Source organism: Achromobacter deleyi, from assembly GCF_016127315.1.
Taxonomy (GTDB): Bacteria; Pseudomonadota; Gammaproteobacteria; order Burkholderiales; family Burkholderiaceae_B; genus Achromobacter; species Achromobacter insuavis_A.
Map to the genome: position 1 here is coordinate 1,761,444 of NZ_CP065997.1, position 224,343 is coordinate 1,985,786.

The window sequence follows — 224,343 nt, forward strand, 5'->3', positions numbered from 1 at the left end:
GCCGGAGTGGTCGGCCTTCGTCAGGCACTTCGTGCAGCCCGACGGGCGCGTGGTGGATGCCAGCACGCCGCGCAAGATGAGCACCTCGGAAGGCCAGTCGTACGCCATGTTCTTCGCCCTGGTCGCCAATGACCGCGAGACCTTCGAGCGGCTGTGGCGCTGGAGCGTGGCCAACCTGGCGGGCGGCGACACCGCGCAGCGCCTGCCGGCCTGGTCCTGGGGCCAGCGCGACGACGGCGCCTGGGGCGTGCTCGACAGCAACGCGGCGTCGGATGCCGACCTGTGGTTCACCTATGCCTTGCTCGAGGCCGGCCGGCTCTGGCGCCAGCCGGCCTACACCCGCGACGCGCAGGCGTTGCTGGCCTTGATCGAGGGGCGCGAAGTGGTCCCGTTGCCGGGCCTGGGCAGCATGCTGTTGCCGGCGCCCGAGGGTTTCGCGCAGCCCGACATGTGGCGCCTGAATCCGAGCTACCTGCCCGTGCCGGTGCTGCGCCGGCTGGCGCAGGCCTCGGCGAAGGGGCCGTGGAACCAGGTGGCCAACAATACGGTGCGGGTGATCCAGGCGACCACGCCCAAGGGGTACGTGGCCGATTGGGTCGCGTACCGCCGCGTGTCGGGCGAGGGCGGGGCGCTGGGCCAGTACGAAAATGATCCGGTGCATGGCGCCAGGGGCAGCTACGATGCGATCCGCACGTATCTGTGGGCCGGCATGACGCCGGCCGGCGATCCGGCCGCCCGGCCGCTGCTGGCGGCGCTATCCGGCATGGCCACGGCCGTCGCCGCCACGGGCGTGCCGCCCGAGTCGGTCGATGTGGACAGCGGCCAGGCCCAGGGCCAGGGGCCGTTCGGTTTTTCGGCGGCCCTGTTGCCGTATTTCCAGGCGCGCGGGCAGAATGACCTGCTGCAGGGCCAGTTGCGGCGCGTGCGCGATGCCTGGGCCGCCAGCCAGAGCCCCGCGCGGCTGGCGGTTCAGCAGCCACCTTATTACGATTACGTACTCAGCCTGTTCGGGATGGGCTGGTTCGAGCAGCGTTACCGGTTCGGTGCCACCGGCCGTGTGTCATTGGAGTGGGAGAAGAAATGTCCTTGAACCGCCACAAGCTGGCCATCGGCGTTCTGGCCGCCCTGATGCACCAGAGTGGCTGGGCGCAACCGGCCGCCACCGCTTCGCTGCTGGAGCAGGGACGCTACTGGCAGAACCAGGGCGACGCCAAGCGCGCCGCGCAGGCCTGGGAAAAGCTGCTGCTGTCCGATCCGTCGCAGCAGGAGGCGATGTACGGCCTGGGGCTGGCGGCGGTGCGCGAGAAGCGCCTGGACGACGCCCAGGGCTACCTGGCCCGGCTCAAGCAGCTCAACGCCAACGGCACCTTCACCAAGCGCCTGCAGCAGGATATCGGCCTGGCTGGCGGCTCCGCCGCGGCCGACCTGGACCGCGCCCGCATGCTGGCGGCCTCGGGCGAGATCGACAAGGCGATGCAGGCCTACGACCAGGCCCTGCAAGGCCGCGAGCCGCAGGGCGAGATCGCGCTCGAGTACTACAGTTTCCTTGGCTATTCGGACAAGGGCCTGTCGCGCGCCATCACCGGCCTGCAGCGGCTCTCGCGCGAAATGCCCGGCAATCCGAATGTTCAGCTGGCCCTGGCCAAGCACCTGATCCGCGACGAAGACCGGCGTGCCGAGGGCGTTCGCATGCTGGCGCAGCTGGCGCAGCGCAAGGACGTCGGCGCCGACGCCGCCGAAAGCTGGCGCGCCGGCCTGATCTGGCTGGGCGCGCCCAACGCCAGCGAGAAGCCCCTGTTCGAGGCCTATCTGGCGGCGCATCCGGACGACAAGGAAGTGCGCGCGGTCTACGAGAATCCGTCGGCCAAACGCGGCGCGCCAGCGCCGGTCTGGCGCCAGGATGCGCGCCTGGCGCGCGGCTTCGCGGCGTTGAAGAACGGCGACCTGGCCGCGGCCGAGACCGCGTTCCAGGAAAAGCTGCGTGCCACCCCCAACGACCCCGACGCGCTGGGCGGCCTGGGGCTGGTGCGCATGCAGCAGGACCGCAACGCCGAGGCCCAGGAACTGCTGTCGCGCGCGGCGGCCCGTCCCGGCGCCGGGCGTAACTGGACCCGCGCCCTCGCCGGGGTGCGCTACTGGAACCTGCTGGACCAGGCCGAGGCGGCGCGCCAGCGCGGCGACAGCGACGGCGCGCGCAAGCTGCTGGAACAGGCCATCCGCCTGGACGGCAACGCCACCGGCGCCTACAACGCCATCGGCCGGGCCTATGCCAGCGCCGGCGACATGGCCAATGCCGAGAAGACCTATCGCTACGTGCTCGCCCGCCACAAGAATGATCCCGAGGCGGTCCGCGGCCTGGCCGACGTGCTGGCCCAGACCGGCCGGGCCGAAGAGGCCCTGCGGCTGGTCGATGCGCTGCCGGCGGGGCAGGCGGGCGATGTCAGCCGGCTGCGCGCCGCCGTCATGGCGGGCCAGGCGCGCGAGGCGGAAAAGCGCGGCGACACGGCCGGCGCGCGCCGCATGCTGGAAGACGCGCGCAGGACCGACCCGCGCAATCCCTGGACCACCTACGAGCTGGCGCGGCTGCTGCTGCGCGGCGGCGAATCGGTCCGCGCGCAACAGATCATGGATGAAACGCTGCGCGCGCAGCCGGACTCGGCCGACGCGCTGCATGCCAGCGCGCTGTTCGCGTCCGAGCGCGGCGAATGGGGCCGCGCTTACGACACCCTGGCGCGCATTCCCGAGAACCGCCGCACTCCCGAAATCACGCGCTTCCAGCGCAACGTGTGGGTGCACGAGCAGGCGGCCCAGGCCGCGCGCCTGGCGCAGTCGGGTGACACGGCGCAGGCGCGTCAGCGCCTGGCCGGCCTGCAGGCCACGGCCGCCGGCGATCCCGAATTGCTGGGCGCCATCGCCCAGGCCTATATCGATGCGGGCGACACGCCGCAGGCGCTGGCCGTGATGCGGCCGCTGGTGAATGGAAGCCGTCCGGCGGGCCCGGATGTGCTGATCCCGTACGCCAGCGTGCTGCTCAAGAGCGGCGATGACGCGGGCACGGCGGCGGTGTTGCGCCAGGTGCAGAAGCTGCCCATGGATGCCGACCAGCATCGCAGTTTCCAGGACCTGGTCAGCCTGTACACCGTGCGCCAGGCCGAGGCCATGCGCCAGCGCGGCGACCTGGTGGCGGCCTATGACATCCTGCAGCCGGTGCTCAAGCGCCGGCCCGACGATCCCCTGGCCCAGGGCGCGCTGGCGCGCATGTACGTCGCCGCCGGCGACCGCGACAAGGCCCTGGCCATCTATCGCGGCCTGCAGGCGCGCGATCCCGACAACGCGCAGTTGCAGATCGCCGTGGCCGGCATCGCCGCCGAGGCCGACGACTGGCGTTCGGCCGAAGCCTCGATGGACAAGGCGCTGGCGCTGGCGCCGAACGATCCCGACGTGCTGGCCGGCGCGGCGCGCATCTACCGCTCGCGCGGCAAGACCGGACGCGCGGCCGAGCTGTACCAGCAGGCCATCGCCGCCCAGCAGGCGCGCGGCGGCGGCACCATGGTGACCAGCGCCGCGGCGCCCGGCGGTAATGCCGACGGCAATCCGTTCGTCGGCCTGCCGGGCCAGCGGTCGCGCTCCACTCGCGCGGCGCAGGTCATGGGCGAGGCCCTGAACGACCCGCAGGCCGCCACCTATGGCGCCGGCTACGGCGCGGGTTACGGCGCCAGCTATGACGGCGCGCCCGCGGCGTCGCGCCAGGAACCCTACGTCATCGCAGGCGCGCAGGATCCGCGCGCCGCCGCCAACGCGCCTGCGGGCGGCGCGGCATATGGCGGCGGGCGCGGCGCGGTGGCGCCCTCCTTGCGGCAGGAGCTCGACGAGGTCAGGCAGGAACGCAGCGCCGAGGTCCGAGTGGGCGACTTCGTCCGTTCCAACAATGGCGAGGCCGGCATGAGCAAGCTGACCGAGATCGACTCTGCGATCGAGGCCCTGATTCCGGCCGGCGATGGCAAGATCTCGCTGCGCGCGACTGCGGTGATGTTGGACGCCGGTCGCCTCGGCGATGGCTACGCCAGCAACAGCCGCTTCGGTGGCGGGCCAGTGGCCGCCGGGGCGCAGCAACTGGGGCTGGTGGGCGATGCCGGCAAGCAGCGCGATACAGGCGTGGGCCTGTCGGTCGGCTACACCATGCAGGGCCTGAGCGCCGACATCGGCACCACGCCGCTGGGCTTCGAGTATTCGAACGTGGTCGGCGGCGTGCGCCTGAACGGCCCCATCGACCGCGGCGCGGGCACCTGGTACAGCGTGGACCTGTCGCGCCGCGCGGTGACCGACAGCCTGGTGTCGTTCGCCGGCGCGCGCGACGATCGCACCGGCCAGCGCTGGGGCGCGGTCACGGCCACCGGCGTGGGCGGCCAGATCGGCATGGACAACAAGGACTACGGCGTCTATGCCTACGGTTCGTGGCGCAGCCTGGACGGCCACAATGTCGAGTCCAACAGCCGCACCGAGGTCGGCACCGGCATCTACTGGAACCTGACGCGCGACACCGACCGCATGCTGACGGCCGGCCTGAACCTGGGCGCCATCTTCTACGACAACAATCAGCGCTTCTTCACCTACGGCAACGGCGGCTATTTCAGCCCGCAGCAGTTCTACGCGTTGAGCGTGCCGGTGACCTGGGCGCAGCGCGATGGCCGCTTCACCTACAAGCTGCAAGGCTCGGTCGGCCTGCGTCATTTCAAGGAAGACGGCGCCGACTATTTCCCGACCAACGGCGGCATGCAGGCGGCGGCCAACACGGTCAATCGCGCCGTCTACGGCGCCTCGGCGACCTACGAGGGGCAGTCGCGCACCGGCGTGGGCTACAACCTCGCGGCCGCGGGCGAGTACCAGCTGTCGCCCAATCTGTTCCTGGGCGGCACCATGGCCATGGACAACGCCACCGACTATCGCCAGTACGTGGGCGGGCTCTATCTGCGCTACGCGTTCTACCCGCAGACGCGCCCGCTGGACCTGCCGGTCAATCCCTATCAGTCGCCGTACGCCCGCTAGGGACGTTTCATCAAGGAGTATTGCCATGCTGACTTCTCTTTTTGCCGGAATGAGCATCCTGCTGATCGGCGACAGCCATCTGGCCGCGCCGGGCTACCTGATCACGACCCTGCAGGACGACCTGGTCAAGCAGGGCGCGGTGGTGCAGACCATCGGCGTGTGCGGCAGCAATGCCGGCGACTGGCTCAAGGCCACGCCCAGCACCTGCGGCGGCGCCGAGCGCCTGAACGGCGGCCAGATCGTGCTCAAGGGCAAGGACGCCAGCACCACGCCGGTGACCGACCTGATCGCCGCCAAGAAGCCCAACCTGGTGGTGATCGTGCTCGGCGACACCATGGCCGGCTACACCAATCCGTCCTTTCCCAAGACCTGGGCCTGGCAGCAGACGACCGCGCTGACCAAGGCCATCTCCGGCACCGGCACGACCTGCGTCTGGATCGGTCCCAGCTGGGGCACCGAGGGCGGCAAGTACAACAAGAATTTCGCGCGGGTCAAGCAGGTGTCGGCCTTCCTGGGCAGCAACGTGGCGCCTTGCGCGTACATCGATTCGACCCAGTTCTCGACGCCCGGCCAGTGGCCCACCACCGACGGACAGCACTACACCAACACCGGCTACAAGGCCTGGGGCGACGCCATTGCCAAGCAATTGGGCGACCTGCCGCAGGTCAAGGCGCTGCAGAAGAAATGACGCGCGCGATCCCCGCTACCAAAGGACCACGGATGAGCATCCTCCTGTCGCGCGGCCTGGCCGCCCTGTCGTTCGCCCTGGCCGCCGGCGTTGCCGGCGCGGCGCAGATCCAGCTCTATGAAACCGGCCCGGCCGAGGACGCGTCGTTCGTGCGCTTCGTCAACGCCGGCGCCGAGCCGATGGCGGTGAGCGCCAAGGGATCGCAGGCGCGCATCCAGCTCGATGCCGCCCATCCCGCGTCGGATTTCATGCCGGTCAAGGCGGGCGCGAAGATGCAGGGCCTGCTCGAAAGCGCCGGCCGCAAGCAGGAGGTGGATATCTCGGTGCAACCGGGTGAATTCGCCTCGGTGGTCGGCCTGCCCGGCAAGGACGGCCTGCAGACGCGCATCGTGCGCGAGCAGCCCGAGGACTTCAACGCGCTCAAGGTCTCGGTGGGTTTCTACAACCTCGACCCCGCGTGCGCCGACGCCGGCCTGCTGGCCGTGCCGCGCAACCTGGCGATGTTCGAGCACGTGGCCGAGGGCGCGGTCGCCCGGCGCCTGGTCAATCCCGTGTCCCTGAAGGTGCGCGCCAGCTGCGGCGGCCAGCCCGCGGGGCAGGAACTGGACCTGGGCGCGCTGCAGGCCGGGGACCGCCACACCGTGTTCCTGCTGCCGTCGGCGCAGGGTCCGCGCCTGCTGCACGCGGCGGACCAGACGGCCCGCTGATCCGGCCCATGACCGGCGGGGGCGCGGCCCCCGCTTCGATAACAATATCTCCGGCCACCCTCCGCCATGGTCTTCGCGTCCCTCGAATTCCTGACGCTGTTCCTGCCGCTGTTCCTCGTCGTCTATGCCCTGACGCCGCAGCGCGCGCGCAACTTCGTGCTGCTGGTCGGCAGCTGGACTTTCTACAGCTGGCTCAAGCCCATCTACCTGTTGCTGCTGGTCGCGGTGACCGTGGTGGCGTGGGCCGGCGGCCTGATGCTGGAGCAGCTGCGCGCCGGCCATCGCCGCAAGGTGCTGCTGACCCTGCTGCTGGCGGCCAATGTGGCGGCGCTGTGCTGGTACAAGTACGCCAACATCCTGGTGACGACGTTCAACGACATCGCCGCCATGGCGGGCGCCGTGCCGCTGGCCTGGGAACGGGTGGCGTTGCCGGCGGGCCTGTCGTTCTTCGTGCTGCAGGCCATCTCCTATCTGGTGGACGTCTATCGCCAGGACGTGCGCGCCGAACGCAACTTCATCGACTTCGCCGCCTACAAGGCCATGTTCGGCCAGCTGATCGCCGGCCCCATCATCCGCTGGGCCTGGGTCGAAAAAGAGATCGCCCATCGCACCATGGATTGGCGCAATTTCTGCCTGGGGGCGAGGCGCTTCATGGTCGGCATGAGCATGAAGGTGCTGGTGGCCGATACGCTGGCGCCGGTGGTCGATGCCGCCTTCGCGCTGCGTTCGCCGTCGCTGGCCGACGCCTGGATCGGCTGCGGCGCCTACACCCTGCAGCTGTTCTTCGACTTCGCCGGCTATAGCGCGATGGCCATCGGCCTGGGCCTGATGATGGGCTTTCACCTGCCGGAGAACTTCAACAACCCCTACCTGGCGCGCAGCATCCAGGACTTCTGGCGGCGCTGGCACCTGTCGTTGTCGAGCTGGATCCGCGACTACCTGTACATCCCCATGGGCGGCAATCGCCTGGGCGTGTGGAAGACCTACCGCAACCTGCTGCTGACCATGGGCATCGCCGGTCTCTGGCACGGCGGCGAAAGCTGGAACTTCCTGCTGTGGGGCCTGGCGCATGGCGCCGCCCTGGCCGTGGCCCGTGCCTGGGGAGGCAATGGCCTGCCGGCGCTGCCGGGCTGGCTGTCGCGCATCGCGACGCTGCTGTTCGTCATGCTGGCCTGGACCATCTTCCGCGCGGTCGACTTCCATGCCGCGGTGGCCATGTATCGCGGCCAGTTCGGCCTGAATGGCATCGGCCTGGGCGATTCGATGTCGTACGTGCTGCGGCCGACCCACTGGCTGGCCGCTGCGCTGGGCATTGTGTGCGTCATCCTGCCCGCCTGGCAGCCGTGGTGGTCGGCGCGGCCGGCGGGCATGCTGCGCACGGCCTGGAGCGCGGTGTGGCCGGTCGCCGGCTTCCTGCTGGCCTACGCGCTGATCGCGGCGCGCGGCGCCGTGCCTTTCCTCTACTTCCAGTTCTGAGGCCGGAGACGATGAGCGTCCATCACGACACCCCGGCCCGGCCGCCCATAGCCCATGCTTCCGTGGCCAACCGCCGCGCCAGCCAGCTCGCCGGCGTGGCGCTGGTGCTCTTCATGGCCGGCGCCATGCTCAGCAACATCTGGTGGAGCCTGGATCACGACGTGCTGCCCGACGACACCTCGCTGCCGCGGGTGCTCGATGGCGGCGTCACGCACGACCTGTCGTTGCGGCTGGCCGACATGGCATTCAGCAGCGAGGCCGCGCGCCTGCAACGCGGCCTGGGCTGGCTGACGCTGGCCGACCTGGGTCCGCGGGTGCGGCGGGGTTGCGACGGCTGGCTGTTCCTGGGCGATGAACTGCAGCCGCATCCGGCCGCCCGCGAGAACCAGGCCGAGCGCGCCCGCATCGTGGTGTCGCTGCGCGACGCGCTGGCCGCGCGCGGCATCCAGCTGCTGGTGGCCGTGGTGCCGGACAAGAGCCGCATCGAGTCCGAGCGCCTGTGCGGCCTGCACCGGTCGGCGGGCTTCGAGGACCGGCTGTCGAGCTGGGTCGGCGTGCTGCGCGCGCAGGGCGTGGCGACGGTCGACCTGAGCGCCGCGCTGCGCGGCGTGCCGCAGGACGCCTACTACCGCAACGATTCGCACTGGACCGAGGCCGGCGCCGGCGCGGCCGCCCGCGCCGTCGCCGACCAGGTACGCGCCAGCGGTGTCGCGCTGCAGGCGCCGCAGCGCTGGCGCGTCGCTGCCCAGCCGCCCGCGCCGCGGCCCGGCGACCTGGTGCGGCTGGCCGGGGTCGATTGGCTGCCGCTGGCCTGGCAGCCGCGCGCCGAAGTGGTCGCGCTGCATACCTACACGCCGGAGGCCGCCGCCTCGGCCGGCGATGCCGACGACCTGTTCGGCGACAGCGCCTTGCCGTCGCTGGCGCTGGTCGGCACCTCGTTCTCGCGCACCTCCGAGTTCCTGCCGCAGCTGTCGCAGGACCTGGGCGTGGCCGTCGGCAACTTCGCCCGCGACGGCGGCAAGTTCGGCGGCTCGGCGCAGACGTACTTCAAGAGCCCGGCCTGGAAGCAGAGCCCGCCGCGCCTGCTGATCTGGGAAATGGACGAGCGCGACCTGGGCGCACCCCTGGCCGCCGAGGACCGCGTGGGGTTCTGAACGTTGCGGCGTCCCTGTCCGCGACAGCCCGGTCCATTGGGGGGGAAGTAATATATCGGCGGCATGAGCAGGTAGGCGCCGATCATCGCGCCAAGCCTCGTGTCACGGAGAGACGAAGAACATCATGCGAGGTTTCAGGAGCGCGCTCGCGCTTGGGTTGCTGGCCGCGATGCCCATGTTGGCGCAAGGGCAGGACCAGCGCCGGGCCGAAACGCCGGCCGCGGCCGAGGGTTCCGCCGCCGCGCCGGCAAAGCCGGCGGGCAGCATCGCGCCCGCCACCGACCCCGCCACCCTCGGCCGCAACATCCTGAACGCCGGCCCCGACCCGCGCGTGCGCCTGGACGGCCTGTCGCTCGACCACGCCGCCATTTTCGGCACCGACGACGAAGGCGAGCAGGCCGTGCTCGACAACGAGCGCGCGTTGCAGGTGCAGCGTGATCAGTTGCAGGTGCTGGAGCGTCTCCTGACGCAGAAGCCGGCCGCGGCGGACCCGTACCCGCCGGCGATGATTCCCCTGAACAGTGGCGCGCCGATGAACATGGCGCCGCTCGCCCCGACGCCTTCGGGCTCGCAGCTGGGCGGCGCCGCGCAACGTAGCGTCGACCAGATGCAGCGGCGGGTCAACGATCTGCGGCGCGACGCCGACACGATGCGTCAAAGCGGACGCTAGGCACGCGCCCGTTCCCGCAGCCGTCCGGCGATCCCGGTCGGGAAGTAATACACCGACAGCACGAACAGGATGCCCAGCCACAGCAGCCAGCGGTCCGGCTCGAACAAAAGCGCCAGCGGCGCCACGCCGGCGACGGCGTCGTGGATCACGTGCAGCCCGTCCTGCAGATAGCTCTGCGCGAACACGAACAGGCTGGCGCCGATCACCGCGCCGTACATCGTGCCCATGCCGCCGATCACCACCATCAGCAGGATGTTGAGCATGATCTCGAACGACAGCGACGTGTCCGGGCCGTTGTAGCGCAGCCAGAGCGCGTACAGCGCGCCGGCCAGCGTGGCGAAGGCCGCCGCCAGCAGGTTCGACAGGCTGCGGTACAGCACCGTGCGGTAGCCGATGGCCTCGGCGCGGAAGGGGTTCTCGCGGATCGCCTGCAGCACGCGGCCGAACGGCGAATTGACGATGCGCAGCAGCATCAGGAACAGCACCACGCAGACCGCGGCGATCAGGTAGTAGGTGATGATGCGGCCATCGATGCTCACGCCGAACAGCGGCTCGGAGAACGGCCGGTAGGCCGGGCGCAGCATCTGCGGCACCTTGAAGTTCAGGCCGTCCTCGCCGCCGGTCAGGTCGGACAGCTGCGACACCAGCGTCTGGAACGCCGCCGCGACCGCCAGCGTGATCATGGCGTAGAAGATGGCGCGCACCCGCAGGCTGGCCAGTCCGATCACCAGCGCGAACACCAGCGACACGGCCAGGCCGGCCGCCGTCCCCGTCAGCACCGACAGCCAGCTGGCGTCCATGCGCATGCTGGCGATGGCCACGCCATAGGCGCCGATGCCGAAGAACATGGTGTGGGCGAAGCTGACGATGCCGGTGTAGCCCAGCAGCAGGTCATAGCTGGCGACCAGGATCACGAACACCAGGATCTTGGCCGCCACGGCCAGCGACTTGGGGCCGGGAAACAGGAACGGCGCCGCGGCCAGCGCGAGGACGATGGCGACCAGCAAGACCGCCAGCAGCGTGCTGCGCGGAGGATCGCCGGAAAGCAGGCGGAAGGACATGGGGGCGATTCCTAGCGATTCGTGACCGGGTACACGCCCTGCGGGCGCCACAGCAGGATGGCGACCATCAGCGCGATGTTCGAGAACAGCGCGGCCTTGGGCATCAGGAAGCCGGTGTAGTTGGCCATCAGCCCGACCAGCAGCGCGCCGATCAGGCAGCCCACGGTCGAGCCCAGCCCGCCGATCATGATGACGATGAAGATCAGCACGTTCACCTGCGCGCCCAGCTGCGGCACGATGGACTGCTGGTACAGCCCCCACAGCACGCCGCCCAGGCCGGCCAGCATCGAACCGGCCACGAACACGCCGACGAACAGGTGGCGGATGCGGTAGCCCAGGCTCTCGACCATCTCGCGGTCCTCGACCCCGGCGCGGATCAGCAGGCCGAGCTTGGTGCGGTTGAGCAGCCACAGCATGCCGCCCAGCACCGCCAGCCCGACCACCAGCGCGACGATGCGGAATTTCTCGATGGCGGCGTCGCCGATCAGCAGCGCGCCGCGCAGCGCGTCCGGCAACGGCAGCGACAGCGTCTGCGGCCCCCACAGCATCTTGATGATCTCTTCGCCGATGATCATGCCGCCCATGGTGATGAGGATCTGCTTGAGATGCTGGCCATAGACCGGCCGCACGATCACGCGCTCGAATGCCACGCCCACCGCGCCGGCCACCAGCATGCCGACGATCATGGCGGGCAGCACCGCGGCCAGGTTCAGCCACAGGCTGCCGGTCTGGGTCCAGTCGGACATCGCGCCGAGCACCGTGGCCGCCATGTAGGCGCCGATGGCGATGAACAGGCCGTGGCCGAAGTTCAGCACGTCCATCAGGCCGAACACCAGCGTCATGCCGGACGCGACGATGAAGATGATCATGCCCATCGCCAGCCCGGCGAAGGTCAGCGTCACCCAGGTCGAGAACGAGCCGACCAGCGGCAGCGCGATGGCGGCCAGCGCCAGCACCAGCAGCACCGGGCGCAGGTCGGCGCGGGTCTGCGGCAGCGGCGTATCGATATCGGCGGCGCTCATTGGTGCGCTCCCAGCGACAGGCCCAGCAGGCGGGTCTGCAGCGCGTCGTCGTGCGCCAGCTCGGCCATGCCGCCGGCGTGCACCACGCGGCCGTTGTCCATGACCGCGACGTGGTCGCCCACCTGGCGCGCGAAATTGAAGTTCTGCTCCACCAGCAGGATGGTGGTGGAGGCCTGCTTGAGTTCGATGAAGGCGTCGATCATGTTCTGGATGATGGCGGGCGCCAGGCCCTTGCTGGGCTCGTCGACCAGCAGCAGGCGGCGCGGCTCGATGATGGCGCGCGCGACCGCCAGCATCTGCTTCTGGCCGCCCGACAGCTTGCCGGCGGGGTACAGCCAGAATTTCCTGAGCGCGGGAAAGAAGCCGAAGATCCACTCCAGCCGCGCGCTGTCCAGCTGCGCGGCGCTGCGCGCCTGGCGCGCGGCCAGCAGGATGTTCTCTTTCACCGACAGGTCGGCGAAGATGCCCATGTTCTCCGGCACGTAGGCGATGCCCTGGCGCGCCATGTCGGGCGGCGAGGTGCGCACGCCCGGGCCGCCGACCGCGGCGCCGTCAAAATCGATGTGGCCCTGCGTCGCCTTCCACAGGCCCATGATGGTGCGCAGCGTGGTGGTCTTGCCGGCGCCATTGCGGCCCAGCAGCATGGTGACGCCCGCGGCCGGCACCGACAGGTCCACGCCGTGCAGGATGTGATACGCGCCGATGTGCGTGTGCACGTCCTTCAGTTCCAGCAAGGCGGTCGCGCTCATGTCGTCTTCTCCGGCAGGGCGGCGCCCAGGTAGGCCTGCTGCACGATCGGCGAGGCGATCACCTCGGCCGGTTCGCCGTCGGCCATCAGTTCGCCGTTGTGCAGCACCACGATGCGGTCCGCCAGTTCGCGCACCACGTCCATCTTGTGTTCCACCAGCAGGATCGTCTTGGACGCATCGGCCTTGATCTCGCGGATCAAGTCCAGCACCACGGGCACGTCGTCCACGCTCATGCCGGCGGTGGGTTCGTCGAACATGAACACCTGCGGTTCCAGGGCGATCAGCATGGCGATCTCGAGCTTGCGCTGGTCGCCGTGCGGCAGGTCGGCCGCCGCCTGGTCGCGGCGAGCCGTCAGCCGGGTGCGTTCGAGCAGCGCGTCGGCGCGCGCCAGCAGCGCCCGGTCATCGTCCCAGGTGCGCCAGAAGCGGATCTGGCGCCAGCCCAGGCCCTGCTGGCGCGATTGCAGCGCCAGCCGCACGTTCTCGCGCACCGACAGGCGCGGGAACAGCTGCGTCAGCTGGAAGGCGCGTCCCAGGCCGGCATGCATGCGCGCCGGCGCCGACAGCCCGGTCAGGTCGCGGCCGTTCAGATGCACCGATCCGGCGCTGGCGCGCAGCTGCCCCGAGATCAGGTTGAAGTAGGTGGTCTTGCCCGCGCCGTTGGGCCCGACGATGGCCGTCAGGCTGCCCGGCGCGAAGCGGCAGCTCACCGCGTTGACGGCCACGTGGCCGCCGAAGCGGATCGTGAGCGATTGGGTTTCCAGCATGAAGGGCGCGGCTCAGCGTTTGTTCTGGATCGGCACCGCCATCTGGTCGGGCGTGATTTCCTTGACCAGGTCCTGCACCGCCCACGGCACCGAGGGGTCGTTCTTGATGCGGAAGTGGTACATCGACTGCATGGCCTGGTGGTCTTGCGGGCGGAAGGTCATCTGGCCCTTGGGCGTGTCGAAGCTCATGCCTTCCATCGTCTTGATGAGCGTGTCGGTGTCGCTCTTGCCGGCGCTCTTTTTCAGCGCGGTGACGACGGCGATGGCGGCGGACATGCCGCCCGCGGTGAAGAAGTCCGGCGGCTGGCCATAGCGCTTCTGGTGCTCGGCCACCAGCCAGTCGTTGATCGGATTCTTCGGGATGCCGTAGTAGTAATAAGTGGCGCCTTCCATGCCGGCCAGCGACTTGAGCGGCGTCATCGCGGCCAGCGTGTTGCCGCCGGTGGCGATCTCGATGCCGAAGCGCTTCGGATCCAGGTCGGCGATCTTGAACGGATTGCCGGCGCCGGCCCACAGGATGAAGATGATCTTGCGGCCCGGCTTGTCCTTGAGCGCGTCGAACAGGCGCTGGGCGCCGGCGGTGAAGTCGGTGGCGTTGGCCGGCAGGTATTCCTCGTGCACGATCCTGGCCTGCTTGAGCGCGCCCTTGAAGGCCTTGACGCCGTCGCGGCCGAACGCGTAGTCCTGCGCCAGCATGGCGATGGACGTATCCGGCTGGTCGAAGGCGACGGCGTTGGCGATGGCGTCCTGCGACGAATTGCGGCCGGTGCGGAAGATGTACTTGTTCCACTTGTCGCCGGTGATCGAATCGGCCACCGCCGGTTCCACCAGCAGGATCTTCTCGTATTCCTCGGCGATCGGCAGCATGGCCAGCGCCACGCCCGACGAGGTCGGGCCCACCGCGATGTCGGCGTTGTCGTCGGCGTAGGCCGAGGCGAGCTGGGCGCGGGCGACGTCGGGCTTGCCCTGGTTGTCCTTCTCGATCACGCGGATCTTGCGGCCGGCCACCGTCATGGTGCCCTGCGTGGCGTATTCCAGGCCCAGCATCAGGCCGTTGTGGGTCTGCTTGGCGTAGGCCTCCAGCGGCCCGGTCTTGTCGTAGACGTGCGCCACGACGAAGTCCTTGGCCGTGGCGGCGGAACTCAGGCACAGGCCGGCCAGCGCGGCGAGCAGGATGCGTTTCATGGGAGTCTCCTTGTTCCTAGAGGGCGCCGGCGGCTGCGTCGGCGGCCGGCGTGGCGAGAAATTGGCGGACGGCCTCGATCTGCGGCGCGACATTCAACGCCGGCGCGTGGCCGCAATCCGGAAAATCGATGCGCCGGGCGCGCGGGCCGCGGCGGGTCATGGCGTCGGCGACCTCGGGCAGCAGCAGGTCCGAGTCGGCGCCGCGCAGCAGCAACAGCGGCATGCGCAGCGTGTCGTACTCGTCCCAGCGCTCGTAGTCCGCCGGGTGATGGTGGAACTGGCCGACGATGGCCGGGTCGTAGTGCGCCGTGACGCGGCCGTCGGGCAGGCGGCGCACCGAGGTCTCGGCCATGCGGCGCCATTGCTCGTCGCTCTGCCAGCCATAGGGCTTGTAGGCGGCGCGCAGCCAGGCTTCCAGTTCGGTCACGGTGTCGAAGGCCGGCGGGTTGCCGGCATAGGCCAGGATGCGGTCGATGGCCGGCCGCGGCAGCGACGGGCCGATGTCGTTGACCACCAGGCGCGAGACCCGGTCCTTGAGCGTGGTGGCCGCGGCGTACATGCCGGTGGCGCCGCCCATCGAGGTGCCGACCCAGCGCACGCGGTCCAGCGCCAGGCCGTCGAGCAGGGCGCGCGCCAGCCGGGCGTAGAAATCCAGCCGGTACTCGGCCACCGGATCGGGGCTCCATTGCGACAGGCCGCGGCCGATCGTGTCGGGGCAGATGATGCGGTAGTCGCCGGCCAGCGCCTGCGCCAGCTCGTCGAAGTCGCGGCCGGTACGGGCCAGGCCGTGCCACATGATGAGCGCGGGGGCGTCCGGACGGCCCCATTCGGTGTAATGCAGCTCGCGGCCCTCGCAGCGCAGATAGCGCGAAGCCGGTGTGTGGCGAGCGGCCTGTGCGGGCGCGTTGGCCATGCGTCTCCTCCCGGGTTGTCCAGGTTGTATGCTTGTGGCGCTGACTATAGACTTGCGCCAGGCGTGGCCACAATGCGCCGGACCGCCCGCGGCAGGGTGAGTCAAGAATATGTAGACGCAGGGTCACGAGTCCCCCGCCGACCCCCGCGAACCAGGAGACCGCGCCATGCCCGACACGGAATTCGCCACTTCGGCCATTGCTGGCGCCGAGCGGTACGAGCAATGGCGCGCGGCCCTGTCGGATGCCTTCGGGCCGTTCGAGGTGCACCATGGCCAGGCCGGCCCCTTCGCCGGCCACGTGCGCTACGTGCGGCGCGCCAGCCTGCAGTTCAACGACCTGCACTATCAGGGACAGAAGATCGAGCGCACCGCCGGCAATGCCTCGCGGCTGGACCAGGAGTTCTACACCTTCGGCCTGCCGCTGGCAGGGCCGCTGGCGGTGGTGCAGCAGGGGCGCGAGTTCCAGGTCGAACCCGGCTGCGTCTACCTCATGAACCAGAGCCTGCCGTACCAGGCCACCGCGCTCGGCGCCGACGGCTACCGCAGCCTGAGCGTGTCGTTCCCGCGCAGCGCGCTGTCGCAGCGCGATTCGCGTATCGGCCCGTTCTACAAGCTGCGCGTCGACGACGGTTCGCCGCGCGGCGCGATGCTGGCCAGCTACATGGACCACCTGTTCAAGGGACTGGACGGCTGGTCGCCGGCCGAGGCCGCCGAGCTGGGCGAGCGGCTGATCGACCTGATCGTGCTGTTTCTGGTGCAGCCCGGACAGGGCCATGCGTCGGAGGCGGACAGCAGTGTGACGATGGCGCATCGCCAGCGGGCCATGGCCTACATCCGCCAGCACCTGGCCGACCCGGCGCTGTCGCCGCAGCGGGTGGCGCAGGGCTGCGGCCTGTCGGTGGCCTATCTGCACCGCATCTTCCAGGCGGGCGACCTGTCGGTGGAAAGCTTCGTCTTCGACCAGCGCCTGGAGCGCTGCCGCGAACTGTTGTTGAATCCGGCGCAGCGCCATCGCGGCATCGCCGAGCTGGCGTACCAGGCCGGCTTCGCCCATCCCTCGCATTTCAGCCGGTTGTTCAAGCGCCGCTTCGGCCTGTCGCCACGCGAGTGGCGCGCCGGCCGGCAATGAAAAAGGCCCGCTTGCGCGGGCCTTGTCGCATCGGGCCGATGGCCCGGGGCTCGATCAGAACGGCGACGGCGTGGTCGACAGGTTGACCAGGCTGTTGGTCTTCAGGTCCAGGCGGATGTGCTCGGACGGCAGGCCATCGGCCAGCTTCAGCATGATCGCCATCAGCGGCTTGAAGCGCGCCTTGAACATGTCGGCCGGCGTGTTGGCGTCGCTGACGCGGTCGCCATTCATCTGCATGCTGGCGTTGGTCTGGCTCAGCGCCTGGGCCAGCAGCTTGTACTGGTTGGCGCGCTGGGCCGGGATGTCGGCGTAGGCCAGGTCGCCAGCGTTGGCCAGGCGCACGAAGTCGCCGGCCATGTCCAGCGCCTTCCATTTGGCGAAGTCGGCCAGCTGCATGCCGTTGGCCTGCGCCAGCGCCTGGGCGCGGGCGGTGGCATCGGCCATGTCGCCAGCGAAAGCCGGGTTGCTGGCGGTCGGGCCGCCCGCGACGTACAGGCAGCCGAAGAACGCCGGCGTCAGCTGGGCGCGGTCACCGGTGTTCTGCAGTTCGCCCAGCGTCACCGAGGTGCGCAGCTGCGACAGCACCAGCAGGTCGGCGCCGGTCAGCGGGCTCTTGACCAGCTCGCGCATTTCGCAGCGCCAGTCGTCGTTGAGCAGGCGCAGGCGCACCAGTTCGCTCATGTAGCGGTAGTTGAAGTCGCCGTAGTCCTTGGCATCCAGGATCGACACGTCCCAGCGCGGCGGCACGTTGTAGGCGTGCTCGGCGCGGTACAGGTCGAACAGTTCGTCAAAGCGCGGCACCTTGTCCAGGCGGATGGTCTGCAGCTCGATCTGGTCGGCGCCCTGCATCGTCATCAGCTTGTAGGCCGGCACGTAGGCCGCCATCGACGGCGCCTGGATGTTGAACAGCGCCTTGTCGCCGCCATAGTTGCGCGACGCGGTGTCGTTGAAGTGCATGTGGCCGCCCACGTGCACCTTCAGGCCGGTGTCGGCCAGCGCGCGCGTGGTGTTCTCGGCCGGGCGGCGCACCATCTGCATCTTGTTGGCGCCCAGCAGCGCCTCGATGTCATCGGACGCGCCGTTGAAGAACTCGGTCATCGGGAAGTGGCTGAACGCCACCACCTGCTTGCCCTGCGCCTTGCCGCGCGCCACCACGTCGGCCAGCCACTTGATGACGTGCGCCTTGTGCGTGAGCATCTTGTTGTAGCCCTGGTCGCCCGAGCCGGTGAAGTCGTTGGGGCCGTTGCCCGTCGGCACGTAGACGTTGGCGTCGATGCCGACCAGCCACACGCCCTTGACCGGTTCGACCACGTACGAGGTGTCCGGCACCATCTTGCAGAAGGTGTAGTTGGCCGGCTTGTTCGGGCCGCCGGTGCCTTGCGCGCAGATCTCGTACTGGCGGTTGATCCAGCTGGCCTGCGACAACGCGGTGTTGTAGTTGTAGTCCTCGTACTTGTAGCTGCTGTACGGGGTCTCGTAGTACAGGTATTCGGGCTTGGGCATGAAGCCGTGCTGGGTCAGGGCTTCGGTGATGCCCCCGTAGCCCATGTGCAGGACTTCCTCGGTGCAGTAGGTGTCGCCCACGCGCGCCCAGTCGCCGGCATAGGGGGTGCTGCAGGCGGCGTTGCCGCCGCGGCTGTAGATCGGCTGCGAGAAGCCGATGTCGCCCGTCACCGGGTCCAGGCCCAGGTAGTCGCTCTTGCCGTTGGCCTGGTTGAAGGGCCGCACCGGATCATGGTTGCCGGGGGCGGCGAAGAACTGGATGCCATGCTTGCGCGTGTACTCGTCCATGATCTTGACCAGGCCGCGCATGTGCACGGGCTGGCCGTCGTCGGAGAAGTCGCCGGGCAGGGCGATGTATTTCACGCCGCGCGCCACCGCGTCGTCCAGCGCGGCCAGGAAGGCGAAGTAGTTCTCGTTGAACAGGCGCGTCGACGTCAGCTGCGCGTACATCGTGCGGATGGTGGCGTTGTCGCCGCGCTTGGGGTTCGGGATGCCCGGGAACGAGCCGTCCTTGAAGTCCGCGTAGATGTCGTGGAAATGGATGTCGGGCATGAACGCGACCTGGACCGCGGCCGGTTGCGTCACCGGCGTTTCGGCGGTCGGCGACTTGTCGTCGTCATCCTTGTCGCCGCCACAGGCGGCCAGCAGACCCATGAGCGCGGCCGCGCCCAGCGCGCGCGCGCTTTGCTGATATCGATGCATTGTGCTTCTCTGATTGGAACAAATTTTTCTTCAGGCGTGGTTTCCCTGTTCCTGGGAGGTGCCGCCCGCGAGTGAGGCGCAATCCTCGCCGGCCAGGATTACAGCAACATGAAAGAATGGCGCCAAAGTGAGAAACGCCGCGCCGCGCGAGGGCGAAAAAAAAGCCCCTTGCGGGGCTTTTCGGGGCTGATGCAACAGCGATCAGACGTGCGTGATGAACTTGGTGACCAGGTAGCCATCGAACGTTTCGAGGCCGCCTTCGCTGCCGATGCCGCTGTCCTTGATGCCACCGAACGGCGTCTCGGCCAGCGCGCTGCCGAAGTGGTTGATGTTGACCATGCCGGCCTCCAGGCCGTTGGAGACCTTGGTGGCGGTCTGCAGCGAATTGGTGAAGACGTAGGAAGACAGGCCGAACGGCAGGCTGTTGGCGCGCGCCAGCACTTCATCGGTGTCGGTGAAGCGGACCACCGGCGCCACCGGACCGAAGGGCTCTTCGGTCATCAGCATGGAGTTGTCGGGCAGGTCGGTCACGACCGTGGGGGCGAAGAAGAAGCCCTTGCGGTCCAGCGGGCCGCCGCCCACCACCACCTTGCCGCCGTGCTTCTTGGCGTCGTCGATGAAGGCGCTCATGGCGGGGACGCGGCGCTCGTGCGCCAGCGGGCCCATGTCGGTGCCGGCTTCCAGGCCGTCGCCGACCTTGATGTTCTTGAGCACCTCGGAGAAGCGCGCCAGGAACTGCTCGTAGGCGCCGTTCTGCACGTAGAAGCGGGTCGGCGACACGCACACCTGGCCAGCGTTGCGGACCTTGAATTTGGCCAGCATGGTGGCGGCGCGGTCGATGTCGGCGTCGTCGAACACCAGCACCGGCGAGTGGCCGCCCAGTTCCATCGTGACGCGCTTCATGTGCGCGCCGGCCAGCGCGGCCAGCTGCTTGCCCACCGGCACGGAGCCGGTGAACGAGACCTTGCGCACGATCGGCGAACGGATCAGGTAGTCGGAGATCTTGGCCGGTTCGCCCCAGACGATGTTCAGGCAGCCCTTGGGCAGGCCGGCGTCGTGGAACATGCGGGCGATCGCCATGACGGCGCTGGGCGAGTCTTCCGGACCCTTCAGCACCACCGTGCAGCCGGCGCCGAGCGCGGCGGCGATCTTGCGGATGGCCTGGTTGTAGGGGAAGTTCCAGGGCGTGAAGGCGGCGCAGACGCCGATCGGCTCGCGCACCACGATCTGGCGCACGTCGGGGTTGCGCGGCGGGATCACGCGGCCGTAGATGCGGCGGCATTCCTCGGCGTGCCAGTCGGCGTGCTCGGCGCAGGAGGTGACTTCGCCAATGGCTTCGGCCAGCGGCTTGCCCTGGTCCAGCGTCATGTTGCGGCCGATTTCCTTGGCGCGCTCGCGCGACAGGGTGGCGACCTTGCGCAGGATGACCGAACGATCCATGGGAGAAGATTTCTTCCAGGATTCGAACGCGCGCTGGGCGGCGGCTAGCGCACGGTCCAGATCCGCTTCGGTGGCGTGAGGCAGCTGGCCGAGCACTTCCAGCGTGGCCGGGTTGATGACGTCCTGGGTGCGCCTGCCCTCGCCGGCGACGAATTCGCCGTCGATATACAGCGCCAACTGTTCATACATGCCTGTCTTTCCTTGCGAAATAGGAGTGGGTAGCGATCGCAATCGCCCGTGCCAGTCTAAACCAGCTTGTCCGCCGCGGGGAGGTCCAATCCCGGCCGCCGGCTAGGAGCCAATGGCCGGTACTTGCGCCCCGGGGGCGCCATGGACAAAATGATGCATCTTTGGCTGTCTATATAGATACCTATTGTGCAACCCGTCGATGCGCGTCCGCCCAGCCAGCCCAGTGTCTATTCCCGCGTCTTTTTCCGTTTCATCGACTGGTTGCGCCACCGTATCGCGCTGGCCTCCCTGGTGGGGGACCACCCGATCTTCCAGAACACCCAGTTCCCCTGGATCGCCCGCCTCGAGGCGCAGGCGCCCGCCATCCGCGCCGAACTGATGGCCCTGCTGGCCGAGCGCGAGCAGCTGCCGTCCTTCCATGAACTGTCCCCGGATGTCGGCACGATCACCTCCGACGATCAGTGGAAGACGTTCGTCTTCATGGGCTACGGCCTGCGCTCGGACCGCAACCTGGCGCGCTGCCCGGCCACCGCCCGGGCGCTGCGCGACATTCCCGGCCTGCGCACCGCGTTCTATTCCATCCTCGAACCGGGCAAGCGCATCCCGCTGCACACCGGCCCGTACAACGGCGTCCTGCGCCTGCACCTCGGCCTGCTGGTGCCCGAGCCGGCCGAGCGCTGCTGGATCGAGGTGGGCGGCGAGCGCTACCACTGGAAGGAAGGCGAGGCCGTGGTGTTCGACGATCTCTACCCGCACCAGGTGCACAATGACACCGACGGCACCCGCGCCGTGCTGTTCATCGACTTCGAGCGTCCCTGTCGGGCGCCGATCCGCTGGCTGAACCGGCTGGTGCTGATGGCGGCGCCGCTCACCGACGAGATCCGGCGCGGCAAGGCCAACCACGACGCCTGGGAGCGCAACTACTACCGGAATAAAACGGGGGCAGACTAAATCGGCCCCGGCAGGGTGGAAAAGAGACAGTTGTCCACAGACACTGTCGCGTATTTGCTCACTATCTCAACAAAGGCCTTGCGCTCAAAATCTAACCAGGATAGAATGGTCAGCTTTCCCAGATTGTCGATTGGCCAGGAACTAGCCGGGCCAACGTGTTGGGGGAATACCCGCAGGATTTCAACCCAGGGTCGTTGCGTTGCCACCAGTTGATGGCCTTCGAAGCGAAAGCTCGATGCGCCAGCCAACAATAAAGCAGGGCGGCTGACCTGACGGGACCAAAACTGGCAGGAATTGCAGTGTTCCCTTTTTTGGGGAAAACCGTATTTCCAGTTAAGTTGGAACAGGAAAAATCATGATCCAAATGCAGACCACGCTGGACGTGGCCGATAACACTGGTGCGCGTCATGTCATGTGCATTAAGGTGCTCGGTGGCTCCAAGCGCCGTTATGCCGGTATCGGCGACATCATCAAGGTGAGCGTCAAAGATGCGGCTCCGCGCGGACGCGTCAAGAAAGGCGAAATTTACAATGCCGTGGTGGTTCGTACCGCCAAGGGCGTGCGCCGTAAGGACGGTTCGCTGATTCGTTTCGGTGGCAATGCCGCCGTGTTGCTCAATGCCAAGCTGGAGCCCATCGGCACCCGCATCTTCGGACCCGTTACGCGTGAACTGCGTACCGAGAAGTTCATGAAGATCGTGTCGCTGGCCCCGGAAGTGCTGTAAGGAGCCCTACGATGAACAACATTCGTAAAGGCGACGAAGTCATCGTCCTGACCGGCCGCGACAAGAAGCGTCGCGGTACCGTGCTGGCGCGCGTCGATGCCGACCACGTCCTGGTCGAAGGCGTCAACGTCGTCAAGAAGCACGTGAAAGCCAACCCGATGGCCAACAACCCGGGTGGCATCGTCGAAAAGACCATGCCGATCCACATCTCGAATGTGGCGCTCTTCAATCCCGCTACCGGTCGTGGCGACCGCGTCGGCGTGCAAGAAGTCGAAGGCCGCAAGGTTCGCGTGTTCCGTTCCAATGGTGCCGTTGTCGGCGCCAAGGCGTAAGGGGCGATAGACATGTCTCGTTTGCAAGATTTCTACAAGAGCAAGGTCGCTGGCGACCTGCAGGCCAAGTTCGGCTACAAGAGCGCCATGGAAGTGCCGCGCATCACCAAGATCACCCTGAACATGGGTGTCTCGGAAGCCGTCGCCGACAAGAAGGTCATCGAGCACGCTGTCTCGGACCTGACCAAGATCGCTGGCCAAAAGCCTGTCGTGACCAAGACCAAGAAGGCTATCGCCGGTTTCAAGATCCGCGAAAACTACCCGATCGGTTGCATGGTCACGCTGCGTGGTCAACGCATGTACGAATTCCTGGATCGCCTGGTGGCGGTTGCGCTGCCTCGCGTGCGCGACTTCCGCGGCATCTCGGGTCGTGCGTTCGACGGCCGTGGCAACTACAACATCGGGGTGAAAGAGCAGATCATTTTCCCCGAAATCGAGTACGACAAGATCGACGCGCTGCGTGGGCTGAACATCAGCATCACCACCACCGCGAAGACCGACGAAGAAGCCAAGGCGCTGTTGACGGCCTTCAGCTTCCCGTTCCGTAACTAAGGGGCTGATGACGTGGCTAAACTTTCCCTCATCAATCGCGACATCAAGCGCGCCAAGCTGGCTGACAAGTTCGCTGCCAAGCGCGCTGAGTTGAAGTCGATCATCGACGACCAGTCGAAGACCGACGAAGAACGTTACCAAGCTCGGCTGAAGCTGCAACAGCTGCCGCGCAATGCCAACCCGACGCGTCAACGTAACCGTTGCGTGGTCACCGGTCGTCCGCGCGGTGTGTTCCGCAAGTTCGGCCTGACGCGCCACAAACTGCGTGAAATGGCGATGAAGGGTGAAATCCCCGGCATCACCAAGGCCAGCTGGTAGGAGAACGAATATGAGCATGAGCGATCCCATCGCCGATATGCTGACCCGCATTCGCAATGCGCAGCAAGTGGACAAAGTTACGGTGAACATGCCCTCCTCGAAGCTGAAGGCGGCCATTGCCGCTGTGCTGAAGGACGAAGGCTACATCGACAGCTTTGAAATCAAGGGCACCCAGGCCAAGCCTGAGCTCGAGATCACCCTGAAGTACTACGCCGGCCGTCCGGTCATCGAGCGCATCGAACGTGTTTCGCGCCCCGGTCTGCGTATCTACAAGGGCCGTACCAGCATTCCTCAGGTCATGAATGGCCTGGGTGTGGCTATCGTGTCGACCTCGCGCGGCGTCATGACCGACCGTAAGGCTCGCGCCAACGGCGTCGGCGGCGAAGTGCTGTGCTACGTGGCCTAAGGAGAAATTCGAATGTCACGTATCGCTAAGTATCCGGTCGACCTGCCCAAGGGTGTCGAAGCTGACATCAAACAGGATCAGATCACCGTCAAGGGCCCGCTGGGCTCCCTGACTCAAGCCCTGACTGGCGACGTCACGGTCGCGTTGGACAACGGCAAGCTGACGTTTGTCGCCGCCAACGAAACCCGCCACGCCAACGCCATGTCGGGTACCGTGCGCGCGCTGGTGGCCAACATGGTCAACGGCGTGAGCAAGGGATTCGAGCGCAAGCTGAATCTGGTTGGCGTGGGTTACCGCGCCTCGATTCAAGGCGACGCCGTTAAGCTGCAGCTCGGTTTCTCGCACGACGTTTTGCACAAGTTGCCGGCCGGTATCAAGGCCGAATGCCCCACCCAGACGGAAATCGTCATCAAGGGCTCCAACAAGCAAGTCGTCGGCCAGGTGGCCGCTGAAATCCGCGCGTACCGCGAACCCGAACCCTACAAGGGCAAGGGCGTGCGTTACTCGGACGAACGCGTCGTCATCAAAGAAACCAAGAAGAAATAACGGCGCACGCAAGGACGAATCATGGACAAAAAAGTTTCCCGTTTGCGTCGTGCGGTTCCGACCCGCCGGAAGATCAACGAGTTGCGCGTTCACCGCCTCTCGGTTTTCCGCTCGAACCAGCACATCTACGCCAATATCATTTCGCCGGAAGGCGATCGCGTTCTGGTCAGCGCCTCGACGGTGGAAGCCGAAGTGCGCGCCCAGCTGGCTGGCCAGACCGGCCAAGGTGGCAACAAGGCCGCTGCTTCGCTGGTTGGCAAGCGCGTGGCCGAAAAGGCCAAGGCTGCCGGTATCGAACTGGTCGCTTTCGATCGCTCGGGCTTTCGTTACCATGGCCGCGTGAAAGCGCTGGCCGACGCCGCGCGTGAAGCCGGCCTGAAGTTCTAAGCGAGGATCTGTCAAATGGCTAAAGTACAAGGCAAGAACGCCGCGGAAAAAGAGAACGATGACGGCCTCCGCGAAAAGATGATCGCGGTCAATCGCGTGAGCAAAGTGGTCAAGGGTGGTCGCACCATGAGCTTTGCCGCGCTGACCGTGGTTGGCGATGGCGATGGCCGCGTCGGCATGGGCAAGGGCAAGGCGCGTGAAGTGCCGGTGTCGGTTCAAAAGGCTATGGAACAGGCCCGTCGCGGCATGTTCAAGGTGGCCCTGAAGAACGGCACGCTGCACCACACCGTGGTCGGCAAGCATGGCGCCGCCACCGTGCTGATTTCGCCCGCTGCTGAAGGTACCGGCGTCATCGCCGGCGGCCCGATGCGCGCTATTTTCGAAGTGATGGGTGTGCGTAACGTGGTTGCCAAGAGCCTGGGCTCGAGCAACCCCTACAACATGGTTCGCGCCACGTTGAACGGCCTGCGCGCCTCCCTGACCCCGGCGGATGTTGCTGCTAAGCGCGGCAAGACCGTCGAAGAGATCCTGGGGTAAATCATGGCTCAGAAGCAGATCAAAGTGACCCTCGTGCGCTCCGTGATCGGTACCAAGCAATCGCACCGTGACACGGTTCGCGGTCTGGGCTTGGGCCGTATCAACAGCAGCCGCGTGCTGGTCGATACGCCCGAGGTGCGTGGGATGATCCGTAAGGTGGATTATCTCGTTTCCGTCTCGGAAGCCTAAGGAATCACCATGTCGGATATGCAACTTAATTCGCTGAAGCCCGCTGAGGGCAGCAAGCACGCCAAGCGCCGCGTCGGCCGTGGCATCGGTTCGGGTCTGGGTAAGACCGCCGGCCGTGGTCACAAGGGTCAGAAGTCGCGCTCGGGCGGTTTCCATAAGGTTGGCTTCGAAGGCGGTCAAATGCCGCTGCAGCGTCGCCTGCCCAAGCGTGGTTTCACCCCGCTCGGTCAGCACCTGTACGCCGAAGTCCGTCTGTCGGACCTGCAAGCCGTGCCCGTCGACGAAATCGACGTGCAAGTGCTGAAGGCGGCTGGCGTGATTGGCCAGGCGGTTCGTTACGCCAAGGTCATCAAGTCGGGTGAACTCTCGCGCAAGGTCGTGCTCAAGGGCATTACCGCGACGGCCGGCGCTCGCGCCGCCATCGAAGGCGCGGGCGGCTCGCTTGCTTGATCACGAGGTGACGAGTGGCTAACGCGCAGGCATTGGGTAAAACCGGAACGCGGTACGGCGATCTCAAGCGCCGCCTCGTGTTCCTGGTGCTCGCCCTGGTGGTTTACCGTTTGGGTACACACATCCCCGTTCCGGGCATCAACCCGGACGCGCTGGCGGACTTGTTCCGTCAGAACCAGGGCGGGATCCTGGGCCTGTTCAACATGTTCTCGGGCGGGGCGCTCTCGCGCTTCTCGATTTTTGCCCTGGGGATCATGCCGTACATTTCGGCATCCATCATCATGCAGTTGATGTCGGTGGTGGTGCCGTCGCTGGAAGCGCTCAAGAAAGAGGGCGAGGCCGGTCGTCGGAAGATTACCCAATACACCCGCTACGGCACGGTCGTGCTGGCGCTGGTGCAGGCTGTGGGCATTTCGGTTGCGCTTGAGTCCCAGCAGGGACTTGTGATCGATCCGGGCATGCTGTTTCGCTTCACGACCGTCGTGACCCTGGTCACCGGCACCATGTTCGTCATGTGGCTGGGTGAGCAGATCACGGAACGCGGTCTCGGTAACGGGATTTCCATCCTGATCTTCGCAGGTATCGTTGCGGGTCTGCCCGCGGCGCTGGCTGCACTGTTGGACCTGGTTCGCACCAACGCGATGTCCGTGCTGTCGGCACTGTTCATCGTGGCCCTGGTGGTGCTGGTTACCGCTTTTGTGGTGTTCGTGGAACGCGGACAGCGCAAGATCACGGTGAACTACGCCAAGCGTCAGGTCGGCAACAAGGTCTACGGTGGTCAAAGCTCGCACCTGCCGCTGAAGCTGAACATGGCCGGGGTGATTCCGCCGATCTTCGCGTCGTCGATCATCCTGTTCCCGGCCACGATCACGAGCTGGTTCTCCAGCAGTGAGAACATGCGCTGGCTTAGCGACCTGGCTGCGGCCCTGTCGCCTCGTCAACCGCTCTACATCACGCTGTACTCGGTCGCGATTATTTTCTTCTGCTTCTTCTACACGGCTCTGGTGTTCAACAGCCGCGAAACGGCGGACAACCTGAAGAAGAGTGGTGCGTTTGTTCCGGGCATCCGTCCGGGCGAACAGACGGCCCGCTACATTGACAAGATCCTGATGCGTCTGACGCTCGCAGGTGCCATCTACATCACGTTGGTGTGCCTGTTGCCGGAATTCTTGGTAATGCGGTGGAACGTCCCCTTCTACTTCGGTGGTACGTCTCTGTTGATTATTGTGGTGGTGACGATGGATTTCATGGCACAGGTTCAGGCCTACATGATGTCTCACCAGTACGACTCGTTGCTCAAGAAGGCCAACTTCAAGGGCGCGGGTTTGCCGATGCGGTAAGCAAAAGAATGTCCAAGGACGACGTCATTCAGATGCAAGGCGAGGTTCTTGAGAACCTCCCGAACGCGACATTTCGCGTCAAGCTCGAAAACGGCCACGTGGTGTTGGGCCATATTTCCGGCAAGATGCGTATGCATTACATCCGGATCCTGCCGGGTGACAAGGTCACAGTGGAGCTCACGCCCTATGATCTGACGCGAGCCAGGATTGTTTTCCGCTCCAAGTGAGCGAAACCGGATTACGGAAAATTAGGAGTCAACCATGAAAGTAATGGCATCGGTTAAGCGGATCTGCCGCAACTGCAAAGTTATCAAACGTCACGGCGTGGTGCGCGTTATCTGCACCGACCCGCGTCACAAGCAGCGTCAAGGCTAACTCGGGTTAGCGACTACGCAACGGATTTATTCAAGGAACAGTCATGGCCCGTATTGCTGGCATTAACATTCCGCCGCAACAGCACGCCGAGATCGGCCTGACCGCCATTTTTGGCATCGGTCGTACGCGCGCTCGCAAGATTTGCGAAGCGGCAAACGTACCCTTTGACAAAAAGGTCAAGGATCTGAGCGACGCTGAATTGGAACGCGTCCGCGAACATGTTGGTTTGTTCACGGTTGAAGGCGACCTGCGTCGTGAAGTGCAGCTCTCGATCAAGCGTTTGATCGACCTGGGAACCTACCGCGGCATGCGCCACAAGCGCGGCCTGCCCGTGCGCGGCCAGCGCACTCGCACCAACGCCCGGACCCGCAAGGGCCCGCGTCGTGCTGCTGCGTCCCTGAAGAAATAATCGAGGAACTGGATTATGGCGAAAGCTTCCACCAGCGGCGCTTCGCGCGTGCGCAAAAAGGTCAAGAAGAACGTCTCGGACGGCATCGCGCACGTTCACGCTTCGTTCAACAACACCATCATCACCATCACCGACCGTCAGGGCAACGCTTTGTCGTGGGCCACGTCGGGCGGTGCCGGCTTCAAGGGTTCGCGTAAGTCGACCCCGTTCGCCGCGCAGGTCGCCGCTGAAACGGCCGGCCGTGTCGCGCTGGAATACGGCATCAAGACGCTGGAAGTGCGTATCAAGGGCCCCGGCCCCGGCCGTGAGTCGTCGGTCCGCGCGCTGAACGCGCTGGGCATCAAGATCTCGTCCATCGCCGACATCACGCCCGTTCCGCACAACGGCTGCCGTCCGCCGAAGCGTCGTCGTATCTAAAGGGAATCCACATGGCACGTTATATTGGACCCAAATGCAAGCTCTCGCGCCGCGAGGGTACTGACCTGTTCCTGAAGAGCGCCCGTCGCTCGCTGGATTCCAAGTGCAAGCTGGATTCCAAGCCTGGCCAACACGGCCGCACTTCGGGTGCCCGCACTTCCGACTACGGCCTGCAGCTGCGCGAAAAGCAAAAGCTCAAGCGCATGTACGGCGTGCTGGAAAAGCAATTCCGCAAGTACTTCGCTGAAGCCGAGCGCCGCCGTGGCAACACCGGCGAAACGCTGATCCAGCTGCTGGAATCGCGCCTGGACAACGTCGTCTACCGCATGGGCTTCGGCTCGACCCGCGCCGAAGCTCGCCAGCTGGTGAGCCACCGCGCCATCGAACTGAACGGCCACACCGCCGACATCGCTTCGATGCTGGTCAAGGCTGGCGACATCATCTCGATCCGCGAAAAGGCCAAGAAGCAAGGCCGTATCAAGGAATCGCTCGACCTGGCCACCAGCATCGGCATCCCCCAGTGGGTGGAAGTCGACACGACCAAGCTGACCGGCACGTTCAAGTCGGCCCCCGATCGCGCTGACGTCGCTCGCGACATCAACGAATCGATGGTCGTCGAACTGTACTCGCGTTAATCACGCCTGCCGGCGCCTCCTTCGCAAGGTGCTGGCACGCTGGTTTCGCGACCGGTTTGCAAGTCTCGCAGCAGCCCGCTTTCCGCCTTTTGGCGGGGCGGGCTTTGCGGTAAGTATCGGGCGTTTTTTTTCATCGCCCGCGTTTCACGTTTCAACCTGTCCATCAGCCTTATCGGTGTAACGAGCCGAGGGTATTGAAAAGGAACACAGTACATGTCCACTCAAGGTTTCCTGAAGCCGCGCTCCATTGAAGTCGAACCGGTCGGCACCCACCATGCCAAGATCGTGATGGAGCCGTTCGAGCGCGGCTACGGCCATACGCTGGGCAACGCCCTGCGCCGCATCCTGCTGTCTTCGATGACCGGCTACGCGCCGACCGAAGTCCAGATGACGGGCGTGGTGCACGAATACTCGACCATCCCGGGCGTTCGCGAAGATGTCGTCGACATCCTGCTGAACCTGAAGGGCGTGGTCTTCAAGCTGCACAATCGTGACGAAGTCACCCTGGTCCTGCGCAAGACCGGCGCCGGCACCGTGCTGGCCAGCGACATCGAGCTGCCGCACGACGTCGAGATCATCAACCCCGGCCACGCCATCTGCAACCTGACGGACGCGGGCAAGCTGGAAATGCAGATCAAGGTCGAAAAGGGTCGCGGCTACGTGCCGGGCAACGTGCGCGCGCTGTCGGAAGACCGCACCCACACCATCGGCCGCATCGTTCTGGACGCCTCGTTCAGCCCGGTCCGCCGCGTCAGCTACGCGGTTGAAAGCGCCCGCGTGGAACAGCGCACCGACCTGGACAAGCTGGTCCTGGACATCGAAACCAACGGCGTCATCTCGCCCGAGGAAGCGGTGCGCCAGTCGGCTCGCATCCTGATGGACCAGATCTCGGTCTTCGCCGCCCTGGAAGGCGCCGGCGATTCGTACGAAGCCCCGGTCCGCGGCACGCCGCAGATCGACCCGGTGCTGCTGCGTCCGGTCGACGACCTGGAACTGACCGTGCGTTCGGCCAACTGCCTGAAGGCCGAAAACATCTACTACATCGGCGACCTGATCCAGCGTACCGAGAACGAACTGCTCAAGACCCCGAACCTGGGTCGCAAGTCGCTCAACGAGATCAAGGAAGTCCTGGCCGCACGCGGCCTGACGCTGGGCATGAAGCTCGAAAACTGGCCCCCGCTGGGCCTGGAGCGTCCGTAAGTCTTGCAAGGGTGGCGCCCCTCTCGCGGGGGCGTTTCCCGCGGCGCCCGGCCTCATCGCCGGGCGGTTTGCGAAACCGTCGTAAAATGCACCGTTTTCCACCGGACCGCGGCCTGATTGCAGGTTGATAGAAGAGCCGGATAACCCGATGGCGGAAACGCCTTCATTAGATTCAAAGGATACTTATCATGCGTCACGGTAATGGCTTGCGTAAGCTCAACCGCACCAGCAGTCACCGTCTTGCCATGTTCCGCAACATGGCCGTTTCGTTGATCACCCACGAAGCCATCAAGACCACGCTGCCCAAGGCGAAAGAACTGCGCCGCGTCATCGAACCCCTGATCACGCTGGGTAAAGAACCCACCCTCGCGAACAAGCGTCTGGCTTTTGCCCGTCTGCGCGATCGCGACGCCGTGGTGAAGCTGTTCGCCGAAATCGGCCCGCGCTACGCGGCCCGCAACGGCGGCTACACCCGCGTGCTGAAGATGGGTTTCCGTCAAGGCGACAACGCTCCCATGGCTTTCATGGAGCTGGTCGACCGTCCGGAAGTCGATGAGGCCGCTGAGGACAGCGCCGAATAAGTTTCGGTGTCTAGATAAGCGACAAGGGCGGGTCTTCGGACCCGCCCTTGTTTTTTGCGCGACGCTTGCGGGCCGCCCAGGCGGCGCAGGCGCGCCGATCGCTACGAGGCGTGCAGTTCCCCCCGTAATTGCGCGGCGGTGGCCGCCAGCGCCTCCTGGGGCGCCTGGGGCGGCATGCGGAAGGTCAGGTCCTGCTGCTCGATGTACTGGGTCGAGGTCACGTCCTGCGGATGGTGCATGGGGATCACGTGCGCGTGGGTGTGCGCCACGTGGATGCCGGTGAAGGCGAAACCGACGCGGTCCACGCCGTACAGCCGCTTCATGTGCCGGCCCAGCTTCTGCCCCAGGTTGACGATGTGGCCGGCCAGGTCGGCGGGCATGTCCTCGTAGTACGGATAGTGCTGCTTGGGGATGATGAGCGTGTGCCCGGGGCGCACCGGCTGGATGTCCAGGAAGGCCATCAGGCGCTCGTCTTCGTGGATGATGTGGGCCGGGATCTCGCGGCGGGCGATGCGGCAGAACAGACAGTTATCGGACATGCTTGCCTCGGTGGGAATGAGCGCGCGGCGGCCGTGGGTCTGATTGTCGGCGGGCGCGGGCGGCGATACCGATAAAATACCCCGAGTTACATCCCACACGGGTATTCCCAGGAGGCTCCATGTTGCGCGATGACGACGTCGTGCTGGTCATCAGCAATGCGCCGGACCTGCTGCTGGCCAAGCGCATCGCCCACGTGCTGGTCGAGGATGGCCTGGCCGCCTGCGTGAACCTTGGCGCGCCCGGCCTGTCCATCTACCAGTGGCAAGGCGAGGTGGAAGGGGCCGAGGAAATCCCCATCCACGTCAAGACCACCTACGCGCGCCACCCGGCCGTGGTCCAGGCCCTGGCGCAGATGCACCCCTACGACGTGCCCGAAATCATCGTGCTGCCGGTCATCGGCGGCGCCGCGCCCTATCTCGACTGGGTGCGCCAGCAAACGGCCGTCGTGCAGAACAAGAGAGACTGATGTTGCAACCCGCGGTCCGAACCGGCGCACCGATGCGTGCCTTTTTCCCCAAGTTGCTGGCGTTGCTGGCCATGGCCATGCTGTGGCTGGCCTGGAACGCGCCGGCGCGCGCCGAGGCCGAGTTCCTCGAGCCCGAAAAAGCCTTCGTCTTCAGCGCGGCGATGGCCACGCCCGATACCGTCGAGCTGCGTTTCCGCGTGGCGCCTGGCTACTACATGTACCGCGAGCGCTTCGGCATCAGCATCAGCCCGCTGGGCGCGGCCACGCTGGGCGAGCCGGTCTACCCCAAGGGTGACGTCAAGTACGACCCGACCTTCGAGAAAGACATGGAGGTCTATCACCAGGACGTGCTGATCCGCGTGCCGGTGACGCCCGGCGGCCAGCCGTTCACGCTGACGCTGACCGGCCAGGGCTGCGCCGACGCCGGCCTGTGCTACCCGCCGATGGACAGCAGCGTGAAGCTGACGCCGGTGGCGGGCGGCTACGCCCTGGCGGGCAGCGGCGGCGCATCCGCCGCGCCGGCCGCGGCTTCGAGCGGCGGCCTGAGCGCGCTGGTGAACGCCGGCGATACCGGCCTGGCCGATGCCCTGGGCGGGCTGGGCTGGATCAAGACGGCCGGCGTGTTCCTGGTGCTGGGCCTGCTGCTGGCGTTCACGCCCTGCGTGCTGCCCATGATCCCCATCCTGTCCTCGATCGTGCTGGGCGGCGCCAGCCAGGAACGCCCGACGCGCGGCCGCGGCCTGGCGCTGGCGGCGACCTATGTGCTGGGCATGTCGGTGGTCTACACCGCGCTGGGCGTGGCCGCCGGCCTGAGCGGCGCGGGCCTGGCCGCGTGGCTGCAGACGCCATGGATCCTGACGCTGTTCGCGATCCTGCTGGCGGTGCTGGCGCTGGCGATGTTCGATGCCTTCACCTTCCAGATGCCGTCCGGCATCCAGGCGCGGCTGGCCGAAAGGTCGTCGCGCATTCCCGGCGGCCGCTATACCGGCGCCTTGCTGATGGGCGCGCTGTCGGCGCTGATCGTCGGGCCGTGCGTGGCCGCGCCGCTGGCCGGCGCGCTGCTGTACATCTCGCAGACCGGCGACGTGGTGCTGGGCGGTTCGGCCCTGTTCGCGATGGCGTGGGGCATGGGCGTGCCGCTGCTGATCGTCGGCGCCTCGTCGGGCGCGCTGCTGCCCAAGGCCGGTCCGTGGATGGATGGCGTCAAGCGGCTGTTCGGCATGCTGCTGCTGGCGACCGCGTGGTGGATGCTGATTCCGGTGGTGCCGACCTGGGTGCAGATGACCGGCTGGGCCTTCCTGGCGATCGTCGGCGCGGTGATGCTGCGCGCGTTCGACGCGCTGCCGGCCGGCGCCGGCTCGGCGCGCATGTTCGGCAAGGGCATCGGCCTGTTGCTGGCCCTGGCCGCCGCCGCGTGGCTGATCGGCGCGGCCAGCGGCGGCCGCGACGTGCTGCAGCCGCTGTCGCACTTTGCCTCCGGCGGCCCGGCCGCGGCCGGCACCGCGGCGCATGCCGGCGAGATGCAATTCAAGCGCGTGCGCAACAACGCCGAGCTGGATGCGCTGCTGGCCCAGAGCCAGCAGCCGGTGATGCTGGATTTCTACGCCGACTGGTGCGTGTCGTGCCGCGAGATGGAGCGCTTCACCTTCACCGATCCGGGCGTGGCGCAACGCATGGCCGGCATGCTGCTGGTGCAGGCCGACGTGACCGCCAACAATGCCGACGACCGCGCGCTGCTCAAGCGCTTCCGCCTGTTCGGCCCGCCGGGCATCATGTTCTTCGAACCCGGCGGCAAGGAGCTGCCGGACGCGCGCGTGGTGGGCTTCCAGGACGCCAAGCGTTTCACCGAATCGCTGGACCGCGTGCTATTGCGCTGAGCGGCGGCCGGCCGCTACCATGAGGGCTCGCGCCGCGTGGGCGGCGCCTCCAACCCCTCAGGCCGGCGCCCGTGACGTCTCCGACAGTCGATGCAAGCCAGGACCGCACCGGTCTGATCTATCTGCAACTGATGTTCGTCATGGCCACCTGGGGCCTGAACATCGTCTCCATCAAATACCTGACGCAGCACATGGATATCCGCGCCCTGGCGGCCTTGCGGATCGCCGTGGCGTTCGTCGCCGTCACGCTCATCGTCAAGGCGCGCCGCGGCCGCATTCCGAAACTGGGGCGGGTGGAACTGGGCTGGGTCGCGCTGGCCGGTTTCCTGGTGGTGTACGCGCACCAGACCGCGCTGGTGTACGGATTGCAGTTCTCGTCGGCCGCCAATGGCACGCTGCTGATGGCCACCAGTCCCTTGCTGTCGGCGCTGCTGGCGGCGCTGTTCTATCGCGAAAAACTCACGTGGCTGCGGATCGCCGGCGCCTTGCTGGGCCTGGCCGGCGTGGCGATGGTGGTGGTGGGCAGCGGCGCGCAACTGGGGCTGACCGGCTGGGGCGACGCCATCGTGTTCCTGGCGGTGGCGGTGTTCGTGTTCGGCGGGCTGGTGATCCAGCGCATCTCGCGCACGCTCGATCCGCTGGCGATGCTCTGGTACATGTACCTGGCCGGCGGCCTGATGCTGATGGTGCATGCGGCCATGACGCCATCGTCTTATGAAGCGGACAGCTGGAGCATGACGTGGTGGCCGTGGCTGGTGCTGCTGTTCTCGGCGGTGATCGCCTCGGGCGTCAGCAACATCCTGTGGAACGCGGGCATCGCCAGGCTGGGCATCAGCCGCGCGGCGCTGTTCGTGAACTGGCTGCCGATCTTCGGCCTGCTGTTCGCGGCGCTGTTCCTGGACGAGCACGTGACGCTGGTGCACGTGGCGGGGCTGGCCTGCATTCTCAGCGGCACCTGGCTCGGCCTGCGCCGCGGCGCGCCGGCGTTGCGTTGAAAAGCGCGGCGGACCGCAAAGGTCCGCCGGCGTAGTGCGCGCATCATGTCGATGCGCCCGGATGACAAGCGGGGTCAGTGCGGCCCCGCCAGCCGCAATCAGCGTTGCTGCTTGAGCAGCCGAGCCGCTTCGATCGCGAAGTACGTCAGGATGCCGTCGGCGCCGGCGCGCTTGAACGCCAGCAGCGCTTCCATCATGACCTTGTCGTGGTCCAGCCAGCCATTGGCCGAAGCCGCCTTGATCATCGCGTATTCGCCGCTCACCTGGTAGGCGAAGGTCGGCACGCGGAAGGTGTCCTTGACGCGGCGCAGCACGTCCAGGTACGGCATGCCGGGCTTGACCATGACCATGTCGGCGCCTTCCTGCAGGTCGGCGGCGACTTCACGCAGCGCTTCGTCCAGGTTGCCCGGGTCCATCTGGTAGGCCATCTTGTTGGACTTGCCCAGGTTGGTGGCCGAGCCCACGGCGTCGCGGAACGGGCCGTAGAAGGCGCTGGCGTACTTGGCCGAGTAGGCCATGATCTGCGTGTGGATGTAGCCGTTGGCTTCGAGCGCGCGGCGCACGGCGCCGATGCGGCCGTCCATCATGTCGCTGGGGGCGACCATGTCGACGCCGGCCGCGGCCTGCGTCAGCGCCTGCTTGACGAGGATCTCGACGGTCGGCTCGTTGATGACGTAGCCGTTCTCGTCGATGACGCCGTCCTGGCCGTGGCTGGTGTACGGGTCCAGCGCCACGTCGCACAGCACGCCCAGGTCGGGGAAGTGCTTCTTCAGTTCGCGCACCACGCGCGGGATCAGGCCGTCGGGATTGGTGGCCTCGATGCCGTCGGGCGTCTTGAGCGCCGGGTCGATGGCGGGAAACAGCGACAGCACCGGGATGCCCAGCGCCACGCATTCCTCGGCCACCGGCAGCAGCGTGTCCAGCGAATAGCGCACCACGCCCGGCAGCGACGGCACGGCCTGCTTCAGGCCATTGCCCTCGGCCACGAAGACCGGGTAGATCAGGTCGTTGACGGTGAGGGCGTTCTCGCGCACCAGGCGGCGGGTGTAATCGTCGCGGCGCAGGCGGCGGGGGCGGGAAACCGGGAAGTCGGGGGTGATGATCTGCGGGTTCATGGTACGACCTTGGGAGAAATCCAGTTTTCTATGTGCGCGCCAGCTTCTTCCAGGCCGATGCGTTCCGGCGCCGAGAAGGGAATGGTGTGCAGGGCGCCGATGTCCGCCAGGTCCTTGCGTACCGAGAACACGGTGCGCACGCGCTGGCCGTAGGGCAGCTTGTCGGCTTTGGTGAGCAGCGCCAGCACCGGCCGGCCGGTGGGGGCGATGAAGTTGGCCAGGCGGCGATCGAGTTCGGTGACGCCGCGGCGGATGTCGATGAGCAGTACGATGCCGGCCAGCGATTCGCGATCGCGCAGGTAGCCGCCAAGGATGTCGGCCCACTTTTCCTTTTCATCGCGGGCCACGGACGCATAGCCGTAGCCGGGCAGGTCGACCAGATAGCCGATGTGGCCTTCCGGATCGAGCGGGTCGGGCAGGCCGAACATGTTGATCAGGCGCGTGCGGCCCGGCGTCTTGCTCGAGAAGGCGAGACGGCGCTGGTTGCACAGCACGTTGATGGCCGTGGACTTGCCGGCGTTGGAGCGGCCGACGAAGCAAACCTCGGGCGCATCAGGGGGCGGCAACTGGTCGAGGCGAGCGGCTGACGTGAGGAAAGAGGCGCGATGTAGGAGGGACACGGATGGCTTTGGCTACAGTTGGTTTCGAGCCCTATTGTATAATCCGGCGTTTGCAACAGTGGTCCCCGTGCGCGGAGCCGTCTCTTTTGCTTACTGTTGAGGGCATTTCGTACCAGCCGGCCAGCCGGTTTCCCAGGTACCCCGGCCTTTGACGAGCAGGCAAACGGCAAATCAGGTTCGATACGGTTTTCCAGATGTGCGGGCAGGCGTGGGCGCCTTTTTGCGCCTTGATCGATGTGATCGTCGAGGTCTTCATGAAGCGTGTGCTGTCCCGGATGTTGGTTGCGAGCGGGCTGTTGCTCGGCGCCTCCGCCTTATCTACTTCGAGTTTCGCCGCCGATGGCGCTGCGGGCCCGGCCAAACCAGATGCCGCCAAGGGCGGGCAGCTGTTTGACCAGGGCGATGCCTCGCGCGGCATCATCGCCTGTGCGTCCTGTCATGGCGCGGCGGGTAACAGCACCATCCCGGTGAATCCCAACCTGGCTGCGCAACCCCACGAATACCTGGTCAAGCAATTGACCGACTTCCAGGTCAAGCAGGGCGCCAAGCTGCCGGTGCGCAATGGTCCCGGTGGCAATCCCACCCCCATGACCGCCATGGCGCAGAACCTGACGCCGGCCGATATGCAGAACATCGCCCTGTACCTGGCGCAGCAACCGCTGAAAGAGCCGGCCACCGCCGGTTATGAGAAGTTGGTTGATCTGGGTCAAAAGATCTGGCGCGGCGGATTGCCCGAGCGCAATGTTCCCGCCTGTGCGGCATGCCATTCTGCCAATGGCGCGGGCATTCCGGGCCAGTATCCCCGCCTGTCGGGCCAGTTCCCCTTGTATATCGAAGAGCAGCTCAAGCTGTTCCGCAGCGGCGATCGCGCCAACGACGTGATGCACGCCGTGGCCGACCGGATGTCGGATGCCGACATCAAGGCCGTGGCGGACTACGCGGCCGGCCTGCGGTAGGCACCCGCCGGCAACGCGCGCGGCTGGTCCGCGTTCACGCAACCTGGGCATGACGGAACCTGTTTCCGTCTTGCGCTGTCTACGAGGGGGGTAGCCGATCGTGCGGCCCCCCTTTTTTCATGAATTCGACTCAGACACACTCCCGTCCCTCCCTGCGCAGCTTGCCCCGCGATCTGTTTGAATTGCTGGGTTCGATGCGCTTCGCCGTCAGCCTGCTGATGTTCATCTGCGTGGCGAGCCTGGTGGGAACGGTCCTGCAGCAGAACCGGTCGTCCAACAACTACATCGACCAGTTCGGCCCGTTCTGGTTCGAGGTGTTCGACAAGTTCTCGATCTGGCAAGTCTACAACAGCTGGTGGTTCCTGCTGATTATGGCGTTCCTGGTCATTTCGACGACGGTCTGCCTGATCCGCAACGCGCCCAAGATGCTGCGCGACGCGCGCTCGTTCCGCGAGCACGTGCGCGGGGGCAGCCTGCGGGCCTTTCCGCACCGCGTCGAGACCGAGGCGCCCACCGACGTGCCGCAGACCGCGGCCGGCCTGACCGCGCTGCTCAAGCGCATGGGCTACGCGGTGCGCGAGCGCCAGGACAGCACCGGCGTGCTGCTGGCCGCCAAGAAGGGCAGCGCCAACCGGCTGGGCTACGTGTTCGCCCACGCCGCCATGGTCATCATCTGTGTCGGCGGCCTGCTCGACAGCGAGCTGCCGGTGCGGCTGCAGGTCATGTTCGGCGGCAAGAAGCCCATCGTCGAGAACATGCTGATTTCCGAGGTGCCGGAGAGCGGCCGCCTGTCGGTCAACAACCCGAGCTTCCGCGCCAGCGTGCTGGTGCCGGAAAACGGCCAGGCCAGCACCGCGGTGGTGATGGTGGGCGACGGCGCGCTGGTGCAGCCGATGCCGTTCACCCTGAAGCTCAAGAAATTCGTCGTCGATTACTACTCGACCGGCATGCCCAGCCGCTTCGCCAGCGAAGTCGAAGTGACCGATCCGGACACCGGCAAGAGTTTCGATTCGACCATCGAGGTCAACGAGCCGCTGCGCTTCAAGGGCATGACGGTCTACCAGTCCAGCTTCGATGACGGCGGCAGCACGGTGGTGCTCAAGGGCTATCCGCTGGTGGGCGCCGACAGCGCCACGTTCAATGTTGACGGCACCGTGGGCAAGACCGCCGAAGTAACCGCTCACACTGCGCGTGGCCCGCGCAGCATGGGGGTGGAAATCACGGCGCTGCGCCCGATCAACGTCGAGGACCTGACCCGCGGCGATCCCAAGGGCGGCAACCAGAGCTTCGCCGAGCACGTGGCCTCGGTGTCCGGCAGCGCCGCCGGCAAGAAGAACGAGAACCTGCGCAACGTGGGCCCCAGCGTCGAATACAAGCTGATCGACGACGCGGGCCAGGCGCACGAATTCCAGAATTACATGCTGCCGGTGCAGCTGGACGGCGCCAGCGTGTTCCTGGCTGGCGTGCGCAACAATGCCGCCGAGCCGTTCCGCTATCTGCGCATCCCGGCCGACGACGACAGCTCCGTGGCGGAGTTCATGCGGTTGCGCGCGACGCTGGCCGATCCCGCCGCGCGCCAGGAAGCGGCCCGCCGCTTCGCCGAGCGCAACAGCCCCAGCGGCGCCGACCGCCAGCCGTTGCAGACGGCCGCCGATCGCGCCCTGGAAACCTATGCCTCCGGCGGCCTGCAGGCCGTGGCCGCGTTCCTGCAGGCCAACACGCCGGCCGCCGACCTGGAGCGCGCCGCGGACGTGGTGATCCGCCTGATCGGCGCCAGCATGAACGAACTGCGGGCGGTCGAGCGCGAACGCGCCGGCTTGCCGCCGGTCCCGACCGAAGGCCCCGAGGCCGAGCGCGCCGCGCTGTGGTCGCGCCTGGCGGTGGCGGCGCTGTCGGACCTGACGGTCTATCCGGCCCCGGTGTTCTTCTCCCTGGCTGATTTCAACCACGTGCAGGCCAGCGTCTTCCAGGTCAGCCGCACGCCGGGCAAGAATACGGTCTACCTCGGCAGCCTGCTGCTGGTGCTGGGGGTGTTCTCGATGTTCTATATTCGGGATCGCCGCGTCTGGATCTGGATCAAGCCGCAGGAAGGCGGCAGCGGCATCCTGGCGGCGATGACGTCGCAGAAGCGTACACTCGACTTCAACCAGGAGTTCGATCGCTTCAAGCAGGCGCTGCTGCGCCAGAAAGGGTCTTAAGGTTTCCTATGTCCACGACGACCACCACGCATCCCCCCACGCCCGACAACCTCTGGCAGGACAGCCTGTCCGAGACCGGTGACAGCCGCGCGCAGCGCGGCCGGCCGGACTGGACGGACATCGTGTTCTTCCTGCTGCTGGCGGCCGGCGCCGGGTTCGCGCTGACGCGTTTCAGCGGCGCCATGGACTACTACGAGAAGATCATCCTGTGCGGCACCGTGCCGGTGCTGGCCTGGATGGGCTGGCTGTGGCGTCCGCTGCGCCGCCTGATGGTGGCCTGTGCGATCGCGGCCGGTCTGGCGCTGATGCTCTACGGCAACGACCTGGCGCGGGCCGAGCAGGTGTTCTTCCTGAAATACCTGTTCTCGTCGCAGTCGGCGATCCTGTGGATGAGCGCGCTGTTCGCGCTGGCCATGGTCTGCTACTGGATCGGCTTCTTCAGCCCGACCGCGGCCTGGCTGGGCACGGCCCTGACCTGGGGCGCGGTGTTCGCGGGCGTCACGGGCCTCCTGGTGCGCTGGCGCGAAGGCCACCTGATGGGCCCGGACCTGGGCCACATCCCGGTCAGCAACCTGTACGAAGTGTTCGTGCTGTTCGCGCTGATCACGGCGCTGTTCTACCTGTACTACGAACGCAAGTACGCCACGCGCGCGCTGGGCGGCTTCGTGCTGCTGGTGGTGACGTCGGCGGTGGTGTTCCTGCTGTGGTATTCGTTCACGCGCGACGCCGGGCAGATCCAGCCGCTGGTGCCGGCGCTCAAGAGCTGGTGGATGAAGCTGCACGTGCCCGCCAACTTCATCGGCTACGGCACCTTCTCGCTGGCGGCGATGGTCGGCTTCGCCTACCTGGTCAAGCAGCACGGCCAGACCTCGTCGTGGCTCAAGCTGGCGCCGCTGTTCGTGCTGGGCGTGCTGCTGTGCGCCGAGCCCATGGTGTTCCGCACCGACGGCCTGTCGGCCACCTGGATGCTGTACTTCGGCATCGGCGCGGTGATCGTCGGCGCCATCCTGCTGGGCCGGCGCCGCATCGCCGCCGCGCTGCCGCCGCTGGAGGTGCTGGACGACATCATGTACCGCGCCATCGCCATCGGCTTCGCCTTCTTCACCGTGGCGACCATCCTGGGCGCGCTCTGGGCCGCGGACGCCTGGGGCGCCTACTGGCAGTGGGACCCCAAGGAAACCTGGGCGCTGATCGTCTGGCTGAACTACGCGGCCTGGCTGCACATGCGCCTGATCAAGGGCCTGCGCGGCACCATGGCGGCCTATTGGGCGCTGACGGGTCTTCTGATCACCGGCTTCGCCTTCCTCGGGGTGAACATGTTCCTGTCGGGCCTGCATTCCTACGGCCAGCTCTGAGCCTGGCGCGCACGGCAAAAGGCCCCGTTACGACGGGGCCTTTTGCATGGGGAAGCCGGAGCGCGTTCAGGGCAGCGTCGATTCGCCGCGCAGCAGATCCCGCAGGGTCTCGCGCTGGCGCACCACGTAATAGTGGTCGCCGTCGACCATGACCTCGGCCGCGCGCGGGCGGGTGTTGTAGTTGCCGGCCATGGTCATGCCGTAGGCGCCGGCCGATTCCAGCGCCAGCACATCGCCCTGTTCCAGCACCAGCGCGCGCTGGCGGGCCAGCCAGTCGGCGCTTTCGCAGACCGGGCCGACGACGTCGTATTCGAGCGTGTCGCCGGTGCGCGGCCGCAGCGGCCGCAGGCCGTGCCAGGCGTCGTACAGCGCCGGCCGTAGCAGGTCGTTCATGGCGGCGTCGACGATGGCGAAATTGCGCGCCTCGCCGTGCTTCAGGTACTGGACGGCGGTCAGCAGCACGCCGGCGTTGCCGACCAGCGACCGCCCGGGTTCGAGCACCAGCCGCAAATGGCCCTGGCCGCGTGCCTGCAGGCGCTGGAACACGTGATCCAGCAGCGCCTTGGGCGAGGGCGGCACTTCGTCGCTGTAGCGGATGCCCAGGCCGCCGCCCAGGTCCAGGTGCGACAGGCGGATGCCGATGCCGTCCAGGTCGGCGACCAGGTCGAGCAGCTTTTCCAGTGCGTCGAAATAGGGACTGATGTCGGTCAGCTGCGAGCCGATGTGGCAGTCCAGGCCGGTGATCTCCAGGCCGGGCAGCAGGCGGGCGCTGCGGTAGGCGTCCAGCGCCGCCCCGATGGGGATGCCGAACTTGTTTTCCTTCAGGCCGGTGGAGATGTAGGGATGGGTCTGCGCGTCGACGTCCGGGTTGACGCGCAGCGCCACCCGGGCGCGTTGCCCGGTTTCCCGGGCCACGTCGGACAGCCGCTGCAATTCGGCCTCGGACTCGACGTTGAAGCACATGACGCCGGCGGCCAGCGCCGCGCGCATTTCCCAGGCCTGCTTGCCGACGCCGGAAAAGACGATGCGGGCGGGATCGGCGCCCACGGCCAGGGCGCGTTCGAGTTCACCGCCGGAGACGATGTCGAAACCGGCGCCGAGGCGGGCGAATTCCTTGAGGACGGCCAGGTTGGAATTGGCCTTCATGCCGTAGCAGACCTGCACGGGGCGCTGCCCGACGGCGCTGCGGTAGGTTTCCCAGGCGGCCTTGAGCGCCGCGCGGGAGTAGACGTAGAGCGGCGTTCCCAGTTTTTCGGCCAGATGGTCCAGCGGCACGTCTTCGGCGTACAGCACGTTGTTGCGGTACTGGAAGAAGGGGTGCCCGGCCAGTTCGGGCGGAACCGGGAACGCGGCGGTCATGGCAGGGAGGGCGTGGCCGGTATCTGCGGTACCTGGGGCGTCGTCTGGCCTCGCCCGGGTGGGGGCGGCTTGCCGTCGGGCGTGGGCATATACAACGGACCCTTGTAGCCGCAGGCCGCAACCATGCCGGTCGCCAACAGCGTGGCTACAATGCGAAGAGACATGCGGCTGAATGCCAATTGGAACACTGGGAACTCCGTAATTCTTGCAGGCTCGATTATGACCGAATCCGAATTTCTTGCGTTGATCGACCAGGTGCTGAACAGCATCGAAAGCCAGGCCGATGACTGGGCGGCTTCGCTCGACGTCGACGTCGAAACCAGCCGCAGCGGCAATGTGCTGACGATGGTCTTCGAAGACAATACCCACGTGGTGGTGAACAGCCAGGCCGCCATGCAGGAACTGTGGGTGGCCGCGCGCAGCGGCGGCTTCCACTACCGTTACGACGGCCAGAACTGGAACGATACCCGAGGCGGCCCGAAATTGCCGGACGCCCTGTCCCAGATCTGTTCGGCGGCGGCCGGCGTGCCCGTCACGATCCGCCTGTAACGCCCAATAAAAAGGCCGGCTGACGCCGGCCTTTTTTTCATTCCGTTCAGAACGGGATCTTCTGCGACCAGGGTTGGGCGTTCTGCGAGCCCACGCCCGGTCCGACCTTGATGCGGTTGTCTTCGCCGCTGTCGTTGTTCAGGCCGTTCAGGAACTCGCCCAGCGTATCGGCCTGCGGCAGGCCCAGGCGCGCCACCGCCTGTCCGGGCGGGAATTCCGAGAAGTAGTACTCGCCGTTCTCGACGATGATGCCGTCGGGACGGGGGCGCGGCTTTTCTTCCGGCACGCCCTTGAGCACGTCCTGCATGTAGTCGACCCAGATCGGCATGGCCACGCCGCCGCCGGTTTCGCGCGAACCCAGCGACTTGGGCTGGTCGAAGCCGAGCCAGGCGGTGGCCACCAGCGACGGCGTGTAGCCCGAGAACCACGCATCCACGGATTCGTTGGTGGTGCCGGTCTTGCCGGCGATGTCGTTGCGCTTGAGCAGCACGCGGGCGCGGGCGGCGGTGCCGTAGGTGGCCACGCCGCGCAGCACGTCGTCCATGATCCAGGCGGTGCGCGGGTCGATGGCGCGGGCGGCGGCGTCGCCGGCCACGGTCGGCTTGGCCTGCATCACGATCTTGCCGTTGCTGTCGGTGACGCGGTCGATCAGGTAGGGCGTGACGCGGTAGCCGCCGTTGGCGAACACCGAGAACGCGCCGGCCAGCTGCAGCGGGGTCACCGAGCCGGCGCCCAGCGCCAGCGGCAGCACCGCGGGCTGGCGCGCCTTGTCGAAGCCGAAGCGGGTCAGGTAGTCCTGCGCGTACTGCGGGCCAATGGCCTGCAGGATGCGGATCGAGACCATGTTCTTGGACTTGTACAGGCCCTGGCGCAGCGTCAGCATGGGCTCGTACTGGTTGCCGTAGTTCTTCGGATTCCAGGCCTTGGAGCCGGTCTGGGCCGCGGTCAGTTCGAACGGCTGGTCGGAGATCTGCGTGGCCGGCGTCAGGCCGCGCTCGAGCGAGGCGGCGTAGATGAACGGCTTGATGTTCGAGCCGGGCTGGCGCCAGGCCTGCGTCACGCGGTTGAAGTTGCCGCGGTAGAAGTCGAAGCCGCCGACCATGGCGCGGATCGCGCCGTCCTGCGGCGACAGCGCCACGAACGCGGCCTGCACCGACGGCAGGTTGATGATTTCCCAGTTGTCGCCGAGCTTGCGGATGTAGACCACCGAGCCGCGCTTGATGCGCTGCTCGGGCTTGGCCTTGTCGTTGAGCGCGCGCGCCACCACGCCCAGCACCTTCTTGTCGGTGACGGTGATGATCTCGCGCGAGCTGCGCGCCAGCTTCACTTCGGTGGGGCTGGCCGACAGCACCAGCGCGGTCAGCAGGTCGCCGCTGTCGCCGAACTTGTCGAACACGCCGTCCAGGAATTCATCTAGGGCCTGCGGGTTGTTCTCGGTGCCCGGCGGCAGGTCGAGCTGTTCCTCGGGGCCCGGGTAGGGCGCGCGGCGGGTGTATTCCAGCACGCCTTCACGCACGGCGCGGTAGGCCGCTTCCTGGTCCTTGGACTGGACCGTGGTGTAGATGTTGATGCCGCGCGAGTAGACGTTGTCCTGGTACACGTTGAACAGCAGCTGGCGCGCCAGTTCGGCCACGTATTCGCCATGGATGCTGTAGCCGCCAGCCGGCGTGCCTTCGGCCGACTTCATGACGATCTGCTGCGCCATCGCCTGCTTGTATTCGGGCTCGGTCAGGTAGCCCAGCGACTGCATGCGGCCCAGCACGTAGCGCTGGCGCAGCTCGGCGCGGGGGCGGTTGGAGATCGGGTTGAAGCGCGACGGGGCCTTGGGAATGCCGGCCAGCATCGCGGCCTCGGCCGGCGTCACTTCGGACAGCGGCTTGCCGAAATAGGTGCGCGAGGCGGCGGCGAACCCGTAGGCGCGGTGGCCCAGGTAGATCTGGTTCATGTAGAGCTCGAGGATCTGGTCCTTGGTGAGCTCGGATTCGATCTTGAACGTCAGCAGCAGTTCGTAGAACTTGCGCGAGTAGGTCTTTTCCGACGACAGGTAGAAGTTGCGCGCCACCTGCATGGTGATCGTGCTGGCGCCCTGCGTCTTGGACATGTTGATCAGGTTGGTCAGGCCGGCGCGCACCACGCCGGTCCAGTCGATCCCGCCGTGCTGGTAGAAGCGGTCGTCTTCGGCCGCCAGCACCGCGGACTTCATCACGTCCGGGATTTCATTGAAGCGCAGCACGTTGCGGCGCTCTTCGCCGAATTCGCCGATCAGCACCTTGTCCGCCGTGTAGACGCGCAGCGGCACCCGCGGGCGGTAGTCCGTCATGGCGTTCAGGTCCGGCAGGTTGGGCCAGGCCAGCGCCAGCGCCATGCCCGCCAGCAGCACGCCGCACAGGAACAGGCCGGCAAAGAAAATGCCGGTCTTGACGAAAAAACGCAATATCGGGGAACCGTTATTGGCGGGCTTGTCTTTTTTGGAGGAATTCTGCGGCTTGCTCATCGCGGCGATTTTACGGGTATCTCCGGTCCCACCTCAGTGTGGCGGATCGGTTTCTGTAACAAGATAGTTCAGTGTGGTGCGCGGGCAACTTGGCGGCAGATGTGATAATGCCGTCATGAACTTTTCCGCTCACTCATGTCCGGAGGCTGACCCGGACCTGGCGCCCTCCGGCGAGGCGCCCGAAAACCCGCCTTGCGCCTCGGAGTGCCTGGGCAAGACCGTGTCGTTGCCGCACGACCTGCCCATCTTCCTGGTGGGGATGATGGGGGCGGGCAAGACGACCATCGGCCGTGGCCTGGCGCGTGCCCTGGGGCGCGATTTTATCGATCTGGACCATGAGCTCGAGGCGCGTTGCGGCGTGCGGGTGCCGGTAATCTTCGAAATCGAGGGTGAGGCCGGTTTCCGTCGCCGGGAATCCGCCGCCCTGGAAGAGTGTACCCAACGGCGCAACATAATTCTCGCCACTGGTGGCGGCGCCATCCTGGCCGCCGAAAACCGGTCGCGCCTGCGCGAGCGGGGCATCGTGGTCTATTTGAGGGCCAGTGTGGACGAATTGTTCCGCCGCACCTGCCGCGATCGCAACCGGCCCCTGCTGGCCACCGCCGATCCGCGTGGCACGCTGCGCGACCTGATGACCCTGCGCGAGCCCCTCTACAAGGAAGTCGCCGACCTGGTGGTGGAAACCGGCTCCATGCCCATCCACACCCTGGTCAAGGCGCTCCTGCCGCAATTACAAGCCTTCGAGAAGCAGATATGAACGTTGTTGAGGTCGATACCCCGGGCGGACAGTACCCCATCCGCATCGCGCCGGGGCGCCTGGATGCCCTGGACGAGAGCATTCCCGCCGACGCCACCGCCATCGCGGTGGTGACCAACCCGACCGTGGCGGCCCTGTACGGCGAACGCGCCGAAGCCGCCCTGGCGCGCACCGGCAAGCGGGTGCTGCGCATCGAGCTGCCCGACGGCGAGTCGTACAAGGACTGGCAGTCGCTGAACCTGATCTTCGACGCGCTCCTGACCCATCGCCTGGACCGCCGCTGCGTGCTGGTGGCGCTGGGCGGCGGGGTGATCGGCGACATGACCGGCTTTGCCGCCGCGGTGTACATGCGCGGCGTGCGTTTCGTGCAGGTGCCCACGACCCTGCTGGCCCAGGTCGATTCGTCGGTCGGCGGCAAGACGGCCGTGAACCACCCGCTGGGCAAGAACATGATCGGCGCGTTCTACCAGCCGCTGGCGGTCGAGATCGACACCGCCGTGCTGGCCTCGCTGCCGGCGCGCGAAGTGTCCGCCGGCCTGGCCGAAGTCATCAAGTACGGCCTGATCCTGGATCCGGAATTCTGGACCTGGTGCGAACAGAATGCGCAAAAACTGCGCAGCCTGGATCCACAGGCCGTCGCTTACGCCATCCGCCGCTCGTGCGAACTGAAGGCGCAGGTGGTGGGCAAGGACGAACGCGAGTCCGGCCTGCGCGCCATCCTGAACCTGGGCCACACCTTCGGCCACGCCATCGAGGCGGGCCTGGGCTACGGCGCCTGGCTGCACGGCGAGGCGGTCGGCTGCGGCATGGTGCAGGCGGCGGAACTGTCGGCCGACGTGGCGGGTTTCCCGCGCGCCGACGTGGCCCGTGTGCGCGCGCTGGTCGAGGCCATCGGCTGTCCCGTGATCGCGCCCGACCTGGGGGCCGATCGCTGGCTCGACCTGATGCAGGTCGACAAGAAGACCGAGGGCGGCGAGATCCGCTACGTGCTCATGACCCGCATCGGCGAAGCGATGATGCGGGCGGCGCCGGCCGATGCCGTGCGCGCCGTATTGGCCCGAACCACTCAATAAAGACTGCTGGAGAGACGGTGTCGCAGATGAAAGAACTGGCTTCCTATGCATCCGACCCGTCCCGATCGCGCGGCCGGGCCTATGCCGAGCCCGCGCCGGAAAACCGCACGGAATTCCAGCGCGATCGCGATCGCATCATCCATTCGGGCGCGTTCCGGCGGCTGGAGTACAAGACCCAGGTCTTCGTGAACCACGAAGGCGACCTGTTCCGCACCCGGCTCACGCACAGCCTGGAAGTGGCGCAGATCGCGCGCACCCTGGCGCGCAGCCTGGGGCTGTCGGAAGACCTGACCGAAGCCATTTCGCTGGCGCACGACCTGGGCCACACGCCGTTCGGCCATGCCGGCCAGGACGAGCTCAACGCCTGCATGCGCGAACTGGCGCCCGAGGCCGGCGGCTTCGAGCACAACCTGCAGAGCCTGCGGGTGGTCGACGAGCTTGAAGAACGCTATGCCGACTTCAATGGCCTGAACCTGTGCTTCGAGACCCGCGAGGGCATTCTCAAGCACTGCTCGGCGGCGCATGCGCGGCAGCTGGGCGCGGTGGGCGAGCGCTTCCTGGCGCGCACCCAGCCGTCGCTGGAGGCGCAGATCGCCAACCTGGCCGACGAAGTGGCCTACAACAACCACGACATCGACGACGGCCTGCGTTCGGGGCTCATCACGCTGGAACAGCTGCAGGGCGTGTCGATCTTCCAACGCCACCACGCCGAGGTGCTGGCGCGCTATCCCGACCTGGCGTCGCGCCGCGCGGTGGCCGAAACCATCCGGCGCATGATCAACACGCTGATAGGCGACCTGACGCAGACCTCGCTGGCGCGCATCCATGACGCGGCGCCGGCCAGCGCCGACGACGTGCGGCGCGCGCCGCCGCTGGCGGGGTTCTCGGAAGGCATCCGGCGCGAGGCGGATGAACTGAAGAAGTTCCTGTTCGACAACCTGTACCGGCACTACCGCGTGCTGCGCATGACCACCAAGGCGCGCCGCATCGTGCGCGAATTGTTCGCGGCGTTCCTGGATGATCCACGCCTGTTGCCGCCGGACTATCGCCGCGCGGCCTTCAATGACCAGGCCCGCGCCATCGCCGACTACATCGCCGGCATGACCGACCGCTACGCCATCCGCGAGCACCGGCGCCTGTTCGACATGGGCTAGGGCCGGCGCCGGGCGGCGTTCAGGGCTGATGTGCCCTGGGCGCCACCCGTGCCGGGGTCAGGCGGCGCGGCCCGCCGGTATCAACGATGCTTGCGGTACGGTTCGTCGGCCTCGACGAAAGTGGCTTCGGCGCGCGCGTCGCGCATCCATTCCTGCATCGCCGGCAGCGCCAGCACCGCGTCCATGTAGTCGCGCACCGGGCCGGCCGCGGCGATGCCGTAGGTGACGAAGCGCGACACGATCGGCGCGAAGAACGCATCGGCGATCGAAAAGGCGCCAAACAGGAACGGGCCGCCCTGGCCGAACTCGGCGCGCGTGTCCTGCCAGATGGCATGCATGCGCGAAATCTCCTGGCGCGCGGCCTCGGAAATGTCGATGCCCGGCAGGTGCGCCTCGATGTTCATCGGCAGCGCCTGGCGCAGCGCGCCGAAGCCGCTGTGCATCTGCGCCGCCAGCGAGCGGGCGCGGGCCCGGGCGCGCGCATCCTGCGGCCACAGGCGGGCCTCGGGATGCTGTTCTGCCACGTACTCGCAGATCGCCAGCGAGTCCCAGACCGCCAGGTCGCCATCCAGCAGCACCGGCACCAGTCCGGCCGGCGTCAGCGTTTCCAGGTGGCGGGCGAACGCCTCGGTGAACAGGCCCAGCTTCTGTTCGGTGAAAGCGACGCCGGTGGCGCGCAGCGCGAGCCATGGCCGCAGCGACCACGACGAGTAGTTCTTGTTGCCGATGATCAAGGTGTACATGCCGATTCCCCTTAGTGACAGGCCCTGGTTGCGCCGCGCCGTTCAGCCGGCTGGCATGCGGCGCAGCAGTTTGCCGAGATAGTGTCCGGTGTGGCTTTCCGGCGCGGCCGCCACGTCTTCCGGCGTGCCTTGCGCCACCACGCGCCCGCCGCCGTCGCCGCCTTCCGGGCCCATGTCGATGAGCCAGTCCGCGGTCTTGATGACGTCCAGGTTGTGTTCGATGATGAGCACGGTGTTGCCGCTGTCCACCAGCTGGTTGAGCACCTGCAGCAGCAGTTCGATGTCGCGGAAATGCAGGCCGGTGGTGGGTTCGTCCAGGATGTACAGGGTGCGGCCGGTGCTGCGCCGCGACAGTTCCTGCGACAGCTTCACGCGCTGCGCTTCGCCGCCCGACAGGGTGGTGGCGCTCTGGCCCAGCCGGATGTACGACAGGCCGACGTCGATCAGCGTGTGCAGCTTGCGCGCGATCGCCGGCACCGATTCGAAATACTCCAGCGCCTGCTCGACCGTCAGGTCCAGCACTTCGCTGATGTTGCGGCCGCGGTAGCGGATCTCCAGCGTCTCGCGGTTGTAGCGCTTGCCGTGGCAGACGTCGCAGGGCACGTACATGTCGGGCAGGAAGTGCATCTCGACCTTGACCACGCCGTCGCCCTGGCAGGCCTCGCAGCGGCCGCCCTTGACGTTGAAGCTGAAGCGGCCGGGATCGTAGCCGCGGGTGCGGGCCTCGGGCACGCCGGCGAACAGTTCGCGGATCGGCGTGAACAGGCCGGTGTAGGTGGCCGGGTTGCTGCGCGGGGTGCGGCCGATCGGGCTCTGGTCGACGCTGATGATCTTGTCGAAGTTCTCCAGGCCCTGCATCGCGGCGTAGGGGGCGGGTTCGCTCTGGGCGTGATGCAGCTGGCGCGACACCGCCACCGCCAGCGTGTCGTTGACCAGGGTCGACTTGCCCGAGCCGGACACGCCGGTGACGCAGATCAGGCGGCCGGCCGGCAGGCGCAGGTCGACGTTCTTGAGGTTGTTGCCGGTGGCGCCGGTGAGCGTCAGCCAGGGCAGCTCTTCCGTGACCGGGCGGCGCGGCGGGATGGCGATGGCGCGCCGGCCGCTCAAGTACTGGCCGGTGAGCGAATTCGGGTCGCGCTGCACGGTCTCGGGATCGCCCTGCGCCACCACTTCGCCGCCGTGCTCGCCCGCGCCCGGACCCATGTCCACGACCCAGTCGGCCATGCGGATCATGTCTTCGTCGTGCTCGACCACGATGACGCTGTTGCCCAGGTCGCGCAGATGCTGCAGCGTGCCGATCAGGCGGTCGTTGTCGCGCTGGTGCAGGCCGATCGAGGGTTCGTCCAGCACGTACATCACGCCGGTCAGGCCCGAGCCGATCTGGCTGGCCAGGCGGATGCGCTGGGCCTCGCCGCCGGAGATGGTGTCGGCGCTGCGGTCCAGCGACAGGTAGTTCAGGCCGACGTTGTTCAGGAAGCTCAGGCGCGCCTCGATCTCGCGCACGATGCGTTGCGCGATCTCCTGCTTGGCGCCGGTCAGCGCCAGGTCGCGGAACCACGCCAGGCAGGTCGACAGCGGCATCGCCTCGACTTCATAGATGGCCTGGCCGTGGCGTTCGCCGCCGCGCGGATCCTGGCCGATCAGCACGTGGCGCGCTTCCGGCCGCAGGCGCGAGCCGCCGCAGTCCGGGCAGGTCTTGATGTTGCGGTACTTGCCCAGCTCTTCGCGCACGGTGGCCGAATCGGTTTCGCGCCAGCGGCGCTCCAGGTTCGGGATCACGCCTTCGAAGGTGTGGCGCTTGACGGTGCTGCGGCCCTTTTCGTTCAGGTAAAGGAACGAGATTTCCTCGTCGCCCGAGCCGTACAGCACCTTGTCGCGCAGCGCCTCGGGCAGGTCCTCGAAGGGCGCCTCGATGTCGAATTCGTAGTGCGCCGCCAGGCTGGTCAGCAGCGAATGGGTGAAGGCGTTGCGGCGGTCCCAGCCGCGGATGGCGCCGGCCGCCAGGCTCAGCTCGGGGAAGGCGACCACGCGCTTGGGGTCGAAGAAGCCCACCTGGCCGATGCCGTCACAGCTGGGGCAGGCGCCCATCGGGTTGTTGAAGCTGAACAGGCGCGGTTCCAGCTCGGGCAGGCTGTGGCTGCACACCGGGCAGGCGTAGCGGCTGGAAAAGACCTGCTCGCGGCTGCCGTCCATGTCCAGCGCCAGCGCGCGGCCGTCGGCCAGCTGCAGCGCGGTCTCGAAGCTCTCGGCCAGGCGCTGCTTGCTCTCGGGCTTGATGCGCAGGCGGTCGATGACCACGTCGATGTCGTGCTTCTCGGTTTTCTTCAGCGGCGCCATGCCGTCGATTTCCACCATCTGGCCGTCCACGCGCAGGCGTACGTAGCCCTGCGCCTGCAGGCTGGCGCATTCGTCCTCGAAGCTGCCTTTCTTGCCGCGTGCGATCGGGGCCAGCACCGCCAGGCGGGTGTCGGCCGGCCAGGACAGCACTGCGTCCACCATCTGGCTGACGCTCTGCGCCTGCAACGGCAGGCCGTGGTCCGGGCAATAGGGCGTGCCGACCCGCGCGTACAGAAGGCGCAGGTAATCGTGGATCTCGGTGATGGTGCCGACGGTGGAACGCGGGTTGTGGCCCGCCGCCTTCTGCTCGATCGAAATGGCCGGCGACAGCCCCTCGATCAGGTCGACGTCGGGCTTGTCCATCAGTTGCAGGAACTGGCGGGCGTAGGCGGACAGGCTTTCGACGTAGCGCCGCTGCCCCTCCGCGTAAAGCGTATCGAATGCCAGCGAGGACTTGCCCGAGCCGGACAGGCCGGTAACCACCACCAGCTTGTGGCGCGGCAGATCCAGCGAGACGTTCTTGAGATTGTGGGTGCGGGCACCCCGAATGCGTATGGTCACGTCTATCGGGCTCTTTTAAGCGGTTGCAAAGGCCAACTTGGTACTATAGCGCGCCGAGTCCTCAGGCCATAGATCAGACCGCAAGCGCATGACATTCGCGCGCGAACGGCCCTCGTCATCGTTGAAAATTCCGCATGCCGGCAGACACGAAACTGAAATTGACCCCTTCCGAGCGCCGCGCCAGCGTGGCGCTGGCCGGTTTGTTCGCCGCGCGGATGCTGGGACTGTTCCTGTTGCTGCCGGTGTTCGCCGTCGCCGCCCGCGGCCTGCCGGGGGGCGATGACCCTGCCCGGGTCGGCCTGGCGCTGGGCATGTACGGCCTGACCCAGGCGTTCATGCAGATTCCCTTCGGGCTGGCCTCCGACCGCTGGGGCCGCCGGCCCGTGGTGCTGTTCGGCCTGCTGCTGTTCGTGGCGGGCAGCGTGGTCTGTGCGCAGGCCGATGACGTGTTCTGGATCACCATCGGCCGCGCCATCCAGGGCGCCGGGGCCATTTCGGCCGCCGTGACCGCCTGGCTGGCCGACGCCACCCGCGACGAGGTGCGCACCCGCGCCATGGCCATGGTGGGCGGCTCGATCGGCCTGTCGTTCGCCGCGTCGCTGGTGCTGTCGCCGGTGCTGGTGGGCTGGTGGGGGTTGTCGGGCCTGTTCTGGACCATCGCCTGCCTGGGCGTGGTCTGTCTGGCGGTGGCGCGCTGGGTGGTGCCGGTGGTGCCGCGCACCCAGGCCCGCACCATGCAGGCCGCCAGTCCGCGCCAGGTGCTGACCCACACCGACCTGCTGCGGCTCAATTTCGGCGTGTTCGTGCTGCACATGATCCAGGTGTCGCTGTTCGTGGTGGTGCCGGCGCTGCTGGCCAAGGTCGGCGGCCTGGATGCGCGCGAGCTCTGGAAGGTCTACCTGCCGGTGATCCTGGTGTCGTTCGTGCTGATGGTGCCGGTGGTGTTCGTGGCCGAAAAGCGCCGTGCCCACCGCGGCGCCCTGCGCGCCGCCGTGGCCGGGCTGGTGCTGGTGTGCGCGCTGTTGCCGGCGGCCAGCCATGGCTTCTACACCCTGGCGGTGGCCCTGACCGGCTTCTTCGTGGCGTTCAACGTGCTGGAGGCGCTGCAGCCTTCCCTGGTGTCGCGCGTGGCGCCGCAGGCCTACAAGGGCCTGGCGCTGGGGTTCTACAACACGGCCCAGGCCGCGGGCTTGTTCACGGGCGGCGCGCTGGGCGGCTGGGTGGCATCGCACTCCGGCGCCGGCACGGTCTTCATCGGCGCGGCCGTGCTGGCGGCCGTCTGGCTGGCCGTGACCTGGGCGCTCAAGCCGCTGGCCTGAGGCGTCCGCGGATCGGGCGGCGGAAAGTCGCGGATCGCGCCGCCAACGGTGCCCAACAGCGGTGAAATCGTTTCCCGGGCAGGACAGCTTTGTCACGATTCCGGTTTGGCGCGGCAAGCGCTTTTCGTCGATAATAGAAGACAAACTAGGGCTTCTCCGGCGTCGCCGGTCATCATTGCGGTGACCGGCGAGTTTCATGAAGCCGGTCTTCAACATCGCTTTTTATGTTGTTGCCGGCGCGCTCGCGGCAACGTGTGGCACAGGCTGTCAACAACAGAGGGACAACGGCATGGCATCGGTTAACAAAGTCATTCTCGTGGGCAACCTGGGTCGCGACCCGGAAGTCCGCTATAGCCCCGAGGGGGCCGCAATCTGCAACATGTCCATCGCCACGACCTCCACCTGGAAGGACAAGGCATCGGGCGAACGCCGCGAAGAAACCGAATGGCACCGCGTGGTCATGTACAACCGCCTGGCCGAAATCGCCGGCGAATACCTGAAGAAGGGCCGCTCGGTCTACATCGAGGGCCGCCTGAAGACCCGCAAGTGGCAGGACAAGGACACGGGCGCTGACCGCTACAGCACCGAAATCGTCGCCGACCAGATGCAGATGCTGGGCGGCCGCGAAGACGGCGGCGGCGGTGGCGGCAGCTACGGTGGCGGCGGCGGTTACGACGACGCGCCGGCGCGCCAGCCGCAGCAGCGCGCCCCGGCCCAGCGCCCGGCGCCGCAGCAGCGTCCCGCGCCCCAGGCTGCACCCGCCGGTGGCGGCGCCAACCTGGCCGACATGGACGACGATATTCCGTTCTGATCGCGTCTCCCGCGGCCGTTCACGAACAAAGCCCGGCAAGCCTTGCGCTTGCCGGGCTTTGTGCCGTTTGGACGTCGCCAAGGCGCCGCGGCTGCTGGAAGCTGCTGTTTTTCCGGGGAAATCCCGTCAGCTATCCACAGGCTGTGCACAGCATTTCAACAGCTTGCCCACTGGTTTTCGGGCCTTTTCCACCGGTTGTTCACAGGGCCTCGCCAGGGGATTCTGGTGCCTCCAGGGCCGCCAAATGACGCCTCAACCCGCCGGATTTCGGACCCGCGTCCCGTCACCCTCCCAAAAGCCGCATGCAGCCTGGCTCCACGCATATTGCTGGCGCGAACTATCCACAGGCTGCGCACAGCCTTTGCACAGCTTGTTCACCGTAATTCGCGGTTTTTCCACAGCTTTTCAACAGGGTCGAAAAGGGCGCGCCTGGTTCACGCCAGGATTGCCGTTATCCGCCACCCGGCGTCGGCCTTTCGCAAACCGGCCCGCCGTCGCGGCCGATCGCTGAGGGGACTGGCTTCATGAAATATTTGGTTTCATAAAAGCCTCTTGCGCTATCTATCTAGTAGTAGGTAAGATTCATCCATCGACGCAGCACCCAGCAACACCGCAGCGCCGCCCCAAACCAGAAATACAGTAGCACCTCCTTTTTATTTGCCTTGTTGTCTACCTATAAGTAGATAGTTTAAACGAAACATCCTAGCCATCGTTATCTGGAGATCATCATGAAGACCCTCGTATCCGCCCTGATCCTGTCCGCTTCCTTCATCGGCGCCGCTCAAGCCGGCGAACTGGACTACCCGCCCGCCCTGAACACCCAAAGCACGGTGACCCGCGCCCAGGTGCAGCAAGAACTGGCTGCCGCCCGCGCCAACGGTGAACTGGCCACGACCGAAGAAGGCTACGCCGCCACCGCGTTCGCCAGCGCTGGTGACAAGAGCCGCGCCCAGGTGAAGCAGGAACTGGCCGCCGCCCGCGCCCAAGGCCTGACCGAAAGCGGCGAACTGGACTACCCGCCCGTTCAAGGCTGATTTTTTCGACTCGAAATCTATCTATAGATAGATAGTTCTCATCCAAATCGCAGTACCCGATCCTTTTCCGGAGATCCACCATGAAGACCCTCGTATCCGCCCTGATCCTGACCGCCTCGTTCCTGGGCGCCGCCCACGCCGGTGAGCTGGACTATCCGCCCGCCGCGAACACCCAAAGCACGGTGACCCGCGCCCAGGTGCAGCAAGAACTGGCCGCCGCCCGCGCCAACGGTGAACTGGCCACGACCGAAGAAGGCTACGCCGCCACCGCCTTCGCCAGCGCCGGCGACAAGAGCCGCGCCCAGGTGAAGCAGGAACTGGCCGCTGCCCGCGCCCAGGGCCTGACCGAAAGCGGTGAACTGGACTACCCGCCCGTGCAAGGCTGAGTCCGATGACGGCCACTGCGAACCCCGGGGGGCGGGATCATTCCCGGCCGGGGTTCGCACGGTTGCATCGGATCCCCGCCTAGGGATACCGCCGATGACGAACCAACCTATTAGTAGGTAATATTCAGCCATGGACACTCCGACCCCCAACACCACCCGCGACCAGCTGCTGGCCCACGCCGAAAAGCTGATCCGTACCCGCGGTTGCAACGGTTTCAGCTATCGCGACCTGGCCGAGCACGTGGGCGTGAAGACGTCCAGCATCCACTACTACTTTCCCGGCAAGGACGACCTGCTCTACGAGGCCGTTGAAGCCTACAGCGCCCGCGCCCTGGCGTCGGTGCGCAGCATCGACACCGCGCAGCCGGCCCACGCCCAGCTCGACGCCTATCTGACGATGATGGAATCGAAGGCCTGCGGCCACGGCGAACTGTGCCTGGGCGGCATGCTGGCCGCGGAAATGATGAGCCTGCCCGACCGCGTGCGCGGCGCGCTGCAGGGATTCTTCCGTGCGCACGAAGCCTGGTTGACCCGTGTATTGGCGCAAGGCGCCGAAGAGGGCACCCTGAAATTCTCGGGCACCGCCGAAGCGGCCGGCCGGGCGGTGTTCGCCACGGTGCAGGGCTGCATGCTGGTGTCACGCCTGTTCCAGGCGCCGCCGGCCCTGTGCGAGGCGATCAGCGCCCTGTACGTCGAGTGCCAGGACAAGCCCGCCGCCTGATCCACTCCGCTTTTCCATCGCCACGGCCGCAACGCGCAAGCGTGCGGCCGTTGTCATTGGGCCGCGGTGGATAGCGGCGTCGCCTGCCTCAAGCCAATGCGCGCGCCATGTCCGCGCTGCTGCGCGCCTGCATGCCGAGGTCGCGCATACGCTCCAGGAACACCGACTGCGCGTCCGCGAAGCCCGTGACCGGGCTGATGCAGTCGGTCAGCAGCACCACGCGCGACAGGTTGCCGCCCGGCAGGTGTTCGGCGATGTGCTCGACCGTGGCCTTGACGCAATGGCTGCCGGCCACGCCCGCGACGATGATGAGGTCGGAACGGTCCAGCGCGTCGAGCAGCTTGCGGTTGAGCTGGCTGCGCGGGTCGTCGGCATCCGGCACCTCGGCCATCAGCGCGCTGTAGTGCTCAGTCCACGGGTTGGCGCCCTTGGGCACCTTGCGCACGATGTATTGGCGTTCGTCTTCCCAGCGGCCATAGGCGGCGCGCACGTCCGGATGGACGTTGTGGCCCCAGGTGCCGATCTCGCAATGCACCGGCCAGACCATCAGGGTGTAGCGGCCGCGCGCCTCCAGCTCGTCCAGATACGACAGCGTGCGCGGCAGGTCGTCGACGTGGCGGGGCTGGAAGGCGCCCGAGCGCACCTGGCTGGCGGTGATGGGCGTGAAGGGCGCGACCGGCCGGCCGTCGCCGCCGCGCCAGAAGGTCGGATGGGCGATGTCGAGCCGATGGTGCGAATCCAGCGTGACGGTGACGGCCGACAGCGCGTGCGCGGTGGCATCGACGAAGCGCGCCAGCCGCTGCATGTCGGCATGCGCGCCCGGCACCGGCAGCGCGGGCGCGACGGCCTGGCCCGTCAGCGGATCGACGGGCAGGTATTGCGCGGGAAGGTCGCAGAAATCATTCTGCGGATCGATGATCAGTAGATGAACGGAGCGCGACATGGGGGCACAGGCAGGAAGTGAATACGAAATATAGACCGGGAGACGCGCTGTGCGCGAGCGTCTTGCCCGGATCCGGCCTGGCCACGCACGGCGGCCCGTTTCAGAACAGCACCAGGTGACGGGGCAGATCGGGCAACTGGCGCAGCAACGCGCGCCACGAGAGCCACATGCGGGCCAATCCCGCCACCACCACCGCGGTCGCGCCGATATAGAAAACCATGATCCACTCCATGCCACTTGAATCGCACGGTCGTGCGAAATTAGCCAAAAACAATGCCGGCTCGCGCCGGCTTCCAGGGTAAGGATTACTCGATGTACTTGAAACTGCGATACGTGGAAATCAGGCGCTCGTAGGCGGCGCGCACCCGTTCGCGAGCCTTGGGATCGCGCAGGAAACGGGCGTCGTGCATCAGGCCGATCATCAGGCTGTAGACCTCGAACACCAGTTGCTCGGGGTCGGTGTCCGGGCGCAGGTGGCCTTCTTCCAGCGCCTGCCGCACCGTGCGCACCATGACGCCGCGCCACCGCCGCAGGTTGTTTTCCAGGATTTCGCGCAGGGGGGATTCGACATCATCGAATTCGAAGGCGCCGGCGATATAGATGCAGCCGGTCAGCAGTTCGACGTTGCAGGCGCGCTCGATCCACAGGCTCATGAGCGCGTTCAAGCGCGGCAGTCCGCGCGGTTGCGCCATGGCGGGCGTGAAGACGGCCTCCACGAAGCGGCGCTCGTACTCATCCAGCACGGCCTGCTGCAAGGCTTCGCGCGAGCCCACCCGTGAAAACACGCCGCTCTTGCTGATATCCAGGCGCTTGGCCACCTGGCCGAGCGACAGGCTCTCGAGCCCCTGGGCGGCGGCCATGTCCAGGGCCGCGTCCACGATGGCCGCGAAAGTCAGCTCGCTCTTTTCGGTCTTGGCAGTCATGCGCCAGAATTTAGCACGGCTGTGCGAAAAATGTGCGATTTTCCTGCGAAAGGACATCGGCAAAAAAAACCGGACAGCCTGGGCTGTCCGGTACGGCATGCGTCGCCGTTGCCGGCGGGGAATCAGGCCTGGGCAGCCTTGAACGCCAGGCGGAACTTGTGCAGCAGCGGCTCGGTGTAGCCGTTGGGCTGGGTCAGGCCTTCGAACACCAGCGCGCAGGCGGCCTTGAACGCCAGCGAGCCGTCGAAGTTGCCCGCCATCGGCAGGTAGTGGGGATCGCCGGCGTTCTGGCCGTCCACCACCTTGGCCATGCGCTTGAAGGTCTCCATGACCTGGTCGTGATGGGTGACGCCGTGGCGCAGCCAGTTGGCGATGTGCTGGCTGGAGATGCGCAGCGTGGCGCGGTCTTCCATGAGGCCGACGTTATGGATGTCCGGCACCTTGGAGCAACCCACGCCCTGGTCGATCCAGCGGACCACGTAGCCCAGGATGCCCTGCACGTTGTTGTCCAGTTCCTGCTGGATGTCGGCGGCGGACCACTTGGACTTGTCGCCCACCGGCACCGTCAGCAGGCCGGCCAGCAGTTCGTCGCGCACGCTGTCGAGCTTGGTGCGTTCGAGTTCCTGCTGGACCGCCTGCACGTCCACCTGGTGGTAGTGCAGCGCGTGCAGCGTGGCGGCGGTGGGCGACGGCACCCAGGCGGTATTGGCGCCGGCCTTGGGGTGCGCGATCTTCTGTTCGAGCATGGCGGCCATCAGGTCGGGCATGGCCCACATGCCCTTGCCGATCTGCGCGCGGCCGCGCAGGCCGGCGTCCAGGCCGACCAGCACGTTGTTGCGCTCGTAGGCGGTGATCCAGGCGGTGGCCTTCATGTCGCCCTTGCGCAGCATGGGGCCGGCTTCCATGCTGGAATGCATCTCGTCGCCGGTGCGATCGAGGAACCCCGTGTTGATGAACGCCACGCGCGACGCCGCGGCCTGGATGCAGGCCTTCAGGTTGATGCTGGTGCGGCGCTCTTCATCCATGATGCCCATTTTCAGGGTGTTGCGCGGCAGGCCCAGCAGGTCTTCGACGCGATCGAACAGCTCGCTGGCGAAGGCGGCCTCGACCGGGCCGTGCATCTTGGGCTTGACGATGTAGACCGAGCCGGTGCGCGAGTTGAGCTTGCGCTCGCGATCCTGCAGCGCCGCCAGGCTGGTGACCACGGCGTCGAGGATGCCCTCGGGGATCTCCTGGCCGTCGCGGTCCAGCACGGCCGGGTTGGTCATGAGGTGGCCGACGTTGCGCACGAACATCAGCGAGCGGCCATGCAGCGTCAGCGACGAGCCGTCCGGACGCGTGTACTGGCGGTCCGCGTTGAGCTTGCGGGTGAAGGTCTTGCCGCCCTTGGTGACAGCCTCGGTCAGGTCGCCCTTCATCAGGCCGAGCCAGTTGCGGTAGATGTGGACCTTGTCTTCGGCGTCGACCGCGGCGACCGAGTCCTCGCAGTCCATGATGGTGGTCAGCGCGGCTTCCACCAGCACGTCCTTGACGCCGGCGGCATCGGTGGCGCCGATGCTGTGGGCGCGGTCGACCTGGATCTCGAAATGCAGGCCGTTGTTCTTGAGCAGGATGGCCGTGGGCGCGTCGGCGTCGCCCTGGTAGCCGGTGAACTGGGCCGGCGTCTTGAGCGTGGTGGCGCCGGTCGCCAGCGCGACCTTCAACTGGCCGTTCTCGACCGTATAGCCGCGCGCGTCGGCGTGCGAGCCCTGCGCCAGCGGCGCCGCGGTGTCGAGGAACTGACGGGCGCGTGCGATCACGGCGCGGCCGCGTTCGGGGTTGTAGCCGGCGCCGCTGTCGCCCGGCGTGGCGGGAATGGCGTCGGTGCCGTAGAGCGCGTCGTACAGGCTGCCCCAGCGCGCATTGGCCGCGTTCAGCGCATAGCGCGAGTTGGACATCGGCACGACCAGTTGCGGGCCGGCCTGCTGCGAGATTTCGGTATCGACGTGGTCGGTGGTGGCGCGCACCGAGGCGGGTTGCGGCAGCAGGTAGCCGATGCCTTCGAGGAACTGGCGGTAGGCCGTCGGATCGGCGATGGGGCCCGGATGGGCGCGATGCCAGGCGTCGAGTTCGGCCTGCAGGCGGTCGCGTTCTGCCAGCAGGGCGCGGTTCTTGGGCGCCAGGTCATGCACCAGGGCCGCGAATCCCTTCCAGAACGCGTCGGCGTCCAGCCCGGAGCCGGGCAACGCTTCCTTTTCGATGAACTGGCTGAGATTGGCCGCCACTTGCAGGCCGTGGTGCTGGGTGCGTTGAGTCATGCGGATCTCTGACGGTAGTAGGTCTGGGCGGCGCGGGCGCCGGGCGAATCGGTCCTGACATCATCGTTCGCACCCGACCCAAAGTCCATATCAAAAACCGCTGGTCATACCAGTTTATTTGGCGGAGGTCCGGCAAACATCGTTTTTTTATGGTTCTATATCAGTCACTTACAAAGGCAGGGAGCGACGGACCAAGGATGGCGGCGGTATGGTCATACCACTGGTCCGGAGAACGCAATGCACGCGGAAACTGAAGCGAAACCCCGCCAGGTGGCGGACGAGGTGGCGGAGCGCATCGAGCGCCTGATTCTGGACGGCGTCCTGAAGGCCGGCCAGGCCTTGCCCTCGGAACGGCGGCTGACGGAAAAACTGGGCGTGTCGCGCACCGCGCTGCGCGAAGGGCTCAAGCTGCTGCGCGCGCGCGAGATCATCCATACCTCGCAGGGCAAGGGCTCGTTCGTGGCCCGCATTTCCAAGGTGGACGCCGGGCCGCTGATGCATCTGTTCAATTCGCAGCCGCGCACCCTGTATGACCTGCTGGAAGTGCGCTCGCTGCTGGAGGCGGATTCGGCGCGGCTGGCGGCGTTGCGCGGCACCGAGGCCGACTTCATCATGATCCGCCGCCGTTACGACGAGATGGTGAACACGCAGGGCGCGGATACCGCCACGCACGCGCACCTGGACCATGCCTTTCACCTGGCGATCTGCGAGGCCTCGCACAACCCGGTGCTGGTGCACACGCTGCAGTCGCTCAACGACCTGATGCTCGGTTCGGTGTTCGCCTGTGTGAACAACCTGTACCACCGCGAGCCGGAGAAGCGCCAGATCGACAAGCAGCACGCGCGGCTATTCAATGCCGTGATCGGCCGCCAGCCGGAGCAGGCGCGCCGCGCCGCGGCCGACCACGTCGACAGCGTGCGGCAAAACCTGGCCGAGATCGAACAGGAAGAGCAGCGTTTGGTGCGGGCGACGCTGCGCCTGGAAGGGTGGACCTGAGCGCCGCCGCGCGGACCAGGGCAGCGGGCGGGCCGACGACCGGCCCGTGCCGTGATGAGGCCACGCGCGCCGCGGCGCGTCGCCCGGCTCAGCGGTCTTCGGTCATGGCGCCGGCCAGGGCCAGCGGCTTGCCCGCATAGACGCGGCCAAAACGGTTGGCCAGCAAGGCTTCCAGCGAGATCTGTTCCTGGCCGACGAAACCGCGCTGCGGCAGCACCCCCTGGGCAACCAGATCCAGCGCCGCGCAGATGCCGGCCGCGGTCGACAGCTGGATGGCGCTGAGCCGGTGGCCGTCGACGTCGGCGCCGAACACGCGGATGGGGTAGGACTCTTCTTCCAGCCGGCCGTGGCGGTGGCCCGAGGCCTGCGCCTGGATGACGATGACGTCCTGCTCGGTGGTGGGAATCGCGGTCTCGAAGATGTCCTTGAGCAGGTCGCGGCGATCGCGCAGGCGCAGATCGTTCAGCAGCAGCTTCATCAGGTTGCAGTGCCCGGGGTAGCGCACCGACTTGTAGTCCACGTTGCGGGCGCGTCCCAGCAGGGTCGCGGGCAACGTGCCCAGGCCGCCCGAGGTGTTGAAGGCCTCGTACTCGACCCCATCCAGCGCGAAGGTCTCGTAGCCTTCGAGCGCCGGCACGCTGGTCAATTGGCCGTCGACGATGGCCTCGCACGGATTGCAGTATTCGTTGATCAACCCTTCCGTGCTCCAGGTCAGGTTGTAGCGCAGGCTGTTGGACGGGTAGCGCGGCAATGCGCCCACGCGCATGCGCAGGTCCAGCAGGGTGTCGAAGCGTCGCGCCAGCGCATTGCCGACGATGCCGATGAAGCCCGGCGCCAGGCCGCACTGCGGCATCAGCACCGCGCGGGCGTCGCTGGCCAACGCCTGGATGGCATGGGTGCTGGCGACGTCTTCGGTCAGGTCGAAATAGTGCACGCCGGCCTGGGCGCACAACTGCGCGACCGCGATGGCGCGATGGAACGGCAGGGCGTTGACCACCGCATAGCGGCCCTCGATGCAGCGGGCCAGCGACGCGTCGTCGCTGATCTGGCGCGTCTCGCAACCCAGTTCCGCGACCACGCGCAGCCGCGCCGGATCCTGGTCGGCCACCAGGACCGAGTAGTCGCCGCTGCGCTCGAGCATCAGGGCGATGGCGAAACCGATTTTGCCGGCGCCCAGGAGGAGGATGGGCTTGGGGGAGGGGGACATGGTGCGGCTCCTGCATAGAGGGGGATGGGTTGGCCTCATCCTATGCGCGAGCGCTGTCGATTTGTAGATACCAAAGCGTCGTAACGGCTGTAGGTAACGTCGTTATGACTTAATTGACGATCGAAACGTCAAAAAGAAAAGCCCCCCGGGTGAGGCCGGAGGGCTTTGGGGGCGATTGCCGGGGCCTGGTAGCCAGGCCGTGCAATCAGCTGCCCATGGGGGGGTAGTCCATGTTGCCGAAGGTGACCAGGCCTTCCGCCTTGGCTTGGGCCAGTTCGGTCTGGACCTGGCTGCGGCTCAGCGCGGTGGTGCTGGCGGCGTGGGCGACGGGCGGGTAGTCCATGTTGCCGAAGGTGACTTCACCGGCGTTCTTGGCCTGGGCCAGTTGTTCCTGCACTTGCTGCGCGGTCAGGCTCGACTTCGAGGCGATGGCGGCGGGGTAGCCTTCTTCGCCGAAGGTGTATTGGCCGGAAACCTTGGCTTGTTGCAGTTCGGCTTGAACCTGGGCGCGCGTCGGGCCTTGGTCGGCTTCAGCGGCTTGGGCGCCCGCGGCGGCCAGAACGGACATGGACAGCATCAAAGCGGTAGCAAGGGTTTTCATAGCAGACCTCCATATGTCTTGAGCTTGGGATCCGATCCTCTGGCCTGATTGCCGGGGGTCGCTTGCTGTGTCCCGATGAGATGCATTCTCGGCTCAAATAACCCTGGGATAAACCCTTATTACCTGAAAACATCTTTCCAAAATGAATACTAATCGGATGGGAACTTACCAAATGGCACCATAGGTGGCGATATTTCCATTTGATGACGCAATAGGTAGTGGTTGGCGACGCGAGTGGCGGGCGATGAAGGCGGGCAGTGCGGGGAGGGGGCCGTGGAACCCGCCCGGCGGAGCGCGTGGCTCCGGGGGCGGATACGGCAAGGGAGGAGGGATCAGCGGTTCAGGTCGGCCAGCGCGGCGTCGTATTCGGCGCGGGCTTCGTCCAGCTTGCGCTGCGCCTTGTCGATCTTTTCCTGCTTGCCCTTGGCGCGGGCGGCCTTGAGCTCGTCTTCGCGCTCGGACACCTTGTTCTGCTTGTCGCGCACGTCGGCTTCGCGTTGCGATTGCAGGCGGCTGTCGGTGCAGTAGGCCTTGGCCTCTGCCAGCGCCTTCTGCAAGCCAGCCACCCGGTGCGTGTTGCCGTGGGCGCGCGCATACGTGATTTCGTTTTCGAGATGGCAGAACTTGGCAGCGCAGCCGCGCTGGGCCGAGCAATCGGTGGTGGCCTGGGCGTGGGCCGGCAGGGCGCCGAGCAGGGCGCTGGCCGAAGCAAAGGCCAGCAGGGTTTTCGTCAGAGCGGACATCGGTGTCTCCGTAAGGCATGTCGGAACGGCCATCATCTCCCAAGCATGGCGCGTCCGCAATGCGCCGGATCAGCCGATCAGGGTGCCCGCGAGCGCCGCCGCGACCAGGATCGCGCCCAGCCAGAGGTTGGCGCGGAACAGCATGAAATTGCGGTCGGGACGCTGGATGTCGAACACCTTCAACTGCCACGCCAGGTGCACGGCGATCGCCGCCATGCCGACGTAATAGGCCCACGACATGCCGATGGCATAGCCGCCCCAGGTCCACAGAATCACGGTGGCCAGGTAGAAGCCGCCGATCCACAACTTGCCCTGGTCGCCGAAGCGCATGGCCGTGGAATGCAGGCCCAGGCTGCGGTCATCGCGCACATCGACGTAGGCGTAGATGCTGTCGTAACCCACCTGCCACAGCACCGCGCCGAACCACATCGCGATGGCGGCCAGGGGCACGTGGTTCTGCGTATCCGACCAGGCCATCAGCATGCCCCAGTTGAAGCAGATGCCCAGGACGACCTGCGGCCAGTAGGTGACGCGCTTGCACAGCGGATAGATGAAAACGAACGGCAGCACGGCCAGCGCGAGCCAGCGGCTCATGCCGTTCAGGAAGAAAAGAAGCGAGCCGCAGACCACCAATTGGCCAAATAAAAACCAGACCGCATTACGCATGCTGAGCTGCCCGCTGGTCAGCGGACGGAAGCGGGTGCGTTCGACGTGCTTGTCGAAGTCGCGGTCGCACATGTCGTTGACGGTGCAGCCGATGCCGCGCATCAGCAGCGCGCCAAGCGAGAACACCACCAGGCGTTGCAGGTCGGGCAGGCCGCCGGCGGCCTGGATCAGCGCGGCGATACAGGGGAGCAGCGTCAGCCAGGTGCCGATGGGGCGGTCGAGCCGGCACAGCCGGGCGTAGGGGCGCCACGATTTGGGCAGCCAACGTTCGACCCAGTCGGTGAAAACAATGTCGCTGAGGTCGACGGGAGAGGATTGCGGAGCGCTCACTGTCACGGCGAAAGAAAAGGGAGGAAAGCCGACAGCATAAAACAACGGCCGGGCATCGCGCCCGGCCGTGGACCGTCAAGCGTGGTCAGGACCCGGTTTTCAGGCCGTGTATTCCTTGAGCAGCTTGCCCAGGATGGCGATGCCGGTGCGGATCTTGTCTTCCGGCACGGTGGCGAAGCTCAGGCGCAGCGTGTTGGCGCGGCCGGCGCCGCTGTAGAACGGCGCGCCCGGCACGAACGCGACGTTCTGGGCGATGGCCTTTTCCAGCAGCTTGGTGCTGTCGATGTGCTCGGGCAGCGTCACCCAGATGAACATGCCGCCTTCGGGCTTGGTCCAGCTGATGGTGGCGGGGAATTCGCGCGCGATGGCTTCCAGCATGCAGCTGCCCTGGGCGCGGTAGATTTCGCGCACGTTGGGCAGGTGCTCTTCGAGGAAGCCGTCCTTGACGATTTCGTACACGGCCATCTGCGTCAGCGTGGGCGTGTGCAGATCGGTGGCCTGCTTGGCCTGCACCAGCTTGTTGATCAGCGGACGGGCGGCGGCGATGTAGCCCAGGCGCAGGCCGGGGGCCAGCACCTTGGAGAACGTGCCCAGGCGCACGACGTTGGCGCCGTATTCGGCGGCCAGGGCGATCAGGCCCGGTTGCGGTTCGCCGGCGTAGCGCAGTTCACCGTAGGGATCGTCCTCGATGATGGTCAGGCCCAGCTCGGCGGCGCGCTTGACCAGCGCGATGCGGCGTTCCAGGCTGAGGGTGCGGCCGGTGGGGTTCTGGAAGTTGGGCAGCGCGTACAGGAAGCGGGCGCCGGCGGCCAGTTCGGGGGTGATGGCCTCGGGGATCAGGCCGCCGTCATCGGTGGGCACCGGCACGTACTTGGGCTGGTACAGGCTGAACGATTGCAGCGCGCCCAAGTAGCTGGGGTCTTCGACCAGCACCTTGCTGTCCTTGTCGATCAGCACTTTGCCCAGCAGATCCAGCGCCTGCTGCGAGCCGGACACGATCAGGACCTGGTCGGCGGCGACATTGGCGCCAGCGCGGTTCAGGTCTTCGGCGACCCATTGGCGCAGCGGCGCGTAGCCTTCGGTGGGACCGTATTGCAGGGCGGCGCGGCCGTTGGTGGACAGTACCTTGTCGAATGCCGCACGCACCACTTCTACCGGGAAGCCGCCGGGCGCCGGCAGGCCGCCTGCGAACGAAATGACTTCGGGGCGCTCGGTGACCTTGAGGATCTCGCGGATGGCGGAGCTGGTGAGTTGCAGGGCGCGTTCGGAAAATGCGAACGTCGGTTCGAGAGGCTTGTCCATGGCTTGCTTCTTAATCAAGAAGGGGGGTGACGGGGTGATGACAACGGGGCGGTAAAGACGTTACTGCGTAAACTATTGTCCCACAGCGTAGCAAGGCGGCCCCTTTATCGCGGGCAACCCCTAAAATCACTTGCACCGATAATCGCCTGTACAGTTACATTTATACATATGTTTGAAGCCGCCCCGATCGCCGCCGACTCCAAGGCCGCGCTGTACGCCGAACTGGCCAAGCAGGCCCGCGCCCTGCTCGACGGCGAGCACGACCGCATCGCCAATGCCGCCAACCTGAGCGCGCTGGCCTACCAGGCGCTGCCCGACCTGAACTGGGTGGGGTTCTACTTGTTCGACGGCACGGAGCTGGTGCTGGGGCCGTTCCAGGGCAAGCCGGCCTGCGTGCGCATTCCGCTCAATCGCGGCGTGTGCGGCGCGGCCGCCAGCCAGCGCCAGACGCAACTGGTGCCGGACGTGCATGCGTTCCCCGGCCACATCGCCTGCGACGCGGCCTCGCGTTCCGAGATCGTGGTGCCGCTGGTGCGCCAGGGCGAGTTGATCGGCGTGTGGGACGTGGACAGCCCGGTGCCGGACCGCTTCGACGAAGACGATCGCCAGGGCATGGAAGCGCTGTGCACGATCTTCCTGGCCAGCCTGCGTTGACAGCGTGGCGGCGGCCCGGTAGATTTGCGCATCGGCCGCCCGCGGCCGGTTTCAACCCTTTATTCCATTCATGATTCCTCAGGCCATCTCGTCCGCTTTCCTGTTCCGCGCCCTTGGCGTGGCGACGGTTCGCGCCGGCCTGAAATCCAAAAAACAGCCGCTCATCTGACCGGAGCATGCTGTTCCGTCAGATGGGCGACGGAACAGCGGCCTCACGGCGGCGCCACGGCGCCTTCGCGCGCACCCCCTAGTATCCCGAGCACTTCTGTACGGTCCAACCACGGTCCGCTTACACCGAAGGAGTGTTCATGCAAACTCAACAATCCCCGTTCCAAGGCGTCTGGATCCCCCTGGTGACGCCGTTTTCCGGCGGCGCCGTCGATGGTGGGGCCCTGCGCCGCCTGGTGCGCCATTTCGCGGCGGCGGGCGTCGACGGGCTGGTCGTGTGCGGCAGCACCGGCGAAGCCGCGGCGCTCGATGACGCCGAGCAGCTGGCGGTGCTGGATGCCGTGCTGAACGAGGCCGGCGCCATGCCGGTGGTGATGGGCCTGGCGGGCAACCACCAGGGCCACGTGCTGCAGCGCCTGGCCGCGTTCGGCACCCGCCCGCTGGCCGGCATCCTGGCGCCGGCGCCGTATTACGTGCGGCCCGGCCAGGACGGCGCCGCCGCCTATTTCCGCAGCCTGGCCGATGCCTCGCGCTTTCCCCTGGTGCTGTACGACATTCCGTACCGCACAGGAACGACGCTGGAAACCTCGACCCTGTTATCGCTGGCCGCGCATCCGAACATCGCCGCGATCAAGGACTGCGGCGGTTCGCTCGACAAGACCCTGGCGCTGATCGCCGACGGCAACATGAACGTGCTGGCGGGCGAGGACCTGCAATCGCTGTCGCTGCTGTGCCTGGGCGGCAGCGGCCTGATCGCGGCAGCCGCGCATATCCGCCCGGACCTGTTCGTGGCCATGTACCAGGCGGTGCGGGCGCAGCAGCTGGACCTGGCGCGCAAGCTGTTCCAGGCGCTGGCGCCGGTGATCCAGCTGGCCTTCGCCGAACCCAATCCGGGCCCGGTGAAGGCGCAACTGGGGCGCCAGGGCCTGCTCAGCGACGAGCTGCGCGAGCCCATGCCGGCGGCCAGCGCGGCCCTGGCGCGGCGCATGGACGCGGCGGTAGCGGGCCTGAACCGGCAGTTTCCCTGCCAATAGCGGGAAGTTGCGGGCGGGGTCAGCAGCTTTGTGGCGGCCGGATTCATTTGGTAATAAATGTCTCCCCGCGAGGCTGACGGATTGCTTATGATGCGGCCATTCTCCGGGGTGAAACAAAACGTTCATGGCCCAAGCTTTTGTCGCGTTGTCCGCCTGGCAGGTCATGCTGGCGGGCCTGCTGTTCTTCGGCGGCATCTACCTGCTTTTCGGCGCGGCCACCTGGCTGCTGACCCAGCACATCCTGCCGGCGCTGGGCATCGGCCGGCCGCTCGATCCGCGGCCGCTGGCGCCGGGCCAGTTGCGCCGCGAGTTCACGCAGTCGGGCGTGTCGATCCTGCTGTTCGGCACCGGCATGATCTTTCCCTGGGGCCTGCTGCAGCTGGGCTGGGCGCACCTGGATCCGGATGCCAGCTGGCAGAAAATCACGCTGGAGATCCTGGCCCTGGTGGCCTGGAACGACGTGCATTTCTGGATCAACCACCGGCTGCTGCACACCAAGCTGCTGCGCCGTTTCCACCTGCCGCACCACCGCTCGGTGGTGACCACGCCGTTCTCGACCTACAGCTTCCATCCGATCGAGGCGCTGATGCTGGGCAACGTCATCATGCTGCCGATGGTGGTGCATGATTTCAGCTTCTGGTCGCTGGCGTCGGTGCCGCTGTTCAGCCTGTTCTTCAACTGCATCGGCCACGCCAACTACGATTTCTTCCCCAACGTGTCGTATTCGCACTGGTTCGCCGCCAGCCGCCGGCATCACCTGCACCATGCCTGCTACCACGGCAATTTCGGCTTCCAGTTCACCTTCATGGACCGACTGTTCCGCACCCGCCTCAAGGCCGAGGCGGCGACGTCCCAGCTGGAGGCTTTCCGGCAGCGAGAATCGCTTGGCGGACGGGCTTAGCAAGCGGCGCCGGCTGCCCGCGCTGCGCAACCGGCGCGATTGGCAGAGCCTGGCCTACCTGGCCGCGCTGCCCGCCCTGGCGGCGTGGCAGTGGCTGCACGGCTTCTGGTGGCCGCTGTACGCGCTGATGCTGTTCCTGACGCTGGGCATCGGCGTGATCCACCACAACCACACGCACATCCGCATGTGGCATGGCCGCTGGAGCAACCGTGCCACCGACTTCTGGATCACGTTGTTGCAGGGGCATCCCACCTTCGTGTTCTATCCGGCGCACGTGGCCAACCATCACCGCTTCAAGCACGGCGCGCGCGACGTGGCGCGCACCTATCGCTTCGGCGGCGACACCAATCACCTGTGGGGCTACCTGATCCACCCGGCGCAGGCCGTGTGGGTGCTGTATCCGCTGTTCTTCGCCTGGCTCGGGCGGCTGCGCCGGCATTGGCCGGGCGCGTGGCGCTACTGCATGTGCCAGTACGGCGCCTGGCTGGGGCTGTGGGGCGGCCTGCTGGCGATCAATCCGGTCAAGGCGCTGGTGTTCGTCATCATTCCGCAACTGCATGGCCTGCACTGGCTGCTGGCCACCAACTACCTGCAGCACGCGCACGCCGATGGCGGGCCGCGCGCCGTGGCGGGCCTGAACTATGCCCGCAATTTCGAAGGACTGGTCAATCCGCTGCTGTTCAACATCGGCCTGCATACCGCGCACCACGAGAGCCCGCGCGCGCACTGGTCCGAACTGACCCGGTTGCATCGCGACCACTACCGGGCCCGCGTGACGCCCGCGCTGAACGAAGGCGGCCTGACGCCGTACATGTTCCGCGTGTTCGTGCTGGGCACCTTCCTGCCGCGCTTTCGCAGCCGTTCCTGTATGGCGCCCGAGCACGTGCGCTAGCGCCGCAACCCCATACCTGCCACTAGAGACCCGCCATGCCTATCGCGTTCAATCGTGTCTACCTGGAAAGCGCCGGCTATTTCATGCCGGGCGAACCCGTGTCCAACGAGGCCATGGACAGCTACATCGCGCCGCTGAACCGCATGTCCAGCCGCATCAAGAGCCGCATCCTGGCCGAGAACGGCATCAAGCAGCGCTACTACGCGATCGATGCCGAGGGTTCCACCGTCTTCACCAATGCGCAGCTGGCCGCCAACGCCATCCGCGATTGCCTGCGGCGCAACGATGGCGACCTCGCGGACGTGTCGCTGCTGACCAGCGGCTCGTCGGGCGGCGACGCGCTGATGCCGGGCTTCGCCAATATGATCCAGGGCGAGCTGGCCGCGCATCCGATGGAGACGCTGTCGGTGCACGGCATCTGTGCCGCGGGCGTGTCGGCGATCCAGGTGGCGGCGCAGGGCGTCGAGATGGGCGGCCACGCCAGTGCGCTGGCGGTGGCGGCGGAACTGCCGTCGCGCCTGTTCAAGCGCTCGCGCTTTGCCGCGCGCGGCTACGACGCCGACTTCGACGCGCATTTCCTGCGCTGGATGCTGTCCGATGGCGCCGGCGCGCTGTTGCTGGGACGCGGCGGCCGGCCGCTGCCGGGCGCGTCCCAGGGCGTGCGCCTGCGCCTGAAGTGGGTGCACCAGCGGTCGTTCTCGGGCGACTATCCGGTCTGCATGCAGCTGGGCCTGTCGGCCGACCGCCAGAAGGGCCACCTGGACTATCCGTCGTGGAACGAGGCCGAGGCCGATGGCGCGCTGTCGCTGCGCCAGGACATCCGCCTGCTGCCGCACCTGTTCGACATCGGCATCCACGAGTACGCCAAGCTGGTGCGCGACGGTTGGCTGGATCCGGACCAGGTGGATCATTTCCTGTGCCACTACTCGTCCGAGAAATTCATTCCGGTGGTCGAGGACCTGATGGAGAAGGCTGGCCTGGTGATCCCGCGCGAGCGCTGGTTCAGCAATCTGGCCTGGCGCGGCAACACCGGCGCGGCGTCGATCCTCATCATGCTGGCCGAGTTCCTGGAAACGCGCGAGATCAAGCCGGGCGAGCAGATCTTCTGCTACATCCCCGAGTCGGGCCGCTTCATGGCGGCCTACATGCTGCTGGAAGCCGAGGCGGCGCACGACGCCGCGCCGTCGGTCGCCGTCGGCGCCACGCCAGCCGTGGCCGGGCGCGAGGACGCGCACAGCGCCGATGCCGACGCCATCGCGCCGCCGCACGATCCGGACATGGCGCCGCAGGGCCTGGGCCAGCTGCTGACCGAACTGGCGGCGATCTGGCACGACTACCGCTCGCGCGTCTGGCGCACGCCGGTGGTGCGGCGCCTGCGCAACCGCCGCTTCGAGACCGCCGATTACCTGAACTGGATGGAGAACTGGATTCCGCAGGTGCGCGAGGGCAGCAAGTGGATGCGCGAAGGCGCGGCCTCGCTGACCGAGCAGTACCAGCCGCTGGCCGCGCTGATCGACATGCACGCCGGCGAGGAGCAGAACGACTTCCAGATCCTGTTCCAGGACTACCGCACGGCCGGCGGCGCCATCGACAACATCGACGCGCTGCGCCGCAACCCCGGCGGCGAGGCGCTCAACGCCTATCTGCACAGCCTGGCCGCCACGCGCGACCCGATCGGCCTGCTGGGCGCCATCTACATCATCGAGGGCACCGGCCAGCGCATCGTGCCGGCGCTGCTGCCGTTGCTGAAGGCCAGCCTGAAGCTGCCGCCGGACGCCTTCCGCTTCCTGGAATACCATGGCCACAACGACGAGAACCACCTGGCGCGCTGGCTGACCGCGGTGGAACTGGCGCTGGACTGCGACGAGGACGGCCGCGCCGAGCAGCGCATCGTCGACACCGCGCGCCGCACCGCCGCGCTGTACCTGATGCAGTTTCATCACGTGATGGAGGATGACGCCGCATGAACAAGGAACCCGAATTCCTTGCCAAGGGCCACGATCCCGCCGATCCGAGCCCGTGGCTGGCGCTGTACCTGGACCGCAGCACGCCGCTGCCGGACAAGGTCAAGAAGGCCTGGCTGACCGATTCGAGCTGCGGCTCGCGCCAGTACCTGCTGCCGTTCCTGCGGCCGCTGGCGCGCGCCTTCATCATCCTGATCCAGGTCATCAAGACCTTCCTGCCGCGCCGCTGGTCGCATTCGCGGCTGCTGCACCGCATCCTGGCGTGGGGCCTGAAGCGCTTCGTGTCGCCCGAGGCCAACTGGCTGATCCTGCGGCATTTCCACCTGGGCGCGCAGATCCTGGCGTTCATCGCGGCCAATTCGCCGGTGCGCGTGGCCACCACGCCGCTCGAGCCGATGGAGATCGACGATCTCAAGGACGAACTGTTCGTCAAGCACGACCTGAACCTGTTCAACTTCGTGATCCGGCTGAACCAGGCGCTGCGCGATGCCGGCGTGGAGATGCACGCGCCCGAGCGCGTGGATTTCTCGATGATCCGCGATCCGGGCCTCAAGCTCGAGGACATGCCGCAGGGCAAGCTGAATTTCCTCGACCTGCAGAGCGCCATCGAACTGTTCACGCCGCTGTATCAGCTGATGCTGACCGACAACGACTTCTGGCGCGCGGCCAATTCGCTGCAGCTGGACGAGACCATCGGCATCTACGCGGCCAAGCTGCTGGGCGCGCCGCAGCACCTGATCCTGGTCAACAACAGCCATCCGCTGGTGCCGATGTCGACGCTGCGCGCCGGCTACCGCCTGGTGCTGCACGGCCTGTCGACCGAGATGCTGCACAGCCTGCTGATGGAGATGCGCGACGCGCAGCAGGGCGGCGAGCCGCCCGCGCCGATCGCCTGAAAAACGGCCGGATCCTGGTGTTGTCCCTGTAGGGCGGGGCGAGGTCGCTACGCTATAGTGCGACCCTTGTCCGCCGATTCGGGACCGCGTGCGCGTGGCCCGGATTCCCATTCCGGAAGCGCTTTCGATGTCCCAGCCCATAGAAGTCATCGCCACACTCCTGTTCGTCGTGGCGGTGCTGCACACCTTTTCCGTTCCCATGTTCGCCCGCCTGGCTCATCGCGGCGGACCGCATGCCGGCTTCTGGCACCTGCTGGCCGAGGTCGAGGCGGTGTTCGGGGTGTGGGCGTTCGCCCTGATCGTGGCGATGGCCGCGCTGTCGGGGCCCTCCGCGGCCATCGGCTACATGGACACGCGCAACTTCACCGAGCCGCTGTTCGTCTTCACCATCATGGTGGTGGCGGCCAGCCGGCCGATCCTGGAACTGGTGGGGCTGCTGGTGCGCGGCACGGCGCGCGTGCTGCCCCTGCCGCGGGAACTGGCGACCTTCTTCGTGGTGATGTCGCTGGTGCCGCTGGGCGGCTCGTTCATCACCGAACCGGCGGCCATGACGCTGGCGGCCATCCTGCTGCGCGACGCCTATTTCCGCACCAGCGGGCGCGCCGGCTTCAAGTACCTGACGCTCGGCGTGCTGTTCGTCAACGTTTCCATCGGCGGCGTGCTGACCTCGTACGCGGCGCCGCCGGTGCTGATGGTGGCATCCACCTTCGGCTGGGATTCGGCCTTCATGGCGCAGCATTTCGGCTGGCGCGCCGCGGTGGCGGTGTGCCTGAACGCGGGCCTGCTGACCTTCATCTGCCGCAAGGCGCTGCTGGAGCGCTCGGTGGGCACGGGCGGCGGCGTCGACGCGCCCGAAGGCAAGGACAACCGGCAGCCGGTGCCGGCGCTGGTGATGCTGATCCACCTGGTGTTCCTGGTGGCGGTGGTGCTGAGCGCCCACCATCCGGCGATCTTCCTGGGCCTGCTGATGATGTTCATCGGCTTCGCCGAGGCCTATAAGCGCCACCAGAACCGCCTGCTCATCAAGGAGGGGCTGATGGTGGGCTTCTTCCTGGCCGGCCTGGTGGTGCTGGGCGGCCTGCAGAAGTGGTGGCTGCAGGACCTGCTGGGCGGGCTGGAGCCGTTCGTGCTGTTCTGGGGCGCGACCGCCCTGACGGCGATCACCGACAACGCCGCGCTGACCTACCTGGGGTCGCTGGTGGAAGGCACCAGCGAGGCCTGGCGCTACATGCTGGTGGCTGGCGCGGTGACGGGGGGCGGCCTGACGGTGATCGCCAATGCCCCGAATCCGGCCGGTTTCGCCATCCTGAAGAATCATTTCCCGGACGGCAGCATCTCGTCCGGACGGCTGTTTTTGTCCGCCCTGGGTCCGACGCTGGTGGCCGCCCTGATGTTCCTGCTGCCCGTCTGACCGAGCGGGGCGCGCACCCCCGGCGGAGCCCCCGGGCGCCCCGTCGCGGGGGTGCCGCCGGCCTTTCACGAAAAACCGCTAAAATTCAAGACTTTCCCGTATTTTTCCGGCCGTGCCCGGCCGTTGTCCGGTCCAAGCCAGTTCCGGCCCCGGGGCCTCCTGTTGGAGGACCCTCGCGCCCCTGGCTTCGCGCAGTGTCCGGCCGACGGTCATAGATATACCGGGCCCGCGCCTGGGAGCCCTCGATGCCCATCTACGCTTACAAGTGCAGCGCCTGTGGCCATGCCAAAGACGTCCTGCAGAAGATTTCCGACGCGCCGCTTTCGGTTTGCCCCGAATGCGGCCAGAGCACGTTTTCCAAGCAAGTGACCGCGGCTGGCTTCCAGCTCAAGGGCTCGGGCTGGTACGTCACCGATTTCCGCGGCAACGGCAACGGCGGCCAGCAGGCCACCGGCGCCAGCGCCCCGTCGGCGCCCGCTGAAGGCGCCGCGCCGGCCGCCGGCGCACCGGCTCCGGCCGCTGCTCCCGCGCCCGCCGCCCCCGCGCCCGCCGCGGGACCGGCCACCACTTCCTGAGCACACGCGCGATGCGAATGCGCGTCATCAAAAAGTACTTCATCACCGGCCTGCTGATCTGGGTTCCCCTGGTCATCACGGTGTGGGTGCTGGGTCTGCTGGTCGCCACCCTCGAAGGGTTCGTGCCTGGCTTCCTGTCGTCCGAATCGCTGTTCGGCGTCGACATTCCCGGCTTCCGCTTCGTCCTGGTCATCGTGGTGGTACTGTTGACGGGCATCTTCGCGGCCAACCTGATCGGCCGTACCATGGTGGACCAGTGGGAAAACCTGCTGGGCCGCATTCCCCTGGTGCGTTCGATCTACAACTCGGTCAAGCAGGTCAGCGATACCGTGCTGGCCCCGAACGGCCAGGCGTTCCGCCGCGCGGTGCTGGTGCAGTATCCGCGCGCCGGCAGCTGGACCATCGCATTCGTCACCGGCACGCCCAGCGGTGAAGTGGCCGAGCGCTTGCCCGGGGACCACATCAGCGTGTACGTGCCGACCACGCCGAATCCCACGTCCGGCTTTTTCCTGATGGTGCCCCGTGCCGACACGGTGGACCTGCAGATGAGCGTGGACGCGGCCTTGAAGTACATCGTTTCCATGGGCGTCGTCGCCCCGGGTCCGGCCATGCCGGGCGCCCGGCCGGCGCCGCCCGCTCCGACGCCGGACGCGCAGCGCGCGCCGGGCGTCGACCTGTAACCCTTTACGCTACTACCAAGCACACAACGGAGTTATCCCGATGCGTACCTGCTACACCGGCCAGGTTTGCCGCGACCATCTCGGCCAGACCGTCACCCTGTATGGCTGGGTGAACCGCCGCCGTGACCACGGCGGGGTCATCTTCATCGACTTGCGCGACCGCGCGGGCCTGGCGCAGATCGTGTTCGATCCGGATAACGCCGCCTTCGCCACCGCCGAGCGCCTGCGCAACGAATTCTGCATCCGCGTCACCGGCCTGGTGCGCGAGCGTCCGGCGGGCACCGCCAACGCCGAACTGGCCTCGGGCGAAATCGAAGTGCTGTGCAAGGAAGTCGAGATCCTGAACGCGTCGGTCACGCCGCCGTTCCAGCTGGACGACGACAACCTGTCGGAAACCACCCGCCTGACGCACCGCGTGCTGGACCTGCGCCGTCCGCAGATGCAGCGCAACCTGATGCTGCGCTACCGCGTCTCGATCGAGACGCGCAAGTTCCTGGACCAGCTGGGCTTCATCGACATCGAGACCCCGATGCTGGCCAAGAGCACGCCCGAAGGCGCGCGCGACTACCTGGTGCCCTCGCGCGTCAACGCCGGCCACTTCTTCGCGCTGCCGCAATCGCCGCAGCTGTTCAAGCAGATGCTGATGGTGTCGGGCTTCGACCGCTACTACCAGATCACCAAGTGCTTCCGCGACGAAGACCTGCGCGCCGACCGCCAGCCTGAGTTCACCCAGATCGACTGCGAAACCTCGTTCCTGAACGAGTTCGAGATCCGCGAGATCTTCGAGAACCTGATCCGCCACGTCTTCAAGGTGGTGCAGGGCGTCGACCTGGCCGCGCCGTTCCCGATCATGAGCTGGACCGAAGCGATGCGTCGCTACGGCTCGGACAAGCCCGACCTGCGCGTGCAGCTCGAGTTCACCGACATCACCGACGTCATGCGCGACGTGGACTTCAAGGTGTTCGCCGCCGCCGCCACGGCGCCCGGCAGCCGCGTGGTCGCCCTGCGCGTGCCCGGTGGCGCCGAGATGTCGCGCAGCGAGATCGACGCCTACACCCAGTTCGTCGGCATCTACGGCGCCAAGGGCCTGGCCTACATCAAGGTCAACGAAGTGGCCAAGGGCCGCGACGGCCTGCAATCGCCCATCGTCAAGAACCTGCATGACGCCGCCCTGGCCGAACTGGTCAAGCGCACCGGCGCGCAAGACGGCGACATCATCTTCTTCGGCGCCGACCGCGAGAAGGTCGTCAACGACGCCATCGGCGCGCTGCGCGTGAAGATCGGCCACAGCGAATTCGGCAAGAAGACCGGCCTGTTCACCGCCGGCTGGCAGCCGCTGTGGGTGGTTGACTTCCCGATGTTCGAATACGACGAGGAAGACGGCCGCTACACCGCCGCTCACCACCCGTTCACCAGCCCCAAGGACGGCCACGAGGACTTCCTCGAGACCGATCCCAGCAAGGCGTTCGCCAAGGCCTACGACATGGTCCTGAACGGCTGGGAAATCGGCGGCGGCTCGGTCCGTATCCACCGCGAGGAAGTGCAGAGCAAGGTGTTCCGCGCGCTCAAGATCGGCGCCGAGGAAGCCCGCGAGAAGTTCGGCTACCTGCTGGACGCGCTGCAATACGGCGCGCCTCCGCACGGCGGCATCGCCTTCGGCCTGGACCGCATCGTCACGATGATGACCGGCGCCGAATCGATCCGCGACGTGATCGCCTTCCCGAAGACCCAGCGCGCCCAGGATCTGCTGACCCAGGCGCCGTCGGAAGTCGACGAGAAGCAACTGCGCGAGCTGCACATCCGCCTGCGCAACGCCGAACCGAAGTAAGTCCACCCCCGAGCGCCTGCGGCGCTCCCCCTCAAGGGGGCGCCGCGCGGGACCGGCGGAGCCGGATCCCGGCGGCCTGGCTTGGGGCGGGATCTCGGGTTTGGGGCTTGGGCTTTCGGGCGCACCGCGCGGCGGGTCACTCCGTTTCAGGGTGTCTCCGAGGTGGGAAGGGTTCATGGAATTGGAGTAATCTGGCAGACGCCGCCTGGGTTGGCGGCGCTTGCCGGGGCTCCTTTTTTTGTGGGCCGCGGTGGGCGGTTTCACTGTCTTGAGAGGCGCCATCTCTTCCATGTCGCTCATCCGTGTCGTCAGCTACAACATCCATAAGGGCCGCTCGGCGCTGGGCCGCCGCGACTCCCTGAATGAACTGCGCCTGGGCCTGTACGGCCTGCGCCCCGACCTGGTCTTCCTGCAGGAAGTGCAGGGCCGCAACGAGCAGAAATCGCTGCTCGACGCCCAGCACGAATCGCTGGCCGCCGCGCTCAAGCTGGACGTGGCCTATGGCCGCAACGCGATCCGCCACGAGACCGACCATGGCAACGCCCTGTTGTCGCGCTTTCCCATTCTTGACCACGAAAACCAGGACATCTCCGACCACCGGCTGGAGCAGCGCGGCCTGCTGCACGCGACCATCGAGCTCGACGGCCGTTCGGTGCATTGCTTCGTGGTGCACCTGGGCCTGTTCGCCGGCAGCCGCAGCCGCCAGATCCTGGCGCTGACCGAGCGCATCCGGCGCATGGTGCCCGATGGCGAGCCGATCCTGATCGCGGGCGATTTCAACGACTGGGGCGACCGGCTGGCGCCGCTGTTCGTGCAGCAGCTGGGCCTGTACGAGGTGTTCTCGCATGCGCCGCGCAGCCATGGCGGCGAACTGCCGCGGCTGCGCGATTCGGTCAAGCGCCTGAGCAATGCGCTGCGCGGCCTGCCCAACAGCGGCGTGTCGGTGCTGGAGCGCACCAACCAGCTCGGCATGGACGGCAGTTCGCGCCTGTTGCTGCCGCCGCCGCGCACCTTCCCGGCCGTGTTCCCCTGGTTCCGGCTGGACCGCATCTACCAGCGCGGCTTCGCCGTGCGCAGCGCGCGCGTGCTGCGCGGCCGCGAATGGGCGCGGCTGTCCGATCATTCCCCCTTGCTGGCCGAGCTGGAACTCCCGTGAAGGCCGAGCAGGTCAGGCTGGAGTGGACCGACGGCAACGATATCCGGCTGCTGCAGAACGGCACCGACTTTTTCCCGGCGCTGTGCCAGGCGATCGACGCGGCGCAGTCCAGCGTCCACCTGGAAACCTACATCTTCATGCTGGACCGCACCGGCCTGAAGGTGCTGGACTGCCTGATGGCGGCGGCCGCGCGCGGCGTCAAGGTGCGCGTGGTGCTCGACGGCTTCGGCGCCGCCGAGACGGTGGACGCCCTGCGCGAGCGCCTGACCGGCGCGGGCGCGCAATGCCGCGTCTTCCGCCCGGAACCGCGCTGGTTCGCCCGGTTCATTCCCTCGCGCAGCCGCCTGCGGCGGCTGCACCGCAAGGTCACCATCGTCGATGGCAGCGTCGCCTTCATCGGCGGCATCAACATCATCGACGACTACGACGACCTCGATCCCACCGATGGCATCTCGGCGCCGCGCTTCGATTTCGCGGTGCAGGTGCGCGGCCCCTTGGTGACCGAGGCGGCCTACGCCCAGGACCTGCTGTGGGTCCGCCTGAACTGGGCGCGCCTGCGGCGCCATCCGCGCGACTGGAACCGCATGCGGCTGACCAAGCCCAGCCACGCGCACGTCGCGCCCTGTGGCGACCTGCGCGCCGCGCTGGTGCTGCGCGACAACCTGCGTTTCCGCCAGACCTTCGAACGCGCCTATCTCTACGGCATCACCCAGGCGCGGCGCGACATCCTCATCGCCAACGCCTATTTCTTCCCCGGCCGCCAGTTCCGCCGTGCCCTGGCCAAGGCCGCCGCGCGCGGCGTGCGGGTCCGGCTGCTGCTGCAGGGCAAGGTCGAATACCGCATGCAGTACCACGCCACGCGTTCGCTGTACGACCAGTTGCTGCGCGACGGCATCGAGATCTACGAGTACATGCCGAGCTACCTGCACGCCAAGGTCGCGGTGATCGACAACGTCGCCACGGTCGGCTCGTCCAACCTGGACCCCTTCAGCCTGCTGCTGGCGCGCGAGGCCAACGTGGTGGTGGACGACCAGCCGTTCGCCTGGGACCTGCAGGAGCGGCTGGAGGCGGCCATCCAGGCGGGCGGGCGTTTCATCCGGCCGCTGGACTACCAGCGGCGCGGCTGGGTGCGGCGCTGGGTGGACGCGGCGTCCTATACCTTGCTGCGGATCGGGGTGGCGTTGACGGGGACGTCGGACAAGTATTGAAGCGCGCCGCCTCAGGCGCGTTTTTTCAGCAGCCCCAGGGCCAGCGCCGTGCCGACCAGGATGATGGCGGCGCCGGCGCCGATGGAGGGCGTGATGGCCTCGTCCAGGAACCAGGCCCCCCACACGACGCCAAAGATCGGCACCAGGAAGGTGACGCTGACCGCCCCGGTGGGGCCGACATTGGCGATCAGCCGGAAGAACACGATATAGGCCGCGCCGGTGCAGACGATCGCCAGCAGGATGGTGGCGAGCCAGGCGGCGCCCGATGCGGGCGTTTCGGGCCAGGCGGAGATCGCCAGCGGCAGCAGGACCAGCGAGGCGGCAATCATGCTGCCTGTGGCATTGGCCAGGGCGTCCACGCCGCTCAGGAAGCGCTTGGTCCAGTTGGCGGCGATGCCATAGAAGATGGGGGCGGAAATCGCGGCAAGCACGGCGGGGCCGGTGCCACCGTCCTGGAAGTGCAGTTTGTCCCAGACCAGCACGATGATGCCGACCAGGCCGATCATGAGGCCGAGCGACCGCATCCAGGGCAGGCGGTCCTTGAACCACAGCCAGCCCACCACCGCGCCCCAGACCGGGGTGACGGCGTTCGCCACGGAAAGGAACCCGGCGCCGAGGGACTGCGCCGCGTAGGCATACAGCAGGAAAGGCACCGCCGCGTTGAGCGTGCCGACCACCAGCAGCGATTTCCAGTGCCGGCGGATGATCGGCAGCTTGCCGCGCCACAAGGCAATCGGCAGCAGGAACAGCGCCGCCAGGCCCACGCGCAGTTCGATCAGCGCGACGGGACCGAAGTCCGCCACCGCCAGGCGCATGAACAAAAAAGAGCCGCCCCAGACGGCGGCCAGTGCCAGAAGGTCCAGCAGATCACGTTGACGCATGCGTTCAGTCCCGGGTTACGTCGTTTTCCGGCTCGTGGCCAGATTCTTCATCTTGACCCGGTGCGCCAGCAGCGCACAGGTCAGGGACAGGACGATACACAGGACCAGCCCGGTGCGCACTCCGTTTAGTACGCTGCTGTGGGAGATCAGGATGCCGACCACCGCGGTGCCGAGGGCGCTGCCGATGGCGCGGGTGGTCTGGACCAGGGCGGACGCCACGCCCACGTCGCGGCGTTCGCTGAGCATCTGCATGAACAGGGTCAGGTTCGGCAACAGGAAGCCGAGCGCGCAGCCGTTGACGAAGAATGCCGCCAGGATCCACCAGGCCGAGGTGCCGGGAGAAATCAGCAGCACCATCAGCGAACCTGTCGCCAGCAACCCGCCGCCGAACACCATCAGGCGTTGCGGCTCCGTCTGCCTGGGAAAGAGGCGGCCATTGATGATGCTGCCGACCGAAATCGCGGCCACCAGCGGCGTCAGCAGCAGGCCCGCCTCGCTCGGGGTGTATCCCAGCACCTGCTGCAACAGCAGGGGGCTGTAGAAGATCAGGACGAACATGACGGCGCCGACCATCATGGCGGCGAGATTCAGAAGCCGCGATTCCCAGGCCGCCAGCACGCGCAGCGGGAATATCGGGGTCGCAACTCTGCGCTCGGTCGGTATCAGGATGGCAATGGCGACGACGCCGGCCAGCGCCAGGCACAGGCCCAGCACGGGATGGGCGTGGTCGCCGCTGGCGAAGGCCAGCTCCAGCGCCGCCAGCGGGGCGCCGACGGCGATCACGAGCAGGACGGCGCCCAGCCAGTCGATCTTGCGGCTTTCATCGTGCAGCGGCCGGATCCGGGGGAAGTACCGTGCCAGCAGGAAGAGCGTGACGGCCGCCGCGATCGGCGAGATGAAGAACGCGGCCCGCCAACCCAGCGCCTGGGTCACCGCGCCGCCCAGCACCGGCCCGATGCCGCTGGCCATGGCGAATGCCGCGGAGACCAGCGCCATCCAGCGCACGCGCTGCTTGGCGTCGGGGAACAGATCGGCGGGCGCGGCGAAGGCGGTGGCGATCATCATGCCGCCGCCAATGCCCTGCAGCGAGCGGAAGATGATCAATTGCGTCATCGACTGCGCCAGGCCACAGGCGATGGAACCCAGGGCGATGATCAGCACCGATACCAGCATCAGCGGCTTGCGGCCGAACATGTCGCCCAGGCGGCCGAAGATCAGGATCGACGCGGCGGTGGCCAGCAGGTACCCGGTACCGACCCAGGCGTAGAGCGCCATGCCGTCCAATGCCTCGGCCACGCGCGGCAGGGTGGTGCTGATGATGGTGGAATCGAACGCCGCCAGCACGACGGTGGCGGATACCCCCGCCATGGCCATCAGCAGGTCGCGGCGGGAATGTACGGGGGCGGCGGGCTGGGTCGATGGAGGAGGCGGGTTCATGCCGCCAAGCATATCATCGGCCCACTAGGGTTTTCACTTGTAGAACGCGTGGTAACTCCAGAACACGGCTATGACCAACACCACGAGTGCCCATGACCAGCGTGAGTTCGACAGGCCACGCGGTTCCGGTTCCGGCGGTGGCGGAGGGGGCGCGACTCGGGGCTGCGCAGCCATGTGGTCGATGAACGCCGTGAAGAATCGATCGATGATCTTCTCGCCAGCCTTCAGCACCAGGCCTTCGCCGCATTCGGCCAGCTTGCCGCCGGTCATGCCGGCGAGGGTGTAGGCCACGCGCGTGCCTTCGTCCTTGGTGCTGAGATTGACCTGAGCGGTGCCGATCGCCAGGCACGCCGCCAGCCCCTTGCCCTCGAATACGAGCGTGCAGCTGTTGGGCGGATCCACGTCGGACAGCAGGATTTCGCCTTCATAGTCGGTATCGATGCCGGCCACCTTGGCCCGCAATGTGACCGCATATTCGGTGGCGGACCGCTGTGTCACGCTGATGCAACCCGGTATGCATCGCTGCAATACAGCGGGATCCGTGAGGGCGTCCCAGGTTTGATGCTGGGTTGAAGGAATCCACTGGGCATCGGCTATGCGCATGGCTGTCTCCTTTTTGGGCCTTGTTTGAGTATTGTGGCCCTAAACCAGGAAATCTGCCATGAGAGTGTGCGAGCCGTCGGCGGCACCCTTGCGTGGGTTCAGTTGGTGATCAGCGTCGTTCCGCAGGTGACCCGGTGACGCTGCGCGGGTGAGACAAGGCCAAAAAGAGGGCGATCAGCATGGCGTACATTGATATGGTGCGCATGCCTCGGAACATCAGCTCAGTCAGGCCGAATACGACAAAACTCAGGCAGAGCGCCAATCCCATCGCAGCTGCGGCTCGGGCGGGCATCGGTAAAGGCTGCTTGAGCCTGCGCAAGAAAATGGCGGCAGGCGCGAAATAAATAATCAGCAGGGCGATTGCGCCGAGGATGCCATAGCTGGCCATTGCCATGAGCATGTCGTTGTGGGTCTCACCAAAGTTGTTGGTGACATACTCCGAGACTATTCCGGCTTCCTGAAGCCGTGGCAGGGATTGTTCATAGCGCTTGCCATTTCCACTGCCCAGCCAGGGGTCCTGCTGGAACATGTGCCATGCGGCACGCGCCAGCTGGACGCGGATGCAGACCGAGCTGTCAGCCCGATCATTCTGCGTCATGCATTCATGTATTTCTTGCTGAGCCAGATAGATTCGATCACGGAAACCGCTGTTGCTGAAGGCGAGGGCGGATGCCGCGGCGGTGAACGTCAGCATTGCCGCCACCAGGCGCACCGGGCGGATCTTCGGAAAGAAAAGCACCAGTCCGATCGCCGCGAAAATTGGGAATGCCATCCATGTCGAGCGGGTGAACGTCAGGATGACGCCGATGACGGAAGCGGCCGTTATCAACAGTTTCGCGATTCTTTCCGCGCGAGGATGTTGCGAGAAAGGCACCGCCAATGAATACAGGCTCATGCATCCGAACAGCAGCAGCAAGTTCGCATAGCTGACGGCGTTGTAGTCCCCGGTAACGGGCCGTCCGCTCGTGGTCAGCGCGAGTTCCAGGACCGTGGCCGCTCCGACCACTGCCGCTCCGAGAGTGCCGAGAATTGCCAACTGGAGTTTTTGTACATCGATGCGCAATAGAGCGAAGAGCAATATGCCGACGCTCGGGCCCAATCGGAAGGCACGTTCGATATCCGATGATGACCATCCGTGCTTGGTCCATTGGCTCAGCACGACGGTGAGCATCGGAAGGCACATCAACACGATGAACCCCCTGTAGCCGGTCGCCATGAGTGCATCGGGCGAGGGAGCGCTGCGCGGCCATGCCAACAGCGCCAAAGCCATCACGATCGACAGGTAGGACAGCAGGCTGCCTCCGTAACCAGAGGCCATGTTCAGCAATGGGATGGCGGCGAGTACCACCACCAGCAAAGATTTCAATGATCTAAGCATAGTAGACGCGGTCAGTTCGCGCCGCTTCGTTTGAGAACAATCTTCAGGGTCAGCAAGGCTATGCGAAGATCCTGCCGCAAGGTGCAGTTGCGCACATACTCGGTGTCGTATGCGACGAGTTCGTCCTGAGTGAGCGCGCTGCGGCCGCAGACTTGGGCCAGGCCCGTGATGCCAGGTCTGACGCCATGGCGCAGTTGCCAATCATCGGCAGCGAAATCGGCGCGTTGCACGGGTGTCATGGGCCGAGGTCCGATCAGAGACATATCTCCAACCAGAACATTCAGGAGTTGCGGCAGTTCATCCAAGCTGGTGCTTCTCAGGAAAGCTCCGATTGGTGTAATGCGCGAATCGTTCACTTCGGTCGTGCGGAACGCCGACCGTTGCGTCTTGACCTCTTCCAAGGGCACGCTCTCCGGTACATCGCCGCCATCGACAGCGACGGTCATCGTTCGGAATTTAAGCATGCGAAACCTGCGCAGGTCCTTGCCCACCCTGGTCTGCCGAAAGAAAATCGGACGACCTTCCTTGATCAGGACTGCCAGCGCCAACCCCGCCAGGACGGGCGCCAGAACGATCAGCAACAGCAAGGCCGCCAGGAAATCCATCGGGCGTTTCAGGCAATACGCCTGCTTGGTCTTACCCTGCACGTTGGTTTTCCCCGGTGTTCCGCAGGAAAACCTCTTCCCATAGGTTCTGCGCGATCAAGGCTCGGATCTCACGAGTGTAGTTGTGGCTGCCGCTGATGTGATCGTCCAGCATCGATCCGAGGCGTTCAGGCTTGAACAGGGCCGGCAGATTCGATTTTTCGCCAACCAGGTGGTCCCTGCAAAAATCAGCGAGCTCATTGCGGAACCAGTCGCCAACCGGCACCGTGAACATTTGTTTACGGCGGTACGCCAGATCATCTCCGATCATCGGCGCGACTGCCTTCTTGTAGAGGTATTTGGTCACGCCGTCGCGCAGCTTCAGCGTGCCGGGCATGCGGAACGCGAATTCCATCATGCGGTAATCGAGGAAGGGCGTGCGCGCCTCGAGCGACTCCGCCATACCCATGCGGTCCGGCTTTACGAGGTTATTGCCGGACAGCAGCAGTTGCATGTCCAGAAACAAGGCCTGATTGATCCGGTCCTGGTGTGGGACCTGGGCCATGATGTCGCTCGCCATGGCGAACGAATCCACGTTGCTCAGGCGTTGCTGATCCGCTGGTCGATACAGGTCGATCTTGGCTTCCGGCGAGAACAGGCTGATGCTGTCGAAATAGCGTCGGGTGAATGACGCCTGATCCAGCTCATCAATGCCGGGTTGCGAGAAGAAGCTTTGGTACTTGTCGTAGCCTGCGAACAGTTCGTCGCCGCCGTCGCCGGTCAGCACCACCTTGACGTGCTTTGCGGCAAGTTGGGAAACACGCCAAGTCGGCAGGAACGATACGTCCCCGTGAGGTTGGTCGCAGTACCAGGTTGCCTTGGGCCAACGATCAAGCATGTTGGGAGATACACGTTCCATCGTGTGCTGCGTGCCAAAGCGATCAGCTGCGGCTTGAGCGAAGGACGCTTCATCGTACCGGGGATCGTCAAAGCCGATGCAGAATGTCTGTACGGGGCGCGACATGTGGCGCGCCATCAGACCGACGACGCTGCTTGAGTCGACGCCGCCCGACAGGAACGCGCCGATTGGCACGTCGGAGCGCAGGCGAATGCGGACCGCATCGTCCAGGATGGCGTTGAATTCTTCGATCCAGTCGGATTCACTGCGGCCGTGCTGTGGCTGCACCTTGGCCAGATCCCACCACTGATGCACGGAACTGCCGGCGGCGCTGATTTTCATCCAATGTCCGGGCATCAGATGCCGCACGCCCTTGAACATGGTGTAAGGCGCGGGAACGTAGTTGTAGGTCAGATAGTGGTGCAGTGCCTCTTCGTCACGCACGGCCGGAATGCCCGCCAACAGCAAGGCCTTGATCTCCGACCCGAAAACCAGTCGCTTGCCTTGCTCGGCGATGTACAGCGGTTTGACGCCGATTCGATCGCGGATCAGGTACATGGCCTGCTCGCGCTTATCCAGAATGGCGATCGCAAACATGCCGTTGAGTTTGCTTATGAACGAAATGCCCTCTGTTTCATACAGGCGAAGCAGTACCTCGGTATCGGAATGGGTGCGGCAGTGCACTCCCTTTGCCGCCAATTCCGCAGCGAGTTCGACGTGATTGAAAATCTCTCCGTTCTGGACCAGGATGATCTGGCCATCATCGGAGATAAAGGGTTGATGCCCATCTTTGACATCAATAATCGAAAGACGACAGTTCCCCAGTGCGGCGCCAGCCTCGGCATGCACGCCATTCTCATCCGGCCCGCGATGGTGCAGTACCTTCGCCATGGCGGAAAGCGTGTCTGCGCTGAGACTTGCCTTGTCTCGGTCGAAATAGCCAAAAATGCCGCACATTTATTTGATTCCTATCAGGGTTTCAGGGTCGGCATTTTCAGCGCCTGACTAGAGATTTAAGATTTGGTATGCCGACGCAAAGATTCACGGCGAGGACCGCGAGGCCGGCCAGCGCAATCCAGCCGAGCAGCATCCAGTGCGGCAGGGAGAGGTAAGTCTGGATGGTGGCAAGCATCGCAAAGACGGCAGATGACAGCACGATCGCAAGCACGACTCGCGAGTCGAATACTCCGTTGTTGCCCCAGAGTTTCGGGCCGGTTGCAATCCATAGGCAAACCGTCATCACTGCGTAGGTCGCGTTAAGTATAAGCATAACGGAGCCAACGGCGAGGCCGCCTGCGAACCAGGCCATGGCGATGGCCATCGCGCCAACACACAACCCGCTTATCCACATAGGGACGTGGGTGCGCTTTTGCGCGTTCAGGGCTGTGGCGAGCATATAGCACGCTCCTTGCAACGGCAAGGACAAGAAGCCGATTCCCGCCAAGGTGCCGAGATCGTCGAGTTCCTTGCCGGACAGGCTGCCGCTCTGGCCATAGACGAGCGATGCGAGGGGTAGTGCGTACCACGCGCAGATCAGCGTGATCGACACAGACAGCAGGATCGTCAGACGCAGCGCCTGCCCCAGCAAAGCATACCCTTCGGGAGATCGGATGGAAGCGGCGAAGTGCTTCGATAGCCTGGGGAACGTGATGGACGCGATCAGCGTGATGAATACGGATAGTGGGAGTTCGACCAGCTTGCTGGCGTAGTTGAAGATGGCGACGCCTCCTTCGCCGCTGGCAGAGGCGTAGGCGCGCGCAAGCACGGGTACCGCCAGCAGGATGCTGCTGGACAGGAGTGCCTGGAAGTAGCGGGTCAACAGGGCGCGGTTTATCAGCCAGTCGGCCCAGATATTGCGCGGCCTTTCCCGGGGGATATTCGCCAATTGCGCGGCCCAGCGGAAAAACGCGCCGGCGTTGATGGCGAGGGCCAGGGCCACGATCAACGATGTGTTCATGCCGGGGACCAATAAAACGGCGATGATGCACGTGTTGAAAATCAGTGTGCCAAGCCCGCTGGAGAGGAACCGTTCGTTGGCTTGTAGATAGGCGGTTGTCGTGCCGGCCAGAGCGCTCAGCGGAATGGCCCACGCCATGATCCGCATCGCGACCGCGCCGTCGTCATAGGCCTGTGCGACAAGGCCCGGACCGAGCAAGCCGAGAACCTGGATTGGAAACGACGCGATCAGCAGGGCGAGCATGCCGAACAGGCCGCCGATCACCAGGGAGGATTGCACGAACAAGTTCGCCGCGCGCGTTTTGTCCAGGCTCTTGAATTCTGGGACGAGTGCTCCTGCAAGCCCTCCAGCGAGCAGCAGATTGACCAGCAGGTCGGGCAGGGTCAGTACCAGCACCGCGGCATCTGCTTGGGCGGTGGCGCCGAAGTGGGAGGCAAGAACGATTTCGCGCAGGAAGCCTGTAATGCGTCCCGCCAAGATGGCGACGGACAGGACTACTCCCATTCGTATCAGGCTTTTGCCCATCGAGTGTCGTGGTGCGAGGCGGCGTTGTTAGGGCTAGGATGCCGAGCCGGCAGCGGCAGCGGCAATTTGCTTCTGCGAGACAATGTCATCCACGATGCGCCGCAGGCGCAGCCGGTTTTCATCCACCAATGCGGGCGATGCCTCGAATTGGGCGATGGCCTGGTTCAGCTTGCCGATTTCGTGTTCAAAGTCCATGTTGGACTTGAGCTCGTCGAGGCTCTGCGCCATCCGGTGGAAGGTGCGCGACAGAATGACGCTGGATGAGCCGAGGCGGACGTGTTCACCGAGGATGACCTCGGCGGGCAATTGTCCTTCGCCGACTCGGGCAATGCCTCCAATGCCGAAGGGGAGACCCTGGCGGCGTACGATGGCGGCCAGTTCGTCGATGAGGCCACTGGCCAGCGGCTCGAACATGAAGGTACAGCCTAGCTCAAGATGCAGATCGTTGAGCCCGATATGGAGTTCGGATACGCCGGCGATCTCGACGATTTCGGCGAGCGCGCGCGTGGCGCCCACGGTTTCCAACAGGGGAATCAGGCGGGCACGGCCGTCGATCCATTGACTGACCTGGCGGACCGCAGCCGCGTCCGCGAACATCGGAAGCATGATGATGTCGGCGCCTCGCATCAAGACCTGCTCAATTTCCTCCTGGGTATTGCCGTCCAGGGGATTGATGCGTACCAGCAGGTCTGAGTCGGGAGCCGCTTGCCGGATGGTGTCCACGTCGCTTAGCGTGTGGCGGCTGATGACAGTGTTCAAATGACCCTGGCGGGCCAGTTTTCCTGTGAACTCAAGATCGACAAACACACGACTTACTCCGTGTTTGACGACGTACCGGGCGATGTCCGGCAAGTTCGTGATCAGCATGTAGTTCATCGTGGTCCACCCGTCTATAGCGGCCAGAGTGTACACTATCCTGCCCATAAGTGCGTTTTCAGCCAGATACAAATTGGTATATTTCTGATTAGTGGAACCAATGAATAACTATGAGTAGATCAAGCCAGTTCCTCGCTTCGGAAGAAACTCCCGATCTCAATTTTCGACAAACCATGTTCCGACTCGGTCTGGTGCTTGTCGTATTGTGCATCGGGTTTTATATCGTGGGAGCAAGTGGTTCCAGCAGTCTGCGCCCTCGTCTGGTGCTGCATTATCTGTTCACTTCTACACCTGCTGCGATCTCCAGCTACGCCAGCTACTATTTCTACAATGTCCTGGAAAAATATGATTTTTGGGGGGTAGTGGCGTCCGTGGGTTTTCTGATGATTATCGGAATTGCCACTGCCTTGCTGGTGTTCGAGATTTTCTACTACTGGTGGAAACGGGGCGATTTCAGGGTTGGAATGCGGGAAACGTCGCTGTATCGATTTGCGTTCGGCGACAAGAGCGAACGGACCGATCTCTATCTGTTCCTGTATTACGCGCTATCGCTTGATGGGTTGGTGGTCATGGCGTTGGGCTTGTTGGGGCCCTTTATTATTTTTGGAATTCTGGTCAATAACGTCCAGATCGGCATCGGGCAATATATGCCGTCGTGGGCGGCATTTCTGGTATTCATCCTGGTCGCGGATTTCCTGGCGTATTGGTTTCACCGCTTCGCTCACACAACGACCTCGCTTTGGGAACTGCACAAGTTTCACCATTCCGCACTCAGCATGAATCTGCTGACTGCGCACAGGAATCACCCATTCGAAGTGGCGATGCAGTATCCGCTGCGCGCGATTCCGTTGATTCTGGTCGGGCCCAGTATTCCGGAGTATGTGGTCTACACAATGATTCACCACGCGGTGATTCTATTGCAGCATTCCAATTTCAATGTCGGCTTCGGCTGGTTTGGCCGGATTATCGTGTCGCCGCGCTTTCACCTGTTGCACCATTCGTCCAAGCCTGAACATTTCGATCAAAACTATGCTGTGGTGTTCTCGTTCTGGGATGACTTGTTTGGCACAAGGTACAAAGGGAAGGACATCGATCCCGTTTATGGTGTGACAGACAACTATTTTAACCGGCGGGGATTCGGTTTTGATATGTGGGCGCCATTCAAGCGCTTCTGGCGAGGAATCTTCCGTAAGCCCGTCAAGGTTTAGGGAACACCGGCTCCCGATGCAGGCAGCGCGCGGGAGCCGGTTTGATCGCTTACTTCGGCTGCATATCAGCTGTAGCGCGGCGGGAAGGGGCGTCAGGGCGCGTTGAGTAGCGCTTGAGTCGCAAGGCGGGTTTCTCCACCAGGTACCAGGACAACAGGCCCGCTGCGATGCTGAACGCGACCGAGATCCATGCGCCCGCAACGGGCGAAACTTTGCCGTTCAGGTAGTAGTACGCCATCTGCTGCAGCGGTGTGGAATATATGTATACACCGTAGGAGATGTCTCCCATCCGGTGGATGGCATCGGCCAGTTGCGAATGGCGGACTCCAATGGCCATCACGATATATGGCAGCGCGATGAAGTGCACGGGATAGTAGGCGCTGGTCTTGAAAGTCAGTATATAAACAACAGCCAAGATCGCCGCGACTTCAAGTCGCAAGAAGCGCAAGGGGATCCAATTGAATAATGCCCCTATGAAAAAGAAGGCGATGAAGCGTGCTGCATTCACGGGTTGAAAATACAGCCAGAAGAAATAATCTTCTTTATTGTTGTTGATCGATTGCATCGCATACCAAAGCGTCTTGTCATTGGTCGCCGTACCAATGAGAAAATAGGCTGCGGTAATGATGGCCAGGGCGAGGGCGTACGGCCACTTGCGACCCCTGACAAACAGCAAGGCTATCGCGATGAGATAAGCCGAGAACTCGATGCTGAGCGTCCAGATAGAACCGTTGACGGTGAAGGGCCGGGGCTGGCCTTCGAAAACGCCGGGCAGCACGGTTTGCAGCGGAAACAGGAAAATATTCAGCAGATAGAGCCACGTGCGCTCGTGGGACAAATAGCTTGCCAGGGGCAGGCTTGTGACCATCGGGCCCAGGATCAAGGCGCTCCATAGCATGCAGACGATCAGGCCGGGGAAGATGCGCACTGAACGATTGACGATGTAGCCGCCAATGGTGGGCGAGGCAAGCAAGCTACGCGTTACCAGAAAGCCGCTGATCACGAAGAAGGTGATCACACCGACGGTGGCCAGGTCGTCATAGCCGGACCACTGCAACACAGGACAGGGGCCAAGGGCGAAGATGCGCAAAACATGGGAGTACACGACCATGAACGCCGCGGCAAGGCGCAGTACGTCGAAGTTGTTGCGTGACGGCAGAGCAACCAGGGCGTCCCTGGGATGGGCTGCGGAGCCGGCGCTCAGAGCGAAAGTCATCATGTCATTGATTGAAATGGTGGGGTGCGACGGAAGTGCGCAATTTTTGCACAGGTAGGGGCGGCATGGGCGGTTTTGAGTGTGGCTTGCCCGGGCATCGCACTATAATGTTCCCCTACCTACATTGGCTACTGCCGCGAAATTATCCATGAAAAATAACGCCACGTTACATGTCGTGCACTGCATTGACACAGAGGGCCCGCTCGATGAGAGCCTTGCGGATACCTTTGTTCGCCTGCGGCAGTTGTTTAACGTGGTGCTTCCCCCCACGCGTGAGAATCTGATCAAGCTGCAGCAGCGCCAGATTCCGCTGGATGGCCTGGAAGACGAGGTCGCCAAGGTCGTTTCGCCCTCGTTGATGGCCTATAACCGCACTTGGCATGACGTGGGCGCGATGCTTGATGATTGCATGAGCGCACCTTTTCGCAACCAGATGGTCGATGATTTTGGCCGTGGTTGGGTCTATAGCTGGCATTGCATGGACCACTTGGGATTGAATGAGAATCCGCGGCGTAAGGATTTTGGGTACGGAAATATTTTTCGCTACTACCAGGACAAAATACGCGAGACGAATTCCGAGCTCGACGAAATTGATTGGCATTTTCACCCGCTGTCATTGACTCGACATCCACTTCATGCCGCAACGTCTTTCGCAAATAGTATGGATATTTTGATGCCTACTATTGCGCGACGCATTATAGATAACCACTGGTTCCCCACTACCAACCGGCCCGGTTTCCATGCCGAGCGCCCGGACTCGCATCTGTTTTTCGAGCAGTGGATCCCCTTTGACTATGCCAGCCAGTCGCATGAGTCGGCGATCTCGGCTCAGCGTGATACCCAGCTTGGTCGGTTCGGTGATTGGTCCCGTGCTCCTGCGGATTGGCTTGGTTATCATCCGAGCCATGACGACTATCAGATCCCCGGAAGCTGCCGGCGCTGGATTTTTCGGTGTCTGAATCTGGGAACGCGCTTGCGGGTAATGCAGATCGAACATGTGCGAGATGCCTTCAGGCAGGCGAGTGAGAATGGATCGGCGATTCTTGCCTTTGCCGATCACGATTATCGGGATATTCGGCCGGATGTCCAAACCTTGCGCGCCATGTTGCAAGAGGTGCGTGCCGAGTTTCCCGACGTGAAAATACGTTTTTCTGGTGCCCATGAGGCGGCCCAGGCGCACGTCAGTGCTGAAAGCGAATCAATACAGCCGTTGGAGCTTGCGCTTCGGGTGGAAAATAATCGCGTTTACGTGAACGTGGTTGCGGGACAGGTCTTCGGTCCGCAACCATTCCTTGCGTTGCGCACGCGTGATGGGCGCTATTTTCACGACAATTTTGATGTCATCACGCCGAAGTCCGAATGGACTTATGTGCTGGACGACCAGACAATGATGTTGCAGAGTCTGTCGCACATTGGCGTGGGAGCGGCGGGTCGCTTTGGTGGATACCACGTAGCGTTACATACGGTTGTATGATGCAGCGCGGAAATCTTGTTCGGACCTCATAATTCAGCCGAACAAACGATTCGAGCAGATTCGAAACGTTGATACTGACCCAGAGATAATGAAAGTATTCTTGGTGTTTTACGGAGGGGGCCATGTCACCGCCGCCATTCCGCTTATCCGCTCGCTGAAAAACAGAGGTCACGAGGTTGTGCCGCTCGCTTTGACGACTGCATCCGCGGTGTTGAGCCGATTGGGCATCGCGCATCGGACGGTCCGTGACTATGTGGATGCGACCGACGCTCGGGTCGCGTTGTATGGTGGCAAGCTGGCCGAGAGGCACCATACGGAAGGCAAGGGCATTCCGAAGGAAGAGTCCATTGCCTACCTTGGCGCCTCGATGCGGGATCTGGTCGATGAGATCGGAGAGCCCGCGGCTTGGGCTGCTTATGAAGAGCGTGGTCTCAATGCATTTTCACCCGTGGCCACCGCCAGCCGCATTCTCAAATCGGAACAGCCCGACTGGGTAGTGGCGACCGCTTCGCCGCGCATGGAATCCGCGCTATTGCGGGCGGCCTGCCAGCTGCATATTCCCAGCATCTGCGTCATCGATCTTTTTGCCATCCTTGAGTTGCCTTGGTTGCGCCGCCCTGACAACGGGCACCTGCTGACGGTCTATTCGCAGACCGTGGTCGATCGCCTGGTGGAGGCCGGGCGGATGCGCGAACGTATTTTCGTGACTGGCAATCCGGCATTCGATGCGCTCAATGATCCCGAATTGCAGCAGCTGGGTGCGCAATGGCGCCATCGGCATGGAGTCGCGGATCAAGAAAAGCTCATTCTCTGGGCGGAGCAGCCCGAACCGTTGAATCCCGAATTGCCCCGGCGGGTGAGGGCGTTCCTCGCTGAACTTTGCGCACGGCGCGCAGGGTGGCGTCTGGTTGTACGACTGCACCCCAGCAGTACTGATCCGCGTGGTGAGGTTATTCCCGAAGGGGCGTTGCATAGCCCTGCGGAAGATGCGTTGCCGGTGGTGGCGGCCGCGGCGGATGCCGTTGTCACGCTTACGTCCACGGTGGCGATGGAGATGCTGCTGACGGGTAAGCCCGCCATCATCCTGCAGTTGTCCCAATACGATGAGTTGGTAAGCTACAGCGAAGCGGACGGCGCACTGGTGCTTGGCGATTTGCAGGAAGTCGGTCAAGGTCTGGAACAGGTGCTGAATGACACGCCGCTTGCCCGGAAACTCTCCGCGGCCCGCAAGACCTTGCCGCCGCCAGGAAACGCGGCCGAGCGTGTCTGCGACGTGCTTGAAAATGAACATGCGAAGACTCTCGCCGAGATTCGAGAGGCCCGTATATGAGCCCGCGGAATGCAGCATTCGGCGAGCCTGGGCCGACGCAGGAGGCCTCGGCAACCCTAGCGGCCGATGACGTGGCGACGCGCTGGCGGGGCAGGTTGCTGGTTCTGCTTGCCCTGGGGCTGTTCACCGCCGCGAGTCTGCCGATCCTTCCCGTCTGGGGCGACGCGTGTAGATTGTTCGCAATCGCCGTTCTCGTGCTTCATCCCCGAGTGCCTCGATGGCTGGGTGTGGTCCTGGGACTGGCTCTGGTGGGATTGATGCTCCTGCCGATGGCACATTCGCATGCAGGCTTGCTGGTCAGGCCGCTTCAGTATGTGGCGGATGCCGTGCACTATGTCATGGGCTATCCGCTCAACCTCGCGCCGGCAGTGCAATTGCTCGTCGTCGATGGTGTTCTTTTCGCCGGGCTCGGGTTTCTTTGCTGGCGGGATACGCACGGCAACCCGATGGGCCGGTATGTACTCATCGTGCTGGTGCTGTTCGGCGTCTGGTTGTTCGGCAATGCGCTATGGAGTCTCTATGACGCCGTTCGCGAGTTGTCGACGGACGCCGATAGTGTCTCCTTGCTCGAGCGGTCTGTCAGTAGCGTAATGGCAGCCTCGGCCATCTGGTACGCATTCATCCTGACTGCATTCTTGGTCGTGATCTTGGTCAAGACCGAGCGCGATCGCACCTTATTGCTATCGACGATCGGCTTGGCCATGGTGTTCCAGGCGTTGATCGCTTTGGCGCAGATGGCGGTGGGAGACTGGGCCTACATCCTGGAATTTCCAGACGGACTGGACTACATCCGCCGGGTGCGTGGAGCATATTATTACCACGGCAGCCTGGATCTGTTCCTGACGATTGGTCTGTTCGTCATGGTGTCGCTGACGGCGAACGTGCGGCGTAAATGGTTGCCAGTGGCGGGGTTTGCAATACTGGCCTGTACGTTGGCGCTGAACAGTACCCGCGCATTGAGTGTTGGTATCTGTCTTGGCGCCGTCGCATGCTTGATCTGTTTTTGGCGGGTGCGGGCCAGTCTGTATCGCCCGATGATTGTGGCGTTGATACTTGTCATTCCCATGTTTGCGTCGCTGGTGTTCTATGACAAAGCGGAACGCAAGATCGAGGGAGACGGCACATCGGTCGAAATCCTTGCTCAGACCAACGTGGCCCGTTTCGACCTGGCAGGCGGCGCGATAAAGGCTATTGAAAAGCAGCCCTTGTCGGGATATGGCCCGAGTTGCGTGATTCCGCTATCCGGTCGCGTGTTGGGCGGCGAACGTTGCACTGATTCGTCTCACGTGCTTCTGGTGGACGCCGCGCTGATGCTGGGCATACCGGCTCCGGTGTTGTTGTTCCTGTTCTTCGCGGGCATCGGCGGGTACTGTCTATGGCGTGTCTTGTTCCGCCGTGATCCCTGCGGACTGTACATGGTTGGCGTCGTGGGGATGGTAGTAATGCTGAGCATTGCCACCTTGTTCTTCCCCAAGGAGCGCGACTGGAATCTTCTCATGGTGTTCGCGATCCTGGCGCTGGCAGTCTGCGCGCCCAATGGGTCGGTCACGACGGGGGAGCGCTCAATCCTCGTGAGCCGTTGGGGCCGGGTTGGCATTGCGCTTAGCGCGCTTGCATCGATCCTTTGGGTCGTGCTCACAAGCCCGACTTATACAATGCCCCTGACGGACTTTTTGCGCGCTCGTGCGCTCATGAACGCGCAACATGTGCCTCAGGTGGTCTACAGCAATTCGGGTCTGTTGACGGCGGTGGGACGATTTGCCTTTTCCGTGATGGGAAACTGGATTCCCTCTTTAAAGAATGTGGCGTTCCGTCAGTTGCGTGACAACGGCGAGTCGCTTGATCTGCCTACGGGGTCCTGGGTCTTCTGGTCCGGGGCGCACGACAGTGCCTATCCCAACCTGGTGAAGAGCCAGCGTTTCAATTTCTACCGCCCTTACGGTCTGGCGCCAAGTTTCAATTTGCCCTATGGTTGGGAGATCGTCCGCAGCAGTTCGCCAGCGGTGTCGCTGCTGAGGGTGGGCTCTTCACCTTACGTGGCGCCATTGGGGCTGGACGACGTCCTGTGTGGCAAAGTCCGTGACGATGATGTTTCGCTGTTTGGCACACCGCGCGACTGCGCCCCGCATGTCCCGGTGAATGAGCTGAGCGAATGGCGGCGTATCGCACCGGTCGTGACCCAGTTGCAGTTCAAGCTGAGCGATTCGCAGACAGAAGCCGAAAAGCGTAGCCGCATTCAACGGCAACTGACGCCTGTGCGGCACACGGGTCTGGAGTTCGACTTGATCTATCAGGATGGTCGCAGCGTTCATATCGATGAGGATCGGAGCATTCCCCTGGCTTTCGGCGAGGGAGAGCGTCTGAAGGCGGTTGATATGACGATGCGGGTCAACGCACCTTACGTACGCCTGGAGTCGGGCGCCGTGATCGCTGTAGGCATCAACCTGGCGCGTCCTGATGCAATTACCACGGTGACGGCGGACGGCGTGAAGCCCGCACCTGTGCTGGGGGATGAAAAGGCGACGACGTCCTGGGCCGGACGCGATGGCGATCAGATCGTAATCGATGCCCGCAGGGCCAAGCGCGCGTCGCCGTTCCTTTATGAAATCATGCTGCCGAATTACGCCAAGCCAGACGGCAAGCCGCCAGTCAGTTGGGTGTTTGAAGGATCAAACGATGGTCAATCCTGGGTCGACCTGGATCGGCGCAGCCGCCGTGAAGATCTGACCCTTGGGGCGACCGAGTGGTATGCGCTGCGCTCAACGCCGGGTTATGACTATTACCGGTTCACGTTGACCGGCAAGAACAAGAGCGAACCTATCTCCGTCTCTGGCGTGAAGCTGTACACCGAATTTTCTGGAAATCCTGACTATGAATGAGAGCATCTTACTAATTGGCGCCGGCAACCTGGGAAGCCGGCATTTGCAGAGTCTGGCAGATGCTCCGTGGATCGGGCGCGTGGTGGTGGTGGAACCCAGCCAGGCGGCCGCGGAAGTTGCCCGTACGCGATGGCACGATGTGCCGAATTGCCAGGGCAAGGAATTGATTTTCGCCGCATTGGATGATGTGGCGCGGCACGGGCCGTTTCATGCGGCCGTGATTGCCACCCCTGCGCCAGGACGTCTGCAGGTATTGCGCGCAGTGCTTGGCCTGGGGATCAAGCGAGTACTGTGCGAGAAGGTACTGTTTCAAAGCGAAGCGGAACTGGATGACGCGTTGACGGCCGCGGCCGAGGCGGGCGCGGATATCCGCGTGAACCATATCTACCGTTACCTGGACGCTCTCTGCAAATTGCGCGCCTTGACGGCCGGCCAGCAGCTGTCCATGTCTGTAGACATTGACGGCGACGGCATGGGCTGCAATCTCATTCACTACGTCGATCTCTTTGCCTATCTGACCGGCTCGAACGTGAGCGAGCTGTCGGCGGAAATCGACAAGCCGGTCCACGAGTCCAAGCGGGGCGGCAGTTTCGTGGAGTTCACGGGCAAGGCCGTTGCGTCCGATGATCTCGGAGGTCGACTGCGCGTGACTTACCACGACAAGGTGCCGGCGGCGGCTCCGCGCATCTGCGTGGAAGGCGAATTCGGCCGGGTCGTGTTCGATGAGGCGGCAGGTTCAGTGGTCAGCGATCTTGCCCCATTGCAGGGTCTTGTCTTCAATGTGCCACGGGTGAGTGCGCTGACTGCGCCGATTCTTGCGGAGCAACGCGAAGGCCGCTGCTTGTTGCCGACCCTGGAGCAATCCGCAGCGATGAATCGTCTGATGTTGAAGACGTTCAACGTTCAATTGACCGGGCGGCATGAGCGTGAGCTCGCTTGCCCCATCACCTGAATAGCCTGTTGCGCACGAGGAGTTGGAACTCATGAATATCTTGTTGGTTGGCGCGGGTGGGATTGCCCCCGAGTATGTCAAGGCACTGCGTGCTGTAGGCGTTCAGAATATCGATGTGTTGGCTCGGACCGAAGCCTCTGCACAAAAGCTTGCGCGGGATTGGCAATTGGGCCAGGCGTTCGGCGGTGGGGCGGATACGCTGGCCAAGGTCGGTGGAAAGTACGACGGCGTCGTGCTGGCATCCGCGATCGAAAGCTTGATGCCCCTGATGAGTGTGCTGGCCGACATCGGCGCAAAAAAGGTGCTCGTCGAAAAGCCTGTCGCACTGTCGAGCCAGGCGCTGCGCACCTTTATTGCGGCTCATCCGTCGTTTGATGCGGCCGTCGCGCTGAACCGTCTGTACTTCCCTTCCGTTGAATTGCTGCGCGAGCACATGAAGGGCGAAGAAGTCACCAGTGCCGCGTTTTCGTTCACGGAGTGGGTGCATCGCATTGATGCCACCGCCTATTCCACCCTCGAGCTCGCCCGATGGGGGGCCAGCAACTGCATCCACGTGATAGCAACGGCATTCGACCTCATCGGCATGCCCAAGGCGCTGCATAGCGTTATTGCCGGCCAGGACACCATATCCTGGCATCCCGCGGGCGCCGTGTTCGCTGGATCTGGAAGCTCTGACAAAGATATTCCGTTCACCTACATGTCGGATTGGCGCAGTGCCGGACGCTGGTGGCTGAGCGTGAGCACAACGCGGGGGCGCTACGACCTGATGCCGATGGAAGGCGTGACTTTCACCGAACGCGGGACCGTCGCGCCTCAAACGTTGATGGCGCCCTATTCGGGCGAGGTCAAGTGCGGCTTTGAGCCAATGCTGCGGGCTTGGCTGGCACCGGCTGGTCAATCGACTGTCGTGGGTTTGAACGATCTGGCGGCTCATCTCGAAGTCATTGAAAAAATCTTTGGTTATGACGCGGTTGCCTGAAACGCTGGACGTCGCCGCGTTTCTTGCGCGGCCGCTGGATCCCCTGGTCTTCTACGATATTTTGCCGTCGGATGGCTGGTCGGTTCAGGGGCTGCCCGAGAAGCCGGCCATCGGCGATTTGGTGGACAGGTTATTGGCCGCTACGATCGACACGGTGGCGGAAGCCGATCTCGATCTGATCCGCGTGGCGCTGCTGGGTGGCCGCGCGGACCAAGAGCGTGACGAGCGGTTGACTGCGCTGGCGGACCATGCGTCCAGGCTCTACTCGCGCTTGCTTGAAGGTGGGAAGAGCCGTAGACCGTTGCGCATGAAGTTGCAGCAATTGAACTTCTTCCTGCGGGATTGGCTGGATCGCGACGTCGATGTGGTGCGTGACGTACAGGGAGAGAAGTTGCTCGGTGCGCCGGCGCCATGGGACTGGCTGGACCTGGAGGGAGGGGGGCGGCTCCTGTTGATTTCGGGGCCAGACAATGTCCGGTGGCATTGGCAGGGAAAATCCGGCGGGCAATCTTGCGGATACCCGAGTCAGCTGGATCTGATCGCTCCGGGGCGCATTAGCATCGGTTCTATTTTTTCAAATGGCGCCGATGTATTTGATAACGGCACCATTGATCATGTGGAACATCATCGGCCTATTGTCCTGATGTTCTCCATGGCCGCGGAACTCTGGGCGGTGGATTACGACGGCCATGTCTTTCCGATCGGCGATCAAGCGGCAGGGGTCAAAGTGCCTATTCGGCAGGTGGATCGCGCGCGCCGTATCGGCGATCGGCTCTATCTGTCGGATTGGACCGCCCCGGGCGTCATCGTCGTGGTGGAGCTTGGCAGTCTTGCCAGCCGGGTTCAGGCTCTGCCGGGAATACTGCTATTGAATGACATCTGCGAGGGGCCCGAAGGCTTCTACGCGGTCTGCAAGCAGCAAGGCAATGTCTTTGCGTTTGATCACGCTTTCATGCCTCGTGGTGAGCGGCTTGGATTCGGGCGAGGCAAGGGGAGGCTGTTCGATCCCTTGACCGTGCGCTGCAGCGGTGACCAGCTTCAAGTGTTGAACTGGATCACCGGCAGTCTCATTCTGCTGAAAGCCTTCTAAGCCTGAATAGGCGTTTATTTGCGCTTTTTCAGTACCGTTTCGATGCACGCAATGGTGCGCTCGAGTTGGCCTTCGCTCATGTTCGAACCGGAAGGCAGGCAGATGCCGTTGTGGAAGAGTCCGTCGGAAACGGATTCTTCACCGTGCTTGAAGTACTCGCAAGATGCAAAGACTGGCTGCAGATGCATCGGCTTCCAGACTGGACGCGCTTCGATGTGCTCGGCACCCAGCGCCTGGATCAAATCGGCGGGAGTGACCCCGATCTTCGGATCCAGCGTGAGCGCGCTCAACCAGTGAGTCGAGAAACTCCAATCGGGTTCCGGCATCATGTGCACGCCAGGCACGCGCTGGAAGCGGTCGAGGTACTGGGCGTAGACGTGTCGCCGGCTTTGTACCCGGTCCTCCAGCACCTTGAGCTGTCCTCGGCCGACGCCCGCCAGGATGTTGCTCATGCGGTAATTGAAGCCGATTTCGCTGTGCTGATAGTGCGGGGCCGGATCCCGGGCCTGAGTGGACAGGAAACGGGCCCGGTCGACGATCGCTTTGTCATTCGACACGAGCATGCCGCCACCCGACGTGGTGATGATCTTGTTGCCGTTGAACGAGTAGATGCCGATGGCGCCGAAAGTGCCGCTGGCGCGACCTTTGTAGCGTGCGCCGAGGGACTCGGCGGCGTCTTCAACCAGGGGTACTCCGTACTGGTCGCAAAGGGCAAGGATCGGGTCCATGTCGGCGCTCTGGCCGTACAGGTTCACCACGATCACCGCCTTGGGCAGTTTTCCCTTGCGCTTGGCATCTTCAAACGCGCGCGCGAGCGCCTGCGGCGACATGTTCCAGCTTTCTGGCTCCGCATCGATGAAAACGGGTTGCGCTCCCTGGTAGACAATCGGGTTCGCGCTAGCCGAAAACGTCAGCGAAGAGCAGAACACGGTGTCACCCGTGGTGACTCCCAATATGCGCAACGCCAAATGAATCGCAGCGGTGCCCGAGCTGAGCGCGGCAGCGTGACCGATGCCAACATAGGCTGCCAGTTCCTTTTCGAAATTGTCGACGTTTGGCCCCAGCGGAGCAATCCAGTTGGTACGGAAAGCTTCTTCGACGTACTCTCGCTCCAGCTCTCCCAAGTGGGGTGACGAAAGGAAAACTTGAGCGTCCAGGTCTGCTCTCGTTACTACCTTGATCGGCCTGCCTTGAGCATCCGTGACTGGAAGATGGTTGATGTCGTGCTGGTTCATCAGTTCCAGCGCGGTATGGCGGGTATACCCTTCCGTCAGAACGATGGGGGTCGTGCGATCCAGCGTATCCAGCGTTTTTTCCAGCGTTGCCCCATTGAGAATGAGACGGCGCAAGTCCCCGTCGGTCACCGTGCGTTCCAGCTGCCCGTTCGGCGAGACCAAGAGCAGCATGCCGTGCGCGTGGTTGGATTGGTTCAATCGCTCCAACGCTTCGCGCAGCGTGACACCCCGCGTAACGCAGAGCTCTGTGATCGGACTCTTTTTCTCGGTAGGTTTCATGTCTTGTCTCATTTACCAAACGGTCAGGCCGCCATCAACGACGAGATTCTGGCCTGTAGTGTACGAGGATGCGTCCGAGGCCAAGTACAGATAGGCCCCCATGAGTTCATCAGGTTGCGCCATGCGGTTGAGCGGCACTCGCGCGGAGTAGCGGTCAACGAAGGTCGTGTTCTGTCCGCTGAATATACCTCCGGGAGTCACGGCATTGACGCGCACACCCTGAGCGCCCCAATAAGACGACAGGTAGTGAGTCAGGCCCCAGAGGGCGGCCTTGCTGACGCTGTAGATGGCGGGAGTGTTGATGGCTCTTCCCAGATAGCTGGAGCCTTCGTATATGCGCTGATCGGGGGCGACGATTCCATAGATGGACAGGGTGTTGATGATGCTGCCTCGACCGGCCTGCGCCATCGGGGTCCCGAACACCTGGCAACAATGCATGGCGCCGGTCACGTTGACGTCCATGACCATGTCCCAGTCGTCTCGGGGGAACGTTTCGAACGGCTCGAAGAAGTTCGGACTTTTGGTCGCAGCGTTGTTGATCAATACATCGATGGCGGGCATGTCGGCGCCGAGGCGTTCGCGGATCGCTTCCAGTGCGGGCTTGGACGTGATGTCGACGCATTCAGCGCGCAAGCGGGACGGCTCGCCGATATCCTGTTCCAGTGTGCGCAAGGCTGCTTCGGAATGGTCGAGCGCAATGACAGTCTGTGCGCCGGCATCCAGAAGGTGGCGGGTCAGTCGTGAGCCCAGGATGCCAGCAGCGCCTGTGAGCAGGATGGTTTTTCCGGTCAGGGTGAAGTCAGTCATTGTTTGCCTTGAGTCGTCTGCGCGGATGCCATGATCAGCTCGACAATGCGGAAGTCGATTTCGCTATCGATATCGATTGATCTTTCGCGCGGCATGACATGCAGCCGCGTGCGTCCGTTCCACAAGCCCTTTGTCAGGGAATGGTAATGCCACACATAGATCGATGCATTCATCGCATAGACCTTTGGAGCGTGTTGGCGACCCAGCACGGCCTGGTCGGGCACTTTGACCAGACCGATATTGCCGTTCGGCTGACGCTCCACCATGTTGAAATATGGATTCTTTTCGGCCTCGTATCCCGTGATCACCACATCGGTATCGTCGTCCAGCAGGGCGATGCAGTCAACGATGTCCTGCGCATTGCGCAGCGGGGATGTGGCGTCGAGATCAACGACCCGTCCGACAGGGCCCGCGTTCGCGTTTACCCAATCGGCCATGTGTTGAATCACCGGCAATTTACCGGCCTCGCTGGTAGCAAGATGGGCCGGACGCAGCAGCGGCACCAGCGCGCCCGCGTGGCGCGCAACGTCGGCGATCTCGTCGTCATCGGTCGAAACGTAGACTTCGTCGATCAGGTCGCAGGCAAGCGCTTGCTCAATCGTGTGAGTAATCAGCGGTTTGCCGTGCAGCAGTCGAATATTCTTGCGGGGCACGCCAACAGATCCCCCGCGTGCGCAGATAGTAGCAATGGTTTTCATGGATTTCGGCAGGCTTCTCGGGCTCGCAACAACAAGTCCAGGCTGGCGATGCCTTCGGTAAGTGGTTGACTGGTTTCTCGATTGGTATCCAGGGCACTGAGCAACTCGGCCATGGCTGAGGGGTATGTGGCAGCCACGTCGAAGTCTGCCGGGTCATTGGTCAAAAGCAGTTGACGACCGCCCGCCTGGGTCAGATGGAGCGTCTTGCCGATCAGGTCACAGACCAGGGTGCCCGACTCCGTGACGACGAGATAGCGCCGCAAGGGCTGGCGCGAGATGTAGTCGACGCTGACGGTCGCCAGCGTTCCTTGCCGGGCTCGCATCGCGATGCAGGCCACGTCTTCCGTCTCGATCTCAAGCGAGCTCAACTTGCCCGAAAACGCCTTGACGCTATCGAATTCGCCCAGCAGCCAGCGAGCGGCATCCACCTCGTGGATGAGATCCAGCATGACACCGCCCCCCAGCGCGTGCGAGGCGCTGTAGCTCTTGCGGTAGTCGCTCGCGGGTCTCCAGTCGGGCAGCCATTGGCCCGCCTGGAAGTCGCCGCGCACGATTGCTCCCATATCTGTCTCAAGCAGCCGCTGGCGCATCTGCGCTAGCGCTGGCAGGAATCGGAGATTGCAGCCCACCAGAGTCGGCGCCTTGCCGCGGTGTCTGTTTGCCGCCTCGATGAGCTGGGCGAGCTGCGCGCGATTCGTCACGACAGGCTTCTCGATGTACAGCGCGATGCCGGCGTCAAGCAGCTTGGGCAGGACTTCGATATGCAGAGAGGAGGGGCTGGCGATGACGGCGAGGTCCGGCTGCTGGGCGAGGGCGTCGTCGACGTTGTCGCACACGATCGCGTCCAGGCTCGCGCTGAGCGCATCGTGGTAGACGCGGGACCGCAGCAGCACCCAACCGAGGTCCTGGCGCAGCGATTTCAGGCTGTTGATATGGCGCTGGCCGATCGACCCTGTTCCGATGATGAGTATCTTCATGTCGCCGCTGCCTTTCGCAGAACGGCGGGAACGCCCGCCCACAGGGAGTCCGGACCGACATCGTTGCGCAGGACTGCGCCCGCGCCGACGGTAGCGCGTGAATCGATCTTCAGCCCAGGCAGGATGTTTGCGCCCGCGCCAATCATGACCTGTTCGCCGATCTGAACGCCACCGGCGAGCGAGGCTTGCGGAGCGATATGGGCATGTTGGCCCACGATGCAGTCGTGATCGATGATGGCGCCGTGATTGACGATGACCCCGGATTCGATGCGGCTCGCGGGAGCCACGACGGCGCGCGCGGCGATGAATACGCCGTCGGCGATGCGGGCATGCGGGGAAATGCATGCCGTCGGATGTGCGATGGTCAGTGGTTTGCCGCCAGCGCGAACGAATCGCGCGAACAGTTTTGCCCGCGCGATATTTGAACCAATGGCGATATGGAAATACTGATCACGGAACATCGAGTCATCCAGCGGCGCGCGAACGCCGACATGCAGCAATGTCGTGCCGTCCAGGGCGGGGTTGTCATCGATGACGACGGGTGAGTAGCCGCCCATGAGCAGCAGGGCATCCAAGACCACTTTGGCATGGCCGCCCGCGCCGACTATCAGGACCTGGCTAGTAGGCATTGGATTTCATCAAGACCGAATCGTCCAGAGGCATCGTCGTCAGCAGCGCTGCGATGCGTTCGCTGGCATGGCCGTCGCCATAGACGTTGGCCGAAGACATGTGGCCGGGGCTCTGTTGCAAATGCTTGAGCGCGGCCTCGATAGACGCTGCGTCGGTGTCGCAATCCAGGACATTCGGATTGCGCTCGCGCAGGTTCTGGCGTGACCCCACATTGATGACGGGCGTGCCGAATGTGGCGGCCTCGATAATGCCGCTGCTGGAGTTGCCGATCATCAGGTCGGCCGCGGCCATCCAGGCGATGAACTCCGGGCGCCTCAGATGCGTGAGCACGCGGACATCGGGCCTGTCCCTCAGAGACTCCAGAACCTGGGCCACCGCCGTGCTACCTGCATCGGAATTGGGTTTCAGCGCCAATAACTGGTAACCGTGGGCGAGGACGGCCCGCAGCAGCGTATCGACCTGCTCGGCGGCGCGGTCGGCTTCTTGCACGACGGGGTGAAACACCATCAGCGCCAGGGGCAAATCGGGGTCCAGGCCTTGCGATTGGCAAAGTTCCGCACGATTCGCGCGGGGCGTTTCGGCTAGTCCGTCCAGTCCGGGTGCGCCGGTGACGGTAATGTGTCGTGGTTGCTCGCCCATGCTGATCAGACGGTCGCGCGACTGCTGGGTGGCGACGCAATGCCAATGAGCAAGTTTGGAAATGGCGTGCCGCACGGGTTCGTCAATCGTGCCGGAACGCTCGCCGCCATGGATATGCACGATCGGGATGCCCAGGTGTGCGGCAGCGATGGCGCCGGCCAGCATTTCACCCCGGTCACCGAGCAGCAAGACGATGTCCGGCCGGGCTTGTTCGAGGACGTCGCTGAATTGCATGACCATGTACCCGATCGCGCGGGCCATCCCCGCGCCCGTGCCGGTATTCATGGGGAGCATGACGCGGGCCAGGATGGGCAGGCCATCGTGCTCGATTTCCGCCACGGTATTGCCATACTCGGGAGAGAGGTGCATCCCCGTGACAATGAGGCTCAACTGGCAGGCAGGATCAGCCTGGATCCTGTGCAATGTGGCCGCCATCAGGCCGTAGTCGGCCCGAGTGCCGGAGATATAGACGATGCGTCGCATGGTCGGGCTACTCGACGTCAGTCCAGGTCAAGGTGGTTCTGGAGGGGATATCGTGCGTGGCGGTCTTGCCGTACAGATTGGCCAATTCAGCGGGAGCGATACCCGTGCCTGGGCGCAGCAAGGTCAGGTTATGAGCGCCGAAGACCTCACCTTTCTTGATCGCGGCGGTGGACGTGACGCTGCGTCGTACCAAGTCTCGTACTGCCAGTTCCTTTTGCGCGGGCGTTTTCACGCCATCACCCTGGGCCTGTTCCACCAGCCGGATGCTCTGAACCATGGCGCGCAATTCGGCCGGCTCAAGCGACGCTTTGTGATCCGGGCCCTTCATGTCACGGCTGATCGTGAAGTGCTTCTCGATGACGGTCGCGCCCTGCGCGACCGCAGCGATCGAAATGGAGATACCGTCGGTATGGTCCGAATATCCGATGGGCAAATTCAGCGCCTGGCGCATGGTGGCCATCGCGCGCAAGTTAACGTCGACAGCTGCCGCTGGATAGTTGGACGTGCAGTGCAGGACCGTTACGTAGTCGGCCAGCTCGCCGGTATGGCCGAGCGCCTCGCGCGTGGCCCGCACCGCCGCAACCGCCGCTTCGACTTCTTGCAGGTTCGCCATCCCGGTGGACAGGATGAGCGGCACGCCGTAGGCCGCCAGCACCTTCAGGAATGGGATGTTGGTGATTTCGCCGGAAGGGACTTTGATGCGGCGCATGCCCAGGCCAATGAGGAAAGACGCGGCTTCTTCGTCGAAGGGCGTCGACATGAATTCGATGCCGCGGGCCGCGCAACGCTGGACCAGCGCTTCATACGATGCATCCGGCAATTCCAGCGCCTTCAGCATCTGGTGCTGATCGCCGTCTCCCGTTTGGGTGCGCTGGTATTCCGCCTTGGGCGCTCCTTCACGGACGAGCCGGTCGGCGCTAAAAGTTTGAAACTTGATGGCATCTGCCCCGGCGTCCGCGGCAATGTCTACTAGCTCTAGAGCAAGAGCGGTATCACCGTTGTGATTGACTCCGGCTTCGGCAATGATGAACGTGTTCATTGTGTGACGAGATGGTGATGGTTGGGGATGCGACCCATGTCGAGCTGGCACACGTATTCGGGCACCAGCTCCTTGAGGCAGGTCACCGCGTCGAAGAGGCGGTTTTCGCGCAATGCTGCGGCCAGGCGCTCAAGACCGGCCATGAGTTCGCCATACTCGAGTTCATGTTCATTGGCTCGCATGATGCGTTCATGGCCAGTCTTTTCGACGTTTTCGCCAATCAGGAGCTCTTCATAGAGCTTTTCGCCTGGACGTAACCCGGTCACGCGTATTTCGATATCGCCCGCGGGATTGTCGGCGTCGCGGACTTCCAGGCCCGATAGTTGAATCATGCGGCGCGCCAGATCGACGATCTTGACCGGTTCGCCCATGTCGAGCACGAATACCTCGCCGCCCTTGCCCATCGCGCCAGCCTGCATCACCAGTTGGGCGGCCTCGGGGATGGTCATGAAGTACCGGATGATGTCCGGGTGGGTGATGGTGACGGGGCCGCCCGCTTGGATTTGATTGCGAAACAGGGGGACTACGCTGCCGGAGCTGCCAAGCACATTGCCAAACCGCACCATGCACAGTTGGGTCCAGCTCTGCGCACGCGAGTGCGCTTGAAGGATGAGCTCTGCAAGGCGCTTGGTGGTCCCCATGATGTTGGTCGGACGCACGGCCTTGTCGGTCGAAACAAGCACGAAATGCTCGACACGAGCTTCAATTGCGGCCTGCACCATATTCAGGGTGCCAAACGCGTTATTCAGGATGCCCTCTGAAATATTGTGTTCGACGATGGGGACATGCTTATATGCCGCGGCGTGATACACGGTTTGCACGCCGTACCTGCGGATCTGCTCAAGGCAGTATTCCCGATGGCGTACGTTCCCGAGGATGGGGATGATCTCGACGGTGCAATCGCGGTGATGAATGCGCAGGTATTGCTCCGTGGTGTAAAGCGCGGCTTCGGACACCTCCAGCATGACCAGTCTGGTGGGTCCTTGCGCCAGGATCTGGCTACAGAGCTCGGATCCGATGGAGCCGCCAGCGCCTGTCACCATGACGGATTTGCCCGTCACGCACTTGCTGATCAGATCGGGAATGGGCGGGACAGGGTCGCGGCCGAGCAAGTCCTCGATCCGGATGGTGCGCAGCTTTCGATGGTCGATCTCGCTATCGATGAGCTCGGCCAAAGGCGGGAGACTGCGGATCTGCAAGTGATACGACGCAAGATCCAGAGCAATTTCACGCAGCCGGCTACGGGCGGCGCTAGGCATCGCGATGAAGAGCTGTTCGATCTGGTACCGATCGATCAATGCCGGGATGCTCGAAGGCGCGTAGGTGCGCAGGCCGGCGATCCACAGCTTCTGCTTGGCGCGTTCATCGTCCACCAATGCCACCGGTCGGTAGTGCGGTGTTGCGCGCAATGCGTTGGCCAACTGTTGTCCCGCCTTGCCCGCGCCATAGATGATGACGGGGATTCGGCGGGTCTCTGGAAACAGGGTCCCCCCGAACGCAGTGCGTAGCAAGACTCGCGACAGTGCGAGCATCGTGATTGCCAGCAGGACGTAAAGAACCAAAAAGCCGCGCGAGAGCACGGCAGGTAGAATTCTCAAGAACAGGTCGATCGTGCCGATCGCCATGATCGATAGCACAATGCCGCCTGTGATCGACAGGAGCGTGCGCCCGTTGAACGATCTCAGGGTGAAATGGTAGGCTCCCAGAAGATACATGCCACACAGCGCGCTGAGTACGGCGATGACGGAGTAGAGGCCGTATTCCCTGGAGAAGTACAGGAAGTCGAAGCGTAGCCAAAGGGCAGCGTAAAACGACACGAACAACAGTGCAGCGTCAACAACAATAGTCGCAATACGCTTGTATGCTCGCGGCAAGTTCAACAGGCGCGCAGAAAGTGAAGCTAGCAATGTGATCGGCATTATAGAATTCTACCTAAATGAAACATCCCCGTATCCTTATCGTTCGCACGTCATCCCTTGGGGATCTGGTTCACATGCTGCCCGCCATATCCGACATCGTTCGGCATGTGCCGGAGGCGCGGATTAGCTGGATAGTCGAGGAGGCATTCGCGGAGATTCCTAGCTGGCATCCAGGCGTTCACGAAGTAATAAAAGTTGCTCATCGCCGTTGGCGGAAATCCTGGTGGTCCTCGGAAGTCCGGGCTGAGCGGAAGGCGCTGGCACAACGCTTGCGTGCTGAAGAATTCGATATCATTTTGGACATGCAGGCACTGTTGAAGTCGGCATGGCTAGTCCGCCAGACGCGAGGTGTCAAGCATGGTCTGGATTGGCGGTCTGCGCGGGAGCCATTGGCGAGCCTATTCTATAACGTCCGCCATCGAGTCGAGTTCTGGCAACCGGCAGTCGTTCGCCAGCGGAAGTTGGCAGCGTTGACATTTGGCTACACCTATTCTGGCCACCCGGATTTCGGTCTACAGGAATTTTGTCGACAATCCATCAGTCCGCCCGCCGAGGACGTGTCCCGAGAAGGCCATGGACAGGAAGTGTCGCGGGTGCTGCACTTGGATACCAGCCAGGATTACGCGGTGATCATGCCTTCGGCGAGCCGTGACGACAAACTCTGGCCCGAAGATGACTGGCGCGCAGTGTTCCGCCGCTTGCGCGATGCGGGCTGTGCGCTGAAATTGCTGGCCGGCAATGACAGGGAGGCGGAACGAGCCAAGCTGCTGGTGGCGGGCATGGAAGACGTCGAGGTGATGCCGCGCATGGACCTGACGTCGGTGGCGCGGCTGCTGGCCGGTTCGCGCCTGATGGTCGGGCTGGACAGCGGCCTGACCCATCTGTCGGCGGCGCTGGGCCGTCCCACCATCGGCATCTACCGTGCATCCACACCGGTGCGCACGCCCCTGGTCGGCTCGAATTACACGGCCAGTCTCGGCGATCGCGGCGCGTCGCCCTCGCGCGAGGCGGTCATGGCGTCGGTGGAGCAGGCGCTGGCCGCGCGCTGATGAACCGCGCCGTCTATACCCTGGGGTTGCGGGCGCTGGCCCCCCTGGTCTGGCTATGGATGGCCCGCCGCGCCAAGCGCGCCGGCGGTGAATGGCAGATCTTCTCTCCGGAGCGGTTTGGTCGGGCCGCGTCAGGTCGGGCCGCGTCAGGCCGGGCCGCGCCAGGCCAGGCTGAATCCAGCGATGCGACCGCCGCCGGTCCCGCGCAAGCGCCGGTCTGGGTCCATGCCGTCAGCCTGGGCGAGACGCGCGCCGCGCAACCGCTGCTGCAGGCCCTGCTGGATCGCGGCTTGCCGGTGCTGCTGACCCACATCACCGCCACCGGCCGGGCCGAGGGCGCGCGGCTGTTCGCGGACGCCATCGCCCGCGGCCAATTGCGCCAGGCCTGGCTGCCCTACGATTTTCCCGGCGCCACGCGGCGCTTCCTGGCTGCCGCCGCGCCGCGTTGCGGCATCCTGATCGAGCGCGAGATCTGGCCCAACCTGCTGGCCGCGGCGCGGCGCGCCAAGCTGCCGATGGCGCTGGTGAGCGCGCGGTTCTCCGAATCGTCGCTGCGGCAGGCCGGCCGCATGGGCGGGGTCATGCGCGAGGCGCTGGCGGGGCTGGACTTGGTGCTGGCGCAGACGGCGCCGGACGCCGAGCGGCTGGCCCGGGCCGGCGCGCCGCGCCCCACGGTGTCCGGCAACCTGAAGTTCGATCTGTCCCTGCCCGCGGCCCAGGTCGAGGCGGGACAGGCCTGGCGCGTCCGCCTGGGCCGCCCGGTGATCGCCCTGGCAAGCACGCGCGAAGGTGAGGATGCGCCGTTCATCGAGGCCATCAAGCGCCATGCCGCCATGCCCGGCGCACCGCTGTTCCTGTTGATTCCACGCCACCCGCAGCGGTTCGACGAGGCCGCCGCGCTGCTGGCGCAGGCTGGCCTGGCCCACGTGCGGCGGTCGTCGGGACAGGCGCCCGGTCCGGAGACGACGGTGCTGCTGGGCGATACGCTGGGCGAAATGGCTTTCTATTACGCCGCCGCGGACGTGGCGGTGGTGGCGGGCAGTTTTGCCCCGCTGGGCGGCCAGAACCTGATCGAGGCTTGCGCCGCGGGCGTGCCGGTGATCGTCGGGCCGCACACGTTCAATTTCCAGCAGGCGGCCAGCGATGCCATCGAGGCCGGCGCCGCGCAGCGCCAGCCGGACCCGGAGCAGGCCGTGCAGGCCGCGCTGGCCCTGGTGGCCGACCCTGCCGCCAGGCAGGCGGCAGGGGACGCGGCGCGCGCCTGGTTCGCCAGCCATGCCGGCGCCACGGTGCGGACGATGGACGCGCTGGCGCCCTGGTTGCGCTGAGCTTGGCGGCCCTTTAGGTCGTCACACCGTCAGGCGGGCTTGCGCGGCACCAGCGTGACCGCGCCGGGGTTCAGCTCCTGGCTGAAGCGGCGCGGATCGCGCCCCTCGTCTTCCGGGCGCACGCCCAGCCAGCCTTGGCCGAGCGCGTAGACGCCCAGGTTGGCCAACAGGATCAGGATGAAGAGCACTCGCATGCCGCGGCCTCGTCAGGCGTTCGCTGCCGGATTGGCGCGCGCGATGGCGGCCAGTCCGTCCAGGACGGGGTGGTTCAGGTAGATCGGCACCGGCGCGGCGCCGAATGCGCCGCCGGCATCGGCCAGCAGGCGTTCGATTTCCTGGTGCACCTCGGGCCAGCCGCCGCCGGCGGCGAAGATCTGCGGCGCCTGCCCGTAGCGCTGGCGGCCGGCGAGCCACTGGCGCACCACCGCGCCGGCCTGCGCGGCGGCGATGCCGGAGGCGATGGCCTCGTGCGTGTCGGTGGGATAGGCCGCCACCTGGCCGTCGGCGATCGGCAGGTTGGCCGTGCCGTGGGCCAGCGCGTTGCGCATCATGGCCGGGCCCGGCAGGATCAGGCCGCCGGCGAAGACGTTGTCCGGTCCCACGGTATCGATGGTGGTGGCGGTGCCGAAGCTGGCCAGCAGGAAGGGCGGATGGGCGCCGGGCAGGCGCGACAGCACGCCCAGCAGCGAGGCCCAGCGGTCCGCGCCCAGCTGCGATGGCGTCTTGTAGTGGTTGACCAGCCCCAGGGTGGTGGCCTGCGAGGTGGCCCAGGTCACGGCGCAGCCGTGGCGCTGCAGGATGGTCGAGATGGCGGCGCCGCGCTCGGCGCCGGCCACGTTCACGCCCAGCGCGCGCGATGGCCGCTGCGGCAGGGCGGCGAGCCAGCGGTCCAGGGCGTCCAGGTCCAGGCCGTCGAAGGCGACGGCGGCCGGCTCGCGCGGCATGTCCGGGCTGCTGGGGTCCAGCCAGCCCACTTTGAGGCGGCTGTTGCCGGAGTCGATGAGGATAATCATGCTTGGCGTCGAATCGAGATTTCACCGACCGAGATCGGCATGGCGCCCTGGGGCGTTTGCACCAGCAGGCGGCCCTGGCCGTCGACGCCGCAGGCGGTGCCGCTCAGGACCACATCGCCCTTGTCCAGCACGTTGACCGGGCGGCCGGCCAGCGCGTCGACCTGGTCGAAGCGCCTGGAAAAGGCGGCGAAACCCTCGCGTTCCAGCGTCCGCACGGCCTCGTGCCAGGCGGTCGCCGCCGCACAGACCAGGTCCGCGGCGGTGGCGGCATGGCCTGGCGCGTGTTCGGTGACACAGCTCCAGTCGGCGACCTGGCGGCCCAGCGCCTGCGACAGCGCGCCGGCATCGAACAGGTTGACGCCCATGCCGATGACGACGGTGTAGCCGGTCTCGCGGCCGCCGGGGTTGCGGGTGGTCTCGACCAGCACGCCGGCCAGCTTGGCGTCGTGCCATTGCACGTCGTTGGGCCATTTCATGCAGAGGCCTTCGGCGCCGGGGCCGCCCACGGCGCGCAGCGCCTCGCAGGCGGCCAGGCCGGCCAGTGGCGACAGCGCCGGCAGCTGGGCGGCCGGCAGGTGCACGTCGAAGGCGCACGAGAACATCAGCGCCGCGCCCACCCGGTTCTGCCAGGGGCGGCCGGCGCGGCCGCGGCCCGTTTCCTGCAGATGGGTGCCCAGCAGCCAGGGCTTGCCGGCGCCGCCGCCAGCGCGGGCGCGGGCCAGCAGGTCGGCGTTGGTGGAGCCGGTGCTGGAGATCCAGGCGACATCTTGGAAAGCGGGCAGGCGTGAACCCAGCATCCGCGCGAGATCGTCGGGCGCGGGCAGGTCGGTGGGGCGGACTTGAGCGGACATGGCGCCGATTGTAGGGCACGCGCGGGCCGCGTTCGCGCCGCGTCGTGCGCAGCGTATATGATGGGCGATACATTTTGCATTGCGACCCTGCATTCATGCCGCATTCCGCCCCGTCCGCGTCCACCGCCGCCGCGCCCTTCCGCCAGGAAGCGGGCGTGTGCCACGTCGGGGGCGACTGGAGCGTGCTGGCGCTGGCCGAGCCGGGCGAGGTCGAGCGTCGCCGCGCGGCCATGGCCAAGGCCGCCGCCGCCGGCGTGCGCTGGGACCTGCAGGGCATCAGCCGCCTCGACACCATCGGCGCACTGCTGATCTGGCAGGCCTGGGATGAAAAGCTGCCCGAGCGCGTGCGCTGGTCGGCCGGCCAGCAGGATGTGTTCACCGCCCTGGCGACGAACAAGGGCGGCAAGCAGGCGCCGCCGCGTCCCGAGCCCTCGTGGGGCTGGCTGCGCGCCGTGGGCGATGCCGTGCTGCAGGCGGTCGAGAACGGCCGCGCGCTGCTGATCATGCTGGGGCAGCTCGTCCTGGACCTGTTCGGCATGCTGCGGCGGCCGTCGCGGGGCCCGTGGCGCGAGATTTCGGCCCAGGTCTACCGCACGGGGGCGCAGGCGCTGGGCATCACCGCGCTGGTGGGCTTCCTGATCGGCGTGGTGCTGTCGTACCTGTCCGCCCAGCAGTTGCAGATGATCGGCGCCGACCGCTTCATCGTCCGGCTGCTGGGCGTGTCGATCGTGCGCGAGCTGGGGCCGGTGCTGGCCGCCATCCTGGTGGCGGGCCGCTCCGGGTCGGCCATCACCGCGCAGATCGGCGTCATGCGGGTCACGCAGGAACTGGACGCGATGCTGGTGATGGGCATTTCGCATGGCCAGCGGCTGATCCTGCCGCGGGTGGTGGCGCTGGCCGTGACCATGCCGCTGCTGGTGCTGTGGACCGACGCCATGGCGATCCTGGGCGGGATGCTGGCGGCGCAGGTGCAGCTGGGGGTGTCGGCGCAGTGGTTCCTGCAATCGCTGCCGGATGCCATTTCCCTGACCAATTACTGGATCGGCATCCTGAAGGGCGTGACCTTCGGCATCCTGATCGCGCTGATCGCCTGCCATTTCGGCCTGCGCATCCAGCCCAATACGGAAAGCCTGGGGCGCGGCACCACGACCTCCGTGGTCACCTCGATCACCGGGGTGATCCTGCTGGACGCGCTGTACGCGGTCATTTTCAGTTCGGTGGGCATCTGATGGCCGGCGCCGAGCAACAACGCCTGTTCACCGAAGAGCACGTCACGGTCGCCCCGGTCATCACGGTGCGCGGGCTGCGGACCGCCTTCGGCGACCACGTGGTGCACGACAATCTGGACCTGACCGTCTTTCCGGGCGAGATCCTGGTGCTGGTGGGCGGGTCGGGCACCGGCAAGACGGTGCTGCTGCGGCAGATCATCGGGCTGGACCGGCCGGCGGCCGGCACCATCCGGGTGCTGGGCAACACGTTGTCGGAACTGACGCCGAGCGAACGCCGGCGCCTGTCGTACCGCTGGGGCATGCTGTTCCAGGCGGGCGCGCTGTTCTCGGCGCTGTCGGTGTACGACAACGTCGCGCTGCCGCTGCGCGAGTTGCGCACGGTGCCGGAGGACCTGGTGCACGACGTGGTGATGTGCCGCCTGGCGATGGTCGGCCTGTCGGCGCAGGATGCCGGCAAGCGGCCGTCCGACCTGTCCGGCGGCATGATCAAGCGCGTGGCGCTGGCGCGTGCGCTGTCGCTGGACCCGGAACTGGTGTTCCTGGACGAACCCACGGCGGGCCTGGATCCGCTGCGTTCGGACGAATTCGTGGACCTGGTGCGCAGTCTGCACCGGCAGTTGGGCTTTACCGTCGTCATGGTGACGCACGATCTGGACACGCTGCTCGCGCTGGCCACCCGTGTCGCCGTGCTGGCGGACAAGCGGGTGATCGTATGCGACACGGTGCCGGAAGTGCTGAAGGTCGACCACCCGTTCATACACACATTCTTCCTGGGCGAGCGCGGCTTGCGCGCGCTCGGGGACATGGCGCCGAAGGGAACGCATCATGGAAAACCGTAGTCACGCGCTCATGGCCGGCATCTTCACGCTGGTCCTGCTGGCCGCCGCTGCGCTGGTGGCCGTCTGGATCGGCCGCGACCGGACCAAACTGCAAACCTATGAAATCATCTCGGCCACGGCCGTCAGCGGGCTCAATCCGCAGTCGACCGTGCGCTATCAAGGGGTGCCGGTGGGCAAGGTGCAGGCGCTCGCGCTCAACCCCGACAAGCCGGGCCAGGTGCGCATCCGCATCGGCGTGGCGCCGAACACGCCCATCACCGAATCGACCTGGGCCGAACTGGGCGTGCAGGGCGTGACCGGCATGGCCAACGTCGAGCTGCGCGACGACGGCAGCTCGTTCAAGCGCCTGGCATCGACCGAGGCCAACCCCGCGGCGATTCCGCTGCGCCCGGGTTTCCTGGACCGCATCGAGCAGCGCGGCGGACGGCTGATTTCCAACGTCGAAGACGCCACCGAGCAGTTGCGCCGCCTGTTGAGCGAACAGAACGTGCAGGCGCTGACCGCCAGCCTGCAGAACGCCACCGACATCACCCAGTCGCTGAAAGAGGCCAGCCGCGACCTGGGGCCGACCCTGGCCAAGCTGGGGCCGCTGGTCGACGCGCTGGGCAACACCTCGCGCCAGGCCGACCGCGCGGCGCGTGAGGTGGCGGACCTGGCGCAACAGGCGCGGCAGTCGCTGGCGCGCCTGAACGCGCCCGACGGCGCGCTGGCCATGGCCACGCGCAGCCTCAGCGATATCGCCTATGCCGCCTCGCGCCTGGACAACGAGACGCTGCCGGCCATCACCGGCATGGCGTCCAGCGTCACCGAGGCCGCGCGCGGCGCCACCTCTACCCTGCGCCGCGTGGACAACACGCCGCAATCGTTATTGTTCGGACCGGCGCCAGCGGCGCCCGGGCCGGGCGAGGCCGGCTTCGCCGGTTTTGGGAGACAGCCGAAATGAAGATGCGTAGCGCGATCCTGATCCTGACCCTGGCGCTGGCCGGTTGTGGCGTAGGCCGTGTCGGCGCGCCGCCGGCCGTATTCGATCTGGGCCTGGACGCCCGGCCGGCGCCGCAGCTGCCCGCGCGCGAGCCCGTCGCGATGGTGTTCTCGGCGGTGCCGGCGTTGTCCGGCACCGGCGTGATCTGGCGCGTGGGCGACAGCGCCGCGCCGCAGGCCTATGCCACCTATCGCTGGGCCTCGTCGCCGTCGGACCTGGTGCGCCAGCGCCTGATCGAGCGCCTGTCGCGCCAGGGGCCGGTGCTGGCCGAGCGCGCCAACGGCCAGACGCCGCAGGTGCAGGTCTACCTGTCGCAGTTCGAACAGATCTTCACGCCCGATGGATCGGCCAGCGAGGGCCGCGTGCTGCTGCAGGCGGTGCTGTTGAACGGCCGCGCCGTGGTCGGCCAGTTGCGCATCGCGACGCAGGCGCCCGCGCCCACGCAGGATGCCGCGGGCGGCGTGGCCGCCTTGCGCCAGGCCACCGATGACGCCGCCGACCAGCTGGCGCAATGGCTGGCCGCGCAACCGAAGGCCGCGGCTCGACCCGCCGGTTAACATCTTCCTTTTCCACGCAGCACGAGTTTCCCTATGCCCGCAAGCACCCAAACCCACGCCTTCACCGGCGCCGCCGGCCGCATCGACTGCGCGGTGGACTGGCCTGACGGCACGCCGCGGGGCTGGGCCCTGGTGCTGCATCCGCATCCGCTGCAGGGCGGCGCGCGCGAGAACAAGGTGGTGACCACGCTGTCGCGCGCCTGCGTCCAGCACGGCCTGGTGGCGGTGCGGCCCAATTTCCGCGGCGTCGGCCTGTCCGAAGGCGCGTTCGACAAGTCCGTCGGCGAAACCCAGGACATGCTGGCCGTCGTGGCGCAGATGCGCGAGCTGCACCCGGAACTGGCGCAGGCGCCCTGGGTGCTGGCCGGTTTTTCGTTCGGCACGGCCGTGGCTGCGCAGACCTACGCGGGGCTGGCCGATCAGGGCGATGCGGTGCTGCCGAGCGCGCTGATGCTGATGGGGCCCGCCGTCAACCGCTTCCAGTCGCACGAAGTGCAGGTGCCCGGCGATACGCTGCTGGTGCATGGCGAAGAGGACGAGGTGGTGCCGCTGTCGGAAGCCATGGACTGGGCCCGCCCGCGTTCGATCCCTGTGGTGGTGATCCCCGGCGCGTCGCACTTTTTCCACGGCAAGCTGCTGGTGTTGCGCCAGCTGGTGCAGGCGCACCTGAAGGTCAAGCTTGACTGAACGGCGCGCCGCGCCATGTGGCGCGTTGCATCAAGTTGCATGTTTTAAATGCCCAAGGAACCCATCCCGGGCCGGACGGGTCTCATCGACTGCCTATAATTGTCAGCCACTTGCCCCGCGCCAGCGGGCGTCTTTCCTGGACCCACGTTGCCGATGAAGAATTTGCCTCACTCCGCTCACTCCCCCGTTGTTTTTGCCCGTCGCGCCTTGGCTGGCGCGGTGTTGTCGGCGATGCTCGCGACGTCGTTGCCGGCCTGGGCCCAGCAGGCGCCCGCCGCCACCCCGGCGGCCGCGGGCGCCACGGCCCCGCGCCGACGGCAACGGGCGTGGTGCCGGTGGGTGATGTGTCGGCGGTGCCGGCGCCCACCATCGCGGCCAAGGCCTGGATCGTGATCGACGTGAACAGCGGCCAGACCCTGGCGGCGTCGAACCCCGACATGAAGGTCGAGCCGGCCTCGCTCACCAAGATCATGACGGCCTACGTCGTGTTCAACGCGCTCGAAGAGAAGCGCCTGACGCTGGAACAGACCGTGCCGGTGTCCGAGCACGCCTGGCGCACCGGCGGTTCGCGCATGTTCATCGAGCCGCGCAAGCCGGTCACTGTCGATGAGCTGAACCAGGGCATGATCGTGCAGTCGGGCAACGACGCCTCGGTCGCGCTGGCCGAAGCGGTCGGCGGCAGCGAAACCGCGTTCGCCTCGCTCATGAACCAGGAAGCCGAGCGCCTGGGCATGCGCAACACCCACTTCATGAATGCCACGGGCCTGCCCGATCCGCAGCACATGACGTCCACGCGCGACCTGGCCACGCTGTCGGCGCACCTGATCACCGATCACCCGCAGTTCTTCCACTACTACAAGCAGAAGAGCTACACCTACAACAAGATCACCCAGCCCAACCGCAACCGCCTGCTGTGGGCCGATCCCTCGGTCGACGGCATGAAGACCGGCCACACCGATTCGGCCGGCTACTGCCTGGTGTCGACCGCGGTGCGCGGCGACCGCCGCATCCTGGTGGTGGTGGTGGGCACCGACAGCGAAGCCACGCGCGCCGAGGAAAGCCTGAAGCTGCTGAACTGGAGCTTCCAGAACTTCGACACGGTCAAGCTGTTCGACAAGAGCCAGCCCGGCATCGACGCCCGCGTCTGGGAAGGCACCGCCGAGAACGTCAAGCTCGGCCCGCCCAACCCGGTCTCGATCGCGGTGCCGCGCGGCAAGGCCGGCGACCTCAAGCCCGTGGCGCAGCGCACCGATCCCCTGATCGCGCCGCTGACCAAGGGCCAGCAGGTCGGCACCCTGCAGTTCACGCTGGATGGCAAGGTGCTGCGCACCGAGCCGCTGGTGGTGCAGGATGCCGTCGAGCGCGCGGGCTTCTTCGGCCGCATGGTCGACACCGTCAAGCGCTGGTTCCAGTAAGCCGACGCGCCACGGGCGCGGTTGGGTGTAAGCTTTACCAAGAAGGGGCGGGCCGGGTGGCCCGTCCCTATCCATTTGATTCTCAGGAGCGGCTCATGATTCCGGGCGTGCCGGGCGAAAGCCAGGTGTTTCTCAATGGCGAGTTTGTGCGTATCGACGAGGCCAAGGTCTCCGTGCTCGATCGCGGCTTCATTTTCGGCGACGGCATCTACGAAGTGGTGCCCGTCTACCGCGGCAATGCCTTCCGCATGGCCGAACACCTGGACCGCCTGGACCGCAGCCTGGCGGCCCTGCGCATCGCCCAGCCGTTCGACCGCGCCGGCTGGATCGACCTGATCGAGCAGCTGCTGGCGCGCTCGAACCTGGAAACCTGCATCGTCTACCTGCAGGTCACGCGCGGCGTGGCCAAGCGCGACCACCAGTTCCCGGCCGAGCCGGTCAAGCCGACGGTGTTCGGCATGATCTCGGCGTGGGCGCCGCCGTCGGCCGCGTCCCGCGCCCAGGGCCTGTCCGCCATCACCATCCCCGACGAGCGCTGGCTGCACTGCGAGATCAAGTCGGTGTCGTTGCTGGGCAACGTGCTGGCCAAGCAGCAGGCGGTCGACGCCCACGTCGACGAAGTGCTGCAGTTCCGCGACGGCTTCCTCACCGAGGGTTCGTCCACCAACATCTGGGTGGTCTCCGGTGGCAAGCTGCTGGCCCCGCCCAAGAACAACCTGATCCTGGAAGGCATCCGCTACGGCCTGATGGGCGAGCTGGCGGCCGAAGCCGGCATCCCGTTCGAGGCGCGCCGCATCACCCAGGACGAGGTCGCCCGGGCCGATGAACTGATGCTGTCCTCGGCCACCAAGGAAGTGCTGGCGATCGTGTCGCTGGACGGCCGGCCGGTGGGTTCGGGCAAGCCTGGCCCCGTTTTTGAGCAATTGCGCGCGGGTTATGATGCCCGCATCGCCGCGCTCTAGAACGGCCACGTGGGGCGGCCCTGGCGGCCGCCCGCGCCGCCGGCGGGCCTTGCCTGCACGATGCCTGCCCCCATATAGATAGTTTGACGCTCCAGGCCATCCATCATGCATATTCCGCCCGAAGACTCCCTCATCGAGTACCCCAGCGACTTTCCCATCAAGGTCATGGGCAAGCATCATCCGGAGTTCGCGCAGACGCTGACCGAAGTCGTGCTGCGCTTCGACCCGGGCTTCGATGCCGCCACGGTCGAGATGCGGCCCAGCAAGGGCGGCAACTACATGGGCCTGACCTTCACGGTGCGCGCCACCTCGCGCGAGCAGCTCGACAGCCTGTACCAGGCGCTGCACGGCCACCCGATGGTGTCGATCGTCCTGTAAAGGCAAGTGGCTGTGATCAAGTGGCTGGCGCGGCCCGCGGACTACCTGTCCGTGTGGCGGGACATGCAGGCGTACACCGACCAGCGGTCCGCCGAGACGCCCGATGAAATCTGGCTGTGCGAGCATGCCCCGGTCTACACGCTGGGCCAGGCGGGCCTGCCCGAGCACGTGCTCAACCCCGGCGCCATCCCCATCGTCCATTGCGACCGCGGCGGCCAGGTCACGTACCACGGCCCTGGCCAGGTGATGGCCTACGCGCTGTTCGACCTGCGCCGCGTCGACATGTACGTGAAGGAATACGTGGCCCTGCTGGAAGCGGCGGTGATCGACACGCTCGATGAAATGGGCCTGCCCGGCGCCTGCCGCAAGCCGGGCGCGCCGGGCGTGTACGTGGCCCATCCCGAGGGCGGCGAACTGGCCAAGATCGCCGCGCTGGGCATCAAGATCCGCAACGGCCGCGCCTATCACGGCGTGTCGCTGAACGTGGCGATGGACCTGGCGCCGTTCCTGGGCATCAACCCTTGCGGGTACGCCGGCCTGCGCACGGTCGACATGGCGTCCTGTAGCGTGCGGCGCGAGCCCACCGAGGTGGGCGACGCGCTGGCCCGCAATCTGGCCCGCTTGTGGCGCCAGGCAAGGACTCCCGCATGAAGACAAGCTATACCCCGGCCGAGGTGGCCGCGACCTCCCCCGAGCAACTGGCCAGCCTGCGCGCCGGACCGGCGCCGCAATATGCCGCCTGGATCCGCACGGCGGCCGACATGGGCCTGGTCGAGGCGCAGACCATCTTCGGCCAGATGCTGCTCGATGGCGTTGGCGTGCCGCAGGATCAGACCGAAGGGCTGGCCTGGTTCAAGCGCGCCGCCAATGCCGACCATCTCATGGCCATCAACATGATCGGCCGCTGCTACGAAAACGGCTGGGGCATCGCGCCGGACGATACCGTGGCGGCGTACTGGTTCCGGCTGGCCGCGGATCGCGGGCTGGACTGGGGCATGTACAACTACGCCCACATGCTCAAGAGCGGCCGCGGCGGCGTGGTGCAGAACCGCGCGGCGGCGCTGGCGCTGTACCAGCAGGCGGCGCAGGCCGGACACGTCAAATCCATCGGCGTGGTCGGCCGTTTCTACGAAACCGGCGACGTGGTCGAGCAGGACCTGGAGCGCGCGTTCGACTGCTACCGGCGCTGCGCCGAGGGCGGCGACTTCCGCGGCATGTTTCACCTGGGCCGCATGCTGTTGCTGCGCGGCCGCAAGGAAGAGGCGGTGCAGTGGCTGGTGCGCGTGCCCGAGACCTCCACGCCGGCCTTCCTGCGTGAAGCCGACGCGATGTTGCGCGACGGCGGATTTCCGCCGTTGTACGAGACGGGCGCCTGAGCGGCGTCCCGGGTCGCACCCACCGCCTGACCCCGCCAAGTCCTGGCCCGGCCCGCGTGGCCGTCAGGTGCTCAGGCGCGCCTCGAACACCACATCCAGCGTCAGCCGCGTGCCGGCTGGCTGTTCTCCATCGAGCCGGTCCAGCAGCAACTGGCCCGCGCGCCGGCCCAGTTCGGCCGCGTCCATGCCCAGCGTCGTCAGCCCCTGCGCCCATTGCGCGGCGCTGCCGTCCTCGGTGAAGCCCAGCACGGCCAGGTCCTGCGGCACGTGCAGGTCGCGCTGGTGGGCTTCCGACACGCTGGCGGCGGCCAGCAGGTCCGAGGTGCAGAACACCGCGTCGAAGATCGTGTTGGTCGCCAGCAGGCGCAGGAACGCCAGCCGGCCATCGTTCAATTGCTGCGCTTCCGGCTGCACGATGTCGGCCGCCAGGGTCAGCCCGAGCGCGGCCGCGCTGCTGATGAAGCCTTCGCGGCGACTGCGTTCCCACGGGGTGTCGGCACTGACGCAGGCCACCCGGGCATGGCCTTTCTCGGCGAAGTGGCGGGCCGCCTGGCGGCCGGCCTCGGCGTTGTCTGGCGTGATCAGGCTGTCCAGCGGCGCGGCGGGCGGGCTCCAGGTTTCCACCACGGGGATCTCCAGCGCCACCACGGCCGCGCGCAATTGCGGATCGTCGAGCGGGCCGATCACCAGCGCCGCGGCCGGCGCCAGCGGGCCCAGCAGCGGCAGCAGGGATGGATCGCGCCAGGGGGCCGCGGCCAGGTAATAGCCGGCGGGCGCCAGCCGTTCGGCGCAGGCCTGCACGGCGCGGGCGGCGGGCGCATGGTCCAGCCGGGGGGCGATCAGGGCGATGGGGCGGGGGAAAGGCAGGGTCGACATGGGGGCAAGGCGGCACGGATTCGTCAGGCGTGACGATAACCCGGCGCGGCCCGGCGCCGGGCCATTCGGAGCGGATTTGGGCGCAGGGGGTAAAATGCCTTCTTTTGTCTCAGACCGCAACGCCGCGCGCGCCGGTCGTGAAGGTGTTCCATGTCCACGCTTGCCGAGTCGTCTGTACCCTCGAACGAAGCCGCCGCCGCGCCCGCGGAAACGGCGTACGATCCGACGCAGAAACAGAAATCCCAGGCCAAGACGGCGCGCATCCCGATCAAGATCATTCCCGCCGAGCGCCTGAAGAAGCCGGAATGGATCCGCGTCAAGGCGGCCCAGCCGGGCTCGCGCTTCTACGACATCAAGCGCATCCTGCGCGAGCACAACCTGCACACGGTGTGCGAGGAAGCCTCCTGCCCGAACATCGGCGAGTGCTTCGGCAAGGGCACGGCCACGTTCATGATCATGGGCGACAAGTGCACCCGCCGCTGCCCGTTCTGTGATGTGGGCCATGGCCGCCCCGACCCGCTCGATACCAAGGAACCGGAAAACCTCGCGCGCACCATCGCCGCGATGAAGCTGTCGTACGTAGTGATCACCTCGGTCGACCGCGACGACCTGCGCGACGGCGGCGCCGGCCACTTCGTCGACTGCATCACCCACATCCGCGAACTGTCGCCCAGCACCCGCATCGAGGTGCTGGTGCCCGACTTCCGCGGCCGCCTGGACCGCGCGCTGACCATCCTGAACGCCGGTCCTCCGGACGTGATGAACCACAATCTGGAAACCGTGCCGCGCCTGTACAAGCAGGCCCGTCCGGGTTCGGACTACATGCACTCGCTCAAGCTGCTGGCCGAGTTCAAGAAGCTGCATCCCGACGTGCCGACCAAGTCGGGCCTGATGCTCGGCCTGGGCGAGACCGACGAGGAAATCCTGCAGGTGATGCGCGACATGCGCGAGCACAACGTCGACATGCTCACCATCGGCCAGTACCTGCAGCCGTCGGAACACCACCTGCCGGTGCTGCGCTACGTGCATCCCGACACCTTCGCCATGTTCGAGCGCGAGGCCTATGCGATGGGCTTCTCGCACGCCGCGGTCGGCGCGATGGTGCGTTCGTCGTACCACGCCGACGAGCAGGCCCATGCGGCGGGCGTGAACTGATCAGCCCGACTGGGCATCGTTGAGCCAGACGCCGCTGCGGTCCTTCGCGGATAGCAGCGGCGCATGGTTGCCTGGCCAGTTGATCGCTAAATCAGGGTCATCCCAGCGGATGCAGCGTTCGAGCCGGGGCGCGTAATAGTCGGTGGTCTTGTACAGAACCTCTGCATATTCCGACAGCGTCAAAAAGCCATGGGCATACCCTTCGGGTATCCACATCTGGCGCATGTTCTGCGCGTTGAGCACCGCGCCGACCCATTGTCCGAACGTGGGGGACGAACGCCGCACATCCACCGCTACGTCGAATATCTCTCCCACGCAGACGCGCACAAGCTTGCCCTGCGGCTGGTCGACCTGATAGTGCAAGCCGCGCAGCACGCCTTGGGCCGAGCGCGAGTGATTGTCTTGCACGAAGTGGCGCTGCAGGCCGGTCGTGGCCGCGAACGTGTCCTGGTTGAAGCTCTCAAAGAAAAAGCCGCGTTCGTCCGTGAAGACGCGAGGCTCCAGAATCAGTACGTCGGGCAGCGCTTGCGGTATGACTTTCATCAGAACACCTTGTCCGCCAGGATACGCATCAGATATTGGCCGTAACCGCTTCTGGAGAGGGGGGCCGCCAGTCGTTCCAACGCCTCGGCGGTGATCCATTGTTGCCGAAAGGCGATCTCTTCAGGACACGCTACCTTCAGGCCTTGACGGTGTTCGAGCGTGGCGATGAATTGGCCGGCCTCCAGCAGTGACTCATGGGTGCCCGTATCGAGCCAGGCAAAACCACGGCCCATGATCTCCACTGATAGCCTGCCTTGTTCCAGGTAACGCTGGTTGATGTCGGTGATCTCCAGTTCACCGCGTGCCGAGGGGCGAATGTCGCGGGCGATGTCGATCACATCGTTATCGTAGAAGTACAGGCCGGTCACCGCGTAATTGGAGCGGGGGCGGACGGGTTTTTCTTCAATGGACAGGACGTTGCCGCCCGAGCTGAATTCGGCGACGCCATAGCGCTGCGGATCTTGCACATGGTAGGCGAAGACCGTGGCGCCGGCTGTGCGTTTATTTGCGCGTTGCAGCAGCCGGGGCAGTTCATGGCCGTAGAAAATGTTGTCGCCCAACACCAGTGCGGATGCGCTGTGGCCAATGAAGGGCGCCCCGATCAGAAAGGCCTGCGCCAGCCCGTCTGGTGAGGGCTGGACGGCATATTCCAGGTTGAGGCCCCATTGTGAGCCATCCCCTAGCAACTGCAGAAAACGCGGGGTGTCCTGGGGCGTGGAGATGATCAGGATGTCGCGTATCCCCGCCAACATCAGTGTCGTCAGCGGGTAGTAGATCATTGGCTTGTCAAAGACAGGCAGCAACTGCTTGCTGATCGCCAGTGTGGCGGGATGCAGCCGGGCGCCGGAGCCGCCGGCCAGGACTATGCCTTTGCGCATTATGGCTCGTGGCGCATGCGATAAGCGCCGCTGGTGACGTTCGCCACCCACTGCGTTTCGTGCAGGTACCACTGCATGGTTTTCTGAATACCCGATTCGAAGGTTTCGGCGGGCATCCAGCCCAGGTCACGCCGCAGGCGCGACGCGTCGACAGCGTAGCGGCGGTCATGGCCAGCGCGGTCCGGGACATGCACTATCTGCGTTGCATAGGATTGGCCGTCCGCGCGCGGCCGGAGTTCGTCCAGGCGCCGGCACAGACTATGAACCAGTTCCAGGTTGGTTTTTTCGTTCCAGCCGCCCACGTTATAGGTCGCGCCTGGCGTACCGGCTTCGAGCATGCGACGAATCGCATCGCAATGGTCGGATACGTAGAGCCAATCACGCCGTTGGAGACCGTCACCGTATAGGGGGAGCGGCTTGCCGGCAAAGGCATGATGAATGACCAGCGGAATCAGTTTTTCCGGGAACTGCCGCGGGCCGTAATTATTGGAGCAGTTGGACGTCAGCACCGGCAGGCCATAGGTCTGGTGGTAGGCGCGCACGAAGTGGTCGCTGGCGGCCTTGCTGGCGGAATAGGGACTGTTGGGTGCGTAACAGGTCTGTTCGGTGAACGGCGAGCCATTTTCGTCCAGCGAACCGTAGACTTCGTCGGTCGATACATGCAGAAAGCGGAAGTGGGCCTGGCGGGAGCGGTCCAGATCGCTCCAGTAACTGCGCACCGCCTCCAGCAAATGGAAGGTGCCAAGCACATTTGCCTGGATGAAAGAACCCGGATCGGCGATGGATCGGTCGACATGGGTCTCGGCGGCAAAATTGATCAAGGCGCGCGGACGGTGGGTCCGCAGCAGTGCCAGCATGGCCGCCTGGTCGGCAATATCACCTTGGACAAACGTATGCCGAGGGTCGCCCGACAAGGGCGCGAGGTTCTCCAGATTGCCGGCGTAGGTCAACTTGTCCAGCGTGACGACCGGCTCGTCGCCACGAGCCAGCCAGTCCAGCACGAAGTTGGACCCGATAAAGCCGGCGCCGCCGGTGACAATAATGCTCATTTGTGTCAAACCTCCAGGACCCGATGGCGCCTGGCGTATCCCGGTCGCGATTTAGCGGCGCGCCTGGGCTCCCGCCCAGAACGTGTCTTTCTGCCCTGCATGTTGATTTATACAACGCGCCAGCACGAACATCAGATCCGACAAGCGGTTCAGGTATTGCCGGACCGGGGGGTTCACGCTATGGGCATTCGCCAGTGCCACCACGGCGCGTTCCGCCCGCCGGCAGACCGTGCGCGCCACATGCGCCTGCGCGGCGCCACGTGTGCCACCGGGCAAAATGAACTCGCGCAAGGGTGGCAGCGAACCGTTGTAATGTGCCAGGCGTGCATCGAGGTTCGCGATGTGCGCGTCCGTCAGGGCGGTATGTCCAGGAATGCAAAGCTCGGCGCCCATGTCGAACAGATCGTGCTGGATGGTCAGCAGGTCAGCGGCGATAGTGTCGGGCAGTGCCTCCGTCAGCAGTAGGCCGATGACGCTATTCAGCTCGTCCACGTCGCCCAGTGCCGCGATGCGGGGCGCGTCTTTCGGGATCCGTGATCCGTCACCCAGGCCAGTCGTGCCATCATCTCCTGTGCGAGTGGTTATGACAGATAAGCGGTTGGCCATGGGAAATCCTGGTTGCAATGAGGGGCAGTCGCAATCAATCGTCAGGATTGTTGCGTTCTACCGCAGGAACTGTTTCGTAACGGCGGTATCCTAGCATTGTGGGAAGCAGGGCGGGCGTGGATCGAAGCCCCCGGCTTTCGCTGTCAATGGAGGATGCTGTATGGCTTTTGACCGCAAATATGCAATGCCCGTGGCTATCGCGACCGCGATGGCCGTTGTTTCACTGGCGACGCCAATGGCGTTCGCGCAACAGGCCGACGCCAGCGGCGAAGTGCGGCGCGTGGACCCGGGCGCGGGCAAGGTCACCATCAAGCACGACGCCATCAAGGCCCTCGACCTGCCGGCCATGACGCTGGTGTACGACGCCGATCCGGCGCTGCTGGCCAAGATCAAGGCCGGCGACAAGGTGCGTTTCACCGCCGAGCGCAAGGATGGCAAGTATGTGGTGACCGCGATCACCAATTGAACGTGTGCCGCGGGCGCCGATGCGGCGCCCGCATGGCGACAGGCAACGCCGCCGCTGGTCCGGCGCGCACGCCCCTTGCCAGACAAAAGGCCCGCCGCAATCGCTTGCGGCGGGCCTTCGTGTTTGTGCCGCCGGCCGCGGCCGGGGCGCGGGCCTTACAGCACGTAGCGGGCCAGGTCCTGGCTGCTGGCGGCTTCGGCCAGTTGCGCGTTGACGTAGGCGGCGTCGATCTTCACCGTCTTGTTGTTGGAGGCGGTGGCGTCGAACGACAGTTCGTCCAGCAGCTTTTCCATCACGGTGTAGAGGCGGCGGGCGCCGATGTTCTCGGTGGTCTCGTTGACGTCGTAGGCCAGCTCGGCCAGGCGGCGCACGCCTTCGTCGGTGAATTCCAGCTGCACGTCTTCGGTGGCCAGCAGCGCCGTGTATTGCTTGGTCAGCGACGCGTCGGTATCGCTCAGGATGCGAACGAAGTCTTCGGCGGTCAGCGATTCCAGTTCGACGCGGATCGGGAAGCGGCCTTGCAGTTCGGGGATCAGGTCGGACGGACGCGCCAGGTGGAAGGCGCCCGAGGCGATGAACAGGATGTGGTCGGTGCGGACCATGCCGTAGCGCGTGTTGACGGTGGTGCCCTCGACCAGCGGCAGCAGGTCGCGCTGCACGCCCTGGCGCGAGACGTCGGCGCCGCCGCTTTCCTGGCGCGCCGCGATCTTGTCGATCTCGTCCAGGAACACGATGCCGTTCTGCTCGACGTTGTTGATGGCGGTGGTGCGCAGGTCTTCCTCGTTGACGCGCTTGGCGGCTTCCTCGTCGACGATCAGCTTGAAGGCTTCGCGCACCTTCATCTTCTTGGACTTCTTCTTGTCGCGCGCCATCCCGGCGAACATGCCGCGCAGCTGCTCGGCCATTTCTTCCATGCCGGGGGGCGTCATGACGTCCATCTGCGGCGCGGCCTGGGCCACTTCGATCTCGATCTCGAGATCGTCGATCTTGCCCTCGCGCAGGCGCTTGCGGAAGGTCTGGCGGGCGCTGTTGTCCTCGCCGCGCTCGGGCTCGCCCGAGGCGCCGCGGGGCGGCGGCACCAGGGCGTCCAGGATGCGGTCTTCGGCGGCGTCCTCGGCCTGGGTGCGCACGCGGCGCATTTCCAGTTCGCGGGTCTGCTTGATGGAGTATTCGGTCAGGTCGCGGATGATGGTGTCGACGTCGCGGCCGACGTAGCCTACCTCGGTGAACTTGGTGGCCTCGATCTTGATGAACGGCGCGTTGGCCAGCTTGGCCAGGCGGCGCGCGATCTCGGTCTTGCCCACGCCGGTGGGGCCGATCATGAGGATGTTCTTGGGGTGGATCTCGTGGCGCAGCGGCTCGGCCACCTGCTGGCGGCGCCAGCGGTTGCGCAGGGCCACCGCCACCGCGCGCTTGGCGCGGTTCTGGCCGACGATGAACTTGTCGAGTTCGGAGACGATCTCTCCGGGCGTCATGTTGGATGCGGACATGAGGGCGAATCCTTGAAGCGGGGCTGGGCAGGGGGACGGGCCGCGGCGCCGGGCGGGCGCCGCGGGGTGGGCGTCAGTCGCCCAGCGTCTCGATGACGTGGTTCTGGTTGGTGTAGATGCAGAGGTCGCCGGCGATCTCGAGCGATTGCTTGACGATGGTCTCGGGCGCCAGGTCGGTGTTGCGCAGCAGCGCCAGCGCGGCGGCCTGGGCATAGGCCCCGCCCGAGCCGATGGCGGCCAGGCCGTGTTCGGGCTCGAGCACGTCGCCGTTGCCGGTCAGCACCAGCGTGTGCTCGGCGTCGGCCACGATCAGCATGGCTTCGAGCCGGCGCAGGACGCGGTCGGTGCGCCAGTCGCGGGTGAGCTCGACCGCCGCGCGCATCAGGTTGCCCTGGTGCTTTTCGAGCTTGGCTTCGAAGCGTTCCTGCAGCGTGAACGCGTCGGCGGTGGCGCCGGCGAAACCGGCCAGGATCTTGTCGTGGTACAGGCGGCGGATCTTACGCGCCGTGCCCTTGATGACGATGTTGCCCAGGGTGACCTGGCCATCGCCGCCCAGTGCGACGCGGTTGCCGCGGCGCACGCACACGATGGTGGTGGCGTGAAATTGTTCCATGCGTTCCTTCCTTTGAAAGGACTAGCTGGGGGCGATGCGAGCGAAATCAAGGCTTGCGGCGCCCCATGGGGGGCGTTTTCATTTTGGGACGGCCCGGCAATGAAAAAAGGCCATGCTGGAAACCAGCATAGCCTTTCAGTGTGGCGCTTGAATAACGGGACGGATCAGTCGCCGTACAGCTTCTGCCGCATTTCGCGCCGTTCCTGCGCTTCCAGCGACAGGGTGGCGGTGGGGCGGGCCAGCAGGCGCGGGATGCCGATGGGTTCGCCGGTTTCCTCGCACCAGCCGTATTCGCCGCTGTCGATGCGGGCGATGGACTGTTGCACCTTCTTGAGCAGCTTGCGCTCGCGGTCGCGGGTGCGCAGCTCGAGGGCGTGTTCTTCCTCGATGGTGGCGCGGTCGGCGGGATCGGGCACGAACTGCGTTTCACGCAGGTGCTCGGTGGTTTCGCCGGCGTTGGCCAGGATGTCCTGTTCGAGTTGTTTGAGCCGTTCCTTGAAGAACGCCAGCTGGCGTTCGTTCATGTAGTCGGACTCGGGCATGGCCAGCAATTCCTTCTCGCTGGGCAGATCAATCGCCGTATCGCTCGTCGACTTGCTTGATTTTTTGGTTGCTGCCTTGGTAGCCATGAAAACACTCCACTATGAATCGATCCTGGCGCGGGCTTGTCTTCCCGGTCCGTGTTTGCTGCCTACGCTATTCGTACCCTCACAGTACTGCCTTCGTCGCACCGCGTCACGTTATCCGGAAAGGGGATTACCCCGCCAGGCACTGCTCCAAGCCCCGGGTGAAAATCTCCTGGGGCAGCTTGCGTCCGATGAAGACCATCTTGGTGGACGGTTTTTCGGCCGCGGTCCACGGTTTGCCGGGTTCGGCGCCCATCATCATGTGCACACCCTGGAACAACATGCGGCGGTTGATGCCCTTCATGTACAGGATGCCCTTGTAGCGCAGCAGGTCGGGACCATAGACCTGCACCACGCCGCCCAGGAATTCCTCAAGGCGCGCGGGATCGAACGGCTTGTTGGACCGGAACACGAACGCGCCGATTTCGTCGTCGTGCTTGGGGTGGTGATGATGCGCGTGATTGCAGTGCGCCCCGCAGTCGCCGTCGTGATCGTGGTCATGGTCGTGGCCGTGGTGGTCATGGCCGTGATCATGGTCGTGGCCGTGCCCGTGTGCATGGCTGTGGGCGGCGTCGGGGTGCTCATCGGCCAGGAAGTCCGGGTCGATGTCGAGAATGGAATTCAGGTTGAAGCCGCTGATGTCGATGATCGACTTCAGGTCGGCGTCGCCGAAGTTGACCGCGGTGATGGGCGCGCGCGGGTTCATCCGCAGCAGGCGGTTGCGCAGCGCTTCGTAGTCGACGTCGTTGACCAGGTCTTTCTTGGAGATCAGGATGCGGTCCGCGAAGCCAACTTGCTTCTGGGCTTCGGGCTGTTCATCCAGCGTCAGCATGCCGTGCTTGGCGTCGACCACCGTGACCACCGCGTCCAGGCGGTAGTACTCGGCGATGTCGTCGTCCATGAAGAACGTCTGGCACACCGGGCCGGGGTTGGCCATGCCGGTGGTTTCCAGGATGACGCGTTCGAAATTCAGGGCGCCAGCCTCGCGCTTGGCGCGCAGGTCGGACAGGGTGCGCATCAGGTCGCCGCGCACCGTGCAGCAGACGCAGCCGTTGGACAGCTCGATGATTTCCTCGTCGCTGTCCTGCACCAGCAGGTCGTTGTCGATGCTTTCCGGTCCGAATTCGTTTTCGATGACCGCGACGCGGCGGCCATGGAATTCGGTCAGGATACGCTTGAGCAGGGTGGTCTTGCCCGCACCGAGAAAGCCGGTGAGGATGGTGACGGGAACCATTTTGTCCAAACTGCGCGGGGTGTTCATGGCGAAGCTGCTTGCGTGAAGTAAAGGCGGTTAGACACGGCGGTCAAGCGCGGGATGCTGGCGGGCGGCAGCGGGTGCCGATTGCCTGCCTGACATCGCTCGACCGATGTTACTGCCACAGGCTGCGAGGGCCGCCGATCGCGGCCGGACGCAGGATTACAGCACAGTCGAGGGCGGGGGGCAAACCCCGGGCCAACCCGGGGGCCGTAGCCGCCCAGATCGCGGCTGTACGCCGTCAAGTATCGGGCGATATCACTATTTTGGGGCGATTTTCCGGATTTCAAGTATCCGGATGAAAGCGGGCGGACAGCGGGGGCAGGGGCCCGTCATCCGACGGGCCGCGCCGCGCGTCTCAGTGGTGATGGTGGTGATGCCCGGCGTCGGCCGGCTGCTGCTTCTGGCACTGCGGGCACAAGGCCCGGATCTCGGTCTCGTGGGTGGCCAGGACGTAGCCCGTTTGGGCGACGCGCTCGGCCAGCTGGCGGCTCATGGCGGGGTCGGACACTTCGGCCACCGCGCCGCAGCCGGTACAGACCACCAGCAGGTCATGGGGCGCGCCGCCGACGTCGTGGCAGGCGCTCCAGGCGTTGACCGCGTCCAGCCGGTGGATCAGGCCTTCGTCCATCAGGAAGTCCAGCGCACGGTACACCGTGGGAGGCGCGGCGCCCGGGTGCACTTCGCGCATCGCTTCGAGCAGCTCGTAGGCCTTCAGGCTGCGGCCGTGGCGCAGCAGCAGTTCCAGCACCTTGCGGCGGATGGGGGTCAGGCGGCTGCCGCGTTGTTCGCACAGCGCCTCGGCGACGCTGAGTTGGGCGCCTACGGTGTCACTGCGGGGAGAACGGGGCGGAGCGGGCATGGCGGGCTTCATCTGAATGGGGAACGCGCGCGACGCGCGCGAGATGCCTGGAAGGTAGCAGAAAACATCCAGGTGCGGGCAAAAGCCAGCGATTCAAGCCAATTTGGTTATGATATAACATAATGCTGTTTTACCGTTTGTCGCCGTCATGTCCCATTTTTCGCTCCTGCCCCCGCGGCCCGGCGCCGCGTCGGGCCCCCGCGCATCGTTCCGTTCCGCCTTCCTTGTATCCGCCTGGCGCCGCATGGCGTTCGCCCTGGTGGCCGTCGTCGCGCTGTGGGCGCTGACCGGCTGGGCGCTGGATTGGTGGCCGCGGTGAGCGCCGCCCCGGTCGCCATCGAGCTGCACAACGCCTCGTTCGGGTGGCACGGGCACGCCGCGCTGCGCGGCGTCTCGGGCCGCTTCGAGCCGGGCGCCATGACCGCCGTGATCGGGCCCAACGGCGCGGGCAAGTCGACCCTGGTCAAGGGCATCATGGGCGTGCTGCGGCCGATGTCGGGCCGCGTCAGCATCGGCGGCGCCGGCCGCGCCGAGCTGGCCTGGCTGCCGCAGGCCGCCGAACTGGACCGCGCCTTTCCCGTGACGGTGCTCGACCTGGTGGCCCTGGGCGCCTGGCGCCGGGTCGGCGGCTGGCGGCGCTACGGCGGCGACGAACTCGACCGCTGCATGCAGGCGCTGGAGACCGTGGGCCTGGCGGACATGGCCGGCCGCGGCGTGGATACGCTGTCCGGCGGCCAGATGCAGCGCACCCTGTTCGCCCGCATGCTGGTGCAGGATGCGCCGGTGCTGCTGCTGGACGAGCCGTTCACCGCCGTCGACAGCCATACCGCGGATGACCTGATGGCGCTGCTGTGCGGCCTGCACGGCCAGGGCCGCTCGGTGATCGCGGTGCTGCACGACATGGACCTGGTGCGCGAGCATTTCCCGCAGTGCCTGCTGCTGTCGGGTTCCGTGGTGGCCTGGGGCGACACCGAGTCGGTCCTGACCGATGCGCACCTGAAGACGGCGCGCCAATGGCACGCTAGGGCCTACGCATGAGCGCGTTGCAGTGGGTCGTGTCCCCCTTCATCGATTACGGCTTCATGCGGCGCGCGCTGGCCGGCGCCTGCTCGCTGTCGCTGGGCGCGGCGCCGCTGGGCGTGTTCCTGGTGTTGCGGCGGATGAGCCTGATGGGCGATGCCATGTCGCACGCCATCCTGCCCGGCGTGGCGGCCGGCTTCCTGCTGTCGGGCCTGTCGCTGTGGGCCATGATGCTGGGCGGCATCGCCACCGGCCTGGTGGTGGCCCTGCTGGCCGGCCTGGTGGCGCGCCTGACGCCGCTGCGCGAGGACGCCAGCTTCGCGGCCTTCTACCTGATCTCGCTGGGCCTGGGGGTGCTGCTGGTATCGCTGCGCGGCTCCAACATGGATCTGCTGCATGTGCTGTTCGGCACGGTGCTGGGGCTGGACGACGCGTCGCTGCTGCTGGTCTCCATCACGGCCAGCGTCACGCTGCTGGCGCTGGCCGCGCTCTACCGCCTGCTGGTGGCGGAGTGCCTGGATCCGGCCTTCCTGCGCGCCAGCGGCGGCCGGGGCGGCTGGGTCCACATGACCTTCCTGGTGCTGGTGGTGGTGAACCTGGTGGCCGGCTTCCAGGTGCTGGGCACCTTGATGGTGGTCGGCATCATGATGCTGCCGGCCGCCGCGGCCCGTTTCTGGCTGCGGTCCGCCGCCGGTCAATTGCCGCTGGCCGCGGGCATCGGCGTGGCCGCCTCGGTCGCCGGCCTGCTGGTGTCGTATCACTTCAATGTGCCGGCCTCGCCCGCCATCATCCTGGCTGCCGGCGTCTGTTACCTGTTTTCCATCGTCTGCGGCCCGCATGGCGGGCTGCTGCGGGCGCCGCGCGTCTCGCGCCGGGCCTGAGCTCTCAAGGAGATTCACCATGCCTTCCCTCTTTCCGGCGCTGGCGCGCCGCCGTGCGATGCTGGCCGCGGCCGGCCTGTGGCTGTCGACGGCTTTCGGCGCGGCGTACGCGGCCGACCCGTTGCCGGTGGTGGCCAGCTTCTCGATCCTGGGCGACATCGTCCAGGAAGTCGGCGGCGCCGACGTCAAGGTGAGCACGCTGGTGGGCCCGGACGGCGATGCCCACGAATACGAACCCACGCCCGCCGATGCCAAGAAACTGGCGGCTGCCAAGGTGCTGTTCGTCAATGGCCTGGACTTCGAGGCCTGGCTGCCGCGCCTGGTCAAGGCCTCCGGCTTCGCCGGGCCGACCGTGGTCGCCTCCAAGGGCGTGACGCCGCGCAAGTTCGCCGGCCATGGCGACGAGCACGGTGACAAGCATGACGACAAGGACCACGATCATGGCCATGCCCACGACCACGGCGGCCATCACCACCACGACGCCGATCCGCACGCCTGGCAGAACCTGGCCAACGGCGTGATCTACGCGCGCAACGTGGCCGACGGCCTGGCGGCCGCCGACCCGGCCCATGCCGACGCCTACCGCAAGCGCGCCGATGCCTACATCGCCCGCGTGCAGGCGGCGGACGCGGCCGTGCGCAAGACCTTCGCGGCGATTCCGGCGGAACGCCGCAAGGTGGTCACCTCGCACGACGCGTTCGGCTATTTCGGCGATGCCTATGGCGTGAGCTTCATCGCGGCGATGGGCATCTCGACCGAGGCCGAGCCGTCCGCCGGCGACGTGGCCCGCATCATCGAACAGGTCAAGCGCGACAAGGTGCCGGCGGTGTTCATCGAGAACATCACCAGCCCGCGCCTGGTGCAGCAGATCGCCCGAGAAACGGGCGCGAAGGTGGGTGGTACGCTGTATTCCGATGCCCTGTCCAAGCCCGGACAGCCCGGCGCCACCTACCTGGAAATGTTTGAATGGAACGTTCGTCAACTCGCCGCGGCCTTGCAGCCCTGATCGCCGTGGCGGGTGCGCTGGCGGCTGGCGCCGCCGGCGCGCACCCGCACATGTGGATCGACGCCCGCGCCGTCATCGATCTGGACGAGCAGCACCGCGTGACGGCGGTGCGGCAGGTCTGGCTGTTCGACGAGATGTTCGGCGCCTACGCCACGCAGGGACTCAAGAAGGGCAAGGGCGGCGCCTTGCCCGAAGACACCCTGAAAGGCATGGCGCAGGATTGGATGAAGGCGCTGGGCGAACCGGTGTCGCATTACTTCACGCGGGTCACCGTGGCGGGCAAGAGCGCGGTGTTCGCCGCGCCGCGCGATGCGCGCGTGACCTGGAACGCCAAGACCGGCCGGCTGGCGCTGGCGTTCACGCTGCCGCTGGCCGAGCCCGCCACGCTGGACGCCGCGGGCGCGCAGGTGGACATCTACGACCCGACCTACTTCGTGGCGTACGCCTTCGATGACAAGGGGGCGGTCGCGCTGGGCGGACCCGGCGCGGCGGCCTGCAAGCAGGCTTACCGCAAGCCCAAGGAACTGGATTGGAACACCATGCAGCAACTGGCCGCGATCCCGGCCGATCCGGACGCGCTGCCGGAAGAGCTTTTCGCCATCACCAAGGGGCTGACGCACCGCATCGAGGTGCAATGTTCGTAGGGCGGCGTCCGGCCGCCGCGCTGGCGTGGCTGTTCGCGCTGGCCGCGATGGCCTGGGCCGGCCTGGCCGACGCGCAGGGCGCGCATCCCTTCGGCGTGCCGGAGAGCGGCGCCGGCCTGGGCGGTCCCGGCTGGCTGGCGGGCTTCTTCGGCCAGGTCTCGGTGTGGCAGACCCATTTCTATCGCCAACTGACCGCGGCGGTGCGCGCCTGGCAGGCCGATGGCGGCGCCTGGCTGCTGATTGGCCTGTCGTTCGCCTACGGCGTGTTCCATGCGCTCGGTCCGGGCCACGGCAAGGCGGTGATTTCCTCCTATGTGCTGGCCAACCGCCAGACCGCGCGCAACGGCGCGCTGCTGGCGCTGGTGTCGTCGCTGGTGCAGGCGCTGGTGGCGATCGTGATGGTGGCGGTGCTGGCGCTGGTGTTCAACGCCACGGCCGCGGCGATGAACCAGGCCACGCGCTGGCTGGAGCTGGCCTCGTATGGGCTGGTGACCTTGCTGGGCGCGTGGCTGGTCTGGATCAAGGCGATCCGGCCGTTGTCGCGGCGCCGGCCGGCGCGGGCCGCCGCCATGGTCGCGGCGCCGGTCGCGGTGGCCCCGGCCCTGAAGGGCGGCGCGGCCTTGCGTGCGATTGCGATCCACGCGCCGGCGCCGCACGTCCATGACCACGCTCATCCGCATGAGCATCACGATGATTGCGGTTGCGGCCATGCCCATGTGCCGCCGCCGGAGCAGGTGGCGGGGCCGTTGAACTGGCGTCGCGCCTGGTCGGCGATTTTCGCGGTGGGCTTGCGGCCCTGCAGCGGCGCGCTGATCGTGCTGGTGTTCGCGTTGTCGCAAGGGTTCTTCCTGGCCGGCGTGGCCTCGGCCCTGGCGATGGGCCTGGGCACGGGCCTGACGGTGGCGGCGCTGGCCTGCCTGGCGGTCGCGGCCGGCGGCGCGGCCAATGCGCTGGGCGCGCGCCTGTCGGGCGTCGCGGCGGCGCGTTTGCGTTACGGGGTGGAGGCCTTGGCGGCGCTGGCGGTACTGGCGCTGGGCGTGCTGCTGCTGGGTGGCATGCTGGCCGGCGGCGGCTGACGCGCCGCCGCGTTCAGGACTTGCGGCCGGCGCGCGGATGGGCCTGGTCGTAGGCCCGCGCCAGGTGCTGGAAGTCCAGCCGGGTATAGATCTGGGTGGTCGAGATGTTGGCGTGGCCCAGCATTTCCTGCACGGCGCGCAGGTCCTGCGCCGATTGCAGCACGTGGCTGGCGAAGCTGTGGCGCAGCACGTGCGGATGCACATGGGTCGGCAGGCCGGCGGCCTGCGCGATCCGGGCCAGCTGCAATTGCACCACGCGCGGCGAGATACGCCGGCCACGGGCGCCAAGGAACAGGGCGGCGGCATCGTCGGCGGACGCGGCTGGCGGCGCCAGCTGCTCGCGCACGTCGATCCAGCGCCGCAGCGCCGCCAGGGCGGCCTGGCCCACCGGCACCGAGCGGCGCTTGCCGCCTTTGCCCAGCACGATCACTTCGGCCTCTTCCAGGCTGAGCCAGCCGCGCGATTCATGGTCGGCCGAGCGCGTGTAGCGCAGGTCCAGCCCGACCAGCTCGGACAGGCGCAGGCCGCTGGAATACAGCAGCTCGAACATGGCCTGGTCGCGCAGGGCGGCCGGTTCGGTGGCGACCTTGGCCGGCGCGCGGTCGAGCAAAGCCTGGGTCTGTTCCACCGACAGGGCCTTGGGCAGGCCGCGCGGCGCCTTGGGCGCGCGCACCCCGGCCACGGGGTTGCCGGCCAGGCCGATCGTCGGCGCCCACCATTGATAGAAGCCGCGCCAGGCCGCCAGTGTGCGCGCCAGGCTGCGCGGGCCGCGGCCCTGCGCATGCAGCCGCGCGACGAACTGGCGGATATGGCCGTTGGCGAGCTTGTCGAGCGGCTGCTTGGCGCGTTCGGCCAGCTCGATCAGGAAGCGCAGCTCGCGCCGGTAGCCGTCCAGCGTGTGGGGGGAATAGCGGCGATTGCTTTCCAGATGGCGCAGCCAGGCGGCCATCGGATCGGGCAGGGGGGCGTCCGGCGCTTGCGTTGGCATGGCGTGTTCCGAGGCCCCCGCCGTCATGATCGGCTCAGGCCTTGGGCGCGGCCGGGTTCAACCGGTGCAGCGCCGCCGAGGCCAGCTGGCCGATGGCTTCCAGGAACGCGGTGCCCATCTCGGGCGTGAAGCGTTCGGCGTCGTCCGATCCCAGCACCAGCAGGCCGACGCTGACGCCATCGGCTTCCAGGCGCAGCGGCACCAGGGCCAGCGACTTGGGCTTGGCGTCCAGCCAGCCGACGGCCTCGAAGGCCGTGTCGGTGCCGCAGTACGGCGCCTTCAGGCTGTCGGCGAAGGTGCGCACATCCTGCGTGACGGGCTCGCCATAACCGCTGTCGGGCAGTTCCGGCAGGTTCCACAGGCGCAGCGCCACGTGGTTCAGCTCGAACTGTTCAGCCAGGCCCAGGGCGATCTCGCCGGGCACCAATTGCGGATCCGGTTCGGACAGCAGGCGGCAGCACCATTTGGAGATGTGGCTGCCGATGGTTTCGTTGGCGGTGGCGTTGCGCACCAGCTCGTTCAGGCGCCACTCGAGCTCGCGGTTGCGTTCGCGCAGCGTGAGGATCTGGCGTTCGCCCAGCGAAATGGCGCGCGAGCCGTGCGGGTGCGGCACCTGCAGCGTGGCGAAGACGTCGGCGTGCTCGTCGAAGAAGCCGGGGTGTTCCTGCAGGAAGTTGGCGATGTCCTGGGCGGTGAAAGCGGTATCGGTCATGGGGTTATCGGTTCAGCGCCATGGAGAAGACGAGCTTGTCGATGTCGACCTGGCCCGTGAAGACGGATTCGGCCGGTCCGGTCATGCGCAGCTGGTCGCCGTTCCAGGCGATGGTCAGCACGCCGCCGCGCGTCTGCACGCGCACCGGGGAATCGAGCAGGCCGCGGCGGATGCCGGCCGCGACGGCGGCGCAGGCGCCGGTGCCGCAGGCCAGCGTCTCGCCGGCGCCGCGCTCGTGCACGCGCAGGCGGATGTTGTGGCGGTCGACGACCTGCATGAAGCCGGCGTTGACGCGGCGGGCGAAGCGCGGGTGGTTCTCGATCAGCGGACCGACGACGGCGACGGGCGCGGTATCGACGTTGTCCACCACCTGCACCGCGTGCGGGTTGGAGATGGCCACGGCCGACAGGGCGACGCTGCGCGGCAGGTCGGCGGGCACGTCGAGTTCCAGTTCCCACAGGGTGTCCTGGCCTTCGGTGCGCGAAGTGAGTCCGGCGGTGTCGAACGGCAATGCGGCCGGGTCGAAGCGGGTGCTGCCCATCTCGACCGTGACCTGCTCGTCGTCGCCCTCGTCCAGCACCAGGATGCCGGTGGCGATCTCGGCGCGCAGCGGGTTGCGGTCGGACAGGCCCTGTTCATGCACGAAACGCACGAAGCAGCGCGCGCCGTTGCCGCAATGCTCGACCTCGCTGCCGTCGGAATTGAAGATGCGGTAGCGGAAGTCGGCGTCGGGCCGGGTGGCGCGTTCGACCAGCAGGATCTGGTCGGCGCCGATGCCGAAGTGGCGATCGCCCAGCGCGCGGGCGCGCTCGGGCGTCATCTCGATGGCCTGGCGGACCCCGTCCAGGACGACGAAATCGTTGCCTGCGCCATGCATTTTGGTGAAGTTCCAGTTCATGGGGAGATTATCGCCCATTCTGGCCGGGGAAACCGCACCGGCGCTGGCCGGGCCGTGTCCTAGTAGATCTTGGGCTCGCCCGGCGGGCGGGTCTTGAAACGGCGGTGGACCCAGTAATACTGGCTGGGGCAGCGCCGCACCCAGCCTTCCAGTTCGCGGTTCAGGCGCGCGGTGGCTTCTTCCAGCGTGTCGTCGCCCGGGAAGTTCTCCAGCGGCGGCAACACCTCGGCGTGGTAGCGGCCGGTCTCCGGGTTCCAGAAATCCAGGATCGGCAGCACGGCCGCGTCCCATTTCTGGGCCAGTTGCGCGGTGGCCAGCAGCGTCGCCGCCTGGATGCCGAAGAACGGCGCGAACACGGCGCCCTGGCGGCCGAAATCCATGTCGGGCAGGTAGTACACCGGGCGCGGCGCGCGCAGGTGGCGGATCAGGTCGCGCACGCCATCCTTGCGGCTGACCAGGAATACCTCATTGAAGCGGGCGCGGCCGGCGGCCACCACCGCGTCGATGTGCGGGTCGCTCTGCGGCGTGTACATGGTGGCCGCGCTCGGCACTTCCATGGTCAGGCGCGTGGCGGCCGCGTCCAGGCCGATGAAGTGCGGCGCCAGCAGGATCACCGCGCGGCCCTGCGCGGTCAGCTCATTGATGCGCTCGGCGCCGCTCTGCGTGACCATGTCCTTGATGGCTTCCGGCGTGCCGTACCACAGCACGCCGCGGTCGACGATGGATTGCGCCAGCGCCCGGAAGTGTTCGCGCACCCAGCGCTCGCGCACTTCCTCGGGTTGTTCCGGAAAGCACAGTTCGAGATTGCGGCGCACGATGTGGGCGCGCGATTTGGCCAGGCGCACGGCCAGCCAGCCGAGCACGGCGCCGATGCGTAGCCGGGTGGACGGCCGTATGCGGCCGAACCATTTCAGCAGATTGACCAGTGTGCGCGTTTTCGATTCTTTCATGGATAGTTGGAGAGCTTGAGACCAGGGCGGCGGGGCGTGGGCGCCGGCTTCAGTGGGGCGCGGTGGCCGCGTCGTCAGCGGGGGCGGGCGGGGCGCCGCGCGGGGTCTTGTAGCGGTTGTAGCTCCAGAGATACTGCTGCGGACAGCGGCGGATCAGCGTTTCCATGGCGGCGTTGAGCAGCGCGGCCTGGGCCTGGGGATCGGCCGGCAGCGGCTCGGGCACCCGCACATAATGGATGCGCCAGCCGCGGCCGCCCGGCAGGCGTTCGCCGGCGGTCAGGATGATGGGGACGCCGGTCTGGGAGGCCAGTTTGCCCGGCAGGGTCATGGTGTAGGCCATGCGTCCGAAAAATGGCGCCCAGACGCCGTCGCCGACGCCCGGCGCCTGGTCGGGCAGCATGCCGACCGACTCGCCGCGACGCAGGGCCCGCACGAATTCCCGCACGCCCTGCATGGTGGCCGGCACTGCGTTGACCGCGGAGCCGTTGCGCGCGGTTTCCAGCAGCGGCGCCAGGATGTCCTTGCGTGGCGGACGGAACATCACCGTCATGGGCATCAGGCGCGCCAGGTAGCGGGCGGTGATCTCGAAACAGCCCAGGTGTGGAGTCAGGAACAGGATGCCGCGGTTTTCGGCGCGGGCCGCGGCCACCACGTCGTTGTCGTCGGACACGACCTGGGCCAGGCTCTGTTCATTGCGAAACCAGACTCGCGGCATCTCCAGGATCATGGCGCCGGCCTCGCCGGCCGCGCGGCGGGCAAAGGCCGCGTCGGGGTAGCCGGCCTGCGTCGCGTTGGCCCGCAGGCGGCGCCGGTACTTGCCGGGAAACGCATACGCGATGCGGCCGAGCAGGCGCCCGAGCGCGTGCGCGACGGGCAGGGGCAGGGATGCGAACAGGCGGAACAGGGCGAGCAGCATGCGGCAAATGGGCGATATCGGGCATGGTGGTGCCGGTGCTCGAGCGAAAGACCCCACCCGTGGCACAAGCATAAGAACCGCATTTTCGCTTAAAATCGACTCGTCGCCGAGTTAACCGACAACTTGCGGGGCGACGGCAGGATCCCGGCGCGTCATGCGTCGCTTGCCAAATCCGCTAAAGCGTCGCGCCCAGATCAGCGTATGCCATGCAGTCCGGGGTGCAACGCGCCTCGTGAACCTATGTTCCGGCTGTACCGGACATCAAAGGACGCATCTGTGGCCAATAACGACTTTCTCTTCACCTCCGAATCCGTTTCCGAAGGGCACCCCGACAAGGTAGCCGATCAGGTTTCCGACGCGATTCTGGACGCCATCTTCACCCAGGATCCGAACGCCCGCGTGGCGGCGGAAACCCTGTGCAACACGGGCCTGGTCGTGCTGGCCGGTGAGATCACCACCACCGCCAACGTCGACTACATCCAGGTCGCGCGCGACACGATCCGCCGCATCGGCTACGACAACACCGAGTACGGCATCGACTACAAGGGCTGCGCGGTGCTGGTCGCCTACGACAAGCAATCGCCGGACATCGCCCAGGGCGTGGACCGCAGCTCGGAAGACTACCTGAACCAGGGCGCGGGCGACCAAGGCCTGATGTTCGGCTACGCGTGCGACGAAACCCCCGACCTGATGCCGGCCCCGATCTGGTACGCGCACCGCCTGGTGCAGCGCCAGAGCGAACTGCGCAAGGACGGCCGCCTGGCGTGGCTGCGCCCTGACGCCAAGTCGCAAGTGACCTTCCGCTACGTCGACGGCCGCCCGGCCGAAGTCGACACCGTGGTGCTCTCGACCCAGCACGCGCCGGAAGTCTCGCAAGAGACCATCCGCGAAGCCGTGATCGAGGACATCATCAAGCCCAGCTTCCCCGACGGCCTGATCACGCCCAAGACCAAGTTCCTGGTCAACCCGACCGGCCGCTTCGTCATCGGCGGCCCGCAGGGCGATTGCGGCCTGACCGGCCGCAAGATCATCGTCGACACCTACGGCGGCGCTTGCCCGCACGGTGGCGGCGCGTTCTCGGGCAAGGATCCGTCCAAGGTCGACCGTTCGGCCGCCTACGCCGCCCGCTACGTGGCCAAGAACATCGTGGCCGCCGGCCTGGCGCGCCAGTGCCAGGTGCAGGTCAGCTACGCCATCGGCGTGGCCGAACCCATCAACATCACCGTCTACACCGAAGGCACCGGCGTCATTCCCGACGACCAGATCGCCAAGCTGGTGCGCGAGCATTTCGACCTGCGTCCGAAGGGCATCGTCAACATGCTGGACCTGCTGCGCCCGATCTACACCAAGACCGCCGCGTATGGCCACTTCGGCCGTTCCGAGCCGGAATTCTCGTGGGAAGCCACGGACAAGGTCCAGGAACTGAAGAAGGGCGTGTAACGCATCCTTCCAAAGTAAAAAAAGCCCCGGCATGCCGGGGCTTTTTCATGGGCGCGATCGTTGCGGTCAGAGGCCCCAGGCCGACAGGTCGGGGGACCACACCGCCGGCGCCAGCACCGGCTCCAGCGTCGCGGCGCAATCGAGCAGGGCCGCGTCGCCACCGGCGGGGGCCAGCAGCTGCACCGCCAGCGGCATGCCTTCCTGGTCCAAGCCGGCCGGCAGCGCGATGGCCGCCGCGCCCAGGAAGTTGGCCGGGCGCAGCAGCTTGCCCAGGCCCGTGTGGCGCACGTCGGCGGCGTCCAGCGCCTGGGCCGCCTGGTCACAGGCCGGCATCAGGAGGGCGTCGATGCCCTGCATGGCGGCGGCGAACGTCGCCATGTCGGCCTGGCGCCGCAGCAGCGCGGCCTCGTAGTCGGCCTGGGCAATGCGGCCGCCGGCGGCGATGCGCGCGCGCACCACTTCCCACAGCGGCTGGGCCGGGTCTTCGGCCAGCGCGCCGAAATAGCGATAGGCCTCGTAGGCCAGCACCAGCGAATTGTCGTCCGCCATGCGGGCGAACGACAGCGAGGCGGGCGGATGCCAGGTCTGCGGGGTATGGCCGGCCTGATCCAGCCGTTCCTGCGCCTCGTGCCAGATCCGCAGGCCTTCATCGGCCAGCGGCGCGGGCCAGGCTTGCGGCGCCAGCACGGCGACGGCGCTGCCACGGCGCGCGGCGGGGCGGCGCAGGGCCGCGATGCAGGCCGCGGGCAGCGCCAGGGTGGCGGCGTCGTCGATGTCCGGGCCGGCCAGCACCTGGGTCAGCAGGCGGGCGTCGGCCACGCTGCGGGCGATGGGGCCGAGCACATCCAGGGTGTCCGACAGCGGCAGGCAGCCGGCGCGGCTGATGACGCCCGACGAGGGCTTGAAGCCCACCACGCCGTTCAGCGCGGCGGGGGCGCGCACCGAGCCGCCGGTGTCGCCGCCCAGCGCCAACGGCGCCAGGCCGGCCGCCACCGCGACGCCGGCGCCGCTGGACGAGCCGCCGGGCGCGCGCGCGGTGACCGCGTCCCAGGGGTTGCGGGCCGTGCCCTGGGTCGGATTCTGTCCCGACAGGCCGAACGCGAATTCGGTCATGCGGGTCTTGCCCAGGATCACCATGCCCTGCGCCGACAGGCCGCGCACGGCGGCGGAGGTTTCATCACTGACGATGTCGCGCCGGGCTTGCGAGCCGCCGCTGGCGATGGTGCCCGCCCATTGCACGCTGTCCTTCACCGCCACCGGCACGCCATGCAGCGGGCCCATCGAAATGCCGGCCGCCAGCAGGCGATCGGCCGCGTCGGCCTGCGCCAGGGCGCGTTCGGCGGTGACCACGCTGTATGCGGCCAGGTCGGGCGCGCGGGCGATGCGATCCAGGAAATGGGTGGTGACCTGGCGCGAACTCAGTTCCCCCGCGCGGATGGCGCGGGCGAGTTCGCGGGCTTCTCGGAAATGCAGGGCGGTGTCTTGGTCTGGCATGGCTCTCACGAAAAGGAAAAGCTTTCCGGTCCTGGCGGGACCGGAAAGCGCTGATGCGGGGCGTCAGGGCCTGAGCGGGTCTTACTTCAGCGAGTGGCCGCGGGTTTCAGGCATGCGGATGAAGGTGATCAGCGTGATGACGGCGCCGGCCAGCACGTAATAGAAGAACCAGCGCTCCATGCCCTTGCTCTGCAGCCAGGTCAGCAGGTACGGGGTGGTGCCGCCCAGCAGCGCCACGACCAGGTTGTACGGGGTGCCGATACCGACGGCGCGCACGCTGGTGGGGAATTGCTCCGACATGATGGCCGGCGCGATCGACGTGTACATGGCGTACAGCACCAGGCCGAACAGTTCCACGGCCAGGATCGAGCCGAACGACGGACCCAGCGTGGTCATCAGCGGGTAGAAGAACACCAGGTAGCCGGCCGCGAAGAAGATCAGCTGCGGCTTGCGGCCGATGCGGTCGGACAGCATGCCGAACACGGGCTGCACCAGCATGAAGACGATCAGCGCGACGGTGTTGGCGGCGAACGCGACCTGCGGATCGGCCTTGACCTGGCGAATGGCGTAGGTCGGCACGTAGGCCACGAAGATATAGAAGGCGAACGTCGTCAGGATCGAGAAGCCGACGATGCGCAGCACTTCACGCGGGTGCTCGCGCAGCAGGGTGCGCAGCGGCTGCTTTTCGATGCCGGCCTTCTTGGCGTGCGAGAAGGCCTCGGTTTCCGGAATCGCGCGGCGGATCCACATGCCGGCCAGGCCGCCCAGCGCGCCCAGGAAGAACGGGATGCGCCAGCCCCAGTCGGCCATTTCGGCCTTGGTCAGGGTCGAGGTCAGCAGCCAGCCCACGGCGGACGCGGCCAGGATGCCCACGGCGGCGCTGAAGAAGACGAAGCTGGAATAGAAGCCGCGCTTGTTGGGCGGCGCCATTTCCGCCAGGAAGGTCGTGGCCGAGGCATACTCTCCGCCCAGCGACAGGCCTTGCAGCAGGCGCGCGGCGGTCAGCAGCAGCGGCGCGGCCAGGCCGATGGTGGCATAGGTCGGGGTGACGGCGATGATCAGCGAACCGCCGGCCATCATCAGGATGGTCAGGCCCAGCGCGGCCTTGCGGCCGTAGCGGTCGGAGAAGATGCCCAGCACCCAGCCGCCGACCGGGCGCATGAAGAAGCCGACGGCGAAAATGCCGAAGGTGGCCAGCAGCGCGGTGGTCTCGTTGCCTTCAGGGAAGAACTGCTTCGAGAAGAAGATGGCGAATGAGGCATAGATGGTCCAATCGAACCATTCCACCGCATTGCCTACACTACCGGCCAGAATCGTGCGGGCGCGCGACACGGGCGCGGCGTTTGCCCCCTGCGTGGCGCGCAGGGTTGCGGAAGGGGTACTCATAACGTCCTCGGTTTTATTTTTGGTCAAATAGACAGTTAAATTTTGTGTTTTTATCAATGCGCGAACGTTAGATTAATGAATATGGTCACGTCAAGTAAGGGTAAGCCCCTAATGCCGGCGCTCGATGACACCGATCTGGCCTGCCTGATCGCCCTGCAGGCCGACCCGCGCGCCTCCTGGCGCGAGCTGGGCGCGGCCACCGGCATCGCCGAGCGCACGGTGGCCCGTCGCATCAAGCGGCTGATGGATGCCGACGCCCTGCGTGTCATCGCCGAGGCCGACCCGCTGGCCACGGGCCGCGGCGTGGTGCTGCACGCCTGGGTGCGCTGCCGCTCGGGGCGCGTGGCCGAAGCGGCCGAAGCCCTGGCGAGTCTCGCCATCACCCAGCTGGTCGTGACGCTGGCTGGCACCGCCGACCTGATGGCGGAGCTGACGCTGGCGGACGCCGCCGACATGCCCGACGTGGTGACGCGCGTGCTGCCGTCCATCGACGGCGTCGAGCAGGTGGAGGCGCGCCTGGTGCTGCGGCCGTTCCGCCGCGCCGGCCAATGGCGCATCCAGGCCGACGGCACCGCGCCCGAAGGGCCGGACCCAGCCAGCCAGACGCCGGTGGCGCTGACCGAGCCCGAGCAGCGCATCGTGGCGCACCTGATGCGCGACGGCCGCGCCAGCCTGGCCGAATTGTCGGCCCATGCCGAGGTCAGCGAGCCCACCGCGCAGCGCCTGCTGCAGCACCTGGTCGAGCGGCGCGCGCTCAGCTTCCGCGTGGAGGTCGAACCGGCCCTGGTGGGCTTTCCGGTCGAAGCCGTGATCTCGGTGCAGGTGCGCCCGCAGGCCGTCAACGCCCTGGCCGCGCACCTGGCGCTGGATCCGAACACGCGCTGCCTGTTCGGCACCAGCGGCGCCTCGCAGCTGTTCTGGCACGTGCTGTGCCGCGACAGCCTGCACCTGTGGGACGTGGTCACGCGCAGGCTCGGCGAGCTGGACGGGGTGCTGGCCAGCGAGGTGGGCGTGGTGATGCGCGCCTACAAGCGCTGCGGCATCGTGCGCGAAGGCGCGCGGCTGGGCGCCGACGCCGCCTGAGCGGGCGTGGTCCCTACCAGACCGCGGCCTGCGAGCCCGGCGCGCGCAGATGGCGGGCGAAGCGCTGCGCCAGGAAATCCACGAAGGCCAGGGTCTTGGCCGGCAGGTTCAGGCGCTCCGGGTACAGCACGTGGATGTCGGCCGGCGGCGTCGACCACTCCGGCAGGATCTGCCGCAAGCGGCCGGCCCGCAGGTGGTCGGCGGTCTCCCATTCCGATCGCATCACGATGCCGTGGCCGTCCAGGGCCCATTCCAGCGCGCTCTGGCCGTCGTTGGAACTGACCGGGCCGCGCACCTTCACGGTCTCGGCGCGCTGGCCGGATTCCAGCCGCCAGGTGCCGTAGGCCACGTCGTTCTCGCGCACCACGATGCAGCGGTGGCGCTGCAGCTCGCCCGGCGCGCGCGGCTCGCCGAAGCTCTCCAGGTAGCGCGGCGAGGCGCACAGCAGGCGCCGGTTGGAGGCGATCTTGCGGGCCGTCAGGCGCGCGTCGGGCAGATCGCCGAAACGCACCGCCACATCGAAGCCTTCCTCGATCAGGTTCAAGGGCCGGTCGGTCAGGCGCAATTGCACCTCGACTTCCGGATACTGGCGGGCGAAATCCGAAACGGCCGGAGCCACGTAGGCGCGGCCGAAACCGAAGGTGGCGTTCAGCCGCAGCAAGCCCTGCGGCTGCGCCCGGCTGCTGGAGACCGAGCGTTCCAGCGCCTGCAGGTCGGCCAGGATGCGGCTGCCTTCCGCCAGGTACAGCTCGCCTTCCTGCGTGACGCTGACGCGGCGCGTGCTGCGATTGAGCAGGCGCACGCCCAGGCGCTGTTCCAGCTTGGCCAGCCGCGTGCTGACCGCCGGCGGCGTCAGCCCCAGTTCGCGCGCGGCCGCCGACAGGTTGCCGTGCTTGACCAGCAGCGAGAAGAAAGCCAGGTCGGAGAGCGCATCCATGGCGTTATTTATAAATCAGATTTAATAAAGATTTAGGTATTTAGCTAATTATAAGAATGAAGTGGGCTTATACACTGGGTTGACCGATACAGAGCCGCCTCACGCGGCCGTCCACGAGGAGACCCGACCCATGAAGACCCGTCATCTATTGCGCAGCCTGGGCGCGCTTGCCGCCACCGCTTCCTGTTGGATGGCGCCGGCCACCGCGGCCGACGCCTTTCCCCAGCGGCCCGTCACCCTGATGGTGCCGTTCGCGCCCGGCGGCAGCGTCGACATCGCCGCCCGCCTGATCTCCGACGCCTGGGGCAAGGCCCTGGGCCAGAGCGTGATCGTCGAGAACCGCGCCGGCGCATCCGGCAACATCGGCATGGCCGCGGTGGCCCGCGCCGAGCCGAACGGCTACACGCTGGCCATCAACACCATGTCGCTGGCGATCAATCCGGCGTTGTTCCGCAGCATGCCGTTCGACACGGTGCGCGACCTGCGCTCGGTCGGCACGGTCGGTACGTCGCAGCACGTGCTGACCGTGTCGCCGTCGCTGCCGGTGAACAACGTCAAGGAACTGCTCGACTACATCCGCGCGCGTCCCGCCAATGAACTGAGTTTCGGCTCGGCCGGCACCGGCAGCACCTTCCACATGGCCGCGGAGCTGTTCAAGTCGGTGTCCGGCACGCAGATGCTGCACGTGCCCTACAAGGGCGGCGGTCCGGCCATGGTGGACACCATCAGCGGGCAGGTGCAGATGAGCTTCCCGGTGCTGTCGGCGGCCAAGCCGCAGGTCGATGGCAAGAAACTCAAGGCGCTGGGCGTGACCGGCACCGCGCGGTCGCCGCTGCTGCCGGACGTGCCTACCATCGCCGAGTCCGGCCTGCCCGGCTACGCCTTCACCACCTGGTTCGTGATCAGCGCGCCCGCCGGCACGCCGCAGGCGGTGGTGGACACGCTCAACGCCAGGCTGGCGCAGGCGCTGCGATCGCCCGAGCTATCCGAACGCATGCGCCGCGAGGGCTTCGATCCGCTTGTCTCCACGCCCGCCGAGACCGATGCCATGGTCAAGGGCGAGATGACGCGCTGGGCCGGCATCGTCAAGGACGCCGGCATCGAGGCCAACTGAGCGGCGCCACAGGTTTCATCGCGCCCCGCGCGGGCGCGTCTTTTTGCAAGGAAGCACCGACATGCCCGGCATGACGCTATACGACAAACTGGTGGCCAGCCATGAAGTGGCCCGCATCGACGACGAGCACATCCTGCTTTATGTCGATCTGCACATCATGAACGAGTACACCAGCCCGCAGGCCTTCAGCGGCCTGGCCGCCCGCGGCCGCGGCGTCCTGCGTCCCGGGCAGCAGATGGCGGTGGTGGACCACATCATCCCCACCCATCCGGTGCCGGCCGCGCTGCGCGTGATTCCGGATGACGCCTCGTCGCGCCAGGCCCGCAACCTCAAGCGCAATTGCGACGATCAGGACATCGCGCTGTTCGACACCACCGATCCGCTGCAGGGCATCGAGCACGTGATCGCGCCCGAGCACGGCATGATCCTGCCGGGCATGGTGGTGCTGTGCGGCGACAGCCACACCACCACCTACGGCGCGCTGGGGGCGCTGGGCTTCGGCATCGGCACCTCGGAAGTCGAGCACATCCTGGCGACGCAGACGCTGGTCTACCGGGTCGCGCGCAACATGCGCATCCGCGTCGACGGCAGCCTGCCCGCGGGCGTGTCGGCCAAGGACCTGGTGATCTACGTGGTGCATCGCATCGGCGCGCAGGGTGCGCGCGGCCATGCCGTGGAGTTCTGCGGCAGCGCCATCGACGGCCTCTCGGCCGAAGCCCGCATGACCCTGTGCAACATGACCGTCGAGGCCGGCGCGCGCGCCGCGCTGATCGCGCCGGACGCCACCACCGACGCCTATGTCGCCGATCGCGCGCGGCACCTGGACGCCGGCGAGCTGGCGCAGGCGCGGGCCTACTGGGCCACCCTGCGCACGGATGCCGACGCCGCCTTCGACGCCGAGCATGTCTTCGACGCCGCGCGGATCGCGCCGTTCGTGACCTGGGGCACCAGCCCCGACCAGGCCATGCCGATCACCGGCACGGTCCCCGATCCCCAGGCCGAGCCGGACGCGCTGGCGCGCCTGGCGCTGGAAAAGGCCGTGGACTACATCGGCCTGCAACCCGGCGCGCCGATCGCCGGCGTGCCGATCGAGCGGGTCTTTATCGGCTCGTGCACCAACGGCCGCATCGAGGACCTGCGCGTGGTGGCCGACATCGTGCGCGGCCGCAAGGTGGCGGATGGCGTGCGCGCCATGGTGGTGCCGGGCTCGGGCGCGGTGCGCGCCCAGGCCGAGGCCGAAGGCATCGCCGCCACGCTGGTCGATGCCGGCTTCGAATGGCGCCAGCCGGGCTGTTCGATGTGCCTGGCCATGAACGACGACGTGCTGCGGCCGGGCGAGCGCTGCGCATCCACCACCAACCGCAACTTCGAAGGCCGCCAGGGCCGCGCCGGACGCACCCACCTGATGAGCCCCGCCATGGCCGCCGCCGCCGCGCTGGCCGGCCGCATCGTCGACGTGCGCGACCTGGAGAACCTGTAATGAACCAGATCATCAGCGGCGTCGCCGCGCCCCTGCCGTACTCCAATCTGGACACCGACCAGATCATGCCCAAGCAGTTCTTGCGCATCATCGACAAGGCCGGGCTGGACCGCGGCCTGCTCTATGACCTGCGCTTTGACGCCGACGGCGCGCCGCGGCCGGACTGCGTGCTGAACCAGCCCGCCTACGCCGGCGCCGCGGTGCTGGTGGCCGGGCCCAATTTCGGCTGCGGCTCCAGCCGCGAGCACGCGGTCTGGGGCCTGATGCAGTACGGCATCCGCGCGGTCGTGGCCGCCAGCTTCGGCGAGATCTTCTATTTCAACGCGCTCAACAACGGCCTGCTGCTGGTGAGCCTGCCGCCGGCCGAAGTCGACGCGCTGCTGGCGCGGGTGTCCGATCCCGCCGGCAACCGCGTCGAGATCGACGCGCTGGCGGGCACGGTGCGGGCCGCGGACGGCTGGAGCGGGCATTTCGACCTGCCTGCGCGGCACCGCCGCATGTTCTCGCAGGGGCAGGACATGGTGGGCGCCTCGTTACAGCAGTTGGCGGATGTGGAACACTTCGAGACCGGCCACTGGGCCCGGCATCCCTGGATGAAGGACGTGGCGCGTCGCGTGCGCGACCGGCTCGGCCAATGAACGCCACAGACTGAGAGGCACAGACCGCAATGACCGCTTTCTTCGATCTTCCCGTGCGCCGCCACGAGGTCCACGGCATCCACATCGCCGCGCGCATCGACGGCCAGGGGCCGCCGCTGCTGTTGCTGCACGGCCATCCGCAGACCCACGCCATCTGGCACCGGGTCTGGCCCGAACTGACGCGCCGCCACACCTGCGTGGCGGCCGACCTGCGCGGCTACGGTGACAGCGACAAGCCGGCCGCGACGCCGGACCATGCCGCGCATTCCAAGCGCGCCATGGCTGCCGACATGGTGGCGCTGATGCGCGCCCTGGGGCATGAACGCTTCGACGTGCTGGCCCACGACCGCGGCGCCCGCGTCGCGCACCGCCTGGCGCTGGACCATGCCGACGCCGTCGGCCGCATGATGCTGCTGGACATCGCGCCGACGCTGGACATGTACGAAAACACCACCCGCGCCTTCGCCCAGGCCTACTACCACTGGTTCTGGCTGATCCAGCCGGCGCCGATGCCCGAGACCATGATCGAGCGCGACCCGGTGTTCTACCTGCGGTCGGTCATGGGCGGGCGCCCCGGCGGCCTGGCGCATTTTTCCGATGAGGCGATGGCCGAGTACGAGCGCACCGCGCGCCTGTCCGGCTGGGCCACCGGCATCTGCGAGGACTACCGCGCCTCGGCCACGCTCGACCTGGAGCACGACCGCCAGGGCCGCGCGGCGGGCGAGCGCCTGCGCCTGCCGCTGCGCGTCCTGTGGGGCGAGCGCGGCGCGGTCGGGCGCAATTTCGACGTGCTGGGCCTGTGGCGCGCGGTGGCCGACGATGTTTCCGGCGGGCCGCTGCCCGGCGCTCACTATCTGGCCGAGGAAACGCCGGACGCATTGTTGCGCGAGGTGTCCGGTTTTTTTGACTGGGACGGGCGCTAGCCAGGCTGTCAACCAAGCCAAGGCGGAGGGTAGGGACATCCAAAAAGGGACGCAACCCTGGTGGTAATCTTCGGCCATGAATGCTTCCTTTGCCGATCTGACCGAATTGCCTGAGCCCGAGGACGCCCAACGCGCGTTCCGGACCTCGGATTCCCCCTGCGTTGCCGTTTGTTCCACGCTGTTCGACGACATCTGCAGGGGCTGCGGCCGCACGGCCATGGAAGTGGCCAACTGGGTCTTCATGACCGAAGAGGAAAAGCGCGAGGTCTGGATCCGCATCAAGGCCCAGGGGTATCCGCGCCGCAACAACTAGCGCTGGCGGGCGGCCACGGGGCCGCGGTCTTGAGCATGTCACATGCCGCGGGCTAAATCGCGCTATTGCCCACTTCCGGCCCCATCATGCGCATCGTCCTGGTTACGGATGCCTGGCATCCGCAAGTCAACGGCGTCGTCCGCACCTGGACGACCATGCAGCAGATCCTCACCGAATGGGGCCACGAACTGATCGTGGTGAATCCCCAGGGCAGCCGCACCGTGCCGGCCCCGTCCGAGCCCGACCTGCGCCTGTGCCTGCAGCCGGGCCGGCAACTGCGCCGCATCCTCGGCGACATCGTGCCCGACGCCCTGCATATCGCCACCGAAGGCCCGCTGGGCCTGGCGGCGCGGCGCATGGCGCTGTCGCGCGGCTGGCGCTTCACCACCTCGTTCCACACCATGTTCCCCGACTACCTGCAGGCGCGCATGGGCATTCCCGCGGCGTTGCCGTGGCGCTTCCTGCGCTGGTTCCACCGGCCGTCGCAATGCGTGCTGGTGCCGACGCCAACGGTGCGCGACATCCTGGTGCGGCGCGAGTTCGCCAACCTGCGGGTCTGGTCGCGCGGGGTCGATCCGCGCAAGTTCCAGCCCACCCCCGGCCAGGCGTTCCACGACTTGCCGCGCCCGGTCTTGCTGTCGGTCGGCCGCGTGGCGCGCGAGAAGAACCTGGATGCCTTCCTGTCGCTGGACCTGCCCGGCAGCAAGGTGGTGGTCGGCGCCGGTCCCGATGAAGCGCGGCTGAAAAAGCGCTTTCCCGGGGCCGTGTTCCTCGGCATGCAGAACGATGACGCCTTGCCGGCCTTCTACAGCGCGGCCGACGTGTTCGTCTTTCCCAGCCTGACGGATACGTTTGGTCTGGTAATGCTGGAGGCCATGGCCTGCGGCACGCCGGTGGCCGCATTCCGCAGCGAGGCGCCGCTGGCGGTGGTGGCGCAAGGCGTCACCGGTTTCCTGGACGAGGACCTGGCGCACGCCTGCCGCGCCGCGCTGACGCTGGACCGGCACGCGGTGCGCGAGCACGCGCTGACGCGCAGCTGGGATTCGGTGGCCTCGGACCTGCTGGCATCGCTGGTGCCGCTGACGCCGGGCACGGAACTGGCCAGACCGCTGATCCAGGCGGGCTGAGCCGCATTCGGGGACGGGCGGCCCACGGTCGTTCCCGCCCGCCGGGCATTCCCCCGGGCAGGCCAAACCGGTACAATGCTCGGCAATCCTGAGGAGCGTTGCGACGACCCTGCGGTTCCCGTCATGGACCATGCCCTGGCCCATGACCCGCGGAACCCGGTTCGCCAGGCTCAGGAATCCTTGTTCAAACGTCGCGCCATGCGCGGCGTTACAGCAACGGCGCTCACCTTTGTCGCGTATGGCGGAAAAGGCGAGCACTCGATTGTCGTGGTGGTTTCGCGTTGTCCGGCCGTATCGTGCGCCGTTCGTTTTTCACGTGGAGCCTACAACACCATGAACGCTGTAACCGATAAATCCTTCTCCGACTACCTCGTCGCCGACATGTCGCTGGCCGGCTGGGGCCGCCGCGAGCTGGCCATCGCCGAAACCGAAATGCCCGGCCTGATGGCCATTCGCGAAGAGTTCGCCGCCAAGCAGCCGCTCAAGGGCGCCCGCATCGCCGGCAGCCTGCACATGACCATCCAGACCGGCGTGCTGATCGAAACGCTGGTGGCCCTGGGCGCCGAAGTGCGCTGGGCCTCGTGCAACATCTTCTCCACGCAGGACCACGCCGCCGCCGCCATCGCCGCGTCCGGCACGCCGGTCTTCGCCGTCAAGGGCGAAACGCTGGAAGAGTACTGGCAGTACACCCACAAGATCTTCGAATGGCCCAATGGCCAGAACGCCAACATGATCCTCGACGATGGCGGCGACGCCACGTTGATGCTGCACCTGGGCACCAAGGCCGAGAAGGACATCTCGGTGCTGGCCAACCCCGGCAGCGAAGAAGAGCGCGTGCTGTACGCCGCCATCAAGAAAACGCTCGAGCGTGATCCGAAGTGGTACTCGACCCGCCTCGCCCTGATCAAAGGCGTGACCGAGGAAACCACCACCGGCGTGCACCGCCTGTACCAGATGTCGCAGAAGGGCGAGCTGGCCTTCGCCGCCATCAACGTCAACGACTCGGTCACCAAGTCCAAGTTCGACAACCTGTACGGCTGCCGCGAATCGCTGGTCGACGGCATCAAGCGCGCCACCGACGTGATGGTCGCCGGCAAGATCGCCGTGGTCGCCGGCTACGGCGACGTGGGCAAGGGTTGCGCCCAGGCGCTGGTCGCCCTGCGCGCCCAGGTGTGGGTCACCGAAATCGACCCGATCTGCGCCCTGCAGGCTGCCATGGAAGGCTTCAAGGTCGTGACCATGGAAGAAGCCGCCGCCCACGGCGACATCTTCGTCACCGCCACCGGCAACTTCCACGTCATCACGCGTGACCACATGAACGCCATGAAGGACCAGGCGATCGTCTGCAACATCGGCCACTTCGACAACGAAATCGACGTCGCCGGCCTGGCCGACTGCACGTGGGAAGAGATCAAGCCGCAAGTCGACCACGTCATTTTCCCGGACGGCAAGCGCATCATCCTGCTGGCCCAGGGCCGCCTGGTGAACCTGGGTTGCGCCACCGGCCACCCCTCGTTCGTGATGTCGTCGTCGTTCGCCAACCAGACCATCGCCCAGATCGAACTGTTCACGCGCAACGAAGCCTACAAGTCGGGCGAAGTCTACGTGCTGCCCAAGCACCTGGACGAGAAGGTCGCGCGTCTGCACCTGAAGAAGCTGGGTGTGAACCTGACCACGCTGCGCAAGGACCAGGCCGACTACATCAGCGTGCCGGTCGAAGGCCCTTACAAGCCGAATCACTACCGCTACTGATGCTTGTAGCAAAATAGGGAAGTACCGCGCCATGTCGGCGCGGGCTTTCCGGTCCGCGGGGTTCCCCCGCATCGCCTGGCGATGACGGGGCCGCGGAGCGTCAATACTGGAGGTCGAACATGGCATTGATACTCGTCTGGATCCTGAACGCGGTGGCCCTGCTGGTGGTGGCCTACCTGCTGCCCGGCATCACCGTGGCCAGCTTCGGGTCGGCGCTCATCGCCGCGCTGGTGCTGGGTCTGGTCAACATGCTGGTCAAGCCGGTGCTGGTGTTGCTGACGCTGCCCATCACGATCGTCACGCTGGGTCTCTTCCTCATCGTCATCAACGCCTTGTTGTTCTGGTTCGTCGGCTCCGTGCTGAAGGGCTTCCAGGTCAACGGGTTCTGGTGGGCCGTGGGCGGTGCGATCCTGTACAGCATCATTTCGGGCCTGCTGACCAAACTGATCCCCTGAATTCCCACCCCCGAGCGCTACGCGCTCCCCCTCAAGGGGGCGTGCCAGCGGACCGGCAAAGCCGGCTCCGCGGCACCCCGAGGGGGCGCGCCTGTTTCATGCGATGCGCGTAGCGCTATGGATAACTGATCCGATATGTCCGACTCGACTTCCCCAGCATTTAGCCTGGAATTCTTCCCGCCGCGCGATCTCGCCGGCCAGGAACGGCTGGTCCGCGCGGCCAAGCAGATGCTGGCGATCCAGCCCAAGTACGTCAGCGTGACCTTCGGCGCGGGCGGCTCCACCCGCGCCGGCACGGCCGATGCCGTGCGCACGCTGCGCAACCTGGGCTGCGATGCCGCGCCGCACCTGTCGTGCGTCGGCGCCTCGCGCCAGGACCTGCGCGATATCCTGCAGACGTACAAGAACGAAGGCGTGCGGCGCGTGGTCGCCCTGCGCGGCGACCTGCCCTCGGGCATGGGCGGCGACGCCGGCGAGCTGCGCTACGCCAACGAACTGGTCTCCTTCATCCGCGAGGAAACGGGCGACTGGTTCCACATCGAAGTGGCGGCCTACCCCGAAATGCACCCGCAGGCGGCCAGCGTGTCGGCCGACATGGATCATTTCGTGGCCAAGGTGAAAGCCGGCGCCGATGCCGCCATCACCCAGTACTTCTTCAACGCCGATGCCTACTTCGACTTCGTCGACCGGGCCCAGGCCAAGGGCGTGCGGGTGCCGATCGTGCCGGGCATCATGCCGATCACGAACCACTCCCAGCTGCTGCGCTTCTCGGAAATGTGCGGCGCCGAAGTGCCGCGCTGGATCCGCCTGCGCCTGGCGGAACTGGGCGACGACAAGGCCTCGATCCGCGCCTTCGGCGTGGACGTGATCACCGAGCTGTGCCAGAACCTGCTGGACAACGGCGCGCCGGGCCTGCATTTCTACACGCTCAACCACGCGGAAGCGCCGTTGGCGGTGTGGAAGGAACTGAGCGTGTGATGCTCGCGCCGCGCACCGTGCGGCAACGGAAAGGCCGGCATGCATGCCGGCCTTTTTTTATGTCGTCACGGTCATCTCACGGCGCTGCCGTCAGGCGCGTCTTGCCGGCCCGGCGGGTCGGCGAGATGGCGCCGTCATCCGTCGATGGCGCGAGTCCGGCGGGTCAGTCCGCGTACACCCCGGCCTTGCGGATGATCGGCCCCCACTTGTCCACCTCCGATTGCAGCCAGCTTTGCAGGCCGGCCGGCGTCTGCTTGGACTCGGGCACGATCTCGGCGCCCAGCTCGGCCATCTTCTGGCTGAAGGCGGGGTCCTTGAGCGCCGCGCGCAGGGCCTCGTTGAACTTCGCCACCACCTCCGGCGGCGTGCCCTTGGGCGCGTACACGCCGTGCCAGACTTTGACCTCGAAGCCCTTCAGTCCGCTTTCCTGCAGCGTCGGCGCATCGGGCAGCGTCTTGATGCGGTCCAGCGTGGTGACGCCATAGAGCTTCACGCGCTGCGCCTTGATATGCGGAATGGTCTGGGTGGTCTGGTCGCACAGCACATCCACCTGGCCGCCCAGCAGCGCGGTCAGCGCGGGCGCGGTGCCGGCGTACGGAATGGTCGTGAATTGCGTGCCCAGCGCCTCCTGCAGCAGCATGCCGCACAGTTGCGACACCGCGCCCAGCCCGGCGTTGGCCAGGTTGATCTTGTTGCCGTTGGCGCGCGCGTACTTGATGAACTCGACCATATCGCCCGGCGGCAGGTCCTTGCGGCCCAGCAGCGTCATGGGCACGTCGGCCACCTGGCCGACATAGGCGAAATCGGTCAGCGGATTGAACGGCAGCTTGCGGTACAGCGCCGGCGCCGTGGCCATGCCGTTGTGGTGGATCAGGAAGGTATAGCCGTCGGGCGCGGCGCGCGCCACGTGCGTGGCCGCCAGCGTGCCGCCCGCGCCGGGACGGTTCTCGACCACGATGCTCTGGCCCAGGGTCTTCGACATGGCGGCGCCCAGGCTGCGGGCCACGACGTCGGTGGGGCCGCCCGCCGCGAACGGCACGACCAGCGAAATAGGGTGGTTGGGATAGTTGCTCTGGGCCATGGCGGAACCGCCGGCCAGGCAGCCCAGGGCCAGCAGCGGCCCGGCCAGGCGCCTCCAGGCGCGCGGGGAAATAGGGGTCATGTCTCGTCCTTATGGGTGTTATCGCAACCCGCAAGGCAAGGCATGGCGGGCTGGCGCCAGTGTGGCGCGCCAGCCGGGAGATGAGAATTTGCGGTTTTACAAGCCGGGTTTAGGGAAGCGGAAAGCCGGGTTTATACGGTGGGACGGGTCCTGGCCCTGCCGTGTCATCGGTCGAGGCGGATCAGATCGCAGGCAGGAAGCGTCGCTTCGCGCATCCGCGCATCGAAGTACCGATGAAAGATCGCCCAGTCTTCATACTGGTCCGGGGCCGTTTCGTAGGCATGCAACCTGCCCATCAAGCCGCAGATCCAGTCGGCGCATTGCAGCGTCTGGAACAAATGGCTTTCACCCTGGATCGGAGGCTCGATCATGGCTCTGCATTTCTCGTTCTCGTCTTCGAACATGGCGTGGGTGCAGGCCTCCATATTGCGTTCACGCCAGAGATTGCCGGCCTGCTGTTCATCCAACATCACCAGGAACGTGGCGTTTCGCGCCCTGCAGAAGTGGTCTGCTATGCGTATCAGGCGGAGCAATTGGCGCTTGAAGAGATCGGCGGCACGGTGGGCGTGTACCTCGACCGATTTGCATTCCCCGGCGTAGACGACATAGCCCCCCGACTTGCGTATATGGCTCAGCAATCGCCCCGTCGACACCCGCAATTCTTTGTACCTGCTCACATTCTGGACCGTGTAGAGTTGCGCGCCCTTTTTTTCCCAGCGATGGGCTGGCTGATCCTGCCGGTCCAGTTCGAATCGCAGCAGGCGGCATTTGAGCCTGTAGAAATAGATGGCGAATTCGCGAACCGCGTCGGCCGGCAGCAGGAATCCACCGAAGCCGAACACGGGGCTTGTCTTGTACTGCGCATGGTCGCGGGAAAGAAAAGGGCCGACATGGCCGAATTCATCGAGATAAACAACGTAATGCACGTTCCGAGTCCTTTGGCAGGGTGTCAAAGGCGCTCGCAGAAAACACGAAAGCCCGCAGCAATTGCTTGCATGCGGGCTTCGGAAGGTGGGCATATGAAAATTCACATGCGTTGAAAGAAGTGTAAGCCGGCCCGAGAGCGCCCGCAAGCATCATGGCGGAAAACGTCGATTGCAGGCGGGCATTTTCAAGAATGCAGGACTGGTTCTCGCGGGTCTGGCACGCAGCCGCTATGTCCCCTAGCTGGGCTGATCCTTCCCCGGATCCTCCGCCAGCACCTGTGGCGCGGGATACACCGCCTGCGGCACGTCCACCGGTTCGGCGCGCAGCGGCTGGTGGACGCGGCTGGCGGGGACCAGCGACGCGGGATCCTCGGGGCTGGCCCAGAGCGGGTCCGGGATTTCGGCGAACACCTGGCGCAGGCGTTCGCCCCAGGTGCCGCGGATCATGCGGAAATACTCGTTGTGCTCGTCGATGCTGGCGAAGTGCGTGACGCGCAGCGCGTTGGTGTCGTACACCAGCAGATCCAGCGGCAGGCCGACCGAGATGTTCGAGCGCAGCGTCGAATCCATCGAGATCAGCGCGCACTTGGCGGCCTCGTCCAGCGAGGTGTCGGGGCGCAGCACGCGGTCCAGGATGGGCTTGCCGTACTTGGCCTCGCCGATCTGGAAGTACGGGCATTCGGAGCCAGCCTCAATGAAGTTGCCGGCCGAATACACCTGGAACAGGCGGCAGCGCTCGGCGCCGATCTGGCCGCCGAAGATCAGGCTGACGTTGAAGTCCACGCCCTGTTCGTGCAGGGCCTCGGCCTCGCGGTGGTAGACCGCGCGCACCGCGGCGCCGACCCGGCGGGTGGCCTCGAACATGTCGGGCGCGTTCCAGACGGTTTCGCCGCCCTCGTCGTGCTGGCGCGCCAGCGCGTTCAGCACGGCCTGGCTGACGGCCAGGTTGCCGGACGTCATCAGCACCATCATGCGTTCGCCCGGACGCTCGAAGACGGTCATCTTGCGGAACACGCTGATCTGGTCGACCCCCGCGTTGGTGCGGGAGTCGGACAGGAACACCAGGCCGGAATCGAGGCGGGCTGCAACGCAGTAGGTCATGATCTAAAAAAAGGAGAAACCACGCCGCCATTGTATTGCGGCGTGGCCGGGCGGGGTTTATTGCTGCGAGGCGGTCTGGACCTGCACGCTGATCTCCATGGATTCATCGCCGCCGCCGGTGCGCACGCCGCGTACCGGCGAGGCCGAGTCGTAGTCGCGTCCCACCGCCAGGCGGCAGTGGCAATCCGACGCGAATTGGCGATTGGTGATGTCCACGCTGGTCCAGCCGACGCCGGGCAGCCAGACGTCGGCCCAGGCGTGGCTGGCGGCGTGTTCGGCGGTCGTGTACAGGTAGCCGCTGACATAGCGGGCCGGCACGCCCAGGCCGCGCACGCAGGCCAGGAACAGGTGGGCATGGTCCTGGCAAACGCCATGGCCCAGCGCCAGCACCTGGCCGGCGGCGGTGGTGACGTCGGTGGTGCCGGGTTCGTAGGCCACCCGGTCGCAGATGGCGCTGGCCAGCGTCAGCACGTCGGCGGGGGCGTTCAGGCCGGCCGGCAGCACGTCGCGGGCGAAGGACTGGATGGTGTCGTCGGCCAGCGTCAGCGGCGTCTGCACGCAGTAGGCGTGCACCGGCAGGCGGCTGTCCTCGCCGCCCAGCGCGCCCTGCGCGAGCGAGCCGACCAGCACCTGCCCGACCACGCGCAGCTCGATCTCGGTGTGCGGACGGTTCAGCGTCAGCGTGTGGGTGATGTTGCCGTAGGCGTCCACCTGCTGCTCGAGCGCACCAGGCGCCTCGATGTGCCAGCGCAGCACGCGCTGGTGCTCGTCGTCGCGCGGCGTCAGCCGCAAGGTCTGGATGCTGTAGGTGACGGGTGCCGTGTAGCGGTAGTGCGTGACGTGCGTGATGATCTGTTTCATGCCTGTCTCCTTGTCATGCCGACAGCGGCACCAGGAAGTCCTGGCTGATGCGGTTGCCCAGGTCGTTGATGCGGTCCAGGAAGTGCTCCAGGTACTGGTGCAGTCCGTTATGCAGAATGTCCTCGACGCGGCCGAACTGCAGCTCGGCGCACAGCATGCCGGCGCGCCGTTCGGTCTCGGTCGAGCGCTGGTTCGAGACGCGCGCCAGGTCGTCGGCCACCGCGCGCATCGCCGCCAGCAGCGAACGCGGCATGTCCGGATGCAGGATCAGCAGCTCGGCCACGCGGTCGGGCGTGATCACGTCACGATAGACCTTGCGGTAGATCTCCAGCCCCGACACCGAGCTGAGCAGCGCCGACCAGCGGTAGAACTCGCTCTGCAGCGCGCTCGGCGCTTGACCGTCGGCGCGGCCCTCCTGTTGCTGCTGCGGCGTGCCGTTGCCGTCGTGTTCGTGGAACTTCACGTCCAGCATGCGCGCGGTGTTGTCGGCGCGTTCCAGGTGCATGCCGATGCGCAGGAAGTACAGCGCCTCGTCTTCCAGCATGGTGCCGATGGTGACGCCGCGCGCCAGGTGCGAGCGGAACTTGACCCACTCGAAGAACTCGCCCGGGTTGCGTTCCAGCAGGCCGGTGTGCAGATGCTTGAGCAGCTCCAGCCAGGTGGTGTTGTAGGTCTCCCAGACTTCGGTGGTGAGGCTGCCGCGCACGGCGCGGGCGTTCTCGCGGGCGGCGCGCATGCAGCTGTAGATGGACGAGGGGTTCTCGGCGTCGCGCACCATGTATTGCAGCACGTCCTGCGGCGAAACCACGGTATGTTTGGCATGGTAAAGCCGTTGCAGTTCGGAGATGCGCAGCACGGCGTTCCACGAGCCTTCGCGGGTCTGCGCGTCCTGCGGCAGCAGCGACATCTGCAGGTTCACGTCCAGCATGCGGGCGGTGTTCTCGGCGCGCTCGGTGTAGCGGCACATCCAGAACAGGTTGTCGGCGGTTCGGCTCAGCATCGTTATTCCTCCAGAACCCAGGTGTCCTTGGTGCCGCCGCCCTGGCTGCTGTTGACCACCAGCGAGCCTTCGGTCAGCGCCACGCGGCACAGGCCGCCCGGCACGGTGCGGATGTCCTTGCCGCACAGCACGTAGGGGCGCAGGTCGACGTGGCGCGGCGCCACGCCCGACTCGACATAGGTCGGCACCGTGGACAGCGCCAGCGTCGGTTGCGCGATGTAGTTGGCGGGGTTGGCGCGAACCCGGTCCTTGAACGACTCGACCTCGGCGCGGGTGGCCGACGGGCCGACCAGCATGCCGTAGCCGCCGGCGCCGTGCACTTCCTTGACCACCAGGTCGTGCATGTTGGCCAGCACGTGGGACAGTTCCTCCGGCCGTCCGCAGCGCCACGTGGGCACGTTCGACAGGATCGGTTCCTCGCCCAGGTAGAAGCGGATCATGTCCGGCACGTAGAGGTAGGTGGACTTGTCGTCGGCAATGCCGGTGCCGATGGCGTTGGCCAGCGTCACGCGGCCGGCGCGGTACACCGACAGCAGGCCCGGCACGCCCAGCGCCGAATCGGCGCGGAACGACAGCGGATCGAGGAAGTCGTCATCCAGCCGGCGGTAGATCACGTCGACCTTGCGCGGTCCCTGCGTGGTGCGCATGTACACCGTGTTCTGCTCGACGAACAGGTCCTGGCCTTCCACCAGTTCCACGCCCATCTGCTGCGCCAGGAACGCATGCTCGAAGTAGGCCGAGTTGTACATGCCAGGCGTCAGCACCACCACGGTGGGATCGTCGCCGCCATGCGGCGCCACTTCGCGCAGGTTGTCCAGCAGCAGGTCGGGGTAGTGCGCCACCGGTTCGACCTTGATGCGGCTGAACGCGGCGGGCATCAGCCGCATCGACATCTTGCGGTTCTCCAGCATGTACGACACGCCGGACGGCACCCGCAGGTTGTCTTCCAGCACGTAGAACTCGCCGGCGCCGGCGCGCACGATGTCGACCCCGGCGATATGGCAGTAGATGTCCTCGGCCACGTCCACGTCCTGCATCTCGGGGCGGTACTGGGCGTTCAGGAACACCTGCTCGGCCGGCACCACGCCGGCGCGGACGATGTCATGGCCGTGGTAGATGTCGTGGATGAACATGTTCAGCGCCCGCACGCGCTGCTTCAGGCCGGCTTCCAGGCGGCGCCACTCGTCGGCGGGGATGATGCGCGGGATCATGTCGAACGGGATCAGGCGTTCGGTGCCGGCGGCGTCGCCGGCCACCGAAAAGGTGATGCCGACCCGCCGGAAACTCAGGTCGGCCTCCAGGCGGCGCACTGCCATGGCTTCCGCCGATTGCTCCTGGTGCCAGCGCTCGAAGGCCTGGTAATGGGAGCGTATGCCGCCGGCGCTGTCGCGCATTTCGTCATAGGCGGCGGGACGGGATGATCTGTCCTTCATGGCTCCTCCGTTGCAGATGCTGACGGCCGGCTTGGGCGCGGCCGTTGTCCGGTCCGTGCAGGACCGGTCTGACTGAATAAGCAACCCGCATGCCAGCTTGGGCAGGGGCGTGCGGGCGCCGCCCTGGAGGTAAATATCCTCTCGTCGGCGGCGGATGGCTACCCTCCGGATGAACGGAGGGCTCGATGGCGCAAGCGGGACGGCAAGCCCCGCCTGGGGGTGAATGGCGGTGATGCCAGGGTGAAACGGGTCGGGATCCTGGCGGCGCGGGGTCGCGGCGACAGGGCGGACGGGCCGCGGCGGGGCCGCGTGGGCGAGGCGGGGGCTACCCGCGGGGGACGCCGCGCAAGGCGGCAATCGGCAATATCAGGGGCAGATCATAGGACTCGCACCGTTTTGGTGCAAGTCCTTGGGCGAGACTGGTGCGTCAGCGCAGGGTGTAGTGGTGCAGCGTGGTGCCACCGGGGCCCGGTTGCTCGTTGGGCACATGCGGCACCCAGCCGTCCGGGGTGATGACGGCGTCCAGGCGGAAGTCATGCGCGGCCGGCTCGTAGTCGGCATCCAGCTCGCCGCAGCTCCAGGCCACGCCGATGGCGGTGAAGGCATGGCCGCGTTCGCGCAGCGCCGCCAGGGTGCGGTCGTAGTAGCCGCCGCCGTAACCCAGGCGGTCGGCGGATTCGGTGTAACCCAGGGTGGGCACCAGCAGCACGTCGGGCAGCACCTCGGCGCCGTGCACCGGTTCCTGGATGCCGTAGGGGCCGGCGCGCAGTTCGGTGTCGGGCGTCCAGGGCAGGAAGGCCAGGGGCGCGTTGCGTTCACGCACCACCGGCAGCGCCACCGTGACACCGTTTTCCGTCCATTGCTCCAGCAGCGGGCGCAGGTCGGGTTCGTCTTCCATGGGCCAGAAGGCGGCCACGGTGCGGGGGGCCGGACGGCCGGCGCGGGCGGCTTCGTCGCGGGCCACGTTGAGCCAGGTGAACAGGCGCGCGCGCATCAGCAAGCCGCCGCGGCTGCGCTGGTCTTCGGGCAGTTCGGCACGCAGTTTCCGCAATCGCGTGCGTAGCTGGCTTGCGGTATCCTCTGGAGTATTTTGCGTAGTCATGCGGTAGCTGTAACAGGGGTGAAAAATGAAGGCGACAATGCGGGTCAGCGATAACACGTACAACGGCGCGAACCTGCGCGCGAGCCACCGCAGCGGCGGCCGCGCCAACAACCGCGCGTATCACCACGCCTGTCTTTGCGCCTATCACTGCGCCGACCCGCAAGCCGCCGGCAAGGTCCGCGCATGAAGGCCGCGCGCAACCCCATGACGGCAGTCCGGGCCCCGCAATCCGGACGGTATCAGAAAACCGGCGGGAAATCCCCGCGCGGCGCCGACGCCCGTGCCGGCCTGCGCCGCTGGCTGCCCTTGCTGGCGCTGTTCACCGCCGCGTGCGCGCCGGTCGACGCCCAGCAGCGCACCGCGGCCGTCAGTCCCCAGCCGCAACCCGCCGCGCAGGCGCCGCAGCCGGCCATCGCCGTGCCGCCGGCCGTGCTGGCCGGCCTGCCGCCCACCGCCGATACGCCGGCGCTGGCCGCCGTGGTGGCCGCGCGCGAAGCCATGAACCGCAAGCAGTGGTCGGTGCTGGGCGCCCTGGTGCCGCAGGCCAAGGGCGACACGCTCGGCATGTACCCCGAATACTGGCTGTTGCGCTACCAGCTGTGGAGCCCGCCCGCGGGCGGCCGCCCCAACACCGACCTGCAGAAGTTCATCAACGGCAACGGCGACGCCTACCTGGCCGATCGCCTGCGCGCCGACTGGCTGCTGGCCGCCGCGCGCAGCGGCGATTTCGACCTGGTGCGCAAGCTCGCGCCGGTCAAGAACAGCAACGCCCAGGTCGAGTGCGCCGTCCTCAACGCCAAGCACATGACCGGTCAGCGCGCCACCGCCGCGCAGGCCGTGGCCGTGTTCGCGCCGGGCGGCGCCTGCTGGACGCTGTACGACCAGCTGGTCGCCGACAACGTCCTGGGCTGGGATCAGCTCGAGCCGCAGCTGCGCGACGCGATCGAGGCCAACAAGACCACCGACGCGCGCAAGTTCGTGCAGTACATGTTCGAGCCGCGCGACCAGAAGACCTACGACGTCCTCATCAAGGACCCGATGCGCTGGCTGACGCGGCAGGATCGCCTGCCGGTGGGCCGCAACGAAAAAGAGCTGGTCACCATCGCCCTGGCGCGCCTGGCCCGCTCCGACATCAACGTCGCCGATTCCTACCTGCGGCGTGAATGGGCCAAGTCCATGGCCAAGTCGAACCTGGCCTGGATCCGCGGCCAGTACGCGCTGGTGGCCGCGCTCAACCTGGACAGCCGCGCCGACGACTGGTACCACGAGGCCGGCCATATCCGCATGACGGAGTACAACGCCGGCTGGAAGGTGCGCGCCGCGCTGCGCCAACCGAAGATCGACTGGAAGTGGGTCATCGAATCCATCGACCAGATGCCGCAGGCGCAGCAGCAGGATCCCTCCTGGATCTACTGGAAGGCGCGCGGCATGGCCGCCACCGGTCGCCGCGACCAGGCCAATGCGGCCTACGCGTCCATCGCCGACCGCTTCGATTTCTACGGCCAGCTGTCCGCCGAGGAATTGGGCCGCCGCATCACCGTGCCGCCGCGCCCGGTGCCCATCAGCGACAGCGAGATCGCCGAAGCGCGCGCCAATCCCGGCCTGCGCCGCGCCGTGCAGCTGTTCCGCCTGGGCTGGCGCCAGGAAGCCGTGCCCGAATGGAACTACGCGCTGCGCGGCATGAGCGATCGCCAGCTGCTCGCCGCCGCCGAACTGGCGCGCGCCGAGAACATCTACGACCGCGTGGTCAACACGTCCGACCGCACCGAGAAGGAATTCGATTTCAGCCAGCGCTTCATCGCGCCGTTCGAAGGCCGCGTCACCGCCAAGGCCAACGCCATCGCGCTGGACCCGGCCTGGGTCTATGGCCTGATCCGCCAGGAATCGCGCTTCATCATGGACGCGCGCTCGCACGTCGGCGCGTCCGGCCTGATGCAGCTGATGCCGGCCACGGCCAAGTGGGTCGCGGGCAAGATCGGCATGAGCAACTTCACGCCCGACAGCGTCAACGATTTCGACACCAACACCGAGCTGGGCACCAACTACCTGAACATGGTGCTGCGCGACCTGAACGGCTCGCAGATGCTGGCCAGCGCCGGCTACAACGCCGGGCCGCGTCGTCCGCACAACTGGCGCTCCACCTTCAACCATCCGGTCGAAGGCGCGATCTTCGCCGAGACCATCCCGTTCAACGAGACGCGCACCTACGTCAAGAACGTGATGTCCAACTCGGTCTACTACGCCGCCATGTTCAGCGGCCAGTCGCAGTCCCTGAAAGAGCGGCTGGGCAACGTGGTGCCGCTGGGCGCGGAAAGCACCACCCTGCCATGACGGGGGATGCGGCAACGCAGGGCCTGCAGGTCTACATCGTGGGCGGAGCGGTGCGCGATGCGCTGCTCGGCCTGACGCCCGGCGACCACGACTGGGTGGTGGTCGGCGCCACGCCCGAGGACATGGCGCGGCGCGGCTTCATTCCGGTGGGCGGTGATTTCCCGGTGTTCCTGCACCCGGTGACCAAAGAGGAATACGCGCTGGCGCGCACCGAGCGCAAATCGGGCCGTGGCTACAAGGGCTTCACCTTCTACACCGGCGCCGACGTCACGCTGGAAGAAGACCTGCGCCGCCGCGACCTGACCGTCAACGCCATCGCGCAGAAGCAGGACGGCGAACTGGTCGACCCGCTTGGCGGCGCCGCCGACGTGCGGGCGCATGTGTTCCGCCACGTGGGCGAGGCCTTCGAGGAAGACCCGGTGCGCATCCTGCGCCTGGCGCGCTTCGCCGCGCGTTTCGCCGACTTCAGCGTCGCGCCCGACACCTTGGCGCTGTGCCGCCGCATGGTCGAGGCCGGCGAGGCCGACGCCCTGGTGGCCGAGCGCGTCTGGAAAGAAGTCTCGCGCGGCCTGATGGCCGCCGCGCCATCGCGCATGCTGGACGTGCTGCGGCAGTCCGGCGCGCTGCAACGCGTCATGCCCGAGCTGCAGGGATCCGAGGAAACGGGTGGCGATGTCGATCGCGCGGCCGCCCGCAAGCTGTCCTTGCCGGGCCGCTACGCGTTGCTGTGCCGCCTGTCGCCCGAACGTGAGGCCCTGGGCCGGCGCCTGCGCGTGCCGACCGAATGCAACGACTACGCGCGTCTCCTGCCCGAGATGTTGGCGGGGTTGGAAGCCACGCAGGCCGCCGGCGCCGACCAGGCCGACGCGCAGCTCGCGCTGATGGAGCGGGTCGATGCGCTGCGCAAGCCCGAACGCTTTTTCGATCTGCTGGAAACGGTGGCGGTGTTGCGGCCGGTGGATATCGACGCCTGGCGCGAACGCGCGCAGGCGGTGCGCGGCGTGGATGCTGGCGCCATTGCCCGGGCCTGCGCGGGCGATCCGGCGCGCATCAAGCAGAGCGTGCGAGATGCGCGCCTGCAGCGGCTGCGCGTCGCCTGACGCCGCGTCCTACAGCTTGCCGAGACGGTCGCCGCGGGCAAAGCCGATCAGCGGTTGCGTGATGCCGCGGCCCACCGCCAGCACCTTGAACAGTTCGCCCATCTCGGCTTCCGACAGCAGCTTCTGCACCGGCGCCACCGCCTGCGCGTAGGCCTGCGCATCGGTCGGATCCAGCTGCGCCAGCAATTCCATCAGCCCGGCGTTCATCAGGAAGCGCGCCTGCGAGGTGTAGCCCAGCACCTGCAGGCCGGCCGCCTGCGCCGCGTCCGCCATGGCGGTGAAGTCGACGTGCGCCGTGATGTCCTGCAGGCCGGGGGCGGTGAACGGGTCGCCGTGCGCGTGGTGGCGCAGATGGCACATCAGCGTGCCGCCGGCGCGTTGCGGGTGGTAGTACTCGCTGCGCGGAAAACCGTAGTCGATCAACAGCGCCGCGCCCTGTTCCAGCCAGCCGCTCATGCTATCGAGCCAGGCCTCGGCCTGCAGGTTGATTTCGGACACATAGCCCGGCAGCGCCGGCATGCGCGCCGTTACCGCTTCGGCCAGGCGCGGCGGTGCCGGCCGGTCTTCCCAGACGAAATCCTGCGCGGCGTCCAGCGCCACGCCGCGTTCCAGCACCGCGCCGTCCTCGCTCCAGCGGAACAGCGATACCGGCATGGCATCCAGCACCTCGTTGGCCAGCACGCAACCGCGAAAGCCCGTGGGCAGCGTGTCCAGCCAGCGCACCCGGTCGCCGAACGGCGCCAGCCGCTCGGCCTGGCGCGCGCGCAGGTCGGCCGAGACTTCGAGAATCAGGTACTGCGTATCCTGCAGCCCCTGCGCATCCAGCTCGCGCAGCACGCCTTCGGCCAGCGCGCCGGTGCCGGCGCCGAACTCCAGCACCGTCTGGGTATCGGTCTGGCGCAGCACCTGGGCCGCCTGGCGCGCCAGGGTGCGCGCGAACAGCGGCGTCAGTTGCGGCGCCGTGACGAAATCCCCGGCGGGCGCGCGCGCATCGGCTTGCGCCAGCTTGACGTTGCCCGCCGCGTAGTAGCCCAATCCCGGCGCATACAGCGCCTCGGCCATCCAGTGATCGAACGGCAGCCAGCCGGAAGCGGCGGCGATCGCGGCGCGCAGGTGCGCGGTGGCAGCGTCGCTGTGGGCCTGGTCGGCGGGGGAGAGCGGGGGCAGGTTGGCAGGGGCGGGGCGTTGCATGGCGAAAGAAGGGCGTCGTGAATAAGGCATTTTCCCAAAAAACAAACCCCGCGACAGGCGCGGGGTTTGTTGGGTGCCGATCAGGGCTTAGCCGCGGCGGGCGCCGGCCGGCTTGCTGAAGCGCTTGGCGGGGCCGCCGGGGCGCTTGTCGAAGCTGGGACGGTCACGGAAGCCGCCTTCCGGGCGGTCACCGCCGCGGAAGCCGCCTTCGCGCTGCGGACGGTCGCCGAAGCTGGGGCGATCGCTGAAGCTCGGACGCGAATCGCGGTCGCCGCCACGGAAGCCGCCTTCACGCGGGGCGCGCTCGTTGAACGGACGCGGATCGCGCTGCGGGCGGTCGCCAAAGCTGGGACGGTCGCCGAAGCTGGCGCGGTCATTGCTGTGGCTCGGACGCGAATCACGGTCGCCGCCACGGAAGCCGCCTTCACGCTGCGGGCGGTCGCCGAAGGGACGATTGCCCTGGTAGCCGCCTTCGCGCTGGGGACGATCGCCGAAGCTCGGACGATCGCCGAACGAACGGGCCGGGCGGTCGCCGAACGGGCGATTGCCTTGGTAGCCACCGGCGGCGCCGCCTTCGCGGGCGCCCTGGTAACCGCCTTCACGCGGCTTGAATTCGCCACGCGGGCCGCCGAACGAACGGCCTTCACGCGAACCGCCTTCACGGTGACCCTGGTAGCCGCCGCCGAAGCCGCCCGGACGCTTGCCGAAAGGCTTGCCGCCGCGCGGCGCGCCGCCGGTCGAGGGACGCGGGGTGCGCTTGGGTTCCAGGCCGGCAATCACTTCGGGCGTGATGGACTGGCCGATGTAGTGCTCGATGCGGCGCACCTTGTGGCGCTCGGAGTGCGTGGCCAGCGTGAATGCCAGGCCGTTGCGGCCGGCGCGGCCGGTACGGCCGATGCGGTGCACGTAGTCTTCGGCCTGCATCGGCAGGTCGAAGTTGACGGCGTGGCTGATGCCTTGCACGTCGATGCCGCGGGCGGCCACGTCGGTGGCCACCAGGATGCGCAGCTGGCCGCGTTGCAGTTGCGACAGCGTGCGAGTGCGTTGGCGCTGGTTCATGTCGCCGTGCAGGGCGGCGGCGGCAAAGCCCTGGTCGGCCAGGCGGTCGGCCAGATCATCGGCGCCGCGCTTGGTCGACGTGAAGACGATGGCCTGGTCCAGCGAGGCGTCGCGCAGGACGTGGTCCAGCAGCTGCATCTTGTGGCTGGCGTCGTCCGCGTACAGCAGGCTCTGCGTGATGTTGGTGTGCTTTTCCTTGGCGCCGGCGATCTCGATGCGCTGCGGGTCGCGCATCATGCGCGCGGCCAGCTTGGCAACGGTGCCGTCCAGGGTGGCCGAGAACAGCAGCGTCTGGCGTTCGGCCGGCAGGCGGCTGATGATGGTTTCGATATCTTCGATGAAGCCCATGTCCAGCATGCGGTCGGCTTCGTCCAGCACCAGCGTGTGCACGGTGTTGAGTTTGACGCGGCCGGCTTGCAGGTGGTCGATCAGGCGGCCCGGCGTGGCGACCAGGACGTCGACGCGGCGCGACAGCGCCTTCAGTTGGGCGCCGTAGGGCATGCCGCCGACAACGGTGGCGGTGCGCAGGTCGGCCAGCTTGCGGCCGTAGGTGGCGGTGGCTTCGGTGACTTGCAGGGCCAGTTCGCGGGTCGGGGCCAGCACCAGCACTTGCACGCCGACGCCCTTGTTGGCGGGCATCTGGGCGATGCGGTGCAGCGCCGGCAGCATGAAGGCGGCGGTCTTGCCGCTACCCGTCTGCGAGGACACCATCAGGTCGTGGCCGGCCAGCGCTTGCGGAATGGCCGAAGCTTGCACGGAGGTGGGGGTGCTGAAGCCCGCTTCTTGCAGGGCCGACAACAGAGCGGGCGCGAGGCCCAGGTTTTCGAAAGACATAACTTTCCCTTGCCGCGATCAAATGCGACGCAGTGCTTGGTCGGGCCAGGGGATTAGGCGGCCGGATCCAGGCGACGGTTGATGGAGCATCGTGCCGACCGAATCAACCGTGCGCGTGGCGCGTTCCCGTAATACTGCTTGGAACGCAGGGCGAAAGGAAAGGAGGTCAGGAATCGATGATGTTCGGCATGGGCCTGGGCTTGGTTGCCCGGCAGACTGCTGAAATTTCCGCTAAATCAAGGCGGTAAATGCCGAACTCGTTTGGTGCAGTGCGGCGATCATAACCCGAATTCGCCTTGCATGGGAATTGTTTTTTTGTCCAGCCCCCAATCAATAGGGTTTTTCCCTTGGTCGGCCAGCCACCGGTTGGTCGCCAGGAAGTGGCCGCAACCCAGGAACGGCACGGGCGGGCGCCGGGCGGACAAGGGCGAGGGATGATTCGACATCAGGACCAGATGGCCGCTGTTGTCGGGAAGCAACGCCTGCTTGGCCTGGGCATGGGCGCCCCACAGCATGAACACCTTGGGCGACGGGTCCTCGGCCACCCGCGCGATCAGTGCGTCCGTCACCGTTTCCCAGCCGCGCTTGGCGTGCGACGCGGGCTGGCCGTCCTCCACCGTCAGCGCGGTGTTCAGCAGCAGCACGCCCTGTTCGGTCCACGCAGTGAGGTCGTTGCCGGCCGGCAGCGGCGTGCCCGGATATTCCTGGGCAATCTCATTGAAGATGTTGCGCAGGCTGGGCGGGCGCTTGCAATCGTCCGGCACGGAGAACGCCAGCCCCTGCGCCTGGCCGGGGCCGTGATACGGATCCTGTCCCAGGATCACCACCCGCACATCCGACGGCGCCAGCCCGTGCAGGGCGCGAAACGGCTCGGCCGGATACACCACTGCGCCTTCGGCCAGGCGCTTTTCCACATGGGCGGTCACGGCCGCCAGCGCCGCGGCGACGCGCGGGGCCCGCAGGGCGGCCTGCCAGGCGGCGGGCAATTGCGCCGTCTGGGCGGCGAGGGCGGAGGGAATCAGGCGGTTGTCGATCGGCATGGGCGCGATTTTGGCACAGCGCGAGCCGCGCGAGCGTTGCCGGCAAGGCGTGGTTCCCGTGCAATTTCAGACGGTTCCCATCGCCAGCGGAGGCTGGGCTCGCTTACTTATCAGCGTAATTGCATGTAACTGTCTGGCAACCGTTCCTGCTCTGCATATTCTCGATTGTCGCCAGAAAATCCGCGAAAAAGCTGGCATAAATTGAAATATGCGCTTAATTAATTCGATTTCACTCCGTTATGGAGAGAAACCGGTAATTTCAATAAGAAACAAGTGCATACCATCGTATCGCGAAGCCGCCTCCGGCAGAGGCTGCTTCCCTGCCTGGCGCTGTGCGTTTCATCCATCGCCTTCCTGACCTTCCTGCCTCCCCTGGCCGCGCAATCCTTGCCCGCGGAGGCCGCCACGCGCGCCAACGACATCCAACGCCGTCAGGAGCAGGAGCTGGACGCCCAGCGCGCTCGCGCCGCCGAGCGGCCGGATGTGCTGTCGGCGCCGCCCGCCGTCGCGGGCGAAGGCCCGCTGGTGTTCCCCCAGGAATCACCGTGCTTCACGATCGGCCAGGTGACCTGGGACGGCGCGGACCCGCCCGTCGCGCTGCGCCGCGACAGCGAGGCGGCGCTGGGCCAATGCATCGGCGGCCAAGGGCTGCGCGTCCTGCAAGAGCACCTGATGGCGCGCCTGATCGACCGTGGCCTGATCACCGCCCGTGTATTGGTGCCGGAGCAATCGCTGGCCGCCGGCACGCTGACCCTGCGTTATGTGCCGGGACGTATCTCTGGCGTCAAGAGCGAGGGCGCGCCCGGCTGGTGGCGCACCGCGCTGCCCACCTGGCCCGGCGGCGACGTCAACCAGCGCGACCTGGATCAGGCGCTGGAGAACATCCGCCGGCTGGCCGGCCAGGCCGACGCCTCCATCGACGTGGCGCCCGGCCCCGAACTGGGCGACTCGGACATCATCATCAAGCCCGGCACTGGCAAGCGCTGGCACGCCTACGTGGGCGGCGACAACGCCGGCATGGAGTCCACCGGCAAGAACCAGGTCAACGCCGGCCTCACGCTCGATTCGCCGCTGTTCCTGTACGACCAGTTGTCGGTCTCCTGGAACAGCAACGCCGACCTGCGCAACGGCGACGCCGGCTCGCGCGCCGCCTCCATCAACTACAGCATCCCGTTCGGCTACTGGACCCTGTTCGCCGGCGCCAGCAAGTCGCGCTACCGCCAGACCGTGGCCGGCTTCGATGAGCCCATCGTCTATGGCGGCACCAGCAAGCAGCTGGAGGCGGGCGTGTCGGTGGTGCCCTACCGCGGCGCCAGCTACAAGGGCACCGCCATGCTGAAGTTCCTGCGCAAGCGCGCCAGCAGCACGCTCAACGACATCGACATCGAGGTGCAGCGGCGCGACGTGGTCGGCTACGAATTCAGCTACGGCCACCGCCACTACATCGACCAGCTCGTGCTGGACATCGGCGGCGGGGTGCGCGGCACGCTGCCGCAGTTCTCCGACCAGCCCGGCTACGTCTACGGCGACCCGGAATGGAATGGCCGCAGCACCATCCTGACGGCCAACGCCGGCCTGTACCTGCCCTTCAAGGTGGCGGGGCAGCAATTGGCCTACCAGGCCAACTGGCAGATCCAGCACGCCCGCACGCCGGTCGTGCCCGCCGACTACTTCACCATCGGCAACCGCTACGCGGTGCGCGGCTTCGACGGCCAGATGACCCTGGCTGCCGAAGACGGATGGACCCTGCGCAATGACCTGTCGCTGAACCTGGGCAACCTGGGCCAGCAGCTGTACGCGGGCCTGGACGCCGGCCGCGTGGGCGGTCCGGCGGCGCAATACCTGGCCAGCCGCACCCTGGTGGGCGCGGTGGCGGGCCTGCGCGGCCGCATCGCCGTGCCGGGTGTCGCCAATGCGATCAACGCCAGCTATGACCTGTCGGCCGGCTGGCCCCTGAAAAAGCCCGACAACCTGAAGACGCAAAGCACGGTCTTCGCCGCCACGCTGATGTTCGAGTTCTAGCCCGGTCGGGGCCCGCCTGCCCCAGCCCGGTAGTCCGCCAGTTGCTTCACGCTTACCGAGAGTCGCCACGTCATGTCCAAGCTTCGCTCCGCAGTTGTCTGGTTGGTGCTGTACACGCAGATCTGGACGCCCGTCCTGGCGCAGACACTGCCCATCTCCGTCGACAAGAACGTGCCGGGCCAGAAGCCCGTGGTGGGCGTGACCGATGGCGTGCCGGTGGTCAACATCGCGCCGCCGTCGGCCGGCGGAGTGTCGAACAACCGCTTCACCCAGTTCAACGTCGGCCCCTCGGGCGTGGTGCTGAACAACAGCGGCGCGGCCAGCCAGACGCAGGTGGCCGGGCAGGTGGCGGGCAATCCGATGCTGGGCAACCAGCGCGCCACCACCATCCTGAACCAGGTGACGGCGCCCAATCCGTCGCAGCTGATGGGCATGCTGGAAGTGGCCGGCAACCGCGCCAACGTCATCGTCGCCAACCCGGCCGGCATCACCTGCAACGGCTGCGGCTTCCTCAACGCCAACCGCGCCACGCTGACCACCGGAAAGCCGGTCATCGGTCCGGATGGCACGCTGGGTTTCGACATCACTGGCGGCCGCCTGGGCATTGAAGGCGCCGGCCTGTACGGCGCCAACCTCAGCCAGCTCGACCTGATGGCGCGCACGCTGGAACTGAATGCCCAGGTCTGGGCCAACAACCTCAACGTGGTGGCGGGCGCGGCGCGGGTGGGCTATGACGGCATCGACGTCTCGGCCCTGACCGGCGCCGGCGCGGGCACCGGCGTGGCGCTGGACGTCGCCGCGCTGGGCGGCATGTATGCCAACAGCATCCGCCTCATCGGCACCGAAGCCGGCGTGGGCGTGAACATCGGCGGCAACCTGGCCGCACTGACCGGCAAGCTCACCGTCAGCGCCAACGGCGATGTCAGGATCATGCCGTCGGGCCGCCTGCAGGCGGCCACCGACCTGTCGGTGCAAAGCGCCCGCGACATCGTCAACGACGGCACGGTCGTCGCGGGCGGCGCGCTCGGCTTGAACGCCGCCGCCAGGGTCCTCAACAACAAGGCCATGTCCTCGGCCGGCAACGCCAGCATCGTGGCGCGCCAGCTGGAGAACCGCGGCGCGCTCACGGCGGGCCTGCAGGCCGATGGCGCCATCAGCCCGCTCGGCGCGCTGAGCGCGCAGGTGGACCAGCTGCTCAATCCCGGCACGCTGGTGGCGGGCGGCGATGCCACCGTCACCGCGAATGTGCTGGGCCTGTCGGGCGGCAAACTCGTCGCCGGCGGCGCGTTGACCCTGGACGCCTCGGGCGCAATCACCAACCGTGGCGGCGCGGTCTATGGCGGTTCGGTGGCGTTGCGCGCCGCCAACCTGGACAACGCCAGCGGCAAGCTCACCAGCGGCGCGGCGCTTGGCGTCCAGGTGACCGGCGCCATCGACAACACCGGCGGCACGTTGGCCGGCGCCGGCGCGGTCGACCTGCGCGGCCGGTCCGTGGTCAACGCGGCGGGCGGCGTGGTCTCGGGCCAGAGCGTGGCGCTGCGCGGCGCCGACGGCATCGACAACCAGGGCGGCTCGGTCCAGGCCAACGACGCCCTGCGCGTCGAGACGGCCGGCGCGATCGACAACCGTGGCGGCAAGCTGCTCGGCGGCAGCGCCGACCTCCAGTCGGCCAGCCTCGACAACCGCGGCGGCATCGCCCAAGCCGACGGCAAGCTCGCCGTCACCAACAGCGGCGTCCTGCAGAACCAGGGCGGCGGCCTGTATGGCGGCACGGCCGACCTCAAGGCGGGCAGCCTCGCCAATGCCGACGGCAAGATCGCCAGCGGCGGCGCGCTGGATGTCACGACCTCCGGCGCGATCGACAACACCGGCGGCACCATCGCCGCCCAAGGCCTGGCCACGCTGGACGCGCAGCGCCTCGTCAACCGCCGCGGCATCGTCGCCGCCAATGGCCTCACGCTCAAGACGCAGCGCCTGCTGGACAACAACGCCGGCCTGATCCAGGCCGACAACGCGCTGGTCCTCAACGCCGGCAGCCTGAGCAATCGCGACACGCTCGCCAACGGCGTCGCGGGCGCGGGCGGCACGGCCGCCGGCGCCCTCGGACTGATGGGCAAGCAGGTCACGCTGAACGCCGGTTCCATCGACAACCAGGCCGGCCGCATCGGCGCCGGCCAGGACCTTGGCCTGACCACCGGCGCGCTCGACAACGCGCGCGGCAACGTGTCGTCCGACGCCAATGCCAAGCTCGCGTTCAGCAGCCTGGCCAACGGCGGCGGCGCCCTGACCGCCGGCGCCTCGCTGGAACTGGTCACCGGCAACCTCGACAACGACGGAAAGATCCATTCGGGCCAGGACCTGAAGATCACCGCCGACACGCTGACCAACCGCGCCGGCGGCGAACTGATCGCGGTGCGCAACAACGAACTGATCATTGGCGGCCTGCTGGCCAACGCCGGCCTGATCGACGGCGGCTACACGCTTATCAACGCCGGCAATCTGCTCAACACCGGCCGCATCTACGGCGATCGCATCGGCATCAAGACGCCGCTGTTGCAGAACGAGCCCAACGCCGTCATCGCCTCGCGCGGCGACATGGACCTGGGCGTGGGCACGCTGACCAACCGCGAGCACGCCCTGATCTATGTCGCGGGCGACCTGCGGGTGGGCGGCACGCTGGACGCCACCGGCAAGGCCGTCGGCCAGGCCACCCTGTTGTCCAACGAGTCCGCCACCATCGAGGTCGAGCGCAACGCCGACATCGCCGCGGCCAGCATCCAGAACCGCAACCTGCACTTCGCCAGCGAAAGCGTCGAGGTCGGCCGCGAAGCCAAATGGTTCTATCGCCTGGACGGCACCACCGACATCGTCGATGGCGAAGGCATGTGGTTCTGCAACACCGTCAAGTCCATCTGCGGCCGCGACCCCAGCTGGATGGGGCAGTACGACGAGCGGCGCCTGCTGATGCCGTCGGCGCGTTATCCGGAAAGCCAGTATGGGCCGCCGTTTGATTACAGCAACATCCAGGAGGACCAGCAGGGGCGTGCGGGTGTCAGCGCGCCGATCGGCCTGGCGTACATTCCGGAGATCTATGACTGCAGTGGCGGTGACGCGGGCAACTGCTACACGAATCCTGCCCAGTTTCTCTACAAGCCGGACGCCAAGATCTGGTCCGTATTCGAAGTGGAGCGCCCCAGCGGTATCAGGCGGCCGCCGTCGCCCGACGACTGCGGCTGGCGCTGCCCCGCGGACCTGGCCCAGCAACAGGCCCAGTACGACCACGACCTGGTGCTGTACGACACGCTGAACGACAAGATCAAGGCCTTCAACGCCGACTTCCGCGGCAGCCGCATGATCAAGGACTTCACCTTCTACCAGGTGACCCAGATCACGCGCGAGACCCGCATCACGCAGAGCGATCCGGGCAAGATCATCGTCGGCGGCAACGCGCGCTTTTCCGGCAACGTCGTCAACGACAAGAGCCGCATTCTCGCCGGCGGCACCCTGAAAACCGAGGGCGGCACGCTGAGCAACGTTGGCGCCGAGGGGCTGCGCACGGTCGACCGTGTCGGCACCATGGCCTACACCTACGAGAAGAACGACTCCCGCAAGTACAACCGTTCCGACTACAACGCCACCGTCCTGGCCGAACGCATCGAGACCGGCCTGGGCGCCGCGCAAGGCGGCGCCGCCGTCGCGCCGTCCGGCCAGACGCCAGGTTCCAGCAACGTCGTCCAGGCGCTGCCGCCGGCTACTCTGACGCGCATCACGCTACCCGGCAACCAGACCATCGCCGTCGTCGTGCTGCCGCCGACCATTCCGACCAGCAAGCTGTACCAGGTCGTCACGGCGCCCAACGCGCCTTACCTGATCGCCACCGACAGTCAGTTCATCGGCTCGCGCACCGTGGTGTCCAGCGACTTCCTGCTGGAGAAACTGAACCAGGACCCCGGCCATATCCTCAAGCGCCTGGGCGACGGCTTCTATGAGCAGAAGCTGGTGGCCGAGCAGGTCATGCTGGCCACCGGCCAGCGCTTTGTCGGCGACTACACCGACAACGAAACCCAGTACAAGGCGCTGCTTACCGCCGGCGCCGACTTCGCCCACCAGTTCGGCCTGGCCGTGGGCACCGCGCTCACCGAAGAGCAGATGCGCCACCTGACCAGCGACATCGTCTGGATGGTGGAGCAGACCGTCACGCTGCCCGACGGCACGCAGCAGAAGGTGCTGGCGCCGCAGGTCTACCTGGCCGTCAAGCCGGGCGACCTGCGCGGTGATGGCACGCTGATCGCCGGTCGCGACACGCAGATCAGCGCGACGGGCGACGTAACCAACAGCGGCACCCTCGGCGCGCGCAACGCGTTGGTGGTCGATGCGCAGAACGTGCGCAACACCGTGGGCACGATCCAGGGCAAGACCGTCAACCTGAATGCGCGCAACGATATCGACAACCTGGCCGGGCTGCTCAAGGGTGACGGCGTCACGCTGACCGCGGGCCGCGACATCAACCTCACGGCCAGCACCCAATCGAACGTGCGTGGCGGAATCAGCAACACCATCGTCGACGGGGTTGCCCGTATCGACGCCGGAACGCTGAATGCGCAGGCGGGCCGCGACGTCAACGCCCAGGCCGCCGCCATCGTCGCCAGCGGTGACGCGAGCATTCGCGCCGGCAACGATATCAACCTGACTGCTGCGGGGACGAGCTACGGAGAATCGTTCAACTTCGGCAAGAAGAACCGGTCGGAGATGCGTACGACGGAAGATATCGGTACGCAGATCGCCGCGGGCGGAAACCTGACGCTGATGGCTGTGCGGGACGTCAATGCCATTGCCGCGCAGGTGGCGTCGGACAAGCAATTGGCGGTGGGCGCGGGGCGCGACATCAATGTGCTGGCGGGCGATGCCAGTGGCTACACGTACAACGAGATCTACTACAAGACGAAAGGCTTCCTTTCCAGCAAGACGACGCACCGCATCCGCGAGACGGAGTGGACCAAGGGCGTGAGTTCGACCTTTGGTGGCGATACGGTCGCGATACTGGCCGGACGCGACATGACTGTCGTCGGCTCGAATATCGTCGGTGATCGCGATGTCGAAATCGCGGTTGGCAGAGATCTGCAGGTCCTGGCCAAGGACGAAACCTACAAGGACTATCAGTACGAGAAGATCAAGAAGTCGGGCTTTGGCGGAGGCGGTGGATTCAGCATCGGCTACAACAAGCAGGAACGCACTGACTGGATGAAAGGGGCCAGCGGTGGCTATTCGGCCAGCACGATCGGCAGTGCCGGCGGCAACCTCACCATCGACGCGGGACGTGATGTTGGCATCATGGCGAGCAACCTGCTGGCCCAGGACGGCAACATCTCCATCGTCGGCAGCAACGTCGCGATCATTGCCGGCGTGGGCGAAGCACGCCAGCATGAGTATCACGAGTTCAAACAGTCCGGCCTGACCATTGGCGTGGCAGGCGGCATGTTGGGCGCTGCCCAGCAGATTCAGGGCACCTTGCAGCAAGCTGGCGACGCCAAGAGCGGTAGGCTGGCCGCGGTCAAGGTAGGGCAGGCGGCCTATCAGGCAGTGCAGGCCAACCGGATGATGGACGCCGCAAAGGCGGACAACGCGTCGGTGGCGCAGAAGGAAGCCGCCAGTGCCCAGATCCAGATCAGCCTTGGCTCCAGCAAGTCTGTCAGCGAAACGAAGCGCACACAGGAAACCGCCTTCGGCTCTTCCGTCATGGCGGGCGGCAATATCTCCATCATCGCTTTGGGCGAAAAGGGCGTTGCCGGCTCGGGGAATCTTTCCATCATCGGCAGCGACCTAGCCGGCAAGAATGTATTGCTGGCGGCCACCAATGACCTGATGCTGCAAAGTCAGGCCCAGACATCGACGGAAGTCTCCACCAATAAGAACAGCGGCTGGAAGGTCGGCGTTGGTATCGGTGTCTCTGATAGCGGTAGCGGCGGCGGCATCAATATCTTTGCCAGCGGTTACGTCGGAAGCGGCAACGCCAAGGGGAACGGCACGACGTATCGCGAGACTCAGGTCAGCGCGCGCGACAACCTGACGCTGATCTCCGGCCGTGACACCGTGCTCGAGGGCGCCCAGGCGCGCGCGGACAGTATCCGCGCCGATATCGGCCGCAACCTGATTCTGGCGAGCCAGCAGGATTCGGATCGCTATGACGCCAAGCAAAAACAGGCCAATGCCGGGGCCAGCTTCAGTTTTGGGTCGATGACGGGCAACGCCTATCTCGGTGCGAGCATCGGCAAGACCAAGTCCAACTATGACAGTGTGATCGAGCAGACGGGCTTATTTGCGGGCTCCGGGGGTTACGACATCTACGTTGGAAAGCACACGCAGTTGGACGGCGCCGTCATCGCCAGTGACGCTGATGCCATGAAAAACTGGTTGTCCACCGAGACGTTGGGGTTCAGCAACCTGCATAACAAGGCGGATTACAAGTCCACCACGGTCGGTATCAACCTGGGCATGTCCGGCGCGTTCGACAAACCGAACAAGGGCGATGCCTTGGGTGGCGGCCCATCGGGTTTGAGCTTCGCGAGTACCAGCGGCAGCGCATCAGGCACTACCCGCGCGGCTGTGTCGGCGGGCACGATCGAGGTGCGTTCGGACAAGGACACGGGGCGGGATAGCACGGCCGGGCTGAGCCGTGACACCGAGGGTGCGAACGGCAGTATTGGGAAGATTTTCGATAAGGATAAGGTTCGCGAGCAACTGGAGTTCCAGCAGGCGTTTGGGCAGTTGGGGATGCAGATTGCGGGGGATGTATTAAAAGATCTGGCGAAGAAGGATCCGGAAATCTGGGGCGAGGGAAAAAAAGGGGCGATAGCGTTGCACGCCGCAGTGGCGGGGGTTGGGGCCGCTTTGGGAGGAGGGAATGTTGCTGGTGCGATAGCAGGAACTATTGCGGGCGATCTTGCGAGTGATCTGGTGAGGGATGAAATTGCACGCGCTGTGGCTGATCTTCCGGTGGAAATGCGCAATCAGGTTGCCAAGGTAATAACAAGCGTGGTCGCCAGCGCAGCCGGGGGTGTTGTTGGGGGATTAAGTGGTGCTGGGGGAGCGGCCGTAGCGGATAGCTTTAATCGTCAACTCCATGTCTCGGAGCTGGAGAGGATAAAAATTGAGGCAAATGGCGATTCGGCCAAAGAGCAGCGTTTAATCAAGGCTGCTTGCTATGAGGTCAAATGTTGGGCCGAATTTCCGGAGGGTAGTCCGCTGTTCAATCAAAACTATGTCAGTGAGACGGAAATTCTTAAGTATTCACAAGAGCATGCATGGGTAAAATCAATGCAGGCGTTGGGAGATTTTAGTTATTCTGGGTATGCGAGCTTTTCTGATTCGGTTAAAGCTCTCTCTGGAATGTCGTCTCCCTATGGCAGATTGGCTTGGCAAGGTGAGTACATTGGAGGCTCTAAGGCGCCGCGATGTGGCAATGGTAATGGTGATTGCCAGGCTGGAATCCCATATGGCCGTCCCGGCAATGAGTACAGCCGTCCTGATTACATGACTGCGCAAATCGCTTTTCTTGGGTTGGCTGCGTCAATTACGATAAATTTCTATGACGGGAGAATTTATCTGGCGGGTAGTGGAGCCGTGCCAGTGTCTGTCGGTGCAAATATGATGTTTGGCTCTATAGCAGAGAACATAAAACGAGTCGCCAGTGAGCGAGCCGATATAGTTAATCGTTATTTGCAGGGTGCCAGTATTCAAGGTTCCTATTGTGCGGGCGTTTGTGTCGGGCTGAACCACTCGATTGGGGGCGCTACATCTGTCGAAATTGGAGCCGGTACCCCTGGATTTGGTGCAGGCGTGGGATACGGAAATGACACGGGCGTTCGGCTGCCTTTCTTTAAATAGGGATTTCATGAAAATAAGAATATCGCGAGGGCTGATTTTTTTCTGGATTGTCTTTTGGTCGGTGTTGATGGTTTACATGGTCTTTAGGGCTCCCAGAGATGTTGCCGGTGTCTCGGAAAAAATGAGTGATCTGGTTGAATCGGTGAAACTAGAAAATGGGACAGTTTTATCGGAAGATAAATTTGTCAAGCCCGGGGCTGTGGTGCAAATCGTTTTGAAGTTTTCGGCATCCGGTTGGTCTGCCGATGTCAGAGCCAGAAATGAGAAAATTTTCGAAAGCGTTGGTGCGGTCGATATGTCCATGCCAGGGAGAAATATATTCTGCCGCGGGCGGGAGCAGTACGAAATTAAGTCGCCAGAAAATAATGGATTTGCAACGTATTCCATATTCATGGAATACCCGGGATCCGTATGTGACTGATGCTCGAACTTGGGTCGGCTATGGATGTGCTTCTCGATTAAAGCGGGTTTTGTTGTCAGCAACCCTGTTGCTGACTTCGGGCTGCTCTTTCATCATGGGTTCGCCTCCCCAACCTCTGGCCACCAATCCTGATCCGAGCGAAGTCATCACCCCTGTGCTGATCTATAGCTCCGATTGCGATTACCAGAGGGAAATCAACGATACGGGCTGGATCGGAGCTGGCATCGCACTACCAGCGTTGTACGCGGCCGAGGCCGTCTGCAATGCGCTGAACGCCGAACTGCCCGGCGCGATGGACGCTGTGGGCATCAAGGCGACGTTCAAGCTGCGCAAGGTGGATCCGAGGTCCGCCCGCCCGGCGACCATGAAAGAAGACGCTGCGGCGATCGGTGCAAAGTATGTGATTGCATTGGGCGAACCCAATGGATTTGGCGGCTATCAACAGTACGGGCCCTCAGTCGGAATCAAGGTGCGGCTGTATGACGCCGTATCAGGCGAATATCGTGGCTGGGCGGACGATTCCTATCCCATTTCCTTGCGCGACTATTCCAACCGCGGGCCGACCAAGGATGGGTTACGCATTGCCGCGCACTTCGCCAGCCGATTGGCCCGCATGATGCGCCAGCGTTGCGTTGAGGCTTACCCGTACCAGTGCGCGAAGTCCGGATTGTTGCGACTGGCCGAGCCTCGAGATACGTACGGGAAATGATGACCCCTCGCAGGCTGCATGGCATGAAGTCCTACCTTCAGTCCGATATCTCCTCCCACCCGCGATTACCTTGCGCCCGCGCAAACCCCCACCCCTTTCCCGCCGTCCACAACCCAGGCTCATGACACCAGACAAGTCGTGCCCGGTCTCGATTCTCTACCCTGTCCACAAGGGGCAAATCGATCGTTGCCGCCCCTGTTGAAGGAGTCAAGCATGAACCTGGATGAATCGATTCAAAAGCACGCCGAATGGAAGTTGAAGTTCCGTTCCGCCATCAGCAGAAAGGAACAGATGGATGCGGAAACCATCGGCAAGGACAATTGTTGCCAGCTCGGGGTCTGGCTATATGGTGAAGGGAAGCTGAAATACAGCGCGAAGCCGGAGTTTGGCGCAATCATCCAGAAGCACAAGGTGTTTCATGCCGAGGCAGGCAAGATCGCTCGGCTGATCAACAATCAGCAATACGATCTGGCGGAAAAGGAAATGGGCACCGGCACGCCGTACTCGCAAGCGTCCAGCGCGGTAGGCGCGGCCATCATCGCTTTCAAGCGGCATTTATAGGCGAATCGGCGCAGGCGCCCGCCGCGTGGTGGGCGCCATCGACGCCATTCGTCAGTCGGGGCTGGCCGTGGCATCTCTTCACACCGGCCATTCCCCCAACCGATACGCCGAATCCCAGAACATCCATTCCAACTGCGCCGCATGCGTATAGGCGCGGTGCATCTCATCCCGCGTCTGTGCCGACGCCTTGTCCGCCGCCTGGTCCACCGATGCGATCACTTCGCGCACCAGGGTGTGGAATTCTTCTCCGGCGTAGGTATCGATCCACGCGCCATAGGGATTGGGACGCGTCGCGCGCGAGTGGATGTCGCGCCCGATCTCGGCATAGATCCAGAAGCACGGCAGCAGCGCCGCCAGGGCCACGGGATAAGGCGCGCTCCACGCCGTGGCGATGAGGAAGCTGGTGTAGTGATGGCTGGCCGGCGATAGCGGCGTGCTGGCGAACCTCTCGGCGTCGATGCCGAACTGCTTCATGAACCCCTCATGCAGGCTGCGCTCGACCACCACGGCGTTCTTGGCGGCGTCGGCGAACTGCACCACGCCGTCGGCATGGTCGGCCTTGGCGGCGGCAACCGCCAGGGCGCGGCCGAAGGCCAGCAGGTAATGCGCGTCCTGGATCATGTAGTGGCGGAACGCCTGTTCGCTGAGCTGGCCGCTGGCCAGTTCCTGGTTGAACGGCATGATGCGCGTTTTTTCGTACAGCGCGGCATTGCGCGCCCAGGCGTCGGTGCTGAAAGACATGGCATTCCTCAAGACAGGGTCGAACGGTGCGCCGGGGCGCGCCGTGGTGGTGGACCCAAGGGTATCAAGACGGGCGCGCGGGGACGCGCGGCGCGGCCTGGCAGCGCCCAGTGTATTCATTAATTGAGAATCATTGTTAATATGGCCGTCCTTTTTGCCTTGACGCGACGTTCGGCCCAATGCCTCGCCCCACCAACCCCCTGAAAGGTTGGCTCGCCTATTACGGCGAGCTGGTGGGCTCGTGGGCCAAGCGCAATTCGCGTCCTTGCGACGCGGAGGATGCGGCGCAGGATGTGATGGCGCATCTGTTGAGCGATGGCAACGTGGCGGCGGTTGCACCCAAGTCCTATCTGTACCGGGCGACGCAGAATCGGCTGATCAGCGAGATCCGGCGGCAGGAACGCCACCCGCAGACTTCGCTGGAGATGCTGGCGGCCGAAGACCATCCGCTGCTGCACGATCCCGAAGCGGGCGTGCGCGCGCGGCAGTTGGCCGAGGCGCTGGAACAGGCATTGGCGAGCCTGCCGCTGAAGAAGCGGCAGGCCTATGTGTGGCACAGGCTGGAAGGCTATTCGCAGCCGGAAATCGCGCAGCGCATGGGCCTGGCGCTCAATACGGTTGAACGCTATATCATGGACGCCACCCGTGAAATGCGCGAACAGCTCGAACGTTTCTGCCCGGATTGACCCGCCGCGCGATGACTGACTCCCCCGACCCCGACACCCTGCGTGACCCGCGCGATGCCGCCGCGTACTGGTTCGCGCGCGTCCGTTCGGGGCGGATGGATGCCGCGCAGCAACAGCGCTTCGAGGCCTGGCGGCAGGCGGACCCGGCGCATGAGCGGGAATACCAACGGGCCTGCGGCCTCTGGAATGGGTTTGCGTTGGTGGATCCGGCCAGGCTGCGGGCGCTGGCGGCCGAACCGGCGCCGCGGTCCGGGCGCGCGTCCCGCTTGCGCAAGCCTTTGGGGGTTGGCCTGGGACTGGCGTGTGCCATGGTCGTTGCCGGCGTGGCGCTGCCGCAGTGGTTCATGGGAACGCCGGCGTTCAGCCAGCAGTACGCAACGCAACCGGGCCAGCGTATGCAGGCAGCGCTGCCGGACGCCTCCGTGGTGGACCTGAACACCGCGACGCGATTGTCGGTGCGCCTGTTCGAAGATCGCCGCGTCGTCGAGCTCCAGGCGGGCGAGGCCACTTTCACGGTGACGCCGGACCCGCAGCGGCCTTTCTACGTGGAGACGGGCGCGACCACCGTCCGCGTCACGGGCACGCGCTTCAATGTGCGCCGCGATGGCGAGCAGGTGCGGGTGGCGGTGGATTCGGGCACCGTGGCCGTGCAGTCCGGCCACTGGTGGCATCGCAGCCAGGTGTTGCTGACCGGCGGCCAGGGCACGCGCACGCTGGCGCAGGGCGGATTGTCGCCGACGGAAAAGGTGGCGGTGTCGGACCTGCTGGCCTGGCATGCGGGCCGGGTGGTGTTCCGCGACCAGGCGTTGGCGGATGCCGTGGCCGAGATGAACCGCTATGGCCGCATGGACATGCGCGTCGCGGACGCGGCCGTCGGGCGCATCCATATTTCCGGGGTCTTCAGCGTGGACAACCCGCAAGCGTTTCTCGATCTCCTGCCCGCGATCGCGCCGGTGCGGGTGCAGGCCGCGGGCAATGGCGTCGCGACGATCCAGGCACGTTGATCTGGCTGGCACGACAGCGTGCGCCGCGGGTCGGTGCGGAAAATGCCGTCCGCGACGCGTTGCATTTGGTTTCAAATGATCGGTGGTTTTTCATCAGGGATTGGGCGCGCCACGGCGTCCTGGGGATAGGCGTGTCGTTCAGCGCCGCTTCATATCGCCACGATCGCGGGCCGTTCAGGCCCGCCGGTGCCGATCCCAGGAAAATCATCAGGAAAGCTCGTTCCGTGAACCGTTCAACCATTGGATTCCATTCATCGCCGCGCAGGCGGGCGTCTGCCCAAGGCCTGGGTGCGCTGGCTTTGTCGCTGTTGCTGGGGGTGGCCTTGTCGCCGGCCGCCGCGCAGGCGCAGGAAGCGGCGCTGCAGCTCAACATGCCGGCGCAATCGCTGGAAAGCGCGCTGGTCGACCTGGCCACGCGGGCCTCGTGGGATCTGGCGTATTCGCCGGATGCCGTGCGCAATCTGCGCGCGCCGGCCGTGTCGGGCCGGCTGACGCCGGACGAGGCGTTGCGCGCCTTGCTGGCGGGCTCCGGCCTGGTGTTCGAAAGAACGGGCAACCGGGTCGCCCTGTCGCGCGATGCCGGCGATGCCAGTGTGGTGATGCAGAGCATCACGGTGGTGGGCAAGGGCAATGAATTCACGGAAGGCACCGGCTCGTACACCACGGGCGCGATGAACACGGCCACCAAGCTGCCGCTGACCATCCAGGAAACGCCGCAGTCCGTCAGCGTGGTGACACGCCAGAAGCTGGACGACTTCGCGATGCAGACCATCGATGACGTGGCCAACAGCACCACCGGCGTGACGGTGAACCATTGGAGCAATGATCGCTCGCGCTATTTTTCCCGCGGCTTCACGATCAATACATTCCTGCTGGACGGGATGCCCGTGACCTACGAGACGGACACGTCCACCTACAGCACCACGGCGATGTACGACCACGTGGAGGTGGTGCGAGGACCGACGGGCCTGATGACGGGCATGGGCGATCCGTCGGGCGCCATCAACTTCGTGCGTAAGCAGCCGACCGACGTGGCGCAGTTCATCGCCACCGCGCGCGCGGGCAACTGGGATAATTTCTCCGGCGAATTCGATGCGAGCGGCCCGTTGAATGACAGCGGCTCGATCCGGGGGCGCTTTGTCACGTCGCAGCAGTCGCGGCAGTATTTCACGGATGGCTACAGCAGCCGCAAGCATCTGTACTACGGCGTCGTCGATATCGACCTGACCTCGCGCACCACGCTGAGCCTGGGCGGCCATTCCAACACCGAGGACAATCCGGGGTCCGAATGGATGGGGGTTCCCACGGCCCCCGACGGTTCGCCGCTGGATATCCGGCGGTCACGGCGGTTCTCGCCATCATGGAGCTATTGGGACAAGAAGGAATCGAGCCTGTTCGCCGAGCTCAAGCACAAGTTCGACAGCGGCTGGGTGGCCAAGGCCGCCGCCCGCTCCGTCAATGCGTCGTCGGCGCTGGACGGCGCCTATTTCGTCAGTGGCAGCTATGACGCGCAGGGCAATATGCTTTACGACGTGATGGGCGGCCGCTATGACTACGACAAGAAGCAGCAGAGCTTCGACGTGTCGGCGCAAGGGCCGGTCAAGTTGTTCGGCCGTTTCCACGACATTGCGCTTGGGGCGAGCTACCGCAAGGATACGTGGCGCGACGACGGCTACAGCTACCTGGATTCGCCGACCGGCTATTACATGCTGGGTGGCGTCAATCCGTACACGTGGGATCCGGATTCGATTCGCCGTTCCGATTTCGTGAAGGACACGCTCTGGAGCCGCGACCAGCGCTCGGCACTGACGTCGGCCTACGCCACCGGCCGTTTCCGCCTGGCGGACCCGCTCAGCATGATCCTGGGCGCGCGCCTGGATTGGTTCGACTTCGACAACAAGCAGTATCAAGGCGCCTGGAGCAGCCATCGCAAGTTCAGCGAAGACAAGCACTTCACGCCGTATGCCGCGCTGACCTATGACCTGAACGACAACCACTCGGTCTACGCCAGCTATTCCAGCATCTTCAAGCCGCAGTACTACCTGGACACGTCGGGCACGGTGCTCAAGCCGGTGGACGGCACCAACTACGAAATCGGCCTGAAGGGCAGCTATCTGGACGAGCGTATCAACGCCGCCATCGCGGTGTTCTCGACGACGCAGTCCAACCTGCCGCAGGCGGTGACCGATATCTCGTCGTGCTTCGTCGCCACCAATTGCTATCGGGCGGTGGGCGAGGTCAAGAGCGAAGGCGTGGAGATCGACATCAATGGCGAGCTGCTGCCGCGGCTGAACGTGGGCATCGGTTACTCCTACACGCGCGCCAAGGTGTCCTCTGGCGGTCTCGATGGCGCCGCGGGCCAGCCCTATGCCAGCTACATTCCGCAGCATCAGCTGAAGGTCGCCGCCATGTATCACCTGCCGGGGGCGTACGAGAAATGGCGGATCGGCGGCGCGGTGCGGGCGCAGAGCAAGACCTCGACGCAATCGTTGACGAGCGCGGAGGGCTACGTGGTCAAGCAGTCGCCGTTCACGGTGGTGGATCTGGTGGCCGGCTACAAGGTGAACCGGCAACTGGATATCCAGTTCAACGTCAACAACCTGTTCGACAAGCGCTATTTCGAATCGATGCAGGGCAACAACGGCGGCAATTACTACGGTACGCCGCGCAGCTTCCTGCTGACGACACGCTATCAGTTCTAGCGGCATGGCTGGCTGCGCATCGCGACGGCGATGGCGCAGTCAGCTGTGGCGGCCTCATCGTCGGCAGGGTGCAGTACGACGGCGTTCGCGCGAGGATCAGACGTCGTCGAAATAGAACGCCTTGTCGATCTTCGCTTCGAACGCCAGCATCAGCAGCGGCCCCGCGCAGACCAATGGCAGCCACCATTGCAGCAGCAACTTCAGCACCATGCCCAGGCAGAAATAACCGACGATCAGCGTCACGATGATGGCAATGACGATCAGGAATTCCATGGCGGCCTTGCTGGCGGCGGGCTGCTGCATGAAGCGGGATTTGCGCGCTTCGATGGCTTCCTGCACGCGGTTGGTGAATCGCATGACGGTTTTCTTCCAGACGTTGCGTATCTGGTAGCTGCCGGCGCTGTCCTGGATGGAGATATTGCCGAACATGATGCCGGTTTCACCGGAAACGGCATTGACCTTGTCCAGGTCGATCGCGGTCTGGCGCGGGCCGTAGACCAGCCCGGGGCCGGGCATGCGGGCACGCGTTGCCGAAAAAAACCTCCAGGCCGACAAGGCGGCGCGGAGGTTGTCCTGGGTGTCGATTGTCGAGACGCGAGCGCTCGTTCTTGCTGCATGTCCCTACTGCATGTACCACCCATGGCTGACCACGAACGACTGTCCCGTGAACGCCGCGCTGGGGAAGGTCGACAGGAACAGCGCCGTCTGCGCCACGTCCTCGACGGTGGTGAAGATGCCGTCGACGGTATCGCCCAGCATCACCTTCTTGACCACGTCTTCCTCGCTGATGCCCAGCTCCTTGGCCTGCTCGGGGATCTGCTTTTCGACCAGCGGCGTGCGCACGAAGCCGGGGCAGATGACGTGCGAGCGCACATTGTGCTTGGCGCCTTCCTTGGCCAGCACGCGCGCCAGGCCCAGCAGCGCATGCTTGGCGGCGACGTAGGCGGACTTGAGCGGCGAGGCTTCGTGCGAATGCACCGAGCCCATGTAGATGACGACGCCGCCGCGATCATCCTTGTACATGTGCTTGAGCGCGGCCTTGGTGGTGAGGAAGGCGCCATCGACGTGGATGGCCTGCATCTTCTTCCAGTCGGCGAAGGCGAAGTTCTCGATGGGGTTGACGATCTGGATGCCGGCGTTCGAGATCAGGATGTCGATGCTGCCGTAGGCGGCGGCGACGCGGTCGATGCCCTGGTTGACGGCGTCTTCGTTGGTGACGTCCATGGCCACGCCCATGGCCTTTCCGCCGGCCTGTTCGATCTCGCGGGCGACGGCGTCGGCGCCGGCCTGGTTCAGGTCGGCGATGGCGATGGCCGCGCCGGCGCGCGACAGGGTCAGCGCGATTTCCTTGCCAATGCCGCTGGCGGCGCCGGTGACGACGGCGACTTTTCCGTTCAGATTGCTCATGCTGGGGAACCTCCGGGTAAGGATGCCGCGGGCCGGGGTGCGCCCGCGGATGCGAGGGGCATGGCTTGATGGTAGCGCTCCAGGATGAGCGCAGCCTGAACGCCACGGCCAGGGTAACTTTCTATGTCATTTGCTTCCGCCGCATGTCAGTCCGGTGCGCGGCGGGGCGGCGTGGTCCCCGGGGCAAGCCGCGCGCCTTCGACGCCGCGCCAGCAGCCCTGCCAAGCGGGTTTTGTTACGAAGCCGCTTGATGCGCGGTATTCGGCCATTGCCGGTTGCGCCAGGCTGCGCGAGAATCCGCCGCATTCGGTCCCGCCCTGGATGGCGGGATCCTTGTTTCTTACAAGGCGAAGTCAAGCGTGGCATCAGTCATGAACGGTCGAGCGGGCAAGCAAGGGGCGGCAAGGTGGGCGCGCGGTGTCGCGGCGGCCGTGTTGGGGGTGGCGGCGCTGTCGGCGCAGGCGGCCTACGTGGTGGTGGACACGGGCCACACGCCCAAGCAGCCAGGCGCCACGGGCGCCAGCGGCCGGGTGGAGTACCAATACAACCTGGACCTGAGCGGCGCGGTGGCGACGGATCTGCTGGCGCTGGGCGATCGCGTGACGCGTGTGTCGGCCGATGGCGCCGAGATTGCGCTGGGGCGGCGCGCGCTGACCGCGCCCGATGCGGATTTCTTCATCTCCATCCATCACGATTCGATGCAGCAGAAGTACATCGATGCTGGCCGCCAGCGGGAATTCGCGGGCTTCGCCATCTTTGTCTCGCAGCTCAATCCCCGCTACGAGGACAGCCTGCGCTGCGCCAAGGCGATCGGCGAGGCGTTGGTGGCGGCGGGCGAAAAGCCGTCGCTGTACCACGCCGAGCCCATCGCGGGCGAAAACCGGCCGCTGCTCGACCGCCGCCTGGGCGTGCATCGCTACGACGGATTGGCGGTGCTCAAGACCGCGGCGATGCCGGCGGTGCTGGTGGAGGCGGGCGTGATCGTGAATCCCGACGAAGAGGCGCGCCTGGCGCGGCCCGAGACCATCCAGCGCCTGGCGCGGGCGATCGCGGACGGCACGCACGCCTGCCAGCGGCGCTAGCGCGGCGAGGGGGCCAGCGGGCGGACGTGGGATGAAATCGCAAGGGATGGATAAAATCCGGCATTCGTATGGTGGGCCGCCGCGCCCGGACGACGCGGTTGCGCAGCGCGGGGGCGATCCCGGCCGTGGCGTGCGTTCCGAGAACAAGGACTGATGATGCTGAAAAGAAAACTGACGATGTTGGCCGCGTCCCTGGCGCTATCGATGACCGGGCTGTCCGTCGCGGTGGCGCAGACGCAGGCGCCGGCGCAGCAGCAAGAGGAGCCCGAGCGCTACGGCCCGTTCTTCTTCCTGCCCAGCCAGCCCAATCTGCTGGTCTACGTGGGCGCGGTGGGCGCCAACGACATGCTCAACCTGAAGAAGGCGCTGCGCGAGCATCCGACCATTTCCACGCTGATCCTGCAGAACAATGGCGGCGGCCTGGTGCATATCGGGCTGGTGGTGGCCGAAGAGGTCTACGAGCGCGGCCTGAATACCTATATTCCGAAGGACAGCTACTGTGCGTCGGCCTGCTCGTTCGTGTTCTTCGCGGGGCGCCAGCGCCTGGCCGAGGGCCGGCTGGGCGTGCACCAGATTTCCGCGCCCGAGATGACGGGCGAACAGGCGCAGTTCGGGGTTTCGGACATCGTCGCGACCCTGCCGAAGTACGGCGTGTCGGCGGACGTGCTGGGGATCATGTTCAGCACGCCGCCCAAGGAGATGTACTTCTTCTCGCCGCAGGAGATCATCAAGTACGGCATCAACCGCACCGGCAACGTCCGCACGGCCAGCAATGACGTGCAACCGGGCACAGGCCAGCGCGCGGCCCCGGCGCCCGCCGCGGCGCCCGCGCCGCAGGCGCAGTCGCCCGGGGATGCCAAGCTGCCGCCGCGCAAGCCGGCCTCGCCCGATGCCGCGCCGGCGCCGGCCGGCCCCGTGGCCAACCCGTACATGCCCAAGGAAACCGCGCCCGCGGCGATTACCGACGAGCAGAAGGCGATCAATGCCGCGGCCCTGATGATCCAGGCGGGCAGCGGCACCAATGAGGAAGCGCTGAAGTTCACGCGCGAGTTCTACGCCGATACGGTCGACTACTTCAAGAAGCAGCGGCCGAAATCCGAGATCCTGGCGGACAAGGAGGCGTACTTCGCGCGCTGGCCGGTGCGTCGTTTCGTGGTCGACCAGAATTCGCTGCGGGCCAAGTGCCAGGACCAGATGTGCATGGTCAAGGGCCTCTACGACTACAAGGTATCGAGCCCGGAACGCGGCAAGACCGCGACCGGCACGTCGAATTTCACTTACGTCCTTGACCTGCGCAACCGTTATCGCATCGTCATGGAAGACAGCGAGGTCATCAGCCGCTGACGCAGCGGTCCGATGCCAGGGAGAACTGCAATGAGTTTCAGGAATCGCGCGGCGCAGCTGTTGTGCCTGGTGGGATTGGGCGTGCTGGCGGCGCCGGCGCTGGCGATCAATTGCCAGAAGGCCAGCAGCCCGTCGGAGAAGCTGATCTGCTCGGATCGCAAGGCGGTGGCCGCCGATGCCGAGCTGAACCGCGCCTATGCGGCGGTGCTGAAGCAGGCGCCGGACGAGGAGATCCGCAAGATGCTGGTGGACAGCCAGCGGCGCTGGATCGATGCCCGCGACCGGGCGCTGGAAGGGCTGACCGACGATTCCGACGCGCTGCAGGATGACAAGACGCCTGGCGGCCTGGCGGCCGACATGATCCTGAACCGCGTGGCCGCGCTCAAGGAGATCAGGAAGGGCGACAAGCTGCCCGCCATGATCGCCACGGCGCTGCGCCAGCGCGAGTTCAACAAGCAGTTCACGGGCGGCCCGTTCGCCGGCTTTGACGTGTCGTGCGATGTCCTGCCACGCGACTACAAGTACTACGGTTGCTTCGCGATCCGCCACTACCAGAACAACGATCGCATCTGCAGCGCGGAAGAATACTGGGCCACGGGCTCGGTCTATGCGCAGCGCTACGTGGCCAAGGTGGTCGACAACAAGCCGGTGCCGGTGGCGTCCTGCTCGTTCAACGGCGTCGACGCCAATTGTCCCGGCGGCATTTCCGATGACGCGCACTGGAACACGGGACCCGACGTGCACAAGGTCGACTATTCCTCCACGCCGCTGCCCAAGGTGGACGGCGAGGTGCATGACGACGATGAGTACGGCTGGCTCAAGGCCTGCCTGACCGACCCGTCGTTCCCGCTGTCCAACCCGAAGGACGCCGGCCGCTAGCCGGGCCGGGGTGCGCCGGGCAGGGCCGTATCAGGCGGGGTCGGCGGCGGCGGCCCGGGCCAGGCGCTTGCGGTGGTGCCTGGCGTAGTCCTGCAACGCGTCGCGCAGCACCACCGCCTGGTTGTGCGCGGTATTGCGCGCGCCATACAGCAACGTCAGCGGACGCGCGCCCGCGGCCTCCAGCAGCGCGGCCATGCGGGCTTGCTGCGCCGGGTCGGCCAGCTCGGCCAGGTATTTTTCCCGGAAGGCGTCCCAGCGCTCGTCGAGATGGCTGAACCACTTGCACAATTCGGCGCTGGGGGCGATGTCCTTGGCCCATTCATCCAGCGCCAGGTCGGCGCGGCGCAGGCCGCGCGGCCACATGCGGTCCACCAGCGCCCGATAGCTGCCTTCGGGGCCGAGGCCTTCATAGACGCGTTGCACGGAAATGGCGGACGGTTTCATCGCGGGGGGCTCCTGTGACGGCCCCCCCAGTCTACTACCGCGATGCCCGGCCGCCCGCGGCCGGCCGTGTCAGGCCTTGGCAGTGGCCGGCACCGACGAGCCGCCCGTGCGCAAGAGCAGGAAGCCCGCCACCGCCGAGGCCACGGAGCCGGTCAGGACGCCGATCTTGGTGGCGTCGACGGCCGCCGGATCGGTGAAGGCCAGCGCGCCGATGAACAGGCTCATGGTGAAGCCGATGCCGCACAGCAGGGCCACGCCGTACAGCTGGGTAAAGCTGGCGTGGCGCGGCAGGCTGGCCACGCCGGCGCGGATGGCCAGCCAGGCGAAACCGAACACGCCCAGCTGCTTGCCCAGGAACAGGCCCAGCGCCACGCCCAGCGGCACCGGCTGCGCCAGGCTCGACAGGCCCATGCCGGCGAACGAGACGCCGGCGTTGGCGAAACCGAACAGCGGCACGATCAGCAGGGCCACGGGCTTGTGCAGCGCGTGTTCCAGCGCATGCAGCGGCGAATGCTCGCCCGCGCGGCCCTGGTTCTGCGGACGCAGCGGAATGGTCAGCGCCAGCGCCACGCCGGCGAGCGTGGCGTGCACGCCGGACTTCAGCACGAAGTACCAGAGCACCGCGCCGATCAGCAGGTAGGGCGCCGGGCGCAGCACGCCGGCCCGGTTCAGGCAGAACAGGCAGGCCAGCAGCGCGCCGGCCATGGCCAATGCGAACAGGTTCAGCTCGGCGGTATAGAACAGCGCGATGATGACGATGGCGCCCAGGTCGTCCAGGATCGCCAGCGCGGTCAGGAACACTTTCAGCGAGGTCGGCACGCGGCTGCCCAGCAATGCCAGGATGCCGAGCGCGAAAGCGATGTCGGTGGCGGCGGGGATGGCCCAGCCGCGCAGGGTGTCGGGACTGCCCAGGTTCAGCAGCACGTAGATCAGCGCCGGCATGGCCATGCCGCCCAGAGCCGCGATGCCGGGCAGCACGATGCGGGCCGCGCCGCGCAACTGGCCGTCCAGCACCTCGCGCTTGATTTCCAGGCCGACCAGCAGGAAGAACACGGCCATCAGGCCGTCATTGATCCAGTGCAGCACCGATTCCTTGAGCATCACCGGGCCGACATGAAAGCCCAGCTTGGTGCCGAGGATGTCGAAGTAGCCGGCCGCCAGCGGACTGTTGGCGACGACCAGGGCGACCACCGCCGCCAGCATCAGGACGTAGCCGCCGAGGGCTTCGGAACGCAGGAACGCCTGCAGGAAAGAGACGGGCCGGGACGGGGGCGAGGCCTGCAGGGTCAAGATTCACTCCTTGGGTGCTGCGATACAGCGTAAAACCTGAATTTTACCTGAATTGCGCGGGGCCCGTGGGATGGAAGGCCTTGATTTCTATAGGATTTGGTACCAGCGCCTCAATGCCACAAGAGCGCGTTCATGGCCTCGACCAGCCGGTTGCGATAGCGCGGCAGCAACGCCCGCACGCGGGCCTGGCGCTCGGTCCACTCGGCCGGTTCGGCGCCGGCGGCAATGCGCGGCGGCGCCCAGATCGGATCGGGAAAGTGGCGGTCGCCGCGCCAGCGCGGAATCACGTGCCAGTGCAGGTGCGGCACCATGTTGCCGAGCGAGGCCAGGTTGATCTTGTCGGGCGTCAGGATCGACTGCTGCGCTTCCTCGACCACGTACACCGCGCGCATCAGCAGGTCGCGGCCGTGGGTCGACAGGCTGGTCATCTCGGCCAGGTGGGCGTTCCAGATGACGCGCGTGAAGCCCGGGTAGTCCGGGTCGTCGACCTCGATCAGGCGCAGGTGCGGCCCGCGCCACAGCAACGTGCCGCCGTCGGTCTGGCACAGAGGACAGTCGGGGTCGCGCGCGCTCAAGGCAGCACCTTGCGGTATTGGATGAAGCCGGAACGGTCGGCGATGCGGTCGTACAGCTGCATCGCCGTGGCGTTGGTTTCATGGGTCAGCCAGTAGACACGGGCGCAGTTGGCGGCCGCCGCCTGCGCGTAGACGTGCTCGATCAGCTTGCGGCCGGCGCCGGTGCCGCGGGTCTCCGGGTCCACGTACAGGTCCTGCAGGTAGCAGTAGTCGCCCGCCGTCCAGGTCGAGCGGTGGAAGATCCAGTGGACCATGCCGACCGCGCGGCCGCTGTCGTAGGCCAGCGCGGCGTTCACCGGTTCGGCCGGATCGAGGAAGCGGGCCCAGGTGTTGCGCGTGACGGCATCGGCGATGTCGACGCGGTAGAAGTCCTGGTAGCCCTTCCAGAGCGGCAGCCAGACATCAAAATCGGCGGCGACGACGGGGCGGATTTCAGCCGAGCTCATGGGCAAGGTCTCCTGCGGGTCAGAGTTGGTTTTCCAGGGCTTCGACGATATGCCGCAGCACTTGAAGGCGAGCGTAGCGCTTGTCGTTGGCCGACACCAGGTGCCACGGCGCGTGCTGGACGTCGGTGCGGGTCAGCATCTCGTTGGTGGCGGCGGCGTATTCCTTCCATTTGTCGCGGTTGCGCCAGTCATCGGGCGTGATCTTGAAGTTCTTGAAGGGCGATTTCTCGCGATCCTTGAAGCGCTCGAGCTGCACGTCGGCAGTGATGGCGAGCCAGAACTTCAGCACCAGCGCGCCGCTGCCGGCCAGTTGCGCCTCGAAGTCGTTGATCTCGGCGTAGGCGCGGCGCCAGTGGGCCGGCGGGGTGATTTTCTCGACGCGCTCGACCAGCACCCGGCCATACCAGGAGCGGTCGAAGATGGCGATGCGGCCCTGGCGCGGGACATGGCGCCAGAAGCGCCACAGGTAAGGGCGCGACAGCTCGTAGCTGTTGGGCGCGGCCACCGGGGTGATGTCGAACTGGCGCGCGTCCAGCGCATGCGTGATGCGGCGGATGGCGCCGCCCTTGCCGGCGGCGTCCTGGCCTTCGAACACCAGCACCAGCGAGCGTTCCTGGAATTTCCTGGAGCGGGCGGCGCGCGCCAGGCGTCCCTGCAGCAGGCCCAGTTCGGATTCATAATCCTCGCGGTCGAGCTTGGCGTCGTAGTCGAGCTGGCCGAGGCGGTCGAGGATGCGGGCGGGGCCGGTATGGGCCACGAACGACGCCGGGATGCGCGGCACGCGGTGCTGGCGCATGGCGGCCAGCACGGCCTCGGCGGTGCGCGCGGCGCGCATGTTCTCGTCGGCGCTGGGGATCACCACCCACGGCGCATGGCCGCTGTCGGTATGGTTGATGACGACCTGGCCGCCGTTGCGGATACGGTCGTACTTCTTGTAGACCTTGAGGTCGACCGGGCTGACCTGCCACGAGGTTTCCGGGCTGGCCAGCAGCCGCTTGGCGCGTGCGCGCTGGGCGTCCGACGACAGGTGGAACCAGAGCTTGAGGATCTGTACGCCCTCGGCGGCCAGCATGGCCTCGAAGCGGCGGATGGCCACCGACTGGGCCTCGATGCTGTCCTGGTTGGGATGCTTGCGCGCCGCCTCGAGGATCAGCGGCGTGTACCAGGAGCCGAAGACGATGCCGGTGCTGCCCTTGGGCGGCAGGTCTTTCCAGTAGCGCCACATGGGCGGACGCTCGAGCTCGTCGCCTTCCGGCGGACCATAGGCCAGCGTCTTGATGTGGCGCGGGTCCATCCATTCGTTGAGCAGGTTGACCGTGGCGCCCTTGCCGGCGCCGTCGATGCCGGCCACCACCACCAGCAGGGATTTCTCGGCCTTCTGCAGCCGCTGGTACTGCGCGTTCAGCAGCGCGACGCGCAGCTTGGCTTCCAGCGGTTTGAAGGCTTCCTTGGTCAGGACTGGGTCGGCTTCGGCTTCGGCGAACATAGGGTTCCGTTGGATCGGCGATCTTGTGACCGGCCGATCTTGCGGGATATCCCGGCGGCGCGCAAGTGCGCGGCCGGGGGAACCCTGGCGGGCGCCCGCTACAGGGCGTCGACGGGGATCTTCAGGTAGCGCACGCCGTTGTCTTCCGGCGGCGGGAAGTGGCCGGCGCGGATGTTGACCTGGATGGCCGGCAGGATCAGCGTGGGCATCGACAGGGTGGCGTCGCGCCGCGTGCGCATGGCGACGAAGTCGTCTTCCGTGATGCCGTCGCGCACGTGGATGTTGGCGCGGCGCTGCTCGGCCACGGTGGTCTGCCAGGCGGCGTCGCGGCCGGCGGGCGGATAGTCGTGGCACATGTAGAGGCGGGTGTCGTCCGGCAGGCTCAGCAGCTGGCGGATGGAGCGGAACAGTTGGTGGGCGTCGCCGCCGGGAAAGTCGCAGCGGGCGGTGCCGACGTCGGGCATAAACAGGGTGTCGCCGACGAAGACGGCGTCGCCGATGCGGTAGGCCATGTCGGCGGGGGTGTGGCCGGGCACGTGCATGGCGCTGGCCGTGAGCGCGCCGATCGAGAACGTTTCGCCGTCGGCGAACAGGCGGCCGAACTGCGAGCCGTCGAGCTGGAACTGCGGCTCGAGGTTGAAGATCTTCTTGAATACGCCCTGCACGGTGCGGATGCTCTGGCCGATGGCGATGACGCCGCCCAGCTGGCGTTGCAGGTAGGGGGCGGCCGAGAGGTGGTCGGCGTGCGCGTGGGTTTCCAGCAGCCATTCGGTGCGCAGGCCGTGTTCACGGACGTAGGCGGCCACCCGGTCGGCGCTGGCGGTGCTGGTGCGGCCGGACTTGGGATCGTAGTCCAGCACCGAGTCGATGATGGCACAGGCGCCGCCGGGCGCGGGTTCGTGCACCACGTAGGTGACGGTGGCGGTGGCCGGGTCGAAAAAGGCTTGGATCTGCGGGGTCATGGGCGGTTGCCTCGGGCGTGCGACGGCTGTGCGCACGAAACAATATATGTATTTGAATAATATTGTTGGATAGTTTATCCGTCAATATAATGATCAAGTCCTGTCCGGCCGATTGATTCTCATCAAATGCTTACTGCCCTGAACGAATGCGAAGTCGCCGCCCTGCGCGAATCCGCCTCCCAGGCCTGCGCGCTGCTCAAGGCGCTGGCCAATGAAGACCGGCTGCTGCTGCTGTGCCAACTGGTGCAGGGCGAGCGCAACGTCGGTGAACTGGAATCCCTGACCGGCATCCGCCAGCCGACCCTGTCGCAGCAGCTGGGCGTGCTGCGCGACGAAGGCCTGGTGAGCACGCGGCGCCAGGGCAAGTACGTGTACTACCAACTGGCCAGCTTCGAGGTCAACCAGGTCATGAAAACCCTGTCCAGCCTGTATTGCGGCCGCGCCATGGCGGCGCTCGCATCATGATTGACTGGCCTGCTTTCACGCCCTGGAGCGCGGTTGCCGGCGGCGCGCTGATCGGCGCCGCCGTCGTGCTGCTCATGCTGGGCGCGGGCCGCATCGCCGGCATCAGCGGCATCCTGGGCGGCTTGCTGCCGCCCGATCGCCACAGCGGCTGGCGGCTGGCATTCCTGGCGGGGCTGTGCGTCTCGCCCTGGCTGTACCGCATGGCCGCCGCCTTGCCGCCCATCACGGTGGACGCGGGCACGGGCCGGCTGATCGTCGCGGGCCTGCTGGTGGGCATCGGCACGCGCTTTGCCTCGGGCTGCACCAGCGGTCATGGCGTGTGCGGCCTGGCGCGCGGATCGCGCCGCTCGCTGGTGGCGACCGCGCTGTTCATGGCGGCCGGGTTCGTCACGGTCTACGTCGTGCGCCACGCGATCGGAGGCTGACATGATCGCCGGATTCGCCTTCATCGCGGGACTGGTGTTCGGCCTGGGCCTGATCGTGTCCGGCATGGCCAACCCGGCCAAGGTGCTGGGCTTTCTCGATCTGGCGGGGCCGTGGGATCCGTCGCTGGCGCTGGTCATGGGCGGCGCGCTGGCCGTGACCGCCGTGGGCTTCGCGTGGTTGCGGCGGCGCGGCGCCAGCGTCTCGGGCGCGCCGCTGCAGTGGCCCACGGCCACGCGCATCGATCCGCGCCTGGCGCTGGGCAGCCTGACGTTCGGCGCGGGCTGGGGCCTGGCGGGCTTCTGCCCGGGGCCGGCCCTGGTCGCGGCGGCGGCCGGCGTGCGCGAAGCGCTGATCTTCGTGGCCGCCATGGCGGCGGGCATGGCGCTGTTTTCGATCATTCAACATTTCAATCGCCGGCCCCCGCGGACCGGTTCATAACCGGGAGACAAGCATGCAGACGGCAGCACAGGCGCAGCGCGATTTCGACGTGGTGGTGGTAGGGGGCGGCTCGGCGGGCATCGGCGTGACCGCCAGCCTCTTGCGCCGCCGTCCGGACCTGCGCATCGCGGTCATCGAGCCCAGCGACAAACACTACTACCAGCCGGCCTGGACGCTGGTGGGCGGGGGCGCGTTCGACATCGCCAAGACGGTGCGGCCGACCCGCTCGGTGATGCCGGGCCGCGCCACCTGGCTGCAGGCCGCGGCGGCCGGCTTCGAGCCCGAGGCCAACCAGGTACGGCTGGCCGACGGCAGCGCGGTCAGCTACCAGCAATTGATCGTGTGCCCGGGCCTGCGCCTGGCCTGGGACAAGGTGGACGGCCTGTCGGAAACGCTGGGCCGCAACGGCGTCAGCTCCAACTACCGCTTCGACCTGGCGCCCTACACCTGGGAACTGGTGCGCGGCCTGAAAGGCGGCAAGGCGCTGTTCACGCAACCGGCCATGCCGATCAAGTGCGCTGGCGCGCCGCAGAAGGCCATGTACCTGGCCTGCGACCACTGGCGCCGCGGCGGCGTGCTGGATCGCATTGACGTCGAATTCGACCTGGCCGGCGCGGTGCTGTTCGGCGTGCCGACCTTCGTGCCGCCGTTGATGCGCTACGTCGAAAGCTACGGCATCGGGCTGGCCTTCAATTCGGCGCTGGTGGCGGTCGATGGCCCGGCGCGCAAGGCGTGGTTCGATGTGAAGGATGCCGAGGGCGCGGTCACGCGCGTCGAGAAATCGTTCGACATGCTGCACGCGGTGCCGCCGCAGGTGCCGCACGATCTCCTGCGCCAGAGCGCGCTGGCGGACGCGGCGGGCTGGTGCGAGGTCGACCCGGCCACGCTGCGTCACGTGCGCCACGACAATATCTTCGGGCTGGGCGACGGCATCAGCACCACCAACGCCAAGACCGCGGCGGCGGCGCGCAAGCAGATCGTCACGGTGGCCGAGAACCTGCTGGCGGTGCGCGAGGGCCATGCGCTGCCGGTCACGTACGACGGCTACGGTTCCTGCCCGCTGACGGTCGAGCGCGGCCGCATCGTGCTGGCCGAGTTCGGCTATGGCGGCAAGCTGCTGCCCACCTTCCCGCTGGATCCGACCGTGCCGCGCAAGAGCGCGTGGTTCCTGAAGGCGACGATGCTGCCGTGGATCTACTGGAACGGCATGCTCAAGGGCCGCGAATGGCTGGCCCGCCCGCTGGGCAACTGAGCCCGTCGCGTCAAGAGAGGCGGTGCCGCGCCCGGGCTTTGCCGGTCCCGGGCGCGCGCCTTTCTTCTTCTTATCCTTCTTATTCGTAGGTGCGGATGTCGTCGATGACCTTGCCGTCGTTCGGCAGGGCGCCGGCCTCGGCCCATTCGACGTCGCTGCGCAGCTTGGTCACGTCGCGCACCGATTCGGCGATGCGGGCGCCCAGGTCTTCGCCGCGCACGCGCGACTCCACCCGCAGCACCATCTTGTCCGACCCGGTGGTGCCGCTGATCACCAGCCGCGCCCGCAGGATTTCGGGATGGCGGCGCACCACGTCGGCCACCTGCGAGGGATGCACGAACATGCCGCGCACCTTGGTGGTCTGGTCGGCGCGTCCCATCCAGCCCTTGATGCGGGTGTTGGTGCGGCCGCAGGGCGAGATGCCGGGCATGACCGCCGACAGGTCGCCGGTGCCGAAGCGCACCAGCGGGTAGTCGGGGTTCAACGTGGTGACCACGACTTCGCCGACTTCGCCGTCGGGCACGGGTTCGCCGGTGCCGGGGCGCACGATCTCGACGATGATGTCCTCGCCCAGCACCAGGCCCTGGCGGGCCGGCGTCTCGAACGCGATCATGCCGAGGTCGGCGCTGCCATAGGCCTGGTAGCCCTCGATGCCGCGCGCCGCCAGCCAGTCGCGCAGCGAGGGCGGGAAGGCTTCGCCGGACACCAGGGCGCGGCGCAGCGAATCCAGTTTCACGCCGAGCTCGTCGGCCTTTTCCAGGATGATCTTCAGGAAGCTGGGCGTGCCGGTGTAGCCGCTGGGCCCCAGGTCCTGGATGGCGCGCACCTGCTGTTCGGTCTGGCCGGTGCCGCCGGGGAAGACGGTGCAGCCCACGGCGTGCGCGGCGGTCTCCATCATCGAGCCGGCCGGCGTGAAGTGGTAGGAAAAGCAGTTGTAGGCCAGCTCGCCGGCGCGGAACCCGGCGGCGTATAGCGCGCGGGCAAAGCGCCAGTAGTCGGCGCGCGCGCTTTCGGGTTCATAGATCGGGCCGGGCGAGGCGAACACGCGCATGGCTTGGCCCCAGCCGATGGCCGAGAAGCCGCCGAAGGCCTTCTGCGCGCCGGCGGGTTGCGCGGCCTGCTCGCGGCTGTGCTGCTGGCGTTCCAGCAGTTCGTGCTTGCGCAGCACCGGCAGGCGCGCAAGCGCCGCGCGCGACGTGACCGTGGCGGGGTCGATGCCGCGCAGCTGCTCGGCAATGGCCGGCGCGCCGGCGATGGCGCGGGCGATGGCGCCGGGCAGGGCCGCCATCAGCTCGCGCTCGCGTTGCTCGGGCGCTCGGGTTTCCAGGACATCGAAAAACTCGGACATGGGATCGCACCCTCTCGTGTGCCGTACTGCGGTGTCGTTGCCGGCGGCGAGCCGGACCGCGCCGGCGTCGCCGCTCCAGGGATCAGGCCAGCCAGCGTTTGCGGCGGCGGTAGAACTTGTTGTCGCGGAAACTCTTGCGCTCGCCGCTGGAAATGCCCAGATAGAACTCCTTGACGTCCTCGTTCTGGGCCAGGTCCTTGGCGGCGCCGTCCATCATCACGCGGCCGTTCTCCAGGATGTAGCCGTAGTCGGCGTAGCGCAGCGCGATGTTGGTGTTCTGCTCAGCCAGCAGGAAGCTGACGCGCTCGCGCTGGTTCAGGTCGCGCACGATCTCGAAGATCTCCTCGACGATCTGCGGCGCCAGTCCCATGGACGGCTCGTCCAGCAGGATCATGTTGGGGTTGGCCATCAGCGCGCGGCCGATGGCGGTCATCTGTTGTTCGCCGCCCGAGGTATAGCCGGCCTGGCTGGACCGGCGCTGCTTCAGGCGCGGGAAATACTGGTAGACGCGCTCCAGCGCCGCGCTGGTGTCGCCGCGGCCGAGGTCGCGGGTGTAGGCGCCGGTCAGCAGGTTCTCTTCGATGGTGAGGTGGGCGAAGCAATGGCGGCCCTCCATCACCTGCACCACGCCGCGCTTGACCAGTTCGGCCGGCGACAGCTTCTCGATGCGCTGGTCGCGGTACTGGATGTGGCCCTTGGTGACGTCGCCGCGCTCGCCCTTGAGCAGGTTCGAGATGGCGCGCAACGTGGTGGTCTTGCCGGCGCCGTTGGCGCCCAGCAGGGCCACGATCCTGCCTTCCGGCACCTGCAGGGAAACGCCCTTGAGCACCAGGATGACGTGGTTGTAGATCACCTCGATGCCGTTCACATCGAGCAGCACCTTGGGGGTGTCGGCGGTAGTAGCGGTAGTCGTTGCTGCGGTCATGGCGGTTCCTGCGGCTTGGTGGCGGCCGACGCCATGGGGCGCCGGCCGCCGGTTCACATCAGTTCTCGCAAGTGCGGGGCGTGATGTTCTTTTCCTTGGCGTACTTCGCCGCGGCTTCCTTCACCATCGGGTCCAGCAGGGTCTTGTCGGCCTGGTACCAGTCCGAGGCGACCTTGAACTTGGCGCCGTCCCACTGCACGATGCGGGCCCAGTCGTCACCCTTGTGGTTGCTGCACGAGGTCTTGACCGGGCGCATGATCTGGCCGAAACCCAGCTGGTTCAGGCGTTCCTGCGTCAGGTTCAGGTTCTCGAAGCCCCAGCGCACCTGTTCGGGGGTGAGCGCCTTGCCCTTGCCGAACTTTTCCTGCGCGGTGCGGATCGCTTCGACCTGCAGCATCGAGATCATCATGCCGCGGGTGTGGGCGATGGTGCCGAGCGTGGTCTTGCCGGTCTTGTCCGAGCCCTGGCCCTTGTCGTAGACGTACTTCTTCAGATCGTCATAGACCTTGTCGTGCTCGGCGCCGCTGTTGTGCACGGTGATGGCGTTGTAGCCCTTGGCGACATCGCCCAGGTCCTTCACGTCGCCTTCGGAGCCGGCCCACCAGATCGCGTACATCTTGTCGCGCGGGTAGCCGCTGGCCTGGGCTTCGCGGATGGCGGTGGGCGTCATGATGCCCGCGCTCCACAGCAGCACGTAGGCCGGACGGGCCTGGCGGATCTGCAGCCAGGTGGACTTCTGTTCCACGCCGGGGGCGGTCACCGGATACAGCAGCAGCTCGAAGCCTTCCTTGGCGGCGCGCTTCTGCAGCAGCGGGATCGGTTCCTTGCCGTAGGGCGAGTCGTGGTAGACCAGGGCGATCTTCTTGCCCTTGAGCTTGTCCATGCCGCCTTCTTTCTTGGCGATGTCCTGGATCATCACGTCGGCGGCGGTCCAGTAGGTGCCCAGCAGCGGGAAGTTCCACTCGAACACGCTGCCGTCGACCGATTGCGACAGGCCGTAGCCCATCGTCTCGACCGGCACCTTGTCGACCATGGCCTTGTCGCTGACCGCGAAGGTGATGCCGGTCGATTGCGTGTCGAAGCCGGACGCGCCGGTACCCTTGCCCTTCAGGCGCTCGTAGCACTCCACGCCGCGGTCGGTGGCGTAGGCGGTTTCGCATTCCTCGTAGGTGATCTTGACGCCGTTGACGCCGCCGTCGCGCTCGTTGACCAGCTTCAGGTAGTCGAGCTTGCCGTCGGCCCAGGGAATGCCCAGCGGCGCGAACGACCCGGTCCGGTACACCAGCAACGGAACGAACTGCTCTTCCGCCGCCATTGCCGGCGTGGCCACGGCGCCGATGGCGCCGGCTGCGGCCACCAAGGCTGCCGCCAACTTCAGGTTAAGACGCTTCATCTCCATTTACCTCCTGCGTGGTGTTTGGGTCATAAACCCTCGGACACCGGGGTTGGCCCGGTCTTGAGCCGGGTATTCAGGATGTGGGCCACGGCGCTCGTGCCGCCGGGGCCCGCAGAAATCAATGCGAAATCAATGGGGGAAAGGCCAGATGCGGAGTTTTTCCTTGCCGATGCTCCATAGCCGCGCCAGCCCGTGCGGCTCGGCGATCAGGAAGAACACGATCAGCGCGCCGAACACCATGTGCTCGATGTGCGCGGCCGTGTCCACCGAGAGCGGCAGGCCCAGCATGTGCGGCACGTTGGACAGCGCCACCGGCACCAGCACGATGAACGCCGCGCCGAAGAAGCTGCCGATGATGGAACCGAGGCCGCCGATGATCACCATGAACAGCAGCTGGAACGAGCGGGTCAGGTCGAAGGCCAGCGGCTCCCATGAGCCCAGGTGGATGTAGCCCCACAGCGCGCCGGCCACGCCGACGATGAACGAGCTGACCGCGAACGCGGTGAGCTTGGCGTACATCGGGCGGATGCCGATGACCGAGGCGGCCACGTCCATGTCGCGGATCGCCATCCACTGGCGGCCGATGGCGCCGCGCACCAGGTTCTTGGCCAGCAGGCTGAAGACCACCACCAGGATCAGCACGAACAGGTACTTTTCCAGCGCGCTCTGCACCGGCAGGCCGAAGGCGGTCAGCGGCGGCACCGAGACGTTGCCCGACGACGAGTAGTTGGTGAAGAAGGGAATGCGCAGGAACGCCCAGTCGACGAAGAACTGCGCCGCCAGCGTGGCCACGGCCAGGTACAGGCCGCGGATGCGCAGGCTGGGAATGCCGAAGATGACGCCAACGAGGGTGGCGAAGCAGCCGCCCAGCAGGATCTGGACGATCAGCGGCATGCCGGGAAAGCGCACGCCGAAGTTCCACGCCGCATAGGCGCCCACCGCCATGAAGGCCCCCGTGCCCAGCGAGATCTGGCCGCAGTAGCCCACCAGGATGTTCAGGCCGACCGCGGCCAGCGACAGGATCAGGAACGGAATCAGGATGGCGCGCAGCAGGTAGTCGCTGGACAGCGCCGGGACGGCGATGAACGCCACCGCCAGCAGCAGCCAGATGAAGACGCGGTCCTGGCGGATCGGGAAGATCTGCTGGTCGGCGCGATAGCTGGTCTTGAATTGGCCGTTTTCGCGATAGAACATGTTTTTATCCTAGAAGGCCGGGGTTCAGACGCGGTCGATGATCTTCTCGCCGAACAGCCCTTGCGGACGGAACAGCAGGAACACCAGCGCCAGCACATAGGCGAACCAGATTTCGATGCCGCCACCCACCAGCGACCCCAGGTAGACCTCGGACAGCTTTTCGCCCACGCCGATGATCAGGCCGCCCAGGATGGCGCCCGGCACCGAGGTCAGGCCGCCCAGGATCACCACCGGCAGCGCCCGCAGCGCCGCGGTCGAGAGCGTGAACTGCACGCCGAACTTGGAACCCCAGATGATGCCGGCCACCAACGCCACCAGGCCGGCGACGCTCCAGACGATGACCCAGATGCGGTTCAGCGGGATGCCGATGGACTGCGCCGCCTGGTGGTCGTCCGCCACGGCGCGCAGGGCGCGGCCGGTGGAGGTGAACTGGAAGAACAGTGCCAGCGCCGCCACCAACAATGCGGCGATGACCGCGGCGGTCAGGTCTTCGAGGTTGATGAGCAGCCCGCCTTCGAACACCGAGTCCAGGATCATCAACGGATCTTTCGGCATGCCGACGTTGATGGAATAGACCGAGCTGCCGAACGAGATCTGGCCCAGGCCGTCAAGGAAATAGCTGATGCCCAGCGTGGCCATGAGCAGCGTGGTGGCTTCCTGGTTGACCAGGTGGCGCAGCACGAAGCGCTCGATCGCCACCGCCAGCAGGAACATCACGATGGCGCTGACGATGAACGCCAGCACGTTGGCCAGGATCATGTTTTCGAAGCCGAACCAGCGCGGTATCCACTCCGAGAAGCGCGCCATCGACAACGCCGCCACCAGCACCATGGCGCCCTGGGCGAAGTTGAACACGCCCGATGCCTTGAAGATCAGCACGAAGCCCAGGCCGATCAGGGCATACAGCATGCCGCTCATCAGGCCGCCGAATAAGGTTTCCAGAAAAAATCCCATCATTCGCCCCTTAAGTCCGTGCAGCCAGTGAGTTTTCTCCCTCCCCCTCGGGGGGAGGGTTAGGGGCGGGGGCTGTTGCCTGCGCTTCGGCGTCCTTGGTGACGGCGGCTTCGCCGCCGACGCCAAGGTACGCGCGGATGACATCTTCGTTGGCACGAACCTCGTCCGGCTTGCCGTCGCCGATCTTCTTGCCATAGTCCAGCACCACCACGCGGTCGGAGATGTCCATGACCACGCCCATGTCGTGCTCGATCAGCACGATGGTGGTGCCGAATTCGTCGTTCACATCGAGGATGAAGCGGCTCATGTCCTGCTTTTCCTCGATGTTCATGCCGGCCATCGGCTCGTCCAGCAGCAGCAGGCGCGGCTCCATGGCCAGCGCGCGGCCCAGGTCGACGCGCTTTTGCAGGCCGTAGGGCAGACGCCCCACGGGCGTCTTGCGATACGCCTGGATCTCGAGGAAGTCGATGATGTTCTCGACGAACTGGCGGTGCTCGATCTCTTCGCGTTCGGCGGCGCCCAGGCGGAAGGCCTGCGCCAGCAGCCCGCACTTCATGCGCAGGTTGCGACCGGTCATGATGTTGTCCAGCACGCTCATGCCCTTGAACAGGGCCAGGTTCTGGAAGGTGCGGGCGATGCCCATTTCGGCGGCGCGGCGCGGATTCATGCGCGAGAAACGCTCGCCGCGGAATGCGATGCCGCCCTGCTGCGGGGTGTAGACGCCGTTGATGACGTTCAGCATCGAACTCTTGCCCGCGCCGTTGGGGCCGATGATGGCGCGGATCTCGTGCTCGCGCACATTGAAGGAAATGTCCGTCAGCGCCTTGACGCCGCCGAAGGACAGCGAGATGTTCTGCATGTCCAGCATCACGTCGCCGATGCGCTGGTCGCGGTCGTTGTTGCTCATGGTCTCTACGCGGCTCGGGCGGTGATGGCGGGGAACGTCTTGACCGGGCGGATCCTGAGGTCGGCGGAGATCTTGCCGCTGCGGCCATCCTCGAACTTCACTTCGGTCTCGATGAATTGGGATTGCTTGCCTTCGAACAGGGCGTCGATCAGCACGCCGTACTTCTGCGCGATGAAGGCGCGCCGCACCTTGCGGGTGCGCGTCAGTTCGTCGTCATCGGGATCCAGTTCCTTGTGCAGGATCAGGAAGCGGCTGATCTGCGAGGCCGACAGCTTCGGATCGGTGGCCAGGTCGGCATTGACCTGCTCGACGCAGTCGGCGATGAGCTGGTAGACCTCGTCCTTGCCCGCCAGGTCGGTATAGCCGGCGTAGGGCAGGCCGCGGCGCTCGGCCCAGTTGCCCACGGCTTCCAGGTCGATGTTGATGAAGGCGCACACGTCCTGGCGGCCGGCGCCGAACGCCACCGCTTCCTTGATGTGCGGGAAGAACTTGAGCTTGTTCTCGAGGTACTTGGGCGCGAACAGGCTGCCGTCGGCCAGCTTGCCGACGTCCTTGGCGCGGTCGATGATCTTGAGCTGGCCGTCGGTGTCCAGGTAGCCCGCGTCGCCCGTGTGGAACCAGCCGTCGGCGCTGCGCGCTTCCTGCGTGGCGTCGGGGTTGCGGTAGTACTCCTTGAACAGGCCCGGGCTCTTGACCAGGATCTCGCCGTTGTCGGCCACGCGGATCTCGACGCCGGGCACGGGCGGGCCGACCGTATCGTCGCGCACCTGGCCGTCCGGCTGCACGCAGACGAACACCGAGGTCTCGGTGGAGCCGTAGAGCTGCTTGAGGTTGATGCCGATGGAGCGGTAGAACACGAACAGGTCGGGGCCGATGGCTTCGCCCGCGGTGTAGGCCACGCGCACGCGGCTCATGCCCAGCGCATTGCGTAGCGGCCCGTAGATCATCACGTTGCCCAGCGCGTAGCGCAGGCGGTCCCAGGCGTTGACGGATTCGCCGTCCAGGATGCGGGTGCCGACGCGGCGCGCCAGCTTCATGCAGGCATGGAACAGCTTGCGCTTGAGATAGCCGGCGTCTTCCATGCGGATCATCACATGGGTCAGCAGGCCTTCCAGCACGCGCGGCGGCGCGAAGTAGTAGGTGGGCCCGATGTCGCGCATGTCGATCGAGACCGTGTCGGGCGACTCCGGATGGTTCACGGTGAAGCCCGTGACCAGCAGCTGCGTGTACGAGAACATGTTCTGCCCGATCCAGGCTGGCGGCAGGTAGGCCAGCACGTCCTCGTGGTCGGTCAGTTTCTCCATTTCGGACACGGCGCGGGCGCGGTCGATCAGCGCATGGTGCGTCAGCACCACGCCCTTGGGCTTGCCGGTGGTGCCCGAGGTATAGAACATCGCGGCCGCGTCGTGCGGCTGCACCGCGGCCACGGCGCGGGCAAAGAAGTCGGGATGCTGCGCGGCGTAGTCGCGGCCGATTTCTTCGAGCTGGTCGTACGACAGCAGCATCGCATCGGTGTAGTGCCGCAGGCCGCGCGGGTCGTCGTAGACCACGTGCTTGAGCGCGGGGCATTGCTCGAGCACTTCCAGCATCTTGTCGACCTGTTCCTGGTCCTCGACCACCGCGACGCTGACCTCGGCGTCCTGCAGCACGTAGACCATTTCCTGGGCCACGGCGTCCTGGTAGAGCGGCACGGGGATCGCGCCGAGCGATTGCGCGGCCATCATGGCCATGTACAGGCGCGGGCGGTTCTCGCCGATCACGGCCACGTGCATGCCGGGCAGGATGCCCAATGACGCGAGCCCGTGGGCGACCTGGCGCACGTGCTCCGCCACATCGGCCCAGGTAAGGGTTTGCCAGATACCCAGGTCTTTCTCACGTATCGCGGGCCGCGACCCGCGTACGTCGGCATGCGCGAACAGCAGCGCCGGAAAAGTATCCAGCGCCGCCGGCATCTGTGCGGATGCGGGCGAAGAATGTGCCACGTTGTCTCCTCCGGTTTGGGCGCATCGGACCCGCAGCCGCGAGACGCGGCGCACGAGCGGTTGCGCTTGACCAGTTGGTTTTAGATTTACGGCAGGAGTTAAGGTATAAGGTTGGGTTGCTACCAACTGTCACCATCGCGACATTCAAGGAACTTTTAGGGTATTCCCGATGCAGCTATCCGACTCCCTGCAACTTGCCGCGGCCTGGTTTCGCGTGCTCGACGGCGAGCAGCAAGCGCGCGTCGAACGAGACCTGTCCGTGCAGCAAGCCGCCGCCGGGTCGATCATAGAGCGCAAAGGCGAACTCGCCCAGGCATGGATCGGCGTGCTGGCCGGCCTGGTGAAGGTGTCGGTGGGCAATGCCGAGGGCAAGGTCGCGTCGCTGACGGGCGTGCCCGCCGGCGGCTGGATCGGCGAGGGCTCGCTGCTCAAGCGCGAAGTCCGCAAGTACGACATCGTGGCGCTGCGCGATTCCGTCGTCGCGCGCCTGCCGGCCGCCACCTTCGATTGGCTGCTGGACACCAGCATCCCCTTCAACCGCTACCTGCTGCACCAGCTGAACGAGCGCGTCGCCCAGTTCATCGGCAAGGCCGAGTACGACCGCCTGCTGGATCCGGACGCGCGCGTGGCCCGCTGCCTGGCGGAGCTGTTCAACCCGCTGCTGTACCCCGGCATGGGCATGCGCCTGACCATCACGCAGGAAGAGGTCGGCTACCTGGCGCGGGTTTCGCGCCAGCGCGCCAACCAGGCGCTGCGCAAGCTGGAAGAGGCGGGCCTGCTGAACGTCGAATACGGCGCGGTACGGGTGCTGGATCTGGATGGGCTGAAACTGTACGGCTCCGACCGCGGCGCGCTGGAAGGCGAACACGCCGCCTGAATGGCGGCCGAGGCGCCGGCGTCAGCCTGGGTCGCGACGGTGCGGCGCCCAGATCGAGACCCAGGCCCCGGGTACTTGGCCTGATCCCCCGTACCTTCGATGGCCCCGTCCTTCCTGCGGCGGCGCAGCACGCGCAGGAACGCCAACCGTCCAACAACCAGGGCGGATACAAAAGCCGGAGAAAAAAGTGCTTGACGATAAATAGCGCGCTATTTAATATTGCGCAATGAAATCCAGATCCCAGCCCAAAAGCGCGTTCAACCCGCTGCTGCTAGACAGCCAGCTGTGCTTCGCCCTGTACTCGACCTCGCTGGCGATGAACAAGGTGTACCGCAAGCTGTTGCGCGGCCTGGATCTGACGTACCCGCAGTACCTGGTCATGCTGGTGCTGTGGGAGCGCGACGAAGTCACGGTCACCGACATCGGCGAGCGCCTGTTCCTGGATTCCGCCACCCTCACGCCCCTGCTCAAGCGGCTCGAGGCGGCAGGCCTGGTCACCCGCACCCGGGCCCAGGAGGACGAGCGCCAGGTCATCGTCACCCTGACAAAGCAGGGCCGCAACCTGCGCGAACAGGCCGAGGCCGTGCCGCACGCCATCGCCGCCGCGGCCCAGTGCTCGCTCGACGAAGTGCAGGGCACCATGCGCGCGTTGCACGAATTGCGGGAAAAGCTGGTCAGCAGTCTTTGATTGTTCGTGTTTGAGGTGGATGATGGCAGGATGCTGTCATCCCCGCTTAAAGATAGTGCGCTATGAAATTGTGTGCTATTTAATTAGTAAGGGCCGCAGCGGGAAAGGTCCCGCCAGCCCGGCAGTCCAACCTTCATCCAAAAGGAAAGCACCATGTCGATCGAAAAAGTCCTGTACCGCGCCCAAGCCCACGTCACCGGCGGCCGTGAAGGCACCGGCGTCTCCAGCGACGGCAACCTGAACGTCAAGCTGACCACCCCGAAGGAACTGGGCGGCGCCGGCGCCGCGGGCACCAACCCCGAGCAACTGTTCGCCGTGGGCTACTCGGCCTGCTTCATGGGCGCCATGAAGTTCGTCGCCGGCCGCGACAAGATCGCCATGCCCGCCAACGCCACCATCGACGGCTCGGTCGGCATCGGCCCCATCCCCACCGGTTTCGGCATCGAAGCCGAACTGAAGATCTCGCTGCCCGGCATGGACCGCGCCGAAGCCGAAAAGCTCGTCGCCGCCGCCCACATCGTCTGCCCCTACTCGAACGCCACCCGCGGCAACATCGACGTCACCCTGACCATCACCGTCTAAGCAAAGCGCGCGTTCCGCGCGCAAAAAAGCAAAGGCAGGATTGCGCCACGCGCAATCCTGCCTTTTTTTCATCCGCATCACTCCAAGAGCAGGCGACCCACCAACCCGCTCTCCATCCGCGCGCAGCGTCATCCGCCAACGCCCAAACACCCTGTAAGCCCAAAAAGGCCGCCCGCGCGGCCGCCTTTGGGCTGGCCCCGCAAGATCTTCGATGACGAGTAACCGCGTCAAAAGAAGGCCAAGCACACAGCTCTTCCCAGCAACGCAGGTACCAGAGAAATCGCGAGCACGGCGGGGCGGCGGCCGGTGGCGGGCGGGGCGTGTAGATGCGCCCGACGGAATCTGAAGGGAAGGCCGAAGGCCTGGACGAAGATGAGGACGGGGCAGTCCGGAGCGAACGCTCCGGACCGCAATCGTAGCCCCGCCCGCCACCGGCCGCCGCCCCGCCGTGCGTCTCAAGAACTCAACCCCATGCCAGCAAAAAAACTCAGTGTGCCCCCCCAAGATAAGCCGCCACCACCGCCGGATCATGCTTCAACTTCTCCGCACTCCCATGCACAGAAATCCGCCCATTCTCCAACACATACCCATAATCAGCCACATTCAACGCCGCCGCCGCGAACTGCTCGACCAGCAACATCGTCACCCCTTCATCCTTGAGCCGCGCAATGATCCGGAAAACCTCTTCCACCAGGATCGGCGCCAACCCCATCGACGGCTCATCCAGCAGCACCAGCTCCGGATTCAGCATCACCGCCCGCGCCATCGCCAGCATCTGCTGCTCGCCGCCGGACAGCGTTCCGGCCAGCTGCTCGCGCCGCTCCTTCAGGCGAGGGAACAGATCCATCGCCCGTCCCAGATCCGCCTGCACGTCGCCCTTGGGCCGACTCCCCGTCAAGCGCGGAAACGCGCCCAACAGCAGGTTGTCGGTCACCGACAGCGTCGGAAACACCCGCCGCCCTTCCGGCGAATGCGCCAGCCCCAGCCGCGCGATCCGATGCGATTCCAGCCCGTCGATGCGCTTGCCGCCCAGCGTGACCTCGCCCGCGGTCGGCCGGATCATCCCCGACAGCGCCCGCATCGTCGTCGTCTTGCCGGCCCCATTCGAGCCGATCAACGTCACCACCTTGGCCTTCGGGACCTCCATGCTGATGCCGTGCAGCACCTTCACCTTCCCGTAGCCCGCTTCCAGATTCTTGATCGATAGCATGTTGTCGTCCTTGGCGTCAGGCGGGCGCGCCGCCCAGATACGCCTCGATAACCTTGGCGTTGCTCTGCACTTCGTTGGGCAGCCCCTCGGCGATCTTCTGGCCGAAGTCCAGCACCGACACGGTGTCGCACACTCCCATCACCACATCCATGTGGTGCTCGATCAGGATCAGCGTGATGCCGTGGTCGCGCACCTTGCGGATGATGGCCAGCAGCTCGACGATGTCGGGCGCCGTCAGGCCGGCCGCCGGTTCGTCCAGCAGCAGCAATTGCGGATCCAGCGCCAGCGCGCGGGCGATCTCCAGCAGGCGCTGCTTGCCGTAGGGCAGGTTGCGGGCCTCTTCGTTAGCCATGCTCTCCAGGCCGACAAATTCCAGCAGCGCCAGCGCGCGGGCGCGGGCGCCTTGTTCCTCGCCCTTCCACTTCGGCGTGCGCAGCGCGATGCCGGCCAACCCCGTGGTGAAGGTGTGGTGCAGGCCGACCAGCACGTTCTCCAGCGCCGTCATCTCGCCGAACAGCTGCACGTTCTGGAACGTGCGCGCGATGCCGGTGGCCGCGATGTCGGCCGGCGCCAGGCCCACCAGCGACTTGCCGGAGAACTCCACCGAACCGGCCGTTGGCACGTAGATGCCGGTCAGCACGTTCATCATGGTGCTCTTGCCCGAGCCGTTCGGCCCGATCAGCCCGTGGATGGTGCCGCGCTTGACCGTCAGGTCGACCTGGTTCAGCGCCTTCAGGCCGCCGAACTGCATCAGCACCTGTTTGGCCGCCAGCAGCGTCTCGCCCTGGCCGCGCGCCGCGTCGGGAACGGCCTCCTGTCCCTTGACCAGGTCCTGCTTGACCGACAGCGCCGCGCGGCGGGTCGAGAAGAACAGGTTGCGCACGAAGCCGACGATGCCGTCGGGCAGGTAGTACACGACGAACAGGATCATGGCGCCGAAGATCGTCAGGCGCCAGTCGGTCACCGCGTCCAGCCAGTACGAGAACACCGCCAGCAGGATGGTGCCGATCACCGGCACCGCCACGCGGCGGGCCTCGGTGCGGCCCTTGGAGATGGCGATGGCGCTACCGACCGTCACCAGGATCGCCACGCCCAGCGCGATCAGGCGGAAGGTGCCGATATCGTCCAGCATCTTGGGCAGCAGCACGATGATCGACGCGCCCAGCAGCGCGCCGGTGCGGCTCTTGCGCCCGCCCATGATGATAGCCAGCAGGAACAGGATGGTCAGTTCGAAGTTGTAGGTGTTGGGCGAGATGTACTGCTCGGAATAGGAATACAGCGCGCCCGCCAGGCCGGCGAAACCGGCGCTGATGACGAAGGCGAACACCTTGTGCCGGTAGACCGACACGCCCATGCAGTCCGAGGCGATCGGGCTGTCGCGCAAGGCTTCGAACGAGCGGCCCAGGTGCGATTTCAGGATCCGGTGCACCACGATCAGCGACAGCACCAGCAACGCCGCCACCAGCCAGAAGTACTCGCTCTTGGTCAGGATGTGTCCGCCGATCGACGGCTTGGGGATCTTGATGCCGAGCGGGCCCTCGGTCATGAAGGTCATCTCGTTGATCAGGATCTGGATGATGGTGCCAAAGGCCAGCGTCACCATCGCCAGGTACGGCCCGGTGACCCGCAGCGCCGGCAGCGCCAGCACCGCGCCGAAGGCCGCCGCGATCAGGATGGCGGCTGGCAGGATCACCCAGATCGGCATCTGCAGGTGGAAGAACAGCACGCCGGCCACATACGAGCCGATGCCGAACAGGCCGGCATGGCCCAGCGATACCTGGCCGGTATAGCCCACCACGATATCGAGCCCGAACAGCAGGATCGAATAGATCATGATGGTTTCGATCAGGTGCAGGTAATACGTGTTGGTCACGCCCAGCGGCACGGCGGCCAGGCAGGCCACGGCCACGATGGATAGCAGAAGGTGCAGGGGTTTCATCGCTTACACCTTCTTGATCGCGGTCTTGCCGAACAGGCCGGCGGGCTTGAAGGTCAGTACGAGCAGCAGCAGGACCAGTCCCGGCACGTCTTTGTACCCCGTCGAAAGATAGAAGCCGGTCGTGGTCTCGGCGATCCCCAGGATCAGCCCGCCCACCACCACGCCCATGCCGCTGGACAGGCCGCCGATGATGGCGACGGCGAAGGCCTTCAGGCCGAGCACCGCGCCCATGGTGGCGCCAGTCAGCGTCAGCGGCGCCACCAGCACGCCCGCGAAGGCGGCGGTCAGCGACGACAGGGCATACGAAAACGTGATCACCATGCCGGTGTTGATGCCCATCAGGCCGGCGGCGTCGCGGTCATTGGACGTAGCGACGAAGGCCTTGCCGTAGATGGACTTGCGGTTGAACACTTCCACCAGCAGCATCATGGCCAGCGCGCCGAACACCACCAGCAATTCCATCGGCAGCACGTTGGCGCCCAGCACCTCGATCGGCGCCTCGGGCAGCGGCGAGGGAAAGCGCAGGTCGTCGCGGCCCCAGATGTTCTCGGCCACGTTCTTGAAGATGATGCCCAGCGCGATGGTGGCCATGATCCAGCCGAACTCGGAGCGCGTCTTGATGGCCGGCCGCACGCCGACCCGTTCGACCAGCACGCCTTGCGCGAAGCCGAAGAGGCAGACGATGGGAATCATGACCCAGTAGTTCACGCCCAGGCCGACCAGCGTGAGCCCGACCAGCGCGCCCAGCATCAGGGCTTCGCCCTGGCCGAAGTTCAGGGTGCCGGACGTGGCGAAGGTGAGCTGGTACCCGAACGCGATGACGGCATAGATCATGCCTAGCGCGATACCGCTATAGATAAGCTGTAGAAGAATCATGGTGTGTGTCGTGAGGCGCTGTGTTCCGTCCCAACCCCCTTGGGCAGAACGCTGTTGTCAGGCGACTGCATGCCGGCGCCCCGCGCGCGGGGACGCCGGCGGCGGCGACCGGGCAGCCGCCGCCGCATTGCTTCGGACGAACTTAGTTGGCCTTGACCACGCGGCCGCCCTTGACCTCGCCGATGACCACTTCCTTGACGCCGATGGCGTCGTGGTTGTCGTGGGTGAAGGGTTTGTTGTAGGTCATCACTACGCCTTCGACGGGCGTCTGCAGGTTCTCGAGCGCTTCACGGATCTTCGGGCCTTCCGTGGAGTTGGCCTGCTTGATGGCCGCGGCCAGCAGGAAGATCGAGTCGTAGCCCTGGGCCGCCGACACCGGCGAGTCGATGCGGTTGTTCTTGGGCTTGAACTTGGCCAGGTAGGCGTCGATGAAGGCCTTGCGCTTGGGCGTGTCCGGATCCTGGATGAAGGTCTGCGGCATGCGCGCGCCCTCGCCGTTGGCGCCGGAGTTGTCGATGTAGTTGGCCATCGACAGCGTCCAGCTGCCGATGATCGGCACCTTCCAGCCCAGCTTGGCCATGCCGTTGGCGATCTGCGCCAGCTCGGGGCCGATGCCGTAGGTCAGCACGGCTTCGGCGCCCGCGGCCTTGGCCTTGAGCAGCTGGGCCGTCATGTCGACGTCCTTGATGTTGAACTTCTCGACCGCCACCGGCTTGATGCCCTTGGCGTCCAGGGCCTTTTCCAGGTCCTCGCGGCCGAGCTGGCCGTAGTTGGTGGAGTCGGCCAGGATCGCGACCTTCTTGAAGCCGCGGCGGGTCACGGCCTCCTCGACGATCATCGGCGCCTGGATGCTGTCGTGCGCCGCGTTGCGGAACACGTAGTTGTCCGGGTATTCCGGCGCCTTGAACTGGTGCGTGATGACGCTGCCGGTGGCGACGTTGTTGAACACCGGGATCTTGGCGTCCTGGTAGAAGCGCTGCGAGGCCAGCGCCACGCCGGTGTTGATGTAGCCGACCGTGGCGGTGACCTGCTCCTTGTTGATCAGTTCCTGGGCGATCTGCACGCCGCGCTCGTTCTTGGCTTCGTCGTCACGTTCCACCGCGACCAGTTGCCGGCCGAGCACGCCGCCGCCCTTGTTGATTTCCTCGATGGCCAGGCGCACGCCGTCGCGCATGCTGACGCCCATGGAGGACGAGCCCCCGGTGTAGGGACCGGCCACGCCGATCTTGATGGGGTCGGCGGCGTAGCCCGCGGCCGATACGGCAAAAGCAAGGGTTCCTGCAAGCAGCTTCAAACGAAAATCCATGGATGTCTCCGTTGTAATTAGTAGAACTGCGTGGAAAACCGTGTGCCGGCGCCAGGCGGCGAGGAAAGAAGATGGGTGGCGCACTCCTGTTGCGTGTTGTGACTGTCTGCTTAATCGCTTACGCGAATCTGACCCGGCGGGGTTTTTCCGCGTAAATACCTAGTACGGACGCACGGGTTGTGGGTCAGGCGCGGCCATGTTCGGCGCATCCTAGCCAGCGATGCGTCATGGTGCGCGGAATTTCCTTCCGCCCGGGGCTGGAAATTTATTCCGGCATGGCCGGCAGGCCGCGTGGCCATTGGGATGCGCGTTCGCAGACCTCGGCCAGCCATAGGGAAAACGCTTGGGCCGCGCCGCCGGGCGGACGTGAGATTTCGGTGCACAGGTGGTACTGCGATTCGCCCGGGGTCTCGATGTCGAGCACGCGCAGCAATTTGCCTTCGTCGAGCCATTCGGCGGCGAGCGTGCGGCGGGTCAGGGCGATACCCTGGCCGGCGCGGGCGGCCGCCAGCATCATGCCCAGGTCGACCAGCCAGACGCCGCGGGCGGGCTCGGGCCAGTCCAGTCCCGCCGCGGCCAGCCACGGGCGCCAGGGCTCCATCGGGCAGCGCAGCAGGGCGGCGCGCGACAGGTCCTGGGGGCGGTCGAAGGGGCCATGGGTGTCGCGGTAGGCCGGCGAGCACACGGCGAACACCGGGTCGCTGGTCAGCGGGCGGGCATGCAGGCCGGGGTACTTGCCGCTGCCGAAGCGGATCCAGACGTCGGCGTTGGGCGGCATGATGTCCAGGTAGGGAATGGACAGCATGATCTCCAGTTCGACGTCGGGATGGGCGGCGGTGAAGCCGGGCAGGGCGGGGATCAGCACCTGGCGGGCGAAGGTGGGCGTGGACACGACCCGCAGGGGTTCGAGCTTGGGTTCGCCGCGCTTGTGCAGCGAGGCGTCCGACAGCAGGTCCAGCGCGGTGCGCACCTGTTCCAGGTATTCGCGCCCGGCGGCGCTCAGGGTGGCGCCGCGGCTGCTGCGGATGAACAGGGTGACGTCGAGCTGCGCCTCCAGCGCGGCGATGCGCTTGCCGATGGCGCTGGCGGTGACGAACAGTTCTTCGCTGGCGCGCTCGAACGAGCCGAGCCGGGCGGCCGCCTCGAAGGCCTGGATGGCGGCCAGGGGCGGCAGGCGCACGTCTTTGGAGGGAGAGGGTCCGCGCATGATCGTCTGGCGGGCCGGCCATGCGCCCGACGAAAGAGTGGCAACCCGGTGATTATAAAAGTGCTGGGCCCGGCAGTCCGTCCCCGTATTCCCTTAGCACCTGGGCGATGACGACCCGGTAGCCGTCCAGCCAGCGCGATTGCGCCGCCTTGGCCTGCTGGTGGACGGGGTGGCGGATCAGGGCCTCCAGGGCTTCCAGCGATTCCCAGTAGTAGACGTTGGCGTACAGGCCGTGCGCGGGATCTTCCCAGGCTTCTTCGCCCAGGTAGCCGGGGGTGGCCCGGGCCGCCTCGGCGATGGCCTGGTCGAGCCGGTGAAAGTCGTCGTCGAACTGTTTCTTGGCGAAGATGAAGGTGGCGGTATAGCGCGCCGGCCCCGAGCGGGCGGGGCTGGCGGGACAGGCGGCGGCGTCGGGCACGGCCGTCAGACGCCCTTGACCGCCAGGCTGATCGCCAGGCCGGCCATGACCACGGCGATGACGCCGTCCAGCACGCGCCAGGCCGAGGCGCTGGCGAAAAAGCGCGCGAACAGGCGCGAACCGATGCCCAGCACGGCCAGCCACAGCAGGCTGGCGGTGAAGGCGCCGGCGGCGAACGCCATGCGGGCGTCATCGAAGCCGTGGGCCAGCGAGCCCACCACCACCATGTCGAGCCAGAAGTGCGGGTTCAGCAGCGAAAAGCCCAGCGCGCCCAGCATCGCGGCGCGGCGCGAGGGCACCACGTCGCGCGCGGCGGCCAGCCCGCCGGTGGCGGTCCAGGCGCGGCGCGCCGATTGCAGCGCGTACCAGGTGAGGAACGCCACGCCGAACCACAGCACCGCGGCGGTCAGCCACGGGAACCAGGCGGTCAGGGCCTGCAGGCCCGAGACGCTGGCGAAGATGAAGATCGCGTCGATCAGCGCGCAGATGGCGACCACGGACAGCAGGTGCGCGCGCATCAATCCCTGGCGCAGGATGAACGCGCTTTGCGCGCCGACGACGGCGAACAGGCCCAGCCCGGTGGCCGTGCCGCTGGCCCAGGCGGTGAGGAAGAGGGGGGATGACAACGTGGCGAACATGACTGCGAACCTTTTGACTGCAACGCCTTGTGGTGGCGCTTGGGAAACCGGGCCGGCAGCGTCGCGCATACCGGCAATGCATCATTTTCGCTTGCGGCCAATATGAAATACAGCTAATTTTCCTTCACTATCTTAAGCAAAACTAATTCAATGAAAATCGATCACGGCAACCTGCGCGCCCTGGCCGCGGTGGTGCGCGAAGGCAGTTTCGAGCGCGCCGCGCTGGCGCTGAGCGTGACGCCGTCGGCGGTCTCGCAGCGGATCAAGGCGCTTGAAGACCGCATGGGCCGGCTGCTGGTCCAGCGCACCGTGCCGGCCGCCGCCACTGGCGATGGCCAGGTGCTGGTGCAGCTGGCCGAGCAGACGGCGCTGCTGGAACATGACGCGCTGAACCGGCTGGGCGTGGCGGACGACGACGTGCCGCACGCCAGCATCCCCATCGCGGTCAACCACGACAGCCTGGAAACCTGGTTCGTCGACGCGGCGTTGCAGTTTTCCAGCCGCACCCGCGCCACGCTCGACATGCAGTCCGAGGACCAGGACCACACCGCCGCGCTGCTGCGCAACGGGTCGGTGCTGGGCGCGGTGACGACGCTGGCCGATCCGGTGCAGGGCTGCCGCATCCATGCGCTGGGCAGCATGCGCTACGTGGCGACGTGCACGCCGGCCTTCCACAAGCGCTATTTCGCGCAGGGGGTGAACGCGCAGACGCTGGCGCAGGCGCCGGTGCTGGTGTTCAACCGCAAGGACGCGCTGCAGGCGCGCTTCGCCCACAAGATCTCCGATCCGGCGCCGTGGCAGCCGCCAGTCTGGTGGGTGCCATCCACCCGCGCCTTCGTGCAGGCGACGCTGGGCGGGCTGGGCTGGACCATGAATCCGCTGCCGCTGGTGCAGGAACACCTTGACGCAGGTCATCTGGTGCTGCTGCGGGGGCGCGCCTGGGAGGATGTGCCGCTGTACTGGCAGCATTGGCGGGTAAACTCCGAAGCGATGGAAGCTTTGACGGATTCGGTCCTGTCAGCCGCCCGCAGCCTGGTCCGGCGGCGTTAACCCCATAGGAGAACACCCCATGAACATCCGCAAGTTCGCCGCTGTCGCCATCCTGGGCCTGTGCGCGGCCGGTTCGGCCTGGGCCAAGGACTACAAGGTCGGCGAGGTCGAGGTCGATGATCTCTGGGTGCGCGCGTCTGCCCCGGGCCAGTCCAACGGCGCCGGCTACATGGACATCGACAACGAGGCTAAGACGGCCGACCGCCTGCTGTCGATCTCGTCCGATGCCGCCGAGCGCGTCGAGCTGCATACGGTGGAGACCGCCAACGGCGTGGCCAAGATGCGCCAGGTCGAGGGCGGCATCGCGCTGCCGGCCAACGGCGAGGTCAAGCTGTCCCCGGGCGGCTACCACGTCATGTTCATCAAGCTGAAGGCGCCGTTCGCCGAGGGCGCCACGGTGCCGGCTACGCTCAGGTTCGAGAAGGCGGGCGAGGTGGCGGTGCAGTTCAAGGTCAAGCCGGCTTCGCACAACCCCGGCATGAGCCACGACCACGGCGCGATGAAGCACTGATCCCGCCGGGCGGTCCGGAATGAAGAAAGGCGGCAGGCTGTTCGAGCCTGCCGCCTTTCTTTTGCCGCCAGCCGGCGCCCGGGGGCGCCGGCGTGTCGATCAGTACAGCCCTTGCTGGCGCATCGCGTCCGCGACCTTGACGAAGCCGGCGATGTTGGCGCCGTCCAGGTAGTTCACGTACTCGCGCTCGCTGTGACCGTGGCGCACGCAGTTCTCGTGGATGTCGCGCATGATGGCGTGCAGGCGGGCGTCCACTTCTTCGCGGGTCCACGACAGGCGGGCCGAGTTCTGGGCCATTTCCAGGCCCGACACGGCCACGCCACCGGCGTTGCTGGCCTTGCCCGGGGCGTACAGCACGCGGGCGGCGATGAAGGCCTTGGCGGCGTCCAGGGTGGCGGGCATGTTGGCGCCCTCGGCCACGCACTGCACGCCGTTCTTGATCAGCGTTTCGGCATCGGCCAGTTCCAGTTCGTTCTGGGTGGCGCAGGGCAGGGCGACGTCCACCGGCACGTGCCACGGGCGCTTGCCGGGTTCGTAGGCCAGGCCGAATTGGCGGGCATAGGTGTCCAGGCGGCCGCGCAGGTCGTTCTTGACGTGCATCAGCGCCACCAGCTTCTCGTGGTTGAAGCCGGCTTCGTCGACCACCGTGCCGTTCGAGTCGGACACCGTCACGACCTTGGCGCCCAGCGCCATGGCCTTTTCGATGGCGTACTGGGCTACGTTGCCCGAGCCCGAGACCGACACGCGCAGGCCGTCGAACGACTTGCCGACGCGCTTGAGCATTTCCTCGGCGAAGTAGACGGTGCCGTAGCCGGTGGCTTCGGGGCGGATCAGGCTGCCGCCGAAGGTCAGGCCCTTGCCGGTGAAGACGCTGGCGGTGGAGTTCGACAGTTTCTTCATCATGCCGGCCATGAAGCCGACCTCACGCGCGCCCACGCCGATGTCGCCGGCCGGCACGTCGGTGTCCGGACCCAGGTGGCGGTAAAGCTCGATCATCAGGGCCTGGCAGAAGCGCATGACTTCAGCGTCGGACTTGCCTTTGGGGTCGAAGTCGGAACCGCCCTTGCCGCCGCCCATGGGCAGCGTGGTCAGCGAGTTCTTCAGGGTCTGCTCGAATGCCAGGAACTTCAGGATCGACAGGTTCACCGAGGGGTGGAAGCGCATGCCGCCCTTGAACGGGCCGATGGCCGAGCTGTGCTGGATGCGGAAAGCGCGGTTGACCTGCGCCTGGCCCTTGTCGTCGGTCCAGCACACGCGGAACTGGATCACGCGTTCCGGCTCCACCAGGCGCTCGAGCAGGGCGTGCTCGGCGTAGTGGGGGTGCTTTTCGATGAAAGGCCACAGGCTCAGCATCACCTCCTGGACGGCTTGCATGAATTCCGGTTGCTGCGGATCGCGCACGGCGACGCTACGCAGGAAGTCGTCCAGACGCTGCACTTTCAACATGATCTCCTTGGGGGGGGGTTCGAATGAGTGCGGAGATGCGCTGTTTTGGGGCGTCGAATCTCCGAATTGGTGCAATGCGCACCGGCTTGGTGCGAGATTGTAGGGCTAATTTGTTGCCCCGCGCAAAGCCGAAAAGCGCGCCATCACCTTGATATCAAAGCACTTTTTTCTTATTTTATTGGGGACGCATAAGACTTTGACCAAGGGAGAGGGAACCCCTGCTGCCATAGGGAAGACCGTGAGGCATTGAATTCACAGGGAAAATTAATACGTCCCTAATATTATTCAATTTTTGAAAGCGGTGAGGGATGCCCGTCTCATAGGGGAATCCATCTCCGAAGCAGGGCATGGTCCTATTTCGGCAGGTCCCTTTCCACTTTATATGTCCCTAATTATATTTTGAGTCAGATCATGCGCGGGCGGCGTAATCCCGGTTCCGCCGCCCGGGGCTTCAAAGCGTGGCGTCGTAGTCGATGGTCAACGGCGCGTGGTCGGAAAAGCGCTCGTCCTTGTAGATGGCGACGCTGCGGGCGCGGGCGGCGATGCCCGGCGTGGCGATCTGGTAGTCGATGCGCCACCCGACGTTCTTGGCCCAGGCCTGGCCGCGATTGCTCCACCAGGTGTATTGGTCGGGCCGGTCGTCGATGGTGCGGAACACGTCGACGAAGCCGCGCTTGTCGAACACATCGGTCAGCCAGGCGCGTTCCTCGGGCAGGAAACCGGAGTTCTTCAGGTTGCCCTTCCAGTTCTTCAGGTCGATTTCCTTGTGGGCGATGTTCCAGTCGCCACAGATGATGAATTCGCGGCCGGTCGTCTTGTGCTCGTGCATCAGCGCATCGATCCACGGGCCGAAGCGGTCCAGGAAGCGGTACTTGGCCTGCTGGCGTTCGTCGCCGCTGGAGCCCGACGGCAGGTAGGCGCTGATGACGGACAGGTTCTTCCAGTCGGCGCGGATGATGCGGCCTTCGGGGTCGAATTCTTCGCAGCCCAGGCCGATGTTGACGCGCTCGGCGGCATCGCGCAGGTAGATGCCGACGCCGCTGTAGCCCTTCTTGACGGCGTGGTGGAAGTGGCCGGTGTAGCCGGGCGGGTGGCGCAGGTCTTCGGTCAGATCCTCGTCCGATACCTTGATTTCCTGCAGGCACAGCACGTCGGCGGCGTGCTTCTCCATCCAGGGTTGCAGGCCCTTGCGGAAGGCGGACCGGATGCCATTGAGGTTGATTGACGTGATGCGCAGCAAAGCGGGACTCCTGTAGAGCGGCCGGAAACGGCCGGAACAATGCCAGGAATTTAACCGACTCGACGACGTTGCCCGGGAATAGCCCCGACAACGGATAAAATGCCGGGGTTTGCCACCTCTCGGATCCTCCTCGCATGTCTGCCGCCCACTCCGCTTCCGCCACCTCGCTCGACTTTGTCCGCTTCGCCTTGAACGAAGGCGTGTTGCGCTTCGGCAGCTTCAAGGTCAAGTCCGGCCGCATCAGCCCCTATTTCTTCAATGCGGGCCTGTTCAACAGCGGTGGTTCGGTCGGCAAGCTGGCGGGCTTCTACGCCCAGGCGCTGCTGGATTCGGGCGTGGCCTTCGACATGCTGTTCGGCCCGGCCTACAAGGGCATCCCGCTGGCCACGGCCACCGCCGTCGCGCTGGCCGGCCATCCGGCGATGCAGGGCCGCAGCGATGTGCCGTTCGCCTACAACCGCAAGGAAGCCAAGGATCACGGCGAAGGCGGCACTCTGGTTGGCGCGCCGCTCAAGGGCAAGGTCGTCATCATTGACGACGTGATCACCGCGGGCACCTCGGTGCGCGAGTCGGTGGAGATCATCCGCAACGCCGGCGCCGAGCCGGCCGCGGTGCTGATTGCCATGGACCGCATGGAACGCGCGGGCGCCGACGACGCGCTGTCGGCGCACTCGGCGGTGCAGGACGTGGCCAAGACCTACGGCATCCCGGTGGTGGCGATCGCGTCGCTGGCGGACATCATGGCGCTGCTGCAGGACGACGCCGCGTTTGCCGAGCACCGCGACGCGGTGCAGGCGTACCGGACGAAGTACGGGGTGAAGTAAGCGCGAGTCCGGCAAGGCAGTGCCGGCCGCCGTATCGCAGGACAGGTTCTTCGAGCCTGTGGGCTGGTTCATGCCCGACGACCAACACGCCGCTCGCCTGGGCCGCCTGCGCCAGACTTTTGTCGAACGTGGCCAGCGCGGCGCCGCGCCATAGCGCGAGTTCCAGGTACGAGGCGTCATAGATGGTAAGCCCGTGTTCGCGGGCGAGCCGCTCGCATTGAGGCAGCCAGGCGGTAGAAGGGCGCGATTCGTTGACGACGGGCACGCTGTTCAGCACGGCAGAGAATTTGGCCAGTGTGGCTGCCGTGGCTTGCTGCTGCCGCTCGACGCGCAAGGCGCCTTGAGCCACTTCCATTGGCCAGATCTGCGGGACCAGGACGGCTTCGCCGTTCAGGTCGTCCAGGATGGCAAACGCCTGTTCGCTGCAGGTTTGGCTGGGCAATCGCAGCCAGCTCAACGCGACCGAGGCATCTAGCACGAGCTTCATTCGCGGACCCCTTTGACGGCATACCACCAGGTGGCTTCGTCGGTGTACGGGATGCCCGGGAACCGTTTCAGTTCTTCTATCGCATTGTGACCCGCCTCGGTCATCAGGGGGTTGACCCGCCTGAGCTGCGCTTGCGCCAGACCGTCCTGGGTGATGAC

214 protein-coding genes, 1 pseudogene and 1 riboswitch (2 of these 216 running past the window's edge) are annotated in these 224,343 nt (G+C 66.1%); of the genes and pseudogenes, 116 read left to right on the top strand and 99 right to left on the bottom strand.

Annotated features, from left to right (window positions below; genetic code table 11):
* The 7 genes from bcsZ to I6I07_RS07880 all read left to right on the top strand — a co-directional run.
* Window positions 1–1,090: the 3' portion of a cellulose synthase complex periplasmic endoglucanase BcsZ gene (bcsZ, locus tag I6I07_RS07850; RefSeq protein WP_198486230.1), read on the top strand. It extends 134 nt beyond the left edge of the window; the window shows 1,090 of its 1,224 coding nt (coding positions 135–1,224); its start codon lies off the left edge, out of view; the stop codon is at window positions 1,088–1,090.
* Window positions 1,081–5,046 (top strand): cellulose biosynthesis protein BcsC, encoded by a 3,966-nt coding sequence (locus tag I6I07_RS07855; protein WP_232625943.1) that lies wholly within the window; start codon window positions 1,081–1,083, stop codon window positions 5,044–5,046. The genes bcsZ and I6I07_RS07855 overlap by 10 nt, the downstream gene beginning before the upstream one ends.
* A gap of 25 nt (window positions 5,047–5,071) precedes the next feature.
* On the top strand, window positions 5,072–5,734 hold the full coding sequence (locus I6I07_RS07860; RefSeq protein ID WP_198486231.1) for an SGNH/GDSL hydrolase family protein: 663 nt from the start codon (window positions 5,072–5,074) through the stop codon (window positions 5,732–5,734).
* Window positions 5,735–5,766: 32 nt separating this feature from the next.
* A complete protein-coding gene (locus tag I6I07_RS07865; RefSeq protein WP_198486232.1) occupies window positions 5,767–6,441 on the top strand; it encodes a cell division protein FtsQ in 675 nt (224 codons plus the stop codon).
* A gap of 66 nt (window positions 6,442–6,507) precedes the next feature.
* A complete protein-coding gene (locus I6I07_RS07870; RefSeq protein WP_198486233.1) occupies window positions 6,508–7,917 on the top strand; it encodes an MBOAT family O-acyltransferase in 1,410 nt (469 codons plus the stop codon).
* Between the two features lie 11 nt (window positions 7,918–7,928).
* Entirely contained in the window at window positions 7,929–9,071 is a 1,143-nt protein-coding gene (locus I6I07_RS07875; RefSeq protein WP_198486234.1) for an alginate O-acetyltransferase AlgX-related protein, read from the top strand.
* Between the two features lie 124 nt (window positions 9,072–9,195).
* Window positions 9,196–9,741, top strand: coding sequence for a hypothetical protein (locus tag I6I07_RS07880; protein WP_232625945.1), 546 nt, complete (start codon window positions 9,196–9,198; stop codon window positions 9,739–9,741).
* On the opposite strand, the gene I6I07_RS07885 is transcribed toward I6I07_RS07880, so the two are convergent.
* From I6I07_RS07885 to I6I07_RS07910, 6 genes are read right to left on the bottom strand one after another with little or no spacing between them, the layout of a single operon-like run.
* On the bottom strand, window positions 9,738–10,802 hold the full coding sequence (locus I6I07_RS07885; RefSeq protein WP_198486235.1) for a branched-chain amino acid ABC transporter permease: 1,065 nt from the start codon (window positions 10,800–10,802) through the stop codon (window positions 9,738–9,740). The two genes, I6I07_RS07880 and I6I07_RS07885, sit on opposite strands and share 4 nt — an antisense overlap.
* Before the next feature lie 11 nt (window positions 10,803–10,813).
* On the bottom strand, window positions 10,814–11,824 hold the full coding sequence (locus tag I6I07_RS07890; protein ID WP_198486236.1) for a branched-chain amino acid ABC transporter permease: 1,011 nt from the start codon (window positions 11,822–11,824) through the stop codon (window positions 10,814–10,816).
* Window positions 11,821–12,573, bottom strand: a complete 753-nt coding sequence (locus I6I07_RS07895; RefSeq protein WP_198486237.1) for an ABC transporter ATP-binding protein — start codon at window positions 12,571–12,573, stop codon at window positions 11,821–11,823. Before I6I07_RS07895 ends, I6I07_RS07890 begins: the two co-directional genes overlap by 4 nt.
* On the bottom strand, window positions 12,570–13,340 hold the full coding sequence (locus tag I6I07_RS07900; RefSeq protein WP_049077248.1) for an ABC transporter ATP-binding protein: 771 nt from the start codon (window positions 13,338–13,340) through the stop codon (window positions 12,570–12,572). Before I6I07_RS07900 ends, I6I07_RS07895 begins: the two co-directional genes overlap by 4 nt.
* Window positions 13,341–13,352: 12 nt before the next feature.
* Entirely contained in the window at window positions 13,353–14,525 is a 1,173-nt protein-coding gene (locus tag I6I07_RS07905) for a substrate-binding domain-containing protein (RefSeq protein WP_198486238.1), read from the bottom strand.
* A gap of 16 nt (window positions 14,526–14,541) precedes the next feature.
* Complete coding sequence (locus tag I6I07_RS07910) at window positions 14,542–15,438, bottom strand: alpha/beta fold hydrolase (protein ID WP_198486239.1); 897 nt, start codon at window positions 15,436–15,438, stop codon at window positions 14,542–14,544.
* Between the two features lie 166 nt (window positions 15,439–15,604).
* On the opposite strand from I6I07_RS07910, the gene I6I07_RS07915 reads away from it, so the two are divergent.
* Entirely contained in the window at window positions 15,605–16,567 is a 963-nt protein-coding gene (locus I6I07_RS07915; RefSeq protein ID WP_198486240.1) for a helix-turn-helix domain-containing protein, read from the top strand.
* A gap of 54 nt (window positions 16,568–16,621) precedes the next feature.
* Here the strand turns inward: I6I07_RS07915 and I6I07_RS07920 are convergent, their stop codons facing one another.
* A complete protein-coding gene (locus I6I07_RS07920) occupies window positions 16,622–18,772 on the bottom strand; it encodes a metallophosphoesterase (RefSeq protein WP_198486241.1) in 2,151 nt (716 codons plus the stop codon).
* A 201-nt stretch (window positions 18,773–18,973) separates the two neighbouring features.
* Complete coding sequence (locus tag I6I07_RS07925; protein WP_198486242.1) at window positions 18,974–20,401, bottom strand: NAD-dependent succinate-semialdehyde dehydrogenase; 1,428 nt, start codon at window positions 20,399–20,401, stop codon at window positions 18,974–18,976.
* A gap of 186 nt (window positions 20,402–20,587) precedes the next feature.
* Between I6I07_RS07925 and I6I07_RS07930 the strand changes: the two genes are divergently transcribed.
* The 19 genes from I6I07_RS07930 (at window position 20,588) to rplQ (ending at window position 30,750) form a co-directional block, all read left to right on the top strand.
* Window positions 20,588–21,352: an aspartyl/asparaginyl beta-hydroxylase domain-containing protein gene (locus I6I07_RS07930; protein ID WP_198486243.1), complete on the top strand. Its 765-nt coding sequence runs from the start codon at window positions 20,588–20,590 to the stop codon at window positions 21,350–21,352.
* A 355-nt stretch (window positions 21,353–21,707) separates the two neighbouring features.
* Window positions 21,708–22,076, top strand: a complete 369-nt coding sequence (rplN, locus tag I6I07_RS07935; RefSeq protein ID WP_006216531.1) for a 50S ribosomal protein L14 — start codon at window positions 21,708–21,710, stop codon at window positions 22,074–22,076.
* 11 nt (window positions 22,077–22,087) lie between these two features.
* The gene (rplX, locus tag I6I07_RS07940) at window positions 22,088–22,408 is read left to right on the top strand and encodes a 50S ribosomal protein L24 (RefSeq protein WP_006389623.1); all 321 of its coding nucleotides are present in this window, start codon (window positions 22,088–22,090) and stop codon (window positions 22,406–22,408) included.
* A gap of 12 nt (window positions 22,409–22,420) precedes the next feature.
* On the top strand, window positions 22,421–22,960 hold the full coding sequence (gene rplE, locus I6I07_RS07945) for a 50S ribosomal protein L5 (protein WP_006389624.1): 540 nt from the start codon (window positions 22,421–22,423) through the stop codon (window positions 22,958–22,960).
* A 12-nt stretch (window positions 22,961–22,972) separates the two neighbouring features.
* The gene (gene rpsN, locus I6I07_RS07950; protein ID WP_006227037.1) at window positions 22,973–23,278 is read left to right on the top strand and encodes a 30S ribosomal protein S14; all 306 of its coding nucleotides are present in this window, start codon (window positions 22,973–22,975) and stop codon (window positions 23,276–23,278) included.
* A gap of 10 nt (window positions 23,279–23,288) precedes the next feature.
* Window positions 23,289–23,684, top strand: a complete 396-nt coding sequence (gene rpsH, locus I6I07_RS07955; RefSeq protein ID WP_006392029.1) for a 30S ribosomal protein S8 — start codon at window positions 23,289–23,291, stop codon at window positions 23,682–23,684.
* Between the two features lie 12 nt (window positions 23,685–23,696).
* The gene (rplF, locus tag I6I07_RS07960; RefSeq protein ID WP_006392028.1) at window positions 23,697–24,230 is read left to right on the top strand and encodes a 50S ribosomal protein L6; all 534 of its coding nucleotides are present in this window, start codon (window positions 23,697–23,699) and stop codon (window positions 24,228–24,230) included.
* Between the two features lie 21 nt (window positions 24,231–24,251).
* On the top strand, window positions 24,252–24,617 hold the full coding sequence (gene rplR, locus I6I07_RS07965) for a 50S ribosomal protein L18 (RefSeq protein WP_006389627.1): 366 nt from the start codon (window positions 24,252–24,254) through the stop codon (window positions 24,615–24,617).
* A 15-nt stretch (window positions 24,618–24,632) separates the two neighbouring features.
* Window positions 24,633–25,154 (top strand): 30S ribosomal protein S5, encoded by a 522-nt coding sequence (rpsE, locus tag I6I07_RS07970; protein ID WP_006389628.1) that lies wholly within the window; start codon window positions 24,633–24,635, stop codon window positions 25,152–25,154.
* A 3-nt stretch (window positions 25,155–25,157) separates the two neighbouring features.
* The gene (rpmD, locus tag I6I07_RS07975; protein WP_006216520.1) at window positions 25,158–25,343 is read left to right on the top strand and encodes a 50S ribosomal protein L30; all 186 of its coding nucleotides are present in this window, start codon (window positions 25,158–25,160) and stop codon (window positions 25,341–25,343) included.
* A gap of 9 nt (window positions 25,344–25,352) precedes the next feature.
* Entirely contained in the window at window positions 25,353–25,793 is a 441-nt protein-coding gene (gene rplO / locus I6I07_RS07980) for a 50S ribosomal protein L15 (protein ID WP_006392027.1), read from the top strand.
* Between the two features lie 14 nt (window positions 25,794–25,807).
* On the top strand, window positions 25,808–27,133 hold the full coding sequence (gene secY, locus I6I07_RS07985; protein WP_006389630.1) for a preprotein translocase subunit SecY: 1,326 nt from the start codon (window positions 25,808–25,810) through the stop codon (window positions 27,131–27,133).
* Window positions 27,134–27,141: 8 nt separating this feature from the next.
* Entirely contained in the window at window positions 27,142–27,360 is a 219-nt protein-coding gene (gene infA, locus I6I07_RS07990; RefSeq protein ID WP_003806927.1) for a translation initiation factor IF-1, read from the top strand.
* Between the two features lie 34 nt (window positions 27,361–27,394).
* Window positions 27,395–27,508, top strand: a complete 114-nt coding sequence (gene rpmJ / locus I6I07_RS07995; protein WP_003806928.1) for a 50S ribosomal protein L36 — start codon at window positions 27,395–27,397, stop codon at window positions 27,506–27,508.
* 43 nt (window positions 27,509–27,551) lie between these two features.
* Complete coding sequence (rpsM, locus tag I6I07_RS08000; protein WP_008168996.1) at window positions 27,552–27,917, top strand: 30S ribosomal protein S13; 366 nt, start codon at window positions 27,552–27,554, stop codon at window positions 27,915–27,917.
* Window positions 27,918–27,932: 15 nt separating this feature from the next.
* Complete coding sequence (rpsK, locus tag I6I07_RS08005; RefSeq protein ID WP_006216516.1) at window positions 27,933–28,334, top strand: 30S ribosomal protein S11; 402 nt, start codon at window positions 27,933–27,935, stop codon at window positions 28,332–28,334.
* 11 nt (window positions 28,335–28,345) lie between these two features.
* The gene (rpsD, locus tag I6I07_RS08010) at window positions 28,346–28,969 is read left to right on the top strand and encodes a 30S ribosomal protein S4 (RefSeq protein ID WP_198486244.1); all 624 of its coding nucleotides are present in this window, start codon (window positions 28,346–28,348) and stop codon (window positions 28,967–28,969) included.
* 213 nt (window positions 28,970–29,182) lie between these two features.
* Entirely contained in the window at window positions 29,183–30,169 is a 987-nt protein-coding gene (locus tag I6I07_RS08015; protein ID WP_006216514.1) for a DNA-directed RNA polymerase subunit alpha, read from the top strand.
* Window positions 30,170–30,357: 188 nt separating this feature from the next.
* Complete coding sequence (gene rplQ / locus I6I07_RS08020; protein WP_006389635.1) at window positions 30,358–30,750, top strand: 50S ribosomal protein L17; 393 nt, start codon at window positions 30,358–30,360, stop codon at window positions 30,748–30,750.
* Window positions 30,751–30,851: 101 nt separating this feature from the next.
* Here the strand turns inward: rplQ and I6I07_RS08025 are convergent, their stop codons facing one another.
* Window positions 30,852–31,289 (bottom strand): HIT family protein, encoded by a 438-nt coding sequence (locus tag I6I07_RS08025; protein WP_198486245.1) that lies wholly within the window; start codon window positions 31,287–31,289, stop codon window positions 30,852–30,854.
* Window positions 31,290–31,408: 119 nt separating this feature from the next.
* Between I6I07_RS08025 and cutA the strand changes: the two genes are divergently transcribed.
* From cutA to I6I07_RS08040, 3 genes are all read left to right on the top strand, one after another.
* Complete coding sequence (cutA, locus tag I6I07_RS08030) at window positions 31,409–31,756, top strand: divalent-cation tolerance protein CutA (RefSeq protein WP_198486246.1); 348 nt, start codon at window positions 31,409–31,411, stop codon at window positions 31,754–31,756.
* A gap of 32 nt (window positions 31,757–31,788) precedes the next feature.
* Window positions 31,789–33,633, top strand: a complete 1,845-nt coding sequence (gene dsbD, locus I6I07_RS08035; protein WP_232625965.1) for a protein-disulfide reductase DsbD — start codon at window positions 31,789–31,791, stop codon at window positions 33,631–33,633.
* A 131-nt stretch (window positions 33,634–33,764) separates the two neighbouring features.
* Entirely contained in the window at window positions 33,765–34,628 is an 864-nt protein-coding gene (locus tag I6I07_RS08040) for a DMT family transporter (RefSeq protein ID WP_198487449.1), read from the top strand.
* 98 nt (window positions 34,629–34,726) lie between these two features.
* Here I6I07_RS08040 and hemB read toward each other — a convergent pair whose 3' ends face one another.
* Both hemB and yihA read right to left on the bottom strand, forming a co-directional pair.
* Window positions 34,727–35,743, bottom strand: a complete 1,017-nt coding sequence (gene hemB / locus I6I07_RS08045; RefSeq protein ID WP_006392022.1) for a porphobilinogen synthase — start codon at window positions 35,741–35,743, stop codon at window positions 34,727–34,729.
* Window positions 35,740–36,363, bottom strand: coding sequence for a ribosome biogenesis GTP-binding protein YihA/YsxC (gene yihA / locus I6I07_RS08050; protein WP_006389648.1), 624 nt, complete (start codon window positions 36,361–36,363; stop codon window positions 35,740–35,742). Before yihA ends, hemB begins: the two co-directional genes overlap by 4 nt.
* A 254-nt stretch (window positions 36,364–36,617) precedes the next feature.
* Between yihA and I6I07_RS08055 the strand changes: the two genes are divergently transcribed.
* The 3 genes from I6I07_RS08055 (at window position 36,618) to ccsB (ending at window position 40,872) form a co-directional block, all read left to right on the top strand.
* Window positions 36,618–37,319 carry a c-type cytochrome gene (locus tag I6I07_RS08055; RefSeq protein WP_035361096.1) on the top strand — a complete coding sequence of 234 codons (702 nt, stop codon included), beginning with the start codon at window positions 36,618–36,620 and terminating at the stop codon, window positions 37,317–37,319.
* 119 nt (window positions 37,320–37,438) lie between these two features.
* Window positions 37,439–39,517, top strand: a complete 2,079-nt coding sequence (locus I6I07_RS08060; protein WP_198486248.1) for a cytochrome c biogenesis protein ResB — start codon at window positions 37,439–37,441, stop codon at window positions 39,515–39,517.
* Between the two features lie 8 nt (window positions 39,518–39,525).
* The gene (gene ccsB, locus I6I07_RS08065; protein ID WP_198486249.1) at window positions 39,526–40,872 is read left to right on the top strand and encodes a c-type cytochrome biogenesis protein CcsB; all 1,347 of its coding nucleotides are present in this window, start codon (window positions 39,526–39,528) and stop codon (window positions 40,870–40,872) included.
* Window positions 40,873–40,938: 66 nt separating this feature from the next.
* Here ccsB and lysA read toward each other — a convergent pair whose 3' ends face one another.
* Both lysA and lptM read right to left on the bottom strand, forming a co-directional pair.
* A complete protein-coding gene (lysA, locus tag I6I07_RS08070; RefSeq protein WP_198486250.1) occupies window positions 40,939–42,231 on the bottom strand; it encodes a diaminopimelate decarboxylase in 1,293 nt (430 codons plus the stop codon).
* The gene (gene lptM, locus I6I07_RS31895; RefSeq protein WP_420094568.1) at window positions 42,228–42,500 is read right to left on the bottom strand and encodes an LPS translocon maturation chaperone LptM; all 273 of its coding nucleotides are present in this window, start codon (window positions 42,498–42,500) and stop codon (window positions 42,228–42,230) included. Before lptM ends, lysA begins: the two co-directional genes overlap by 4 nt.
* On the opposite strand from lptM, the gene cyaY reads away from it, so the two are divergent.
* Window positions 42,451–42,780: an iron donor protein CyaY gene (cyaY, locus tag I6I07_RS08080; protein ID WP_006392017.1), complete on the top strand. Its 330-nt coding sequence runs from the start codon at window positions 42,451–42,453 to the stop codon at window positions 42,778–42,780. The two genes, lptM and cyaY, sit on opposite strands and share 50 nt — an antisense overlap.
* A 46-nt stretch (window positions 42,781–42,826) precedes the next feature.
* Here cyaY and I6I07_RS08085 read toward each other — a convergent pair whose 3' ends face one another.
* Entirely contained in the window at window positions 42,827–45,274 is a 2,448-nt protein-coding gene (locus I6I07_RS08085) for a penicillin-binding protein 1A (RefSeq protein WP_006392016.1), read from the bottom strand.
* Window positions 45,275–45,533: 259 nt separating this feature from the next.
* Here I6I07_RS08085 and I6I07_RS08090 point away from each other — a divergent pair, with 259 nt between their 5' ends.
* From I6I07_RS08090 to I6I07_RS08100, 3 genes are read left to right on the top strand one after another with little or no spacing between them, the layout of a single operon-like run.
* The gene (locus I6I07_RS08090) at window positions 45,534–46,031 is read left to right on the top strand and encodes a shikimate kinase (RefSeq protein WP_232626108.1); all 498 of its coding nucleotides are present in this window, start codon (window positions 45,534–45,536) and stop codon (window positions 46,029–46,031) included.
* Window positions 46,028–47,104 (top strand): 3-dehydroquinate synthase, encoded by a 1,077-nt coding sequence (gene aroB / locus I6I07_RS08095; RefSeq protein ID WP_198486253.1) that lies wholly within the window; start codon window positions 46,028–46,030, stop codon window positions 47,102–47,104. The genes I6I07_RS08090 and aroB overlap by 4 nt, the downstream gene beginning before the upstream one ends.
* Before the next feature lie 26 nt (window positions 47,105–47,130).
* A complete protein-coding gene (locus I6I07_RS08100) occupies window positions 47,131–48,258 on the top strand; it encodes a deoxyguanosinetriphosphate triphosphohydrolase (RefSeq protein ID WP_198487450.1) in 1,128 nt (375 codons plus the stop codon).
* 80 nt (window positions 48,259–48,338) lie between these two features.
* On the opposite strand, the gene I6I07_RS08105 is transcribed toward I6I07_RS08100, so the two are convergent.
* Together I6I07_RS08105 and uvrA are read right to left on the bottom strand one after the other, a co-directional pair.
* Window positions 48,339–49,001, bottom strand: coding sequence for a glutathione S-transferase family protein (locus tag I6I07_RS08105; protein WP_198486254.1), 663 nt, complete (start codon window positions 48,999–49,001; stop codon window positions 48,339–48,341).
* Window positions 49,002–49,043: 42 nt separating this feature from the next.
* Window positions 49,044–51,899, bottom strand: a complete 2,856-nt coding sequence (gene uvrA, locus I6I07_RS08110) for an excinuclease ABC subunit UvrA (RefSeq protein ID WP_420094569.1) — start codon at window positions 51,897–51,899, stop codon at window positions 49,044–49,046.
* A 134-nt stretch (window positions 51,900–52,033) separates the two neighbouring features.
* Between uvrA and I6I07_RS08115 the strand changes: the two genes are divergently transcribed.
* The 5 genes from I6I07_RS08115 (at window position 52,034) to I6I07_RS08135 (ending at window position 56,170) form a co-directional block, all read left to right on the top strand.
* Window positions 52,034–53,218, top strand: coding sequence for an MFS transporter (locus tag I6I07_RS08115; protein ID WP_198486255.1), 1,185 nt, complete (start codon window positions 52,034–52,036; stop codon window positions 53,216–53,218).
* A gap of 289 nt (window positions 53,219–53,507) precedes the next feature.
* The gene (gene ssb / locus I6I07_RS08120) at window positions 53,508–54,029 is read left to right on the top strand and encodes a single-stranded DNA-binding protein (protein ID WP_035359744.1); all 522 of its coding nucleotides are present in this window, start codon (window positions 53,508–53,510) and stop codon (window positions 54,027–54,029) included.
* Window positions 54,030–54,757: 728 nt separating this feature from the next.
* Window positions 54,758–55,063, top strand: a complete 306-nt coding sequence (locus tag I6I07_RS08125) for a DUF4148 domain-containing protein (RefSeq protein ID WP_006392008.1) — start codon at window positions 54,758–54,760, stop codon at window positions 55,061–55,063.
* A gap of 80 nt (window positions 55,064–55,143) precedes the next feature.
* Complete coding sequence (locus tag I6I07_RS08130; protein WP_198486256.1) at window positions 55,144–55,449, top strand: DUF4148 domain-containing protein; 306 nt, start codon at window positions 55,144–55,146, stop codon at window positions 55,447–55,449.
* A 130-nt stretch (window positions 55,450–55,579) separates the two neighbouring features.
* The gene (locus tag I6I07_RS08135; protein ID WP_006392006.1) at window positions 55,580–56,170 is read left to right on the top strand and encodes a TetR/AcrR family transcriptional regulator; all 591 of its coding nucleotides are present in this window, start codon (window positions 55,580–55,582) and stop codon (window positions 56,168–56,170) included.
* An 88-nt stretch (window positions 56,171–56,258) separates the two neighbouring features.
* Here the strand turns inward: I6I07_RS08135 and I6I07_RS08140 are convergent, their stop codons facing one another.
* From I6I07_RS08140 to I6I07_RS08150, 3 genes are all read right to left on the bottom strand, one after another.
* A complete protein-coding gene (locus I6I07_RS08140) occupies window positions 56,259–57,113 on the bottom strand; it encodes an isochorismatase family protein (RefSeq protein ID WP_198486257.1) in 855 nt (284 codons plus the stop codon).
* Between the two features lie 305 nt (window positions 57,114–57,418).
* The gene (locus tag I6I07_RS08145; RefSeq protein WP_198486258.1) at window positions 57,419–58,036 is read right to left on the bottom strand and encodes a TetR/AcrR family transcriptional regulator; all 618 of its coding nucleotides are present in this window, start codon (window positions 58,034–58,036) and stop codon (window positions 57,419–57,421) included.
* Between the two features lie 122 nt (window positions 58,037–58,158).
* Window positions 58,159–60,333 (bottom strand): malate synthase G, encoded by a 2,175-nt coding sequence (locus I6I07_RS08150; RefSeq protein ID WP_198486259.1) that lies wholly within the window; start codon window positions 60,331–60,333, stop codon window positions 58,159–58,161.
* A gap of 237 nt (window positions 60,334–60,570) precedes the next feature.
* Here I6I07_RS08150 and glcC point away from each other — a divergent pair, with 237 nt between their 5' ends.
* Window positions 60,571–61,329: a transcriptional regulator GlcC gene (gene glcC / locus I6I07_RS08155; RefSeq protein ID WP_006392001.1), complete on the top strand. Its 759-nt coding sequence runs from the start codon at window positions 60,571–60,573 to the stop codon at window positions 61,327–61,329.
* Window positions 61,330–61,417: 88 nt separating this feature from the next.
* Here the strand turns inward: glcC and I6I07_RS08160 are convergent, their stop codons facing one another.
* The 5 genes from I6I07_RS08160 to I6I07_RS08180 form a co-directional block, all read right to left on the bottom strand.
* On the bottom strand, window positions 61,418–62,536 hold the full coding sequence (locus I6I07_RS08160; RefSeq protein WP_198486260.1) for a saccharopine dehydrogenase family protein: 1,119 nt from the start codon (window positions 62,534–62,536) through the stop codon (window positions 61,418–61,420).
* Window positions 62,537–62,741: 205 nt separating this feature from the next.
* Window positions 62,742–63,137, bottom strand: a complete 396-nt coding sequence (locus I6I07_RS08165) for a DUF4148 domain-containing protein (protein ID WP_198486261.1) — start codon at window positions 63,135–63,137, stop codon at window positions 62,742–62,744.
* Between the two features lie 332 nt (window positions 63,138–63,469).
* Entirely contained in the window at window positions 63,470–63,880 is a 411-nt protein-coding gene (locus I6I07_RS08170; protein ID WP_198486262.1) for a DUF1090 domain-containing protein, read from the bottom strand.
* 69 nt (window positions 63,881–63,949) lie between these two features.
* Window positions 63,950–64,876, bottom strand: coding sequence for a 4-hydroxybenzoate octaprenyltransferase (gene ubiA, locus I6I07_RS08175; protein WP_198486263.1), 927 nt, complete (start codon window positions 64,874–64,876; stop codon window positions 63,950–63,952).
* Window positions 64,877–64,975: 99 nt separating this feature from the next.
* Entirely contained in the window at window positions 64,976–66,178 is a 1,203-nt protein-coding gene (locus I6I07_RS08180) for a PLP-dependent aminotransferase family protein (protein ID WP_061072942.1), read from the bottom strand.
* A gap of 168 nt (window positions 66,179–66,346) precedes the next feature.
* Here I6I07_RS08180 and I6I07_RS08185 point away from each other — a divergent pair, with 168 nt between their 5' ends.
* The 12 genes from I6I07_RS08185 (at window position 66,347) to clsB (ending at window position 79,545) form a co-directional block, all read left to right on the top strand.
* Window positions 66,347–66,832: a GAF domain-containing protein gene (locus I6I07_RS08185; RefSeq protein ID WP_198486264.1), complete on the top strand. Its 486-nt coding sequence runs from the start codon at window positions 66,347–66,349 to the stop codon at window positions 66,830–66,832.
* 308 nt (window positions 66,833–67,140) lie between these two features.
* Window positions 67,141–68,034, top strand: a complete 894-nt coding sequence (gene dapA / locus I6I07_RS08190; protein WP_116520424.1) for a 4-hydroxy-tetrahydrodipicolinate synthase — start codon at window positions 67,141–67,143, stop codon at window positions 68,032–68,034.
* Between the two features lie 124 nt (window positions 68,035–68,158).
* Complete coding sequence (locus tag I6I07_RS08195; protein WP_198486265.1) at window positions 68,159–68,935, top strand: sterol desaturase family protein; 777 nt, start codon at window positions 68,159–68,161, stop codon at window positions 68,933–68,935.
* The gene (locus I6I07_RS08200) at window positions 68,919–69,827 is read left to right on the top strand and encodes a fatty acid desaturase (protein WP_198486266.1); all 909 of its coding nucleotides are present in this window, start codon (window positions 68,919–68,921) and stop codon (window positions 69,825–69,827) included. The genes I6I07_RS08195 and I6I07_RS08200 overlap by 17 nt, the downstream gene beginning before the upstream one ends.
* Window positions 69,828–69,862: 35 nt before the next feature.
* On the top strand, window positions 69,863–71,794 hold the full coding sequence (locus I6I07_RS08205) for an iron-containing redox enzyme family protein (protein WP_198486267.1): 1,932 nt from the start codon (window positions 69,863–69,865) through the stop codon (window positions 71,792–71,794).
* Entirely contained in the window at window positions 71,791–72,687 is an 897-nt protein-coding gene (locus tag I6I07_RS08210) for a DUF6999 family protein (RefSeq protein ID WP_116520426.1), read from the top strand. Before I6I07_RS08205 ends, I6I07_RS08210 begins: the two co-directional genes overlap by 4 nt.
* Window positions 72,688–72,814: 127 nt before the next feature.
* Window positions 72,815–74,098: a putative Na+/H+ antiporter gene (locus tag I6I07_RS08215; protein ID WP_198486268.1), complete on the top strand. Its 1,284-nt coding sequence runs from the start codon at window positions 72,815–72,817 to the stop codon at window positions 74,096–74,098.
* Window positions 74,099–74,343: 245 nt separating this feature from the next.
* Window positions 74,344–74,673, top strand: a complete 330-nt coding sequence (locus I6I07_RS08220; RefSeq protein WP_198486269.1) for an FmdB family zinc ribbon protein — start codon at window positions 74,344–74,346, stop codon at window positions 74,671–74,673.
* Between the two features lie 17 nt (window positions 74,674–74,690).
* Window positions 74,691–75,353: a DUF502 domain-containing protein gene (locus tag I6I07_RS08225; RefSeq protein ID WP_006391987.1), complete on the top strand. Its 663-nt coding sequence runs from the start codon at window positions 74,691–74,693 to the stop codon at window positions 75,351–75,353.
* 40 nt (window positions 75,354–75,393) lie between these two features.
* Window positions 75,394–77,181 (top strand): aspartate--tRNA ligase, encoded by a 1,788-nt coding sequence (gene aspS / locus I6I07_RS08230; protein WP_198486270.1) that lies wholly within the window; start codon window positions 75,394–75,396, stop codon window positions 77,179–77,181.
* A gap of 289 nt (window positions 77,182–77,470) precedes the next feature.
* Window positions 77,471–78,337, top strand: coding sequence for an endonuclease/exonuclease/phosphatase family protein (locus I6I07_RS08235; protein ID WP_006389688.1), 867 nt, complete (start codon window positions 77,471–77,473; stop codon window positions 78,335–78,337).
* The gene (clsB, locus tag I6I07_RS08240; protein ID WP_198486271.1) at window positions 78,334–79,545 is read left to right on the top strand and encodes a cardiolipin synthase ClsB; all 1,212 of its coding nucleotides are present in this window, start codon (window positions 78,334–78,336) and stop codon (window positions 79,543–79,545) included. Before I6I07_RS08235 ends, clsB begins: the two co-directional genes overlap by 4 nt.
* Before the next feature lie 11 nt (window positions 79,546–79,556).
* Here clsB and I6I07_RS08245 read toward each other — a convergent pair whose 3' ends face one another.
* The 8 genes from I6I07_RS08245 to I6I07_RS08280 form a co-directional block, all read right to left on the bottom strand.
* Entirely contained in the window at window positions 79,557–80,426 is an 870-nt protein-coding gene (locus tag I6I07_RS08245) for a DMT family transporter (protein ID WP_198486272.1), read from the bottom strand.
* Window positions 80,427–80,441: 15 nt separating this feature from the next.
* Window positions 80,442–81,800, bottom strand: coding sequence for an MFS transporter (locus I6I07_RS08250; RefSeq protein ID WP_198487452.1), 1,359 nt, complete (start codon window positions 81,798–81,800; stop codon window positions 80,442–80,444).
* 96 nt (window positions 81,801–81,896) lie between these two features.
* Window positions 81,897–82,466 (bottom strand): SRPBCC family protein, encoded by a 570-nt coding sequence (locus I6I07_RS08255; protein WP_198486273.1) that lies wholly within the window; start codon window positions 82,464–82,466, stop codon window positions 81,897–81,899.
* 109 nt (window positions 82,467–82,575) lie between these two features.
* A complete protein-coding gene (locus I6I07_RS08260; RefSeq protein ID WP_198486274.1) occupies window positions 82,576–83,832 on the bottom strand; it encodes an O-antigen ligase family protein in 1,257 nt (418 codons plus the stop codon).
* A gap of 23 nt (window positions 83,833–83,855) precedes the next feature.
* Window positions 83,856–84,491: a sugar transferase gene (locus I6I07_RS08265; RefSeq protein ID WP_232625968.1), complete on the bottom strand. Its 636-nt coding sequence runs from the start codon at window positions 84,489–84,491 to the stop codon at window positions 83,856–83,858.
* Complete coding sequence (gene asnB / locus I6I07_RS08270) at window positions 84,481–86,283, bottom strand: asparagine synthase (glutamine-hydrolyzing) (RefSeq protein ID WP_198486275.1); 1,803 nt, start codon at window positions 86,281–86,283, stop codon at window positions 84,481–84,483. The genes I6I07_RS08265 and asnB overlap by 11 nt, the downstream gene beginning before the upstream one ends.
* A 37-nt stretch (window positions 86,284–86,320) precedes the next feature.
* Window positions 86,321–87,808 (bottom strand): murein biosynthesis integral membrane protein MurJ, encoded by a 1,488-nt coding sequence (gene murJ / locus I6I07_RS08275; RefSeq protein WP_198486276.1) that lies wholly within the window; start codon window positions 87,806–87,808, stop codon window positions 86,321–86,323.
* A gap of 33 nt (window positions 87,809–87,841) precedes the next feature.
* Window positions 87,842–88,684 carry an aldolase/citrate lyase family protein gene (locus I6I07_RS08280; protein ID WP_198486277.1) on the bottom strand — a complete coding sequence of 281 codons (843 nt, stop codon included), beginning with the start codon at window positions 88,682–88,684 and terminating at the stop codon, window positions 87,842–87,844.
* A 110-nt stretch (window positions 88,685–88,794) separates the two neighbouring features.
* On the opposite strand from I6I07_RS08280, the gene I6I07_RS08285 reads away from it, so the two are divergent.
* Window positions 88,795–89,892, top strand: coding sequence for a sterol desaturase family protein (locus tag I6I07_RS08285; protein ID WP_198486278.1), 1,098 nt, complete (start codon window positions 88,795–88,797; stop codon window positions 89,890–89,892).
* A 49-nt stretch (window positions 89,893–89,941) separates the two neighbouring features.
* Here the strand turns inward: I6I07_RS08285 and I6I07_RS08290 are convergent, their stop codons facing one another.
* Window positions 89,942–91,111 (bottom strand): acyltransferase family protein, encoded by a 1,170-nt coding sequence (locus I6I07_RS08290; RefSeq protein ID WP_198486279.1) that lies wholly within the window; start codon window positions 91,109–91,111, stop codon window positions 89,942–89,944.
* A 145-nt stretch (window positions 91,112–91,256) separates the two neighbouring features.
* Here I6I07_RS08290 and I6I07_RS08295 point away from each other — a divergent pair, with 145 nt between their 5' ends.
* The 6 genes from I6I07_RS08295 to I6I07_RS08320 all read left to right on the top strand — a co-directional run bounded on the left by I6I07_RS08295 (window position 91,257) and on the right by I6I07_RS08320 (window position 99,812).
* Window positions 91,257–92,582 (top strand): hypothetical protein, encoded by a 1,326-nt coding sequence (locus tag I6I07_RS08295; RefSeq protein WP_198486280.1) that lies wholly within the window; start codon window positions 91,257–91,259, stop codon window positions 92,580–92,582.
* A gap of 88 nt (window positions 92,583–92,670) precedes the next feature.
* Window positions 92,671–93,912, top strand: a complete 1,242-nt coding sequence (locus I6I07_RS08300; protein ID WP_198486281.1) for a UDP-N-acetylglucosamine 2-epimerase — start codon at window positions 92,671–92,673, stop codon at window positions 93,910–93,912.
* Window positions 93,909–96,791, top strand: coding sequence for an O-antigen ligase family protein (locus I6I07_RS08305; protein ID WP_198486282.1), 2,883 nt, complete (start codon window positions 93,909–93,911; stop codon window positions 96,789–96,791). The genes I6I07_RS08300 and I6I07_RS08305 overlap by 4 nt, the downstream gene beginning before the upstream one ends.
* On the top strand, window positions 96,784–97,743 hold the full coding sequence (locus tag I6I07_RS08310; protein WP_198486283.1) for a Gfo/Idh/MocA family oxidoreductase: 960 nt from the start codon (window positions 96,784–96,786) through the stop codon (window positions 97,741–97,743). Before I6I07_RS08305 ends, I6I07_RS08310 begins: the two co-directional genes overlap by 8 nt.
* A 31-nt stretch (window positions 97,744–97,774) precedes the next feature.
* A complete protein-coding gene (locus I6I07_RS08315) occupies window positions 97,775–98,722 on the top strand; it encodes a Gfo/Idh/MocA family oxidoreductase (RefSeq protein WP_198486284.1) in 948 nt (315 codons plus the stop codon).
* Entirely contained in the window at window positions 98,688–99,812 is a 1,125-nt protein-coding gene (locus I6I07_RS08320; protein ID WP_198486285.1) for a hypothetical protein, read from the top strand. The genes I6I07_RS08315 and I6I07_RS08320 overlap by 35 nt, the downstream gene beginning before the upstream one ends.
* A 14-nt stretch (window positions 99,813–99,826) precedes the next feature.
* Here I6I07_RS08320 and I6I07_RS08325 read toward each other — a convergent pair whose 3' ends face one another.
* The 8 genes from I6I07_RS08325 to I6I07_RS08360 are packed head-to-tail and all read right to left on the bottom strand — an operon-like array spanning window position 99,827 to window position 108,518.
* Window positions 99,827–101,326 carry an aminotransferase class I/II-fold pyridoxal phosphate-dependent enzyme gene (locus I6I07_RS08325; RefSeq protein WP_269784341.1) on the bottom strand — a complete coding sequence of 500 codons (1,500 nt, stop codon included), beginning with the start codon at window positions 101,324–101,326 and terminating at the stop codon, window positions 99,827–99,829.
* A 12-nt stretch (window positions 101,327–101,338) separates the two neighbouring features.
* Entirely contained in the window at window positions 101,339–102,133 is a 795-nt protein-coding gene (locus I6I07_RS08330) for an SDR family oxidoreductase (protein WP_198486286.1), read from the bottom strand.
* Window positions 102,130–102,831 (bottom strand): acylneuraminate cytidylyltransferase family protein, encoded by a 702-nt coding sequence (locus tag I6I07_RS08335; protein ID WP_198486287.1) that lies wholly within the window; start codon window positions 102,829–102,831, stop codon window positions 102,130–102,132. The genes I6I07_RS08330 and I6I07_RS08335 overlap by 4 nt, the downstream gene beginning before the upstream one ends.
* The gene (locus I6I07_RS08340) at window positions 102,828–103,808 is read right to left on the bottom strand and encodes a Gfo/Idh/MocA family protein (RefSeq protein ID WP_198486288.1); all 981 of its coding nucleotides are present in this window, start codon (window positions 103,806–103,808) and stop codon (window positions 102,828–102,830) included. The genes I6I07_RS08335 and I6I07_RS08340 overlap by 4 nt, the downstream gene beginning before the upstream one ends.
* Window positions 103,805–104,437, bottom strand: a complete 633-nt coding sequence (locus tag I6I07_RS08345) for an acetyltransferase (RefSeq protein WP_198486289.1) — start codon at window positions 104,435–104,437, stop codon at window positions 103,805–103,807. The genes I6I07_RS08340 and I6I07_RS08345 overlap by 4 nt, the downstream gene beginning before the upstream one ends.
* Entirely contained in the window at window positions 104,427–105,560 is a 1,134-nt protein-coding gene (gene neuC, locus I6I07_RS08350; RefSeq protein ID WP_198486290.1) for a UDP-N-acetylglucosamine 2-epimerase, read from the bottom strand. The genes I6I07_RS08345 and neuC overlap by 11 nt, the downstream gene beginning before the upstream one ends.
* Before the next feature lie 7 nt (window positions 105,561–105,567).
* A complete protein-coding gene (neuB, locus tag I6I07_RS08355; RefSeq protein ID WP_198486291.1) occupies window positions 105,568–106,599 on the bottom strand; it encodes an N-acetylneuraminate synthase in 1,032 nt (343 codons plus the stop codon).
* Window positions 106,596–108,518: a polysaccharide biosynthesis protein gene (locus I6I07_RS08360; protein ID WP_198486292.1), complete on the bottom strand. Its 1,923-nt coding sequence runs from the start codon at window positions 108,516–108,518 to the stop codon at window positions 106,596–106,598. Before I6I07_RS08360 ends, neuB begins: the two co-directional genes overlap by 4 nt.
* Before the next feature lie 17 nt (window positions 108,519–108,535).
* Here I6I07_RS08360 and waaC point away from each other — a divergent pair, with 17 nt between their 5' ends.
* Both waaC and I6I07_RS08370 read left to right on the top strand, forming a co-directional pair.
* A complete protein-coding gene (waaC, locus tag I6I07_RS08365; protein ID WP_198486293.1) occupies window positions 108,536–109,567 on the top strand; it encodes a lipopolysaccharide heptosyltransferase I in 1,032 nt (343 codons plus the stop codon).
* On the top strand, window positions 109,567–110,895 hold the full coding sequence (locus tag I6I07_RS08370) for a 3-deoxy-D-manno-octulosonic acid transferase (RefSeq protein WP_198486294.1): 1,329 nt from the start codon (window positions 109,567–109,569) through the stop codon (window positions 110,893–110,895). Before waaC ends, I6I07_RS08370 begins: the two co-directional genes overlap by 1 nt.
* Window positions 110,896–110,924: 29 nt before the next feature.
* On the opposite strand, the gene I6I07_RS08375 is transcribed toward I6I07_RS08370, so the two are convergent.
* The 3 genes from I6I07_RS08375 to I6I07_RS08385 are packed head-to-tail and all read right to left on the bottom strand — an operon-like array spanning window position 110,925 to window position 112,759.
* Window positions 110,925–111,089, bottom strand: a complete 165-nt coding sequence (locus I6I07_RS08375; protein WP_006391936.1) for a hypothetical protein — start codon at window positions 111,087–111,089, stop codon at window positions 110,925–110,927.
* A 12-nt stretch (window positions 111,090–111,101) separates the two neighbouring features.
* Entirely contained in the window at window positions 111,102–111,908 is an 807-nt protein-coding gene (locus tag I6I07_RS08380) for a type III pantothenate kinase (RefSeq protein ID WP_198486295.1), read from the bottom strand.
* Window positions 111,905–112,759 (bottom strand): biotin--[acetyl-CoA-carboxylase] ligase, encoded by an 855-nt coding sequence (locus tag I6I07_RS08385; protein ID WP_198486296.1) that lies wholly within the window; start codon window positions 112,757–112,759, stop codon window positions 111,905–111,907. The genes I6I07_RS08380 and I6I07_RS08385 overlap by 4 nt, the downstream gene beginning before the upstream one ends.
* A 95-nt stretch (window positions 112,760–112,854) precedes the next feature.
* Between I6I07_RS08385 and I6I07_RS08390 the strand changes: the two genes are divergently transcribed.
* From I6I07_RS08390 to I6I07_RS08435, 10 genes and pseudogenes are all read left to right on the top strand, one after another.
* Window positions 112,855–113,988 carry an MlaE family ABC transporter permease gene (locus tag I6I07_RS08390; protein ID WP_198486297.1) on the top strand — a complete coding sequence of 378 codons (1,134 nt, stop codon included), beginning with the start codon at window positions 112,855–112,857 and terminating at the stop codon, window positions 113,986–113,988.
* Complete coding sequence (locus tag I6I07_RS08395; protein WP_006391932.1) at window positions 113,988–114,827, top strand: ABC transporter ATP-binding protein; 840 nt, start codon at window positions 113,988–113,990, stop codon at window positions 114,825–114,827. Before I6I07_RS08390 ends, I6I07_RS08395 begins: the two co-directional genes overlap by 1 nt.
* The gene (locus I6I07_RS08400) at window positions 114,814–115,770 is read left to right on the top strand and encodes an MlaD family protein (RefSeq protein ID WP_198486298.1); all 957 of its coding nucleotides are present in this window, start codon (window positions 114,814–114,816) and stop codon (window positions 115,768–115,770) included. Before I6I07_RS08395 ends, I6I07_RS08400 begins: the two co-directional genes overlap by 14 nt.
* Window positions 115,767–116,366, top strand: coding sequence for an ABC-type transport auxiliary lipoprotein family protein (locus tag I6I07_RS08405; RefSeq protein WP_198486299.1), 600 nt, complete (start codon window positions 115,767–115,769; stop codon window positions 116,364–116,366). Before I6I07_RS08400 ends, I6I07_RS08405 begins: the two co-directional genes overlap by 4 nt.
* A 33-nt stretch (window positions 116,367–116,399) precedes the next feature.
* Window positions 116,400–117,053, top strand: coding sequence for an alpha/beta hydrolase (locus I6I07_RS08410; RefSeq protein WP_116520458.1), 654 nt, complete (start codon window positions 116,400–116,402; stop codon window positions 117,051–117,053).
* 153 nt (window positions 117,054–117,206) lie between these two features.
* Window positions 117,207–118,468: pseudogene (locus I6I07_RS08415) on the top strand (D-alanyl-D-alanine carboxypeptidase family protein).
* 95 nt (window positions 118,469–118,563) lie between these two features.
* Window positions 118,564–119,430, top strand: coding sequence for a D-amino acid aminotransferase (locus tag I6I07_RS08420; RefSeq protein ID WP_198486300.1), 867 nt, complete (start codon window positions 118,564–118,566; stop codon window positions 119,428–119,430).
* Window positions 119,431–119,535: 105 nt separating this feature from the next.
* Window positions 119,536–119,808, top strand: a complete 273-nt coding sequence (locus tag I6I07_RS08425) for a YbeD family protein (RefSeq protein ID WP_006391925.1) — start codon at window positions 119,536–119,538, stop codon at window positions 119,806–119,808.
* A 12-nt stretch (window positions 119,809–119,820) separates the two neighbouring features.
* Window positions 119,821–120,459, top strand: coding sequence for a lipoyl(octanoyl) transferase LipB (gene lipB / locus I6I07_RS08430; RefSeq protein ID WP_198487455.1), 639 nt, complete (start codon window positions 119,821–119,823; stop codon window positions 120,457–120,459).
* A complete protein-coding gene (locus tag I6I07_RS08435; protein WP_198486301.1) occupies window positions 120,456–121,184 on the top strand; it encodes a tetratricopeptide repeat protein in 729 nt (242 codons plus the stop codon). The genes lipB and I6I07_RS08435 overlap by 4 nt, the downstream gene beginning before the upstream one ends.
* Before the next feature lie 63 nt (window positions 121,185–121,247).
* On the opposite strand, the gene I6I07_RS08440 is transcribed toward I6I07_RS08435, so the two are convergent.
* Window positions 121,248–122,060: a substrate-binding domain-containing protein gene (locus I6I07_RS08440; protein WP_198486302.1), complete on the bottom strand. Its 813-nt coding sequence runs from the start codon at window positions 122,058–122,060 to the stop codon at window positions 121,248–121,250.
* Between the two features lie 150 nt (window positions 122,061–122,210).
* Between I6I07_RS08440 and lipA the strand changes: the two genes are divergently transcribed.
* Complete coding sequence (gene lipA / locus I6I07_RS08445; protein ID WP_049052016.1) at window positions 122,211–123,215, top strand: lipoyl synthase; 1,005 nt, start codon at window positions 122,211–122,213, stop codon at window positions 123,213–123,215.
* Here lipA and rfbC read toward each other — a convergent pair whose 3' ends face one another.
* The 4 genes from rfbC to I6I07_RS08465 are packed head-to-tail and all read right to left on the bottom strand — an operon-like array spanning window position 123,216 to window position 126,291.
* A complete protein-coding gene (rfbC, locus tag I6I07_RS08450; protein WP_198486303.1) occupies window positions 123,216–123,758 on the bottom strand; it encodes a dTDP-4-dehydrorhamnose 3,5-epimerase in 543 nt (180 codons plus the stop codon).
* A complete protein-coding gene (gene rfbA, locus I6I07_RS08455) occupies window positions 123,758–124,636 on the bottom strand; it encodes a glucose-1-phosphate thymidylyltransferase RfbA (RefSeq protein ID WP_198486304.1) in 879 nt (292 codons plus the stop codon). The genes rfbC and rfbA overlap by 1 nt, the downstream gene beginning before the upstream one ends.
* Window positions 124,636–125,685: a dTDP-glucose 4,6-dehydratase gene (gene rfbB, locus I6I07_RS08460; RefSeq protein ID WP_198486305.1), complete on the bottom strand. Its 1,050-nt coding sequence runs from the start codon at window positions 125,683–125,685 to the stop codon at window positions 124,636–124,638. Before rfbB ends, rfbA begins: the two co-directional genes overlap by 1 nt.
* A 51-nt stretch (window positions 125,686–125,736) precedes the next feature.
* Entirely contained in the window at window positions 125,737–126,291 is a 555-nt protein-coding gene (locus I6I07_RS08465) for a cob(I)yrinic acid a,c-diamide adenosyltransferase (protein WP_198486306.1), read from the bottom strand.
* Window positions 126,292–126,451: 160 nt separating this feature from the next.
* On the opposite strand from I6I07_RS08465, the gene I6I07_RS08470 reads away from it, so the two are divergent.
* Entirely contained in the window at window positions 126,452–126,757 is a 306-nt protein-coding gene (locus I6I07_RS08470) for a copper-binding protein (RefSeq protein WP_198486307.1), read from the top strand.
* 155 nt (window positions 126,758–126,912) lie between these two features.
* Here the strand turns inward: I6I07_RS08470 and hslU are convergent, their stop codons facing one another.
* The 5 genes from hslU to I6I07_RS08495 form a co-directional block, all read right to left on the bottom strand.
* Window positions 126,913–128,247, bottom strand: coding sequence for an ATP-dependent protease ATPase subunit HslU (gene hslU, locus I6I07_RS08475; protein ID WP_198486308.1), 1,335 nt, complete (start codon window positions 128,245–128,247; stop codon window positions 126,913–126,915).
* Between the two features lie 73 nt (window positions 128,248–128,320).
* On the bottom strand, window positions 128,321–128,860 hold the full coding sequence (gene hslV / locus I6I07_RS08480; protein ID WP_198486309.1) for an ATP-dependent protease subunit HslV: 540 nt from the start codon (window positions 128,858–128,860) through the stop codon (window positions 128,321–128,323).
* A 164-nt stretch (window positions 128,861–129,024) separates the two neighbouring features.
* A complete protein-coding gene (gene dksA / locus I6I07_RS08485; protein WP_006389752.1) occupies window positions 129,025–129,489 on the bottom strand; it encodes an RNA polymerase-binding protein DksA in 465 nt (154 codons plus the stop codon).
* A 127-nt stretch (window positions 129,490–129,616) separates the two neighbouring features.
* Window positions 129,617–130,747, bottom strand: a complete 1,131-nt coding sequence (locus I6I07_RS08490; protein WP_198486310.1) for a CobW family GTP-binding protein — start codon at window positions 130,745–130,747, stop codon at window positions 129,617–129,619.
* A 352-nt stretch (window positions 130,748–131,099) separates the two neighbouring features.
* A complete protein-coding gene (locus I6I07_RS08495; protein WP_054501175.1) occupies window positions 131,100–131,603 on the bottom strand; it encodes a Fur family transcriptional regulator in 504 nt (167 codons plus the stop codon).
* Window positions 131,604–131,918: 315 nt separating this feature from the next.
* Here I6I07_RS08495 and I6I07_RS08500 point away from each other — a divergent pair, with 315 nt between their 5' ends.
* From I6I07_RS08500 to I6I07_RS08520, 5 genes are read left to right on the top strand one after another with little or no spacing between them, the layout of a single operon-like run.
* Entirely contained in the window at window positions 131,919–132,641 is a 723-nt protein-coding gene (locus I6I07_RS08500; protein ID WP_198486311.1) for a metal ABC transporter ATP-binding protein, read from the top strand.
* The gene (locus I6I07_RS08505; protein WP_006391912.1) at window positions 132,638–133,504 is read left to right on the top strand and encodes a metal ABC transporter permease; all 867 of its coding nucleotides are present in this window, start codon (window positions 132,638–132,640) and stop codon (window positions 133,502–133,504) included. Before I6I07_RS08500 ends, I6I07_RS08505 begins: the two co-directional genes overlap by 4 nt.
* A 58-nt stretch (window positions 133,505–133,562) precedes the next feature.
* Complete coding sequence (locus tag I6I07_RS08510) at window positions 133,563–134,510, top strand: metal ABC transporter solute-binding protein, Zn/Mn family (protein WP_192579607.1); 948 nt, start codon at window positions 133,563–133,565, stop codon at window positions 134,508–134,510.
* Window positions 134,471–135,154 (top strand): DUF1007 family protein, encoded by a 684-nt coding sequence (locus I6I07_RS08515; protein ID WP_198486312.1) that lies wholly within the window; start codon window positions 134,471–134,473, stop codon window positions 135,152–135,154. Before I6I07_RS08510 ends, I6I07_RS08515 begins: the two co-directional genes overlap by 40 nt.
* On the top strand, window positions 135,145–136,230 hold the full coding sequence (locus I6I07_RS08520; RefSeq protein ID WP_198486313.1) for a nickel/cobalt transporter: 1,086 nt from the start codon (window positions 135,145–135,147) through the stop codon (window positions 136,228–136,230). Before I6I07_RS08515 ends, I6I07_RS08520 begins: the two co-directional genes overlap by 10 nt.
* A gap of 13 nt (window positions 136,231–136,243) precedes the next feature.
* On the opposite strand, the gene xerC is transcribed toward I6I07_RS08520, so the two are convergent.
* The 5 genes from xerC to I6I07_RS08545 are packed head-to-tail and all read right to left on the bottom strand — an operon-like array spanning window position 136,244 to window position 140,694.
* On the bottom strand, window positions 136,244–137,218 hold the full coding sequence (gene xerC, locus I6I07_RS08525) for a tyrosine recombinase XerC (protein ID WP_198486314.1): 975 nt from the start codon (window positions 137,216–137,218) through the stop codon (window positions 136,244–136,246).
* A 34-nt stretch (window positions 137,219–137,252) separates the two neighbouring features.
* Window positions 137,253–137,930: a DUF484 family protein gene (locus I6I07_RS08530; protein ID WP_198486315.1), complete on the bottom strand. Its 678-nt coding sequence runs from the start codon at window positions 137,928–137,930 to the stop codon at window positions 137,253–137,255.
* Window positions 137,931–137,934: 4 nt separating this feature from the next.
* A complete protein-coding gene (dapF, locus tag I6I07_RS08535) occupies window positions 137,935–138,846 on the bottom strand; it encodes a diaminopimelate epimerase (protein ID WP_198486316.1) in 912 nt (303 codons plus the stop codon).
* A 41-nt stretch (window positions 138,847–138,887) separates the two neighbouring features.
* Entirely contained in the window at window positions 138,888–139,778 is an 891-nt protein-coding gene (locus tag I6I07_RS08540; protein ID WP_198486317.1) for a lysophospholipid acyltransferase family protein, read from the bottom strand.
* A 49-nt stretch (window positions 139,779–139,827) separates the two neighbouring features.
* A complete protein-coding gene (locus I6I07_RS08545; protein ID WP_180189173.1) occupies window positions 139,828–140,694 on the bottom strand; it encodes a lysophospholipid acyltransferase family protein in 867 nt (288 codons plus the stop codon).
* Window positions 140,695–140,970: 276 nt separating this feature from the next.
* Here I6I07_RS08545 and metK point away from each other — a divergent pair, with 276 nt between their 5' ends.
* The gene (gene metK / locus I6I07_RS08550) at window positions 140,971–142,134 is read left to right on the top strand and encodes a methionine adenosyltransferase (protein WP_006391903.1); all 1,164 of its coding nucleotides are present in this window, start codon (window positions 140,971–140,973) and stop codon (window positions 142,132–142,134) included.
* 66 nt (window positions 142,135–142,200) lie between these two features.
* Here the strand turns inward: metK and I6I07_RS08555 are convergent, their stop codons facing one another.
* Window positions 142,201–143,628: an amidase gene (locus I6I07_RS08555; RefSeq protein WP_198486318.1), complete on the bottom strand. Its 1,428-nt coding sequence runs from the start codon at window positions 143,626–143,628 to the stop codon at window positions 142,201–142,203.
* Between the two features lie 81 nt (window positions 143,629–143,709).
* Entirely contained in the window at window positions 143,710–145,014 is a 1,305-nt protein-coding gene (locus I6I07_RS08560; RefSeq protein WP_198486319.1) for an MFS transporter, read from the bottom strand.
* A gap of 111 nt (window positions 145,015–145,125) precedes the next feature.
* Here I6I07_RS08560 and I6I07_RS08565 point away from each other — a divergent pair, with 111 nt between their 5' ends.
* Window positions 145,126–146,097: an Lrp/AsnC family transcriptional regulator gene (locus I6I07_RS08565; protein WP_232625973.1), complete on the top strand. Its 972-nt coding sequence runs from the start codon at window positions 145,126–145,128 to the stop codon at window positions 146,095–146,097.
* A 13-nt stretch (window positions 146,098–146,110) separates the two neighbouring features.
* Here the strand turns inward: I6I07_RS08565 and I6I07_RS08570 are convergent, their stop codons facing one another.
* The gene (locus I6I07_RS08570) at window positions 146,111–147,034 is read right to left on the bottom strand and encodes a LysR family transcriptional regulator (RefSeq protein ID WP_006391900.1); all 924 of its coding nucleotides are present in this window, start codon (window positions 147,032–147,034) and stop codon (window positions 146,111–146,113) included.
* A 130-nt stretch (window positions 147,035–147,164) separates the two neighbouring features.
* Between I6I07_RS08570 and I6I07_RS08575 the strand changes: the two genes are divergently transcribed.
* The 9 genes from I6I07_RS08575 (at window position 147,165) to metF (ending at window position 155,814) form a co-directional block, all read left to right on the top strand.
* Window positions 147,165–148,148, top strand: coding sequence for a Bug family tripartite tricarboxylate transporter substrate binding protein (locus I6I07_RS08575; protein ID WP_198486321.1), 984 nt, complete (start codon window positions 147,165–147,167; stop codon window positions 148,146–148,148).
* Between the two features lie 61 nt (window positions 148,149–148,209).
* A complete protein-coding gene (gene leuC / locus I6I07_RS08580; RefSeq protein WP_198486322.1) occupies window positions 148,210–149,628 on the top strand; it encodes a 3-isopropylmalate dehydratase large subunit in 1,419 nt (472 codons plus the stop codon).
* Window positions 149,628–150,266: a 3-isopropylmalate dehydratase small subunit gene (gene leuD, locus I6I07_RS08585; protein WP_198486323.1), complete on the top strand. Its 639-nt coding sequence runs from the start codon at window positions 149,628–149,630 to the stop codon at window positions 150,264–150,266. The genes leuC and leuD overlap by 1 nt, the downstream gene beginning before the upstream one ends.
* Before the next feature lie 29 nt (window positions 150,267–150,295).
* Window positions 150,296–151,189, top strand: a complete 894-nt coding sequence (locus I6I07_RS08590) for an alpha/beta fold hydrolase (protein ID WP_198486324.1) — start codon at window positions 150,296–150,298, stop codon at window positions 151,187–151,189.
* A 76-nt stretch (window positions 151,190–151,265) separates the two neighbouring features.
* Window positions 151,266–151,502 carry a DUF1289 domain-containing protein gene (locus I6I07_RS08595; RefSeq protein WP_198486325.1) on the top strand — a complete coding sequence of 79 codons (237 nt, stop codon included), beginning with the start codon at window positions 151,266–151,268 and terminating at the stop codon, window positions 151,500–151,502.
* 86 nt (window positions 151,503–151,588) lie between these two features.
* Entirely contained in the window at window positions 151,589–152,629 is a 1,041-nt protein-coding gene (locus tag I6I07_RS08600; RefSeq protein ID WP_198486326.1) for a glycosyltransferase family 4 protein, read from the top strand.
* An 84-nt stretch (window positions 152,630–152,713) separates the two neighbouring features.
* Window positions 152,714–152,861, top strand: a riboswitch (S-adenosyl-L-homocysteine riboswitch).
* A gap of 101 nt (window positions 152,862–152,962) precedes the next feature.
* A complete protein-coding gene (gene ahcY, locus I6I07_RS08605; protein ID WP_198486327.1) occupies window positions 152,963–154,381 on the top strand; it encodes an adenosylhomocysteinase in 1,419 nt (472 codons plus the stop codon).
* 119 nt (window positions 154,382–154,500) lie between these two features.
* Window positions 154,501–154,836 carry a phage holin family protein gene (locus I6I07_RS08610; protein WP_006391891.1) on the top strand — a complete coding sequence of 112 codons (336 nt, stop codon included), beginning with the start codon at window positions 154,501–154,503 and terminating at the stop codon, window positions 154,834–154,836.
* A gap of 135 nt (window positions 154,837–154,971) precedes the next feature.
* The gene (gene metF, locus I6I07_RS08615) at window positions 154,972–155,814 is read left to right on the top strand and encodes a methylenetetrahydrofolate reductase [NAD(P)H] (RefSeq protein WP_198486328.1); all 843 of its coding nucleotides are present in this window, start codon (window positions 154,972–154,974) and stop codon (window positions 155,812–155,814) included.
* A gap of 163 nt (window positions 155,815–155,977) precedes the next feature.
* Here metF and I6I07_RS08620 read toward each other — a convergent pair whose 3' ends face one another.
* From I6I07_RS08620 to I6I07_RS08650, 7 genes are all read right to left on the bottom strand, one after another.
* Window positions 155,978–156,976: a tripartite tricarboxylate transporter substrate-binding protein gene (locus I6I07_RS08620; protein ID WP_198486329.1), complete on the bottom strand. Its 999-nt coding sequence runs from the start codon at window positions 156,974–156,976 to the stop codon at window positions 155,978–155,980.
* Window positions 156,977–157,140: 164 nt separating this feature from the next.
* Window positions 157,141–157,902: a DUF3800 domain-containing protein gene (locus I6I07_RS08625; RefSeq protein ID WP_232625975.1), complete on the bottom strand. Its 762-nt coding sequence runs from the start codon at window positions 157,900–157,902 to the stop codon at window positions 157,141–157,143.
* 237 nt (window positions 157,903–158,139) lie between these two features.
* Window positions 158,140–159,003 (bottom strand): proteasome-type protease, encoded by an 864-nt coding sequence (locus I6I07_RS08630; RefSeq protein ID WP_198486331.1) that lies wholly within the window; start codon window positions 159,001–159,003, stop codon window positions 158,140–158,142.
* A 57-nt stretch (window positions 159,004–159,060) separates the two neighbouring features.
* On the bottom strand, window positions 159,061–159,864 hold the full coding sequence (locus tag I6I07_RS08635; RefSeq protein ID WP_198486332.1) for a transglutaminase family protein: 804 nt from the start codon (window positions 159,862–159,864) through the stop codon (window positions 159,061–159,063).
* Window positions 159,865–159,877: 13 nt separating this feature from the next.
* Window positions 159,878–160,864, bottom strand: a complete 987-nt coding sequence (locus I6I07_RS08640; protein ID WP_006391886.1) for an alpha-E domain-containing protein — start codon at window positions 160,862–160,864, stop codon at window positions 159,878–159,880.
* Between the two features lie 2 nt (window positions 160,865–160,866).
* A complete protein-coding gene (locus I6I07_RS08645; protein WP_198486333.1) occupies window positions 160,867–162,297 on the bottom strand; it encodes a circularly permuted type 2 ATP-grasp protein in 1,431 nt (476 codons plus the stop codon).
* A gap of 427 nt (window positions 162,298–162,724) precedes the next feature.
* Window positions 162,725–163,399 carry a 5-formyltetrahydrofolate cyclo-ligase gene (locus I6I07_RS08650; protein WP_198486334.1) on the bottom strand — a complete coding sequence of 225 codons (675 nt, stop codon included), beginning with the start codon at window positions 163,397–163,399 and terminating at the stop codon, window positions 162,725–162,727.
* A 25-nt stretch (window positions 163,400–163,424) separates the two neighbouring features.
* On the opposite strand from I6I07_RS08650, the gene I6I07_RS08655 reads away from it, so the two are divergent.
* From I6I07_RS08655 to I6I07_RS08665, 3 genes are read left to right on the top strand one after another with little or no spacing between them, the layout of a single operon-like run.
* Entirely contained in the window at window positions 163,425–163,586 is a 162-nt protein-coding gene (locus I6I07_RS08655) for a hypothetical protein (RefSeq protein ID WP_157146204.1), read from the top strand.
* The gene (locus tag I6I07_RS08660) at window positions 163,583–165,730 is read left to right on the top strand and encodes a lytic transglycosylase domain-containing protein (protein ID WP_232625985.1); all 2,148 of its coding nucleotides are present in this window, start codon (window positions 163,583–163,585) and stop codon (window positions 165,728–165,730) included. The genes I6I07_RS08655 and I6I07_RS08660 overlap by 4 nt, the downstream gene beginning before the upstream one ends.
* On the top strand, window positions 165,727–166,830 hold the full coding sequence (locus I6I07_RS08665) for a CCA tRNA nucleotidyltransferase (RefSeq protein ID WP_198486335.1): 1,104 nt from the start codon (window positions 165,727–165,729) through the stop codon (window positions 166,828–166,830). Before I6I07_RS08660 ends, I6I07_RS08665 begins: the two co-directional genes overlap by 4 nt.
* 9 nt (window positions 166,831–166,839) lie before the next feature.
* On the opposite strand, the gene I6I07_RS08670 is transcribed toward I6I07_RS08665, so the two are convergent.
* The 3 genes from I6I07_RS08670 to I6I07_RS08680 form a co-directional block, all read right to left on the bottom strand.
* The gene (locus I6I07_RS08670; protein ID WP_198486336.1) at window positions 166,840–168,021 is read right to left on the bottom strand and encodes a class I SAM-dependent methyltransferase; all 1,182 of its coding nucleotides are present in this window, start codon (window positions 168,019–168,021) and stop codon (window positions 166,840–166,842) included.
* An 87-nt stretch (window positions 168,022–168,108) separates the two neighbouring features.
* Window positions 168,109–169,914, bottom strand: a complete 1,806-nt coding sequence (locus I6I07_RS08675) for a DEAD/DEAH box helicase (RefSeq protein WP_198486337.1) — start codon at window positions 169,912–169,914, stop codon at window positions 168,109–168,111.
* Window positions 169,915–170,192: 278 nt separating this feature from the next.
* Window positions 170,193–170,954, bottom strand: a complete 762-nt coding sequence (locus tag I6I07_RS08680; protein WP_198486338.1) for a uracil-DNA glycosylase — start codon at window positions 170,952–170,954, stop codon at window positions 170,193–170,195.
* Window positions 170,955–171,227: 273 nt separating this feature from the next.
* On the opposite strand from I6I07_RS08680, the gene I6I07_RS08685 reads away from it, so the two are divergent.
* The 5 genes from I6I07_RS08685 (at window position 171,228) to I6I07_RS08705 (ending at window position 182,551) form a co-directional block, all read left to right on the top strand.
* A complete protein-coding gene (locus tag I6I07_RS08685) occupies window positions 171,228–172,976 on the top strand; it encodes a ShlB/FhaC/HecB family hemolysin secretion/activation protein (RefSeq protein ID WP_198486339.1) in 1,749 nt (582 codons plus the stop codon).
* A 72-nt stretch (window positions 172,977–173,048) separates the two neighbouring features.
* The gene (locus I6I07_RS08690; protein ID WP_198486340.1) at window positions 173,049–180,860 is read left to right on the top strand and encodes a hemagglutinin repeat-containing protein; all 7,812 of its coding nucleotides are present in this window, start codon (window positions 173,049–173,051) and stop codon (window positions 180,858–180,860) included.
* A 121-nt stretch (window positions 180,861–180,981) separates the two neighbouring features.
* Window positions 180,982–181,281 carry a hypothetical protein gene (locus I6I07_RS08695; protein ID WP_198486341.1) on the top strand — a complete coding sequence of 100 codons (300 nt, stop codon included), beginning with the start codon at window positions 180,982–180,984 and terminating at the stop codon, window positions 181,279–181,281.
* Window positions 181,282–181,333: 52 nt separating this feature from the next.
* Window positions 181,334–181,990, top strand: coding sequence for a hypothetical protein (locus tag I6I07_RS08700; protein ID WP_198486342.1), 657 nt, complete (start codon window positions 181,334–181,336; stop codon window positions 181,988–181,990).
* 213 nt (window positions 181,991–182,203) lie between these two features.
* The gene (locus tag I6I07_RS08705; RefSeq protein WP_198486343.1) at window positions 182,204–182,551 is read left to right on the top strand and encodes a CZB domain-containing protein; all 348 of its coding nucleotides are present in this window, start codon (window positions 182,204–182,206) and stop codon (window positions 182,549–182,551) included.
* Between the two features lie 78 nt (window positions 182,552–182,629).
* Here I6I07_RS08705 and tenA read toward each other — a convergent pair whose 3' ends face one another.
* A complete protein-coding gene (tenA, locus tag I6I07_RS08710) occupies window positions 182,630–183,292 on the bottom strand; it encodes a thiaminase II (RefSeq protein ID WP_198486344.1) in 663 nt (220 codons plus the stop codon).
* A gap of 179 nt (window positions 183,293–183,471) precedes the next feature.
* Between tenA and I6I07_RS08715 the strand changes: the two genes are divergently transcribed.
* The 3 genes from I6I07_RS08715 to I6I07_RS08725 all read left to right on the top strand — a co-directional run bounded on the left by I6I07_RS08715 (window position 183,472) and on the right by I6I07_RS08725 (window position 187,684).
* Window positions 183,472–183,978 (top strand): RNA polymerase sigma factor, encoded by a 507-nt coding sequence (locus I6I07_RS08715; RefSeq protein WP_198486345.1) that lies wholly within the window; start codon window positions 183,472–183,474, stop codon window positions 183,976–183,978.
* An 11-nt stretch (window positions 183,979–183,989) separates the two neighbouring features.
* Window positions 183,990–184,982 carry a FecR family protein gene (locus I6I07_RS08720; protein ID WP_198486346.1) on the top strand — a complete coding sequence of 331 codons (993 nt, stop codon included), beginning with the start codon at window positions 183,990–183,992 and terminating at the stop codon, window positions 184,980–184,982.
* A 293-nt stretch (window positions 184,983–185,275) separates the two neighbouring features.
* Entirely contained in the window at window positions 185,276–187,684 is a 2,409-nt protein-coding gene (locus tag I6I07_RS08725; protein WP_420094583.1) for a TonB-dependent siderophore receptor, read from the top strand.
* A 96-nt stretch (window positions 187,685–187,780) separates the two neighbouring features.
* Here the strand turns inward: I6I07_RS08725 and I6I07_RS08730 are convergent, their stop codons facing one another.
* Both I6I07_RS08730 and I6I07_RS08735 read right to left on the bottom strand, forming a co-directional pair.
* Entirely contained in the window at window positions 187,781–188,200 is a 420-nt protein-coding gene (locus I6I07_RS08730; RefSeq protein WP_198486347.1) for a PH domain-containing protein, read from the bottom strand.
* A gap of 105 nt (window positions 188,201–188,305) precedes the next feature.
* Window positions 188,306–189,091 carry a 3-hydroxybutyrate dehydrogenase gene (locus tag I6I07_RS08735; RefSeq protein ID WP_006391870.1) on the bottom strand — a complete coding sequence of 262 codons (786 nt, stop codon included), beginning with the start codon at window positions 189,089–189,091 and terminating at the stop codon, window positions 188,306–188,308.
* A 371-nt stretch (window positions 189,092–189,462) separates the two neighbouring features.
* Here I6I07_RS08735 and I6I07_RS08740 point away from each other — a divergent pair, with 371 nt between their 5' ends.
* The 3 genes from I6I07_RS08740 (at window position 189,463) to I6I07_RS08750 (ending at window position 192,396) form a co-directional block, all read left to right on the top strand.
* Entirely contained in the window at window positions 189,463–190,173 is a 711-nt protein-coding gene (locus I6I07_RS08740) for an N-acetylmuramoyl-L-alanine amidase family protein (RefSeq protein ID WP_198486348.1), read from the top strand.
* A 177-nt stretch (window positions 190,174–190,350) separates the two neighbouring features.
* The gene (locus I6I07_RS08745; protein WP_061073021.1) at window positions 190,351–191,517 is read left to right on the top strand and encodes a hypothetical protein; all 1,167 of its coding nucleotides are present in this window, start codon (window positions 190,351–190,353) and stop codon (window positions 191,515–191,517) included.
* Between the two features lie 30 nt (window positions 191,518–191,547).
* Complete coding sequence (locus tag I6I07_RS08750; protein WP_198486349.1) at window positions 191,548–192,396, top strand: lysozyme inhibitor LprI family protein; 849 nt, start codon at window positions 191,548–191,550, stop codon at window positions 192,394–192,396.
* A gap of 30 nt (window positions 192,397–192,426) precedes the next feature.
* Here the strand turns inward: I6I07_RS08750 and I6I07_RS08755 are convergent, their stop codons facing one another.
* The 6 genes from I6I07_RS08755 to I6I07_RS08780 form a co-directional block, all read right to left on the bottom strand.
* Window positions 192,427–192,840 carry a DUF488 domain-containing protein gene (locus I6I07_RS08755; protein WP_198486350.1) on the bottom strand — a complete coding sequence of 138 codons (414 nt, stop codon included), beginning with the start codon at window positions 192,838–192,840 and terminating at the stop codon, window positions 192,427–192,429.
* A 69-nt stretch (window positions 192,841–192,909) separates the two neighbouring features.
* A complete protein-coding gene (gene nhaA, locus I6I07_RS08760; protein WP_198486351.1) occupies window positions 192,910–194,130 on the bottom strand; it encodes a Na+/H+ antiporter NhaA in 1,221 nt (406 codons plus the stop codon).
* 110 nt (window positions 194,131–194,240) lie between these two features.
* Window positions 194,241–194,705, bottom strand: a complete 465-nt coding sequence (locus tag I6I07_RS08765) for an HIT family protein (RefSeq protein ID WP_006391864.1) — start codon at window positions 194,703–194,705, stop codon at window positions 194,241–194,243.
* Entirely contained in the window at window positions 194,702–195,151 is a 450-nt protein-coding gene (locus tag I6I07_RS08770; RefSeq protein WP_054430727.1) for a GNAT family N-acetyltransferase, read from the bottom strand. Before I6I07_RS08770 ends, I6I07_RS08765 begins: the two co-directional genes overlap by 4 nt.
* Before the next feature lie 19 nt (window positions 195,152–195,170).
* Window positions 195,171–196,637 (bottom strand): polyphosphate:AMP phosphotransferase, encoded by a 1,467-nt coding sequence (gene pap, locus I6I07_RS08775; RefSeq protein ID WP_198486352.1) that lies wholly within the window; start codon window positions 196,635–196,637, stop codon window positions 195,171–195,173.
* A 98-nt stretch (window positions 196,638–196,735) separates the two neighbouring features.
* Window positions 196,736–197,599: an MBL fold metallo-hydrolase gene (locus I6I07_RS08780; RefSeq protein ID WP_198486353.1), complete on the bottom strand. Its 864-nt coding sequence runs from the start codon at window positions 197,597–197,599 to the stop codon at window positions 196,736–196,738.
* Between the two features lie 126 nt (window positions 197,600–197,725).
* On the opposite strand from I6I07_RS08780, the gene I6I07_RS08785 reads away from it, so the two are divergent.
* From I6I07_RS08785 to I6I07_RS08800, 4 genes are read left to right on the top strand one after another with little or no spacing between them, the layout of a single operon-like run.
* Complete coding sequence (locus tag I6I07_RS08785; RefSeq protein WP_006391860.1) at window positions 197,726–198,064, top strand: ArsR/SmtB family transcription factor; 339 nt, start codon at window positions 197,726–197,728, stop codon at window positions 198,062–198,064.
* Window positions 198,058–198,489, top strand: a complete 432-nt coding sequence (locus I6I07_RS08790) for a YeeE/YedE family protein (protein ID WP_198487458.1) — start codon at window positions 198,058–198,060, stop codon at window positions 198,487–198,489. The genes I6I07_RS08785 and I6I07_RS08790 overlap by 7 nt, the downstream gene beginning before the upstream one ends.
* 1 nt (window position 198,490) lies before the next feature.
* Window positions 198,491–198,928 (top strand): YeeE/YedE family protein, encoded by a 438-nt coding sequence (locus I6I07_RS08795; protein WP_198486354.1) that lies wholly within the window; start codon window positions 198,491–198,493, stop codon window positions 198,926–198,928.
* A 13-nt stretch (window positions 198,929–198,941) separates the two neighbouring features.
* Window positions 198,942–200,180, top strand: a complete 1,239-nt coding sequence (locus I6I07_RS08800; protein ID WP_198486355.1) for an NAD(P)/FAD-dependent oxidoreductase — start codon at window positions 198,942–198,944, stop codon at window positions 200,178–200,180.
* A 79-nt stretch (window positions 200,181–200,259) separates the two neighbouring features.
* On the opposite strand, the gene I6I07_RS08805 is transcribed toward I6I07_RS08800, so the two are convergent.
* The 7 genes from I6I07_RS08805 to I6I07_RS08835 form a co-directional block, all read right to left on the bottom strand.
* Complete coding sequence (locus I6I07_RS08805) at window positions 200,260–201,528, bottom strand: phenylacetate--CoA ligase family protein (RefSeq protein ID WP_006391856.1); 1,269 nt, start codon at window positions 201,526–201,528, stop codon at window positions 200,260–200,262.
* An 82-nt stretch (window positions 201,529–201,610) separates the two neighbouring features.
* On the bottom strand, window positions 201,611–202,453 hold the full coding sequence (locus I6I07_RS08810; RefSeq protein ID WP_050813109.1) for an ABC transporter ATP-binding protein: 843 nt from the start codon (window positions 202,451–202,453) through the stop codon (window positions 201,611–201,613).
* A gap of 58 nt (window positions 202,454–202,511) precedes the next feature.
* Window positions 202,512–203,852 carry an ABC transporter substrate-binding protein gene (locus I6I07_RS08815; protein WP_081105123.1) on the bottom strand — a complete coding sequence of 447 codons (1,341 nt, stop codon included), beginning with the start codon at window positions 203,850–203,852 and terminating at the stop codon, window positions 202,512–202,514.
* Window positions 203,853–203,978: 126 nt separating this feature from the next.
* Entirely contained in the window at window positions 203,979–205,043 is a 1,065-nt protein-coding gene (locus tag I6I07_RS08820) for a branched-chain amino acid ABC transporter permease (RefSeq protein ID WP_198486356.1), read from the bottom strand.
* Between the two features lie 24 nt (window positions 205,044–205,067).
* Complete coding sequence (locus tag I6I07_RS08825) at window positions 205,068–205,997, bottom strand: branched-chain amino acid ABC transporter permease (protein WP_006391852.1); 930 nt, start codon at window positions 205,995–205,997, stop codon at window positions 205,068–205,070.
* A gap of 10 nt (window positions 205,998–206,007) precedes the next feature.
* The gene (locus I6I07_RS08830) at window positions 206,008–206,904 is read right to left on the bottom strand and encodes an ABC transporter ATP-binding protein (protein ID WP_054430720.1); all 897 of its coding nucleotides are present in this window, start codon (window positions 206,902–206,904) and stop codon (window positions 206,008–206,010) included.
* A gap of 5 nt (window positions 206,905–206,909) precedes the next feature.
* Window positions 206,910–208,886: an AMP-dependent synthetase/ligase gene (locus I6I07_RS08835; protein ID WP_198486357.1), complete on the bottom strand. Its 1,977-nt coding sequence runs from the start codon at window positions 208,884–208,886 to the stop codon at window positions 206,910–206,912.
* Window positions 208,887–209,055: 169 nt separating this feature from the next.
* Here I6I07_RS08835 and I6I07_RS08840 point away from each other — a divergent pair, with 169 nt between their 5' ends.
* From I6I07_RS08840 to I6I07_RS08850, 3 genes are all read left to right on the top strand, one after another.
* Complete coding sequence (locus I6I07_RS08840) at window positions 209,056–209,763, top strand: Crp/Fnr family transcriptional regulator (protein WP_006391849.1); 708 nt, start codon at window positions 209,056–209,058, stop codon at window positions 209,761–209,763.
* Window positions 209,764–209,989: 226 nt separating this feature from the next.
* A complete protein-coding gene (locus tag I6I07_RS08845) occupies window positions 209,990–210,451 on the top strand; it encodes a MarR family winged helix-turn-helix transcriptional regulator (RefSeq protein WP_198486358.1) in 462 nt (153 codons plus the stop codon).
* Window positions 210,452–210,604: 153 nt separating this feature from the next.
* Window positions 210,605–211,033, top strand: coding sequence for an organic hydroperoxide resistance protein (locus tag I6I07_RS08850; RefSeq protein WP_006391847.1), 429 nt, complete (start codon window positions 210,605–210,607; stop codon window positions 211,031–211,033).
* A 487-nt stretch (window positions 211,034–211,520) separates the two neighbouring features.
* Here the strand turns inward: I6I07_RS08850 and I6I07_RS08855 are convergent, their stop codons facing one another.
* The 7 genes from I6I07_RS08855 to I6I07_RS08885 form a co-directional block, all read right to left on the bottom strand.
* A complete protein-coding gene (locus tag I6I07_RS08855) occupies window positions 211,521–212,243 on the bottom strand; it encodes an ABC transporter ATP-binding protein (RefSeq protein ID WP_047992089.1) in 723 nt (240 codons plus the stop codon).
* A gap of 16 nt (window positions 212,244–212,259) precedes the next feature.
* Window positions 212,260–214,182: a branched-chain amino acid ABC transporter ATP-binding protein/permease gene (locus I6I07_RS08860; protein WP_198486359.1), complete on the bottom strand. Its 1,923-nt coding sequence runs from the start codon at window positions 214,180–214,182 to the stop codon at window positions 212,260–212,262.
* Window positions 214,183–214,185: 3 nt separating this feature from the next.
* The gene (locus I6I07_RS08865; protein ID WP_035359689.1) at window positions 214,186–215,058 is read right to left on the bottom strand and encodes a branched-chain amino acid ABC transporter permease; all 873 of its coding nucleotides are present in this window, start codon (window positions 215,056–215,058) and stop codon (window positions 214,186–214,188) included.
* Between the two features lie 142 nt (window positions 215,059–215,200).
* Window positions 215,201–216,364, bottom strand: a complete 1,164-nt coding sequence (locus I6I07_RS08870; RefSeq protein WP_006391843.1) for an ABC transporter substrate-binding protein — start codon at window positions 216,362–216,364, stop codon at window positions 215,201–215,203.
* 265 nt (window positions 216,365–216,629) lie between these two features.
* Complete coding sequence (locus I6I07_RS08875; protein WP_198486360.1) at window positions 216,630–217,571, bottom strand: LysR substrate-binding domain-containing protein; 942 nt, start codon at window positions 217,569–217,571, stop codon at window positions 216,630–216,632.
* Window positions 217,572–217,623: 52 nt separating this feature from the next.
* The gene (locus I6I07_RS08880) at window positions 217,624–217,989 is read right to left on the bottom strand and encodes an antibiotic biosynthesis monooxygenase family protein (protein WP_198486361.1); all 366 of its coding nucleotides are present in this window, start codon (window positions 217,987–217,989) and stop codon (window positions 217,624–217,626) included.
* A 5-nt stretch (window positions 217,990–217,994) separates the two neighbouring features.
* On the bottom strand, window positions 217,995–218,627 hold the full coding sequence (locus I6I07_RS08885) for a LysE/ArgO family amino acid transporter (protein WP_198486362.1): 633 nt from the start codon (window positions 218,625–218,627) through the stop codon (window positions 217,995–217,997).
* 150 nt (window positions 218,628–218,777) lie between these two features.
* Between I6I07_RS08885 and I6I07_RS08890 the strand changes: the two genes are divergently transcribed.
* Complete coding sequence (locus I6I07_RS08890; protein ID WP_006391839.1) at window positions 218,778–219,677, top strand: LysR family transcriptional regulator ArgP; 900 nt, start codon at window positions 218,778–218,780, stop codon at window positions 219,675–219,677.
* 19 nt (window positions 219,678–219,696) lie between these two features.
* The gene (locus tag I6I07_RS08895) at window positions 219,697–220,188 is read left to right on the top strand and encodes a copper chaperone PCu(A)C (protein WP_198486363.1); all 492 of its coding nucleotides are present in this window, start codon (window positions 219,697–219,699) and stop codon (window positions 220,186–220,188) included.
* 99 nt (window positions 220,189–220,287) lie between these two features.
* Here the strand turns inward: I6I07_RS08895 and gdhA are convergent, their stop codons facing one another.
* Window positions 220,288–221,634 (bottom strand): NADP-specific glutamate dehydrogenase, encoded by a 1,347-nt coding sequence (gene gdhA / locus I6I07_RS08900; protein WP_198486364.1) that lies wholly within the window; start codon window positions 221,632–221,634, stop codon window positions 220,288–220,290.
* Between the two features lie 451 nt (window positions 221,635–222,085).
* On the bottom strand, window positions 222,086–222,874 hold the full coding sequence (locus I6I07_RS08905) for an exodeoxyribonuclease III (RefSeq protein WP_198486365.1): 789 nt from the start codon (window positions 222,872–222,874) through the stop codon (window positions 222,086–222,088).
* Window positions 222,875–223,008: 134 nt separating this feature from the next.
* On the opposite strand from I6I07_RS08905, the gene pyrE reads away from it, so the two are divergent.
* Window positions 223,009–223,698 (top strand): orotate phosphoribosyltransferase, encoded by a 690-nt coding sequence (pyrE, locus tag I6I07_RS08910; RefSeq protein ID WP_198486366.1) that lies wholly within the window; start codon window positions 223,009–223,011, stop codon window positions 223,696–223,698.
* Here the strand turns inward: pyrE and I6I07_RS08915 are convergent.
* A complete protein-coding gene (locus I6I07_RS08915) occupies window positions 223,613–224,185 on the bottom strand; it encodes a type II toxin-antitoxin system VapC family toxin (RefSeq protein WP_198486367.1) in 573 nt (190 codons plus the stop codon). The genes pyrE and I6I07_RS08915 overlap by 86 nt on opposite strands.
* A protein-coding gene (locus I6I07_RS08920; protein WP_198486368.1) for a hypothetical protein crosses the window boundary here: on the bottom strand, window positions 224,182–224,343 show its 3' portion. 90 nt of this gene lie beyond the right edge of the window; 162 of the gene's 252 nt are visible here — the last part of the coding sequence; its start codon lies off the right edge, out of view; it ends in the stop codon at window positions 224,182–224,184. The genes I6I07_RS08915 and I6I07_RS08920 overlap by 4 nt, the downstream gene beginning before the upstream one ends.

Excerpts from the sequence above, each read along its gene's own strand:
- I6I07_RS08440 (WP_198486302.1), bottom strand. The coding sequence starts at position 122,060 with ATGTCGACCCTGCCTTTCCCCCGCCCCATCGCCCTGATCGCCCCCCGG.
- I6I07_RS08085 (WP_006392016.1), bottom strand. The coding sequence starts at position 45,274 with ATGAGCAAGCCGCAGAATTCCTCCAAAAAAGACAAGCCCGCCAATAAC.
- rplR (WP_006389627.1), top strand. The coding sequence starts at position 24,252 with ATGGACAAAAAAGTTTCCCGTTTGCGTCGTGCGGTTCCGACCCGCCGG.
- I6I07_RS08595 (WP_198486325.1), top strand. The coding sequence starts at position 151,266 with ATGAATGCTTCCTTTGCCGATCTGACCGAATTGCCTGAGCCCGAGGAC.
- I6I07_RS08215 (WP_198486268.1), top strand. The coding sequence starts at position 72,815 with ATGTCCCAGCCCATAGAAGTCATCGCCACACTCCTGTTCGTCGTGGCG.
- I6I07_RS08720 (WP_198486346.1), top strand. The coding sequence starts at position 183,990 with ATGACTGACTCCCCCGACCCCGACACCCTGCGTGACCCGCGCGATGCC.
- I6I07_RS08390 (WP_198486297.1), top strand. The coding sequence starts at position 112,855 with ATGCCGCATTCCGCCCCGTCCGCGTCCACCGCCGCCGCGCCCTTCCGC.
- I6I07_RS08145 (WP_198486258.1), bottom strand. The coding sequence starts at position 58,036 with ATGACTGCCAAGACCGAAAAGAGCGAGCTGACTTTCGCGGCCATCGTG.
- I6I07_RS08180 (WP_061072942.1), bottom strand. The coding sequence starts at position 66,178 with ATGGACAAGCCTCTCGAACCGACGTTCGCATTTTCCGAACGCGCCCTG.
- I6I07_RS07920 (WP_198486241.1), bottom strand. The coding sequence starts at position 18,772 with ATGCATCGATATCAGCAAAGCGCGCGCGCGCTGGGCGCGGCCGCGCTC.
- I6I07_RS08195 (WP_198486265.1), top strand. The coding sequence starts at position 68,159 with ATGGCCCAAGCTTTTGTCGCGTTGTCCGCCTGGCAGGTCATGCTGGCG.
- dapF (WP_198486316.1), bottom strand. The coding sequence starts at position 138,846 with ATGGGCGATAATCTCCCCATGAACTGGAACTTCACCAAAATGCATGGC.
- I6I07_RS08025 (WP_198486245.1), bottom strand. The coding sequence starts at position 31,289 with ATGTCCGATAACTGTCTGTTCTGCCGCATCGCCCGCCGCGAGATCCCG.
- I6I07_RS07900 (WP_049077248.1), bottom strand. The coding sequence starts at position 13,340 with ATGCTGGAAACCCAATCGCTCACGATCCGCTTCGGCGGCCACGTGGCC.
- I6I07_RS08255 (WP_198486273.1), bottom strand. The coding sequence starts at position 82,466 with ATGCGCATAGCCGATGCCCAGTGGATTCCTTCAACCCAGCATCAAACC.
- neuB (WP_198486291.1), bottom strand. The coding sequence starts at position 106,599 with ATGAACACGTTCATCATTGCCGAAGCCGGAGTCAATCACAACGGTGAT.
- I6I07_RS08680 (WP_198486338.1), bottom strand. The coding sequence starts at position 170,954 with ATGCCGATCGACAACCGCCTGATTCCCTCCGCCCTCGCCGCCCAGACG.
- I6I07_RS08555 (WP_198486318.1), bottom strand. The coding sequence starts at position 143,628 with ATGCCAGACCAAGACACCGCCCTGCATTTCCGAGAAGCCCGCGAACTC.
- I6I07_RS07910 (WP_198486239.1), bottom strand. The coding sequence starts at position 15,438 with ATGGCCAACGCGCCCGCACAGGCCGCTCGCCACACACCGGCTTCGCGC.
- I6I07_RS08745 (WP_061073021.1), top strand. The coding sequence starts at position 190,351 with ATGTTGGCCGCGTCCCTGGCGCTATCGATGACCGGGCTGTCCGTCGCG.
- rpsE (WP_006389628.1), top strand. The coding sequence starts at position 24,633 with ATGGCTAAAGTACAAGGCAAGAACGCCGCGGAAAAAGAGAACGATGAC.
- I6I07_RS08170 (WP_198486262.1), bottom strand. The coding sequence starts at position 63,880 with ATGTCCGCTCTGACGAAAACCCTGCTGGCCTTTGCTTCGGCCAGCGCC.
- rpmJ (WP_003806928.1), top strand. The coding sequence starts at position 27,395 with ATGAAAGTAATGGCATCGGTTAAGCGGATCTGCCGCAACTGCAAAGTT.
- I6I07_RS08785 (WP_006391860.1), top strand. The coding sequence starts at position 197,726 with ATGCTTACTGCCCTGAACGAATGCGAAGTCGCCGCCCTGCGCGAATCC.
- glcC (WP_006392001.1), top strand. The coding sequence starts at position 60,571 with ATGCACGCGGAAACTGAAGCGAAACCCCGCCAGGTGGCGGACGAGGTG.
- I6I07_RS08205 (WP_198486267.1), top strand. The coding sequence starts at position 69,863 with ATGCCTATCGCGTTCAATCGTGTCTACCTGGAAAGCGCCGGCTATTTC.
- I6I07_RS08465 (WP_198486306.1), bottom strand. The coding sequence starts at position 126,291 with ATGGCCAACCGCTTATCTGTCATAACCACTCGCACAGGAGATGATGGC.
- ssb (WP_035359744.1), top strand. The coding sequence starts at position 53,508 with ATGGCATCGGTTAACAAAGTCATTCTCGTGGGCAACCTGGGTCGCGAC.
- I6I07_RS08420 (WP_198486300.1), top strand. The coding sequence starts at position 118,564 with ATGATTCCGGGCGTGCCGGGCGAAAGCCAGGTGTTTCTCAATGGCGAG.
- I6I07_RS08510 (WP_192579607.1), top strand. The coding sequence starts at position 133,563 with ATGCTGGCCGCGGCCGGCCTGTGGCTGTCGACGGCTTTCGGCGCGGCG.
- I6I07_RS08295 (WP_198486280.1), top strand. The coding sequence starts at position 91,257 with ATGAAAAATAACGCCACGTTACATGTCGTGCACTGCATTGACACAGAG.
- I6I07_RS08570 (WP_006391900.1), bottom strand. The coding sequence starts at position 147,034 with ATGGATGCGCTCTCCGACCTGGCTTTCTTCTCGCTGCTGGTCAAGCAC.
- I6I07_RS08280 (WP_198486277.1), bottom strand. The coding sequence starts at position 88,684 with ATGAACTACATGCTGATCACGAACTTGCCGGACATCGCCCGGTACGTC.
- I6I07_RS07905 (WP_198486238.1), bottom strand. The coding sequence starts at position 14,525 with ATGAAACGCATCCTGCTCGCCGCGCTGGCCGGCCTGTGCCTGAGTTCC.
- I6I07_RS08100 (WP_198487450.1), top strand. The coding sequence starts at position 47,131 with ATGAAAGAACTGGCTTCCTATGCATCCGACCCGTCCCGATCGCGCGGC.
- I6I07_RS08185 (WP_198486264.1), top strand. The coding sequence starts at position 66,347 with ATGTTTGAAGCCGCCCCGATCGCCGCCGACTCCAAGGCCGCGCTGTAC.
- aroB (WP_198486253.1), top strand. The coding sequence starts at position 46,028 with ATGAACGTTGTTGAGGTCGATACCCCGGGCGGACAGTACCCCATCCGC.
- I6I07_RS08090 (WP_232626108.1), top strand. The coding sequence starts at position 45,534 with ATGATGGGGGCGGGCAAGACGACCATCGGCCGTGGCCTGGCGCGTGCC.
- rplX (WP_006389623.1), top strand. The coding sequence starts at position 22,088 with ATGAACAACATTCGTAAAGGCGACGAAGTCATCGTCCTGACCGGCCGC.
- I6I07_RS08865 (WP_035359689.1), bottom strand. The coding sequence starts at position 215,058 with ATGATTCTTCTACAGCTTATCTATAGCGGTATCGCGCTAGGCATGATC.
- I6I07_RS08360 (WP_198486292.1), bottom strand. The coding sequence starts at position 108,518 with ATGCCGATCACATTGCTAGCTTCACTTTCTGCGCGCCTGTTGAACTTG.
- cyaY (WP_006392017.1), top strand. The coding sequence starts at position 42,451 with ATGACCGAATCCGAATTTCTTGCGTTGATCGACCAGGTGCTGAACAGC.
- waaC (WP_198486293.1), top strand. The coding sequence starts at position 108,536 with ATGAAACATCCCCGTATCCTTATCGTTCGCACGTCATCCCTTGGGGAT.
- I6I07_RS08285 (WP_198486278.1), top strand. The coding sequence starts at position 88,795 with ATGAGTAGATCAAGCCAGTTCCTCGCTTCGGAAGAAACTCCCGATCTC.
- I6I07_RS08600 (WP_198486326.1), top strand. The coding sequence starts at position 151,589 with ATGCGCATCGTCCTGGTTACGGATGCCTGGCATCCGCAAGTCAACGGC.
- I6I07_RS08395 (WP_006391932.1), top strand. The coding sequence starts at position 113,988 with ATGGCCGGCGCCGAGCAACAACGCCTGTTCACCGAAGAGCACGTCACG.
- cutA (WP_198486246.1), top strand. The coding sequence starts at position 31,409 with ATGTTGCGCGATGACGACGTCGTGCTGGTCATCAGCAATGCGCCGGAC.
- I6I07_RS08660 (WP_232625985.1), top strand. The coding sequence starts at position 163,583 with ATGAAGGCCGCGCGCAACCCCATGACGGCAGTCCGGGCCCCGCAATCC.
- I6I07_RS08520 (WP_198486313.1), top strand. The coding sequence starts at position 135,145 with ATGTTCGTAGGGCGGCGTCCGGCCGCCGCGCTGGCGTGGCTGTTCGCG.
- rplO (WP_006392027.1), top strand. The coding sequence starts at position 25,353 with ATGTCGGATATGCAACTTAATTCGCTGAAGCCCGCTGAGGGCAGCAAG.
- I6I07_RS08620 (WP_198486329.1), bottom strand. The coding sequence starts at position 156,976 with ATGACCCCTATTTCCCCGCGCGCCTGGAGGCGCCTGGCCGGGCCGCTG.
- I6I07_RS08825 (WP_006391852.1), bottom strand. The coding sequence starts at position 205,997 with ATGGGATTTTTTCTGGAAACCTTATTCGGCGGCCTGATGAGCGGCATG.
- I6I07_RS08225 (WP_006391987.1), top strand. The coding sequence starts at position 74,691 with ATGCGCGTCATCAAAAAGTACTTCATCACCGGCCTGCTGATCTGGGTT.
- I6I07_RS08160 (WP_198486260.1), bottom strand. The coding sequence starts at position 62,536 with ATGTCCCCCTCCCCCAAGCCCATCCTCCTCCTGGGCGCCGGCAAAATC.
- I6I07_RS07895 (WP_198486237.1), bottom strand. The coding sequence starts at position 12,573 with ATGAGCGCGACCGCCTTGCTGGAACTGAAGGACGTGCACACGCACATC.
- I6I07_RS08210 (WP_116520426.1), top strand. The coding sequence starts at position 71,791 with ATGAACAAGGAACCCGAATTCCTTGCCAAGGGCCACGATCCCGCCGAT.
- I6I07_RS08315 (WP_198486284.1), top strand. The coding sequence starts at position 97,775 with ATGAATATCTTGTTGGTTGGCGCGGGTGGGATTGCCCCCGAGTATGTC.
- I6I07_RS08290 (WP_198486279.1), bottom strand. The coding sequence starts at position 91,111 with ATGATGACTTTCGCTCTGAGCGCCGGCTCCGCAGCCCATCCCAGGGAC.
- I6I07_RS08245 (WP_198486272.1), bottom strand. The coding sequence starts at position 80,426 with ATGCGTCAACGTGATCTGCTGGACCTTCTGGCACTGGCCGCCGTCTGG.
- I6I07_RS08385 (WP_198486296.1), bottom strand. The coding sequence starts at position 112,759 with ATGTCCGCTCAAGTCCGCCCCACCGACCTGCCCGCGCCCGACGATCTC.
- I6I07_RS08325 (WP_269784341.1), bottom strand. The coding sequence starts at position 101,326 with ATGAAACCTACCGAGAAAAAGAGTCCGATCACAGAGCTCTGCGTTACG.
- I6I07_RS08305 (WP_198486282.1), top strand. The coding sequence starts at position 93,909 with ATGAGCCCGCGGAATGCAGCATTCGGCGAGCCTGGGCCGACGCAGGAG.
- I6I07_RS08310 (WP_198486283.1), top strand. The coding sequence starts at position 96,784 with ATGAATGAGAGCATCTTACTAATTGGCGCCGGCAACCTGGGAAGCCGG.
- I6I07_RS07865 (WP_198486232.1), top strand. The coding sequence starts at position 5,767 with ATGAGCATCCTCCTGTCGCGCGGCCTGGCCGCCCTGTCGTTCGCCCTG.
- I6I07_RS08840 (WP_006391849.1), top strand. The coding sequence starts at position 209,056 with ATGCAGCTATCCGACTCCCTGCAACTTGCCGCGGCCTGGTTTCGCGTG.
- I6I07_RS08885 (WP_198486362.1), bottom strand. The coding sequence starts at position 218,627 with ATGTTCGCCACGTTGTCATCCCCCCTCTTCCTCACCGCCTGGGCCAGC.
- lysA (WP_198486250.1), bottom strand. The coding sequence starts at position 42,231 with ATGACCGCCGCGTTCCCGGTTCCGCCCGAACTGGCCGGGCACCCCTTC.
- pap (WP_198486352.1), bottom strand. The coding sequence starts at position 196,637 with ATGTTCGCCGAAGCCGAAGCCGACCCAGTCCTGACCAAGGAAGCCTTC.
- gdhA (WP_198486364.1), bottom strand. The coding sequence starts at position 221,634 with ATGTTGAAAGTGCAGCGTCTGGACGACTTCCTGCGTAGCGTCGCCGTG.
- I6I07_RS08830 (WP_054430720.1), bottom strand. The coding sequence starts at position 206,904 with ATGAGCAACAACGACCGCGACCAGCGCATCGGCGACGTGATGCTGGAC.
- I6I07_RS08235 (WP_006389688.1), top strand. The coding sequence starts at position 77,471 with ATGTCGCTCATCCGTGTCGTCAGCTACAACATCCATAAGGGCCGCTCG.
- leuD (WP_198486323.1), top strand. The coding sequence starts at position 149,628 with ATGAACCAGATCATCAGCGGCGTCGCCGCGCCCCTGCCGTACTCCAAT.
- I6I07_RS08695 (WP_198486341.1), top strand. The coding sequence starts at position 180,982 with ATGAGTGATCTGGTTGAATCGGTGAAACTAGAAAATGGGACAGTTTTA.
- I6I07_RS08140 (WP_198486257.1), bottom strand. The coding sequence starts at position 57,113 with ATGTCGCGCTCCGTTCATCTACTGATCATCGATCCGCAGAATGATTTC.
- I6I07_RS08795 (WP_198486354.1), top strand. The coding sequence starts at position 198,491 with ATGATCGCCGGATTCGCCTTCATCGCGGGACTGGTGTTCGGCCTGGGC.
- I6I07_RS08150 (WP_198486259.1), bottom strand. The coding sequence starts at position 60,333 with ATGACTCAACGCACCCAGCACCACGGCCTGCAAGTGGCGGCCAATCTC.
- rplE (WP_006389624.1), top strand. The coding sequence starts at position 22,421 with ATGTCTCGTTTGCAAGATTTCTACAAGAGCAAGGTCGCTGGCGACCTG.
- I6I07_RS08730 (WP_198486347.1), bottom strand. The coding sequence starts at position 188,200 with ATGCCCGGCCCCGGGCTGGTCTACGGCCCGCGCCAGACCGCGATCGAC.
- I6I07_RS07875 (WP_198486234.1), top strand. The coding sequence starts at position 7,929 with ATGAGCGTCCATCACGACACCCCGGCCCGGCCGCCCATAGCCCATGCT.
- I6I07_RS08690 (WP_198486340.1), top strand. The coding sequence starts at position 173,049 with ATGTCCAAGCTTCGCTCCGCAGTTGTCTGGTTGGTGCTGTACACGCAG.
- asnB (WP_198486275.1), bottom strand. The coding sequence starts at position 86,283 with ATGTGCGGCATTTTTGGCTATTTCGACCGAGACAAGGCAAGTCTCAGC.
- I6I07_RS08015 (WP_006216514.1), top strand. The coding sequence starts at position 29,183 with ATGTCCACTCAAGGTTTCCTGAAGCCGCGCTCCATTGAAGTCGAACCG.
- I6I07_RS07925 (WP_198486242.1), bottom strand. The coding sequence starts at position 20,401 with ATGTATGAACAGTTGGCGCTGTATATCGACGGCGAATTCGTCGCCGGC.
- rplQ (WP_006389635.1), top strand. The coding sequence starts at position 30,358 with ATGCGTCACGGTAATGGCTTGCGTAAGCTCAACCGCACCAGCAGTCAC.
- I6I07_RS08645 (WP_198486333.1), bottom strand. The coding sequence starts at position 162,297 with ATGAAGGACAGATCATCCCGTCCCGCCGCCTATGACGAAATGCGCGAC.
- metF (WP_198486328.1), top strand. The coding sequence starts at position 154,972 with ATGTCCGACTCGACTTCCCCAGCATTTAGCCTGGAATTCTTCCCGCCG.
- I6I07_RS08370 (WP_198486294.1), top strand. The coding sequence starts at position 109,567 with ATGAACCGCGCCGTCTATACCCTGGGGTTGCGGGCGCTGGCCCCCCTG.
- I6I07_RS08125 (WP_006392008.1), top strand. The coding sequence starts at position 54,758 with ATGAAGACCCTCGTATCCGCCCTGATCCTGTCCGCTTCCTTCATCGGC.
- I6I07_RS08875 (WP_198486360.1), bottom strand. The coding sequence starts at position 217,571 with ATGCGCGGACCCTCTCCCTCCAAAGACGTGCGCCTGCCGCCCCTGGCC.
- I6I07_RS08800 (WP_198486355.1), top strand. The coding sequence starts at position 198,942 with ATGCAGACGGCAGCACAGGCGCAGCGCGATTTCGACGTGGTGGTGGTA.
- I6I07_RS08410 (WP_116520458.1), top strand. The coding sequence starts at position 116,400 with ATGCCCGCAAGCACCCAAACCCACGCCTTCACCGGCGCCGCCGGCCGC.
- I6I07_RS08530 (WP_198486315.1), bottom strand. The coding sequence starts at position 137,930 with ATGACCGATACCGCTTTCACCGCCCAGGACATCGCCAACTTCCTGCAG.
- I6I07_RS08845 (WP_198486358.1), top strand. The coding sequence starts at position 209,990 with ATGAAATCCAGATCCCAGCCCAAAAGCGCGTTCAACCCGCTGCTGCTA.
- I6I07_RS08810 (WP_050813109.1), bottom strand. The coding sequence starts at position 202,453 with ATGACCGCAGCAACGACTACCGCTACTACCGCCGACACCCCCAAGGTG.
- I6I07_RS08820 (WP_198486356.1), bottom strand. The coding sequence starts at position 205,043 with ATGTTCTATCGCGAAAACGGCCAATTCAAGACCAGCTATCGCGCCGAC.
- I6I07_RS08665 (WP_198486335.1), top strand. The coding sequence starts at position 165,727 with ATGACGGGGGATGCGGCAACGCAGGGCCTGCAGGTCTACATCGTGGGC.
- aspS (WP_198486270.1), top strand. The coding sequence starts at position 75,394 with ATGCGTACCTGCTACACCGGCCAGGTTTGCCGCGACCATCTCGGCCAG.
- xerC (WP_198486314.1), bottom strand. The coding sequence starts at position 137,218 with ATGCCAACGCAAGCGCCGGACGCCCCCCTGCCCGATCCGATGGCCGCC.
- I6I07_RS07870 (WP_198486233.1), top strand. The coding sequence starts at position 6,508 with ATGGTCTTCGCGTCCCTCGAATTCCTGACGCTGTTCCTGCCGCTGTTC.
- ahcY (WP_198486327.1), top strand. The coding sequence starts at position 152,963 with ATGAACGCTGTAACCGATAAATCCTTCTCCGACTACCTCGTCGCCGAC.
- I6I07_RS08755 (WP_198486350.1), bottom strand. The coding sequence starts at position 192,840 with ATGAAACCGTCCGCCATTTCCGTGCAACGCGTCTATGAAGGCCTCGGC.
- I6I07_RS08335 (WP_198486287.1), bottom strand. The coding sequence starts at position 102,831 with ATGAAAACCATTGCTACTATCTGCGCACGCGGGGGATCTGTTGGCGTG.
- I6I07_RS08435 (WP_198486301.1), top strand. The coding sequence starts at position 120,456 with ATGAAGACAAGCTATACCCCGGCCGAGGTGGCCGCGACCTCCCCCGAG.
- I6I07_RS08895 (WP_198486363.1), top strand. The coding sequence starts at position 219,697 with ATGAACATCCGCAAGTTCGCCGCTGTCGCCATCCTGGGCCTGTGCGCG.
- I6I07_RS08400 (WP_198486298.1), top strand. The coding sequence starts at position 114,814 with ATGGAAAACCGTAGTCACGCGCTCATGGCCGGCATCTTCACGCTGGTC.
- I6I07_RS08135 (WP_006392006.1), top strand. The coding sequence starts at position 55,580 with ATGGACACTCCGACCCCCAACACCACCCGCGACCAGCTGCTGGCCCAC.
- I6I07_RS08560 (WP_198486319.1), bottom strand. The coding sequence starts at position 145,014 with ATGAGTACCCCTTCCGCAACCCTGCGCGCCACGCAGGGGGCAAACGCC.
- rpsM (WP_008168996.1), top strand. The coding sequence starts at position 27,552 with ATGGCCCGTATTGCTGGCATTAACATTCCGCCGCAACAGCACGCCGAG.
- I6I07_RS08575 (WP_198486321.1), top strand. The coding sequence starts at position 147,165 with ATGAAGACCCGTCATCTATTGCGCAGCCTGGGCGCGCTTGCCGCCACC.
- I6I07_RS08545 (WP_180189173.1), bottom strand. The coding sequence starts at position 140,694 with ATGCTGCTCGCCCTGTTCCGCCTGTTCGCATCCCTGCCCCTGCCCGTC.
- neuC (WP_198486290.1), bottom strand. The coding sequence starts at position 105,560 with ATGCGACGCATCGTCTATATCTCCGGCACTCGGGCCGACTACGGCCTG.
- I6I07_RS08380 (WP_198486295.1), bottom strand. The coding sequence starts at position 111,908 with ATGATTATCCTCATCGACTCCGGCAACAGCCGCCTCAAAGTGGGCTGG.
- I6I07_RS08735 (WP_006391870.1), bottom strand. The coding sequence starts at position 189,091 with ATGAGCAATCTGAACGGAAAAGTCGCCGTCGTCACCGGCGCCGCCAGC.
- rfbB (WP_198486305.1), bottom strand. The coding sequence starts at position 125,685 with ATGAGCATTATTGTCACCGGCGGCGCCGGCTTTATCGGGTCCAACTTC.
- I6I07_RS07855 (WP_232625943.1), top strand. The coding sequence starts at position 1,081 with ATGTCCTTGAACCGCCACAAGCTGGCCATCGGCGTTCTGGCCGCCCTG.
- pyrE (WP_198486366.1), top strand. The coding sequence starts at position 223,009 with ATGTCTGCCGCCCACTCCGCTTCCGCCACCTCGCTCGACTTTGTCCGC.
- I6I07_RS08470 (WP_198486307.1), top strand. The coding sequence starts at position 126,452 with ATGGCTTTTGACCGCAAATATGCAATGCCCGTGGCTATCGCGACCGCG.
- I6I07_RS08670 (WP_198486336.1), bottom strand. The coding sequence starts at position 168,021 with ATGCAACGCCCCGCCCCTGCCAACCTGCCCCCGCTCTCCCCCGCCGAC.
- I6I07_RS07885 (WP_198486235.1), bottom strand. The coding sequence starts at position 10,802 with ATGTCCTTCCGCCTGCTTTCCGGCGATCCTCCGCGCAGCACGCTGCTG.
- I6I07_RS08780 (WP_198486353.1), bottom strand. The coding sequence starts at position 197,599 with ATGACCCCGCAGATCCAAGCCTTTTTCGACCCGGCCACCGCCACCGTC.
- I6I07_RS08220 (WP_198486269.1), top strand. The coding sequence starts at position 74,344 with ATGCCCATCTACGCTTACAAGTGCAGCGCCTGTGGCCATGCCAAAGAC.
- I6I07_RS08340 (WP_198486288.1), bottom strand. The coding sequence starts at position 103,808 with ATGAAGATACTCATCATCGGAACAGGGTCGATCGGCCAGCGCCATATC.
- rpsD (WP_198486244.1), top strand. The coding sequence starts at position 28,346 with ATGGCACGTTATATTGGACCCAAATGCAAGCTCTCGCGCCGCGAGGGT.
- dapA (WP_116520424.1), top strand. The coding sequence starts at position 67,141 with ATGCAAACTCAACAATCCCCGTTCCAAGGCGTCTGGATCCCCCTGGTG.
- I6I07_RS08590 (WP_198486324.1), top strand. The coding sequence starts at position 150,296 with ATGACCGCTTTCTTCGATCTTCCCGTGCGCCGCCACGAGGTCCACGGC.
- lipA (WP_049052016.1), top strand. The coding sequence starts at position 122,211 with ATGTCCACGCTTGCCGAGTCGTCTGTACCCTCGAACGAAGCCGCCGCC.
- I6I07_RS08715 (WP_198486345.1), top strand. The coding sequence starts at position 183,472 with ATGCCTCGCCCCACCAACCCCCTGAAAGGTTGGCTCGCCTATTACGGC.
- rplN (WP_006216531.1), top strand. The coding sequence starts at position 21,708 with ATGATCCAAATGCAGACCACGCTGGACGTGGCCGATAACACTGGTGCG.
- I6I07_RS08740 (WP_198486348.1), top strand. The coding sequence starts at position 189,463 with ATGAACGGTCGAGCGGGCAAGCAAGGGGCGGCAAGGTGGGCGCGCGGT.
- tenA (WP_198486344.1), bottom strand. The coding sequence starts at position 183,292 with ATGTCTTTCAGCACCGACGCCTGGGCGCGCAATGCCGCGCTGTACGAA.
- lptM (WP_420094568.1), bottom strand. The coding sequence starts at position 42,500 with ATGCTGTTCAGCACCTGGTCGATCAACGCAAGAAATTCGGATTCGGTC.
- rfbA (WP_198486304.1), bottom strand. The coding sequence starts at position 124,636 with ATGCGCAAAGGCATAGTCCTGGCCGGCGGCTCCGGCGCCCGGCTGCAT.
- I6I07_RS08060 (WP_198486248.1), top strand. The coding sequence starts at position 37,439 with ATGAATTCGACTCAGACACACTCCCGTCCCTCCCTGCGCAGCTTGCCC.
- I6I07_RS08750 (WP_198486349.1), top strand. The coding sequence starts at position 191,548 with ATGAGTTTCAGGAATCGCGCGGCGCAGCTGTTGTGCCTGGTGGGATTG.
- I6I07_RS08490 (WP_198486310.1), bottom strand. The coding sequence starts at position 130,747 with ATGAACACCCCGCGCAGTTTGGACAAAATGGTTCCCGTCACCATCCTC.
- I6I07_RS08105 (WP_198486254.1), bottom strand. The coding sequence starts at position 49,001 with ATGTACACCTTGATCATCGGCAACAAGAACTACTCGTCGTGGTCGCTG.
- hemB (WP_006392022.1), bottom strand. The coding sequence starts at position 35,743 with ATGAACCCGCAGATCATCACCCCCGACTTCCCGGTTTCCCGCCCCCGC.
- rplF (WP_006392028.1), top strand. The coding sequence starts at position 23,697 with ATGTCACGTATCGCTAAGTATCCGGTCGACCTGCCCAAGGGTGTCGAA.
- hslU (WP_198486308.1), bottom strand. The coding sequence starts at position 128,247 with ATGTCCGCATCCAACATGACGCCCGGAGAGATCGTCTCCGAACTCGAC.
- rpsK (WP_006216516.1), top strand. The coding sequence starts at position 27,933 with ATGGCGAAAGCTTCCACCAGCGGCGCTTCGCGCGTGCGCAAAAAGGTC.
- I6I07_RS08330 (WP_198486286.1), bottom strand. The coding sequence starts at position 102,133 with ATGACTGACTTCACCCTGACCGGAAAAACCATCCTGCTCACAGGCGCT.
- I6I07_RS08345 (WP_198486289.1), bottom strand. The coding sequence starts at position 104,437 with ATGCCTACTAGCCAGGTCCTGATAGTCGGCGCGGGCGGCCATGCCAAA.
- leuC (WP_198486322.1), top strand. The coding sequence starts at position 148,210 with ATGCCCGGCATGACGCTATACGACAAACTGGTGGCCAGCCATGAAGTG.
- I6I07_RS08890 (WP_006391839.1), top strand. The coding sequence starts at position 218,778 with ATGAAAATCGATCACGGCAACCTGCGCGCCCTGGCCGCGGTGGTGCGC.
- rpsH (WP_006392029.1), top strand. The coding sequence starts at position 23,289 with ATGAGCATGAGCGATCCCATCGCCGATATGCTGACCCGCATTCGCAAT.
- I6I07_RS08650 (WP_198486334.1), bottom strand. The coding sequence starts at position 163,399 with ATGACTACGCAAAATACTCCAGAGGATACCGCAAGCCAGCTACGCACG.
- I6I07_RS08540 (WP_198486317.1), bottom strand. The coding sequence starts at position 139,778 with ATGAAAGAATCGAAAACGCGCACACTGGTCAATCTGCTGAAATGGTTC.
- I6I07_RS08870 (WP_006391843.1), bottom strand. The coding sequence starts at position 216,364 with ATGGATTTTCGTTTGAAGCTGCTTGCAGGAACCCTTGCTTTTGCCGTA.
- I6I07_RS07880 (WP_232625945.1), top strand. The coding sequence starts at position 9,196 with ATGCGAGGTTTCAGGAGCGCGCTCGCGCTTGGGTTGCTGGCCGCGATG.
- infA (WP_003806927.1), top strand. The coding sequence starts at position 27,142 with ATGTCCAAGGACGACGTCATTCAGATGCAAGGCGAGGTTCTTGAGAAC.
- I6I07_RS08405 (WP_198486299.1), top strand. The coding sequence starts at position 115,767 with ATGAAGATGCGTAGCGCGATCCTGATCCTGACCCTGGCGCTGGCCGGT.
- I6I07_RS08495 (WP_054501175.1), bottom strand. The coding sequence starts at position 131,603 with ATGCCCGCTCCGCCCCGTTCTCCCCGCAGTGACACCGTAGGCGCCCAA.
- rfbC (WP_198486303.1), bottom strand. The coding sequence starts at position 123,758 with ATGAAAGTCATACCGCAAGCGCTGCCCGACGTACTGATTCTGGAGCCT.
- I6I07_RS08610 (WP_006391891.1), top strand. The coding sequence starts at position 154,501 with ATGGCATTGATACTCGTCTGGATCCTGAACGCGGTGGCCCTGCTGGTG.
- I6I07_RS08165 (WP_198486261.1), bottom strand. The coding sequence starts at position 63,137 with ATGAAAACCCTTGCTACCGCTTTGATGCTGTCCATGTCCGTTCTGGCC.
- dksA (WP_006389752.1), bottom strand. The coding sequence starts at position 129,489 with ATGGCTACCAAGGCAGCAACCAAAAAATCAAGCAAGTCGACGAGCGAT.
- I6I07_RS08630 (WP_198486331.1), bottom strand. The coding sequence starts at position 159,003 with ATGACCTACTGCGTTGCAGCCCGCCTCGATTCCGGCCTGGTGTTCCTG.
- I6I07_RS08425 (WP_006391925.1), top strand. The coding sequence starts at position 119,536 with ATGCATATTCCGCCCGAAGACTCCCTCATCGAGTACCCCAGCGACTTT.
- I6I07_RS08770 (WP_054430727.1), bottom strand. The coding sequence starts at position 195,151 with ATGAGCTCGGCTGAAATCCGCCCCGTCGTCGCCGCCGATTTTGATGTC.
- I6I07_RS08130 (WP_198486256.1), top strand. The coding sequence starts at position 55,144 with ATGAAGACCCTCGTATCCGCCCTGATCCTGACCGCCTCGTTCCTGGGC.
- I6I07_RS08115 (WP_198486255.1), top strand. The coding sequence starts at position 52,034 with ATGCCGGCAGACACGAAACTGAAATTGACCCCTTCCGAGCGCCGCGCC.
- I6I07_RS08250 (WP_198487452.1), bottom strand. The coding sequence starts at position 81,800 with ATGGCCATGGCGGGGGTATCCGCCACCGTCGTGCTGGCGGCGTTCGAT.
- I6I07_RS08860 (WP_198486359.1), bottom strand. The coding sequence starts at position 214,182 with ATGAAACCCCTGCACCTTCTGCTATCCATCGTGGCCGTGGCCTGCCTG.
- I6I07_RS08915 (WP_198486367.1), bottom strand. The coding sequence starts at position 224,185 with ATGAAGCTCGTGCTAGATGCCTCGGTCGCGTTGAGCTGGCTGCGATTG.
- I6I07_RS08640 (WP_006391886.1), bottom strand. The coding sequence starts at position 160,864 with ATGCTGAGCCGAACCGCCGACAACCTGTTCTGGATGTGCCGCTACACC.
- rpmD (WP_006216520.1), top strand. The coding sequence starts at position 25,158 with ATGGCTCAGAAGCAGATCAAAGTGACCCTCGTGCGCTCCGTGATCGGT.
- I6I07_RS08505 (WP_006391912.1), top strand. The coding sequence starts at position 132,638 with ATGAGCGCGTTGCAGTGGGTCGTGTCCCCCTTCATCGATTACGGCTTC.
- I6I07_RS08635 (WP_198486332.1), bottom strand. The coding sequence starts at position 159,864 with ATGAAACAGATCATCACGCACGTCACGCACTACCGCTACACGGCACCC.
- I6I07_RS08815 (WP_081105123.1), bottom strand. The coding sequence starts at position 203,852 with ATGGAGATGAAGCGTCTTAACCTGAAGTTGGCGGCAGCCTTGGTGGCC.
- I6I07_RS08655 (WP_157146204.1), top strand. The coding sequence starts at position 163,425 with ATGAAGGCGACAATGCGGGTCAGCGATAACACGTACAACGGCGCGAAC.
- I6I07_RS08300 (WP_198486281.1), top strand. The coding sequence starts at position 92,671 with ATGAAAGTATTCTTGGTGTTTTACGGAGGGGGCCATGTCACCGCCGCC.
- I6I07_RS08515 (WP_198486312.1), top strand. The coding sequence starts at position 134,471 with ATGGAACGTTCGTCAACTCGCCGCGGCCTTGCAGCCCTGATCGCCGTG.
- dsbD (WP_232625965.1), top strand. The coding sequence starts at position 31,789 with ATGCGTGCCTTTTTCCCCAAGTTGCTGGCGTTGCTGGCCATGGCCATG.
- ccsB (WP_198486249.1), top strand. The coding sequence starts at position 39,526 with ATGTCCACGACGACCACCACGCATCCCCCCACGCCCGACAACCTCTGG.
- I6I07_RS07915 (WP_198486240.1), top strand. The coding sequence starts at position 15,605 with ATGCCCGACACGGAATTCGCCACTTCGGCCATTGCTGGCGCCGAGCGG.
- I6I07_RS08705 (WP_198486343.1), top strand. The coding sequence starts at position 182,204 with ATGAACCTGGATGAATCGATTCAAAAGCACGCCGAATGGAAGTTGAAG.
- I6I07_RS08675 (WP_198486337.1), bottom strand. The coding sequence starts at position 169,914 with ATGTCTTTCGAAAACCTGGGCCTCGCGCCCGCTCTGTTGTCGGCCCTG.
- I6I07_RS08855 (WP_047992089.1), bottom strand. The coding sequence starts at position 212,243 with ATGCTATCGATCAAGAATCTGGAAGCGGGCTACGGGAAGGTGAAGGTG.
- I6I07_RS07860 (WP_198486231.1), top strand. The coding sequence starts at position 5,072 with ATGCTGACTTCTCTTTTTGCCGGAATGAGCATCCTGCTGATCGGCGAC.
- I6I07_RS08055 (WP_035361096.1), top strand. The coding sequence starts at position 36,618 with ATGAAGCGTGTGCTGTCCCGGATGTTGGTTGCGAGCGGGCTGTTGCTC.
- hslV (WP_198486309.1), bottom strand. The coding sequence starts at position 128,860 with ATGGAACAATTTCACGCCACCACCATCGTGTGCGTGCGCCGCGGCAAC.
- I6I07_RS08565 (WP_232625973.1), top strand. The coding sequence starts at position 145,126 with ATGCCGGCGCTCGATGACACCGATCTGGCCTGCCTGATCGCCCTGCAG.
- murJ (WP_198486276.1), bottom strand. The coding sequence starts at position 87,808 with ATGGGCAAAAGCCTGATACGAATGGGAGTAGTCCTGTCCGTCGCCATC.
- I6I07_RS08040 (WP_198487449.1), top strand. The coding sequence starts at position 33,765 with ATGTTCGTCATGGCCACCTGGGGCCTGAACATCGTCTCCATCAAATAC.
- I6I07_RS08805 (WP_006391856.1), bottom strand. The coding sequence starts at position 201,528 with ATGTCCGAGTTTTTCGATGTCCTGGAAACCCGAGCGCCCGAGCAACGC.
- I6I07_RS08850 (WP_006391847.1), top strand. The coding sequence starts at position 210,605 with ATGTCGATCGAAAAAGTCCTGTACCGCGCCCAAGCCCACGTCACCGGC.
- I6I07_RS07890 (WP_198486236.1), bottom strand. The coding sequence starts at position 11,824 with ATGAGCGCCGCCGATATCGATACGCCGCTGCCGCAGACCCGCGCCGAC.
- I6I07_RS08375 (WP_006391936.1), bottom strand. The coding sequence starts at position 111,089 with ATGCGAGTGCTCTTCATCCTGATCCTGTTGGCCAACCTGGGCGTCTAC.